The sequence below is a fragment of the Pseudomonas sp. S3_A09 genome (genome assembly GCF_054668065.1).
This window is the reverse complement of the sequence record NZ_CP162752.1, coordinates 3,041,030-3,271,715: the sequence shown is the minus strand read 5'-3', so window position 1 is coordinate 3,271,715 and position 230,686 is coordinate 3,041,030. Positions and strand designations below refer to the sequence as shown.

Here is a 230,686-nt window from a genome sequence, read left to right as displayed (position 1 = left end):
CTGGTCGCGAGCGCGCAGCAGGAAGTCGGTGACGTAAGCCGTCAGCCAGTATTCTTCTTCACCGTCCGCGCCCCACAACCCGAAGCTGCCGTTGTAGCGCTGCATGCCCAGCAGGCGCTCGATACCCAGCTCGATCTTGCGTTTACGTTCACTGTCCGACTCGCCCTTGATCGACAGGCGCTTGAGCAACGCATCGTCGGCATACAGCGACGGATATAGACCGCTCGCAGTCTGCTCCAGGCAACCGTAAGGGTAGGCCTTGAGTGCACTGATTTGCGCACCGAGGTTCAGCGGCGGCCGGCTCGACAGGCTCAGCAGCGCCTGTCGCCCCGAGGCGTCGAACTGATCCAGCGTCCCCGCCGGCAAGCTCCACGGTTGATCCTTCAGCACCGCACGATAGTGCTTGAGCAGCGCCGGATAGGCCGGACGCACACCCAGGGTCCATTCGCGCGTGAACGGCGGCAGGTTCTCTCCCGGCAGATCCAGGCCATTCACTGTCACCTTGACCTTGCCCTGTCCCAACCCGCCCCAGGCTTTCACCGGGATCCGCAGGGTGGTGCGCTGGCCTTGTTTGAGTTCGACGCTTTGCACGCCGCTGTTGACCAACTCCAACTGCCCATCGGCGCTCAGCTGTACATCGAGTTTCTGCGGTTTGCCTGACAGGTTGGACAGGTCCAATGCCAACGTGGTCTGGTCGCCCCCCGCCATGAAGCGCGGCGCCGACAGCTCGGCAATCAGCGGTGCGGCAATCACCGTCTTGGCTTCGGCCATGCCGTAGCGATCGTCGCTCCAGGCCTGGGCCATCAGGCGCAGTTCACCGTTGAAGTCGGGGATGTTGACGCTGACTTCACCCTCGCCTTGCTCATTCAAAGTTACCGGCGCGCTTTGCAGGGCGACGATGGTCACACTGGTGTCCGGGCGCTTGCCGCCCTTGGCCAGCGCCGCGTCACCACCAAATGCCAGGCTGGCCAGACGGCCCTGGCCGGCTTCGATCAACTGGCCGTAGATGTCGAACTGGTCCACGCCATAGGCCTTGCGGCCGAACAGGCTGGAATACGGATCCGGCGTCGGGTATTCGGTAATGTTGAGGATGCCCACGTCCACTGCCGCCACCAGCACGTGCACCTGTTTCGGCACGCTGCCGTCGGCATTTTTAGCCGCGATCTTCACCGTCAGCGGTTGTTTGGGGCGCATTTTTTCCGGCGCAGTGAGCGTCACGCCCAGTTTGCGCTGGGTGCGATCCAGCGGCAGGTGCAGCAGGCCCACGGCGCGTTTGGGGGTGATGTTGGCCTTGCGCTCGCCTGGGCGAATCACCAGGGCGCTGACGTACAAATCATGCCGCGACCATTTCGGATCGAGTTTCACAGCGAAGCTCTTGCCCTCGGCCGGCACATCGATTTCCTGCCACCACAGCGGGCCTTCCGCGGACTCCACCAGCAGGTAGCCCTTACCGGCCGCCGGCGGTGTGACGGTCACGTTGGCCGTATCGCCATCGCCGTAGGCTGGTTTATCCAGAGCGAGCTTGACCTGATCAGGCCGTACGGCGCCGCCTTCGGTGTTGTCCTGGGCCTGGTAACCCGCCCAGAAGCGCAGGCTGCTGACCAGCCCGGTCTGCGGATCTTCCACTTCGACGCGGTACGGGCCCCACTCCACCTGGAAACTGACCTTGGCGGTGTCGCCGGCCTTGATGTTCAGGGTCTGTTCGTCGAGGTTGAGGAATTTCTCGTTGAAGTGATAGCTCCACCCATCGTTCTCGGAGTAGTTCCAGTAGTAGTCACGGCGCTCGCGCACCAGGCGCACCTTGAGGTTTTGCGCGGCGAGTTTCTGCCCGTCCTGGTTGGCCAGCAGTACTTCGAATTCCGCCGGGCCATCGCCATTGGTTTCCTGGCCGTCAAACAACCCGCGCAGGCCCGGAAGCTGCTCGGCGGGCCAGATCGGCTGCACCAGACGCCGCGTGATCGGTCGCCCGCCGGACTCCTGCAGGCTGGCTTGCACGATCAGTTGCAACGGCGACTTGGCCTCGGCCCACTTGCTTTCCAGGGTCAGCGTTTCCTGGCCCTTGGCGTCGAGCACGCTTTCTTCCAGTTCGAAATCCTGGCTCAGCTCTTCTTCGGTCACGGAGCCGAACTGATAGCCCGGCAGCGACTTGACCGCTTCGCGCAACGGTCGCACATAGACTTGGCCGCTGACGCGATTGCCCGAGGCGGGCGCGCCATACAGGTAACGCCCGTTGACCTGGATCACCGCGTCATCCGCCGGGCTCAACGCGGTGTCGCTACCCTTGAGTTCCAGCGCCAGGCGCTCGGGCAGGAAGTCTTCGACGAGGAACTCATAGAGCTGTGGCTTGCCATCGCCCAGGTCGAACACCAACTGCCAACGCCCGGTCGGTGCTTCGCCGGCCAGTTGCAGTTGATATTGATAGAGGCCGGAGGGGTCGGCGTCCCAGACGAATTTACGGCTGACCTGCTCATCCGGGCGACGCACTTCGACGCTCACCGGCTGCGGTTTGACCGCGTTGCCGTCCTTGTCGCGCAGCAAGGCGTTGAGCAGCACGGTTTCGCCAGGGCGATACAGGTCACGCGGACCGAACACAAAGAACTGCAAAGGGTGGGAGGGTTGGCCGCCAATGTCGAACTCGGCCAAGTCCAGTGCCGCGCTGTCGAGGCGCAACATACTGGTCTGTTCCCCCTGCTTGGCCAGCAGCACCTGGGCCTTTTTCGGCAATGGCAATTCGGCGTGGCCGCCCTTCTCGGTCTTGCCCTGGCCCAGCACGCGACCTTCGGCGTCGAGCACTTCAAGGTCGACGCCATCCAGCGCCTTGCCACCTTCCAGCGCCTGGGTAAACACATCCAGGCGGTTGGCGTAGCGGTGCACCGACAGGCCGATATCACTCAGGGTAAACAGCGTGGCCGGCTGCGAATAGTTGTAGGTGCCCGAGGCACGCATCACCGCGAGGTAAACGCCCGGTTGCTGCAATGGCTTGAGGCCGGCGATCGGCAGCAGCAGGGTCTCGCGGGTGTTGCGCGCCGGGTTCAAGTCGAAACGTCCGCCGTAGACCAGGTCGGCCAGGGGCAGCAGTTCGCGGGATTCATAACTTTGCAGGCTGGTGTTGCGGCCCCACTGCGCGAGGAATGTGGGCAGGGATTCGGGTTTGATGCGGAAGAATTCGACGTCGATCTTGTCGACGTTCAGCGCGATCACCGGCAGCCCTTCAGCCAGGCGGGTTGGCAGCAAGGTGCCACGGCTGGCGAAGCCGACAGTGGCTTGCAGGTCGCGGGTTTCCAGGCGGGCGGTGTACTCGGCGGCAAGCTTGTTGTCGTTGACGGCCTTCACACCAGCGTCGACGGTCAGCACCAGTTTGCGCTGCGGTTCGAGGTGGCGCAGGCGCAACTCCATCAGGTTGTCGGAGATCTCCCAGGCACCATCGACCTTGCCGGACTTGCTGTCCACCAGGTGAAGCTTGTCAGCAAATTTCTGATCGGGGTCCAACGGAATGGAAAAACTCACGGAAAGCGTGCTGGCACCGTCGAGTTGTACTTCGGACACGTCCACCACACTCAACTCACGTCCGGCGTAACGTTGCTTCAGCGCCGCCACATCCACCGCGGCCTTGGCCGGTTTGGGCGCCACTGTCGCCGCTGCGGGAGCGGTCGGGGCCGCCGGTTTATCGGAGGAATCGCAGGCGCTCAGCAGGGCCAGCGCGCAAGCAAGGAACAGTCCTTTGTTAAGCATGGGGCACTCGTTGTGAGGGGGTCCGAGAGGTGAACTATATATCAGCCCGCGGGGGGTCGATGTGGTGCTGGTCACATTGACCGACGGAGGGTGGTTTGGTTCTGATGTCATCCTGGATCAAGCCAAATCCCACAGCCAAGGGCAGCCAGTTACAATGCCGCTCCCCCAAGGAGCCTGCATGCCCACCCTACTCACCGACTGGCGCCACCGCCCCACCCACCGACGCGTCTGGGCCCTGGCCGCGCCGATGATCCTGTCGAACATCTCGGTGCCGCTGGTGGCCCTGGTCGACAGCATGGTGATCGGCCATCTGCCCCACGCGCACCAGTTGGGCGCCGTCGCGGTCGGCGCCAGCCTGTATACCTTTCTCGCCTGGGCCATGGGTTTCCTGCGCATGGGCTCCACCGGCTTCGCCGCCCAGGCTGCCGGACGCAATGATGGGGCGGCGCTGCGGCAGATCCTGCTCCAAGGCCTGCTGCTCGCACTGGGCCTGGCAATGCTATTGGGCACTGTCGGCATTCCGCTGAGCCATCTGGCCCTGGAATGGATGCAGCCCTCTCCCGAACTCAATCAACTGACCCAAGATTTTTTCCACACCCGCCTGTTCGGCCTGCCCGCCGCGCTGGCCAGCTATGCGCTGGTCGGCTGGTTCCTTGGTACGCAAAACGCCCGCGCGCCTTTGGCGATCCTGCTCACCACCAACCTGGTCAACATCGCCCTGAACCTGTGGTTCGTACTCGGGCTGGATTGGGGGGTGGTCGGTTCGGCGCGTGCGTCCGTCGTGGCGGAATGGACCGGCGCTTTGCTCGGCCTGGCGATGACGCAAAAAGCCCTGCGCGCCTACCCCGGCCATATCGCCTGGGCTGCGCTGAAATGGTGGGCAAGCTGGCGGCCACTGCTGGCGGTCAACCGCGATATCTTCATCCGCAGCCTTGCACTGCAATCGGTGTTTTTCATGATCACGGTGCAAGGCGCCCGCCTGGGCGACGCCACCGTGGCCGCCAACGCGCTGCTGCTCAACGGCCTATTGCTGACTGCCCATGCCCTGGATGGACTGGCCCACGCGGTCGAAGCCCTGTGCGGCCACGCCATCGGCGCCCATGACCGCCAAGCACTGCGCCGCTCGCTGGTGGTGGCCGGCGGTTGGTCGCTGATCGCCAGCGTCGGCTTTGCCCTGCTGTTTACCGTCGCCGGCCACCTGTTTATTGCCATGCAGACCGACATTCCCAGCGTGCGAGAAACCGCCGATATCTACCTGCCTTACCTCGCGGTATTGCCGTTGATTGCGGTGTGGAGTTACTTGCTGGATGGTTTGTTTATCGGCGCGACGCGCGCGCGGGAAATGCGCAATGGCATGCTGTTGACGGTGGTTTTGGTGCTGCCCATTGCCTGGGCGTTGCAAGGATTGGGCAACCACGGGCTGTGGATAACCTTCCTGGTGTTTATGACGGTGCGCAGTCTCACCCTTTGGGCGATTGCCTGGCGCCTAAATCGGCAGGGGCTATGGATAGGTAGTAGCTGAAAGAATGAGATCCCGTCGTGGGAGCTGGCTTGCCTGCGATGGCGGTGGGTCAGACAACAATCCAGCACTGACACACCGCCATCGCGGCGGTTCGACAAGCCCGGCTCCCCACTAGAGCCGGGTCACGTCACTTATGACGACAGGTACGAAGAGCGCGTCAGCCCCAGACGCAACGCATCCAGGAACTGGGTACGCTCACTGGCACTGATCTTCGCGCTCGCACATTTATCACGGTAATGCGTCATCAACTCCTCCGGCGATAAGTGCACATAACGCAGCATGTCTTCGATGGTGTCGTGGGTCTCGATACCGGCGCTGTACACCGAACCGTCTTCACGCTGGTAGATGTTCACCGAGTCGGTGTCACCGAACAGGTTGTGCATATCACCCAGGATTTCCTGGTAAGCACCGACCAGGAAGATACCCAGCAAGTAGTCCTCGCCTTCGTTCAAGCCGTGAACCGGCAGGCTGGTCTCGATGGACTGCTCGTCGACGTATTGCTTGATCTTGCCGTCGGAGTCACACGTCAGGTCTTGCAGTACGGCACGGCGCAGCGGCTCTTCGTCGAGACGGTGCAGCGGCAGGATCGGTAATACCTGGCCGATGGCCCAGGTGTCCGGCAGGCTCTGGAACACCGAGAAGTTGCAGATGTACTTGTCGGCCAGCTTGTCGTTGAGCTCGTCCAGCACCTGGCGGTGCGAGCGCTGGCGGGCCTTCAGCGAGTTATGCAGGCGGCGGCACACGGCGAAGTAGCATTGTTCGGCCAGGGCTTTCTCGGCCAGGGTCAGCTTGCCGTCGGCGTACTGGGTGGCCACGTCGCTCATGTAGTGGGTGGCGCGCCAGTAGGTTTCGGTGACCATCTCGATGTCGGTCGGGCCGAGCAGGTCCACCAGCCACTGCACGGTTTCCGGCAGGGCTTCCTTGTTCTCGATCACCGGCACGTCGTCGTTGTGCTTCTCGACGTCGGTCACCTGCACCACCAGCATGGCGTGGTGGGCGGTCAGCGAACGGCCACTTTCGGAGAAGATGTTCGGGTGCGGCAGGCTCTGCGCGTCGCAGAATTCCTTGAGCATGCCCACGACCACGCCGGCGTAGTCGTCCATGTCGTAGTTGATCGAGCTGGCGTTACGCGAGTGGGTGCCGTCGTAGTCCACGCCCAAGCCACCGCCGACGTCGATGTGGTCCACCGGCAGGCCGAGGTTGCGCAGTTCGCCGTAGTAACGGATGGCTTCCTTGAACCCGTGCTGGTAGTCGGCCAGGTTGGCGATCTGCGAGCCCATGTGGAAGTGCAGCAGGCGAATGCCCTGGTCCAGGCCGGCGGCGCGGAAGCGCTCGACGACGGACAACAGCTGCGCCGCCGACAGACCGAACTTGGACTTCTCGCCACCGGTGTCCGCCCATTTGCTCGACGCCAGGGACGACAAGCGCACGCGCAGGCCGACCTGTGGCTTGACCTTGAGGCTGGCAGCCTCTTCGATCACCAGTTCAACTTCGGATTCTTTCTCGATCACGATGAACACGTTGTGGCCGAGTTTCTGGCCCATCAGCGCGAGGCGGATGAACTCACGGTCCTTGTAGCCGTTGCAGACGATGGTGCCGCCCTTCGGCGCCAGGGCCAGCACGGCCAGCAGCTCGGGCTTGGAGCCGGCTTCGAGGCCGATGGACACGTTCTGGGTGGCGATGATGTTTTCGATCACCGCTTCCTGCTGGTTCACCTTGATCGGGTACAGCGCGGTGTACTTGCTCTGGTATTCCAGGCGCTCGATGTTCGAATCGAAAGCGCCGGTCAGTTGGCGTACACGGTCTTGCAGGATGTCGGGGAAGCGCACCAGCAGCGGCAACGACAGGCCGCTCTTGCGCAGCTCGTCGACTTGCTCGTACAGGTCGACAGGCGTGCTGTTCGGGCCGTTCGGACGGACTTCAACGCGACCGGCATCATTGATCGCGAAATACCCGGCCCCCCAATGGCGAATCCCGTAAACACTGCGGCTGTCCGCAACTGTCCATTGGCTGCCATCGTCTTTGCGTGTGCGTCGTACGGACATCGAAGTCCCCTATAAATGAAGTCGAAGGCACCGCCCCTATCAGAGGCTGGCGCAGTCTAAAGAATGAAAATGACGATTTGCCTGCGTGCAAGGTAGGACCCCACGCGCAGGACAGAGTTTAGACACAGGTCGGAAGAGGCTTTCAGCCGCCGGACTTCTTGGCCTTGTACCCGAGCTTGATCAGCTCGGCCAACAGCAACTCGACGTGATCGCCCTGAATCTCAATGACGCCGTCTTTCAACGCGCCACCCGTGCCACAGCGTTTTTTCAGCGTCGTGGCCAGTTCCTTCAGGGCCTCTTCGGCCAACGGCACGCCGGTGATGGTGGTCACCGTCTTGCCGCCACGGCCCTTGCTCTCGCGTCGCACGCGGGCAATACCGTCGCCTTCAGGGATCAGGGTCTGTTTGCAGGTACACGAATCCACGGGCTGACGACAGTCCGGGCAGTGTCGACCTGCGTCGGTGGAAAATACCAGGCCACCAAGGGCGGCGAAGGATGCGGCTTTTTTGGCCACCGGCAATCCTCTTGGGAGGATGAAGACTGATCGGCACCCGCAAAGGGGAGTACCGACCGCGAAGCCCCACTCAGGCAGGGGCAGCGCTACCGAACCGCCAAGGTGGTTCGGGTGAAAAGTCGCGCAGTGTAACCACAAAAAGCCGACTTGCTAAGAGCCAAATGGCGCCAATTTATGCAACTTTAGCGACGCAAGGCCAGATAACGGCGCAACCCTTCCTGGGCATCCGGGCAGTAAGGCTTTTGCGCAGCCTCCTGCAGGACTGTTTCAAGGGGTAAAAAGCGCGCTTCCATGACTTCTTCAGGCTGCAAACGCAGCGGCCCGTCCCAGACGGCGGAGTAGGATTTACACCAGAGCCGGCTGTCGCCATCTTCGAAGTAGAAGTGGTCATGTTCGACCAATTCCACTCCGCTGACACCCAACTCCTCTTCCAGCTCGCGAGCCGCCGACAAGGCATACGACTCACCCGCCGCCACCATCCCGCCCGCCGCCGTGTCCCAGAAACCCGGGTACAAGGCTTTGCTCAGGGTGCGCCGATGCACACACAGCTCACCGTTGGAGTTGAACAGGAATATGAAGGTGCAACGGCCAATCAGGCCACGCTGGCGAAGGTCGGACCTGACGAGGTGACCGAGCAGGTTGTCCTGCTCGTCGACCCAACAGATCAATTCAGCATCGGAAGCCGCGCGGTGCGCGGCCTCCTTTTGGGTAGCGTCCATCATCAACCCTGGTTGAGGAGCTGACGCAAGTCGATCACTGCAGCGTTTGCCCGGGAAATGTAGTTGGCCATCACCAACGAATGGTTCGCCAGTACGCCGAAGCCACTGCCATTAAGGATCATGGGGCTCCAAACCGGCTCCTGCGAGGCTTCCAGCTCACGAATGATCTGGCGCACGCTGACCGTGGCATTCTTCTTGGCCAGTACGTCGGCAAAGTCGACTTCGATGGCACGCAACAAGTGCGACAAGGCCCAAGCCTGGCCACGGGCCTCGTAAAACACGTTGTCGATCTGCATCCATGGGGTTTCCACCACTTCCTCATCGACCTGCGGCACTTCACCCGGCGCCAGGGCTTCGGTTTTCAATGCCGTGTTCAGCTTCACCCGGCCCACGCTGGCCGACAAGCGTTGCGACAACGAACCCAAGCGCGTGGCGACGTCGCCCAGCCAGTTGTTCAGGTTGTCGGCACGCGCATAAAACAGCGCACCGCGCTGGTTAGGGTCAGACAGACGTGCTTCGTAGCGACTCAGGGAGTTGATGCCTTCCTGGTATTCCGACTCACTGGACGGGAGCACCCAGCTCTTGTTGTCGAAGTTGAAACGTGGCTCGGCCTTGGCCAGATCCGCGTCTTCGGCCGACTGCGATTGAGAGCGGGCAAAGTCTTTACGCAAGGCGCGGGTCAGGTCACGCACCTGCACCAGCACGCCGTATTCCCAGCTCGGCATGTTGTCCATCCACAGGCCTGGCGGGAAGCGATCGTTGGAAATGTAGCCACCGGGCTTGTTCAGCAAGGTGCCGACTACGGTCTTGAGGGTTTCGACCGTGGTATAGCCCACCACCATCTGCTTGCCTTCCTTCTCGGCGGCAAGCTGCGCATTCTGCTGCACCGGAAACAGCGCCGGCTCTTCGCTCCAGTACCAGCCCAGGGCGCCGGTGACCAACAAGTACAGGCCGAGCACACTGAGCACGGCACGGCTCATCAGCACGGTACGAAAATAGCCGCGGTTGGTCGACTTGGGCTCAGGCGCGGGGCCTTTGGCGCTGCCTGCACGGTTTTTCCAGTCCAGCATGGCGATATCCTTTCAATCACTTGAGTTCATGCACTTGAATTGATGGCGTGCGTTCAAACACTCCGACCACAACCCTACCCCATCGTGCCCGCCCATGCGGGGCTTTTCGCCAAACTGGCGCACTGAGGCCGTTCGACTATAAAGGATGCACGCGTTTTACGCTGCGCGACCACCCAGTCAGCAACTGAATGCGACGGGCACGCAGTTTATTGACGTATGACACTCATCCCATTGAAAAGAGGTGCTAGCATAGAGCCATCAGTCGACCTCAGCATGCGCCCTAACTAGTAGTCAGGATATGACCGAGCCAGAAGACCCCAGCCGTGAGCGCCTCAAGCAGCATTTTGCCCAGCGGGTAATTCATCAGGCACGTCAAATTCTTGAGATCTGGCAGCGCCTGCAACGCAGCGAATGGTCCAGTGCAGACCTCGCCGAACTCAGCGAGGCCAACTTGCGCCTGCTGCGCTTTGCCGAGCGCTTCGAACAGCCGGAACACAGCCAGTTGGCGCGACACATCGGCGACTCCCTCAAGGCTGTGGACGAGAACCGTGGCCGCCTGAGCAGCCACCTGATCACCGAACTCAATCGCTTGATGCAGCGACTGTCCCGCACCGGCCTGCGCCAGGGCGACCAGCTCGAACAAACCTTTCTGCCGCCAATGCGCAAGCCGATCTACGTGATGCTGGCCGATCACGACCGCGCCGAGCGCCTGGCCAAGCAGCTGGAATTCTTTGGCATGAGCGCCCAATCCCTGGACAGCGTGGCGGCGTTCCGCGCATCGATGGCCGAGCGCTTGCCTTCGGCCATCGTGATGGATGTGGATTTCTGCGGCACCGGCCTGGGCCTCAAACTCGCCGCCGAAGCCCAGGAAGGCCTGGAGCACAAGCTGCCGCTGCTGTTTTTCAGCCTGCACGAAACCGATACTCCCACCCGCCTCGCCGCCGTGCGTGCCGGTGGCCAGGAATTTCTTACCGGCACGCTGGAAGCCTCAAGCCTGCTGGAAAAGATTGAAGTGCTGACCTGCGTCGCCCAGTACGAACCGTACAAAGTGCTGATCATCGACGACTCAAGGGCCCAGGCGCTGCACACAGAGCGCCTGCTCAACAGTGCCGGCATCGTCACTCGCTCCCTGATCGAGCCGATTCAGGCCATGGCCGAACTGGCGGATTTCCAGCCCGACCTGATCATCCTCGACATGTACATGCCCGCGTGCACCGGCACTGAACTGGCCAAGGTCATCCGCCATAACGACCGTTATGTGAGCGTGCCGATCATCTACCTGTCGGCCGAGGACGACCTGGACAAACAGCTGGACGCCATGAGCGAAGGCGGTGACGACTTCCTCACCAAGCCAATCAAGCCGCGTCACCTGATCACCACCGTGCGCAACCGTGCGGCACGCGCGCGCAACCTCAAGGCACGGATGGTGCGCGACAGCCTCACCGGCCTTTACAACCACACCCACATCTTGCAATTGCTCGAAGACTGCAGCTTCCGCGCACGCCGCGAGAACAAGCCGCTGAGCTTTGCCATGCTGGATATCGACCACTTCAAGCGGGTCAATGACAGTCATGGCCACCCCATGGGTGACCGTGTGATCAAGAGCCTGGCGCTGTTTCTCAAGCAGCGCTTGCGCAAGACTGACTATATCGGGCGCTACGGCGGCGAAGAATTCGCCATCGTGATGCCCGACACCGATCTGGAATCGGCGTGCCAAGTGCTGGATGAAATCCGCGGGCGCTTTGCCGAAATCCACTATCCCGCCCAACCCCAGGATTTGTGGTGCACCTTCAGCGCCGGGCTGGTGGAGCTGTGCGACGGCTCCGACAGCCTGATGATGGCGGCCCAGGCCGATGAGGCGCTGTACCGCGCCAAGGATGCCGGACGTAACCGCGTGCAGGCCGCGCGCACATCAAAGCAAAGTGCCATCTTTTCACCAGATTCCACCGATTCCGTCATAACCTTGTAATGAAAACGCAATAACTTCAGGCACTTATCTTTTGTCGTCGGTTGAAACCACGCATGCGCCTGAAGCTGCTGACCAATCTCAATACCCTTCTGTTGGTGGCCGTGTGCCTGGCGCTGGGGGCGACGCTGTGGTGGTCGCAGCGCGCGCTGGAGCGGCCTTATCTGCTGATGGAACGCTACCTGGGTCTGTCGCAGACCTTTCAGAACCAGGCCGCGCGCAATATCGACGACTACCTGGCCAGTGGCGACGCCCTACGCCTGAGCAGTGCCAGCCAGAGCCTCGAAAGCTTGTTGCAGCAGCTGGATGAGCTGCCGGCGGACCTTGCCCAAAACCTGCGCCCCAGCCTGGTGGACCTGGATGCGTTCAGCAAGACCGCCTTGCTGGCAGCCGGCAAACTGGCAGGCGACCCGCAAGCCTTGCTGCTGCAGGCCGAGCGCGAATTGGGCGCGAACCTGGAGCAGTTGAGCCAGTACGCCATCAGCGTGAACTCTCCCGAGGCCGCCCGCTATCTACAGCCTTTGCTGGCAGCGTCCCAGCACCTGGGCAAACTGTCTCTGGCCCGCGACAAACTGGTCACCAGCGGGCGCGCGGAACTGGCCGACGATGTGGAACGCGAAGTCAGCAACATTCGCAGCCAGGCTGACCTGCTGGAACAACTGCCGTTGCTGGGCGTGAAAGCCAGCGCCGAATCCAGCGCCGACGACTTTTCCGCGCTGATGGGCCTGGAAAACACCGGAAAAACCGAAGCCCAGGACACCGGCGTCGACCTCAAGCGTGAGCTCAACAGCCTGCTGACCCGTTACCCGGCCGAACTCAAGCGCACCCGCGAACAGATCCAGCAGCGCACCGACCTGGCCGCCCAGACCCACCAGAAAATCGACACCGTGCAACACGCCATCGCCGGACTGGAACCTGTGGTGCGCGCGCAGCATGGCAAGATCCAGGGCGAAGTGCGCCTGATGCAAGGCGTGATGATCGGCCTGATCCTGCTGATCGCACTGCTGATCGACACCCTGCAACGCCGCTTGGCACGTGTACTGACCAACCTGGCACCGGCCCTGTCGACCTGGGCAGAGGGCGATTTCAGCCAGCCGATCGCCCTGGGCAAGACCAATCGCGAACTGCACGATATTGAAGCCTCCCTGAACCGTCTGCGGGCTTACCTGGTGGACTTGGTCGGCACCATTCGTGGCAATGCCGAGGAAGTTGTCGGCAGCAGCCGTGCGCTGGCCGAACTGAGCAGCGGCCTGCACGACGGCGCCGAACGCCAGGCCGGAGATACCGCGCAGATTCGTGATTCGCTGGGTGAACTGGAAGCGACCATCCAGCAAGTCGCGGGCGATGCCAGCCAGGCAGCAGGCGCCAGTCGCAGCGCCGGTCAGGCGGTGGAACAGGGCCAACGCGTGATCGGCCTGAGCCTGACCGGGCTGCATGCCCTGGTGGGCGAAGTGCAGCAGAATGCGCAGATGATCGAAAAACTCGCCGAAGAATCCGCCACCATCGGCGGCGTGCTGACGGTGATCCGTTCGATTGCCGATCAGACCAACCTGCTCGCCCTCAACGCCGCCATCGAGGCGGCCCGTGCCGGTGAAGCAGGACGTGGTTTCGCCGTGGTGGCCGACGAAGTCCGCTCCCTGGCCCAACGCACCGCTGGCGCTACCGCAGAGATCCAGAGCCTGATCGCCGGCCTGCAAAGTGCCGCCCATCAATCGGTCCAAGGCATGCGCGCCCAGGTCGAACACGCCGAAGCCACTGCCCAGCAAGCCCAGGCAGCAGACGGCGCGCTGGATGAGATCGTCGGCGCGATACAGACCATTTCCGAGACTGCCGTGCGCATCGCTGATGTGACGGCGCAACAGAGTGGGGCGGTGAGTGAGATTCGCGATAACAGTGAGCGGATTCATCAGATGGGTGAGGACAACTTGCTGCGGATTGGCCAAGGGCGTAGCCAGGGCGAGCATCTGTTGGTGCTCGGTGGGCAGCTCAACACTGCGGTGCAGGCCTTCCGCGTGTGACCCGACTTCCCGCCTCATCAAGATCACGAGCCATGCGCAGATCAAAACTGTGGGCACTGGCTTGCCTGCGATCGCGGTGGGCCAGTTAACACATCCGGTACTGACACACCGCCATCGCAGGCAGGCCTGCTCCCACATTGAATCTCCATCAGCTTCGAAGACGTGCCACCAATGACCAGATCCTACGACTTGGTCACATACTTTGCGCTATCCTCGCTAATCGTGCCGCCTACTGCATAGAACTGGACAGTCACAAAGGCTTTGCGGCATAGTCGCCGGGTTCTGCCGTACCCACATCAATAACAAGGAACAGCCGATGGCGACCTTACTGGTTCTTCACGGACCCAACCTGAACCTGCTCGGCACCCGTGAACCGGGCGTCTACGGGGCAGTCACCCTGGACCAGATCAACCTCGACCTGGAACGCAGGGCGCGTGAAGCCGGCCACCATCTGCTCTACCTGCAAAGCAATGCCGAGTACGAATTGATTGATCGCATCCATGCCGCGCGTGGCGAAGGCGTGGACTTTATCCTGATCAATCCCGCCGCTTTTACACACACAAGCGTTGCATTACGTGACGCATTGCTGGCGGTGAGCATCCCATTCATCGAAGTGCATTTGTCGAACGTGCACAAACGCGAAGCTTTCCGCCATCACTCCTACTTCTCCGACGTTGCGGTAGGTGTGATCTGCGGCCTTGGCGCCAGCGGTTACCGACTGGCCCTGGAGGCCGCCCTGGAACAACTTGAACAACCGGCCAAGCGCCCCTGACCGACCCTTGGGAGTTGATGATTCATGGATATCCGTAAAGTTAAGAAACTGATCGAACTGCTGGAAGAATCCGGTATCGACGAGCTGGAAATCAAGGAAGGCGAAGAGTCCGTACGGATCAGCCGTCACAGCAAGACCCCGGCCCAACAGTTCTACGCGCCACAGATGCAAGCACCGGCTCCAGCCGCTGCTGCGCCGGCCGCCGCACCTGCTGCTGCCGCGGCACCTGCCGCCCCGGCTGCTCCTGCGCTGAACGGCTTCGTGGTCAAGTCGCCAATGGTCGGTACGTTCTACCGCACTCCGGCACCGACCTCGCCAGCCTTCGTTGAAGTCGGCGCAACCGTGAAAGTGGGCGACACCATCTGCATCGTTGAAGCGATGAAAATGATGAACCACATCACCGCTGAAAAAGCCGGCGTCATCGAATCCATCCTGGTAGAAAACGGTCAGCCGGTTGAGTACGACCAGCCGCTGTTCACCATCGTTTGAACCGCGGAGCGCCTTCGATGTTGAAACCTGCGAAGAAACTGCAAAAAGTCCTGATCGCCAACCGCGGCGAGATCGCGCTGCGTATCCTGCGCGCCTGTAAGGAAGAGGGCATCAAGACCGTCGCTGTTTACTCGACGGCCGATACCGAATTGATGCACGTGAAACTGGCGGACGAAAGCATCTGCATCGGCCCGCCACTGGCCACGAACTCGTACCTGAAAGTCTCGAACATCATCGCGGCCGCGGAAGTGACCGGCGCCGATGGCATCCACCCTGGCTATGGCTTCCTCGCGGAAAACGCCGATTTCGCCGAACAGGTGGAAAAATCCGGGTTTGCCTTCATCGGCCCGAAAGCCGAAACCATTCGCCTGATGGGCGACAAGGTTTCGGCCAAGGACGCCATGATCGCGGCTGGCGTGCCAACCGTGCCAGGCTCCGACGGCCCGCTGCCTGAAGACGAGGAAACCGCTTTGCGCATTGGTCGCGAAGTCGGTTACCCGGTGATCATCAAGGCCGCCGGTGGCGGTGGTGGTCGCGGCATGCGCGTGGTGCACAAGGAAGAAGACCTGATCGAAGCCGCCAAGCAGACCCGCTCCGAAGCGGGCGCCTGGTTCGGCAACCCGATGGTCTACCTGGAGAAGTACCTGACCAACCCACGTCACGTGGAAGTCCAGGTACTGTCCGACGGCCAGGGCCACGCCATCCACCTGGGCGACCGCGATTGCTCGCTGCAACGTCGTCACCAGAAGGTCCTGGAAGAAGCGCCAGCACCGGGCCTGGACGAAAAAGCGCGCCAGGAAGTACTGGCTCGTTGCGTCAAGGCGTGCATCGACATCAACTACCGTGGCGCGGGTACTTTCGAGTTCCTGTACGAGAACGGTCGTTTCTACTTCATCGAGATGAACACGCGCGTGCAGGTAGAGCACCCGGTGTCGGAGATGGTCACCGGTATCGACATCGTCAAGGAGATGCTCAGCATCGCCGCCGGCAACCCGCTGTCCTTCACCCAGGACGATGTGAAGATGCACGGCCACTCCCTGGAGTGCCGCATCAACGCTGAAGACCCGAAAACCTTTATCCCGAGTCCAGGCCTGGTCAAGCACTTCCATGCTCCGGGCGGCAACGGCGTTCGCGTCGATTCGCACCTGTACAGCGGCTACAAGGTTCCGTCCAACTACGACTCGCTGATCGGCAAGCTGATCACCTGGGGCGCGACCCGCGACGAGGCCATGGCCCGTATGCGCAACGCCCTGGACGAAATCGTGGTCGACGGCATCAAGACCAACATCCCGCTGCATCGGGATCTGGTTCGCGATGAAGGCTTCTGCGAAGGTGGTGTGAACATTCACTACCTGGAACACAAACTGGCCAACCAGTAAGTGCTCCGCTCAACAAAGCCGCCTTCGGGCGGCTTTGTTGTTTCTGGATACCTGGTTTTTTGTGGTCACACACTCTAAATGTGGGAGCGGGCTTGCTCGCGAATGCGGTGGGTCAGTGATGAGTTTGTCGACTCACACGCCGCATTCGCGAGCAAGCCCGCTCCCACATTTGAACCCTGTGCAGTCAGTGGTGTCGTCTTCTGCCCGCCGCTCGCGTAAACTTGCGCCCTTTCGCAGCCCCACCCCGCTGCACACTCATTTTTTTCAAAGGTGCCCGCCATGCCTTGGCTGCAAGTCCGTCTCGCCATCAGCCCAGAACAAGCCGAAACCTATGAAGACGCTTTCCTCGAAGTAGGCGCTGTCTCGGTCACCTTCATGGACGCCGAAGACCAGCCGATCTTCGAGCCGGAGCTCAACACCACGCCGCTGTGGTCCCACACCCATTTGCTGGCCCTGTTCGAAGACGGCACCGATGCCGCCGCCGTACTGGCCCATATGGAGTTGCTGACAGGTGGGCCGTTGCCGGAGCATCACAGCGAAGTCATCGAAGACCAGGACTGGGAACGCAGCTGGATGGACAACTTCCAGCCGATGCGTTTCGGCCTGCGCCTGTGGATCGTGCCAAGCTGGCATGCCGCCCCGGAGCCGGACGCCGTCAACCTGCTGCTCGACCCAGGGCTGGCATTCGGCACCGGCACCCACCCCACCACCGCGCTGTGCCTGGAATGGCTGGACGGCCAGGACCTGACCGACAGCCACGTGCTGGACTTCGGCTGCGGCTCGGGGATCCTGGCAATTGCCGCCCTGTTGCTGGGCGCCAAGGAAGCCGTGGGCACCGATATCGACGTGCAGGCCCTGGAAGCCTCCCGCGATAACGCCGGGCGCAACAACATCCCTGAGGGCAAATTCCCACTCTACCTGCCGGAGCAATTGCCCCAGGTGCAGGCCGATGTACTGGTCGCCAACATCCTCGCCGGCCCGCTGGTGTCCCTGGCACCGCAACTGTCGAGCCTGGTCAAGCCGGGCGGCCGCCTGGCGCTGTCAGGTATCCTGGCCGAGCAAGGCGAAGACGTTGCCGCCGCCTACGCGAAGGATTTCGAGCTGGATCCGATCGCCAACCGTGATGGCTGGGTACGCATCAGCGGGCGTCGGCGCTAGAATGAGCGCTTGCCTGAATCGGATGGCCGCATGACCGACAGTTTCGTCACCCAGTGCCCGCACTGCCAAGCACGCTTTCGCGTCAACCACGCTCAATTGAGCGTGGCCCGTGGCGTGGTGCGCTGCGGTTCGTGCCTGCAAGTGTTCAACGCCGCTCGTCAATTGCTGGAGCAGCGCGGCAAGGCGTCCGCGCCGGAGCCAGAGGCGCCGCTGGCGCTGCCGCCTGAGCCTGCGCGGGCCATCAGCCAGAAGCAGTGGACCGCCGAAGAGCTGGACCTGGACAACCTGGACCTGGACGAAGAACTGGCCAAGCTGGAACGCCGCGAGATTCAGCACACGCTGCCGGCTGGCGCAGATCGTCGCCAGCCCGGCACCGACCGCCGCCAAAAGGAAGAATCCTTCAGCGCCAGCCGCGACACGGTCAAGGCCGAAGAGGAAAAATGGGCGTCGAGCCTGTTCAGCGAGCCGCCTGAAGAGCGCCTCCACGTCACTGAGGACGAGCCTGAACCTGCGACCAGGCAGCGCACCGAACCGTCAATGTCGTTCCACACCGACGAACTCGACGAGGAGCCGCCACTGCGCTCAACGCCAGTCGATGATGACATCGACCCGCCGTTCACCCCGCTGACCAAAGCGGCCGAACCCGAAGATCGCCTGCAACCTCGCCGCAAACGCCCGCGCCCTGAGGCCGGTGTGCATGACGATGTGCTCCAGGACCTGGAAGACGACCCGCTGCACCTGTACGCGCAAAAACGCCCATCGGGTTGGGGCCGCCGCCTGGTCTGGCTGTTGCTGGTGTTGATGGCTGCCGGCGGCCTGGCGGGTCAGTACATCGCTTATCAATTCGACGACCTGGCTCGCCAGGACGCCTATCGTCCGTGGCTCCAGCAACTGTGCCCCACACTGGGCTGCACGGTGCCATCACGGGTCGATATCGCCCACATCAAGAGCAGCAACCTGGTGGTGCGCAGTCACCCGGACTTCGCCGGGGCCTTGGTGGTGGACGCGATCATCTATAACCGCGCGACCTTCTCCCAGCCCTTCCCGCTGCTGGAGCTGCGTTTTGCCGATTTGAATGGCAGCCTGATTGCCAGTCGTCGCTTCAAACCCGCCGAATACCTCAGCGGTGAGTTGGCCGGTGTTAGCGAAATGCCATCGCAAACCCCGATCCATATCTCCCTGGATATCCTCGACCCGGGCAATAAAGCCGTGAATTACAGCCTGAGCTTTCACTCGCCCGAGTGAATCGGTGCATGGGTTGAGATTTGACGGCAGGTTATTGACTTTCCCCTGCGCAACCAAACCGGTAGCGATAAAGAAATAACTGTTCAGATTTTATCCAATTCAGCCTTTATCCAGTCATCGAGAGCGGGTATCATGCCAACCCTTTTTCGAACTCTAATGATCCGGCCCCACAACAGGGAAGTCCTATGTCGGCGGTACGCATCGGCCCATATACATTACAGAATGGCTTGATTCTCGCCCCGATGGCGGGCGTCACCGACCAACCCTTTCGTCAGCTATGCAAGCGTTTGGGCGCGGGCCTAGTTGTCTCGGAAATGGTCACCAGCGACATGAGCTTGTGGAACACCCGCAAATCGCGGATGCGCATGATCCACGAAGGTGATCCCGAGCCCCGCTCGGTCCAGATCGCCGGTGGAGATGCACAGATGCTGGCGGATGCGGCCCGCGCCAACGTGGAGTTGGGGGCGCAGATCATCGACATCAACATGGGCTGCCCGGCCAAGAAGGTCTGCAACAAGGCCGCCGGTTCCGCCCTGTTGAAAGATGAGCAGTTGGTTGCCGAGATCCTGCAGGCCGTTGTCGCCGCAGTGGATGTGCCGGTCACCCTGAAGATTCGTACCGGTTGGGACCGGGACAACAAGAACGGCCTGACAGTGGCGAAGATCGCTGAACAGGCAGGCATTACAGCGCTGGCGGTGCATGGCCGCACCCGCGCCGACCTTTACACCGGTGAAGCCGAGTACGACACCATCGCTGCGATCAAGCAGGCAGTGTCGATGCCGGTGTTTGCCAATGGCGACATTGACTCCGCCGAGAAAGCCCGGCGCGTACTGCACGCCACCGGTGCCGATGGTTTGTTGATTGGCCGGGCAGCCCAGGGGCGGCCATGGATTTTCCGTGAGATCGAGCATTTTCTGCGTACCGGTGAAGTGTTGCCGGCACCGGAGCTGGTCGAGGTGGAACGTATTCTGCTAGAGCATCTGGCCGCCCTGCACGCCTTCTATGGAGACGTGATGGGAGTACGCATCGCTCGCAAGCATGTCGGCTGGTATCTCGCAACCCTGCCGGGCGCCAGGGAGTTTCGCGCCCACTTCAATCGTTTGGATGATACGGAAGCACAGTGCGCCAACGTTCGAGAGTTCTTCAGCGAGCGTTACAAGAGCCTGGGGACAGGGGACGGAGAGGGGGTGGCCGCATGACGATGATGACCGAGACTTTAGTGAGTGGAACAACACCCGTGAGCGACAACGTCAATTTGAAACAGCACCTCAACACGCCGAGCGAAGAAGGCCAGACCCTTCGCGGGAGTGTCGAGAAGGCGCTGCACAATTATTTCGCCCACCTTGAGGGCGCTTCCGTCACGGACGTGTACAACCTGGTGCTCTCCGAAGTCGAGGCGCCCTTGCTCGAAAGCGTGATGAACTACGTCAAGGGCAACCAGACCAAAGCCAGTGAGCTGCTGGGCCTCAACCGTGGCACCTTGCGCAAAAAGCTCAAGCAGTACGATTTGTTGTAAGCATTCAATCAAACCAGAAAGGCGCCCGCGTAAAAAACGGTCGCCTTTTTTGCTGACTCCTTTGCTTTTGATGGAAATTGAAATGACCGACCAGACTACCCGCCTGCCGATCCGCCGCGCCTTGATCAGTGTCTCCGACAAGACCGGGATCCTCGAATTTGCCCGGGAGCTGGAAGCCCTGGGCGTGGAAATCCTCTCCACGGGCGGGACCTTCAAACTGCTGCAGGACAACGGCGTGGCCGCAGTGGAAGTGGCGGACTACACCGGTTTCGCAGAGATGATGGACGGTCGGGTCAAGACCCTGCACCCGAAAATCCACGGCGGCATCCTCGGCCGTCGCGGCACCGACGACGCGATCATGGCCGAGCACGGCATCAAGCCGATCGACCTGGTAGCCGTTAACCTCTACCCGTTCGAAGCCACCATCAACAAGCCAGGCTGCGACCTGCCGACCGCCATCGAAAACATCGATATCGGCGGCCCGACCATGGTGCGCTCGGCTGCCAAGAACCACAAAGACGTGGCCATCGTGGTCAACGCCAGCGACTACGCCAATGTGCTTGAAAGCCTGAAAGCCGGCGGCCTGACCTACGCCCAGCGTTTCGACCTGATGCTCAAGGCGTTCGAACACACTGCCGCCTACGACGGCATGATCGCCAACTACATGGGCACCGTTGACCAAACCGCTGAAACCCTGTCGACCTCCGGCCGCAGCCAGTTCCCGCGCACCTTCAACAGCCAGTTCATCAAGGCCCAGGAAATGCGCTACGGCGAGAACCCGCATCAGAGTGCGGCGTTCTACGTGGAAGCCAAGCCAGCCGAAGTGGGCATCGCCACCGCGACCCAGTTGCAAGGCAAGGAGCTGTCCTACAACAACGTGGCTGACACCGACGCCGCACTGGAATGCGTGAAGAGCTTCGTCAAGCCAGCCTGCGTGATCGTCAAGCATGCCAACCCATGCGGCGTGGCTGTAAGCCCGGACGCTGAAGGCGGTATCCGCCAGGCCTACGAGCTGGCCTACGCCACCGACACCGAATCGGCGTTTGGCGGCATCATTGCCTTCAACCGTGAACTGGATGCCGAGACCGCCAAAGCGATCGTCGAGCGTCAGTTCGTTGAGGTGATCATCGCCCCTTCCGTCAGCGAAGAAGCCCGCGCCATCGTGGCGGCCAAAGCCAACGTGCGCCTACTGGCCTGCGGCGAGTGGTCGGCTGAGCGTGCCGCTGCCTGGGACTACAAACGCGTCAACGGCGGCTTGCTGGTACAGAGCCGTGACATCGGCATGATCGGCAGCCAAGACCTGAAAGTCGTGACCCAGCGCGCCCCGACCGAGCAAGAGATCAACGACCTGATCTTCGCCTGGAAAGTCGCCAAGTACGTTAAATCCAACGCCATCGTCTACGCCAAGAACCGTCAGACCATCGGCGTCGGCGCCGGCCAGATGAGCCGCGTGAACTCGGCGCGTATCGCCGCGATCAAGGCCGAACACGCGGGTTTGCAAGTGGCGGGTTCGGTAATGGCTTCCGACGCATTCTTCCCGTTCCGTGACGGCCTGGACAACGCCGCAAAAGCCGGCGTCACCGCCGTGATCCAACCGGGTGGTTCGATGCGTGATGCTGAAGTCATCGCTGCCGCTGATGAAGCCGGCATCGCCATGGTCTTCACCGGCATGCGCCACTTCCGCCACTGATTGATTAGATCGCCTGTGGGCACCGGCTCCATGTGGGAGCTGGCTTGCCTGCGATAGCATCACCCGGGTCTGACTGGACGACCGAGGTGCCTGCATCGCCGGCAAGCCCAGCCCCCACAGAAAAGCACCGTCCACAGTGCTCTCCCTGATTCAGCGTCATCCGAGGTTTTTGAAATGAATGTTTTGATCATTGGCAGCGGTGGCCGTGAACACGCCCTGGCCTGGAAAGTTGCCCAAGACCCGCGTGTCCAGAAAGTGTTCGTTGCACCCGGCAACGCCGGTACCGCCATTGAAGCCAAATGCGAGAACGTTGCTATCGACGTGCTGGCCCTTGAGCAACTGGCCGATTTTGCTGAAAAGAATGTATCCCTGACCATCGTCGGTCCGGAAGTGCCATTGGTTGCCGGCGTGGTAGACCTGTTCCGCAGCCGTGGCCTGGACTGCTTCGGCCCAACCGCGGGCGCTGCGCAGCTGGAAGGCTCCAAGGCGTTTACCAAGGATTTCCTGGCACGCCACAAGATCCCGACCGCCGACTATCAGAATTTCACCGAGATCGAGCCGGCCCTGGCTTACCTGCGTGAAAAAGGTGCGCCGATCGTGATCAAGGCCGATGGCCTGGCCGCCGGCAAAGGCGTGATCGTCGCCATGACCCTGCAGGAAGCCGAAGACGCCGTGCGCGACATGCTTGCCGGCAACGCATTCGGTGACGCCGGTTCGCGCGTGGTGATCGAGGAATTCCTCGACGGCGAAGAAGCCAGCTTTATCGTGATGGTCGACGGCAAGAACGTCTTGCCGATGGCCACCAGCCAGGACCACAAACGCGTCGGCGACGGCGACACCGGCCCGAACACCGGTGGCATGGGTGCCTACTCCCCTGCCCCGGTGGTCACCGCCGATGTGCATCAGCGCGTCATGGACCTGGTGATCTGGCCAACCGTGCGTGGCATGGCTGACGAAGGCAACGTGTACACCGGTTTCCTGTACGCCGGCCTGATGATCGACAAAGCCGGCAACCCGAAAGTCATCGAGTTCAACTGCCGCTTCGGTGACCCTGAAACCCAACCGGTGATGCTGCGCCTGCAATCGAGCCTGGTGCTGCTGGTGGAAGCCGCCCTGGCCCAGGCCCTGGACAAGGTAGAAGCACAGTGGGATCCGCGTCCGAGCGTTGGCATTGTGCTGGCGGCCGGTGGCTACCCTGCCGATTACGCCAAGGGTGACGTGATTGAAGGTCTCGACGCGGCTGCTACGCTGGAAGGCAAAGTCTTCCATGCAGGCACTGCGCTCAAGGATGGCCAGGTCGTGACCGCCGGTGGCCGTGTGTTGTGCGCCACCGCCATGGGCGCCAGTGTCGACGCCGCGCAGCAACAGGCTTATCAGTTGGCTGCGAAGATCGACTGGAAAGGCTGCTTCTATCGCAAGGACATTGGCTATCGCGCCATTGCGCGGGAGCGTGGCGAGAGCCAGTAAGCAGCTATCCGTTCGGCTAGGCAAGGGCCTCTGGCCCTTGCCGTATGCAGGTCTACCCGCGCATAGTTAACTGTGCATCAACCTACGAAGGGATTTCGCCGTGCGCTGGCTCAGGATCGCCATAGGTTTCACTGTCAGCCTGCTGACACTGCTCTGCTTGTTCCCGGCCCAGGCCGCCGCGCAAGGCAGTGGCTGGGCAGTATTGCTTGATGAACAGGCCGACCTGCAACTGAGCGACATCCGTTCCTCGCGCTACACCAATCAATTCAGCCCCACCGAACTGGACCGCATTACCGCCGCGGAACCGGACGGTGCGTTGTGGGTGCGTTTCAAACTGCAACCCGGCAAGCACGAACAAGTGCTGCGGGTCTTTGCCCCGGACCTGTCCCACCTGAGCCTCTATGTACTGGACGGCGACACCCTGGTGGAACAACAGAGCACCGGCACACGCCAGCCCCAGGCCGAGCGTCCGTTGCCCAGCAGCGACTTCATGCTGCCCATGCCCCAGAGCCAGAAGCCTTTAGAGGTCTACCTGCGCCTGGTCTCGGAACATGAACTGCGTCCCTACATCACCCTGGAACCGGCCGTGCTCGCCGCCGCCGACCAGACCCAGACGCTGATCTACGGCCTGCTGTTCGGCTGTCTGCTGATGCTGATCCTGCACAACCTCACCCGTTTCGCCTACCACCGCTCGCGCAGCAGCCTGTGGTTGGCCGCCTGCGAAATCCTGCTGATGCTCAGCCTCGCGCTGCTGCTGAACCTGATCGGCCCGTGGCTGCCGAACTGGCACGCGATCCAGACGCCGGGCGCCTACCTGGCGCTGCTGCTGACGGCGCCGTGCGGATTGATGTTTGCCTATCGGTTCTTCATGCCTTTGGGCCCACATCCGCTGAACAAGCTGTTGATGGCGGATATCCTGTTCATCGTGCTGTGCGGCCTGCTGCTGTTGTTCGTCAACACCCTGCCGCTGAACATCATCACCTATGCCCTGGTGGCTCTGGCCGGCTTGAGCATGCTGTTCGTCTCGGCTTATCACTGGCAGAAAGGCTACCGTCCGGCGCGCCTGTTCGTGGCGGCGATGGTGGTGTTCAACATCGGAACGTTGATCATCCTGCCGGCGCTGCTGGGCCTGACGATGGTCTCGCCCCAGGGCCTGATCGTCACGCTGCTGGCGTTTATCTGCCTCAGTGGTCTGTTGATGAGCCTGGCGCTGGGCGAACGCCAGCGCGCAATTGTCGAAGCGCGCTTCAGCCTCAGCCGCGACCTGGCGGCAAGCAATGCCGAGATTGCCGCCAAGGCCGAGTTCCTGGCCAAGATCAGCCACGAAATCCGCACCCCCATGAACGGCGTGCTGGGTATGACCGAGCTGCTGCTGGGCACGCCCCTCTCGGTGAAACAGCGTGACTACGTGCAGACCATCCACAGCGCCGGCAATGAACTGCTCACGCTGATCAACGAAATCCTCGATATCTCCAAGCTGGAATCCGGCCAGATCGAATTGGATGACGTGCAGTTCGACCTCAATGCGCTGATCGAAGACTGCCTGAGTATCTTCCGCGCCAAGGCTGAACAGCAGAACGTCGAGCTGATCAGTTTTATCCAGCCCCAGGTGCCTCGCGTGATCAGTGGCGACCCGACGCGCCTGCGCCAGGCCATGTTGAGCCTGCTGGAAAACGCCCTGCAAAAGACCGACGAAGGTGAAGTGCTGATCGTCGTCGCGCTGGACGACCGCAGCACCAAGCCGCGCCTGCGCATCGCCGTGCAGGACAGCGGTTTGCCGATGGAAGCCGCCGAGCGTGACGCTCTGCTGCACAGCGAACTGCACAGCAAGAACTTCTTCTCCGCCACCCGACTGAACGGCCACCTGGGCCTGGTCATCGCCCGCCAATTGATCCTATTGATGAACGGCGAATTCGGCATCAAGAGCGGCAGCCACCAGGGCAGCACCTTGTGGCTGACCTTGCCGCTGGACCCGGAACGCCTGGAACACCCCACCTCCGACCTCGACGGCCCACTCAAGGGCGCACGGGTGCTGGTGGTGGACGACAACGACACCTGTCGCAAAGTATTGGTGCAGCAATGCTCGGCCTGGGGCCTCAACGTCAGCGCCGTGCCTTCGGGCAAGGAAGCCCTGGCGTTGCTGCGCACCAAGGCGCACCTGCGCGATTACTTCGACGTGGTGCTGCTGGACCAGAACATGCCCGGCATGACCGGCATGCAACTGGCGGCGAAAATCAAGGAAGACCCAAGCCTGAACCACGACATCCTGCTGATCATGCTCACCGGCATCAGTAATGCGCCGAGCAAGATCATCGCGCGCAATTGCGGGATCAAGCGCATCCTCGCCAAGCCCGTGGCCGGCTATACGCTCAAGACCACCCTGGCCGACGAACTGACCCAGCGCAGCAAGGGTAACGTCCCACCACGCCCCGTCCTCAACACGCCGGCGGCGATCACCGTGCCAACGGATTTCCGCATCCTGGTGGCCGAAGACAACAGCATCTCCACCAAGGTGATCCGTGGCATGCTCGGTAAGCTCAACCTCAACCCGGACACCGCCAGCAATGGTGAAGAAGCCCTGGAGGCGATGAAGGCCCAGCGCTATGACCTGGTGTTGATGGATTGCGAAATGCCGATCCTCGATGGTTTCTCGGCCACCCAGCAATTGCGCGCGTGGGAAGTCAGCCACCAGCGCGTTCGTACGCCGGTGGTGGCGCTGACGGCGCACATTCTGTCCGAGCACAAGGAGCGCGCACGCCAGGCCGGGATGGACGGGCACATGGCCAAGCCCGTTGAGTTGTCACAGTTGCGTGAGCTGGTGGAGTTCTGGGTGGCGCAGCGGCAGCAGCGACCAGAGCACGCCCCCTCCTGACGTGTAATGCAGACCCCATGTGGGAGCGGGCTTGCTCGCGAATACGGTGTGTCAGTCAATGCATCCTTAACTGATCCATCGCATTCGCGAGCAAGCCCACTCCCACATTTGGTCTCTGCCGCCTGATAGACTCTCAACACTTCCTCCGCCGCGAGCCGCCCCCATGCTCCACGTGTTATTCAGCGTCTACCTGAAAATGCTGGTGCTCTACAGCCCGTTCTTCGTGCTGTCCTGCTTTATCAGCCTCACCCGTGGCTACTCCAGCAAAGAGCGGCGGCGCCTGGCGTGGAAGGTGGCGTTGGCAACCCTGGTATCGAGCGTGTTGCTCTACCTGTTCGGCCGCGTCATTTTCAGCGTGTTCGGCATCACCGTCGACGCGTTCCGCATCGGTGCCGGCAGTGTGCTGTTCATTTCCGCCTTGGGCATGGCCCAGGGCAAGTCCGCAGTGCAGACCGACAACGTACAGCAGGACGTGACCATCGTACCGCTGACCATTCCCCTCACCGTCGGCCCCGGCACCATCGGTGCGTTGCTGGTGATGGGCGTGAGCCAGCCGCATTGGGATGACAAAATCACCGCCATCCTCAGCATCGCCCTGGCCAGCCTCACGGTGGGCGTGGTGCTGTACCTGTCCAACCGGATCGAACGCATCTTGGGCGACCAGGGCTTGCAGATTGTCAGTCGGTTGATGGGGTTGTTCGTGTGTGCCCTGGCCGCGCAAATCATCTTCACCGGTGTGCGCGGTTACCTGGTGCCTTAAATCCGGTACTTGGCGATCGCCAATTGCACCTTGTCACCCGCACTCTCGCGCATCAGTTGGATCGTCTTTTCGTTGACTACCGAGGTGTTCAGCACCAGGCACGTCTGCCCGCTGAAGGCCTCGAATGAGGAACTGTCCCATTCCAGAAATGGCAACCCTACCTGCTTGCTCACTCCCTGGGTGCTGTAGGTCACCAGCACCATCATCAGTTCCCCCTCTGTTTGCACACAGGACGCCAGGCCGAAGTCGCCGCCCTGGTGTACGGCACTGTTGCGTTTGAACAGCTCGAAAGTCCCAGGTATCTGCTTCAACGCCTCCACTGCATCGGCCGCCAGTTTCGGCAATACGCTGAGCAAGTGCGCAGACAATGATGTCGACGCCAGCAGGGCCGCGATGATATTCAGCGCCGCCGATTGCACGGTCAGGCCCTTGCCGGAACGTGAAATCCGTTCGAAGCGGCTGCGCACCGGCAACCACCCCAGGCTGACCATCACCCTGATGAATTCGTCGTACCAACGTTCGGTGCCGCGTGGGACTTTCAACACATCGCTGACATAGCTGCTGGCCAGCAAATAGCTCTTACGCACGTATTCCCGATTTAAACCGGACAAGCCTTCGGCAAACGAGATGACGCTGTTGTTGACCACCGCGGCGTTGAAGTCGTCCTCGATGTCCAGCGGCAAGGCCGCGCGCTTGCCTGACGCTCCCGGTAGTGTGTAGGCGGCAATCAACTTGCGCCTTTTTGTACTGCTGATCCTTCTGTGATGTCGCTCCATTTTAGTTCTCCACAAGCACCCCGACTCGGGGCTTATGTCCACCCTAGTTCACTGACTGAAGCGTTTTCCAGACGACAAACATTCCTTGGCGCAGCGCATCAAACCGTGCTGCCCAGCAATAATGCGGCGCGCCTGGCGGGCTTCCGAATTTCGTCGTAGAAAAAGAAAAAGCCCCGGACAACGCCAGGAAAATCCCTGGGTCATTCGGAGCTTTCAGGCACCTGAGGGGCGGTTTTCAGGAGGCCGGTTTCTCGCCGTACCAGCGCGGCGTGTACACCCACTCACCGCCACCGGCACGCGGGAAGGTGACGGTGGTGGACGAGCCGATCAGCACCATGGTGCGCATGTCCACCTGATCCGGCGTCAATTGCCCCAGTGTGGTGACACGCAGCGTCTGACCCGGCCGACCGATATCACGGCCCAGCACCACCGGCGTTTCAGGCGTGCGATGCAGCGCGACGATTTCCAGGGCACGCCCCAGCTGCCACGGCCGCGAGCGCGAGATCGGGTTGTAGAACGCCAGCGCCAGGTCGGCCTGGGAGGCAAGGTCCAGGCGTTTTTCAATGATCGACCAAGGCTTGAGGTTGTCCGACAGCGACATCACGCAAAAGTCATGGCCCAACGGTGCACCGGCCTGAGCGGCGGTGGCGAGCGACGCCGAGACCCCTGGAAGGATTTGCAGGTCGACCTGATGCCAGGTCGGGTCGCTGGATTCGTGCAGGGCTTCGATCACGGCAGCGGCCATGGCGAACACGCCCGGGTCGCCGGACGACACTACGACGACCGAGCGACCTTGGGCCGCCAGCTCGAAGGCATGGCGGGCACGCTGCATTTCTTCGCGGTTATCGGTGCAATGCTGCACCTGGTCGTCTCGGAACGGGCCGGCCATGCGCACGTAGGTTTCGTAGCCGAGCACATCGGTGCAGCGCGCCAGTTCGGTTTTTACCGCAGGCACCATCAACTCGGCAGCGCCAGGTCCCAGGCCGATCACGGCAAGGCGGCCACGCACGCGACCGACTTGCGACAGGTCCAGGGGGAGTTCGGCAACATTGATGACGATATCCGCGTCCTGGGCCACGCTGACAAAACGCAGCGGTACACCCAATTCCAACGCTGCTTCATGCAATGTGGCTTCGGCCATCTGCGTATCACTGGCCAGCAGGCACGCGAGGGATTGCAGAGCGATGCCCGCCTCATGCAACGCCGCGCGCACCCGTTCAGCCAGTTGCGCGCCTGGCTTGCAGCTCACGCTGACGTTCTTCGGGTAGATCAACAATTCATGGGCGGTAGGCGTGCGCTCGGCACTGCCCACATGAATCGCCAGGCGTGCCTGTTGATCCTGGGGCAGATTGGCCTGGTCCAGCCACGGCGCAGCGCCTTCGATGCGTACGCTTTCGCCGGCCAGCAAGTCGGAGACGAAACGCTTGCCCAGTTCCAGATCGGCCAGCTCATAACCCGCAGGCGGGTTGAGCAGGCAGGTGCCGAAGCGCAGCTCGCCACTGGTGGTGATCGCAGCAGCCACGTTCAACGCAGCGGCGATTTCGCGAGCCATCACGTTCACACCGCCAAGGCCGCCAAGCAACGGCACCACGGCGCTACCGTCTTCGGCGACGGCCAGCACGGCGGGCTCCTCGCCTTTTTCCAGCAGCAGCGGCGCCAAGGTACGAATAACGATACCCGCGGCGCACAGCGCGATCAGCGGTGTGCCTTGCTGATACAACTGACGCAGGGTCGCGCCGAATTCACCGTAGACCTGGTCCGCCCCGTCGACCCGTCCGGCCAGGCCGTGGACCGTCGCGTCGGGGTACACACATTGGATCTTGCGTGCCATGGCCAGGCTGCCCTGACCCAAAATAACAATCGCCGGGCTCATCAACCTTGCCACCGTTCACCGGGCACGATGATCAGCGAGAAGTACGGGGACGACGCTGGATCCACCTGATCCAGCGGCACGATCTTTTGATTCGCCATGGTGGCGCGTTCGACATACAGCGCTCGCTCGGCCAGACCGAGTTCTTCCAGCACCTGGCGCACTTTCGGGAAGTTGCGGCCCAGCTTCATGATCACTGCCGCGTCGGCATCCGCAAGGCGGCGCTTGAGGTCGTCATGGGGCAACACGCCCGAGAGTACCGAAAGGCTCTGATTGCGATAGACCAGCGGGGCGCCCAGCACCGAGGCGCCGCCGAGCATCGAACAAACGCCCGGAATCACGTGGGCTTCATAGCGCTCGGCGAGGCGGTCGTGCAGGTACATGTAGGACCCGTAGAAGAACGGGTCACCTTCGCAGATCACCGCCACATCACGACCGGCGTCCAAATGTGCGGCGACATCCACGCTGGCGGCGTCGTAGAAATCGCTGATCACCTGCTCGTAGGACATTGGCGCCGGCAACACTTCGGTGGTCACCGGGTACACCAGCGGCATCAAGGTCTGTTGCGGCACCAGATGGTCTTCGATGATGCCGAAGGCGTTGCCCTTCTTGCCCTTGGCCACGAAGTACGCCACCACTGGCGACTCGCGCAACAGGCGCAGGGCCTTGAGGGTGATCAGTTCCGGGTCACCGGGGCCTACGCCCAGGCCGATCAAACGTCCACGTGCCTGCATTATTCGACCTCCGTGGCCAGCGCATTCACCGCAGCGGCGGCCATGGCGCTACCGCCCAGACGACCCTGCATGATCACGAACGGTACACCGCGACTGTCGGCGGCCAGCATCGCCTTGGATTCGGCGGCGCCGACAAAACCAACCGGGAAACCGAGGATCAACGCCGGTTTCGGTGCGCCGGCGTCAAGCATTTCCAGCAGATAGAACAAGGCCGTCGGAGCGTTGCCGATCACCACCACACTGCCTTCCAAGTACGGGCGCCACAGCTCAAGGGCGGCAGCGGACCGGGTGTTGCCCAGCTCACGCGCCAGCGCCGGTACGCTGTCATCGCGCAGGGTGCAGATCACTTCGTTGTTGGCTGGCAGGCGTGCGCGGGTCACACCTTCGGAGACCATTCGCGCATCGCACAGGATCGGCGCACCTGCGGCGAGCGCATCGCGCCCAGCCTTGCCCGCCCCTTCGGAGAACTGCAGGCCGTCGATCGCGTCGACCATGCCGCAGGCGTGAATCACCCGCACCGCGAGTTTTTCCAAATCAGCCGGGATACGGTCCAACTTGGCTTCCGCGCGAATGATGGCGAAGGAGTTGCGATAGATCTCCTGACCGTCGCGGATGTAATCAATCATCGGTGTTGCTCCGTGGGCGAGCGCGCAGCAGGGCGCCCGTCGCTTCAATAGAAAGGTTGCGCGCGTGCAGCCGGCCGAAACCGGGCTGGGCTGCCTCGCGAAAATAGAGGTCGTAGTGGCCGGGGCTCACGGCCAGCAAGGTGACCGGCGCCGTGTGCGCGGCGGCGCAGGAGCGCGGGCAGCCGGACAGGTGCACGTCGTGACCGGTGTTCAAAGCGGCGAGTTGCACCGCGTCGGCCTTGGTGTCGGCCAGGGCTTTGCCGCAGCCGCTGGAACCGGTGCAGGCGGTCATGCGCGCCAGGGGCTGGTCGATTGAGCAGAGGAAGCCCAATTGCGCCAGGCGTTCGGTGACGGCGTGAGGTTTTTCAACGCTGGGCAACAGCACGCCCTGCCAGGGGGTAAAACGCAAGGTGCCGTCGCCGTATTCGCTGGCCAGTTGTGCGGCGCCCTTGAGCATCGTCGCATCGAGGCGACCCAAGGGCGCAATGGCGGCGACGTAGAACTGATTCTTTTGTGCTTGTGGATAACTGCCGAGGTGCAACAAAGCGCCGCTGGGTGGGCGTTTGAAGCCATCCGCCGGCAGCAGCGGCAGTTTTAGACGACTCAACACGTTATCCACAGGCAGGTGGCGCATGCGGGTCTGTTCAGGGGTGGCGATGTCCAAAAACCCTTCCAGCACAGCCACCACCAATGCATGCCCCTGGTCCAATGGCACGGCGGCCAGCGGTGCATCCAGACCCGGACACCCGGCCAGGCCAAACGCGAGGAGTGTTTCGCCCTTGCGCACGAACGCCGACAGCCACAGGTCATGGTGATGTTCGAGCATTGCCAGCGCCTCGCCCCCGTCCAGCTGCACCGCGAACTTGGCCGACAGTTCATGGAAACGCGGGTGATTCTGCAGGGTGGCGAGGATCTGCTCCGCCAACGGCCGGGTGTCGAACAGCATTTGCGGGTCGATACCGGCGCTGGGGCTGAGCATCAGGTTGCGCACGTCGTCGCCGGCAGCGTTGTTGGGGCCCAGATCGGCAGCCAACAGCATGGCAATCAACGCGCCCTCTTCGGCGCCGATCCCGCGAATCTGCAGATTGGCGCGGTTAGTCGCCTCGATCACCCCGCCCGCATACGCCTGGGCTGCGTCCGCCACTGCGCAGGCTTGGGCGGCGCTGATCGAACCACCGGCCAATTTGATCCGACAAATGCCACCGTCCAGCGCCTGGACAATACGCAGCAACCCCGGACAAGCCGAGGGGCGCAAGGTATTCACAGCGGGCGTTGGGTTCACGGGGCTACCGGTTGATGGGTAAAGGCGCGGTATTATGCCTGCTTTGTCCGGCGGCATGAAAAGCCTGCCCGTCGGATGTCGTTCAAGGAATATTTATGTCGCCCTGGCTGACGGTTGTAGGCATCGGTGAAGACGGCTTCAAGGGGCTGGGCAGGAATGCCCGGCATGCCCTGTTGCGCGCCACGCGGATTATAGGCGGCCAGCGCCAGTTGGACCTGCTGCCGGTGTGTATTCGGGGTGAGCGCGAGTTGTGGCCGAGCCCGTTTTCCCTGGAACCGGTGCTGGCGCGGCGTGGCGAGTCGGTGTGTGTGTTGGCCAGTGGTGATCCGATGTTCTATGGCGTGGGCGCGAGCCTGGCGCGGCAGGTGGCGGCTGAAGAGTTGCTGGTCTTGCCGGCGCCTTCGTCGGTGTCGTTGGCGGCGGCGCGGCTGGGCTGGCCGTTGCAGGAGGTGGTGACGTTATCCGTGGTGGCCCGGCCGCTGGCGGCGCTGAATGCGCATCTGGCCAGTGGGGTGCGGCTTTTGGTGTTGAGTAATGACGGCCGAAGTCCGGCGTTGATTGCTTCTTTGCTGGCTGAATCCGGTTTCGGCCCGAGCCGGCTGAGTGTGTTTGAGCACCTGGGCGGCACGGATGAGCGACGCATCGACGGCGTGGCGAGTGATTGGCGTCCGGCTTGCGTCGCCGATTTGAATCTGGTCGCCATCGACTGCGTGGCCTCTGGCGATACGCCCCGTCTGTCGCGTCTGGCGGGCCTGCCAGATTCAGCTTTCAAACATGACGGCCAATTGACCAAACGCGATGTGCGCGCCCTGACCCTGGCCCGTCTTGCGCCGATGCCCGGCGAACTGCTGTGGGACGTGGGTGCAGGCAGCGGCTCCATCGGTATCGAGTGGATGCGGGCTCACCCGAGCTGCCGGGCAGTGGCGATTGAAGCGGATGAAGGTCGCCAAGGCCTGATCGAACACAACCGCGACGCCCTTGGCGTGCCGGGCCTGCAACTGGTTCGCGGCAAAGCGCCGGATGCGCTCGACGGCCTGGAAGCCCCGGACGCCATCTTCATCGGCGGCGGCGTCACCCGTGACGGCGTGCTCGACACCTGCTGGCACCATCTGCGGCCGGGCGGGCGGTTGGTCGCCAACGCCGTGACGCTGCAAAGCGAAATGACCTTGATGGACTGGCGTACGCGCTATGGCGGAGAACTCACGCGTATCCATGTCGCCCAGGCCCAGCCGCTGGGAGCGTTCGATACGTGGCGCCAGGCATTGCCGATCACACTGCTGGAAGTGGTCAAGCCGCGATGAAACGCATCCTGCTGCTGGGCGGCGTGACTGAAGCGCTGGCCATCGCCCGTACATTGGGCCCGGAACATATCTACAGTTTGGCCGGTGTTGGGCGCGTGCCGACTGACTTGGCGTGCCAGGTGCGGGTGGGTGGGTACGGCGGGGCCGAGGGATTGGCACAGTTTGCTCGACATGAGCAGATCAGCCTGATTCTCGACGCGACCCATCCGTACGCGGCGCAGATCAGCCGCAACGCGGCCGAGGCGGCAAGGATTTGCGGGGTGCCTTGCTGGGCGCTACGACGCCCGGCCTGGCAGCCACAGGCGGGGGACGATTGGCGAGAAGTCAGTGATTGGGCCTCGCTGATTGAAGCACTCAAACCTTTCAAGCGCCCGCTGTTCACGCTGGGCCGTGAGCCGTTGCAGCACCTTGATGAAATCCCGCCGGAGCAGTTCTGGACACTGCGCGCCCTGGATGTGTATCCGGGGAATGAGCGTTGCGAAGTGATTGGCGCGCGAGGCCCGTTTCTGATCGAAGACGAACGTGGGTTGTTTGAACGACGCCAGATCGACGTGTTGATCAGCAAGAACAGCGGCAGCACAGCCACCGAACCGAAGCTGGAAGTGGCACGGGAGCGGGGCGTGCCGGTGTTGGTATTGAAGAGGCCAGTGTTGGCGCCGGTAGATCGGGAGTTCACCACCTTGACGACGCTGCAACAGGCAATCACCTCTCTTTAAGCTCCATCGTTCCAATGTGGGAGCGGGCTTGCTCGCGAAAGCGGAGTGTCAGTCACCGGATGAGTTGACGGGTCTTTCGCCTTTGCGAGCAAGCCCGCTCCCACATTTAGAGCTGCGTTGCCATTTGAGATCTGCAACCGCTCAGTTCCCGTCTATCCTCAAACCCAGCACTGCGACACCAAACCACACCCACCCTTTTTACTTATCCCCACCGATCAGGCTAAATACCCCCCTGATCGTTTAACCCTACGGATTGTCCGCCATGGCCCGTCAACGCTTCGCAATTGCCTGGATCGCCTGCCTTGCAGTGCTGTTCAACGCCTTTGTCATGCCGATGGCCGGTGCGATGCAACAGTCCCAGGACCCGGTGCAGCAATTGTTATGGGGCGGTTTCTGCTCCTCCAATGGTGCGAGCCTGAAGACCATTGCCCTGGGCAAGCTGGAGATTCCGGCGCCACAACAGGACGATCATTCCACCATGCAGCATTGCTGGTGTTGTTCGGGTGCTGCGCCGTTGGTGGCGTTGCCGGGGCATGTGCCACAGTTGTACCTCACCCAATTCAATACCTCACAGCGCTTGCCGCCCGCCCAGCTGCAAAGCCCTACTCCGCGCCAGCAATGGCCGAGCCTCAACCCGCGCGCCTCTCCAACGGTCTGATGTCTTCGCAAGTGAACTGCGTTTTAGAACCGTTCTGGAGAACTGCCATGCTCAAATCTTCCCTGCTTCTGGCGGCGTTGCTGCTGCCGGTGTTCAGTGCTGCCAACGCCGAGGACTACAAGGCCGGTGACCTGATGGTCAGCGAACCCTGGTCCCAGGAGTTGCCGCCGAATGCACCGACTGTCGCGGCTTATTTTGTGATTCATAACAGCAGCGAAACCCCGGACCGCCTGCTCAGTGTAGAGACGCCCGTGGCGGACAAGGCCGAGTTGCATGAACACGTCATGCAAGGCGACCTGATGAAGATGCAGCAAGTACCCAGCGTCGCCGTGCCGGCCAAGGGTGATCTGACCTTCGCGCCGATGGCGTACCACGTGATGCTGTTGGGCATCAAAGACCGCAGCCTGTTGGCCGACGGCAAGCAATTCCCGCTGACCCTGACCTTCGAAAAAGCCGGCAAGGTCGAGGTGGAAGTGTCGGTACAGAAAGTGCCGCCAATGGCCGGCCACGGGCACAAGCACCCTCAGTAGACTGACAGTCGATGGGCGCCCCCCGCGCCAGGTGCTCCCCACGCGCGCGCGTAAGACGCGGCGGTTGGATCAGCCTGTTCGCCATGCTGATGATCTTTATCGGTCCGCTGATTTCCCAAGCGATGCCGATGGATCATCACGCAGGTATGTCGATGGACATGCCGATGGACCATGGCGAATCCCATCACAAAAAGGCCCCCGACGAACACCACGCCCTCTGGTCCAAGTGCGGCTATTGCGACCTGCTCTACAGCTGCCCCGCCCTGCCCGGCGGCGTTTCAACCTTCACCCTGAGCAGCCCGCCCCCCGCCAACGCCCTCACCCCCGACACGCGCCTGGGCCATGCCCGGCAGAGCATCTTCCCCGGCGCCCGCAGTCGCGCGCCGCCCATCGCTTCGTAAGCACTTCACAGCGTTACTTCACCCCGGCCGACTTTAGACAGACAGCCGCAGGCTGCTGGCCGTGTTGTTTACGATTGATTGATGGAATTTGTCATGTCCAGGTTTTCTGCTGACACCCGTTTGGGATATACCCCTGTGCTCGCTGCCTTTTGCGGCGCGCTGCTTGCCCCCCATGTTCAGGCCGATGAACACACCGAGCATGAGCTGACGCCCACCGTGATCACCGCGATCGCCCCCAGCTCACCGCTGACCGTGATCACCAACCCGAAAGACCCACGCCAACCGGTACCCGCCAGCGATGGCGGCGATTACCTCAAGACCATCCCCGGCTTCGCCCTGGTGCGCAATGGCGGCACCAATGGCGACCCGGTGCTGCGCGGCATGTTTGGCTCGCGCCTGAATATCCTCACCAACGGCAGCATGATGCTCGGCGCCTGCCCCGGCCGCATGGACGCGCCTACCTCGTACATCTCACCGGAAACCTACGACAAGCTCACCGTGATCAAAGGCCCGCAGACCGTGCTCTGGGGCCCTGGTGCGTCAGCCGGCACCATCCTGTTCGAGCGCGAGCCAGAACAGTTCGGCGAGCTGGGCACACGCCTCAACGCCAGTGTGCTGGCCGGTTCCAACGGGCGCTTCGACAAAGTCATCGACGCTGCCGCCGGTGGTCCGCTGGGCTACGTGCGGGTGATCGGCAACCAAGCCCACGCCGACGACTACAAGGACGGCAATAACGACACAGTCGCCTCGCGCTACGACAAATGGAACGGCGACGTGGCCGTCGGCTTCACCCCCGACGCCGACACCCTGCTGGAGCTCACCGCCGGCCGTGGCGATGGCGAAGCGCGTTACGCCGGGCGCGGCATGGATGGCTCACAGTTCCTGCGCGAAAGCCTGGGACTGCGTTTCGAAAAATCCAATATCGGCGACGTGCTGGACAAGGTTGAAGCCCAGGTCTACTACAACTACGCCGACCACGTGATGGACAACTACAGCCTGCGCACGCCCTCGGGCACCGGCATGATGGCCGGGCCCATGGCGTCCAACGTCGATCGCCGCACCCTCGGCGCGCGGATCAAGGCCACCTGGCGCTGGGCCGATGTGCAATTGATCAGCGGCCTGGATGCACAGACCAACGAACACCGCCAGCGCAGCAGCATGGGTATCGATACCTACAAGGACCTGCCACGGGTCAAGGACGCCAACTTCCACAACTATGGCGTGTTTGGCGAACTGACCTGGTACGCCGCCGACCGCGACCGCCTGATCACCGGCGCCCGGCTGGACCGCGCGTCGGCCAAGGACTTCAGGCAAACCAGCGGCTCCGGAATGATGAAGCGCCCCAACCCAACCGCCGACGACACGCGTGCCGACACCTTGCCCTCGGGCTTCGTGCGTTATGAGCACGACCTGGCCGACAGCCCCACCACCCTCTACGCAGGGCTTGGCCACTCGGAACGTTTCCCCGATTACTGGGAGCTGTTTTCGCCCAACACCGGTGCGACCGGTTCGGTGAATGCCTTCGACGGCGTGAAGCCGGAGAAAACCACCCAGCTCGACTTCGGCGCGCAGTACAAAGCCGACGATCTTGAAGCCTGGGCTTCGGGCTATATCGGCCGGGTGCAGGACTTCATCCTGTTCGACTACAGGCCCGGGATGATGGGCACCACGTCCCAGGCCCGCAACGTCGACGCGCGCATCATGGGCGGTGAACTGGGCGCGGCGTACAAGCTGACCCAGAACTGGAAGGCCGACGCCACCCTCGCTTACGCCTGGGGCAAGAACAGCAGCGACGGCAAGGCGCTGCCGCAAATGCCGCCGCTGGATGCTCGCCTGGGCCTCACTTACAGCGAGGATGACTGGAGCGCCGGCGCGCTGTGGCGTGTGGTCGCCGCTCAAAACCGCATCGACCAGAACAAGGGCAACGTGGTCGGCAAGGACTACGACAAAAGCAGCGGCTTTGGTGTGTTCTCGCTGAATGCGGCGTATCGCGTCAATAAACACCTCAAGGTCAGCACCGGCGTCGACAACCTGTTCGGCAAGGCCTATGCCGAGCACCTGAACCTGGCCGGCAACGCAGGGTTCGGCTACCCGGCCAGTGACCCGCAAGCCATCAAGGAGCCGGGGCGCACCCTTTGGACCAAGGTCGATATGACCTTCTAAAAACATCGGGGGCAAGCCCCCTCCCACACTTGAAATGCATTCCAACTGTGGGAGGGGGCTTGCCCCCGATGGCGGCCTACCAGACACAAAAAAACCAAAGCCTTGCGGAGCCCAATGATGACCCCTCAAAAGATTTCCTTCTACAACCTGGCCTGGCGCTGGCACTTCTACGCCGGCCTTTTCGTCGCCCCCTTCATGGTGCTGCTGGCCCTGACCGGCATCATCTACCTGTTCAAACCTCAGTTGGACCCGCTGATGTACGGCGACCTGCTCAAGGTCCAGACCGCCGAGCACGCCCTGAGCGCCGACGAGCAACTGCAGCGCGCCAAGGCCGCGTATCCCAAGGCCGCGATCAGCAAATACCTGCCGCCTGCCGACAGCACCAGCAGCGCGCAATTCGTGATGCACAACCAAGGCCGCGAAGTGACCGTCTTCGTCGACCCGTATCGCGGCAACGTCCTCGGCGAGCAGGACGCCAAATACAACCTGCAAGCCATCGCCCGCGCCCTGCATGGCGAGTTGATGATCGGCACCGTCGGCGATCGCCTGGTGGAACTCGCCGCCGGTTGGGGCGTGATGCTGGTGGTGTCGGGCCTGTACCTGTGGTGGCCGCGCGGCAAGTCCTCGGCGGGGGTGCTGTGGCCGCGCTTCAACAGTCGCGGCCGGGTATTCTGGCGCGATATGCACGCGGTCACCGGTTTCTGGGGAGCATCACTGCTGCTGGTGATGCTGCTCAGCGGCATGACCTGGACCGGCTTCTGGGGCAAGCAATACGCTGATGTGTGGAACACCTTCCCGGCGGCGATGTGGAACAACGTGCCGCAGTCCGACCAGCAGGCACGCGTGCTCAATACGGCCAGCCAGCAGACCGTGCCCTGGGCCATGGAAAACACGCCGATGCCGATGTCCGGGGACCATGCCGAACACATGAACCACGGCGCCATGCACTCGGCTCCAGCTGCGCCCACGCTGCGCCTGCAACAAGTGGTCGACCTGGCCACCGCACGCCACGTCGAGCCCGGCTACAGCATCACCTTCCCCACCACCGCTGAAGGCGTGTTCACTGTCGCGGTGTTCGCCAACGACCCGCGCAATGACGCCACCTTGCATGTGGACCAGTACACCGGCAAGGTGCTCGCCGATGTGCGCTGGGAACACTACAACGCGGTCGCACGGGCCACCGAGACCGGTGTGATGCTGCATGAAGGCAAGATGTTCGGCTGGGTCAATCAACTGATCGTGCTGCTGATCTGCCTGATGATTCTGCTCAGCGCCGTCAGCGGCGTGGTGATCTGGTGGAAGCGTCGGCCTCAAGGCGGACTTGGTGTTCCGCCGCTGCGCCATGACTTGCCAAAGTGGAAAACCGCGATGGCGATCATGCTCGCATTGGCGATCATTTTCCCTCTTGTGGGCGCCTCTTTGATCCTCGTGTGGGCGTTGGATCGCCTGGTGCTATCTCGCCTTTTGGGGCAACGTGAATCCGCCTCAGGTTCAGCATGAAACAGGCGAGATGCCCGGCACAGAGCCGTTCTGTAGCCTTGCGCGGACTTTTTCCGCGCAGCGAATAAGTGTTAACTTATAACACTTTCTGCGTTATCGTTGCTCGCCGCGCCCTGCGGCGAGCACCTCCCCAAGAAGCGATTGATCGACCGATGAACAAGTACCTTGCGTCCGGCCTGTGCCTGCTCGCCCTGCACAACAGCGCCCAGGCCCTGACCCTGCCCGCCAGCCCAATCACCGCGCCTGCGATGGATGACGAACGCGTCGACCTGAACACCCCGACCACCGCCGGCTCGCGCCTGAACCTCAGCGCCCTGCAAACCCCCGGCAGCGTCGAAAGCCAAACCGGTACGCAGATCCGCGAACGTGGCGATGTCAGCGTGCAGGACGCGATTGCCCGCGCTACCGGTATCAGCCGCACCGGCACCCCGGGGGATGGCGGCACTTCGTTATCGGCGCGTGGTTTTACCGGCCAGGGCTCGGTGATGCAGCTGTATGACGGCAACCGCATGTACATGGGCATGGGGACTTCGACATTTCCGGTGGACACTTGGTCGGTGGAGCGCGTGGACGTGCTGCGTGGCCCGGCCTCGGTGCTGTACGGCGAAGGTGCTACCGGCGCGGTGATCAATACCGTGGCCAAAAAGCCGTTTGAAGGCGAGATCGAAAACCACATCCGACTGGGCTACGGCACTTATGATCGCCAGCAACAGGCCCTGGACAGCGGCGGCTCGCTGACTGACACCCTGAGCTATCGCCTGAACCTCAACCGCCTGCACAGCAACGGGTTTATCGACCGTGGCGACTCCAGCAGCGACTTCTTCAGCGGCGCCCTGCGCTGGCAAGCGGCGGACAACCTGAGCTTCACCCTGGCCAGCGACTACGGCGACCAGCGCCCTCAAAACTACTTCGGCACCCCGCTGATCAACGGCCAATTGCACAAGGACCTGCGCGACAAGAACTACAACGTCAGCAACGACACCCAGCACTACAACGACCAGTGGACGCGCCTGACCAGCGCGTGGCAGATCAACGACAACATCAGCGCCACGAATGAACTGTACTACCTGAAAAACCAGCGTCGCTGGCAGAACGCCGAGAACTACAACTTCACCAACGGCCAGCTTACCCGCAGCGGCAACTTCGGCATCAAGCACAACCAGGAGCAGGTGGGCGACCGCCAGACCTTAACTTTCAAGCACACCCTGTTCGGTCTCGACAGCCAGACCCTGGCCGGCGTGGAATACAACCGCATCCGCTTCCGCCTGGCCAGCAACTCACCGTTCAACGATGTGTTGGCGGGCGGTCAGCCGATCGACATCCTTCACCCGGCACCCGCCGCGTTCAACAGCCAGAACGCGTTCGCGCCGCTGTTTTCTACCACCACTAAAACGGTCGCCGGCTTCGCGGAAAACCGCCTGCAACTCACCGATAAACTGTCGCTGGTCACCGGAATCCGCCGTGACTACGCCCATGTCGAGCGAGATGATTTGCGCAACGGCGGCCAAACCGACAAGACCCTCACCGGCAATAACGGGAAGGCCGGCCTGGTCTACGCGATCACGCCCGACACCTCGATCTATGGCCAGTACGCTACCAGCACCGACGGCGTCGGTGGCCTGATCTCCCTGAGCCCAGGCCAGCAGCAGTTCGACCTGTCCACCGCCAAGCAGACCGAGGTCGGTATCAAGCAAGCCTTCTGGAACCAACGGGGCGAATGGACGCTGGCGGCCTACCACATCGTCAAAAAGAAACTGCTCACCGACGTGCCGGGCGACCCGGACCTCAAGCAACAAGTCGGCCAGCAATCCTCTAGGGGCCTGGAAGCCAGCCTCGCCCTGCAACTGCCGGATGCCTGGCAACTGCAAGCCAACGCGGCCATCGTCCACGCGCAGTACGACGACTTCAAACAGGACGTCGGTGGCGTGCAGGTTTCCCGCGACGGCAACCGCCCGGTGGATGTGCCGCGCCGTACCGCCAACCTGTGGCTGAGCAAGGCCGTGACCGACGATATCCGCGCCGGGGCCGGGGTGCGCTATGTCGACGCACGTTACGCCGACATGGCCAACCAAAATGAGCTACCGAGCTACACCGTGGTCGACGCCACGGTGTCGTGGAAGGCTATGCGCAACACCACCCTGGGCCTGCAACTGAACAACCTGTTCGACCGCACCTACGCCGTCAGCCAATACAACGACGGGCAGCAGTGGATTCTGGGTGAGCCGCGCTCGTTCTTTGTCACTGCGGACTACACCTTCTAACGGTGGTGGACTTGAGAGACTCAATGACTTCGCTAACCCTCACCGACCTCACCTGGTCCCCCACAGGCCACTGCCATCACCAATTCCACCTGCGTGACGCCAACCTGCAGGTCGGTGCAGGGGAGTTTGTAGGGCTCATAGGGCCCAATGGCAGCGGCAAGACCAGCCTGTTGCGCTGTGCGTACCGTTTCAGTAAGCCGGCGCGCGGTGACGTGTTGCTCAACCACCAGAATGTGTGGAAGCAAAGCGCGAAGTGGTGTGCACAACGCGTCGCCGTGGTGCTGCAGGAATTCCCCGAGGCGTTCGGCCTGCGTGTCGATGAAGTGGTCGCCATGGGCCGCACGCCCCACAAGGGGTTGCTCGATGGCGATACGTTGCACGACCAGCAACTGATCCAGCAGGCACTGGAATCGGTCGGCATGCAAGGCTTCGAAGACCACGCCTTCGCCACCCTTTCCGGCGGAGAAAAGCAGCGTGTGATCCTCGCCCGCGCCTTGGCCCAGCAGCCGCAACTGCTGATCCTCGACGAACCGACCAACCACCTCGACCCGCGCTATCAGCTTGAGCTGTTGAAGTTGGTCAAGCGCTTGAACATCGGCATCCTGGCGAGCATTCACGACCTCAACCTGGCCGCCGCATTCTGTGATCGCCTGTACGTGATAGACCACGGGCGCATCGTTGCCAGCGGCACGCCCCATCAAGTGCTGACCGCCGAGTTGCTGCGTGACGTGTTTGACGTGGACGCGTTGATCGACACCCACCCCTTGTCCGGCTACCCCCGAATTACCTGGATAACCCAACCATGATCCTGCGCGCCCTGCTGACCCTCGCCTTGCTGTTCGGTACTGCACAAGCGCTCGCCGAAGCGACGCATTACCCGGTCACTATCAAGAGCTGCAACCGCGATGTGACCTTCCAGGAAGCGCCGAAGCACGCGGTCAGCCACGACATCAACATGACCCAAATGATGCTCGCCCTGGGCCTCAAACCGCGGATGGCCGGCTACAGCGGCGTCACCGGCTGGAAGTCGGTAACCCCGGAAATGGCCGAGATCCTCGCCGGCCTGCCGGAACTGGCCAGCAAGTACCCTTCGGTGGAAACCCTGCTCAACGCCAACGTGGACTTCTTCTTCGCCGGCTGGGACTACGGCATGCGCGTGGGCGGCGACCTCACGCCGAGCACCCTGCAACCGTTGGGCATCAACGTGTATGAGCTGACCGAGTCCTGCGCTTTCGTGATGAAGCGCCCGGCGGCCACCCTGGAAGACACTTATAACGACCTGCGCAACCTGGGCAAGATCTTCGACGTGCAGGACCGCGCCAGTACCTTGATCGCGCAGATGCAGGCGCAGGTCGACGAGGTGCAAAAACACCTGCCCGCCGACAAACCTCGCGTGTTCCTCTATGACAGCGGTGAAGACCGCGCCATGACCTCCGGGCGCCTGGGTATGCCGCAAGCGCTGATCGACGCCGCCGGTGGGCGCAATATTCTCGATGACATAGATGCCAGCTGGACCCGAGTCAATTGGGAAACCGTGGTGGAGCGCAACCCGCAGGTGATCGTGATCGTCGACTACAGCGAAGTCACCGCCGAACAGAAGCAAGCGTTCCTGATGAACAACCCGGCATTGCAAGCGGTGGACGCGATCAGGAATCAGCGCTTTATCGTGATTCCCTACGTGCAGGCCACGCCGGGCATCGATAACGTGCTCGCAGTGGAGACCCTGGCGAAGGGGTTCCACGGCGAATGATTACGCGTCGCTACGCCTTGCTACTCGCTGCCCTGGGGGCGGTGTTGCTGGTCTCTTGCGTCCTCTCACTGGGCTTTGGCCCGGCGCGGGTGCCGGTAGAGGTGGTGTGGCGAATCGTGTTGTACAAGGCCTTCGGGGTCGGCGAGGTGCATTGGCCGGCCGGGCAGGAACATATCGTCTGGCTGATCCGCGTGCCACGCATGCTGCTGGGGGCGCTGGTCGGCGCCGGGCTGGCGCTGATCGGCGCGGTGTTGCAGGCGGTCACGCGCAACCCACTGGCCGACCCGCACCTGCTGGGCGTGACCTCCGGCGCCACCCTTGGCGCGGTGATCGTGGTGCTGCACGTGGGTGAAGTCATCGGCCTGCTGACCTTGCCCCTCGCTGCCTTCATCGGCGCGCTGCTGAGTATGCTCGTGGTGCTGGCGGTGGCCAGTCGCAATGGCCGGCTGGAGAGTGATCGCCTGCTGCTCTGTGGCGTGGCGGTGTCCTTTGTGATGATGGCGGCGGCCAACCTCTTGCTGTTCATGGGCGACCATCGTGCGGCGTCGGCGGTGATGTTCTGGATGCTCGGCGGCCTGGGCCTGGCGCGCTGGGAACTGCTGGCGGTTCCCACCGCCACCGTGCTGTTGGGCTTGGGGTTGCTGCTGGGCATGGCGCGGCCCTTGAACGCGTTGATGGCCGGCGAGCAAACGGCTGTCACCTTGGGGCTCAATGCGCGCAACGTGCGGCTGAAGGTGTTCCTGGTCGCCTCCTTGATGACGGGCGTGCTGGTGTCCATCAGCGGCTCCATCGGTTTTGTCGGGCTGATGGTGCCGCACATTGCCCGTCGCCTGGTGGGTGCCGAACATCGCCGCCTGCTGCCGGTGTGCGTGTTGCTCGGCAGCCTGTTCCTGGTGTGGGTGGATGTCGCAGCGCGCACGCTGATCGCCCCCGAGGACTTGCCGATTGGCGTGGCCACGGCGGCGATTGGCGGGCTGTTTTTTATCGGGCTGATGCGCAGGCGCTGACACGTCTTCAGCTGACAGAAGGCCCCCCCTCACCCTGCTGGTCAGAGTTCGTCTTTGTCTCGACCGTACTGAACAACCTGCGGATCAGGTGCGGCTTGCACGTCCTTGACTTGCCACTCGGCCCCAAGTGTCCCCCGGCGCGTCCAAAAACTGTCGGTTTCCAGAACGGAAAGCTTGCCGGCCTCTCGCAAACCACTGACCAACACAGTGGGAAGAGGTGACGAGTCGACGCTCAGCAAAAGCGTCTCGCCTGCCGTAAAACCCGGCACGTACTTGAGCAGCGCGCCGCCTCGGCACGACAGGTACAGGCTCTCGGCAACCGGACGGTTATTCTTCACGATCGTTATGTAGGAACGCAGATCATCCTTGGAGGCAAAATTCCCCAGCAACTGCAAGTCAAGCGACATCGGGTTACCGACCCTGGGAGCCACTTTGTAAAATGCGTGGACCGCGTTGAGGGTGTAGAGGAACAGCGGATGTACCGACGTGACATCAAGCCCGATACCGCGAAACAAGAACACTGACGAAACCGTACTCTCCCAAAAGGTGCGTTGGTCCAGCACAGGATCAAGCCCCACAAACCCTGGAATACTAGGCGGCACCAATACCGCCCCAAGGTATTCCTGCCCCATGAACCCACCCAGCTGTTTTTCGGTCCAGCGCGCGGCGTCGTCGGCATGACTGAACAACGGCCCACAGAATGAAAGAAGGTGTGGGTTGTCAGCGAAATCCCAGGGAGTGAGCTTGGGCCGCCACTGCGCCGTAACGGCTTCCTCCCTGGCCCATACGGTGCTCCTGACACGCACGTAAAGTTCGCCCCTGGCCGCGAGCCCCCGCACGTAGTAAGCGACGGTCAAGGACCCATCGAGCAACTTCGGTTCGATGGTTTTCATCTCGGAGTTCAAGGCATGCAGCGATTGCGCTCCGTTTTTTCTGAATAAGTACCTGAGCAGCGCACCGTCAGCACACAGCAGGTAAAGGGGCAGCACACCGTTTTTGGCCATATTGCTGACAAAATTGACGCCCATCGCCAGAGACGCGGGCGAGAAGAAACAGGTCGCCATTTCATCGCTCGCTGGAGCAATCGCCACCGTGGAGGCGCACAAGTACAAGCCATTCAAGGCATAACCCTGAGGCAACTGCCCCTCGACAAACACCTGCTTGAAATCGGAATAATCGGCGCGCATCAACGGCACGGTGGTCATGTAAGCATTACGTTTTACCGACTTGAGCACATACCCGAACTGCACCTGCGCCTGGGGCGATGACAAACGCTGCGCATACCGTACCGCGTCATAGGCCTGGGTAAAGATCGGGCTGCAGGGCGCATCGGCAAAAACCTGCTTGATCTCCAGGGCCGGCGCGCGCGTCACGTACGGTACGAACGGCACACTCAGTGGCCGTGCGAAGCCCCACAGCGCATCGCCCTTGACCACCTGCAAATCGCCGGCCTTGGCCACCTGCGTCACGAAGTCGACTGGCAGCAGGGTGCCGGCGCGCAGTTGTCGTTCAATTTCATTGTCAGCGGCATCCCCCCTGGCCAGGTTCAACGGCGCCAACTGCTGCTTGAGTTCCTCCTCTTCAGCGGAACCGCTCAATTGGTAACGCAGGATCAAACCCTCTGGACCAAACAGGTATTCGCGCTTGACGTGAACTTCCCGGCGCAACAGGTTCGACAGCACGTGGGTGGGCAACATGCTCTGGTAGACCGCTTTTTGAGTGACCGACAACAATATCTGCGTCTCTTGCCTGACCACCGACCGGTAACGGGCGACGATGGTACTTCCTGGCGGATACAGCCCTTGCGCAATCGCCGCATCAGGGTAAATCCAATTCAGTGCAAAACCCTGGGGAGGCACCACCAGCGGATCAGTCGCCGCGAAACCACCACCGGGCAGCCGTAGCAGCACACCGCCATAGGTACGATGACGGCCCTCACCGACAATGGCCGCCGCATACCGAGCAGCATCGTCCGGGTTGGCAAAGGCGGGGCCCACATGTCGCCGGCTCAGGTTTTCGTAACCGGACCACGTGCGCGGCACCAGCCCTAGTTTGTCCCAGCATTGGCTGGTGCGTACCACGCTGAGTTCACCCGCGTTGGCCCAGTCCCTGACAAACTCTTGCGGCGTTTTTTTACCTGAGGCCAGCGCGACCTCGATCTCTTCGAACGCGTGGTCTACCAGGCCGCCGCTTCCCACGTTGAATGGCAGCGGCAAGTACCTCAACAAGGCTCCCTCTTCAGTTGAAAAGTAGATCGGCAGGTTGTTCCCGTTGTTGTATTTCGCCCCCCTGTGCTTGCTGTCCACAAGCGCACCATACAAAACCATGGGCATCACAAAGTAACGGGTTAACCAGGTGCTTGAAGCGGGTAACCCCACCGGTTGCCACTGCTGCGAACGAAACAATCCGCAGAGTACAAACCCATCCGGAAACCGGTAGCTATTGTCTTCTGTCGCTGCAAACACGCTGTTGAGGTTGAACAGCTTGACGCGCTCATTGACGCCCACCACCTCGCTGGCGAGGTAATGGGCCTTATCCTTGTGCTTGAGAATAAAACCAAAGTAGGCCTGTTCCGCAAGATTGCGGCCATGGACCCTGGCGTGAAGGTCGCGGGCAGCTTCATCGGCGCTGCTGAACACTGCCCCGTAGGTGGCATAGTCGGGCGGGCCGAATCTTGGTGCATAAGCAAAATTGGGGGTCCAGTCGGCGTACACCGGCGAGCGCGGCCCCCACAAAGGGTTGCCCTGAACAATCCGCAAGTCTCCCGCCTCGGCCACGATGACAACCCACTGCGCGGGCTTCATCAGCCCGCTGTCGAGCCGCATCTGGGCCAGGCTGCCGCCAGCCTGTGGCGCCGTGCCGTTCAGCAGCAATGCCTCCTGACTGGACGCGCTGGGCGTGTACGCCAGTAAACAGTCTTCACTCCCCGACAAATACGCCGGACGCTGCTGTTGGATCACGGCGCGGATCTCTTCGACAGTAAAAGCCTGCAGGTTGATCTCGGCCTCTTCACGCGTCCAGCGTCGCTGTGCGACCCATCTCGGCTCGACCATGGACAAGGCCGGGTGAGAACCGTAACGACCATGGATCATGTAGGGTTCGGGGGGGATCAACGGGTTTAGATCATCCGCTGGAAAAAACAGCGCCGCCGCAAAGGGGTTGGTTCCGGCCTCCATCGGCTCAGTGACGATAAAGCGGCCATCCTCACCCTTGAGGATGTAACCGCCATAAGCGCGGTCGCGCCGCTCGCCGATTTTCTCGTGGGCATACACCGCCGCGTCGGTGGCCGAGAGAAACGCCGGGCTCAGCACCGCTCGATGAACCGGCGCAAGCAGCGGGGATCGACTGTCCACACGACCGGAACGACGCCAGACCTGACCGGAAACCACCACCGACAGGTCCCCTGCCGCCAAGACCCGCCTGACATAGTGACGGGGTGTCAGGGTGCCGGCCCTCATCGCAGCCTGGGCACCGTTGTCATCCAGAACGCCGGGGACGGTTTCGTTGACCAGCTCGGTGACCGTCTGCGCGTCGGGCAATTTAAACCGCAACACCGCATCGTCCTCAGCCAGCAGGTAGAGCGCCAGGCCACGGGTCTTGTCTTGCAGCTCAAGCGTCGCCCGCGCTTGAGTAATGGCGTCGGTTATTTGTGCCGGAGAGAAGAACAAAGGCTGCAACCAGCTTTCATGGGCAGGAGCGTCGGCTGTAGCGGATGTTGAGCGGCAGTAGATCGCCTCCAGCCGAAAGTTGGAGGGCAGCCTCAGCTTGCCCGGTGCTCGTTCAGGAAATAGCCCTGCTGGAGCAAATCGTAACGGGCCCGGTGGCTCGGGATAGGTCGCAACATAACTGTCGCTTTGGATGTGTTTGAGCACAAAGCCGAATGCTTGCTCGGAGGTTGGCAGAGCAAGCGCGGCCAGTATCGCCAACTCAACGCGTTCAAATACCGGTGTAAAAAACGGCTGCTCCTCTGTCACTTGCGTCACGGCCGCGTTGACTTTCCAACCTTGTTTTACCCGCCCGCGTACACCGCCCCAGCGAGCGTTGGATAGCACCACCCGCAGGTCGCCAGCCTCGGCAGCCATCCAGATCAATGACTCCCGATGCTCGGACGCCGGGAATGGTGCCTCGCCAAGAATGCGCTTTCTCAGCAGGACCTCAGTCGCCGAGCCACTGCTCACGTACTTGAGTAACGAGCCCTCGGGGCCGCACAGGTAATGAGCGGGCACCGAACCTCGATGTTCGATGATAAAACTCAGGTCTGCGGGCGAAAAAAAACTGATCATCATCCAGGCATGATCATCGCTGATCCCCGGATTGCTCAGTTTTACCTGTTCGACGTGCGCCGGATGGGAATGGTAGAGCGCCTCGCAGGTGTAACCGCCGGGCGCGATGAAGTTGTCGTCGGCATCGGTAGCCAGCATGATCCGATGATCGAAGGTGAGTTGCTCGCCAGCTATCGGCGTCGTAGCAAAGTAGCGACTGTCTTTTTTAGAATCGCGCCGCCGTACTCTTTGTCAGCCTCCAGAAGATTGATCCACTCGTGCGCCCATCGAGCCGCATCGTCGGCCGTGATAAAAGGGGGGCTCAGCGTCGGTTGCGGGATCTTGCTGAAGGGACGCCATTGCGGTCCCACTTCCCCGACCTGATCCCAGAGGCGGCTGGTGTCGATGACTGACAGTTGCCCCGCCGCCGCGACCTGCAACACAAAGTCATGGGGGGTCAGCGTGCCAGCCATCAGCGCGGCCTGTTGACCGTTGTCGGTTACCGGACCGCCCGGCGCCTGGGCAAACAGCTGGGATTCGAGCGCCGAGCCAGAAAAGCGGTAGCGCAGCAGCGCTTGATCGCGCATACGAATGTACAGCGTTGTTCCCGCCCTGGGTTGTGGGCTGTAGCGGCGAAACTGCGCAATGTGAGTCGCCAGCTCAAGCGGGCTGATGAAGTTCTGATACAGCCACGATTCCACGGTGGGATATTGCGAGGGCGAGGGCTGAGCATGGAAATAGACACCCTCCACATGAAAGCCAGGAGGCAGCCGCGAAAGCAGCCCCCCACTCGGCCAGCCGCTGAGTTCGGCGAGTTGCGGTTCACAGGTGACGTATCGCCCCTGAACAGCACCTTGCAGAATCAACACGTGCAGCCTGTTCTCAGGCTGGCGCTTGATACGAGTGGCTGCGTGGTTGAGTACTTGGTCCCTGGAGGGAAACACTGGCCCGCAGTTGAGTTGCATGGGGGGCGCCTTGAACGGCTTGTAAGGTTCCCAATCACCAGGAACATCGCCCACCGATCCACCCCATGCAGCGTTGGATAACACAAAGCGTATCGAACCCACCGAAGCCAACGCTTTGTAAGCGCCCTCCTCTGTGCCTTCAGCGTCGTACACAGAGGTCCATCCGCCCTCTCCGCGAAGCCAGCCCACGCGCTGGTCTTCGGCGTTGGAGAAACGGGTTTGGTACCTGAGCAATTCTCCGTTGGGACCCGACAAATAAGCGAGCGGCAGCTGAACCCCGACGCGATAATTGACGATGATGTCGTCCGTAGAAAAAAAACCCATGAAGGCCTTTACCTGCTGTGGCGACCACGTTGGGTTCGCCCGTTGGGTTCCGGCAAAATCATCGGGGTGCGAATGCAGCGCCCCGACGAGTTTATAGCCCTGAGGCTCTACAAACTGGAAAGTGCTGCCTCTTTCACGCTCAAGTATCAGGTTGAGATCGAAATTCTTTGCCTGCCCCAGAGCCGGCTCAGTCGCCACGTACAACTGATCCGAAAGGCGCTGCATGATCACACTGCCGTACTCGATATCCCGCGTAGTACCGATGCGCTCATGTACATAACGCGCGGCATCATCGGCGCTGATAAACGCCGGCGTCAGTGGGGGGAGCTTGGTGTGACCTGGAGGGATGGCGGCACGCTTGTCGCGGTTTGAATGTTCATCCATGAGTGCACCTGCTAATCAGAATTTGATGAATCAGTCAGTGCCAGTGAAGGCCGAACACTGAAGATTCATCATCTTCAAAGGGGGACGCTCCTCAGGGGTGCTACATATTGTTGAAGCACCGCTAAAAAACAGGCACCACAACAGCACACCGCCGTGCCCCGCCCCGCAATCAAGCATCACATTGGTGCAAGGCGCCGTTTCCGACGCCTATCCATCCCCGTCCCTCCAAGGCTTTGAGACTTCGGCACACCCCTTGCAATCAGCTCTGCAACGTCCCTCACCTGCCACCCATAAAAAAATACCGGTCACGGAGATCGCACCATGAAGCGTCGCAGCTTGATCAAGGCTTTCACACTCACCGCATCGATTGCCGCCATGGGCATGACCTGGACCGCGCAGGCCGCCGAGACTATCAAGGTCGGCATCTTGCACTCGTTGTCCGGCACCATGGCGATCTCCGAAACCTCGCTCAAAGACATGGCATTGATGACCATCGACGAGATCAACGCCAAGGGCGGGGTGAACGGCAAGATGCTCGAAGCAGTGGTGGTCGACCCCGCGTCAAACTGGCCGCTGTTCGCAGAGAAAGGCCGACAATTGCTGACCCAAGACAAGGTCGCCGTGGTGTTCGGCTGCTGGACCTCGGTGTCGCGTAAATCGGTATTGCCAGTATTCGAAGAACTCAACGGCCTGCTGTTCTACCCGGTGCAATATGAAGGCGAAGAGATGTCGCCAAACGTGTTCTATACCGGTGCAGCGCCGAACCAGCAGGCCATCCCCGCCGTGGAATACCTGATGAGTGAAGAAGGCGGCAGCGCCAAGCGCTTCTTCCTGCTTGGCACCGACTATGTGTACCCGCGCACCACCAACAAGATCCTGCGCGCGTTCCTGCACGCCAAAGGCGTGGCGGATAAAGATATCGAAGAGGTCTACACCCCGTTCGGGCATGCCGACTACCAGACCATCGTCGCCAACATCAAGAAGTTCTCGGCTGGCGGCAAGACCGCGGTGATCTCCACCGTGAACGGCGACTCCAACGTGCCGTTCTACAAAGAACTGGCCAACCAGGGTTTGAAGGCCACCGACGTTCCGGTGGTGGCGTTCTCGGTGGGTGAAGAAGAGCTGCGCGGCATCGACACCAAGCCGCTGGTGGGCAACCTCGCGGCCTGGAACTACTTCCAGTCGGTGGAGAATCCGGTGAACACAAAATTCGTCGCAGACTGGAAGGCCTACGCCAAGAAACACAACCTGCCGGGCGCGGACAAGGCCGTGACCAACGACCCGATGGAAGCCACCTATGTAGGCATCCATATGTGGGCGCAGGCGGCGGAAAAAGCCAAGTCAACCGACGTCGACAAAGTGCGTGAAGCGCTGGCCGGCCAGACTTTCGCCGCACCGTCCGGTTTCACCCTGACCATGGACAAGACCAACCACCACCTGCACAAGCCGGTGATGATCGGCGAGATCCAGGCCGACGGGCAGTTCTCTGTCGTGTGGCAGACCCAGGAGCCGATCCGGGCGCAGCCTTGGAGCCCGCACATCCCTGGCAATGACAAGAAGCCGGATTACGCCGTGAAGAGCAACTGAGCCCCACCGAACCCAGATGTCGGGCGCGGTCAATGTGGGCGCTGGCTTGCCTGCGATGCAAACAACTCGGTGTACCTGACACACCGCAGCGATGCTATCGCAGGCAAGCCAGCTTCCACACAGAGCCAGTGCCCACACCGTCCGCGCATGATCAGGACATTTTTTTATGCTCACTGCCCTCTACCGATACATCCTCGCCGCCCTGCTGTCGCTGCCCTTAGGCGCGCACGCCAGCGACGCCGAAGACTTCATCAACGCCAATCCGACGCAACAAGCCAAGCTCCTCCAGGACTGGGCCGCCCAACCTGACCCGGCACGCATCGAGCTGGTGGACGCTCTGCAACAAGGACAACTCATCGTCAACGGTGAAACCAAAACCGTACGCCTGAACAACCGTCTGCGCGGCCTGATCGACAACGTACACGCCAGCCAGCAACTGCTCGCCGCCGACCCCAAGGTGCGCCTGGCTGCCGCACAGACCCTGCAAAAAAGCGCACAACCTGCGCAACTGAAATTCCTCGACCAGCGTGTCGCCGCCGAAACCGACGAAGGTGTCCACACCGCCCTCAGCCTGGCCCTGGCCAACCTGCAACTGGTGGACACCGACCCAGTGGTGCGCCTGGCCGCTGTGCGGTTGCTCGGCAGCACCGGCGACCCGCTGGCGCGCACGCGGCTTGAAGCCTTGCTCGCCCCCGGCGTTGAAACCGATGCCGCCGTGCACACCGCCGCGGAAACCAGCCTGGCCCAGGTCAAACGCAAATTGATGGTCGGTGAAATCCTGGGCCAGGCCTTCAGCGGCATGTCCCTGGGCTCGATTCTGTTGTTGGCGGCCCTGGGCCTGGCAATCACCTTCGGCCTGCTCGGCGTGATCAACATGGCCCACGGCGAGATGCTGATGCTCGGTGCCTACTCCACCTATATGGTGCAGTTGCTCATGCAGCGCTACATGCCACAGGCCATCGAGTTCTACCCGCTGATCGCGCTGCCGGTGGCGTTTTTTGTTACCGCCGCTATCGGCATGGCGTTGGAGCGCACGGTGATCCGTCACCTGTACGGCCGGCCGCTGGAAACCCTGCTGGCCACCTGGGGCATCAGCCTGATGTTGATCCAGTTGGTACGCCTGGTGTTCGGTGCGCAGAACGTCGAGGTGTCCAACCCCGAATGGTTGTCCGGCGGCATTCAAGTGCTGCCCAACCTGGTGCTGCCGTACAACCGCATCGTGATCATTGCCTTCGCGCTGTGCGTGGTGGTGCTGACCTGGTTGCTGTTGAACAAGACGCGCCTGGGCCTCAACGTGCGTGCCGTCACGCAGAACCGCAACATGGCCGCGTGCTGCGGCGTGCCTACGGGACGCGTGGATATGCTCGCCTTTGGCCTGGGCTCCGGCATCGCCGGGCTGGGCGGCGTGGCACTGAGCCAGATCGGCAACGTCGGCCCGGACCTGGGCCAGAGCTACATCATCGACTCGTTCCTGGTGGTGGTGCTCGGCGGGGTCGGCCAGTTGGCCGGCAGCGTGATGGCGGCGTTCGGTTTAGGTATCGCCAACAAGATTCTCGAACCGCAGATCGGCGCCGTGCTCGGCAAGATTCTGATCCTCGCGCTAATCATTCTGTTTATCCAGAAACGCCCGCAAGGACTCTTCGCACTGAAAGGACGGGTGATCGACTGATGAACCAGCCATTGATGCTTACGGCCGCGCAAAAGGCCGGCCCCAAGGTGACGATTGCCCTCGGCGCGCTGATCCTGATCGTGCTGCTGGCGCTGCCGCTGTTGTCGTTGTTGCCACCGGACAACGCCTTTCATATCTCGGCCTACACCCTGACGCTGGTGGGCAAGATCCTCTGCTATGCAATCGTCGCCCTTGCGTTGGACTTGGTGTGGGGTTATGCAGGCATGCTGTCCCTCGGCCACGGCCTGTTCTTTGCCCTGGGCGGTTATGCCATGGGCATGTACCTGATGCGCCAGGCGTCCGGTGACGAGTTGCCGGCGTTCATGACCTTCTTGTCATGGACCGAGCTGCCCTGGTACTGGGTCGGAACGCAGCACTTCGTCTGGGCCATGTGCCTGGTGGTGTTGGCACCAGGCTTACTGGCGCTGGTGTTTGGTTTCTTCGCCTTCCGTTCGCGGATCAAGGGCGTGTATTTTTCGATCATGACCCAGGCCCTGACCTTTGCCGGAATGCTACTGTTTTTCCGCAACGAGACCGGCTTTGGCGGCAACAACGGCTTCACCAATTTCCGCAGCATCCTCGGCTTCGGTATTACTGAACCAGGCACCCGAGCGGTGCTGTTTGTCGCCACAGTGGCGCTGCTGGTCGCGAGCCTGTTCATCGGCTGGCGCTTGGCACGCAGCAAGTTCGGCCGGGTATTGACCGCCTTGCGTGATGCGGAAAATCGCCTGATGTTCTGCGGCTACGATCCGCGTGGCTTCAAGCTGTTCGTGTGGGTGTTGAGCGCGGTGCTGTGTGGTTTGGCCGGGGCGTTGTATGTGCCGCAAGTTGGCATCATCAACCCCAGCGAAATGTCGCCGACCAACTCGATTGAAGCCGCGGTGTGGGTGGCCTTGGGCGGGCGTGGCACGCTGATCGGCCCGCTGCTCGGCGCCGGAGTAGTCAATGGCATGAAGAGCTGGTTCACCGTGGCTTTTCCGGAATACTGGCTGTTCTTCCTTGGGGCGCTGTTCATCATCGTCACCCTGTACCTGCCCAAGGGCGTCATCGGCCTGCTGAAGAAATGAGGAACGTCATGCTTGAACCTATTTTCGATGCAGGCGCCGGCCGCGATGCCATCGGCCTCGGCCAGGCCGCCGGCAAGGGCCTCGACACCCGCCACGGCACCATCCTGAGCCTGGAAGACATCAGCGTCAGCTTCGATGGCTTCAAGGCGCTCAACAACCTGAACCTTTACATCGGCGTCGGTGAGCTGCGTTGCATCATCGGCCCCAACGGCGCGGGCAAGACCACGCTGATGGACGTGATTACCGGCAAGACCCGGCCCAGCCACGGCACCGCCTGGTTTGGTGAAAACCTGGACCTGACCAGCCTGAGCGAAGTGCAGATCGCCCAGGCCGGCATCGGCCGTAAGTTCCAGAAGCCCACGGTGTTCGAAGCCCTCAGCGTGTTCGAAAACCTGGAACTGGCGCAGAAGACCGACAAGTCGGTGTGGGCCAGCCTGCGTGCACGCTTAAGTGGCGAGCAGAAAGACCGTATCGATGAAGTCCTCGACACCATCCGCCTGACCGCTTCGGCACAGCGCCAAGCGGGGTTGCTGTCCCACGGCCAGAAGCAGTTCCTGAAAATCGGCATGTTGCTGATGCAGGACCCACAACTGTTGCTGCTGGACGAACCGGTGGCGGGCATGACCGACGCGGAAACCGAATTCACCGCCGAACTGTTCAAGCGCCTGGCGGGCAAGCACTCGCTGATGGTGGTGGAACACGACATGGGGTTTGTCGGCTCGATTGCCGATCATGTGACCGTGTTGCACCAAGGCAGCGTACTGGCCGAAGGGTCACTGGAACAGGTGCAGGACAATGAGCGGGTGATCGAGGTTTACCTCGGCCGCTAAGGAGAACCGAACATGCTGCAAGTCGACAAGTTGCACCAGTACTACGGCGGTAGCCACATCCTGCGCGGGCTGTCTTTTGACGTGAAGGTCGGCGAGGTCACCTGCCTGCTCGGCCGTAACGGCGTGGGCAAGACCACCCTGCTCAAATGCCTGATGGGCTTGCTGCCCTCCAAGGAAGGCGCGGTGAACTGGGAAGGCAAGGCCATCACCGGGTTCAAGCCGCACCAACGTGTGCAGGCAGGGATCGCCTACGTGCCACAGGGCCGGGAGATTTTCGGGCGGCTGACGGTGGAAGAAAACCTGCTGATGGGGCTCTCGCGCTTCCCCGGTTCGGAAGCCAAGGAAGTGCCCGCGTTCATCTACGAGCTGTTCCCGGTTTTGCTGCAAATGAAGCACCGCCGTGGCGGCGATCTGTCCGGCGGGCAGCAGCAACAGCTCGCGATCGGTCGGGCGCTGGCCAGCCGCCCACGCCTGCTGATCCTCGATGAGCCCACGGAGGGCATCCAGCCGTCGGTGATCAAGGAGATCGGCGCGGTGATCAAGAAGCTCGCGGAGCGCGGTGATATGGCGATCCTGCTAGTGGAGCAGTTCTACGACTTTGCCGCCGAGTTGGCCGACCACTACCTGGTGATGTCCCGTGGTGAGATCGTGCAGCAAGGCCGAGGTGAAAATATGGAAAGCGAAGGTGTACGCGGCTTGGTAACCATCTAATCTGTAGCCTCCTAACGATAAGCACTCTGCCATGAACCTGCCCGTTACTCCTGCGCTGTTCACCCCCAGCTGGCATGCCGAGCTGGAGCTCGGCTATGCGCGTTTCGGCGACACCACGCGGCCAGTGATGCGTCGCCACCTCGGCCCCTTGCGCGTGCAAAAGCACCTGTATGCCGAAGGCCCCGAGGTGTGCCAGCACATCATTGTTCACCCGCCCGGCGGCATTGCCGGCGGTGATCGCCTGGACATCAGCGCCCATGTCGGCGCAGGTGCCTGGGCGCAACTGACCAGCCCCGGCGCCGCCAAGTGGTATCGCGCCAAGGGTCCTGCGTTTCAGCAGTTGGACCTTACCGTGGAAGCCGGCGCTACGCTGGAATGGCTGCCCCAGGAAACCATCGTATTCAGTGCCGCCCAGGCCGAACTCACCACGCGCATCGAGCTGCACGGCGATGCACGCCTGTTCTACTGGGACGTGGTCGCCCTCGGCCGCCCCGCCAGTGGCGAGCGCTTTGACCAGGGCCACTTTCAATCCCACTTGGATATCCGCCGCGACGGCCAATTGCTCTGGCATGAACGCCAGCGCATTGTGGGTGCCGACGGTTTGCTCGACTCTCCCATCGGCCTGGACGGGCAACCGGTGTTTGCCACGTTGCTGCTGACGGCTGATATCGAACCTGAGTTACTCGACACTTGCCGCGCCCTGCCCCACGCGGTGCGCGGCGACCTGACCCAACTGCCAGGCTTGCTGGTCGCCCGTTGCCTGGCCAGCGAAGCGCTGCTGGCGCGAGGTTGGTTGATTGATCTATGGAAACTGCTACGCCCAGCCGTACTTGAACGCGCAGCTGTTCCACCCCGAATCTGGAGCACATGAAGATCAAAATGTGGGAGCGGGCTTGCTCGCGAAAGCGGCGGATCAGAAACAGATGCATTGACTGACGCACTGCATTCACGAGCAAGCCGGCTCCCACATAAACCCATTCAACATTGATCTCTGGTGTTTTTAAGCATGCAATTTATGAAGGACCTTGAACCATGGACCTGACCCCACGGGAAAAAGACAAACTGCTGATCTTCACCGCAGGCTTGGTGGCCGAGCGTCGCCTCGCACGCGGCGTGAAGCTCAACTACCCGGAAACCATCGCCTACATCTCCGCCGCCCTGATGGAAGGTGCCCGCGACGGCCGCACCGTGGCCGACCTGATGCACTTTGGCACTACGCTGCTCAGCCGCGAACAAGTGATGGAAGGCATCCCCGAAATGATCCCGGATATCCAGGTGGAAGCCACTTTCCCCGACGGCACCAAGCTGGTCACCGTCCACCAGCCGATTGCGTGAGGCCTGATGATGATTCGTGACGCAACCCAAAATGATTTGCCGGCGATCCGCGATATCTACAACGACGCAGTGCTGAACACGACCGCGATCTGGAACGAACAACCGGCGGACTTGGGCAACCGCCAGGCCTGGTTCAGTGCGCGACATGCCCAGGGCTATCCGATCCTGGTATCGGTAGAAAACGGTGAAGTCACTGGTTACGCCTCGTTTGGCGATTGGCGGCCGTTCGAAGGTTTTCGCTACAGCGTCGAGCACTCGGTGTACGTGCGCAGCGACCAACGCGGCAAGGGCCTGGGCCCGTTACTGATGGAGGCGTTGATCGAGCGTGCACGCGCTTGCGGCAAACACGTGATGGTCGCCGCCATCGAGAGCGGCAACCAGGCCTCGATCCGACTGCATGAGCGCCAGGGATTCATCACCACCGGGCAGATGCCCCAAGTGGGTATCAAGTTCGGCCGCTGGCTGGACCTGACCTTCATGCAACTGGCGTTGAATCCGGGCGCCGAACCGCCCAAGGAGTGACACCAATGAATAGCGCGCAAGTGCGTCGAGTCAATGCGGAAAGTTTTGCCCACTATCGTCTGGGCTTGATCGAGTTGTTGCTGGACGCGGTCAGGCACGGCGCTTCCGTCGGCTTCATGGCCGACTTCGACGAGGCCCAGGCCCGCGAGTATTTGCGCGGCGTGCAGGCCAGCATCGAAGACGCCGGCCTGTTGCTCTGGGTGGTGGTGCGCGACGAACACGTGATCGCCAGTGTGCAATTGGCGCTGTGCCAAAAAGCCAACGGACTCAACCGCGCCGAAGTGCAGAAGCTGCTGGTACACAGCAGCGCGCGACGCCATGGCCTCGGCCAGCAACTGATGAACACCCTGGAACTCGCCGCCCGCCAGCACAAGCGCGGCCTGCTGTACCTGGACACCGAAGCCGGCTCACCCGCCGAAGCCTTCTACCAGTCGCTGCGCTATATCAAGGTCGGTGAACTGCCCGACTACTGCCAAAGCCCGGACGGGCGCTACAGCCCGACCGCCATCTACTTCAAGACCCTGGGGCAACCTGCATGATTCCTGGCGAATATCAGATCCAGCCTGGCGACATCGAACTCAACGTGGGCCGCCGTACGGTCACCCTCAGCGTGGCCAACAGCGGCGATCGGCCGATCCAGGTGGGCTCGCATTATCATTTTTTCGAGACCAATGACGCACTGACGTTTGATCGTGCCTCAACCCGTGGCATGCGCCTGAATATTCCGGCGGGCACGGCGGTGCGGTTTGAGCCGGGGCAAAGCCGTGAGGTTGAGTTGGTGGATTTGAGCGGCGGTCGCCGGGTGTTCGGGTTTGCAGGTCGAGTCATGGGTGATCTTTAGGCCCTCTTCGTGAGCAAGCCCGCTCCCATATTTAGTAGGCATTTCAACATGTGGGAGCGAGCTTGCTCGCGAAAGCGGATTCACATTCAACACACATTTCTCAGGGCACACACATGAAAATCAGCCGCCAAGCCTATGCCGACATGTACGGCCCCACCGTCGGTGACAAGGTCCGCCTGGCCGACACAGAGCTTTTCGTCGAAGTCGAAAAAGACTTCACGGTCTACGGCGAAGAAGTCAAATTCGGCGGCGGCAAGGTCATCCGCGATGGCCAGGGCCAAAGCCAATTGCTCGCCCATGAGGTGGTCGACACGCTGATCACCAACGCGCTGATCATCGACCACTGGGGCATCGTCAAAGCCGACGTGGGCCTGAAGAACGGCCGTATCCACGCCATCGGCAAGGCCGGCAACCCGGACATCCAGCCTGGCGTGACCATGTCCATCGGCGCCAGCACCGAAGTGATTGCCGGCGAAGGCATGATCCTCACCGCCGGCGGGATCGACAGCCACGTGCACTTCATCTGCCCGCAGCAGATTGAAGAGGCGCTGACCAGCGGCGTCACCACCATGATCGGCGGCGGTACCGGCCCGGCGACGGGCACCAACGCCACCACCTGCACCTCCGGCCCGTGGCACCTGGCGCGCATGCTCCAGGCCAGTGACTCGTTCCCGATGAACATCGGCTTCACTGGCAAGGGCAACGCCAGCTTGCCGGAGCCTCTGATCGAACAGGTGAAGGCCGGCGCCATCGGTTTGAAACTGCATGAAGACTGGGGCACCACCCCGGCGAGCATCGACAATTGCCTGAGCGTTGCCGATCAATACGATGTGCAGGTAGCGATCCACAGCGACACCCTCAACGAGTCCGGTTTCGTCGAGACCACCCTGGCCGCGCTCAAGGGCCGTACCATCCACACGTATCACACCGAAGGTGCAGGTGGCGGTCACGCACCGGACATCATCAAGGCCTGCGGCTTCCCGAACGTGCTGCCGAGCTCCACCAACCCGACGCGGCCCTTCACTCGCAACACCATCGACGAACACCTCGACATGCTGATGGTCTGCCACCACCTGGACCCGAGCATTGCCGAAGACGTGGCCTTCGCAGAAAGCCGCATCCGCCGCGAGACCATTGCCGCCGAAGACATCCTGCACGACCTCGGCGCGTTCTCCATGATCAGCTCCGACAGCCAAGCCATGGGCCGGGTCGGTGAGGTGATCACACGCACCTGGCAGACCGCCGACAAGATGAAAAAACAGCGCGGCGCCTTGCCTGGCGATGGTCCCGGCAACGACAACTTCCGCGCCAAGCGCTACATCGCCAAGTACACCATCAACCCGGCGATTACCCACGGTGTGAGCCATATCGTCGGTTCGATCGAAGTGGGCAAGTGGGCTGACCTGGTACTGTGGCGCCCGGCGTTCTTTGGCATCAAGCCGACCCTGATCCTCAAGGGCGGCGCGATTGCCTCAAGCCTGATGGGCGACGCCAACGCTTCGATCCCCACGCCGCAGCCGGTGCACTACCGCCCGATGTTCGCCAGCTTCGGCGGCTCGTTGCATGCCACCAGCCTGACCTTTATCAGCCAGGCTGCGCAGGATGCCGGTTTGCCCGAAGCCCTGGGGTTGAAGAAACAGATCGCGGTGGTCAAAGGGTGTCGCGACGTGCAGAAAACCGACCTGATCCACAACGATTACCTGCCGGATATCGAGGTGGACCCGCAGACCTACCAGGTCAAGGCCGAAGGGGTGCTGCTGTGGTGTGAGCCGGCGGATGTGTTGCCGATGGCGCAGCGGTATTTCCTGTTCTGACTCGAACCAACAGGCCACGACTTGTGGCGAGGGCGCTTGCTCCCTCGCCACAAGGACAGTGTTCGCTTTCGCCTTAGAACTGCTCGCGCGGATTAAAAGCAGCTTTCTGCGCCAGCTCCTGCCACAAGGCTTTCACCTCGTCATTGCCTGCCGGTGGCATCACGGCCTTGAGCTGCACGTACAGGAAGCCACGCTGCCCGGCCTTGTTCAACAAGCCATGGCCCTTGGCGCGCATGCGCTGGCCGTTCTGGCTGCCGGCTGGCACCTTGAGGTTGATCTTGCCGGTCAGGGTCGGCACGGCCACTTCCGCGCCCAGCGCCAATTCCCACGGCGCCAGCGGCAGGTTGATGATCAGGTTTTCGCCATCCACTTCAAACTTGGGATGCGGCGCAAACTTGACGATCAGGTACAGGTCACCGTTGGCCCCACCGCCAACACCTGGTGCGCCCTGGCCTTTGAGGCGGATACGCTCACCGTTGACGACACCGGCGGGGATCTTCACGTTCAAGCTCTTGGTGGTGTTGCTCACATGCCGGCCCGAGGCGTCGTATTGCGGCACCTGGAAGCTGATCTGCTTGGACTCGGTTGACAGCGTCTCCTCAAGGAACACCGACAGCTGCATCTCCACGTCCTGGCCTTTACGTCCGGCAGGGCGGCGCTGGCCGCCACCGAAGGCATCGCCACGGGAGCCGAAGATCGAACTGAAGAAGTCCGAGAAATCCTCACCGCCACCGCCGCCGCCAAAGCCGCCACGGCTCTGCCAGCCCGGTGGTCCCTGGAACGGCTGGCCATGCTGGCCGTATTTGCGCAGCTCGTCGTATTCGGCGCGCTTGTCGGCGCTTTTGAGCGCTTCATAGGCTTCGGACGCATCCTTGAACTTGGCTTCGGCGTCTTTCTCCTTGCTCACGTCGGGGTGATATTTGCGCGCGAGCTTGCGATAGGCCGCCTTGATTTCCTTGTCGTCGGCCGTCGGCTCTACGCCCAATATCTTGTAGTAGTCTTTGAAATCCATCGGCGGTTCACCATCCTTAATCGAGATCGCACAGTCCGGGGCACAACGTGCGCTGCATTGCACTTGTTGAGTCTCGTGGCCTGGGTATGCGTCAAAGTGTTATCGGCACTTGCCGTATGCAACAGATGTTGGGGCAAATACCCAACTTTCAAGCGCGATTTAGCGGATAGTCGGCCTACGCATCCGCCTTCGACTGGCATACACTGCGCGGCCGTTTTTCAACCGGAACCCGATAGACATGAAAAACCCATCCCCAGCCCGTGCCTGCGGTATCGACTTTGGCACGTCCAACTCCACCGTCGGCTGGATCCGCCCCGGCGAGGAGACGCTCATCGCGCTGGAGGACGACAAGATCACTCTGCCGTCGGTGGTGTTCTTCAACTTCGAGGAGCGCCGCCCGGTGTACGGTCGCCTGGCGCTGCATGAGTACCTGGAAAACTACGAAGGCCGGCTGATGCGCTCGCTCAAGAGCCTGCTCGGTTCCAAGCTGATCAAGCACGACACCAGCGTGCTCGGCACAGCGATGCCGTTCACCGACCTGCTGGCGCTGTTTATCGGCCAGCTCAAGTGCCGCGCCGAAGCCAATGCCGGCCGCGAGTTCGAAGAAGTGGTGCTGGGCCGCCCGGTGTTTTTCGTCGACGACGACCCGATGGCCGACCAGGAAGCCGAAAACACCCTGGTCGACGTGGCGCGTAAGATCGGTTTCAAGGACATCTCGTTCCAGTACGAGCCGATCGCGGCGGCGTTCGACTACGAGTCCACCATCCAGAAAGAAGAGTTGGTACTGATTGTCGACATCGGCGGGGGTACCTCCGACTTTTCCCTGGTACGCCTGTCCCCGGACCGTCGCCACAACGACAACCGCCAGAGCGACATCCTCGCCACCGGCGGCGTGCATATCGGCGGGACCGACTTCGACAAGCAGCTCTCGTTGAACGGCATGATGCCGCTGTTCGGCTACGGCAGCCGCATGAAGAGCGGCGCCTACATGCCCACCAGCCATCACATGAACCTGGCCACCTGGCACACCATCAACTCGGTGTACTCGCAGAAATCCCAGCTGGCGCTGGGCAGCATGCGTTATGACATCGAAGACACCGGCGGCATCGACCGTCTGTTCAAGTTGATCGAGCAGCGCGCCGGCCACTGGTTGGCCATGGAAGTGGAAGAAACCAAGATCCAACTCACCCACGAAGACAGTCGCCATGTGCTGCTGGATCGGGTTGAACCGGGCCTGAGCGTGGAACTGAGCCGGGCGCTGTTCGAGTCGGCCATCGATGGCTTGCTGGAACGCGTGCGCAACAGCGTCACGCAATTGCTCAACGATGCGTCGGTGAGCGTGGCCCAGGTGGACACCGTGTTCTTTACTGGCGGTTCCAGCGGAATCCCGGCGCTGCGCCACAGCATCTCGGCGATGTTGCCGAACGCGCGGCATGTGGAAGGGAATATCTTTGGCAGTATCGGCAGCGGGTTGGCGATTGAAGCCAGTAAGCGCTACGGCTGCTGAGCGTTAGCTTGAACGGCGGTGCGCCCTTCGCGAGCAAGCCCGCTCCCACCTTTGGCTGAGTTCCAACGTTGGAACGCGTTCAAAGGTGGGAGCGGGCTTGCTCGCGAAGGGGCCGGCCCAAGCAACATCAATCTCTAAACCATTCCCCCAAGCTTCAACTCACTCTTGAGATACGCGTAATAAATCGGCCCCGCCACCACGCCGGGTAGCCCAAACGCAGCCTCAAACACCAGCATCGCCAGCAACAACTCCCACGACTTGGCACTGATCTGTCCACCCACAATGCGCGCATTGAGGAAGTACTCGACCTTGTGGATCACGATCAGATACCCGAGTGCCGCCACCGCCACCCAGATTGACAGCGACAGCGCCACGATGGTGATCAGCGTGTTGGACATCAGGTTGCCGATGACGGGCAGCAAGCCGAGCAGGAACGTGAGGACGATCAGGGTTTTGGTCAGCGGCAGGTGAATCCCGCACAGCGGCAGCACCACGGCGAGGAACACGGCGGTGAAGGCGGTGTTGAGCGCGGCGATCTTGATTTGCGCGAAGACAATGTTGCGAAAGGCCTGGACCAACAAGTGCAGACGATCGAACAGCACGGCGGCCAGGGGTTTGCGCTTGGTCAAGTCGGGCACGCGCTGCAGGGCAATGATGGCGCCGAGCACCATGCCGATCAGCAGGGTGACAAACATGTGGGCGGCGTCTTTGCCGACCAGTTGCAGTTCACTCAGGTGCTTGCTCATCCAGTCGCCGATGGCCACGCGGAACTCGGCGGCGCTGGCGGGCAGGTAGGCATCGATGAACGGCGGCAACTGGCCGCGCGCGCGGTCGACCACGCCCATGAATTTGTCCAGGGAAGCCCCGGGGTTTTCCGCTTCGTGGAGCAGGAAGCTGATGGCACCGGCGAAGATCAGGGTCAGCACACTGACGATCAAGGTGCCGAGCAGCGCCACCGCCAGCCAGCGCGCGCGCCGGCCTTCGATCAGCCGTTGCAGTTGGGGGGTCAGCATGTTGACCAGCTCGAACACCAACAGACCGGCCAGCAGGCTGGGCAACAATTTGAGCGGCAGCACCAGCAGCAGTCCGCCGAAAATGATGATGTAGCTGGCCAGCAATATCACGTGACGCTGAGAAAACGTTGGCATACAGCCTCAAAACGAACGGCGTTAAAGGATGGGCAGTCTGCCAGCCTTGAAGGAATCAAGCGAGAGGTCTTGGTGTTGCAAACTTGTCAGCGTGGCAACGGGCTTGCTCGCGAAAGCGGGGGTTCAGTCACTGAGGTGTTGAACGAAAAACAGCTTTCGCGAGCAAGCCCGCTCCCACAGGGGATTCGCCTACTCAACTGCCTTTGAGGCAGGTGCTCATGAAGGTTTTGCGCGCATCGCCAGTCAGCGCCTTGGTTTTCGCCGACGCATTGCAATCCTTCATCTTCTGCTGCTGCGGCGTCAGGGTCTTGGCGTCATTGGCCGCCGGGGCGGACAGGCAGGTCTTCATGAAGGCCTTGCGCTCGTCCCCCTTGAGCGTCTTGGTGGTCGCTTCGGCATTGCAGGTGGTCATTTTATTTTGCTGGGCGGTGGCGGCAAAACCTTGGGAACACAGCAGCAGGCCCATCATCAACAACGGAATTCGCAGCATCTTCATGGAGTTTTCTCCCTGTTGCCGTGCAGGAGGGCACGGCCTACCGGGTAGTGTAGTCAAAGCCTGTTACATCTTCACCGACTACGGATATGCGTCCGCCGGTATTGCTCTGGGGTGCAGCCCGCCTGGCGCTGGAACATGGCGATAAAGGCCGAAGCGCTGCTGTAGCCCAGATCAAATGCGACATGTTGCACGCTGCGCTGGCTGTCGAGGGCTTCAATGGCCGCCAGGTAGCGCAGGCGCTGGCGCCACTCGCCGAAGCTCATGCCCAGCTCCCGCACAAACAGGCGAGCCAGGGTGCGTTCGCTCACGTGGACTTGCTCTGCCCAGTGAGCCAGGGGGCGATTGTCGGCAGGGTCGGCCTGCAGGCCTTCCAGTACGCCCAGCAGGCCGGGGTGACGGGCGTAAGGCAGGAAGCAATCGTGGATCGGCGCCTGCTTGAGCTGGTCCACCAGCACCTGGGCCAGGCGAATGTCGGCGTCGGTCTGCGGCATGTTCACGTCACGCTGGGCGAAATCGCTGAGGATGGCCTTGAGGATATCGCTGATGGCCAGGGTGCAAGGCTGTTGCGGCAGCCGCTCACAGAGTTCCGGCGCCAGCCCCACCGAGTGATAGACGATCGCCTCGGCATTGTAGGAGCTGTGTTCGGTGTGGGGTGGCACCCACACCGCGTATTGCGGCGGCGACATGAAGCGGTTACCGGCCACTTCCATGCGCATCACGCCGCTGGCCGAATAGTCCAGCGAACCCCAGAAGTGCTGGTGCGGGGTGCACTCGGTGTCGGGCGCGAAATCCGAATAGCGAAAGTACACCGGGCTCGGCAGCCGGGGAAAATCCGGAAGGCGTACGTTGTGCTTGGCCATATTGTCTGGATACAGAGGTGGTTTGTCTGGATCGCAGTATAGGCTTCGATCCAGACAATGGATAATCCTGCCTCATCAACACACTTGGTTCATTTCGATGCAATACGCTTATCCCTTGCTGGCCATTTTCATCTGGGCTGGCAACACCGTCGTCAACAAGCTGGCCGTGGGCGCGCTGTTCCCTGCAGAAATCGGCTTTTACCGCTGGTTGCTGGCGGCGCTGCTGTTTACACCGTTCATGATCAAGCCGGTGATCGCCAACTGGGCGCTGATCCGCCCGAACCTGGGCAAGGTATTCATCCTCGGCGTGCTGGGCATGGCGGTGTACCAGAGCCTGGCGTACTACGCCGCGTCGCTGACCACGGCGACCAACATGGGGATCATCCTGTCGTTGATGCCGTTGATGGCGCTGACGGCGGCGATCATCAGCCTGGGCCAGCGCCTGACCTACGGCGCGCTGACCGGTGCCGTGCTGTCATTTGCCGGCGTCGTGGTGGTGGTCTCCGCCGGCAGCCTCGACGCATTGCTGCAACACGGGGTCAACCTGGGTGACGGCATGATGCTGGTCGCGACACTGGCCTACGCGGTCTACAGCACCCTGCTGAAAAAATGGCAGCTGCGCCTGCCGCCGTTGGTGTTGCTGTATCTGCAGGTGCTGGTGGCGGTGGTGGTGCTGTTCCCGCTGTTCCTGTTCTCCGCGAAAGCGGGCCTTGGCTGGGCGAACATTCCGTTGGTGCTGTATGCGTGCCTGCTGGCCTCGATGTTGGCGCCACTGGCGTGGATGCATTCGGTGAAGACCTTGGGCCCGAGCCGCACCACGCTGTTTTTCAACTTGCTGCCGTTGATCACTGCATTGATCGCCGCCGTAGTGTTGAAGGAAGAGTTGGCGCTGTATCACTTGGTGGGCGGTTTGCTGACCTTGGGCGGGGTGATTCTGTCGGAGCGCTGGACCACCCCGGTGCGCTAAACCCCGGCAGCCTTCAAGCGCCGGGCATGCTCGACAAACAGTCGGATAGGCTCGGCGCCCTTGCCCACCAGGCCCAGGGACTGGTTGACGATATCGAAGTGGTCCAGGGCGTAGTCATCGCCGATCACCCATCCCAGGTGCGAGCTGTAGCGTCCGACCATGCCGTCGCACTGACCCTTTTCACGCACAAAGCTGCGGGCGAACAGGCGGCAACTGCGGTGGGTGCCATCGAACAGGTTGCGACCACGGTCAGTGATGCCCGGCTGCAAAGTGCCGGACCACGAGTAATAACGCACGCCGTTGACCTCTTCTGCCCCCTGCCCACCCCATGTCTGTGGCAACCCCTGTGGATAGTGCTGATTGAACAGCGCCACGCCCGCACTCGTCAGCGAATGATGGGAGACCTGCAAGTCCGCCTTGAAGCGCGGCCCGCGATAGCCGGTCTCCAACACGCCCATCACCCAGGCGACCAGGTGAAACAGCGCGCTCATGATCCGCCCCTTCACGCCGTCCACTGGGTAATTGAGATGAATGTGGTCCGCCAGCTCGGAGCCATGGTTGGGCCCGGCCACCGACGTGACCGACGCCACCCACTCCGGGCGCTTGGCCGCCGCATACCGCGCGGTGAGCGCGCCCTGGCTGTGACCGATCAGGTTGACCTTGTCGGCCCCCGTTTCACGGCGGATGCGCTCGATCTGCACCAGCAATTGCTCGCCACGTACCTCACTGGAGTCCAGCGGCGCCACCTGCACAGGAAACACCTGTGCGCCACCCGCCTGTAGCGCCGGGACGATGCCGTACCAATAGGGAAACCAAACGAGGCGCACGAACCCGAGCATGCCGGGGACCAGCACCAAGGGGTAACGCGTGGCAAGGGATTGCGGCATGGAGCAGGCGTCCAGGGCGATGGAAGTAATAGGTCCATCCTAGATCAACCGACGTGACCACCCCATGACATCCGGGCTTTTTAGAAGTGCCCAGCCAGGTCATGCAACTGGCGCTCGGCGTCGGCATAGGCACGTTGGAATACGCTCTTGTCCGACTCTTCACCTTCGGCAGCAATCACCCGCACATCCTCGATACCGATATAGCCCAGTACCGTGCGCAGGTGCGGGTCGGCATGGTTCATCCATTCAAACTCGCCACCCGGACCAAAGCCATTGCCGCCCCGGCTGGTGATGATGAGTGCACGTTTGCCCTGGAGCAAAGGCTGATACTGCGCGATGCCCTGGCTGTCTTGAGTGATATCAAAGGTCAGGCCCATGCGCACGATCTGATCAATCCAGGCCTTGAGGCCGCTGGGCACGCCGAAGTTGTACAGGGGCATGGAAATCACCAGGATTTCGTGGTCAATCAACTCTGCGACCAGTTCATCGCTCAGTTGCAGGTCGGCCTTCATCACCTTGGGCATGGATTGCGGTTCGGGGTAGAAATTCGCCGCGACGAACGCTTCGCTGACGTGAGGAATCGACGCTCGACCCACTTCGCGCCGCGTGACCTGCGCGCCAGGGTTGGCGGCCTGCCACACGTCGAGAAAGGATTCGGCCAGGCGCCGCGAGTGGGAACGTTCGCCACGGGGGCTGGCGTGGATAACTAGCATTTTTTTCATCTGTATGACCTTCGCGAGTTAGACTCAGACGGTCTGGATAGCCGTCGTTCTTAAGCGCAAATCTAGAGTCGCTGGGTACTTCCGACAAATGAGCAATAGTTGATCCGGATGAATCCATTTCATCCATGGAGCTGAAATGTTTGCCTCGCTACCCCTCACCGCGCTGCGCACCTTTGAATCGGCGTCGCGCCTGCTCAGTTTCAAGGCTGCCGCCCAGGAACTGTCGGTCACACCCACGGCGGTCTCCCACCAGATCCGCAGCCTGGAAACCTGGCTGGGGGTGCCGCTGTTCGAACGTCTGCCACGCCAGGTGCGCCTGACGGAGTGTGGCGAACGGCTGTTCCACAGCGTGCACGGTGCCCTGCTGGACGTGGCGCAAAGCCTCGACACCCTGCGCCCGCAACGCAGCACCGGGCACCTCACCGTATCCACCACGCCAGCCTTCGCCGCCTTATGGCTGGTGCCACGGTTGGGACGGTTTTACGCCGCACACCCTGGTATCAACCTGCGCCTGGATACGCAGTGTGAAGTCGTCGACTTGCAGCAAGATGCCAGCGTCGATCTGGTGATCCGCTATAGCCTCGATGACTACCCCAACCTCTATGGTTTGTGCTTGTTCGATGAATCTTTTGCGGTATACGGCTCCCCCGAGCAGGTGGTGCTGGCCCAAACGCAAGCTCCCACACTGATCAGCGTGCGCTGGCACAACTCCAAGCTCTACGCGCTGGGCTGGCAAGCCTGGTGCGAGAAGGCTGGGGAACGCTGGTTGCGGGACGCGCCGATATTGCGCGAATACGACGAAGAGCACTACGCGCTGCAAGCAGCCATCGCCGGTCAGGGCCTGGTCCTGGCCAGCAACATTCTGGTATCGGAAAGTCTGGCTTCGGGGTTACTGGTGCCTTACCGGCCCCGGATCAGCGTGGACGGGGCGGGTTACAGCGCGTTGTGCGTACCGGGCCGCGAGCGCCATCCGCCAGTGCGAGCATTCTTCCAGTGGATGCAGGAGGAAGTCAGGCTGTCCGGTCACGCCTTGTAAAATCCGATAAAACTTTTTGTGTTGCGCGGGACTCACAACTTGGAGCGATCACGCCGGCAGAGCGTGGCGCAAAACCGGATTAGTACCAGGAGATTGAGATGACCGAAGCAAACTTGACTGACGTTGCGACCCTGCGCAGCCGCGCCCGCCAGAACGTCGAGAACGGTGCCGTGACCGAAGGCTACGATGCCGACCGCGAAGAAATCATTCGCCTGCTGAACGCCTCGCTGGCCACCGAGCTGGTCTGCGTACTGCGCTACAAGCGCCACTACTTCATGGCCAGTGGCATCAAGGCTGCAGTGGCCGCGCAGGAGTTCCTTGAGCACGCCACCCAGGAAGCCGAACACGCCGACAAACTCGCCGAGCGTATCGTGCAGTTGGGCGGCGAGCCGGAGTTCAACCCGGACCTGCTGTCGAAAAACTCCCACGCGCAATACGTGGCCGGCAAGGACCTCAAGGAAATGGTCTACGAAGACCTGGTCGCCGAGCGGATTGCCGTCGACAGCTACCGCGAAATCATCCAGTACATCGGTGATAAGGACCCAACCACGCGCCGTCTGTTTGAAGAAATCCTGGCTCAGGAAGAAGAGCACGCCGACGACATGGCGGATATTCTCGAAAGCCTGTAGGCCACCCTCGATAGGCGCCGCCAAAAAAGCCCCAAGGGGAGCGACCGCTCCTACTTGGGGCTTTTTTATACGCAATCACTGCGATAGAAACGGGCATCTACCTGTTAGCGTTGACAGTAGACGAGTTACCGTCAACAGGGCTAATGGATATTTCCCTTCAGGCTCCTGCATATCAGACGCGATTTTCATCCCTACCGGAGGCTAGCCTTTTACTGTTTTCGGCGCCTTGCCTTCCTTCATCTGCTGCAGCAACGGCGCGCACTCATTCGGCTCACCACCACTCGGCGCGACCAATGCCAGCAACCCGGCCGCCGGGCCGGCAACCACACCCAGCGCAACCATGCCCGCCCCCCGCAATGCCAGCGGAATGGCTTTCACACCCGCATTGGGCTTGATGAACGGCCCGTTGACGTACAGCGGTGAGCGCAGGGAGAACAGGCGGAAGCCTTTGGATTCCGGATTGATGGTCAGGTCCAACTGTTCCGTGGCCATGTTCGCCGTGCCCTCGATGTAAATAATGGCGTTCTCGGTATCGAACACAAACAAACGCGTGGTCGCCAGGCCTGTCTTGATACCGAAGTCCGCCGCCGCGCAGTTGATCTTCACTTCCTTGTCGCCAAACAGGCGGCCCACCACGTAGTTGCCCACGTTGAGCCCGGCGATTTCCATCAGGCCACGGCTAATGGCGCCGTCGTTGATCAGCATCTTCAGGTCACCGTTTGAGGTGCCCAGGAGTGCCGCCACGGAGTTGCCACGCCCGGAAATGTCGGCATCGCCGTTGAGTTCACCGAAGCTGGTTTTCATCGGTTCGAAGGTCGGGAACAGCTGCTTGAGCTTGAAGTTGCGCGCAGTGAGTTTGGCGCGACCTTCCATTGGCGTGATACGGCCGTTGAGGCGAATCTGCGCGTCCAGCTTGCCGCCGGCGACGCCGAAACGCAGGGGTTCGAGGCTCAGCTCGCCATCATTGAGCACCAGGTGGGTGTAGAGGTCGGTGAAGGGCAAATCGGCACTGTGCACGATGCGCTTGCCGGTGAACTCCACATCGGCATCCATGACACGCCAGCGCTCGGTGCGAAACTCTTCCACCGGCAACACTTTGGTCGCCGGTTGTTTGCTGTCACCGCCACGGGCTTTTTGTTTGGCGTTGGAGTCGGCGCCGATCAGCGGTGCGAGGTCGGTCATCAGCAGTTGGTTGGACACCAAGGCGCCACTGAGCTTGGGCCGTGGCTGGCTGGCGACGTAGGCGAGGTTGCCGTGGATGTCGCTGTTGCCGATCTTGCCGTTGAAATTTTCATAGCGGAACGAAGCGCCGTTGGGCTCGTGCAGCTTGGCGATGAGATGACCGTCGGTGGAATAGGCTGGCGAATCTGGCAGGGTCACGCCGGTCAGTGGGTAGAGATTGCCCAGACTGGAACCGGCGAGTTTCAGGCGCAGGTCGAGCGCGCCGAGGTTCATCGGGTCGGTCAGCGTGCCGGCCAGGGCGATGCGGGTGTCGCCAATGTTGACCTGGGCTTGCAGCGGGAACGGCTTGGCCGCGTCCTGCAGGGCCAGCAGGCCACCAATCTTGCCGCTGCCGTCGAGCTTCTGGCCGTGGTACTGACCTTTGACCTTGAGGCCGAACGCATAGTCCTGCGGGGCGGAGCCTTTTTCCAAGGCCTTCTTGGCATCAGCGTCGCCGACGATTTCGCCGAAGGGAATGGGTTTGCCCAGCGGGTCGATGATCACATCCAATTGAGTCTTTAGAGTCTGGTCGTCGAGGGTCACGTGGCCCTTATCGAAGCCGATGGCACCGATGTCCACCACCCAGTTGGAAGGCTCGGCGTTTGGGTCCTTGGGGTCGAACTTGAAGGTCCAGTTGGCGCGGCCATCGCTCAGGCGCTGCAATTGCGCGCTCGGCTCGGTGAGATCGATACGCGGGATCACCACACGCTGCACCAGCAACGCCAGGGGAGAAATGCGCAGTTCCACCTTCTTGAGGGTGACCATCTGCGGGTTCTTCGACCAGTCCGGGTTGCCCAAGGTCAGGTCTTCGGCAATCACATGAGGCCATGGCACCCAGGCGCGCCAGCCGCCTTCATCGGGTTCACGCGCCCACACCACCGCCAGGTTGCCGTTGATGGCAAATGGCCGATGCAGTTCTTCAGAAACCTTGGCATTGAGGGGCGGCTTGATGCGGTTCCAGTCAAAGAACACCAGGACCAACACCGCCACAGCGATTAACAGAGCGAAGCTGGCGCAGCTCCAAGCGACAATTTTACGAGTGCGCGTCATTGCACAGGACTCCTGAATACGACTGGCTGGGTGACAGCCTTTTAAGACAGTTTATAGAACTCCGACTGGCAAACCGCCTGGGGGTTTAACCCAATCCCCGATTTGCCTGGAAAAACCTCAATTTCTGACCAACTCGACAGATTCGGCCTACGACGGCGCACCATTGTTACCCACGAACGTGTCGAAAATACCCACCCCGGTGCAAAACCGCGTGCTTGAGAGGCCCGTTCTAGAGCCTCTGCCTAGAACAATCAATTCTGTTGATTATTACCATTGTGTTTATGAACTTTTATATCGACTTATCGAGAGTAGCATTAGCCCTGTACCCACTTTATCGCCCTCCCAAGGAGCAACCCATCATGAAACGCCAACTACTCGCTACCGCCCTGTTATCTATCCTGGCTTCCAGTGCCTTCGCCCTGCCAGCCGCCGAACAGGCCACACCCCAAGTCAAAGCTGACGCCGTTCATTTCAGCCAGACCGTCGCTCGCAGCGGTTCGCAAGAAGACGAGAACCGTGACTACGCCAAAGGCGCTGTCGCTGAAAATGGTTCGGAACACGCCAACAAACGCGCTTACACCGAAGGCCTGACCGAAAACGGCCGCAACCGCCTGGAAGAAAAAGGCCTGGTTGAAGGTGGTGCTGATCGCCTGCTGGAGCGCAATGCTGTTGCCGAAGGTGGCCGTGATCGCCTGGAACAGAAAGGTCTGGTCGAAGGCGGTGCAGAACAAGCCAACAAACGCGCCTACACCGAAGGCGTTGCTGAAGGCGGTGCTGACCGTCTGCAAGAACTGCATCAAGCACAGAGCTAACCCCGTGGTGGCCGAGAAAAAAGCCCGATCTGTCGATCGGGCTTTTGCTTTCCTGTAGATCGCGTCACGCCCTTCCCCGCCAAGTTCGACGCCAACAGAACTGTTTTGCTAGAGTGCGTCGCTGTACTCGCCGACAAAGCCCGCCCGCCCATGCTGCCCCGCGCCGAACAGAAGCAACAGACCCGCCTCGCCCTGATGGACGCAGCCCGCCATCTGATGGAGTGTGGCCGTGGGTTTGGCAGCCTGAGCCTGCGCGAAGTGGCAAAAACGGCTGGTATCGTGCCCACCGGTTTCTATCGGCATTTTGCCGACATGGACCAATTGGGACTCGTGCTGGTGAGTGAAGTCGGCCAGACCTTCCGCGCCACGATCCGTCTGGTGCGCCACAACGAATTCGTGATGGGCGGCATTATCGATGCCTCCGTGCGGATCTTTCTCGACGTGGTCTCGGCCAACCGTTCGCAATTCCTGTTCCTGGCCCGCGAGCAATACGGCGGCTGCCTGGCGGTGCGCCAGGCGATCGGTGCATTGCGTGAAGACATCACCCGCGACCTGGCGGCCGACCTGACGCTCATGCCAAAACTGCAGCACCTGGATGCCGAAGGTCTGCATGTGATGGCCGACCTGATCGTCAAAAGTGTGTTCGCCACCCTTCCCGACATCATCGACCCACCGGCCCAGGCGCTGCCTGAACACCTCACGCCCCAGGCAAAAATCACCCAGCAATTGCGCTTTATCTTTATCGGCTTGAAGCACTGGCAGGGTTTGGGCAGCACCGAGTAAAGCCATCACCCTGCCGTGTGGAAACGCTTGGCGGTGGTGTAATTCTTGTTCCAGTAGCTGTTGCTCAATGAGTCGATGCGGATGTGCTTGCCTGCGCGGGGTGAATGGATAAATTTGCCCTCGCCTATATAAAGGCCCACATGGCTGACTTGTCCGCCCCCATTTCCTTTGAAAAACACCGCATCACCCGCCTTGAGCGCATTGCGCCTGATAGTGGCTGCTGTTGACCGCTGCATGGCCGCAGTGGTGCGCGGTAACTGGATATTGGCTTCGGTCTTGAACAGATAGACCAGCAGGCTGCTGCAATCAAAACCCTGGTCCGCCGAGGTGCCACCCCACTTGTAAGGCGTACCCAGCAGTTCGTGGGCGCGGTCGACCACATCCTCGATAGACGCTTGCTTCAGCGAAGTGCTGAAGGACGGATGGGACTTCAAATTCGCGGAAGCCGATGAAAGCGCGAGAGATAGGCTGACAATAACCAGGCAACAAAATGATTTGAACATGATGAACGTCGCAGTGAATTAAACACGGCGCACAGCCTAATGATCTCGCAGGTAAGGTGATGAACGCCGATTCCCCATAACGTGTAGGGAAAATCCGAAAATGCCCATCACGCGTGCAACACGCAACATTGCGCACCATTTTGGCGCACGTCGAGCATTTTTCCTCGCCCTGTTTAGTGGCATGCCGCGCTTGCCTACAGGCAATTCCTACTCCCCATCGAGGTTGGCAAGCCCCTTGCTCTAGCTGCTTCATCGCTCATAGCTGGAAGCTTCCTGATGCTGGTGATCCACCGCCGAATCGCCCCCCAAGCCCTCTGGGCCGCCGAGTTGCTGCTGAACTTCGAAGCCCGCAGCAAAAGCCGCCTGCGCTGTTTCAGTGCCGACGGTGAAGACGTCGGCCTTTTCCTGGAGCGCGGCCAGCCACCGCTGCACGATGGCGAATTCCTACAGGCCGAGGACGGACGAGTCGTACGCGTGTGCGCCCGGCCTGAACACCTGCTGCACGTCACCTGCAGCAGCGCATTTGAACTGACGCGTGCGGCGTATCACCTGGGTAACCGCCATGTGGCATTGCAGGTCGGCGATGGCTGGTTGCGCCTGCTCGATGACTATGTGCTCAAGGCCATGCTCGAACAACTGGGCGCGCAGACGGCAACCATCGAGGCGCCGTTCCAGCCGGAACATGGCGCCTACGGCGGCGGACACCACCACTCGCGCCATGGCGATGAAGATTTCAACTACCCGCCCAAGCTGCACCAGTTCGGCGTGCGTCTATGAACCCAGCCTGGGCGCTGTTGCGTCTGGCCAGTCCGCAATTGCCGATTGGCGGCTACAGCTATTCCCAGGGCCTGGAAATGGCGGTGGAGAACGGTCGCGTCAGCGATGCTGCCAGTGCGCGACGCTGGATCAGCGATCAGTTGCTGCTCAACCTGGCGCGCTTTGAAGCCCCGGTGTTACTCGCCCACTGCCAAGCGGCGGTCGATGCTGACTGGCCGCGTCTGACCCAGCTGTGCGAGGCACATCGCGCCAGCCGTGAGACCCGCGAGCTGTATCAAGAGAGCCGGCAGATGGGCTACTCCCTGCAACAACTGCTCAACGGCCTGCCGGAACTGGATGAAGCCGCCCGCGCCGTCCTTCAAGCGTGCCCCGAACCGCATTTGGCGTTGGGCTGGGCCCTGGCCGCACGCGCCTGGCACATCAGCCCCGCCGATGCCCTCGCCGCCTGGCTGTGGAGCTGGCTGGAAAACCAATTGGCCGTGCTAATGAAAACCTTGCCCCTCGGCCAGCAAGCCGCCCAGCGCCTGACCAGCGAATTGCTGCCGTTGCTGCAACAAGCCCAGCAGGACGCCAGTCGCATCGACCCCCACCATTTCGGCAGCGCCGCGTTCGGCCTGTCCCTGGCATGCATGGCCCACGAGCGCCAGTACAGCCGCCTATTCCGTTCCTAGGAGAAAAGCACATATGAACACCCAACCTTTGCGTGTCGGTATCGGCGGCCCGGTGGGCTCCGGCAAGACGGCCCTGACCCTGGCCTTGTGCCTCGCGCTGCGTGATCGCTACAACTTGGCGGTGGTCACCAACGACATCTACACCCGCGAAGATGCGGACTTCCTGGTGCGCAACCAGGCCCTCGCGCCGGAGCGCATCATCGGCGTGGAAACCGGCGGCTGCCCGCACACGGCGATCCGCGAAGACGCCTCGATCAACCTGGAAGCCGTCGACCAGCTCAACCGCCGCTTCCCTGGACTCGACCTGATCCTGGTGGAGTCCGGCGGCGACAACCTCTCGGCCACCTTCAGCCCGGAGCTGTCGGACCTGACCATCTACGTGATCGACGTGTCCGCCGGCGACAAGCTGCCACGCAAGGGCGGACCTGGCATCTGCAAATCCGACCTGCTGGTGATCAACAAGATCGACCTGGCGCCCTTGGTCGGCGCGTCGCTGGAGCTGATGAACAGCGACACCACCCGCATGCGCAACGGCAAACCCTTTGTGTTCAGCAACCAGAAAACCGGTGTCGGCCTGGAGGACATCGTCGCCTTCATCGAACGCCAAGGCTTGCTGACCGCCGCCTGATCAACCCTTAAGGAACCTGTCCATGAGCCTCAAGAAACTCTTCACCGCCGCCGCCCTGCTGCTGGCCCCAGCCCTGGCCTTCGCTCACCCTGGCCATGGCGACAACGGCCTGGTGGCCGGTATCAGCCACCCCCTGAGTGGCATCGACCACTTGCTGGCGATGGTCGCCGTCGGTTTGTGGGCCGCCCAACAAAAAGGCGCCGCCCGTTGGGCCCTGCCCTGCACGTTCGTCGGCACCATGTTGATAGGCGGCGTACTGGGTTTTGAAGGCCTGGCGTTGCCGGCATTGGAAAGCGGGATTGCTGCGTCGGTGCTGGCCCTGGGTCTGGCGGTGGCACTGGCGGTGCGGCCGCCGCTGTTCATGGCTGTGGGGGCGACGGCGTTGTTCGCACTGTTCCACGGTGTGGCCCATGGCCTGGAGCTGCCGGACATGTCCAGCCCGTGGGCGTATGCCGCAGGGTTTGTCGGTGCAACCGCTGTGCTGCACGCGGCCGGTTATGCCGTGGTGCGCTTTCTGCCGGCGGCAGCGGCGCCGTTGGTGCGGATTGCCGGGGCAGCTTCGGCGGCGACTGGGGTTTGGTTGCTCGCTGGCTGATTTGCAGCGCTGCTGAAGGCTCCTTCGCGAGCAAGCCCGCTCCCACAGTTGACCGAGTACATCCTTGAAATACGGTCCAGATGTGGGAGGGGGCTTGCCCCCGATAGCGGTAGACCAGACACCACCGAACCCAAGCCTGATACCATGCGCGCCTACACCCCTGCCGTGACGACGCCAGCCAATGCCCAGCGCTTCCCAACCCTCCTTGAACACCGTGCTTTCGCACTTCCACAGCCTGATCGTGCCGCTCTGGCAAGGTCCGGGCTGGAATGCCGAACTGGCATTGCCCTATGAGGCGCTCGACGCCGATCATCGCCCTCTGCCCCCGCAACGCTACCGCGCCATGGCCTGCGCCCGGCAGTTGTACCTGTTTGCCAGCCTGATCGACGAGCCCGGCGCAGCCTTCGCGCAAGAGCGTGCAGCGGCACTGTTCCGGTCCCTGCAACGGCACTTCCACGACGCCGAGCACGGCGGCTGGTTCTACAGCATCGACCCGTCCGGCCAGCCGCTGGACAAGCGCAAAGACCTCTACACCCACGCCTTCATCATCTTTGCCTGCGCCCATTACTGGGCCAAGGTGCGTGAGCCGTTGGTGGAATCGGTGCTCAATGCCGCTCTGGAAGTCGTTGCCAAACGGTTTTCCACAGGCGACGGCCTGTACGAGGCCGTATTGGAGCGCAACTGGTCATCGCTCAAGTCCGGCCCGCTGCAAAACCCGCTGATGCACTTGGCCGAAGCGCTCCTTGCCACCCTCGCGGTACGAGCAGACGCCGAGGTGCAAGCCGCCCTGCTGGGGCTGGCGACGGCCATGCAGCGGCGTTTCATCGACCGTCAACACGGCGTGATGATGGAAAAACCGCTGGGCGCTGTGGATAACTGGTTCGAGCCGGGGCACCAGTTCGAATGGTTCTTTTTGCTGGAGTCTTCGGAAGTGCTGCGGGGTACGCCGCTGCATGCGTCCCTGACCCGGGCTTTCGCCTACGCGGAACTCAAGGGTGTGGATAACGTCAGCGGTGCGGTCAGCGGCATGTTGGCGCTGGACGGCACGGTCCGCGACGGCACCCAGCGTATCTGGGCCCAGGCCGAGTACCTGCGGGCACTGACCTTGCGGCCGGACAGCGAAGCGCTGCTGCAACGCCAATTGCTGGCGTTGCAACGGCACTTCCTGCATGCAAAAGGCTGGAATGAATGCCTGGATGCCAAGGGCGTCGTGAGCCGACGGGACATGCCGTCGACCACGCCATATCACTTGGCGACCTGCTACCAGGGCCTTATGCAATCCACTTGCGATCTCCGGTAAAGCTGATCGTCAGCCAGCGCGCCGCATCCGGCGTGCCGAGCCCTGTGGATATCTCTTCACGCAGCCCGTCCAGGGTCGCAACGTTATCCACCGGGTAATCCGCCGGCAACACCACATGTATCTCGATAAACCGTGCCCGTCCGTGCTTTTGCACGTAGGACACATAGTCGTCAAAACCATGCCTGGCCTGGGCCGCATCCATCACTTCGCGCACCTTGTCGTCCAACTGGTCCGGAGCGATCCCCAGTACCTCGCGCAAGGCCGGGCGCAGGATCTTGAACGCTGGCGCCAGCATGCTCAAGGCCAGCAGGATCAGGATCAATGGGTCGACATACACCGCCCACTCGCCATAGCCTTGGGACTTGAGCAACAGTGCCGCGAGGAAACTGATCAGCAAGCCCACCGACAGCATCGCGTCCACCAGCCAGCTGATGTTGTCGAACTGGATCAGCGATGATTTCAGCTGGCGATTGCGATAACGCACGTAGAAGAAGTAGGCGAACTCGACGACGGTAAACACCGCCGCGTAGATGATCACCAGCCCCAACTCGATCTCGCGGCCGCCATTGATAATGCCGAACACGCCGTTGAGGAACGCATAGATGGCGATCAGCAACAGGAAACTGCCTTCGATCAGCAGCACCATGGGCTCCAGATGCCAATAGCCGAACTGGAAACGTTCGTTGCTTTTCTTCGCGATCAGCTTGGCCGTGATCAACATCAACACCTTGATGGCGGTGGCGATCAGCGAGAAAAACCCGTCGAACAGAATGGATTGGGCGCCGGATACCACACCCGTGACAATCCCGGCGATCGCGACTGCGAACATCAGGATGGTCGATTGTTTGAGCAGTGCCTGCTCACCTCGGTTACTCACATTTCCTCCCGTCAAAACCTTAAATCCGCACGGTGCGGAGGGGTTTTACCGGGTGGAGTGTACCTTATGTCGTGTTTTGGCCGATTTGGCGCCATCGCCGGCAAGCCAGCTCCCACCTTTGACTGTGTGAATACGCTCAAATGTGGAGTTGGCTTGCCGGCGATGCGGGCGAAGCGGTCTTAAGCCTTGGCCCCACGCTCGATCGCAAAGCCAGCCCAGGTCTGGCTCACCGGCATCAACTCCAACCGGTTGATGTTCACATGCGCTGGCGTATTCATGACCCAGAAGATCGTGTCTGCAATATCCTGCGGCTGGATCGGCTCGGCCCCCGCATAAGTCGCGTCATACCGCGCCTGGTCACCGCCAAAACGCACCAGCGAGAACTCGCTCTCGCACAAGCCCGGTTCGATATTGGTTACCCGCACGCCAGTACCTTGCAGGTCACAGCGCAGGTTCAGTGAGAACTGCTTAACGAACGCCTTGGAGCCACCGTACACGTGGCTGCCCGGATACGGGTAATTGCCAGCAATCGAGCCCAGGTTGATGATGCCCGCGCCGCGACCGTGAGCGATCAAGCGAGGCAGCAGCAGGTTGGTGGTGGTCAGCAGGCCCTTGATGTTGGTGTCGACCATGGTTTCCCAATCATCGAGGTTGCACTTGGGCGCAGGGTCGGTGCCTACGGCCAGGCCGGCGTTGTTGATCAGCCCGCGCAGCGTGGCGAACGACGGCGGCAGGTTGGCGATCGCGTCTTCCATGCCTTTGCGATCCCGTACGTCCACCACCAGGCCGTGCACTTCGGTTTGCTTGGACAGCTCTTCGACCAGCGCATTCAAACGCTCGGCACGACGGCCGGTGAGCACCAGTTTCCAGCCGGCTTCGGCAAAACGACGGGCGCAGGCTTCGCCGAAACCTGAGGTTGCGCCAGTAATAAACAGCGTGTCGGACATGGTGTTCTCCTTGCGGGCATCGGGAAAAAATCAGCCAGCAGAATGCCCTTACGCCGCGATTGCGGCAACCGCTAAGCACACAACTTGACACTGGACTGATCACTTTTTAACCACGTCACGCAAAGCCATACAGACCGTGGCTTGTAGCCATATGCGCGCAGGTTATCCACAACTGCGCCCACAGTCTTTGGGGGCAACTACACAATGCTTCAGGCCTCTATTCATAAGGGCTACAGGCGGTTTTAGAAAGTTTTTTGCTTGACCTTGGCCGGGGCGTATGTAGGCCCGTCGCCCCTCGAAAAAACAGAACGATGGCTCCAGGCCAGTCATTCCGGCCTCTGCGGCCGTCTTTCCAGAGTTTAGTCACAGACTTATCCACAGGCTGGCGAGACATATTTCGGTCATATACCTGTGTCTATAAACAGGTTGACAAAGACCTCTACCGGTTGCCAAAAACCAGCTGATCAAAAAACAACCGTCGCGCTACAAGCCACGCGGTTATTGGCTTTCAGCCAGCTACTCCCACGTTACCCACAGCCGGTTCCACAGCGGATGGGGACAAGTCAAAACTGTGACAAAACAGAGATTTGCGGCGGCTATATGTCGCGCTTTGGAGGGATCCTGGATTTGTTTTCCACAATTTGGCGGAGACGTTGTGAATGCCACAAAACAAATGTGGGAGCGGGCTTGCTCGCGAGTGCGGTGGGTCAGTTTCAGGTGTACTGACTGATCCACTGCATTCGCGAGCAAGCCCGCTCCCACAGGGGGCTGCGCCAACCTTTAGATTAGTGCCCGCCGAGGTAGGCGTTGCGCACTTCCTCATTCACCAGCAATTCCTTACCGGTGCCTGTCAGGCGAATCTCGCCGTTAACCATCACATACGCGCGGTCCGACAGGCGCAGCGCGTGGTTGGCGTTCTGCTCCACCAGGAAGATGGTCATCCCGGTGGATGCCAGCTCACGCAGGGTGGAAAAGATCTGCTTCACCACAATCGGCGCCAGGCCCAGGCTCGGTTCGTCGAGCAGCAACAGCTTGGGCCGGCTCATCAGCGCGCGGGCGATGGCGAGCATTTGCTGCTCGCCGCCGGACATGGTCATGGCGCGTTGATTACGTCGTTCCTTGAGCCGTGGGAACAGCTCGAACATGCGTTGCATGTCTTCCTGGGCAAACTTGTCGCCAATGGGGATGGTGCCCATCAACAGGTTTTCCTCGACGGTCATGTCGGGGAATACCCGCCGCCCTTCCGGTGACTGCGCAATACCGTTGGAAGCGATGTAGTGCGACGATTTGTGGGTAATGTCGACACCGTTGTAGAGAATCTGGCCCGACTCGGCCCGTGGCTGGCCGAAGATCGACATCAGCAGCGTGGATTTGCCCGCGCCGTTGGAGCCGATCAGGCTGACGGTTTCGCCTTCGTTGATATGCAGCGAGACTTTTTTCAGGGCCTGGATCGGGCCGTAGTACACGTCCAGGTCCTTCATTTCGAGGATAGGTGCACTCATACCAGCTCCTCTTCGTCGGCGCCCAGATAGGCGGCAATCACTTTCGGGTCGTTGCGGATCGCGTCCGGCCCGCCCTCGGCGATCACGTTGCCGTGGTCCAGTACCACGATGTGGTCGGAAATACTCATCACCATGCCCATGTCGTGTTCGATCAGCACCACCGTCAGGTCGTGTTCGTCGCGCAGCAGGCGAATCATCGCGCTGAGGGCTTCGGTTTCCTGAGGGTTGAGGCCCGCAGCAGGTTCGTCCAGGCAGATGATCTGCGGCCGGGTGCACATGGCGCGGGCGATCTCCAGGCGGCGCTGCTGGCCGTAGGAGAGCTCACCGGCCAGGCGGTTGGCGCAGTCCACCAGGTCCACCACTTCCAGCCAGTAGAAGGCGTGATCGAGGGCATCGCTTTCGGCCTTGCGGTAGCCCTTGGTGTTGAGGATACCCGCGAGCATGTTGCGGTTGACCCACATGTGCTGGGCCACCAGCAGGTTTTCCACCACTGACATTTCCTTGAACAGGCGAATGTTCTGGAACGTCCGCGCCAACCCGGCGCGGTTCACCCAGTGGGTGCCGCCGAACATCTTGTAGAACACCCGGCTGAAGAAGCGTTTGGGCGACACAAAGTCGGTGGGCTGGAAACGTTCACCGAGCAACTGGATCACGTTGGTCCGCTTGCCGCGAATGTTCAGTTCGATCTTGCCGCCGCTGGCTTTGTAGAAGCCGGTGAGGCAGTTGAACACCGTGGTCTTGCCGGCGCCGTTGGGGCCGATCAGGGCGAAGATCGAGTTGCGTTCGACCTTGAGACTCACATCGCTCAAGGCCTTGATGCCACCGAAGTGCATCATCAAATGTTCCACGGAGAGCACGACTTCCTTGCTCATGGCGCCACTCCTTTACGTGGGGTCACACCGGTACGGCTGATCCGAATCAAGCCGCGCGGTCGCCAGATCATCATCACCACCATCAACACGCCAAACAGCAGCACGCGGTATTCGGAGAAGCTGCGCAGCAGTTCCGGTGCGACGGTCAATACAAACGCCGCGATCACCACGCCGACCGTCGAGCCCATGCCGCCCAGTACCACGATGGCGAGGATCAGCGCCGACTCGAAGAAGGTGAACGACGACGGGTTGACGAAGCCCTGGTAGCTGGCAAAAAACACCCCGGCCAGACCGGCGGTGGAGGCACCAATGGTGAACGCCGAAAGCTTGACCAATACGTGGTTCAGGCCCATGGAACGGCAGGCGATTTCATCTTCGCGCAAGGCTTCCCAGGCGCGGCCGACCGGCATGCGGGTCAGGCGATGCTTGATGTACAGCACGGCCAGCACCACCAGGAAAAGCACGATGTAGATGAACAGGAATTTGATGTTGGGGTTGTAGTCGATGCCGAAGAACTCATGGAAAGGTATCCCGCCATCCTTCGCGCGCTTGCCGAACTCCAGGCCGAGGAAGGTCGGCGATGGCACCGGCATGCCGTTGGGCCCACCGGTAAACGACAGCCAGTTGTTGAGCACCAGGCGGATGATTTCACCAAAGCCCAGGGTCACGATGGCCAAGTAGTCACCGTGCATTCGCAACACCGGGAACCCGAGTATGCATCCCGCTAACGCCGCCGCGATGGCCGCCAGTGGCAGCACCGTCCAGAAGCCCAGGCCGAGGTATTGATAACCCAATGCCAGGCCGTAGGCGCCGATGGCGTAGAACGCCACGTAACCCAGGTCGAGCAGGCCCGCCAGGCCGACCACAATATTGAGGCCCAGGCCAAGCAACACATAGATCAGCCCGAGGATCACCACCGTGAGCAGGTACTTGTTGGCGAAGATCGGGAACACGATGGCAATCACGATCAGTGCCGGGATGATCCAGCGCAGCCGCGACTTGTAGTCCGGCGCCAGTACGTGCACGCCGGAGCCGGTGCTCTCGAAGCCCTGCAGGATCTTCACGCCCTTGGGGGTTTGCAGGAACAGGCTCATGGCAAAGCGGCCGACCATCACGATGGCCACCAGCAGGGCCACGCGGGCCGGTTCCAGGTTGAAGCTGTAGCCGTCGAGGACCACGCCGACGATCGGACCGAACACGACCAGTGAAATCAGCCCGGCGAGGACTGTATCGACCACACTTTTCTTGATATCGATGGGTTTGGCAGCAGACATGTTTACACCTTCGCCACAAGTGGGCGACCAAGCAGGCCCTGGGGACGGAAAATCAGAATCACCACCAGCAGGGAGAAACTGAACACGTCTTTGTAGTCAGAGTTGATCAACCCCGAAAACAACGACTCGGAGATACCGAGGATGATCCCGCCCAACATCGCCCCAGGCAGGGAGCCAATGCCGCCGAGTACCGCCGCGGTGAACGCCTTGATGCCGATGATGAAGCCGGCATAGAAGTCGAAGGTGCCGTAGTTGAGGGTGATCAGCACGCCGGCCAATGCAGCCATGGCGGCGCCGATGACGAACACATAGGAGATCACCCGGTCGGTGTTGATGCCGAGGATCGATGCCATCTTGCGGTCTTGCTGGGTAGCGCGGCACATGCGGCCGAGCTTGGTGTATTTGATGACATAAGTGAGCAACGCCATGCCGGCAAACGCCGCCACAAGGATGAACACCTTGGTATAAGTGAGCTGGACGAACCCGCTGCCGATGTCGACACGCCAGGCCCCGGCCAGCAGGGTAGGAATACCCTGTTGCTTGGCGCCCTGGGCGATCTGCGCGTAGTTCTGCAGGATCAGCGAGATACCGATGGCGCTGATCAGCGGTGCCAGTCGGGTGGAGTTGCGCAGCGGTTTGTAGGCAACACGCTCGATGACCCAACCGTAAACGCCGGTGACGACCACGGTGAAGATCAAGGTGCCGAGAATGAGCAGCGGGAAGGATTCGATGCCGAAGTAAGCCAGCAGTGCCAGACTGATCGCCGCGAGGTAAGCGGAAATCATATAAACCTCGCCGTGGGCGAAGTTGATCATGCCAATGATGCCATAGACCATTGTGTAGCCGATGGCGATCAGGCCATAGACCGACCCGAGGGTCAGGCCGTTGACCAGTTGCTGCAGGAAAATACCATCCATAACGCAATCTCACGCGGTGAGCACCTGCACACCGGAGGGTGTGCGGCGCTTCTGGAGGAAAAAACAGATATTCATCACGACACCACTCCCCTCCGGGAGCGGGCTTGGGTGGGAGCTGGCTTGCCTGCGATGCACACGCCTCGGTACTTCAGCGCTACAGAGGTGATGCAATCGAAGGCAAGCCAGCGCCCACACAAACCCTGCTCCCACAGGGTCTTTGGGTGATTAGTCTTACTTCTGCTTTTCCAGCTGGTGGTATTTGCCGTCTTTATCCCACTGGTAAACCACGTAGTCGGAGATTTTCAGGTCGCCCTTGGAATCCCAGGCTTTTTCGCCCATGACGGTTTTTACCGGGTGAGCCTTGAGCCACTTGGCGGCATCTTCGCCCTTGTTGGACTTGGCACCGTTGAAGCCGGCGGCCAGGGCCTGGACCGAGGCGTAGGCGTACAGGGTGTAGCCTTCCGGCTCGGTGCCGTTTTTACGGAACTCTTCCACCACCGCTTTGCTGTCTGGCAGCAGGCGCGGGTCGGCGCCAAAGGTCATGTACACGCCGTCGACGTATTGCGCGCCGCCAGCAGTGGCAACCAGTTCGTCGGTCACTACGCCGTCATCGGACATGAACTTGACGTCTTTCAAACCGGCTTCACGGATCTGGCGAACCAGTGGACCGGCTTCCGGGTGCAGGCCGCCGAAGTACACAACGTCAGCACCGGTGGAGCGGATCTTGGTGACCAAGGCGCTGAAGTCTTTCTCGCCACGGGTCAGGCCTTCTTCCAGCACCGGCTTGACGCCGCGCTTGGTCAACTGGGCTGCGGTGGCATCGGCCAGGCCTTTGCCGTAGGTGTCCTTGTCGTTGATGACGGCGACTTTCTTGCCCTTGAGCACGTCGACGATGTAGTCGCCGGCAACGATGCCTTGCTGGTCGTCACGCCCGCACATACGGAACATGGCCCCCAGGCCGCGCTCGGTCACTTGTGGGTTGGTGGAGCCTGGGGTGATGGCGATGATGCCGGCTTCGTCATACACCTCGGAGGCCGGGATGGTGTTGGAGGAGCAGAAGTGCCCGACCACGCCGATCACTTTGTCCTGGTCGGCCAGGCGGTTGGCAACAGCGACGGCCTGCTTGGGTTCGCAAGCATCGTCACCGGCCACCAGCACGATTTTCTCGCCGTTGATGCCGCCGGCCTTGTTGATCACATCGGCTGCCGCCTGGGCACCCTTCATGTACTGCTCACCGAAAGCGGCGTTGGCACCGGTCATCGGCCCCGCGACGCCGATCTTCACATCAGCTTGAACAAACGTAGAAACACCCAGCGCCGCTGCAACGGCGAGGGCCAGAAAACCTTTCTTGTAAAACGTCTGGGACATGAGTGGTGCTCCGATATTTTTGATTTTTGGCACGACAACTTGCATTCAAACCTTTCACTGAAAGCCCAGAGCAAGGCGCGTGCCATTACGTTTTTATTCTTCAAAAAGACACGGTGTCATTGTTATTGCAGGTGTTTCGGCTCCATTCGCCAGGACGTGCAACCCTCTAGCACCTAAAGGTGCAACCAATGGATCCAAACAGTACAACCGCGACAGGTCGCACCTGCAACCAGACCTATAAACGACAGTTCCTATCGCTGTAACAAACGGCGTAACGGAACTGCACATTTACAGTGCGTGATTGCTACGACTTGCACCAATACAGATTAGTAGCCTGCTAAGAAAATGCGGGCTTCTGAGCGGTATTTCGCTGATCAGATCACGATCCTCAGGCATTGGCCCGCGTGATACAGCGAAAATCCAGCCTCATACAGACAGCTACGCAAGCCCACCCCCGCCAGGGGTTGCATCGGCGCGAAGGGAATCGGCAGCGCCTGGGGATTCTGGTGACATAAATAGTCGGCAAACGCCTTGCCGACCACGCTGCCGGTGGTCACGCCGCGGCCGTTATATCCCGTAACGGCCACAAGGCCGGGCGCCGGCTCGAACAGGCGCATCAAGTGGTCCGGGGTGAAGGCGATGCAGCCAGTCCAGGTGTACTCCCACTGCACCGATTTGAGGTAGGGAAAGTAGTGCTGCTGCACCCGATCGGCCCACGCCTTGAGGAACCACGTCGGTTTCTGGCTGCCATTGCCCAGGCTGCCGAGCAACAGACGACCGTCGGCATCGCGGCGGATGCTGCTCAAGACCTGGCGCGTGTCCCAGGAACCTTGACCACCCGGCAGGATTTGGCTGGCCGCGTCGTCCGTCAGCGGGGCCGACGCGACCTGGTAGTAATAACCGGGGAAAAAATTGCGCCGCAGTTCGGTCCACTCGCCTTCGGTGTAGGCGTTGGAGGCAATCACCACCTGTGCAGCCTGCACTGAACCCTGCGCGGTTTGCACCGACCAGTGCGCGCCCTGGCGTTCCAGCTGGGTGACAGGAGAATGGTCGAACAACTGCCCGCCCAGACCGACCGCCGCGTTGGCCAAACCACTGGTGTAGGCCATCGGGTTCAGGGTACCGGCACGCCGATCCAGCAAGGCGGCGGCGATCCTTTTAGTACCGGTGGCCTGCTCGCAGGCCTGGCCGGTGAGTAACTCCACCGGCGCGCCACGGCGCTTCCATTGTTCTTCACGGCTGCGCAAATCCGCCTCGCCACGGGCGTTGTGCGCCATGTGCAAGGTGCCTTCGCGGCGTAATTGGCAATCGATGTTGTATTTATCGATCAGGCTGAACACCAGGGACGGCGCCGCACCCAGCATGCGATTGAGCTGGCTGCCCACCGCTTCGCCGAAACCGGCTTCGATTTCGTCCGGCGGGATCCACATACCGGCGTTGACCAGTCCCACATTGCGCCCCGAACCACCATGGCCGGTGCGATGGGCCTCCAGCACAGCGACGCTTTTACCTTGCTCCAGCAAATGCGTGGCCGCCGACAAACCGGTTATTCCGGCGCCGATCACGCACACATCCACCTTGACCTCGCCCTTGAGCGCGGCACGGTCCGGCCGGCTGGGGGTGAGGTGTTCCCACAAACATGTTTCGCGCAGTGCCATTGCCAGACTCCGATGAGACCTAACAAACAACTAAATTCAGTGTCGCCTGGTTAATCCAATCAAATGTGGGAGCGGGCTTGCTCGCGAATGCGGTGGATCAGCTGTAAATCTATTGACTGACACCCTGCATTCGCGAGCAAGCCCACTCCCACATTTTCAACCGCGTTTCGTCAGTGGTTTAGTCGAAGGTAATGCCCTGGGCCAGCGGCAATTCCAGCGAGTAGTTCACGGTGTTGGTCTGGCGACGCATGTACCCGCGCCACGCATCCGAACCCGACTCACGCCCGCCACCGGTCTCTTTCTCACCGCCAAACGCACCGCCGATTTCCGCGCCGCTCGGGCCGATGTTGACGTTGGCGATACCGCAGTCGCTGCCCACAGCTGACATGAACTGCTCAGCCTCCCGCACATCGGTGGTGAAGATGCACGACGACAGGCCTTGAGGCACGGCGTTGTTCAGGCGCAGGGCTTCGTTGAAGTCGCTGTAGCCGATCACATAGAGGATCGGGGCGAAGGTCTCGGTACACACCACATCACTTTGCTCGGGCATTTCCACAATGGCCGGCGACACGTAATAGGCATTGGGGAATTGGTCTTCCAACTGGCGCTTGCCGCCGAACACCTTGCCGCCTTCGCTCAAGGCTTGCTCCAGGGCGTCCTGCATGTTGTCGAAGCCGTGCTTGTCGATCAGCGGGCCGATCAGGTTGCCCTCCAGCGGGTGGCCGATGCGCACCTTGGAATAGGCGGCCTTGAGACGGGTGACGATTTCGGCCTTCACCGACTCATGGGCGATCAGCCGACGCAGGGTGGTGCAGCGTTGACCAGCAGTGCCGACGGCGCTGAACAGAATGGCGCGCACGGCCATGTCCAGGTCGGCGCTTGGGCCGAGAATCATCGCGTTGTTGCCACCCAGCTCCAGAATGCTGCGGGCAAAGCGTGCGGCGACTTTCGGCGCCACTTCACGGCCCATGCGCGTGCTGCCGGTGGCGCTGATCAGGGCGACGCGTGGGTCGTCCACCAGTGCGGCCCCGGCATCGCGGCCACCGATAATCACTTGGCTCAAGTACTCAGGGGCGCCGTCGAATTTCTTCAGCACGCGCTCGAACAACGCCTGGCAGGCCAAAGCCGTGAGCGGGGTCTTTTCCGAGGGTTTCCAGATCACGGCGTTGCCGCATACCAGCGCCAGGGTGGTGTTCCACGCCCACACCGCGACCGGGAAGTTGAACGCACTGATCACACCAACCACGCCCAGCGGATGCCAGGTTTCACGCATATGGTGGCCTGGGCGTTCGGAGGCGATGGTCAAGCCGTACAACTGACGCGACAGGCCAACGGCGAAGTCGCAGATATCGATCATTTCCTGGACTTCACCCAGGCCTTCCTGGGTGATCTTGCCGGCTTCCCACGACACCAATTCGCCCAGGTCGGCCTTGTATTCGCGCAACACGTCACCGAACTGGCGCACCAGCTCGCCACGACGCGGGGCCGGCACTTTGCGCCAGGCCTCGAATGCATGCTCCGCACGACTGACCTGTTGCTCCACCTCGGCGGCACCTTCCCAGTGCACGCTGCCGATACGGCTGCCATCGATCGGCGAATGCACGGGCTGCTTGCCCGACTGGTACAGCGCCGGGTTTACCCCGAGACGATCAAGCAATGCGGCAACCATGGGTCACTCCTTCACTTTAAAAACAGAAAAATTGCGCCGCGGCCCGCACGACGATCCAGACCTTATTTGTAGCTGGCCCAAGACTTGCCAACAAACGACGATTAGGCGAGATATCATTCCGTTTATTCATGCAAAAAATAAAAAGAGGCGTGCCGTGCTGAACAAAAGACATTTGCCCTCGATCACCGCCCTGCAGTGCTTCGAAGCCGCCACCCGCCACCTGAGCTTCACCCGCGCCGCCGAGGAACTGAACCTCACGCAGAGCGCGGTGAGCAAGCAGGTGGCGCAATTGGAAGAGTTGCTGCAGCATCTGCTGTTCCGTCGCGTGCGCCGTCGCTTGCAGATGACCCCGGCCGGCGACCTGTACCTGGTGGAAGTGCGCAAGATCCTCACCCAGGTGGAGATGTCTACCCATTACCTGCGCTCCTACGGCGGCGAAACCGAAGTGCTGCGGGTGTCCACGCCCTACACCTTCGGCGCACGCTGGCTGGTGCCGCGCCTCAAGGGCTGGCGGCTGCGCCATCCGCAGATCCACCTCGACCTGTGCAACGAGCAGGAGCCGGACGAACTGCTGCAAGGCAAGGCCGACATGGCCTTCTACTTCGGCCAGGGTTCACGCCCCGGCACCGAGAGCCAGAAGCTGTTCAGCGAAGAACTTGTACCGGTGTGCGCGCCGGAGAGCTTGCCCGCACAGCCGTTCACCGACCCCACACAGCTGAGCAACCTGGTGCTGCTGCAAAACGCCTCGCGCCCCCAAGGCTGGCATGACTGGTTCGCCAGCCAGGGCTACCAGACCGAGCACAGCTATCACGGGCCGCGTTTCGACACCTTTTATATGTGCATCCGTGCAGCGCAGGTCGGCTGTGGCGTGGCGCTGTTGCCGCGATTCCTGGTGGAAGAGGAACTGGCCGACGGCAAGCTGGTGATCCCCTGGCAGCATGCGATGCCGAGTGAGGACGCGTATTACCTGGCCTACCCGGAGCATTCGGCGGAGGTGCCCAAGGTTCGCGAGTTCGTGAAGTGGATGATGGAGCAGGTGCTTTAGCGCCTGGAAAATCGCCACCCCAGGCAAGCCACCTCCCCCAGTTTGGCATGCGTTTCAAATGTGGGAGCTGGCTTGCCTGCGATGGCGCCAGTGGCTTCACCGAAAAAATCACTGGCAAAACCCCACAGGTCTATGCGCCACTAGCCCCCTTCCTTAATTGTGCGTAAAGGCCGGCGACCATCGCCGACCCGTCTGGAGATTCCCGTTATGAGCGAGAGTGTGTTTGCCGATCGCATCGTGCAGAACTTGCTCGACACCGACTTCTACAAGCTGACCATGATGCAGGCGGTGCTGCACAACTACCCCAACGTGGAAGTTGAATGGGAGTTTCGTTGCCGTAACAGCGAAGACCTGCGTCCCTATCTGGCGGAGATCCGCTACCAGATCGAACGCCTCGCCGAGTTGAGCCTGAGCCCCGACCAATTGGGTTTCCTGGAGCGCATCAGCTTCATGAAGCCGGACTTCCTGCGCTTCCTCGGGCTGTTCCGTTTCAACCTGCGTTACGTGCAGACCGGTATCGAAAACGGCGAATTATTCATTCGTCTGCGCGGGCCATGGCTGCATGTGATCCTGTTTGAAGTGCCGATGCTGGCCATCGTCAGCGAAGTGCGTAACCGCTACCGCTACCAGACCGTGGTCCTCGAACAGGCTCGCGAACAGCTGTACCGCAAATTCGACTGGCTGACCGCCAATGCCAGCAGTGACGAGTTGTCGGAGCTGCAAGTGGCAGACTTCGGCACGCGTCGGCGCTTCTCGTACCGCGTGCAGGAAGAAGTGGTCAGCGTACTCAAGCACGACTTCCCCGGCCGTTTCGTCGGCACCAGCAACGTGCACCTGGCCCGCGAACTGGACATGAAGCCACTGGGCACCATGGCCCACGAATGGATCATGGCCCACCAGCAACTGGGCCCCCGCCTGATCGACAGCCAGATCGCCGCACTCGACTGCTGGGTCCGCGAATACCGTGGCCTGCTGGGCATCGCCCTGACCGACTGCATCACCACCGATGCGTTCCTGGGCGACTTCGACCTGTACTTCGCCAAGCTGTTTGACGGCCTGCGCCATGACTCCGGCGACCCCGTGCAATGGGCGGAAAAAGCCATCGCCCATTACCACAAGCTCGGCATCGAGCCGATGAGCAAGACGTTGGTATTCTCCGACAGCCTTTCACTGCCAAAAGCGCTGGAGATATTCCGGGCGCTGCGTGGTCGCATTAACGTGAGCTTCGGCATCGGCACCAACCTGACGTGCGACATTCCAGGTGTGGAACCGATGAGCATCGTGCTTAAAATGACCGCCTGCAATGGCCAGCCCGTCGCGAAGATCTCCGATGAAGCGGGCAAGACACACTGCACCGACCCGAATTTCGTCGCCTATTTGCGTCATGTTTTCAAAGTACCTGCCATCTCTAGCAAGGAGTGAATCATGCAAGCCGTACAGCGTGAGATTGCTGAACAGCTCAAGGTCCAAGCGCCGTTCAACGACCAGGCCGCCCTTGAGGCCGAGGTTGCCCGCCGCGTGACCTTTATCCAGGACTGCCTGCGAAATTCCGGGCTCAAGACGTTGGTGCTGGGCATCAGCGGTGGCGTCGATTCCCTAACCGCAGGCCTCTTGGCTCAACGTGCGATGAAAGAGCTGCGGGAACATACCGGTGATGAGGCTTACCGCTTTATCGCGGTGCGCCTGCCCTACGAAACACAGTTTGACGAAATCGATGCCACGGCCTCGGTGGACTTCATCGAGCCGGACGAGCGCCACACCGTGAACATCGGTCCGGCGGTCAAGGCCCTGGCCAATGAAGTGGCCGCGTTTGAAGGCAAGGCGGCGGTGTCCCGGGATTTCGTGCTGGGCAACACCAAGGCGCGCATGCGCATGGTGGCGCAGTACACCATCGCCGGCGCGGCCGGTGGCCTGGTGATCGGCACCGACCATGCAGCGGAAGCGGTGATGGGCTTTTTCACCAAGTTCGGTGACGGCGCGTGCGACCTGGCGCCGTTGAGCGGGCTGGTGAAAAACCAGGTGCGTGCGATTGCGCGGCACTTTGGTGCGCCGGAATCGTTGGTGGAGAAAGTCCCGACAGCCGACCTGGAAGACCTGTCACCCGGCAAGCCGGACGAAGCGTCACATGGCGTGACCTATGCCGAGATCGATGCATTCCTGCACGGCGAGCCGGTGCGTGAGGAAGCGTTTAGGATTATCTGCGACACGTACCGCAAGACCGAGCACAAGCGGGTCATGCCGTTTGCGCCGTGAAGTGAACCCGATAGGTTTGTACTGATTTTCAGACCGCTTTCGCGAGCAAGCCCGCTCCCACACTTGACCGATTTCCAACATGGGAACGCGGTCGAATGTGGGAGCGGGCTTGCTCGCGAAGAACGATAACGCGGTCTTACTTGACGGTCACAGTGCCTTTCATCATCGAGATGTGGCCTGGGAACGAGCAGAAGAACGCGTAGTCAGTCCCGGCGGCCAGCTTCGACACGTCGAAGGTCACCGAGTCTTTCTCACCGGCACCAATGATCTTGGTGTGGGCGATGATGCGGTCGTCACCGGGTTTCAGGTAATCCTTGTCGATGCCGGCGGCCATGCCGTCGGTGGCAACCGGCTGCATGTTGGCCGCGCTGGTCAGCACCCAGTTGTGGCCCATGACGTTTTTCGGCAGGTTGCCGGAGTGAGTCAGCTCAACGGTGAATGTCTTGCAGCTCTTGTCGATTTCAATGGCTTTGGTGTTAAAGGACATTTGGTCGGTGGAGTCGACAGTGACCTTGCACTCTGCAGCAAGCAACTGGCCGCTCGCCAGAGTCAGCAGGGAAACAGCAACGAGTTTGGCAAACATGTGAATCTCCAAGGCAGGGTTTAGAAAACGCGAATTGCGACAAGGGTGCCTGAAGCAGGCAGGAATTCTTATGATCTGAATCAACAGATTGTATACAACTTTAGGCTATCAGCCTTATCAACACAATCTACCAGCCAAAGTACTGCTACCTGCCTATGATCGGCTCATCACCCATCGGAGTCCGAGCCATGCGCCTCGACCAACTGTTCAACGGCCTATTGGCCGCCTACGCCTGCGGTAAGTGAAGGCCAAGCGCACCCTGAAGCTGCTACCATGTCGTCCCAAGGCAGCTGCGCGCCGCCACCCTCACCTTCGACCTTAGAGGATCGCCCATGGCCAAACCTAATTACTCCTTCGCCAAACGTCAGAGAGACTTGGCCAAGGAGCAGAAGAAAGAGGAAAAACTGCAACGCAAGAAAGCCGCTGCAGAAGAAGAGGCCAATGGGCTGAACGCCGATGTTGATGGTAAAGAAACGAGCGAAGAGACCGAAACACCAAAAGATCCGGCTGAATAAATTCCTTTGTGCTGAGCCGGCCCGCCCGGCTCGACACAATCAAGCGTTATTCCAGCGGCATCACCGTCACCCGCACCTCCGGGTCGTGGCTCCCTCCCCCCAGAATCACCCCTCGCAACGGCGACACATCAGAAAAATCCCGGCCCCAGGCCAGGGTGATGTGCTCCAGTGCCGGCTGCACATTGTTCGTCGGATCAAAATCCACCCAACCTGATACCGGGCAATACACCGAGACCCACGCGTGGGATGCATCGGCGCCGATCAGCCGTGGCTGGCCGGGCGGTGGCTGGGTGAGCAGATAACCGCTGATATAGCGCGCCGCCAGGCCTCGCGAGCGCAGGCAGGCAAGCATCAAGTGGGCGAAGTCCTGGCACACGCCACGGCGGCGCTCCAACACTTCGACAAGCGGCGTGGCGACTTGGGTGGCTTCGGCATCAAAGGTGAATTCGCTGAAGATCTTTTCCATCAGCGCCTGTACGCCCAGCAGCAACGGTTTGCTAGCGGGGAAACAGCTCTCGGAGAATTCGACGAAGGTTTTCTTCAAGTGCACGTAGGGCGATTCGAAGCGGTAGCGACAGGCTTCAATCAGCTCATCGGACATAGCCTGGCTGCTGTAGGTCAGGCTGTCGCGGGTCTGGTCCCAGGCGGGTGATTGCTGGAAATCCAGCGCCGGCCGCGCCAGTACTTCCACGGTCAGCCCGGCGTTCACCAGCAATTCATCATGGGGCCGCTCGAATGCCAGCCGAGTGATAGGGTTACCGAACACGTCCAGCTCGTCGCGGCGCGAGGTCGGTTCCGGGCTGATATCCAGTTGCTGCGAGCTGCAGCGCTGCCAGGCGCACGGTCGTGGCCACAGGTGCGCCAGCTGCTGGGCCAGGGACACCGGGCTGTCATAGTGGTAATGGGTATCGTGGAAAATCTGGTAGCGCGCACTCATCACACCGACACCGTTTGCTGGCTGACATCATCCACATGGGCAAAGTGACGCAAGGCCAGGCGGTCCGACACTTGCCCACTCTCATCGGCCACCGCTTGCAGCAGGTCGGCCAGGCCGTCCAACGCCGCACGCACGCTGGATTCACCAAACAGCGGGTTCTCCAGGCAGCCCAGGTCGAATCGCGCCAGGCGCTCCACCAATGGGCCCAGGCCGGTTTCCCGCGGCACACCAAAGTCATCGTTGAGGCGTCGCAGGGTGCGACTCACCAGCTTGAGCTGGAACAACACCGCGTGGGGGTTCTGCTCGTCGAGCAGCAGCAAGTCGAGTACCGGGATCAACTGCGGCACCGCCAGGTAGCGGGAGCGGTAGGTGATGCTGCTGTTGCCCAACTCCAGCAACCACTCCAACCCAGCCTGATCAAATACCGCCACGCCACGCAGAAAGGCTGCCAGGCTACTGCTAAGAAATTGCAGGCGCTCGATGCGCCGGCCCATCATCAAAAAGCGCCAGCCTTCGTCACGGGTCATATCGTCCAGGGCAAACCCGGACAGCGCCGCCAGGGACATTACCAGGCGGTTGAGGAAATCCAGCAACTCGCCAAAATCCGGTGACTCGCTTTCCAGCTCCAGGGCTTCACGTTGCAGCTCCACCAAGGCCTGCCAGTTTTCCCTGGACAGCTTGCCGCGCACCTGCGATGCCGCCCACTGCAAGCGTTGCAAGTTGGCACGCAGGCTCGATGGCCAGTCATCACCGAGCAGCGCCGCCAGCAGGCGTTCGGGCAATTCGCCCTCCTCCGGCAGCAGCCGCAGGCTTTCGCCCAGCTCGACGGCCGCCTGCAAGGCCAGCGGGTCGTCGCCATCCACATAACGCGCCAGCACGATACGCAGCCAGCGCGCGCTGTCGTCACAGCGTTCGCAGTAACGGCCGAACCAGAACAGGTTTTCCACCACGCGGGAAGGTAGATAAGGATCGCGGCGCACCAGGTCATGGGCGCCAATCGCGCGCTGTGCACGCCAGTGTTCGCCACCGGCGGCGCGTTCGCCGAGCACCCAGGTGTCCTTGCTGGCGCCGCCGCGCTGCATCGACACCACTTCGGCGTCGGCTTCGGCCGCCACCCGCGTCAGGCCGCCAGGCAGCACGCGGTAACCCTCGGCACTGGCCACGGCGTATACACGCATGCCGATGGCGCGGTGTTGCAGGTGGTCGTCCACGGTGTGCCACACCGGCGCTTGGGACAGTTGCGCCAACTCTTGGGCGACATAGGCGTAAGGCCGCGCACGCATACGTTCGGCCAGGGCCTGGCGCTGTTCGTCATTGAGGTCACGGCCGAACACCGGCGCGAAACTCTGGGACGGGAATGCGGGCTTGATCAACAGCTCCGGCATTTTTTCCAGCGCTTCGGCCAGCACCGGCGCTTCACCGCACCACCAGGTGGCGATGGACGGCAGGATCAGTGCTTCACCAAACAGGAACTCGTTGATCTTCGGCAAGAAGCCCAGCAAGCCGGGGGATTCCAGCACGCCGCTGCCCAGGGCATTGGCCACCAGCACGTTGCCTTGGCGCACGGCATCCAGCAATCCAGGTACGCCGAGGGCCGAATCGGTGCGCAGCTCCAGCGGGTCGCAGAAGTCATCGTCCAGACGACGCATGATCGCGTGCACCCGACGCAGGCCGCTGAGGGTTTTCAGGAACACCGTGCTGTCGCGCACGGTAAGGTCGCCGCCCTCCACCAACGGGTAGCCAAGCTGGCGCGCGAGGTAGAGGTGTTCGAAGTAACTTTCGTTGAACCGGCCGGGCGTAAGCAGCACGATCAGCGGCGGCTGGTCATCACCAGGCGCCTGGCGGGCAAGGGTTTCCTGCAAGGTGCGGAAGAAACCGGTGAGGTGCTGCACCTGCAGGTCACGGTAAAGATCCGGAAAGGCCCGGGACACGATGGTGCGGTTTTCCAGCGCATAACCGGCACCCGACGGCGCCTGGGTACGATCGGCAGTGACCCACCAGCGGCCATCCGGTGTGCGCGCCAGGTCCACGGCGTACAGGTGCAGGAAAGCGCCGTCCGGTGGCTGGATGCCCTGGCACGGCCACAGGAAATTGTTATGCCCGAATACCAGCTCCGCCGGCAGCAAACCTTCCTTGATCAGGCGCTGCGGGCCGTACAGGTCCGCCAACACGGCATTGAGCAGGCGCGCACGCTGGGCAATACCGGCCGACAGGTGCTGCCACTCATCAGCGGCCAACACATGGGGCAGCAAATCCAGCTCCCACGGGCGATCCGCGCCCTTGGGATCGGCGTAGACGTTGTAGGTCACGCCGTTTTCCTGGATCTGCCGGGTCAACAGCGCCTGGCGTTGGGCCAGTTGCGCGGGTGTGCTGCGTTGCAGGTGGTCCAGCAGGCGCCGCCAATGGGCACGCACCGAACCGCTGTCGTCCAGCAGTTCGTGATAAGTGCCCGCGGTCAGCGGGTAACGGTCGAGCAAGTCGGACATGGAACGCTCGGCAGAGGCAAGGGGGCTCAGATTAACTCAAATTACGGCAATCTAATGTGGGAGCGGGCTTGCTCGCGAATGCGGTGGGCCAGTCAATACATGTATCGGCTGATGGACCACATTCGCGAGCAAGCCCGCTCCCACATTTTAACTGCATTTAGTCGTTCTTATTGGGGAAACGCCGGAGATCCAGGGTCATGGGCAACTCATCGTTCACCACTACCGTCGGCACCGGAAGCTTGCCTGGTGTGTGCCCCAGCCGGAAAAACCGTGCCATGCGCCGGCTCTCTGCCTCGTTGGCATTCACCGGCAAGCTGTCGTAATTGCGCCCGCCCGGATGGGCGACGTGATACTGGCAGCCGCCCAGCGAACGCTGCATCCAGGTATCCAGTAGATCGAACACCAGCGGCGCGTGCACCGCGATGGTCGGCTGCAGGCAGTTGGCCGGTTGCCAGGCGCGGTAACGCACGCCAGCGACGAACTCACCGACACGCCCGGTGGCTTGCAGCGGCACCGGGATGCCGTTGCAGGTCAGCAGGTAGCGCTGCGGTGGCAGCCCGGTCAACTTGACTTGCAGGCGCTCCAGAGAGGAGTCCACATACCGCACCGTACCGCCCACCGCGCCCTCCTCGCCCAGTACGTGCCAGGGCTCCAGGGCCTGGCGCAGCTCCAGCTCGATCCCGTTGACGGCGTAGTCACCGACTTTGGGGAAACGGAACGCCAGGTGCGCGGCAAACCACTCGGCGCGCAGCGGGTAACCGGCGGCGTTGAGTTCGACGATTACGTCGGCAAAGTCTTGCTCAATGAAATGCGGCAGCAGGAAACGGTCGTGCAACTCAGTGCCCCAGCGTGCCAGCTTCGGCGGCGCGTAGGGTTCGCGCCAGAAGCGTGCCACCAAGGCGCGCAGCAGCAATTGCTGAGTCAGGCTCATGCGTGCATGGGGCGGCATTTCAAACGCGCGCAATTCCAGCAAGCCTAGGCGGCCCGTGGCGCCGTCCGGTGAGTAGAGTTTGTCGATGCAGAACTCGGCGCGGTGGGTGTTGCCGGTCACGTCGATCAGCAGGTTTCGCAGCAGACGGTCCACCAACCAGGGCGGGCATTCCTCGCCGGGCGAAGGCATTTGCGCAAAGGCGATTTCCAGCTCGTACAACGCGTCGTTGCGCGCCTCGTCCACCCGTGGTGCCTGGGAGGTCGGGCCGATGAACAGACCGGAAAACAGGTAGGACAACGAAGGATGGTTATGCCAGTAGCTGATCAGGCTACGCAGCAAATCGGGTCGGCGCAGGAACGGTGAGTCCTTGGGCGTCGCGCCGCCCAGCACAAAGTGGTTACCGCCGCCGGTGCCCGTATGGCGCCCGTCGATCATGAATTTTTCGGTGGTCAAACGCGTTTGCCGCGCCTCTTCATAGAGGAATTCGGTGCGTTCTACCAATTCGTCCCAGGTGGCGGAGGGCTGCACGTTGACCTCAATCACGCCCGGGTCCGGCGTGATGCGGAAGTTGCTCAGGCGCGTGTCGGCTGGCGGCTCATAGCCTTCGAGCAATACCGGACAATGCAGTTCCTCGGCAGAGGCTTCGATGGCTGCCACCAGTTCCAGATAGTCTTCAACGCGCTCCAGGGGCGGCATGAACAGATAGAGGCGCCCTTCCCGTGCTTCGGCGCACAGGGCGGTGCGAGTCAGCCAGTCCGCGGACTCGTCCACCTTGGGCACGCGCTCATCACTCGGCGCGGGCTCACCGTGGCGTTGCAGCTGCGCACTGGATGGCAGCTCCGGCTGATCCTGATTAGGATCAGTCGGATGCACAAACGGGTACTCTGCCGCCGTCACCCAAGGCTGCGAGGCCAATGGCAGGCGATATCCCAGCGGCGAATCCCCCGGCACTAGTCGGCAGTGGTTATCGCGCAGATACCAGCGCCCACTTTGCCAGCGGTCATTAGCCGCCGTGCGCGCCAGCGGCAGCACCTGGCCGATGACTTTATCCAGGCCCTGGTTGAACACTTTGCGCAGGCGCTCGCGCTCCAGGTCGTCACTCAGGCGCGGGTCCTGGGCGTTGACGTTTTGCGGCAGCGCACCCTCGCGCCACAGGTAGTAGAAATTGTCTTCGAAGGCTGGAAACACGAAACGCGCCGGCAGCTTCAGACGCTCGGCGACACTGGCCAGGAACCGCCCGGCCAGCGCACCGTCCGCGCCATAATCCTCTTGTTCATCGGCAATCAGCGCGCTGTTGTGCCAGATCGGCACACCGTCACGGCGCCAGTAGCAGTTGAGCGACCAACGCGGCAATTGCTCGCCGGGGTACCACTTGCCCTGGCCGAAGTGCACCAAACCCTTGGGCGCATAGTGCTTGCGCATGCGCTGGAACAGCTCGGCGGATAACCGGCGCTTGTCCGGGCCAAGGGCGGCAGTGTTCCATTCGGCGCCGTCGGGATCGTCGATGGAGACGAAAGTCGGTTCGCCGCCCATGGTCAGGCGTACATCGTTTTTGAGCAGGTCGCCATCGATCTGACGGCCCAAGGCCTGGATCGCCAGCCATTGCTCTTCGGTGTAGGGCTTGGTGACGCGCGGCGCTTCCCAAATCCGCTCTACCGACATCTCGTGAGTGAATTCGCACTCACACGGTTCCACCAACCCACTGATCGGTGCCGCCGAAGATGGATCGGGACTACAGGCCAATGGTATGTGGCCCTCACCAGCAAACAGCCCGGAGGTGGCGTCCAGGCCGATCCAGCCGGCGCCGGGCAGATACACTTCGCACCAGGCATGCAGGTCGGTGAAGTCCACCTCGGTACCGGACGGGCCATCGAGCGCTTTGACGTCGGCGGTCAATTGGATCAAGTAGCCGGACACAAATCGTGCGGCCAAGCCGAGGTTGCGCAACAACTGCACCAGCAGCCAGGCCGAATCGCGACAGGAGCCGGAGGCGTTCTCCAGGGTGAACTCCGGGGTTTGCACACCCGGCTCCATGCGGATCAGGTAGCCGATATCGGCCGCCAGGCGTTGATTGAGGCCCACCAGAAAGTCCACGGCAGGCAGCGGCGTGCGGTCTATTCCGGCCAGGTAGGCGGCAAACCTCGGCGTCAGCGGCAAGGTTTCCAGGTACGGCGCCAGTTCGCGCTGCTCATCGGCGGCGTAGCTGAAGGGGATGTTTTCGGCGTAGGGTTCGAGGAAAAAGTCGAACGGGTTGAATACCGCCATCTCGGCGACCAGGTCGACTTCGATGCGTAGCTCGTCGGTCTTTTCCGGAAACACCAACCGCGCCAGGTAATTGCCCTGGGGGTCTTGCTGCCAGTTGATGAAATGCTGCTCGGGCAGCACTTTCAGCGCGTAGGACAAAATCCGCGTGCGGCTATGGGCCGCCGGGCGCAAACGCACAATCTGCGGGCCGAGTTCGACCGCGCGGTCGTAGCGGTAATGCGTAACGTGGTGCAACGCGACATGAATCGACACGGCGGCCTCCTGCGAGCCAGGGCATGGGAACAAAGCGCGCAAGACTTATGCCAGAGCGGCGGTCATTGCGCTTTATCGTAAGACCCGGTGCAGTACAGCACCAAAACGGCGCCAACGTACGGGCCACGGTGCAAGAGCCGCACACATTTGTGGCGCCAGTATGAGGATGGGTGGTGAATCTACTCAATCAACGGGTTTTGCGCCTTGCGATTGCGGCTTGGCGCAGGTGGCGTATCTCGAACAGTTTTTTGCGCATTTCGCGGTGGCGTTTGCTGTTGAGCAGCAGTAACCCCAACAGCGGAAAGAGTACAGCCGAGCCATAGACCAGCATGTTGAGATCGTATTGCATCATTGGCAGTACGAACAACAGACAAACGCCCAAGTAAGCCGCCACCAGCCGCGTAGCCCAGGGATAGCCGCGGGCGATCATGACGTTGCCAAAGACCAGCACCGCCACCAGTACCAATATTGCGCCTATTGAATAGTTGGCTTTGAGCGCGGGATCAAGGCCGCGCAAATAGGTCACGCCAGCCATGGAAACCGCAGCGGAGCCGGAAAAGATCGCCATGAAAATCGTCCCCATGAATACGGGGAAATAGCGCGCGAGGAAACTGCCCATCTCGGGGAAGCCGTTCATTCCGTCAAGTCCTCGTACAGGCCAATGGCGATGGTCTCGGCAGTGCCTACGTGGCCCGTTCTATGGCTGCCCCAGATACCCAAGAGCCCGCCCAGGGCATCCTTGAGTTGGGTCAAGGTGGCATGACGGATCTCCGTGGAACTGTAGCTCTTTGTCATCTTGCCGGCGCGCTGCTGCAATTTGAGTAGCTTGGGCGTCAGGCTTGGGTCCCTGAGGCTAAGCAGTTCCCTGGTCAACTTCTTGCGTTCCTGGCGGCTCAGGCCCTTGAGCAGTTCGTACCAACTCTTGCCCAATGCTGCGGCCTTGTTGGCCTTGAGCAGCCTGACGGTAGTCAACGCACCCGTGCCAATGCCCACCAAAGAGGCCGCATCGAGGATAGGTGAAACGGCGCCGTACCATTCGGCGTCGTCCATACGGTCATTGGCATCAGGATCAAGCACTTCGTTATACGTACGCGCCACACCAAACCCACATTGCGCGCTGCTGGCCAGCGCCGCCGTGATACCAATGCCAACCACAAATGCACTGGCACCGGCCGTGAACGGTACGGCGACACTGCCGCTGAACACCACAATCCAACCGATTACCGCCGCACCACAGGAAAGGCCCATATCAAACGCCTCTTTTTGAAGGCGTCCTTCCCGAGGATCGGTCTTCACTTGTTCCACAAACTGCGCAGGCGAAATGTACTTCTGCGCCTCGCGCAAAATAATGCGCTTGGGCCTGATGCTGCAGATAGGCTTGAACTCGCGCAGGGTGATCACGTTGAAATCGGCATCGATATACACGACACCCGCGCCGACAATGCCGGGGTCGGCGTCGATGGCCGCGAACAGGCGCGGCAGGTTGATCTGGCTTTCGATGCGCTGGCGCGCCATGAATTGGGAGCGGTTGGAATCCATGCCGATATTGAGCAGGGGGTTGCTCATAAGTGTTCTTCCTTGAAAGGGGTGGTGGCCGTGCGCGCCACCTTAACAAACGGCCTACCCACCGGCTAGAAAGCAAAACGCCAGCACAAGGCTGGCGTTTTGCATGTTCAGGCTGCGATCAACGCGGCACGACCGGCTTGCGCGCAGGCTTGCCGCCCTTGCCCTTGGCCGCATCGGCGCGCTCCTTGGCGGCCTGCTTGTTGCGCGCCTGGGCCGCGGCCTTGGCTTGCTCACGCTTGTCCCACGGGTTGCTGCCGTCGCTACCACGTGGCGGCAGCCCGGTGTGCTGGGTGAGGATCTTGGTGGTGGTTTCCTTGGCGACCTTATGGCTGCCGGCTGGCGTCGAGTTCTTGCGACGCGCGCTCTGGTAGCTGTCGGTAGCCGGCTGGTGCAGCGGGATCAGTTGGTCCTTGCCCGGCCCGATCAGGTCGGCGCGGCCCATGCGGGTCAACGCTTCTCGCAGCATCGGCCAGCCTTTCGGATCGTGGTAGCGCAGGAAGGCCTTATGCAAGCGGCGCTGTTCCTCGCTCTTGACGATGGTCACCGCGTCACTCTTGTAGGTGACCTTACGCAGCGGGTTCTTGCCTGAGTGGTACATCGCGGTGGCGGTGGCCATCGGCGACGGGTAGAACGCCTGCACCTGGTCGGCACGGAAGCCGTTGCCCTTGAGCCACAGGGCGAGGTTCATCATGTCCTCATCGGTGGTGCCGGGATGGGCGGCGATGAAGTAAGGAATCAGGTACTGCTCCTTGCCCGCTTCCTTGGTGTACTTCTCGAACATGCGCTTGAACTTGTCATAGCTGCCAATGCCCGGCTTCATCATCTGGTTGAGCGGACCTTCCTCGGTGTGTTCCGGGGCGATCTTGAGGTAGCCACCCACGTGGTGGGTAACCAGCTCTTTCACATATTCCGGCGACTCAACAGCCAAGTCATAGCGCAGGCCGGAGGCGATCAGGATCTTCTTCACACCCGGCAACGCACGAGCGCTGCGGTAGAGCTGGATCAACGACGAGTGATCGGTGTTCAGGTTCGGGCAGATACCCGGGAACACACACGACGGCTTGCGGCACGCGGATTCGATTTCCGGGCTCTTGCAGGCGATGCGGTACATGTTCGCGGTCGGGCCACCGAGGTCGGAGATCACGCCGGTGAAGCCTGGGACCTTGTCGCGGATCTCTTCGATCTCGCGGATGATCGACTCTTCGGAACGGTTCTGGATGATGCGACCTTCGTGCTCGGTAATGGAGCAGAAGGTGCAGCCGCCAAAGCAGCCACGCATGATGTTCACCGAGAAACGAATCATGTCGTAGGCCGGGATCTTTTCCTTGCCATACGCAGGGTGCGGAACACGTGCGTAAGGCATGCCGAACACGTAGTCCATTTCTTCGGTAGTCATCGGGATGGGCGGCGGGTTGAACCACACGTCCACTTCACCGTGCTTCTGCACCAGGGCGCGCGCGTTGCCTGGGTTGGTTTCCAGGTGCAACACGCGGTTGGCGTGGGCGTAGAGCACCGCGTCATTGCGCACTTTTTCCACCGACGGCAGGCGGATCACGGTCTTGTCGCGGGTCATGCGCGGGCTGGCCAGGATCTGTACGACCTTGGCTTCTTCCGGATCATCCTGCGGCCCCTTTTCCTGCTCGATGGCGCAGGCCTGGGTGTCCTGGGTGTTGACGTACGGGTTGATGATCTTGTCGATCTTGCCCGGACGGTCGATCCGCGTGGAGTCGACTTCGTACCAACCCACCGGCGTATCACGACGAATGAACGCGGTGCCGCGCACGTCGGTGATGTCTTCGATCTTGTGCCCCCACGACAGGCGCTGGGCAACTTCGACAATCGCACGCTCGGCGTTGCCGTACAGCAGGATATCGGCGGTGGCATCGATCAGGATCGAGTTGCGCACACGGTCCTGCCAGTAGTCGTAGTGAGCGATGCGGCGCAGGGAGGCTTCGATGCCGCCGAGTACGATCGGCACGTTCTTGTAGGCTTCCTTGCAACGCTGGCTGTACACCAGGCTGGCGCGGTCCGGGCGTTTGCCGGCCATGCCGCCAGGGGTGTAGGCGTCGTCGGAGCGGATTTTCTTGTCGGCGGTGTAGCGGTTGATCATCGAGTCCATGTTGCCGGCCGCGACGCCGAAGAACAGGTTCGGCTCGCCGAGCTTCATGAAGTCGTCTTTGGACTGCCAGTTCGGCTGGGCAATGATCCCGACGCGGAAGCCCTGGGACTCCAGCAGCCGGCCGATGATCGCCATGCCGAACGACGGATGGTCAACGTAGGCATCACCGGTGACGATGATGATGTCGCAGGAATCCCAGCCAAGCTGATCCATCTCCTCCCTGCTCATGGGCAGGAATGGCGCTGGACCGAAACATTCGGCCCAGTACTTGGGATAGTCAAATAACGGCTTGGCTGTTTGCATGACGGTGACCGGTGTTGAGATGGAAAATCGCGGGCGCGGAATATAGCACAAATTTTGACCAATTCCGACGGTAATGGTCGGAATTGAGCAGACGGGTTATTCGTCGTCGTCGAAGTTGTAGCTGCCTGGCGCGAGGTTTTCGAAGCGGGTGTACTTACCGATGAACGCCAGGCGGATAAAGCCGATGGGACCGTTCCGCTGTTTGCCGATAATGATCTCGGCAATGCCCTTGTGCTCGGTCTCGGGGTGATACACCTCGTCGCGGTACACGAACATGATCACGTCGGCGTCCTGCTCGATCGCTCCGGATTCCCGCAAGTCGGAGTTCACCGGGCGCTTGTTGGGACGTTGTTCCAGGGAACGGTTGAGCTGGGACAGCGCCACCACCGGGCAATTGAATTCCTTGGCCAAGGCTTTCAAGGACCGAGAGATCTCGGAAATCTCGTTGGTCCGGCTGTCACCGCTGGAGCCCGGGATCTGCATCAACTGCAAGTAGTCGATCATGATCAGCGCGATGTCGCCGTGTTCACGCACCAGGCGGCGGGTACGTGCACGCATTTCCGAAGGACTGATGCCCGCGGTGTCGTCGATGAACAGCTTGCGGTCATTGAGCAGGTTGACCGCTGAGGTCAGGCGCGGCCAGTCGTCGTCTTCCAGCTGGCCGGAACGCACCTTGGTCTGGTCGATACGCCCCAGGGACGAGAGCATACGCATGATCAGCGACTCACCTGGCATCTCCAGGGAGTAAACCAGGACGGTCTTGTCGCTGCGCAACACGGCGTTTTCCACCAGGTTCATCGCGAAGGTGGTCTTGCCCATGGACGGACGACCGGCGACGATGATCAAGTCGGACGGCTGCAGGCCGCTGGTCTTCTCGTCGAGGTCGGTGTAGCCGGTGGAAATACCGGTGATGGCCGCGTCAGTGTTGAACAGCGTGTCGATACGGTCGATGGCCTTGGTCAACAGCTCGTTGACGCCCACCGGGCCGCCGGTTTTCGGGCGGGCCTCGGCGATCTGGAAGATCTGGCGCTCGGCCTCGTCAAGGATCTCTTCGGCGGTGCGCCCTTCCGGGTTGAAGGCGCTGTCGGCAATCTCGGTGCTGATGCCGATCAGTTGGCGCAACGTGGCCCGCTGGCGAACGATCTGGGCGTAGGCCTTGATGTTGGCGACGGACGGCGTATTTTTCGCCAGCTCACCGAGGTAGCCGAGGCCGCCGACCTGGGAGGTCTGGCCTTCCTTGTCCAGTTGCTCGGCCAAGGTCACCACATCGATAGGTGAGTTCTGGTCGGCCAGCTTAGCGATGGCGCGGAAAATCAGGCGGTGGTCATGGCGATAGAAGTCACCGTCCGAGACTTGATCCAGCACGCGTTCCCAGGCGTTGTTGTCCAGCATCAAACCACCGAGCACAGCCTGTTCGGCCTCGATGGAATGCGGCGGCACCTTCAGGGCAGCGGTTTGCAGATCGTATTGCTCAGGAGCTGAAATATCGTTCATGGCCACTTGGAATTAGGGGTGTGTAGAAAAACAAAAGGCACGACCTGTAAACAGGATCGTGCCCGATGTTAACCGCCTGACACCGGGGGTGCCAGTCAGTTAGCTTGCTTTAAGCTGCTACCACGACAACGCGTACGGTGGCTTCAACTTCGGCGTGCAGGTGCACGGCTACGTCGAATTCGCCTACGTTGCGGATGGTGCCGTTCGGCAGACGAACTTCGCTCTTCTGCACTTCAACGCCGGAGGCGGTCAGTGCATCAGCGATGTCGTGGGTGCCGATCGAACCGAACAGCTTGCCTTCGTCACCGGCGGTGGCAGTGATAGTCACTTCCAGCTCAGCCAGTTGGGCAGCGCGAGTTTCGGCCGAAGCTTTTTTGTCTGCTGCTGCTTTTTCCAGCTCAGCACGACGCTCTTCAAACGCAGCCAGGTTGGCAGCGGTTGCAGCGGTGGCTTTGCCGTATGGCAGCAGGTAGTTACGACCGTAACCGGCCTTAACGTTCACTTTGTCGCCCAGGTTGCCCAGGTTGGCGACTTTTTCCAGAAGGATCAGTTGCATGTGAAAATCCTCTAACTTTTAACCTTCACCGTTCGCGTTATCGGCGTCTTTCGGCGCCAGACGACCGCGAAAATCAATCAGGCCGTCGACAATGGCCAAAACCACGAGTAACGGATAGATCAGTTGCATGAACACCAGCATCGTTACGTACATCCCCACCAGCCAGAACTTGGCCAGGCGCTTCTGCGCGACCAGCCCATGCATCAGGGCCAGTCCGGAAAACACCAGCGGTACGCTGCAAAACAGCACCAGCAAGGCGGCGTGTGAACCGAAGTACGGTCCGACCACCATGAGTGCCAGCAGCAACATCGCCGGGCCCACGGGGATTCTGATACTGCGAAACTCGCGACCAAAACCACCCGGGTTGTACAACAACGCCTGCCAATAACGCCCAAGCATCAGGCTCAGCAAACTGACGATCTGCATCATTACCGCCATCAGGCCGATCAGGGCCGGTGCAATCAGTGTTGCCAGTCGCGCTCGCTCTTCTACCGACAGCTGCTGGTAGAGTTCCCCGAGGGCCATCGGCAGGATCTTGACGATCTCTTGCGACAGCGCCTCGATCTGCGGGCGGAAAGCCGCGTCAATCAACACCGAAAACACCAACCCCAGTGCCACGCTGACCAGCAGCGTGCGGACCCAGGACTCACTTGCGCGCAAAACCAACGCAAGGCTCGACGACCCCAGCAGCACCAGAAGCACTTTGGGTTCGCCCAGTTGCAGCCACCAGATCAAGGCAGCCACGACTCCCAGGGCCAGGACGCCAATGGCATCCTGCAAACCGCGCCGCAGGAGCACAAGGCATCCAGCGGCAGCACCCAACCAATACAACAACGGCAATCCTGCACATCCAGCCACTACCAGAGTGGCCTGCACACGACCGCGCATGATGAACTCAGCTAAGGCGCGCATGCATTCAATCCCTTACTACTTGTCGACTGCCCGGTCTCAGCGGCCGTGGCTGTCGGTGTAGGCCAGCAGGGCCAGGAAGCGGGCGCGCTTGATAGCGGTGGCCAGCTGACGCTGATAACGTGCTTTGGTACCGGTGATACGGCTTGGAACGATTTTGCCGGTCTCGGATACGTAGGCTTTCAGAGTGTTGAGATCTTTGTAATCGATCTCTTTCACGTCTTCAGCGGTGAAGCGGCAGAATTTACGACGACGGAAGAAACGTGCCATTTGATAGGCTCCTTAAAAGGTCCGTGGATTACTCGTCAGCGTTATCGCTGTTGTCGCTGTCATCACTATCAGCGCTATCAGCGCCTTCGTGCTCAGGACGGTCGCGACGCTCACGGCGCTCACTGCGGTTTTCTTCAGCCTTGAGCATCTCGGATTGGCCGGTAACGGCTTCTTCGCGACGGATGACCAGGTTACGGATCACAGCATCGTTGTAGCGGAAGTTGTCTTCCAGCTCGGCCAGGGCCTTGCCAGTGCACTCAACGTTCAGCATCACGTAGTGAGCCTTGTGAACATTGTTGATTGCGTAGGCCAGTTGACGACGGCCCCAATCTTCCAGACGGTGGATTTTGCCGCCGTCTTCTTCGATCAGCTTGGTGTAACGCTCAACCATGCCGCCGACTTGCTCGCTTTGATCCGGGTGGACCAAAAAGATGATTTCGTAATGACGCATGAATGCTCCTTACGGGTTGTAGCCTGCCGCTCAAAAACGGTCAGACAAGGAGTGAATGACACTTATGGATCTTGCCACGGGGAGGCACATCGGTGCCCGCCTGGAAGGCAAGGGGCGCAATTGTAGAGAAGGGGGAGAAGCGGCGCAAGGTGATTGGTGATTATTTGAACAATGGTTACTGACACCGGAAACCAATGTGGGAGGGAGCTTGCTCCCGATAGCAGTGTGTCAGCCAAACATCAGCTGACTGATACACCGCAATCGGGAGCAAGCTCCCTCCCACATTTTGGTTCTGTGCCAGGCTCGGGATTACTTCTTGGCCTTGGCCTTGGCGCCACGCTGGCGCTGGGCTTCGAACAGGCACACGCCGGTGGCGACCGACACGTTGAGGCTGCTGACGCTACCGGCCATCGGCAGATGCACCAGGTAATCGCAATGCTCGCGAGTGAGGCGGCGCATGCCCTTGCCTTCAGCCCCCATGATCAGGATGGTCGGGCCGGTGAGGTCCTGGTCATAAATACTGACCTCGGCCTCTCCGGCCGTGCCCACGACCCACAGGCCGCGCTGCTGGAGCTTCTCCAGCGTGCGCGCCAGGTTGGTCACAGCCACCAACGGAATCACTTCCGCCGCGCCGCATGCGACCTTACGCACGACGGGTGTCAGGGTCGCCGACTTGTCTTTAGGCACGATCACCGCCAGCGCACCGGCAGCGTCCGCCGAACGCAGGCAGGCGCCGAGATTGTGCGGATCGGTCACGCCGTCCAGCACCAGCAGCAATGGCGCACCTTCGGTACGGTCGAGCAGCTCGTCGAGCATCGCCTCGCCCCAGACCTGGCTCGGACTGACATCCGCCACCACGCCCTGGTGGACGCCCTCGACCCATACGTCCATTTCGCGACGCTCGGCCTGGCCGATGGCAACCTTGTTTTGGGTCGCCAGCTCGACCAACGCTTGCACGCGCGGCTCGCTGCGGCCTTCTGCCAACCACACTTGCTTGACGCGTTTAGGGTGGTGACGCAGCAGTGCTTCTACGGCGTGGACGCCGTAGATTTTTTCCAGACTCATGACTTGGCCTTAGGTTTGCGCGACCCGCCGCTTTTCGCGGGAGCCGAACCCGCTTTGGGCGGGCCTTTACGGTGTTTACTAGGCTTGCTCGACGGATTTTCCGCCCCGCGGGACTTTCCCCCAGACGCCGCTTTACCACCGCTTTTGGCTTCGTTGAGCAACTGCTGCTTCAACTCGCGGCTCTTGCGCAGCTCGGCGTTTTTCGCCGCAGCGTCGCTTGGGCGGTAGGCTTCGGGGGCCTTTTCCTTGGTCGACGAGCGACGACCGGCCTTGGCTGGCGCAGGCTCGGCGGCCGTTGCCTTAGCGGGCGCAGCCTTGCCTTTACTGGCCGGTTCGCTGCCACGCTTTTTACGGCTGCCAGGCGATTCGGCTGGCTTGTCAGACATGCCGAAGTCGATCTTGCGTTCGTCGAGGTCGACACGCATGACCTGCACTTCCACGGTATCACCAAGGCGGAAGCTACGGCCGGTGCGCTCGCCCGCCAGGCGGTGATGCACAGGGTCAAAGTGGTAATAGTCACCCGGCAAGGCGGTGACATGCACCAGGCCTTCGACGTAGATGTCGGTCAGCTCGACAAACAAGCCAAAGCCGGTCACGGCCGTGATCACGCCAGGGAAGGTCTCGCCCACACGATCTTTCATGAACTCGCACTTGAGCCAGTTCACCACGTCGCGGGTGGCCTCGTCGGCACGGCGCTCGCTCATGGAGCACTGCTCGCCCAACTGTTCCAGGGCCGCTTCGTCGTACGGATAGATCCGTGCCTTCGGAATGGTCATCGCACCGGCGCGCTTGACGTGCGGCGTGTTCTGCTTGGAGTGGATCACGCTGCGGATCGCGCGGTGCGTGAGCAGGTCCGGGTAACGACGAATCGGCGAGGTAAAGTGGGTGTACGCCTCGTAATTCAGGCCGAAGTGGCCCTGATTGTCGGCGCTGTACACCGCCTGGCTCAGGGAGCGCAGCATGACGGTCTGGATCACGTGGTAATCCGGACGGTCCTTGATGCTGGCGAGCAGAGCCTGGTAGTCCTTCGGCGTCGGGCCGTCCTTGCCTTTGTGCAGGGACAGGCCGAGCTCTCCGAGGAAGGCGCGCAGTTTTTCCAGACGCTCAGGCGGCGGACCGTCGTGCACACGGTACAACGCAGGAATCTCATGCTTCTTCAGGAATTCAGCCGTGGCCACGTTGGCCGCCAGCATGCACTCCTCGATCAGCTTGTGCGCATCGTTACGCGTGGTCGGGGTGATCGCGGCAATCTTGCGCTCGGAACCGAAGACAATCCGGGTTTCCTGGGTTTCAAAATCGATCGCGCCACGGGTATGACGTGCGCCCAGCAACACCTTGTACAGCGAGTAAAGCTGCTTGAGGTGCGGCACCACATCAGCGTACTCGCTGCGCAGAGCCTTGGCTTCGCTGGTCTTCGGCGTTTCCAGGATGGTGCTGACCTTGTTGTAGGTCAGACGCGCCTGGGAGTGGATCACCGCTTCGTAGAACTGGTAGTCGGTCATTTCGCCGGTTTTCGAGATGGTCATCTCGCACACCATGGCCAAACGGTCGACTTTCGGGTTCAGGGAGCACAGGCCGTTGGACAGCTGCTCAGGCAGCATCGGGATCACGCGCTCAGGGAAGTACACGGAGTTGCCGCGTACCTGGGCTTCGTTATCCAGGGCCGAACCGATCTTCACGTAGCTGGACACGTCGGCAATCGCGACGAACAACTTCCAGCCCCCGGAGAACAGGCGCAGCTTGCCGGGCTTGGCCTCGCAGTAGACCGCATCGTCGAAGTCGCGGGCGTCTTCGCCGTCGATGGTGACAAACGGCAGATGGCGCAGGTCGATGCGTTTTTCTTTGTCTTTCTCTTCCACTTCTGGCTTGAGCTTGCCGGCTTCTTTCAGCACAGCCTCGGGCCAGACGTGAGGAATATCGTAGGTGCGCAGCGCAACGTCGATTTCCATGCCCGGCGCCATGTAGTTGCCGACCACTTCAACGATGTCGCCCTGTGGCTGGAAGCGCGCCGTTGGCCAGTGGGTGATCTTCACCTCAACGAACTGGCCGACCTTGGCGGCGCCATTACGGCCCGGCGTGATCAGCACTTCCTGCTGGACCTTCGGGTTATCCGGCACCACAAAGCCGATGCCGCCTTCCTCGAAGTAACGGCCAACGATGGACTCGTGGGCGCGGGATACCACTTCGACAATGACGCCTTCACGGCGACCGCGACGGTCCAGGCCGGAAACCCGCGCCAGGGCACGGTCACCATCGAACACCAGGCGCATTTGCGCCGGGCTCATGAACAGGTCGTCGCTGCCGTCATCCGGAATCAGGAAACCGAAGCCGTCACGATGGCCGGCAATGCGCCCCAGGATCAGGTCGAGCTTATCCACAGGCGCGTAAGTGCCACGGCGGGTATAGATCAGTTGAGCATCGCGCTCCATGGCACGCAAACGGCGGCGCAGGGCTTCGAGCTGGTCTTCGGTGGTCAGACCGAATTCTTCAACCAACTGCTCGCGGCTAGCAGGCGAACCCCGATCGGCGAGATGCGCCAGGATCAGTTCGCGGCTAGGAATAGGGTTTTCATATTTTTCCGCTTCACGAGCGGCCTCGGGATCGAGGGACTGCCAATCGGCCATTAGAGAGTTTTCACCTTGTCTATATGCGGGTTAGTTTGGCATACGCGTATTGAAACGGGAAATTTCAGACGCCAACAAGCCTTTAAAAGCCCTTTGCAGCCCCCGACGAGCAGCTTGCACGACCATTGGCGAAATTTTCCAGGATTTTTTCGTGGCGGGGGTTTACAGCTTAATGACCCCTCCGTATAGTGCGCGCCATCGACGACGGCAACGTTGTTGGATAATGCCCAGGTGGTGAAATTGGTAGACACGCCAGCTTCAGGTGCTGGTGATCGCAAGGTCGTGGAAGTTCGAGTCTTCTCCTGGGCACCAAATTCAGATTAAACCCGCGAAAGCGGGTTTTTTCGTTTCAGGCCTTTGATTTTTAACGGAAAACTTGATTTATTTTTTCGAATCAGGGGTTTACAGATCAAAAAGGCCTCCGTATAGTTCGTTCCATCAACAGCGCAAGCGTTGCTGATAATGCCCAGGTGGTGAAATTGGTAGACACGCCAGCTTCAGGTGCTGGTGATCGCAAGGTCGTGGAAGTTCGAGTCTTCTCCTGGGCACCAAATTCAGATCAAACCCGCGAAAGCGGGTTTTTTCGTTTCCGGGCCTGAAAAACTTCCCCAGCGATTTGCCCCTCGCCCGCACCTGAGAAGCTTTATCGTTTATCCTTGCAATGATTTGTTGCACATAAGCGAGGAAAACTTCGGATGACCATCCGCGATACCCGTCTCAAGACATCTCTTCTGCGTGGCCTGACCCTCACTCTGCTCGGCCTGACCCTGCTCTCGCCCACCGCTTATTCCGCCGACAAGGTTTCCCTGACCTTGTACAACGGCCAGCACAAAGAAGTCGGCGATGAACTCGCCAAAGCCTTCGAGGCCAAGACCGGCATTCATGTCAACGTACGCAAGGGCAGCAGTAATCAGCTCGCCAGCCAGGTCGTTGAAGAAGGCGACCGCTCGCCTGCCGACGTGATCTACACCGAAGAATCGCCACCGCTGAACAAACTCGGCGAACAAGGCCTGCTGGCGAAAATCGACGCCAGCACCCTCGATGTATTACCCAAGGACTATGTCGGCGCCAATGGCGACTGGATGGGCGTGACCGCGCGCACTCGCGTTGTGGCCTTCAACCCGAAACTGATCGCTGAAAAAGACCTGCCGAAATCGGTCCTGGATTTCGCCGGCCCCGAGTGGCAAGGCAAGGTCGGCTTCGTGCCTACCAGCGGCGCTTTCCAGGAACAGGCCGTGGCGATTATCAAGCTGCACGGTCGTGAAGCCGCCGAAGAATGGCTGACCGGCCTGCGCGCCTTCGGCAAGGTGTACAGCAACAACATGGTCGCCCTCAAAGCTGTTGAAAATGGCGAAGTGGCTACCGTGCTGGTGAACAACTACTACTGGTTCGCCCTGAAAAAAGAAAAAACCAACCTGGATTCCCAACTGCATTACTTCACCAATGGCGATGCCGGTGGCTTGATCACTGTGTCTTCGGCGGCGGCGCTGAAGTCCAGCAAGCATCCCAAGGAAGCCCAGCAACTGCTGGCATTCATGGCCAGCGAAGAAGGCCAGCGCGTGATCACCAACACCTCGGCCGAGTACCCTCTGCGCAAAGGCATGGAATCCAACCGCGGCCTCAAGCCTTTCAGCGAGCTGCAACCGCCGAAAGTCACCCCTGCCGACCTGGGCAACGCCGAAGAAGCCCTGGACCTGGAACGTGACGTTGGCTTGAACTGATGAACCCATCGCTACCCGCCCCTGCCCTGCGCGGGGGTTTCAGCCCAAGGCCCAAGCGACCGTCGATCTGGCTGTTGTTGCCGGTACTGTTTTTGGTCGGCTTGAGCCTGCTGCCGCTGGCCTATGTCGGGCTCAAAGCCTGGCAGGCCGGCTGGGCGGAAGCGGTACACCTGCTATGGCGGCCGTATGTGTTCGGGTTGCTGCGCAACACCTTGGCGTTGATGGTCGGGGTGACGGTCACGTGCGCCGTAATCGGCCTGTCCCTGGCCTGGCTGCTGGAGCGTAGCAACCTGCCAGGGCGACGCATCTGGGGTGTGATCCTGTGCCTGCCATTCGCGGTACCGGCGTTTGTCAGCAGCTTCACCTGGGTGTCGCTGAGCGCGAGTTTCGAAGGGCTCGGCGGCGCCATCCTGGTGATGAGCCTGTCGAAATATCCGCTGGTTTTTCTGCCGGTGGCAGCGACCCTGCGCAATCTTGACCCCTCCCTGGAGGAGTCGGCCCGCACCCTGGGGCTGAATCGCTGGGGCGTGTTCTTTCGCATCACATTGCCGCTGCTGTGGCCGTCGCTACTGGCCGGGGCATTATTGATTGCACTGCATATGCTGGTGGAGTTCGGCGCGCTGTCGATCATCGGCTTGCAAACTTTTACCACCGCGATCTACCAGCAGTTCGAACTGGAATTCAGCAATGCCAACGCCGCGATGCTCTCGGCGGTGCTGTTGGTGATGTGCCTGACGCTGCTATGGCTGGAATTGCGGGTCCGCGGCAAGGGCCGGCATGTGCGTATCGGCCAGGGCGCGGCGCGGCATGCGGAGCAGGTTCGACTGGGTCAGTGGGCACCCTTGGGCCAGGTGTATTGCCTGGCGTTGGCGATCATCGGCAGCGGGATTCCGCTGGGGATGCTCGGTTACTGGTTGGCAGTGGGATCTTCCGCAGCATTCCCGGTGGCAGAGATCGGCGAGGCATTGCTGTCCTCATTGGCGCTGTCCCTGGCAGGCGCCGCGCTGTGCCTGGTATTGGCCGTACCGGTCGGGTTGCTGGTGGTGCGCTACAAGGGCCGGCTGGCGATCTGGGCCGAACGCCTACCGTACCTCCTGCACGCCCTGCCAGGCCTGGTGATTGCGCTGACCCTGGTGTATTTCGCCCTGCACTATGTGCCGGCGCTGTACCAGACCTCCGCGCTGTTGCTGATTGCTTATGCGCTGCTGTTCTTGCCGCTGGCCCAAGCGCCGATTCGCACAGCGTTGAACAAGGCTGCGCCGCAGCTTGAAGACGCTGCGCGCACGCTGGGCGCCTCGTCGTTCAGTGCATTTTGCCGGGTGACCTTGCCGATTATCTTCCCGGCGCTCGGCGCAGCATTTGCACTGGTATTCCTGGATGCAATGAAAGAACTGACGGCGACGCTGCTGCTCAGTCCGACCGGGCTCAATACCCTGGCGACGGCGGTGTGGGCGCACACCTCGAATGTGGAATTCGCGGCGGCGGCGCCCTATGCAGCACTGTTGATCCTGGTGTCTGGGTTGCCGGTGTATGTGCTCACGACGCGGATATACCTGAGCCGCTGAGACCGCTATCGCGGGCAAGCCCGACTCCCACCTTTGGAATGCATTCCAAGGTGGGAGCTGGACTTGCCCGCGATGACGCCGTAACAGGCGACGCTAGGCCCGGAACTGCCCCAGGCTCGCCTTCAACTGCGCTGCCAATCCATCCAGCACCTTGCCACTGGCGGTGGTCTCCTGCACCGCCTGGGCGGCACGTTCGGCCTGGGCATGGATGACCTCGACCCGACCACGCACCGCATGGGCACCCTGGGCCTGGTGCTCTGCCGCACGCGTCGCCAAGCCTATCGCGGCATGCACCTGCTCCACCGAAGCCTGCACCGTCTGCTGCAGGCGCACGCTGTCGCGCAGTACCAGCAAACCTTCACTGGCCTGGCGCCCGGCCTTGCCGATGGTGTCCACCGCTTCCCGCGCGCCCTGCTGCAACGCCACAATATGCGCCTGGATATCGCCCGTGGAGCTTTGGGTCTTGCTCGCCAACGCCCGCACTTCGTCCGCCACCACGGCAAAGCCGCGTCCGGTTTCACCGGCACGCGCCGCTTCGATTGCCGCATTGAGCGCCAGCAGGTTGGTTTGCTCGGCGATACCATGAATCACGGTCAACACCACCTCGATCTGCTCGCTTTGCTGGGCCAGCCGCTCGATCACCTGGGACCCCGCCTGTACCTGGCCTGCCAACGCTTCGATCAGGCTGCCGACCTCGGCTGAAGTGCGCGAGTTCTCATCGGTCGCCTGGCGAATATCCACGACCTGCTGCAACGCCGCCTGCATCGCATGGCTTTCGGCCTGTGCCTCGTCGGCCATTTGCGACAGTGCGCGCAAGCTCTCGGCCACTTCATCGCGCTGCAAGCCGGCCGCTGCGTCAGCACCGGCATTGCGCAAGGTCATGGCACCGATTTCCACACCCGTACGCTGGGCCACATCCCCGGCTTCGCGCACGATGGGCTGCAACTTATCCACAAAGCGATTGACCGCCGAGGCCATGTCGCCGATTTCGTCCTTGCTGCTGATTTGCACGCGCTTGGTGAGGTCGCCCTCGCCCGCAGCCAAGTCATCCATGGCCGCGATCAGCAACTTCAGGCGATTGACTACCCGGCGCCCCAGCACGATGGCGATCAACAGCAATACACCCAAACCGACCAGCGCGAGCCCCATGCCGATACGCCAGCGCAAGGTGCCAGCAGCGTCCTGGACGGCGCCGGTGGTATTGGCGGTCATCTGGGTTGCAGTGGCCTGTGCGGATTGCAGGCGGGCGCCCATGGCGGCAGCGCTATCAGCCGCCGCGCCCTTGAGACTGTCGCCCACCAGCTGGTCACCACTGGCGATCAGTGCGGCGAAACGCTTATCCAGCGCCACCAGGTCAGCCTCCACCGCGGCAGTGGAAACCCCCATGCGCACCTTGCCGATCTCCACGCCATTGGGGCTGATGGACGCTTCGACATAAAACACAGAAGGGTCGTCTTTCGCCGCGTTCAACACTTTATCCAAGGCGCGGTCACCCTTGCCCTTTTCCAACAACGCCTGGTTGATCGGGTTTTCACGATTGAGGTAGCGGGTCAAATGCTCACCCGCCGCGTCGTCATACACTACGAACAGCACGTTGGGATTACGCTGGGCACGCCGGGCGAACTCCGACAGCGTCGGCACGTCGCTGTCCCACATGGCACGCGGCGCCACCGAGGCCAGCAGCTGCGCCATGTCATTGGCGGAGTCCTGCAGGTCTTTTTCCAGGGTCGCACGCAGCTGCTTCTGCTCTTCCTGCAGGCGGGTTGAAAGCCCCGCGGTCAGACGCTGACGGGTACTGGTCGACAAGCTGTCCAGGCTGGATGTGACTTCTTTACCAGCCTGGGCCAGCTCAGCCGACAGTTTCTGGCTGTCGATACCCAGGCGATTGCCCAGATCAGCCTCCAGCGCCGTGACCGTGCTGCGTGTGAGAGCAACCGCCACCAGCACTTGCACCAAAAGAGCGATACCTAGGGTAACGAACACCGGCCGCAACAGACGGCTTTGTAACAATGAGAGAACGGCAGACATCGGGAATCCCTCGACCACGGGTGCCATTAATTTGATAGCACCGCGAAAGAGAGAACCGAAGCAAAGGTCGTGCCGCCCGAACGACAGAAACGACAAAGGGCTCCCCGAGGAGCCCTTTGCTTTTTACATCAACAGCTTATTAAGCGAACGGGTGACGCAGAACGATGGTTTCGTTGCGGTCCGGACCTGTCGAAATAATGTCGATCGGTGCGCCGATCAGCTCTTCAACACGCTTGATGTAGGCACGGGCGTTCGCTGGCAGTTCTTCCAGGGTTTTGGCACCCACGGTCGATTCGGTCCAGCCCGGCACTTCTTCGTACACAGGCTGCAGACCTACGTAGCTGTCAGCGTCAGTCGGGGCCACATCTTTACCTTCTGCGTCTTTGTAGCCGATGCAGATGTTGATGGTTTCCAGACCGTCGAGCACGTCCAGCTTGGTCAGGCAGATGCCCGAGATGCTGTTCACATCGATAGCGCGACGCAGAATAACCGCGTCGAACCAGCCGCAACGACGAGCACGGCCGGTGGTCGCGCCGAACTCGTGACCTTGCTTGGCCAGGTGCGCACCGACTTCGTCGAACAGCTCAGTCGGGAACGGGCCCGAACCTACGCGAGTGGTGTAAGCCTTGGTGATGCCCAGGATGTAGTCCAGGAACATCGGGCCAACACCCGAACCGGTCGCAACGCCACCCGCAGTGGTGTTGGAGCTGGTCACGTACGGGTAGGTACCGTGGTCGATGTCCAGCAGCGAACCTTGGGCACCTTCGAACATGATGTCTTTGCCAGCGCGACGCAGGTCGTGCAGCTCGGCGGTCACGTCCAGCATCAGCGGCTTGAGCAGCTCAGCGTATTCCTTGCACTCGGCCAGGGTCTTTTCGAACTCGATGGCTGGCTCTTTGTAGTACCCCACCAGCATGAAGTTGTGGTAATCCACCAGTTCACGCAGCTTGTCTTCAAAGCGCGGCATGTTGAGCAGGTCGCCCACACGCAGGCCACGACGTGCAACCTTGTCTTCGTAGGCCGGGCCGATGCCGCGACCGGTCGTACCGATCTTCAGCTCGCCACGGGCCTTTTCACGGGCCTGGTCCAGCGCAACATGGAAGGACAGGATCAGCGGGCAAGACGGGCTGATACGCAGGCGCTCACGCACCGGTACGCCTTTCTCTTCCAGCTTGGTGATCTCACGCAGCAGGGCGTCAGGTGCAACCACGACGCCGTTGCCGATCAGGCACTGCACGCCTTCGCGCAGTACACCCGACGGGATCAGGTGCAAGACGGTTTTTTCGCCATCGATGACCAGGGTGTGGCCAGCGTTGTGACCACCTTGGTAGCGCACTACGGCGGCAGCATGTTCGGTCAGCAGATCAACGATCTTGCCTTTGCCCTCATCACCCCATTGGGTGCCCAGGACTACGACATTCTTACCCATAACACTTGTCCTCATTCGCGCAAACTTGGTGCCGGCGATGGCCGGCAGGAAAACTCAAGAAGCCAGTGGCGATACTTGCCAAAGCCCGTTCTGCAGAATCAATTGCCGGTCGCAGTCCGCTTCACGGGCGGCGGCCAATGGTTGCCCAGGCAAAGCCTGGACGACACGCTGACCCTCACTGCGCAACTGGCAAACCTGCTGCCAGAGTGCTGCGTCCGTACTGTCGGGCATCCAAATGCCACCAGACGGTAGCTCGACCTCAGCACGCCCCAGGGTCACCAGGGTTTTCAAATCGGTGGAGAAACCAGTGGCCGGACGCGCCCGACCGAAGTCGGCGCCGATATCGTCATAACGACCACCTTGGGCGATGGCCTGGCCAACACCCGGTACAAATACCGCGAACACCACACCGGTGTGGTAGTGGTAGCCGCGCAACTCACCCAGATCAAAGTACAGCGGCAGCTCCGGGAAGCGCGCCGACAACTGCTCGGCAATCGCCAGCACGTCGTCCAGCGCAGCCAGTACCGGCGCCGGCGCGTTGGCCAGGCGCTGACGCGCGGCGACCAGCACTTCACGGCCGCCGCACAGGTTGACCAATGCACGCAGCATGTCAGCCAGATCGGCAGGCACACCGGCGGTCAGGGCGATCACTTCATCGATGGCCTTGCGTTGTAAGGCATCGAAGAGCTGCTGTTCCACTTCACCGGACAAACCAGCCGCACGGGCCAGGCCACGGTAGATACCCACGTGTCCCAGGTCCATGTGAACATCCGGCACATCGGCCAATTGCAGCATGGCCAGCATCAAGCTGATCACTTCAACATCGCTGCTCGGGCTGGCATCGCCGTACAACTCGGCGCCCAGCTGGATCGGGCTCCGGGACGACGACAACGCACGCGGCTGTGCATGCAGCACGCTGCCGGCATAGCAAAGACGGCTCGGACCTTCGCGGCGCAGGGTATGCGCATCGATACGCGCCACTTGCGGCGTGATGTCGGCACGGAAACCCATTTGCCGGCCCGACTGCGGGTCGATGACCTTGAAGGTGCGCAGATCCAGGTCCTGGCCCGCGCCGGTCAGCAGGGATTCCAGGTACTCGATATGGGGGGTCACGACAAACTCGTAACCCCAGCTCTGGAACAGATCCAACACCTGGCGACGCGCTACTTCAATGCGCGCAGCTTCTGGTGGCAGTACTTCTTCGATGCCATCTGGCAGCAGCCAGCGGTCTACCGTTGCCATTACGCCATTCCCCTTTGATCCGGGCGGCCAGCCCTCGGCCGAGCCTTGAGTGAAGCAGAAAACACCCGCCCCCTGCATAAACCACGCGCAAGAGCGACGTGACGAACGGCCTGCAATCGGCCTCGTCGGGCACTTTCCTCGAAAAACCTGTCACGCCTGCCGAATCAAACATGCAGACGCAAAAAAGCCGGGAATTTCCCGGCTGCCGCATCATACACCCGTTTTCTGAAAGGATCACCCCGCCAGGCGTTTTAGCCGCCCGACGGAGATGACACCTACAGAATCACAGGCTGGTTACTTGGACTTTTCCAGGTAGCGGAAGAAGTCGCTGCTTGGGTCCAGCACCATGACGTCGGTTTTGTTCGCGAAGCTTTCACGGTAGGCGCGCAGGCTACGGTAGAACGCGTAGAACTCCTGGTCCTGTCCGTAGGCCTTGGCGTAGATCGCCGCCGCTTGAGCATCGCCATCACCACGGGCCTCTTCAGACTCGCGATAGGCTTCGGCCAGCAGGACACGGCGCTGACGGTCGGCATCCGCTCGGATACCTTCAGCCAACTCGTTACCCTTGGCGCGGTGCTCACGGGCTTCACGCTCACGCTCGGTGCTCATCCGCTCGAACACGCTGCGGTTCACTTCCTTCGGCAGGTCGATAGCCTTGACCCGGACATCAACCACTTCGATGCCCAGCTCTTTTTCCGCCATCGTGTTCAGCGAACGGGTGATGTCAGCCATCAGCGCATCACGCTCACCGGAAACCACCTCATGCAGGGTGCGCTTACCAAACTGGTCACGCAGGCCCGACTCCAGACGGCGCGACAAACGCTCGTCGGCAATCTGCTTGAGGCCGGAGGTCGCAGTGTAGAAGCGCTCGGCATCCTTGACGCGCCACTTGGCGTAAGCGTCAACCATCACGGCTTTCTTTTCCAGGGTCAGGAAGCGCTGTGTCGGTGCATCCAGGGTCATCAGGCGGGCGTCGAACTTGCGCACCTGGTTGACGTAGGGGACTTTCACATGCAGGCCCGGCTGGACATCCGCCTGGACCACGCGACCGAATTGCAGCAGCACCGCACGCTCGGTCTGAGCCACGATGTAGAAGCAGTTCCAGGCAGCGATGACCACGACGACGCCCACAATCAGGGCGGTCAGCGATTTATTGCTCATCAACGACTCTCCCTGGTACGTGTTTGCTGTTGCAGCAAGTCAGCGGCCGCACGGGCGCTCGCTTCGTTGGCAGCGGCAGTGGAACCGGTGGACGGTGCGCTGGTGCTGCTACGACCACCTTCGATCATCTTGTCCAGCGGCAGGTACAGCAGGTTGTTCTGCCCACCTTTGCTGCCGGTCACGAGAACCTTGCTGGTGTTGCTGAAGACTTCCTGCATGGTGTCCAGGTACAGACGCTCACGCGTGACTTCTGGCGCCTTGCGGTACTCGGCGACCAACTTGGTAAAGCGATCCGCCTCACCCTTGGCACGAGAGACCACTTCGTCGCGATAACCGTTGGCGTCCTCGAGGATGCGCTGGGCCTGACCACGGGCTTCCGGCACGACGCCGTTGGCGTAGGTTTCAGCCTGGTTGCGCGAGCGCTGCTCGTCTTCACGGGCACGGATCACGTCATCGAAGGCTTCCTGTACTTCGCGCGGTGCGGCTGCGCTCTGTACGTTCACCTGGGTGACGGTAATACCGGTGCGATAGGTATCGAGGAACCGTTGCAGGCGCTCCTTGATCTCGCTGGCCATCAATTCACGCCCTTCGGTCAGCACCTGGTCCATCGCGGTAGAACCGACGACATGGCGCAGGGCACTTTCGGTAGCGTGTTGCAGGCTGATTTCCGGCTGATCAACGTTCAGCACGAAGTCCTGCAGGTTGCTGATCTTGTACTGCACGGTCAGCGGCACTTCGACGATGTTCTCGTCTTCGGTCAGCATCTGGCCCTGCTTGGTGTAGGCACGCTCACGCGTGACGTTTTCCATGTACTTCTTGTCGATCGGCGGGAAATAGATGTTCAGGCCAGGGCCGACAGTCTCGTAGTATTTGCCGAAGCGCAGCACCACGGCTTGCTCCTGCTCGTCCACCACGTAGACGGCGCTGTACAGCCATACGGCCGCCAGCACGACAAGACCCAGGCCCAGCAGGCCATAGCCGCCGCCCTTGCTTGTGCGACCACCGTCGTCACCACCCCGTTTTTTTCCACCACCGAACAACCCATTCAGGCTTTCCTGCAGCTTTCGGAAGGCCTCGTCGAGATCTGGTGGCCCCTTGCGGTCGCCATTATTGCGGCGTTTACCACCCCAAGGATCCTGATTATTCGAGTTGCCACCCGGCTCATTCCAAGCCATAGCGCTCTCCATCTGATAAAGCAAAGACGCACCCACGGCGCGCCGACCAATGCTACAGAATGCCTGCCACCGCGGCACAACCGCTTTAGGAGGCTTTTATTGCAAAGTGTGTTGTTCGATGAACTCTGCCGGTACAACGCCTTCACGGCTGACCAGCCGATTCAGCTCCGAGCGCGGCAATCGAACGGCCAGCAAGCTGACACCTTCTTCGTCGTGTTCTTCTTTCTGCACCGCACCCAGCTCGAAAAACTGTGCACGCAGTCGAGCAAAACGCTGGGGCAAGCGCAAGGTGCCGACGAACAAATCGCTGCCAAGCAACTCGGCAATGGCTTGTTCAAGCAACTCAAGACCACTGCCATCACGCGCCGACAGCCAGACCCGCTGGGGCTTGCCGTTCTCATCGCGCTGGATTTGTGGCTCAACGCCTTCAAGCAAATCGAGTTTGTTATAGACCTCGAGGATCGGCAAGTCCTGGGCACCGATCTCGCCCAGTACCAGCATCACCTGTTCAATCTGCAACATGCGATCCGGTTCGGCCGCATCGATCACGTGCAACAGCAGGTCGGAGTTGCTCGACTCTTCGAGCGTAGACCGAAATGCCTCGACCAGCTTGTGCGGCAAGTGACGAATGAAACCTACGGTGTCGGCCAGGACAATCGGCCCCAGGTCGTCCAGATCCAGACGACGCAAGGTCGGGTCGAGGGTGGCGAACAGTTGGTCGGCCGCGTACACGTCCGATTTCGTCACGTTATTGAAGAGTGTGGATTTGCCGGCGTTGGTATAGCCCACCAGCGACACGGTCGGGATATCCGCACGGGAACGACCCCGTCGTGATTGCTCACGCTGGCTGCGTACCTTCTCCAGGCGACCCTTGATCTGGCGCAGGCGAACCCGCAACAGGCGTCGGTCGGTTTCGAGCTGGGTTTCACCCGGACCACGCATGCCGATGCCGCCACCTTGACGCTCAAGGTGAGTCCAGCCGCGGACCAGGCGGGTGCTCATGTGATCAAGCTGGGCCAGTTCGACCTGGAGCTTGCCTTCATGGGTACGGGCGCGCTGGGCGAAAATATCGAGAATCAGACCGGTACGGTCGATCACGCGACACTCGAAGACACGTTCGAGGTTACGTTCCTGACTGGGCGTGAGGACGTGATTGAAGATCACCAGATCGGCTTCTTCGGCGTGCACCAGGTCGCGCAGTTCCTCGACCTTGCCGCTGCCAATCAGGAATTTGGCGGTTGGCCGATGACGCGGTACGTTAAAAAACGCAACGGTCTCGGCGCCGGCCGAATTTGCCAACTCCTGAAACTCCTGCGGATCTTCGCGCGCCTCAGGGTCCTGTCCATCCAAGTGAACGAGGATTACTCGCTCACCACCACCGTGGCGCTCAAAGAACAAAGGAGACTCCTATCAGGCGTTACCTGGCTCAGCGTCAGCTGCATCATCACCTGCTGCGCTAGGCAGACGGATTGGACGAACTGGAACGACTGTCGAGATAGCGTGCTTGTAGACCATCTGGCTGACGGTGTTCTTCAGCAGGATCACGAACTGGTCGAACGACTCGATCGTGCCCTGCAGCTTGATACCGTTGACCAGGTAGATGGAAACCCCCACTTTCTCTTTACGTAAAGTATTCAAGTAAGGGTCTTGTAGCGAATGCCCTTTTGACATGTGCCGCACTCCTTTAAGGATCAATAATAAAAAAATCGGAAAATAGATAGCTTATGGCCGTCACACCCCCAAGGATAGACGGCAATTGCAGGGACTCAGCTCAATATGGAGACCGTTCCCAAGTATTTCAAGGCGCGTGACAGATTGTCGCTGTCCAGACTGTCCAGCCAGTGCAAATCGCTCCAGCTGCGCAACCAGGTGAACTGGCGTTTCGCCAATTGGCGCGTGGCAATGATGCCGCGTTCCTGCATTTCGGCTGACGTCAGCTTGCCATCCAGATGATCCCAGACTTGACGGTAGCCTACAGCACGTATCGAAGGTAACCCTGGGTGCAGGTCACCTCTGGAACGCAGAGCTACGACCTCGTCCACAAACCCCTGTTCCAACATAATTGTGAATCTTTGTGCAATTCGTTCATGCAGCACCTGGCGATTTGCCGGAGCGATGGCCAGATTCGCCACAGTATAGGGCAATTGTGATGCGCCAGATGCGCCTGCGTCAGCACTTTGCGCACTTTGTTTCAGCCGGTGTTCAGTCATGGTCTGCCCGCTGACACGCCAGACCTCCAAGGCGCGAGTGAGGCGCTGGGGGTCATTGGGGTGAATGCGCGCGGCAGATATTGGGTCTACCGACGCCAACTGGTCGTGCAAGGCTTGCCAGCCAAGGCGTGCAGCCTCTTCTTCCAGTTCGGCGCGCACCTGGGCGTCGGCCGGCGGCATGTCCGCCAGGCCCTCCTGCAAAGCCTTGTAATAGAGCATCGTGCCGCCCACCAGCAGCGGAATATTGCCTCGCGCGGTGATGTCAGCCATGGCAGCCAGGGCGTCTGTGCGAAAATCCGCGGCCGAATAGCTCTCTGACGGGTCGATGATGTCGATCAACTGATGCGGATACTGGGCCAGCAGCGCTTTTGATGGCTTGGCGGTGCCGATGTCCATGTCCCGGTAAACCAGGGCCGAGTCGACACTGATCAGCTCGCACGGCAGCACCTTGGTCAGCTCGATGGCCAGGTCGGTCTTGCCGGCGGCCGTAGGGCCCATCAGGAAGATGGCGGGGGGCAAGGCACTCATCAACGGCCGCGCAGGAAGAGTTTGTCCAGATCGTCCAGGCCCATCTGGGTCCAGGTCGGTCGGCCATGGTTGCATTGCCCGCTGCGTTCGGTGTTTTCCATGTCGCGCAGCAGGCCGTTCATTTCCGGCAAGGCCAGGCGGCGATTGGCGCGAATGGCACCGTGGCAGGCCATGGTGCCGAGCAGTTCGTTGATGTGGGCCTGGATGCGGTCACTGGTGCCGTATTCCATCAGGTCAGCCAGTACGTCGGCCACCAGCCGGTTGGCCTCGGCCTGCTTGAGCAGCGCAGGAATCTGACGGATGGCCAGGGTTTCCGGGCCCAGGCGCTGCAGTTCGAAGCCCAGCCTCTGGAACACGCTGTGGTGCTCTTCGGCACAATCGGCCTCGCGCTGGCTGACTGCCAGCGACTCCGGCACCAGCAGCGGCTGGCCGCTGAGGCCTTCGCTGGCCATGGCAATCTTGAGGCGTTCGTACATGATCCGCTCGTGGGCGGCGTGCATGTCCACCAGCACCAGGCCATGGGCGTTTTCCGCCAGGATGTAGATGCCCTTGAGCTGCGCCAACGCGTAGCCCAACGGCGGGATATCTCCACCGCCTTCCGGCAGGGCAACCGGCGCGCCCGGTTCAGCACCCGGCAGCGGCGCGAAAAACTCGCGGTAAGCAGCCTGGGCCTCAGCCACCGGCACCGCCGACTGTGGACGCGGGGTGTATTGGTATTGATAACCCGAGCCGGCGCCGGCATTCGGCGCGGTATAGGACGGTTGCGACTGCGGCGATTGCAACAGGTTGGCCGCCAGGCTCATTTCGCCCTGGGGGCCAAACTCACCGGCTTGCGGGCCACTCGGGCGGACCACGGCCGTCACAATGGGCGCGGCCAATTGATCGTCTGGGCGCACATCACCCAGGGTGCGGTGCAAGGTGCCATAGAGGAAGTCGTGCACCATGCGTCCGTCACGGAAGCGCACTTCGTGCTTGGTGGGGTGCACGTTAACGTCCACCACCGACGGGTCGACCTCAAAAAACAGCACAAACGTTGGGTGCCGCCCGTTGAACAGCACATCGCGATAGGCCTGGCGCACCGCGTGGGCCACCAGTTTGTCGCGCACCGCACGGCCATTCACAAAGAAATACTGCAAGTCCGCCTGGCTGCGGGAGAAGGTCGGCAAGCCGACCCAGCCCCACAGCCGCAGGCCATTGCGTTCGATTTCAATCGGCAGCGCCTGCTCCAGGAACCCCGGCCCGCAGATCGCCGACACACGGCGAGCACGCGCGGCGTCATCGTGGGCTTCGTGCAAACTGAGGATGGTCTTGCCGTTATGACGCAAGTGAAACGCCACGTCGAAGCGGGCCAAGGCCAGGCGTTTGATGACTTCCTGCAGGTGATCGAATTCGGTTTTTTCGGCCTTGAGGAATTTACGCCGCGCCGGGGTGTTGAAGAACAGGTCGCGCACTTCCACCGAAGTACCGACGGGATGGGCTGCCGGCTGGACCCGAGGTGCCATGTCGCGACCTTCGGTTTCCACTTGCCAGGCCTGCTCGGCGCTGCGAGTGCGAGACGTCAGGGTCAGGCGCGCCACAGAGCTGATAGAGGCCAGGGCCTCACCGCGAAAGCCCAGGCTCATCACCCGTTCCAGGTCTTCCAAGTCGCGAATCTTGCTGGTGGCGTGACGCGCCAAGGCCAGCGGCAAGTCGTCGGAAGAAATGCCGCTGCCATCATCACGCACCCGCAGCAGCTTGACGCCGCCCTGCTCCACGTCGACATCAATGCGCTTGGCGCCGGAGTCGATGCTGTTTTCCAGCAGTTCCTTGATCACCGATGCCGGACGCTCCACAACCTCGCCCGCCGCAATCTGGTTGGCAAGACGTGGGCTCAGCAGTTCGATGCGTGAGCCGTTGTCCAGAATGGATTCGCTCATTACTGTGCCGCCAATTCAGTGCCAGGGATGGTCAACACCTGGCCGACTTTCAATTCATCCGTCTTCAGGTTGTTGGCGCTGCGCAAGGTAGCGGCCGACACCTGGAAACGCACGGCCAGCATGGCCAGGGTGTCGCCGGGCTGCACGCGATGGTCGCGCGGGCCCTGAGCGATTTTCCCGGAGTCACGCAGCCAGGCGATATAGGTGCCCGGTGGCGGATTCTGCTGGAAGAACTGGCGAACACCGGCGCTGATGGAACGCGCCAGCGCCTGCTGGTGGCTGCCGGTCGCCAGTTTCGAGGCTTCGTTGGAATTGGAGATAAAGCCGGTTTCCACCAGGATCGAGGGGATGTCCGGCGATTTCAGCACCATGAAGCCCGCTTGCTCTACGCGCTGTTTGTGCAGCGGCGTAACGCGGCCGATATTGCTCAGGACCTTCTGGCCGACGTTCAGGCTGGACGTCAGCGAAGCGGTCATCGACAGGTCGAGCAACACACCGGCGAGCATTTTGTCCTTGTCATCGAGTGATACGTTGCCGGCTCCGCCGATCAGGTCGGAACGGTTTTCACTGTCGGCCAGCCAACGCGCGGTCTCGGAGGTAGCGCCGCGATCCGACAGGGCAAACACCGAGGCGCCAAAGGCTGCGGCCGAAGGCGCGGCGTCGGCATGGATCGACACGAACAGGTCGGCGCCCTTCTTACGGGCGATTTCGGTACGGCCGCGCAATGGAATGAAGTAGTCGCCGGTACGGGTCAGCTCGGCGCGGTAGCCTTTCATCGCATTGATCTGACGCTGCAGTTCACGGGCAATCGCCAGTACCACGTCTTTTTCATGCTGACCGCGTGAACCGGAGGCACCCGGATCCTCACCACCGTGACCAGCATCGATCACCACGATAATGTCGCGCTTGCCGGCCGGAGCCGGTGGTGGCGGAGGCAGCTTGACCTGCGGTTGCGACGGATTGACCGGAACCGCCGGGACAGTCGCAACGCTCGGGGGCGGTGCAGGTGGCGGGTTGGCATCGGCGGCATTGTCGAACAGGTCGACCACCAGTCGGTTGCCGTACTGGGCGTTAGGCGCCAGGGAGAAGCTTTTCGGGGTCACGACCTTTTTCAGGTCGATCACCACGCGCAGGTCGGTCGGTGTCCGTTGGGCCGAGCGCATGGCGGTAATCGGGGTATTGGCGGTGGACACTTTCAACGGCGCGGCCAGGGTCGCGCCGTTGATGTCGATCACCAGGCGATCGGGCGCCGTCAGGGTAAAGACGCTGTGCTGGACCGGCCCAGACAGGTCGAACACCAGTCGCGTGTTATCCGGCGCTCGCCACAGGCGCACACTTTTTACCTGTGAAGCAGCCAGAGCATTGACAGTCATTGCCGCAAGCAACACCCCCACGACAGCAACCAACGCGCGAAAGCGCATACCTAACCCCACCAATTATTTGAATTCCAATGCCAAAGCGGCGCACCACGACTGGCCGCGCGCGCTCTGGGGCAACAACTTCAACTGACGCCCGTGCTCATGCGGCGTAATGGTAATGGTCATGTCAGGCTTTGGCAAAAAGCCTGTGCCTTTATCTGGCCACTCAATCAGGCACAACGCATCGTCATCGAAGTAATCCCGGATCCCCATGTATTCCAACTCTTCGGGGTCCACCAGACGATAGAGGTCAAAGTGGAAGGCGCGCACCGCACCGATTTCGTAGGGTTCGACCAGGGTGAACGTAGGGCTTTTTACTGCCCCAGTGTGGCCCAACCCGCGGATAATCCCTCGGGACAACGTGGTCTTGCCCGCCCCCAAGTTGCCTTCCAGAAAGATCAGCCCTGTCCCCGCCGTCACCTGCGCAAGGCGTTGCCCGAACGCAACGGTGGCCTCTTCATCGGCCAGGAAAAGGATTACTTCAGACACGGCGACTGCTCCTCCAACAATTGACGAATGGCAGGTATCAAGTCGCTGGCAGCCAAGCCACGACCAAAGGTGCCCTGGCGATCGCCCGCCGTGGCGTGCAACCAAACCGCCAGACAGCTTGCCTCATAGGCCTGCATGCCCTGGGCCAGCAACGCGCCCACCAGGCCGGCCAGGACATCGCCCAGCCCTGCAGTTGCCATCGCCGGATGACCTTGTTCACACCGTGAAACTCGTCCGTCCGGGCTGGCAATCAAACTGCCAGCCCCCTTGAGGATAGCCACTGCATTGAATGTCTGGCTCAACGCGCGCGCCACCCTAAGACGATCGGCCTGAACCTCGGCTATCGAAATGCCCAACAACCGCGCGGCCTCCCCCGGATGCGGGGTGATCACGCAGTTGGCCGGCAAGCTGACGCTGCCGCTGGCGAGTTGGTTCAAGGCGTCGGCGTCCCAGACTTGCGGTTGCTTGGCGTTGGCGGCCACAGACAGCAGGCTTTTGCCCCAGGACGCGTCTCCAAGGCCAGGCCCGATCACAATGACCGAGATTTTTTCCAGCAGGCCCATCAGTTGGTTGGCCGAGCTCACACCCACCGTCATGACTTCCGGCAAGCGAGCCAAAGCAGCTGGCACGTGCTCCAGGCGCGTTGCCAGGGACACCATGCCCGCGCCACTGCGCAAGGCACTTTCTGCGCTCAGCAAGGCTGCGCCACCCAAGCCGCGGTCGCCACCTATGACCAACAGGTGGCCAAACCGGCCTTTATGGTCGTCCGGGGAGCGCGCCGCCAGCTGCGGCAAATGGCCGTGCAAGAGGGACTGTACGTCGGTTATTGCGTGTTTTGTCTGCGGCATGCGTCTTCGAGCTCCGATGTCTGGCAGAATTATACCTATCTAACCTGCGGTTTCCCTTGTCTCATGCCTGCCATCACCACCGATCTGCCCGCCCTCGCCCAATCGATCAAAGACTGGGGCCGCGAACTGGGCTTTCAACAAGTCGGCATCAGCGGCCTGGACCTCGCCGAGCATGAGCAGCACCTGCAACGCTGGCTCGACGCGGGCTACCACGGCGAGATGGAGTACATGGGCGCCCATGGCAGCAAACGCTCTCATCCCGATGAACTGGTGCCCGGTACCTTGCGCGTGGTGTCGCTGCGCATGGATTACCTACCGGGCGATACACAAATGGCCCAATTACTGGCCAAGCCGGAAAAAGCCTACATCTCGCGTTACGCCCTGGGCCGCGACTATCACAAGCTGATCCGCAAGCGCGTGCAGCAACTGGCCGACCGCATCCAGGCGCAGATCGGCCCTTTCGGTTTCCGCGCCTTTGTCGACAGCGCACCAGTGCTGGAAAAAGCCATCGCCGAAAAAGCCGGGCTGGGCTGGATCGGTAAAAACACCCTGGTACTCAATCGCAAGGCGGGCAGTTACTTCTTCCTCAGCGAGCTGTTTGTCGACTTGCCGCTGCCGATCGACGCGCCCCACAGCACTGAACACTGCGGCCGCTGCACTGCTTGCCTGGACATCTGCCCCACCAATGCCTTCGTCGGTCCCTATGTGTTGGACGCGCGACGCTGCATTTCCTACCTGACCATCGAGCTCAAACACGCGATTCCCGAGGACCTGCGCCCACTGATCGGCAACCGCGTGTTCGGCTGCGATGACTGTCAGATCGTGTGCCCGTGGAATCGTTTCGCCCGCGCTACCGGCGAAAGCGATTTCAAGCCACGCCACAATCTGGATAACGCAGAACTGGCCGAGTTGTTTATGTGGGACGAGGATAAATTCCTCAGCAGCACCGAAGGCTCACCGCTGCGTCGTGCCGGCTACGAGCGCTGGCTGCGCAATCTCGCGGTGGGCCTGGGCAATGCGCCGTCGAGCATTCCAGTGCTGGAGGCTTTGAAGGCACGCCGGGATTACCCGTCGGAACTGGTGCGCGAACACGTGGAATGGGCACTGAACCAGCACGCCAGCCGCTAGTGCACATCGTCGTTGTAGACGAACTTGGGCATTTCCCAGTGAAAACGGATCGCCAGCAGGCGCAGTAGAAAGCCGCTGAACAGGGTCAGCAGGATCGCTTGCTCGCTGGGCAGCTCCAGATAAAGGCACAGCATATAAAACCAGGCGGCGAGGAACGACACACTGGCGTACAGCTCGCGGCGAAAGATCAGCGGGATGTCGTTGCAGAAGATGTCGCGCAGGATGCCGCCGAAGACCCCGGTGATCACCCCGCTGACCGATGCCACCAGCATGCCGTGGCCCATTTCCAGCGCAGTCATGCAACCGATCAGGGTGAAGGCCACCAGGCCAACGGCGTCCAGCGCCAGGAACAGCGAGCGCAGGCGGCGCATCAGCGGTGCGATAAAGATCGTCACCAGTGCGGCAATGGAGGTCAGCACCAGGTATTCCGGGTGCTTGACCCAGGTCAGCGGGTAGTGCCCAAGCAGCACATCACGCACCGAACCGCCACCCAACGCCGTCACACACGCGATCAGCACCACGCCGAACCAGTCCATGCCACGTCGTCCGGCCGACAGCGCGCCGGTCATGGCTTCGGCGGTGATGGCGATGAGGTAGAGCATCAGCAGCATGATGGCGATCCTTGCAATGAGGCCGGCAGTCTAATCATTTGCTGATGGCACCAAAAGAGGGCGCTTGGCGAAAGACCGCGTCGACCCTACCGCAGGCGAGCCAGCTCCCCCATTTGTTCCGCGCGCGTCGTGACAAAACGGTCAAGCGTGGGAGCTGGCTTGCCTGCGATGGCGCCGGGCCAGGCGCCACATCTTCAGGCCTTGATGAAATGCTTGCGGTAATGCTGCAGCTCGGCAATCGACTCGCGAATATCATCCAGCGCCAAGTGCGTGCTGCCTTTATGGAAGCTGTCTTTGACTTCCGGCGCCCAGCGCGCGGCCAATTCCTTAAGCGTGGACACATCCAGGTTGCGGTAGTGGAAGTAGCTTTCCAGCGCCTTCATATGCGTATAAAGGAAGCGACGATCCTGGCAGATGCTGTTGCCGCAGATCGGCGACTTGCCCTTGGGCACCCACTTTTCCAGGAAGGCGATGGTCTCGGCTTCTGCTTCGGCCATGCTGATACGGCTGTCGCGCACGCGCTGGGTCAGGCCGGAGTTGCCATGAGTGCGGGTATTCCACTCGTCCATGGTGGCGAGGACGGCGTCGCTGTGGTGGATGGCAATCACCGGCCCTTCGGCCAAGGTGTTGAGGTTGCTGTCGGTGACAATCGTCGCCATTTCGATGATGACGTCGGTGTCAGGGTTCAGACCGGTCATTTCCAGATCGATCCAAATCAGGTTCTGTGGGTTTTGCATGGCTTGATTCTCTTGGCACCTTGGCTTAGCTGCGCAGTTTAGCAGGCAGGGGCATGCTAGACTCGCGACCGTTTTACCCAACCTTTGTATTATCGACACGGAACACCAATGGCCAAACGCCAGCTCAACCGTCGCCAAAACTGGCGCATCGAAAAGATTCAAGGTGAACGCGCCGCTCGCGCCGCCAAACGTGAATCCTCCGCCGTGGAAGCGCTTGAAGGCGGCGACCTGGGCCCCGAGCAAACGGGCCTGGTGATCGCGCACTTTGGTGTACAGGTCGAAGTCGAGGCGCTGGAAGGCGAACTCGCAGGCTCTGTATCCCGTTGCCACCTGCGCGCCAACCTGCCTGCGCTGGTCACCGGCGACAAAGTGGTCTGGCGTGCCGGCAACCAGGGCATCGGCGTGATCGTCGCCCAACTGCCTCGCACCACCGAACTGCGCCGCCCGGACAGCCGCGGCCAGCTCAAGCCAGTGGCGGCCAACGTCGACATGATTGTCATCGTGTTCGCGCCACTGCCTGAGCCGCATGCCAACCTGATCGACCGCTACCTGGTCGCAGCCGAGCACGCCGGCATCCGCCCGCTGTTGCTATTGAACAAATTCGACCTGATCGACGAACAGAACGCCCCGGCGCTCAACGCCTTGCTGGCGGTGTACCGCACCCTCGGTTACCCGGTGCTGGAGGTTTCGGCGCATCACGGTAATGGTATGGAACAGCTGCAACAGCAGTTGGACGGGCGCATCAGCGTGTTTGTCGGCCAGTCAGGCGTGGGTAAATCCTCGCTGGTCAACAGCCTGCTGCCGGAAGTCGACACCCGCGTGGGCCCGCTGTCGGAACTGTCCGGACAGGGCACCCACACCACCACCACCGCGCGGCTGTTCCACTTCCCCGGCGGCGGTGAGTTGATCGACTCCCCAGGCATCCGCGAATTCGGCCTCGGCCACGTCAGCCGCAGCGATGTGGAAGCGGGCTTCATCGAATTCAACGACCTGATCGGCACCTGCCGCTTCCGCGACTGCAAACACGACCGCGAGCCGGGCTGTGCGTTGCTCAAGGCGCTGGAGGATGGGCGTGTGCAGCAGCAGCGGATGAACAGCTATCGGTCGATTATTGCGAGTCTGCCCGAAAGCAGTTATTAAACTGCTGAAACAACAAGGCCGCGATCATCGCGGCCTTGTTGTATGTGAAGCCTACGAACCCGTACCTGGCACCGTAGGATCCTTCACCCCACCCTCATCAAACAAATTCAGCTTCTGGCGCAGTTCATGCGCCGGCAACGGCTCCTGCCCTGGCGGAATAGCGTTCGGATCGGCCGGCACTTCACCCGGCGCGCCTGCACCTTGGGTGGGTTGCGGTGCCGGCGGCGGGTCACCCTCAATCGCACGCTGGGCCTTTTTGGTCAGCACCACGATATCGATACGGCGGTTGATCGGGTTGAACGGGTCTTTCGCATCAAACAACTGCGAAGACGCAAACCCCACCACGCGCGCGACTTGCGGGTCCGGGTAGCTACCGGCCACCAACGCACGACGTGCCGCGTTGGCACGGTTGGCCGAGAGCTCCCAGTTGCCGAAGTCGCCCTGCCCCGCATAGGGTTTGGCGTCGGTGTGGCCACTGATGCTGATCTTGTTCGGCACCGCCTTGATGGTGTCGGCCATGGCCAGCAGGATGTCTTCGAAGTACGGCTTCAAGCGCGCACTGCCCGAGTCGAACATCGGTCGGTTGGCCGCATCGGTGATCTGGATGCGCAAACCGTCCGGGGTGATCTCGAACGAAATCTGATCCTTGAACTTCAGCAACTGCGGGTTTTCCTCGACCTTGTTCTGCAGCTCTTGCAGCAACAGCTCAAGACGCTCCTGCTCGACCTGTTCAGCCATGGCCTCGACGGTATCGCGCTCGATCGGGATTTTCTCCTGAGGCGATTCGGTCTTGATTTCCGGGTTGATGGTGCGCTCAGGCGCCAACTGCGGTGAGCCGCCCAGGTCGATAACGAAGGGCGTGCCGCTTTCCGAGAAACCAATCGGGTCTTTGAAGTAGCCGGCAATGGCGATCTTCTGTTCCGGCGTGGCAGTGGACATCAGCCACAGCACCAGGAAGAACGCCATCATCGCCGTCGCAAAGTCGGCGAAGGCGATCTTCCAAGCGCCGCCATGGTGCCCCGCAGCGAAGCGCTTGACGCGCTTGATGATTATCGGCTGGTTGTTTTCCATGGCTTAGCGACCGCGAACCGCTTGTTCCAGCTCGGCGAAGCTTGGGCGGTGCTTGGGGTACAGCACCTTGCGACCGAACTCCACCGCCAGCGATGGCGGCATCCCGGAAGCGGAGGCGACCAGGCTGGCCTTGATCGACTCGTACAGGTTGATTTCTTCCTTGGCGTCATGGGCCAGGGAGGTGGCGAGCGGACCGAAGAAGCCGTAGGCCGCGAGAATACCGAAGAAGGTACCGACCAATGCCGCACCCACGTGCATACCGATGGCAGCCTGGTCGCCCTCACCCAGGGACGCCATGGTCACCACGATGCCGAGTACCGCCGCGACGATACCGAAACCCGGCATACCGTCAGCGATGCCGGTCACGGCGTGGGAGGGGTGCTCAAGCTCTTCTTTAAGGCTGAACAATTCCATGTCGAACAGCCCTTCCAGCTCATGGGGGGCCATGTTGCCGGAGGACATGATGCGCAGGTAGTCACAGATGTAGGCGGTCATGCGCTCATCTTTGAGCACGGCCGGGTACTTGGCGAAAATCGGGCTGGCTGCGGCGTCTTCGATGTCGGCCTCGATGGCCATCATGCCTTCGCGGCGGCTCTTGTTGAGGATCTCGTAGACCAGGCCCAACACCTCCAGGTAGAAGGTATGGGTGAAGCGCGAACCGAACATGCCCAGCGACTTCTTGATCACGTGCATGGTCATGTAGCCGGGGTTCGCCTGCAGGAAGGCACCCAGTGCGGCACCGCCAATAATCATCACCTCGAAAGGCTGGATCAGTGCCGCAATTTTACCGTGGGACAGGACGTACCCGCCGAGCACGCTCGCGAAGACGACGATGATGCCGATAATTTTAGCCATAGGAGATGAGTACTTGCGCCGTCGGGTTCATGGACATATTGGGTGTAGCAGAAAACTCTTGTTCTACTTATCGGCAAAACTGCGCCAGACTATAGCCCGTTAAGGCGAAAAGCCAGTTCGGCCCGCTCCGGGCGTGTAGACCGCAAGTGATGATCGCGCCCCTATCATGGCTAATGAAACGACAGTCCCAACTGCAAAACCCAACTCTCTCGCCGCTTGGATCAAGTGCCTGGACGATGTACGACTGCCTGTCCCCCAGGCCAGTCACGACCGCGTGTGCAAAGGCATCCGCGACAGCCGCAGTTCATTGCGAGATATTGCCGAGCTGATGCAAAGCAGCCCGGCGCTCGTCCTCAGCGTGATGCGCGAGGCCAACAGCCACACCCATGGCAGCCTGGCGGAACCGGCGGAAAACCTTGAAGTGGCGCTCAACCGCCTGGGCCTCAAGCGCGCCGAAGAACTGCTGGCACGTCTGCCTTCGGTGCCGGCCAATGAGATCCCCGTGGCATTGCGCCAACTTCTGCTGATCAGCCAGCACGCGTCGCAGCAAGCCAACGGCTTGTTCGGCAGTCGCCTGGCGCGGCTGTGGCAGGACATTCACTGGGGCAGCCTGTTGTTTCTGTCGCCGCTGTGGCCAATGGCGGTCGCCTATCCCAAACTCCTGGAAGAATGGGAACTGCGGGTGATCCACAAAGGCCAGTCAGCCCGCGAGGTCGAGCGAGAACTGTTCGGCGTGCGCCTGCTGGACCTGTGCGTCGGCCTGACCGAAGCCTGGCACCTGCCGATCTGGGTATCCCAGGGTTACACGTTGCTGATGAGCGAGCAGCGCCTGCTGGTCAAGGCCCTGCACATCGCCCGTGAAGACGACCCGCTGCGCCACCAGCAATTGCTCGATGCCGAACCCAACCTGCGCCGCTGGCTGAACCAGCCGGCCAACACCGTGCTGCTGGCCAACGGCCTGGCAATGTCGGCCCAGGAGTCCTGGACCTGCCCGCACACCGAACGCTGGCAGTTGCTCACTGCGCTGTACCTGCAACAGCCCTTGGGCGAGGTGCAGCAACTGGTCCACCAACAGGCTGTCACCAGCGCCCGCACCACCTTGATGCCTGACCTCTGGCACCCGGCGCTGTCGCTGATCTGGCCGTGGCATGTACAGAAGATTCATCGCGGCTTGCTCCCCGCGCCGCCGCCCACCGCCGAGGCCCTGGCCGTGTGGCGCAAACGCTGTACTGAACTGCTGGTGGAGCCGAGCCGCTTTGCCAACGCCATGCACTTGACCACGTGCGCCAAGGAGGCCTTGGTGGCCAGTGGTATGCAGCGGGTCATGCTGCTGATGGCTGACCGCGCCTTGAGCACGTTGCGTGTGCACCAGGCCGATGGCCTGCCGAAGGATGCAGCCAATTTGAGCCTGGATGTGGTCAATAGTACGTTGCTGCAGCGCTTGCTGGAAAAGTCCGCCCAAGTGCGCCTCAACCCTGAAAACCACGCCCAGTTCTCGGCCTTGCTGCCGCCGGTCCTGCGCCGCCTGTTCACCGGCGAACACCTGTTGCTGCGGTCCCTGAGTTGCAATGGCAAGGTGGTGATGCTGATGGTGGCCGACCAGGGCGGCGGGCCGTTCTCGGAAACCACCGTGCAGGCCTTCGGTAAAACCGCCCAATGCATCGAGAAAGCCCTGCACTGCTTTACCAACCGCAGCGCCTGATGCTTGCGCTACAATCGCCCTCTTTTATCGCCAACATTTGTGCACAGGAGACCTCACATGCCTGACTTCTCTGGCTTGCCGCTGGTGATCGAACCCAGCGACCTGCTTGGTCGCCTCGATGCCGAACACTTGATACTGGTGGACCTCACCAGTGCCGCCCGCTACGCCGAAGGGCACATCCCCGGCGCACATTTCGTTGACCCCAAGCGCACCCAACTGGGCCAGCCGCCGGCGCCTGGCCTGCTGCCCAACAAGGCCGACCTCGAGAAACTGTTCGGCGAACTGGGCCACACCCCGGACGCCACTTACGTGGTCTATGACGACGAAGGCGGTGGCTGGGCCGGGCGCTTCATCTGGATGCTCGACGTGATCGGCCACCAGAAGTACCACTACCTCGACGGTGGCCTGCTGGCCTGGCTGGAAGAAAAACGCCCGGTTTCGACTGACGTGCCCACCCCGGTCGGCAACCCCGTCAGCCTGACGCTGCATGATGGCCCAACAGCCACCCGCGAATACCTGCAAAGCCGCCTCGGCGCGCCCGACCTGGGTATCTGGGACGCACGCGGCCCGCTGGAGTATTCCGGCGAGAAAGTGCTCGCAGCCAAAGGCGGGCACATTCCCGGCGCAGTGAACTTCGAATGGACGTCCGGCATGGACAAGGCGCGCAACCTGCGTATCCGCCGCGACATGCCGCAGATCCTCGAAGACCTCGGGCTGACCAAAGACAAAGAAATCATCACCCACTGCCAGACTCACCACCGCTCTGGCTTCACCTACCTGGTGGCCAAGGCGCTCGGTTATCCGCGAGTCAAAGGTTATGCCGGTTCCTGGGGCGAATGGGGCAACCACCCCGACACCCCCGTCGAGATTTAAGGTTTAAGGACAGTTATGAAAAAGCAGTTGTTTATCCTCAGCCAGTACTTGCTGCCGCACCACTTGCTGTCGCGCCTGGCCGGTTGCATTGCCGAATGCCGCGTGCGTTGGTTCAAGAATGCCTTCACTGCCTGGTTCGCCAAGCGCTATCAAGTGGACATGTCCCAGGCCTTGGTTGAAGACCTGACCGCCTACGAGCACTTCAACGCCTTCTTCACCCGCGCCCTGAAAGACGGCGCGCGCCCACTGGACCAAACCCCAGGTGCGGTGCTGAGCCCAGCCGATGGCGCGGTCAGCCAGTTGGGGCCGATCGAGCATGGTCGGGTGTTCCAGGCCAAGGGGCACAGTTTCAGCGTGCTGGAACTGCTGGGTGGCGATTCGGCCTTGTCAGCGCCGTTCATGGGCGGTGACTTCGCCACGGTTTATCTGTCGCCCAAGGACTACCACCGTGTGCACATGCCACTGGCCGGCACCCTGCGCGAGATGGTCTACATTCCTGGCCGCATCTTCTCGGTCAACCAGACCACCGCTGAAAACGTACCCGAGCTGTTCGCACGTAATGAGCGGGTTGCCTGCATCTTCGACACCGAACGCGGCCCAATGGCCGTGGTGTTGGTGGGTGCGATGATTGTGGCGTCGATTGAAACCGTATGGGCTGGCTTGGTGACACCGCCGAAGCGTGAGCTGAAAACCTTCCGCTATGACGAGGCTGCACGCGCACCGATTCACCTGGAGAAAGGCGCGGAGCTGGGTCGCTTCAAGCTGGGTTCGACCGCGATCGTGCTGTTTGGGCCGGGTCAGGTGACGTGGGCTGAAGCGCTGGTGGCGGGTTCGCCGGTGCAGATGGGCCAGGGTATCGCTTTACCTAAAGCCTGACAAAACACCCAATGTGGGAGCGGGCTTGCTCGCGAATGCGGAGTATCAGTCAACACGTCAGTGACTGAACCACCACTTTCGCGAGCAAGCCCGCTCCCACATTTTTTTACCGCGTTTATTCAGTTACAGCTGACCGTCGCGGTCGCGGAAGCCCAGCAGATAAAGCACGCCGTCCAACCCCAAGGTCGAAATCGCCTGCTTCGCCGATTGTTTGACCAGTGGCTTGGCGCGGAACGCTACACCCAGCCCGGCAATCGCCAGCATCGGCAAGTCATTCGCACCGTCGCCGACCGCAATGGTCTGCTCCAGACGCAAACCTTCCTTGTGGGCCAACTCCTTGAGCAGATCCGCCTTGCGCTGTGCGTCGACAATCGGCTCGACCGCCATGCCGGTCACCTTGCCATCCACCACTTCCAGCTCGTTGGCGAACACGTAGTCGATGCCCAGCTTGGCCTGCAATTGCTTGGCGAAGTAGGTGAAGCCGCCGGACAGGATGGCGGTCTTGTAGCCCAGGCGCTTGAGTTCGGCGAACAGGGTTTCGGCGCCTTCGGTCAGGCGCAGGGAGGCGCCGATGGAATCCAGCACACTCACGTCCAGGCCCTTGAGCAGCGCGAGGCGCTCTTTGAAGCTGGCGCGGAAGTCGAGTTCACCGGCCATGGCGCGCTCGGTAATTTCGGCAACCTGCTCGCCGACGCCCGCAGCCTTGGCCAGTTCATCGATGACTTCGGCTTCGATCAACGTGGAGTCCATGTCAAACACCGCCAGGCGACGGTTACGCCGGAACAGTGAATCCTCCTGGAAGGCGATATCGACGTTCAGCTCCTGGGCCACGCTGAGGAACTCGGCCCGCAAGGCTTGCGGGTCGGCTGGCTCACCGCGCACGGAGAACTCGATGCAGCCCTTGCCCTGGTCGGCCGGGGTATCCAGCGGCATGCGACCCGACAGACGGTCGATATGGTCGATATTCAAGCCATATTGCGCAGTAATGGAGCTGACGCGCTGCAGTTGCTCGGCGGTGACCTTACGGGTCAGCAGCGTCACAATGTGGCGTTTCTTGCCCTGACCAGCCACCCAGTGCTGGTAGTCCTCTTCGGACACCGGGGTGAAGCGCACCTGCTGATCCAGCTTATACGCAGTAAACAGGATGTCCTTGAGTACTGAAGACGCCTGTTCAGTGCTCGGAATCTCGACCAGGATGCCGAACGACAGGGTGTCGTGGATCACTGCCTGGCCGATGTCGAGAATGTTCACACCACCCTGGGCCAGAACGCCGGTAATGGCCGCGGTAAGACCCGGGCGGTCTTCCCCAGTGATGTTAATCAGGACAATTTCGCGCAAGGCGCACCCCCAGGCTGGAAAAAAACCGCATTCTACCCACTTTCAGTGACCATCGGGCACAGCCAGCGCTTTGCCGGTTCTAGGGCTGTCGCTATACTGCGCGTCAACTTCACGGACCAAGAGCCGAGCGCAAGTGAACCGGCCCACGCCAGTAAAAACCGATAACTTCTTCCTGCTGATCTTCCGGGCACTGCGCCACCGCCGTGTACCGATCGCATTACGCATCGCCAGCCATAACGTGATCCTGGTCGCCCTGGCCCTGGTGATCTACGCCTGCGTGATGGGTTTGCAGTTCAAACAGGCCATGCACGAGCAAGCCGACGCCCTGGGCGAGAGCTTGACCACCCAGACCGCCACCTCGGCGACTGAGCTGTTGGTGTCCAACGACATTCTCAGCCTCAACGTGCTGCTCAACAACCTGACCAAGAACCCGCTGGTGGCTCACGCCGCTATTTACAGCGTGGACAACCGGATCATGGCCGAAGCCGGGCAGCGCCCGAAAAACGGCCTGCTGGGTGAAGCCGAAGGCCTGTACCAGAGCAATATTACGTTTCAGGACGTGAAGGCTGGCCAACTGCGCATCAGCCTGGACATGCAGCAATTCCAGCAGCCGATGACCATCAGCCTGCAAAGCATGGGCATCTTGAGCGCAATCCTGCTGGCGTTGGCGTTGGCCTTGAGCCTGCGCCTGGGCCGACATATCTCCACGCCGCTGATGCAATTGCGTATCTGGCTGCGCGATATCGACGAACACACCCCGGCCACCGACCGCCAGGATGAGATCGGCGACCTCGCTCGCCAGTTGCACGCCAGCTTCGCCCCGGAGCCGGTGGTGCGCGAAGTGGAGCCAGAGCCCGAGCTCGACGAAACCGACTACGACGACGAGCCTGAGCGTGAAGTGCAAGACGCTCCGGTAGCGGGCCTGAAGCCTGCTACCCGCCAGGCGTTCAAAGCCGAAGAAGACGAGCTGGACGACGAAGATCCGTTCGCCGACCTGCGCGACACCTCGGCCAGCACACCGGCCGTCGCACCGAAACCGGCCCCGGTGAAGAACGCCGAACCCCAGTTCAGCGCGGTATTGGCTGTGCAACTGGGTGCGCAGGATCAGTTGCGTCGGCTGCCCCGTGCACGCCTGACCGAGCTGCTGGAGCGTTACCGCGACTGCCTCGACCAGGCCGCGTCGCTGTATCAGAGCGAACTGCACACCCTGAACGACGGCAGCACGCTGATGCTGTTCCACAGCGAAGACAGTGGCGAAGACTACCTGACCAACGCGATTTGCTGCGGCGAGCTGCTGCGCGCCCTGGGCCACGCCCTGCAGATCGAAGTGGCCGACAGCGGCATTACCTTGCAACTGCAGTTGGGCCTGACGGTGAGCGATGATCTGTTTGGCATGACCCAGATCGACCTGCTGCTCACCGAGAGCGCCCAAGACGCCCTGGCGCTGTCGCAGCACAGCCGCAACCTGTTGCTGGTGGAGCGCAAGATCAGCGAAGACACGCTGATCCGCCAACGCGCACGTATCCGCCCGATTGCCAGCCCAGAGGGCGCCAGTTGCGTGGAGAGATTGATGGAGCCGTACCCATCGATGCTGGAGCGGCAGTTGGCGCGGATGCACGAGACCCGCACCAAATAACCCTGTATGACTCATGTGAGAGCGGGCTCGCCCGCGATAGCGAAGTATCAGTTAGCCCATCAATAACTGAATCCCCGCGCCCCCTCCCACAGTGAAACGGTGCCAGGCCCCAACGCTTGGCCCCAAAAAAAGGCCCGCTGGAGTAAGCGGGCCTTTTTTTGTGCGCGTTTCAGATCAGAACCTGAACACTTCCATATCCGTGCGAATCGGCGTCGCCATCGGCATCTTCGGCTTCTGCGGTTGTGCCGGCTTGGCCTGTACCGGAGCGCTCTGCTTACGCGGCACTTCGGCAATCGGCGGTTGGTTGGCCAATGGCTTGAGTGCCACCGACAACTGCTGTGCCAGATGCTGCAACAACACGCCCTGGGCCTGGACCTGGGACGCGGTGGTGCCGGTATGCTCCTCCTGCAGGTGCACGATGCGGTTATCGCGCACCTGGCCACGACGATCGATCAAGCGCCACTGCGCATCGAGAATCGCCGGTTGCGACGTACCAGAGTCAAGACGGGTAATGGTCAGCAACACCTGCACATCCGGGGTAAACCCGGTCGGCGCGGGCGCCAGCACCACACGCTGGCTATCCAGTTGACCCGCGACCTGGCGCAACATCAATTGGTTGATGTCGGAAGACAAGCTGCCCGCCCAACGACCATCCGTGGAACCTTGCAGGCTGCCGTCGTTCTGACGTTGCAGCAGTGTTTCGCGTTGCAGGTAGTCGGCAACGATCACCGGGCCCAGCAAGACGGCCATGCCAGCCGTCTGTGCGGGTTGAGCCGGACTTCCGCTGTCCAGCTGGTACAGCGACACCGGCTGATGTGTGCTGCAACCCGCCAGCCCCAAAAGGCCAGCGAGCATAAAAAATAAAGGAAGGCGTGGAGCAGTCATCATCCCATCCAGGTGGCTGCCACAAGGCGAACCACAATGTAATACTAAAAATAACCTAAACACGCTCGGCCACGCCGGCGCTGGAAAGGCCATATCATCCGTGAATATGCGCCATGACTCCAGCGCCAAAGCGTCGATCTACGCGTTAAATCGTAGATCGAGGGCTCTAATACGCGTTAAACCGGCGTTTCCACCAGCAAAGCATCCACACGTTGGAAGCCACGTGGCAATTTGTTACCACGCCGGCCACGCTCACCCTTGTAGTGCTCAAGGTCATCGGGACGCAGGGACAACGTACGTTTACCGGCCTGAAGCACCAAAGTCGCGCCTTCCGGGATCACTGCGATGTCGGTCACGTACTCTTCGCGACTGGCCACGCGCTCGCCGGGAATACCGATGATCTTGTTGCCCTTGCCTTTGCCCAACTGCGGCAGATCACTGATCTTGAACACCAGCAAACGCCCTTCGGTGGTCACCGAGGCCAACCAGTTGCCCTCACGGTCATCCACCGGCCGCGGCAGGATCACCTTGGCGTTGTTCGGCAAGCTCAGCAAGGCCTTGCCTGCCTTGTTCTTGGCCTGCAGGTCTTCACCCTTCACCACAAAACCATAACCCGCGTCGGACGCAATCACGTACAGCGCATCATCGTCCGGCAGCAACACACACTCGAAATTTGCACCTGGCGGCGGCGTCAGGCGCCCGGTCAACGGCTCACCCTGCCCCCGTGCAGACGGCAAGGTGTGGGCCGGTACCGAATAACTGCGCCCGGTGGAGTCGATAAACACCGCAAACTGGTTGGAACGCCCGGCGGCGGCGGTCTTGAAGCCGTCGCCCGCCTTGTACGACAAGCCAGTGGCGTCAATATCATGCCCTTTGGCGGAACGAACCCAACCCTTTTCCGACAGAACGACGGTAATTTTCTCGTTTGGCAGCAGTTCGGTTTCTGTCAGAGCTTTCGCCTCAGCGCGCTGGACGATCGGCGAACGACGGTCATCGCCGTAGGTTTCGGCGTCTTTGATCAGCTCGCTGCGCACCAACTTCTTCAGCTTGGCTTCGCTGCCCAGCAGGGCTTGCAGCTTGGCTTGTTCCTTGAGCAGCGCGTCCTGTTCGTCGCGCAGCTTCATTTCTTCCAGCCGCGCCAACTGACGCAAACGGGTGTCGAGGATGTAGTCAGCCTGGATCTCGCTCAGCTCGAAACGCGCGATCAACTCGGCTTTCGGATGCTCGGCGGTACGGATGATATGGATCACTTCATCCAGGTTGAGGTAAGCAATCAGCAAACCGTCCAACAGGTGCAGGCGACGCTCGACCTTGTCCAGGCGGAATTGCAGGCGACGACGCACGGTCTGCACCCGGAACTCCAGCCACTCCACCAGCAGGTTGCGCAGGTTTTTCAGCTGCGGCTTGCCGTCCAGACCGATGATGTTGACGTTGACCCGATAGCTGGACTCAAGGTCCGTGCTGGCAAACAGATGCTGCATCAGCACTTCGTGGTCGACCCGGCTGTTGGTCGGGATGATCACGATGCGGCAGGGGTTTTCGTGGTCGGATTCGTCACGCAGGTCGGCAACTTGCGGCAATTTCGACGGTTTGGCCTGCATCAGCGCGGCGATCTGCTCCAGCACCTTGGCACCCGACACCTGGTGCGGCAGTGCGGTGACGATAATGTCGCCATCTTCGATGTGGTACACGGCGCGCATGCGCACCGAGCCCTTGCCGGTCTCGTACATCTTCAACAGGTCGGCGCGCGGCGTGATGATTTCCGCTTCGGTCGGGTAGTCCGGGCCCTGGATGTGCTCGCAAAGCTGTTCCACCGTGGCCTTCGGCTCATCGAGCAAGCGCACGCAAGCGGTGGCGACTTCACGCAGGTTGTGCGGCGGCACGTCGGTGGCCATGCCGACTGCGATGCCCGTGGTGCCATTGAGCAGGATATTCGGCAAACGTGCCGGCAACACCAACGGTTCGTCGAGGGTGCCGTCGAAGTTAGGCCCCCAGTCGGCAGTGCCCTGCCCCAGTTCGCTCAGCAGGACTTCCGAATAGCGCGACAGACGCGCCTCGGTGTATCGCATGGCGGCGAACGACTTGGGATCATCCGGCGCACCCCAGTTACCCTGGCCGTCTACCAGTGTGTAGCGATAGCTGAACGGCTGGGCCATCAGCACCATGGCTTCGTAGCAGGCGGAATCGCCATGGGGGTGGAACTTACCGAGCACGTCACCCACGGTACGCGCCGACTTCTTGTGCTTGGAATCGGCATCCAGGCCCAACTCACTCATGGCGTAGATAATGCGCCGTTGTACAGGCTTCAGGCCGTCGCCGATATGCGGCAAGGCACGGTCCATGATCACGTACATGGAGTAGTTGAGGTAGGCATTTTCGGTGAAGTCAGCCAGCGACCGGCGTTCTACGCCGTCTAAGCTGTCTGCGAGGATGTCACTCATGCGGGCCTCATCATTGTCGGATAAGGCGCAGCGGAACTGCCGCTGCACCGGGTCAATTCAAAAAAACAGGGGCTCATGGGCGGGCGCTCCAGCCACCGGCAGGGGCGGCGAAACGGTAGACCATGGGGCGTTTTTCACCATCGGCGCGGGGGCCGAAATTGTTGTCGATGCCAAGCCAGGCCCCTTCCGCGTCGATCAACAGGGCTTCGGCCAAGCCATAAGGCTGGGCGTAGCGCCGCTCGGGCGCCAGGGTCTCGTCGGCAAACGACCAGCACAGCTCGACCTTGGCCGTGGTGGGATCGCGTCGGCAAATCTGGAACGCATTACGCTCCAGGGTAAACAGTTTGCCGTTGAACAGCGCCAGGTCGGCGAAATCCTTGGATACCGCCTTGGCATTGGTGAACTTGGCTGGCTGCACGTCCTTGCCGGCCTCGCTCAGCAACACGCAGGCGCCCTCACAATCCCAAACGCTCTGCCCACGCTTGATCGAGATCAAGCCACGTCGCTCACGCTCGGCCGCCAGCCAGATCTGATTGCCGTCCGGGCTGATTGCCAAGCCCTCGAACAAGGCATTGAAATGCAGCAACATGCCACTTGCACGCGCTTCGCGCACCATGCCTGGGGCGATCTTCAACCACTCGGTATCACCCTGCTCGCCGGAAAACGGCACTCTCAGCACCGCCGCATGGGCTTCACTGACGATGTAGCGATTTCCCTCGGCATCGCAGCTGATGCCTTCAAAATCCAGGTCGCCACCGCGAATGAACGACGCGGCCTTGGTTCGCGAGCGCAACCCCCAGGGCAACCCTGACTCAGGCACTGGCGGCACAACGATCCCGTACTTCTCGGCTTTCCACACCGCTGCGCGGGTATCAAGTCGATAGATCTGGTCGTCATCGCGATCGGAAACCGTCCATAACTCTTTGCCACACAGCGCCAGACCCGACAGGTTGCCACCGCGCATGCCGTCCACCGGGTGTTCGGACACCAGTTTCAGCTCAGCCACGGGCGCGGCAGCCACCTGGGTAGCCGCAAGCCCGCTCAACATCAGGATCGCCAGGGCGAAACCTGTGCGCATCAGCCCAGAACCTCGGCCAGGTTGCCTTTGGATTCCAGCCACGACTTGCGATCCGGCGCGCGTTTCTTCGCCAGCAACATGTCCATCATTTCCGAGGTGGCGGCGAAGTCGTCGCCCAGCGTCAACTGCACCAGGCGCCGGGTGTTCGGGTCCATGGTGGTTTCGCGCAGCTGCGGCGGGTTCATTTCACCCAGCCCCTTGAATCGCGTGACCTGTGGCTTGCCACGCTTCTTCTCGGCCACCAGGCGGTCGAGGATGCCGTCACGCTCGGCTTCGTCCAGGGCGTAATAAATTTCCTTGCCCAGGTCGATCCGGTACAACGGCGGCATGGCGACGTAGACGTGGCCAGCCTCGACCAACGGGCGGAAGTGCTGCACGAACAGTGCGCACAGCAGCGTGGCGATGTGCAGACCGTCGGAGTCGGCGTCGGCGAGAATGCAGATCTTGCCGTAGCGCAGCTGGCTCATGTCCGCCGCGCCTGGGTCCACACCAATGGCCACGGCGATGTTGTGCACTTCCTGGCTGGCCAGGACTTCGCTGCCATCGACTTCCCAGGTGTTGAGGATCTTGCCGCGCAACGGCAGGATCGCCTGGAACTCCTTGTCCCGTGCCTGCTTGGCGGAACCGCCGGCGGAGTCACCTTCCACCAGGAACAGCTCGGAGCGCATCGGGTCTTGCCCGGCGCAATCGGCCAGCTTGCCGGGCAACGCCGGGCCCTGGGTGATGCGCTTGCGCTCGACCTTTTTGCTCGCCTTCAAGCGACGGCCGGCGTTGTTGATCGCCAGCTCGGCCAGGGCCAGGCCCAGTTCAGGGTGCTCGTTGAGCCACAGGCTGAACGCGTCCTTGACCACGCCGGAGACAAACGCCGCCGCCTCGCGGGACGACAGGCGCTCCTTGGTCTGACCGGAGAACTGCGGCTCCTGCATTTTCATCGACAGCACGAACGCGATGCGCTCCCACACGTCTTCCGGCGCCAGCTTCACGCCGCGGGGCAGCAGGTTGCGGTACTCGCAGAATTCGCGCATGGCATCCAGCAAGCCTTGGCGCAAGCCGTTGACGTGGGTGCCGCCCTGGGCCGTCGGGATCAGGTTGACGTAGCTTTCCTGCACGCTGTCGCCACCTTCCGGCAGCCACAGCAACGCCCAGTCCACGGCTTCTTTATTACCGGCCAGGCTGCCGCAGAACGGCTCGTTGGGCAGACGTTCGAAGTCGCTGACGGAATCTTCCAGGTACGAACGCAGGCCGTCTTCGTAGTGCCACTCGACCTTCTCGCCGGTGCCTTTGTCTTCAAAGGTCACCAATAGGCCTGGGCACAACACAGCCTTGGCCTTGAGCACATGCTTGAGGCGGCTGATGGAGAATTTCGGCGAATCGAAGTATTTCGGATCCGGCGCGAAGTACACGCTGGTGCCGGTGTTGCGCTTGCCAACGGTGCCAATCACTTCCAGGTCGGTGGCTTTGTAGCCATCGGCGAAGGTCATCTGGTACTCGTTACCGTCGCGCTTGACCTTGACCCGCACCAGCGTGGACAAGGCGTTGACCACGGAAATGCCCACGCCGTGCAGGCCGCCGGAGAACTGGTAGTTCTTGTTGGAGAACTTACCGCCGGCATGCAGTTTGGTGAGGATCAGCTCGACGCCCGGCACCCCCTCTTCGGGGTGGATGTCCACCGGCATGCCGCGACCATCGTCGGACACTTCCAGGGAGTGGTCAGCGTGGAGAATGACATGCACCGACTTGGCGTGACCGGCCAAGGCTTCGTCGACGCTGTTGTCGATGACTTCCTGGGCAAGGTGGTTCGGCCGACTGGTGTCAGTGTACATGCCGGGGCGTTTGCGCACCGGGTCGAGGCCCGAGAGGACTTCGATGGCGTCGGCGTTATAAGAGCTAGCGCTGGGAGTGGCCATGGGGTCTCGTCGTGAGTCGTTCGATTAAAAAGTGACCTGCGATTTTTACAGTGAAGAAAAATCGAAGGATTGATACTGATCTGCGCCAATGCCCGCAAAGCTCAACATCGCCGGCAATTGCCGGGCGAACCCCTGGTAACCGTGGTCGCCGCCGGCCTGGATGCGTAAGGCACAGGCCCGGTAGTACTGCTGGGCGAGGCGATAATCCAGGGTTTCATCCCCGGTCTGCAACCACACCTGATACCGCGCGGCGTCCTGGGGCGCCGGTACTTCCAGCTCGGCCAGCGCCGTGACGTGATCGTGGGTCAGTTCCCAGGTTTCATCGGTGTAGAGGTTCTTCTGGGTGCCCAGGTAACCATCGAACATCCGATGGGGGCTGACCGCCGGATTCACCAACAGCGCCTTGAGGCCATGGCGTTCGGCAAGATGGGTTGCATAGTAGCCGCCGAGTGAGCTGCCGACCAGCAGTGGCCGCCCCAGTTCAGCGATCGCCGCTTCCAACTGTGCAATCGCCTGACGGGGATGGTGATGCAGGGCCGGCACGCGTAATTGGTCGGCCAGGCCGATGGCGCCCATCACGGTGATCAACTGGCTGGCCTTGTTGGACACAGGCGCACTGTTGAAACCGTGGATATACAGGATCGAGGCAGACATGCCAGGCTCTCCGTGACTCAGCCAAAGAGGCGCAGTTTACAGGGATCGGGGTGGTGTGTGAGTCCCTCTACCCTCAATACACTGAAGATCCAATGTGGGAGCGGGCTTGCTCGCGAAGGCAGTGTGTCAGCCAATACCGCCGGTGACTGGAACACTGCATTCGCGAGCAAGCCCGCTCCCACATGTTGATCAGCGTTTACAGCTATTAATAGCCGTTGCTGCCGTAATCCACGGTAAATGCAAAATTTTGAAGCCGCTCCACCCCAGTTTCCAACCGTCCGTCGGCATGCAAGCGCAGCCAGCGATAACCCGGCGCTTGCTCGCTGACCTTGAAATCTTCACTGCCCGGCGCGAACTGGATGCAGGTGGAGGGCGATGCCAGCAGCCGCACGCCGTTGCGCTCGCGGTCGATTTCCTGGTGCACATGGCCCCAGAGCACCGCCCGTACCTGCGGGAAACGGTCGAGCACGGCAAACAACGCATCGGGATTGCGCAAACCGATGGGCTCCATCCAGGCACAACCGATGGGCACCGGATGATGGTGGAAGCACACCAGATGATGACGATTCGGCGCTTCGCTCAGGGCCTGGGCGAGCCGCTGCAGTTGCTGGTCTTGCAGGTAACCCGGCACCGAACCGGGGACAGCGGAGTCCAGCAGAGTGACGCGCCAGTGACCGATATCGACCACCGGCTCCAAGAGATCGCTGTGCACGGCGGCGTGGGCCATGATCTGCGGCTCGTCGTGATTGCCGGGAATCCAACGCGCCGGGGCGTCGATCTGCCGGGTCATGTCTCGAAATTGCTGGTACGACTCCAGTGTGCCGTCCTGGGACAGGTCCCCCGTCGCCAACACCAAATCAATACGCCGCTGCTGCGCGCGCACCAATTCGATGACGCCTTGCAGGCTGTCGCGGGTGTTCATGCCCAACAGCGTACCGTCGGCCTCGGCAAACAAGTGGCTGTCGGACAATTGCACCAGCAATGCAGGCGCATCGGGGCTCACAGTGGATACGCTCGGCAAGGCGCTCTCCCAAGGCAATCACAGGAATGGACGTGTGGCGTGATTATGCTGGGGCAGGACACAAGAGGAAACCTTAGGAAGCAGATGCAGTTCACATCTACCGCACAACTTCGAACTCGTGGCCCAGGGCCAGGCAGTGGCTCAACCATTCACCGAGGAACACATTGAGCTGTGCTTTCTCATCGGGCTGGTGCATGAACACGTTGGGGTAAGGATAGATGCTGCGAAAGCGCCGCGCATGTTCGGCGCTGATCACTTCGGCCATGCGCGCGTCGTGGTACACCTGCACTTCCAGTTGCGGCACCGGCAACCATGGCAGGCTGTGCTCCTGGCGCACGCGCAGGGTGGTGGTGTACGGGCAATTGACGATGACTTCCAGTGCCAGCACGCCAAGCATTTGATCGCCATGGGTCACGCCGATGCGCCGCGCCTCGGGGGCATGGCGCATGTCGGGCAGCAGGCGCATCAGCCGCGCATAGTTGGCCTCGCAGGCCGCTTGCAACCCGATCAGGTCGACTCGATAACGTTCCCGTGCCTTTACTGCCATAACCCCCTCACTTCCGCGCGATTAAGCGCAAGCCATTGCAGGGCGATAATGCTGGCTGCATTGGAAATTTTGCCGTCGCGCACCGCTTGCAGGGCATCTTCGAAGGCCCATACGGTGACGCGGATATCTTCAGCTTCTTCTTCCAATCCATGGACGCCCCCCGCGCCCGAGCTGTCGCAACGGCCCAGGTACAAGTGGACAAATTCGGTACTGCCGCCGGGCGACGGGAAATACTGGGTGATCGGCCACAGCGCCGAGAATGTCAGCCCAGCTTCCTCCTCGGCTTCGCGGTGTGCAACCTCCTCCGGCGCTTCATCCTTGTCGATCAGGCCGGCGACCATTTCCACCAGCCACGGGTTGTCGGTCCGACCCATGGCGCCTACGCGGAACTGCTCGATCAGTACCACCGTATCGCGCTTCGGATCGTAGGGCAGCACGCACACGGCATCGTGACGAACGAAGACTTCGCGATTGATCACCCGGCTCATGCCGCCATCGAACTTCTCGTGGCGCAGTTGCACGCGATCAAGCTTGTAGAAGCCCTGGTAGGCATTGTCGCGCTGAACAATTTCGATAGTGCTCGGCGTCGATTTTGCGATGTCCGTCATATCCCTTCCTCGTTGAGCCTGCGCAATTGGCGCCATCCTAACGCGCTCATGCCTCTGGATGCAGCCCCTTTCCAGTTGCCGGGATAGACGGCGGGCGTCAAACTCACTCTAATCAGCTTAGTGGCGAACTGACTGCCCTGCCGGTAGTCGAAGCTCCACAAATTTCGCTCTTATCGCTAGACGAAGGACATCCATGTCGCTTTTAAAAATCGCCTCCGTGGCCTGCATCGCATTGACCCTCGGTGCCTGCCAAAGCCTGTTCCAGCCGAGTTACAAAACCCCGCTGGACGCCACCCGCGACGCCACCGAGCAGAGCAAGCCAGGCTGCGCCAGCGCCGACTGCCCACTGGTGAATATCGACACCGTGCACTTTGCCAAGGAGCCGAAGCTGGATGCACTGATCGAACAGCGCCTGCTGGAAATGACCCGCACCAGCCCGAACGACCCGCTGCCGACCAGCCTTGAGACCTACCGCGAGCAATTCCTGAAAACGGCCGCCCCACGCAACAGCATGTACCTGCAGGCCAAGGTACGTGAACAGCATGACGGCTTGGTGATCATCGAGTTATCCAGCTACCTGGACCAAGGTGCCACCCACGGCGAACCGGGCCGTGCATTCATCAACTATTCGCGCCAGCAGCAAAAGGCCCTGACCCTGACCGACATGCTGTTGCCCGGCAAGGAAGAGGCGTTCTGGAAAGCCGCCCAGGTGGCTCACAACAGCTGGCTGATCAGCACCCGCCTGAGCCTGGAGCCGGAGTATGTGAAAACCTACCCCTTCCAGAAAACCCCGAACGTGGCGCTGACTTATGGCGGCGTGATCCTCAAGTACCCCACCACCACCATCGCACCGTATGCCCTGGGCCACGTCGAGTTGCAGATTCCGTACTCGCGCCTGGAGGGCATCCTCAAGCCTGAGCTGGTGCCCGCGCGCCGCTGAAGACCCGGCCCAGGATGAGCTGCAACAGCCCTGCCAGCACCAGCGCCGGCAGGGTTGCACCGATGTCCGGATACAGATGGGCCAGCAAGTGGTAAGTGGCGATACCGCCCAGCCAGGCCAGTAGCGCCGGCCAGCGCAAGCTGGCTACTGCACCCCCGCTACGACGGCGCAGGATGAAATGATCCACCAGCACCACCCCAAACAGCGGCGCGAATACCGAGCCGATCAACAACAGGAAGTTCTGGTACTGCGCCAACGGTGCAAAGCAGGCGATAAGCGTGCAGACCACGCCGATGGCCAACGCCAGGTGCTCGACCTTCAAACGCAGCAACATCCCGCTGGATACCGCCGCCGAGTGAATATCGGCGAAGGCGTTTTCCGATTCGTCCAACAGAATCAATAGAAGCGGAATCCCCAGGCCGGCCCCAGCCAACGCCAGCAACAGCGCGTTGACTTCGCCGCTCGGTGCGAACGCCAGGGTGTAGGCCACGCCCAGGCTCATCAGCCAGAAATTACCGATAAAGAACCCCAGCGCCGTGCCACCGAACACGCTGTGGGCGCGCTTGCCGAAACGCGAGTAATCGGCGATCAGCGGCAGCCACGACAGCGGCATGGCGATGGCGATATCAAAACCCACCGCGAACGGCATCGAACCGTCACCCGCCTTGGCCCAGAGTGTGGCGAGGTCGGCTTTGGCGAACAGGTTCCAGGTGAGCCACAGGCAGGCGGCAAGCAACAACCAGATGCCCCATTTGCGCAAGATCTGGCGCACGAAGGTCAGCGGACCACTGACCGCCAGCAGCGTCGCCAGACCGCCGAAGAATAGGGTCCACAGCAATGGGCTGGCCAATAGGCTGCCTTCACTGAACGCCCGCGTGCCCAACAGGCTGGCCGCGTCGCGCATCACGATGATTTCGAACGAGCCCCAGCCGATCAGCTGCAGCAAATTGAGCAACGCCGGCAGGCTCGCGCCCTTCGCCCCAAGGCTCAGCTTGAGCGCGGCCATGGCGGACAGGCCGGTGTCGCTGCCGATTACGCCGACAGCGGCCAGCAGCAGGACACCCACCAGGGTGCCGAGGAAAATCGCCAGCAACGAACCGGACAGGCCCAAGCCTGGCGCGAGCAATGCGCCGGTTTGCAGGACCATCAAGCCGATGCCGAGGGAGAACCAGAGGGAGAACAGGTCGCGGGCGCCGAAGACGCGTTTGTCAGCGGACACTGCAATGTCCGGGGAGTAAGTGCTGGGTTGAATGCTCAAGGGTGTTATCTCTGAGGGACACTGTGTTGTTTTGGAGATCGCTATCGCGGGCAAGCCCGGCTCCCACAAGGGACCGGCTGTGGACACAAAAGCTGTGTACAACGCGATCAACTGTGGGAGCCGGGCTTGCCCGCGATGACGGCGGTGCAGGCACCGCCGCCTCGGATCAGACCTTTTTGTACAGCTGACTCCCTTCCTGCTTGAACCGCTGCGCCTGCTCGGCCAAGCCTTTGGCCACATCCACGTCCACCGCCTCAATGCGCTGGTTGGCCGCGTATTCACGCACTTCCTGGGTGATCTTCATCGAGCAGAACTTCGGCCCGCACATCGAGCAGAAATGCGCGACCTTGGCCGAGTCCTTCGGCAGGGTTTCGTCGTGATACGAGCGCGCGGTGTCCGGGTCCAGGCCGAGGTTGAACTGGTCTTCCCAGCGGAACTCGAAACGCGCCTTGCTCAAGGCGTTATCGCGGATCTGTGCACCCGGATGGCCTTTGGCGAGGTCCGCCGCGTGGGCGGCGATCTTGTAGGTGATGATCCCGGTCTTCACATCATCCTTGTTCGGCAAGCCCAAGTGTTCCTTGGGCGTGACGTAGCAAAGCATGGCGCAACCGAACCAGCCGATCATCGCCGCGCCGATACCGGAGGTGATGTGGTCATAGCCCGGCGCAATGTCGGTGGTCAGCGGGCCGAGGGTGTAGAACGGCGCTTCGTCGCAGCACTCCAGCTGCTTGTCCATGTTCTCCTTGATCAACTGCATCGGCACGTGGCCGGGGCCTTCGATCATGGTTTGCACGTCGTGCTTCCAGGCGGTCTTGGTCAGCTCGCCCAGGGTTTCCAGCTCGCCGAACTGCGCGGCGTCGTTGGCGTCGGCAATCGAACCGGGACGCAGGCCATCGCCAAGGGAGAAACTGACGTCGTAGGCCTTCATGATTTCGCAGATTTCGTCGAAATGCGTGTAGGTGAAGTTCTCTTTGTGGTGCGCCAGGCACCACTTGGCCATGATCGAACCGCCACGAGAAACGATGCCGGTCACACGCTTGGCGGTCAGCGGCACGTAGCGCAGCAGCACGCCGGCATGGATGGTGAAGTAGTCGACGCCCTGCTCGGCCTGTTCGATCAGGGTGTCACGGAACAGTTCCCAGGTCAGGTCTTCGGCGGCGCCGCCGACTTTTTCCAGGGCCTGGTAGATCGGCACGGTGCCGATCGGCACTGGCGAGTTGCGGATGATCCACTCGCGGGTTTCATGGATGTGCTTGCCGGTGGACAAGTCCATCACCGTGTCCGAACCCCAGCGAATGCCCCACGTAAGTTTCGCCACTTCTTCTTCGATGGACGACCCCAGGGCGCTGTTGCCGATGTTGCCGTTGATCTTCACCAGGAAGTTACGGCCGATGATCATCGGTTCCAGTTCGGTGTGGTTGATGTTGGCCGGGATGATCGCGCGGCCGCGAGCGATTTCTTCGCGCACGAATTCGGGGGTGATGATTTTCGGCACGCTGGCACCGAAGCTATGGCCGGCATGCTGCTGGTCGAGCAAGCCGGTGGCGCGGGCTTCTTCCAGCTTCATATTTTCGCGGATGGCGACGTATTCCATCTCGGCGGTGATGATGCCTTTGCGTGCGTAGTGCATCTGCGTAACGTTGGCGCCGGCCTTGGCGCGACGCGGGTTCTTCACGTGTGCGAAGCGCAGCGCGGTCAGTTCGGCATCGCTCAGACGCTGTTGACCGAAGTGCGAACTGAGGCCCGGCAGGCGTTCGGTGTCGTTGCGTACTTCGATCCACGGCGAGCGCACGTCGGCCAGGCCTTTGCGCACGTCGATGATCACATTCGGGTCAGTGTAGGGGCCGGAGGTGTCGTACACGGTAACCGGCGCGTTGATTTCACCGCCGAAATCGGTGGGGGTCACGTCCAGGCTGATTTCGCGCATTGGCACGCGGATGTCCGGGCGAGTGCCCTGCACGTAGATTTTTTGCGAGCGGGTAAACGGCTGCACGGAGCCGGAGTCGACCTTGGCCGATTCACTCAGGTGCACGGTGTTTTTCAGTTTTGTACTTTTTATTTCTGTGCTCATCACAGGCTCTCCAACTATCCAGGCGGTGGATTTTTGTCGGAGCGAACCTGGGACGGATGAACGCACTGAAACCAGTGCTGTGCTCTGTGCACGAGGGCTGCTCAATAAATGAACAGCATCCCGGACGAAGCACAAGAGGACTCGCCGGGTGACGAGAAATCTTGTTCCCTACGCAGGCGCTAACCTGATCAGGTTCAACGGGATCCGGTATTTACCGATCTCAGCCTTCCAACAAGGCACCCCGACAAGAACGTGGCCAGTCTAGACCATGCCGCGGGCAAATTGCCAATAGCGGTGCATTCAGCGTGATGAATGGCGTGATTGCGGGATTGTTGCGCCGAGTCAGCACCACTACACTCGGTTGCCGCCACAATGCTTGACGCCAGGAATGGCCCGCCTTAGCCTTGGGCGCTAAATTATCACCGTAATATTTAAACTAGGGATCGCCTCATGCTGCGCAAACTTTCACTGGCTCTCGCCGTGTCTTGTGCGACCAACGGAATGGTCTGGGCAGCTGAAGCGCCCTTGTCCGCCAACACCGACTTGGTCAGCGTCTACCAGGAAGCCGTGGACAACAACGCCGACCTGGCCGCTGCCCGTGCCCAATACGGCGCGCAAAAAGAAGTGGTGCCCCAGGCCCGCGCCGGGCTGCTACCGAACCTGACCGGTGGTGCCGATATCAATAACGTGCGCACCCAGATCGACACGCCCGCCGCCACCGCCAACCGCGACGCGCACTCCTGGCGCGCCACCTTGAGCCAGCCCCTGTTCCGCGCCGACCGCTGGTTCCAACTGCAGGCGGCCGAAGCCACCAACGAGCAGGCTGCGCTGCAACTGTCGGCCACCGAACAGAACCTGATCCTGCAAAGCGCCGAAAACTATTTCGCCGTGCTGCGTGCCCAGGACAACCTGGCCTCGACCAAGGCCGAAGAAAATGCGTTCAAACGCCAGCTGGACCAGTCCAACGAACGCTTTGACGTCGGCCTGTCGGACAAGACCGATGTCCTGCAATCCCAGGCCAGCTACGACACCGCCCGCGCCAACCGCATCCTGGCCCAACGCCAGGTGGAAGACGCGTTCGAAGCATTGATCACCTTGACCAACCGTCAGTACAACTCGATCCAGGGCATTGTCCACACGCTGCCAGTGTTGCCGCCGCTGCCGAACGACGCCAAGGCCTGGGTCGAAACCGCCGGCCGCCAGAACCTGAACCTGCTCGCCAGCAACTACGCCGTCACCGCCGCCGAAGAAACCCTCAAGCAGCGCAAGGCCGGGCATGCACCGACCCTGGACGCCGTGGCGCAATACGAAAAAGGTGACAACGACGCCCTGGGCTTCAGCAACCCGAATGCTTTCGGCACGCCGTACCGTGGCGATGTGGAACAACGCACCATCGGCCTGCGCCTGAGCATCCCGATCTACAGCGGCGGGCTGACCAGCTCGCAAGTGCGTGAATCCTACTCGCGCCTGGGCCAGACCGAGCAGCAGCGCGAAGGCCTGCGCCGCCAGGTGGTGGAAAACACCCGCAACCTGCACCGTGCGGTGAACACCGATGTGGAGCAGGTGCAGGCGCGCCGCCAGTCGATCATCTCCAACCAGAGCGCAGTAGAAGCCACGGAAATCGGCTACCAGGTGGGCACGCGCAACATCGTCGATGTGCTGGACTCACAGCGCCAGCTCTACGCGTCGGTGCGCAACTACAACAACAGCCGCTACGACTACATCCTCGACAACCTGCGCCTGAAACAAGCCGCGGGCACCTTGAACCCAGGCGACTTGCAGGACCTGGCGCGCTACCTCAAGGCTGACTACAACCCGGACCGCGACTTCCTGCCGCCGGACCTGGCCAAGGCCGCCGCCGAACAACTCAAGGCCCGTCCCGGCTATTAAACACAGCGTATAACCAATGTGGGAGCGGGCTTGCTCGCGAATGCGGTGTGTCAGCCAGTGCATCTGGTACTGATACACCGCATTCGCGAGCAAGCCCGCTCCCACAGTTGATTGGTGGTGTCAGCGGGTAAGCAGTTTGTCCAAACCGTCCAGCAGGCGCTTGAGCGCGCCCTGGTTGGCCTGCATCACCTTGAGGCCAGCCTGCGCCATCTTGCGGGCATCCTGCGGCAATTCGAACAACTGGCGCACGGCCTCGGCCAATCCTTCGGCGTCATCCACCTCGCGCAGCGCTCCCGCTTCGCGCATCATCGCCGTGATTTCGAGGAAGTTGAACACGTGCGGCCCCATGATCACCGGCAATGCCAAGGCCGCCGGTTCCAGTGGGTTATGCCCGCCCGTCGCCACCAGGCTGCCGCCGACAAAAGCGCTGTCGGCGAGGGCATACAGAAACAGCAATTCACCCATGGTGTCGCCGAGCAGTACCGCGGTTTGCGCGGTGACCGCGTCGCCGCTGGAACGGCGCACCGTGGCAAAGCCTTGTTGCTGACACAGTTCGAACATCGGCCCGAAGCGCTCCTGGTGACGCGGCACCAGAATCAGCAGCGCATTGGGATAGCTGTCGAGCAGTTGTCGATGCGCCGCCAGCACCACGTCATCTTCACCTTCATGGGTGCTCGCGGCGATCCACACCGGGCGCTCGCTGGCGCCCCATTGCGCGCGTAACGCAGCGGCCCGCGCCGGCAGTTCGGGGTCGATGGTCAGGTCGAACTTGATCGAGCCGGTGACTTCGACGGTTTCCGGGCGAGCCCCGAGGCTCAGGAAGCGCTGGGCTTCGGTCTGCGTCTGCACAGCGAAGAGGCTCATCTGCGACAGCATCGGCGCCGTCAGTTTGGCAAAGCGTGCGTAGCCCTTGGCCGAGCGCGCCGACAACCGTGCATTCGCCAACGCCACTGGAATCCCTCGCTGGGCGCAGGCGTGGATATGGTTGGGCCACAGCTCGGTTTCCATGATCACTGCCAGTTTCGGCTGCACGCGATCGAGGAAACGTTTGGCGGCGCACGGCAAGTCATACGGCAAGTAGCAATGCTGGATGCGCGGCTCGTTGGCGAACAACGCCTGGATGCGCTCGGACCCGGTGGGCGTCATACACGTGACGGTGATCGGCAGCGTCGGATAACGCGCCAGCAACCCGCGCACCATGGGCGCGGCGGCAATGCTCTCGCCCACCGACACGGCATGCACCCAGATCCCGCCCGGCTGCATCACCGGCAAGCCATAGGAGAAGCGCTCGCCGACGCGCTTGGCATAGGCCGGCGCCTTGCGCGCGCGCAGCCACAGACGTAAAGCCACCAAGGGCAGCGCCAGGTAAAACAGACAGCTGTAGAGAGTTCTATTCATGGCGGCGGAGTTTATCGGCTTTTTCAGTCGATCGCCTGCAAGCACTCGGCAAATCGTTTGGCCAGGAAGCGCGCGGCAGGCCCCAGATGCTCGTCGCGCCGCCAGACCAGCTCCACCACCAAGGCCGGCGGCGTCCATTCGCTGTCCAGCTCAACCATTTGTTGCTGATAGGTCGGGTACTGCACGATATGCCGGGGCAGCCAGGCCCAGCCCAGGCCGCTCATCAGCCATTCGGCCAACACGTAGAAACTGTCGGCGCGCCACACCAACGGGCTGGCGGCTTCGCTGCCGGGGTAGACGCTGGTCTGGGTCGACATCAACAACTGACGGAACTGCGCCAGACGCTGGCACGTCACGTACGGTTCCTTGGCCAGCGGATGATTCACGCCGCATACCGTGACCATCTCCACACTGCCGACAACCCGTCGCTCCAGGGCTTCGGGGATTTGATCGTGATAGAACAGCAGACCCAGGTCAGCCTTGCGCTCCACCAGCTTACGGGCCACATCGCCCTGCGCGGCGCTGGACAGCTGCACTTCCAGCAACGGGTACTTGCCCGCCAGCGCCTCCAGGCTATCGAGTACCGGCTGAAACAGCATGGCTTCATCCTGGGCCAGGCGCAGGCAAGCCTCCTCGCCGCGGGTCAGTGACAGTGCCCGGCCATTGAGCCGTTCACACTGGCGCAACACTTCGCGTGCCTCCTCCAGCAATACGCTGCCGGCTTCCGTCAGCCGCGGTTGGCGGCCGCTGCTACGCTCGAACAGGCTGACGCCAAGGTCCGCCTCCAGCATCGCAATCCCATTGCTCACCGCCGACTGCGCCTTGCGCTGCTGACGCGCCACGGCCGAAAACGAACGGTGTTCGGCGACGCTGACAAACAGGCGCATTTGCTCCAGATCCCACTGCACACTCATGGCTCGACCCATCTCTTATTCGGATAGGTAATGACTTTACCCCATCTGACTGAACGCTAGAATGCCAGCCTTATCTGATTGCTTTACCCGAGGATTGACCCATGAACGTCGCTTACTACTACTTGGCCATTGCCATCTGCTCGGAAGTGATCGCCACCGTTTCCATGAAGGCCATCAAGGGCTGGAGCACGCCGATCCCCCTGCTGCTGGTGATCGTCGGCTACGGTGTGGCGTTCTGGATGCTGACGCTGGTGGTGCGCACAGTGCCGGTGGGCGTCGCCTACGCCGTGTGGGCCGGGATGGGCATTGTGATGGTGAGCATCGCGGCGCTGTTCATCTACGGGCAGAAGCTGGATATCCCGGCGATGCTGGGGATGGGCCTGATTGTGCTGGGCGTGGTGGTGATCCAGTTGTTCTCGAAAACCGCCGGGCACTGACCACCCTTCAACACGCTGTATACTGCGCCTCTTGTCTTGAACACTGAGGTTGCCCATGCCATCCGTTATGTCCACCGACGTTCTGATTGTCGGCGCCGGGGTTGCAGGCCTCTGGCTGAATGCGCGCCTGCGCCGCCAGGGGTTTTCCACGGTGTTGGTGGAAAGCGCCACCCTGGGTGGCGGGCAAAGCGTGAAGTCCCAGGGGATCATTCACGGCGGTGCGAAATACGCCCTGCACGGTGCGCTCACCGGCGCCTCCGAAGCCATTGCCGACATGCCGCGCCGCTGGCGTGAAGCGCTGGCGGGTAACGGTGAGCTGGATCTGACCGGCGTGCGCCTGTTGTCCGACGCTCATTACCTGTGGTCCCCCGGCACGCTCGCCGGCAACCTCACCAGCTTTTTCGCCAGCAAGGCCGTGCGCGGCCGTGTCGATCAGGTCAAGGGGGACGACCTGCCGCCTGCCCTGCAAGACCGTCGTTTCAAGGGCAAAGTCTATCGCCTGGCAGAGTTGGTCGTTGACGTGCCGAGCCTGATCGAACGCCTGGCCCAGCTGGCCGGTGATGGTTTGCTCGCCGGACAACACATCGAACCCTTGCGTGAAGGCAACACACTGGTGGGTTTGAACGTGGACGGCCGCGAGATCCGCGCCCAACGTATCGTGTTGAGTGCCGGCGCCGGCACGGCGGACCTGCTGACCGCGCTGGGTCTGAACCAGCCAGCGATGCAAAAGCGCCCGTTGCACATGATCATCGCCAAAGGCCCCGGTCTGAAACCGTTGTATGCCCACTGCCTGGGGGGCGGCACCAAGCCGCGCATCACCGTCACCACTCACCCGGCAGCCGATGGCAACTGGGTGTGGTACATGGGCGGCGACATTGCCGAAGCCGATGGCGTAGCGCGCACACCGGAAGAACAGATCGCCACCGCGCAGAAAGAGCTGGCGCAATTGCTGCCGTGGATCGACATGAGCCAGACCCAGTGGGCCACTCTGCGGGTCGACCGTGCCGAGCCGCTGCAATCAGGCCTGACCCGTCCCGACAACGCCTTCATCGCCGAGGAAGGCCGCCTGCTGGTGGGCTGGCCGACCAAACTGGCACTGGCGCCGGACTTCGCCGATCGGGTGATCAACCGCCTGGAACGTGACGGGATCCGCCCGACTGCCAGCGAGCCTCTACCCGCCCTGCCAAAACCCGCCATCGGCGTACCTGCCTGGGAGCAATTGTTGCCATGAGCCTGCCCACCCTTCACGACCTGCATCGCCCCCTGGGCAGCACCGGCCTGATGGTCTCGCCACTGGGCCTGGGCACCGTCAAGCTGGGCCGCGACCAAGGGGTGAAATACCCCAGCGGTTTCCAGATTCCTGGTGACGACGAAGCCCGCATGCTGTTGCGACAGGCTCGCGAACTGGGCATCAACCTGATCGACACGGCGCCCGCCTATGGCATGAGCGAGGAACGTCTGGGCCCGCTGCTGCGTGGCCAGCGAAAGGACTGGGTGATCGTCAGCAAGGTCGGTGAAGAGTTCGAGAATGGCCTGTCCAGCCACGACTTCAGCGCGGCCCACACCCGCCTGTCGATCGAGCGCAGTTTGAAACGACTTGAAACCGATTTTATCGACATGGTGCTGGTGCACTCCGACGGCAACGACCTGCACATCCTCAACGACTGCGAGGTCTACCAGACCCTGGCCGAGTTGAAAAAGGAAGGCAAGATCCGTGGTTTCGGCTTCTCCGGCAAAACCGTAGAAGGCGGCGTGAAGGCTCTGGAACAGGGCGATTGCGCCATGATCACCTACAATTTGAACGAACAGACCGAGAAAGCCGTCATTGATTATGCGGCGGCCCATGGCAAGGGCATCCTGGTGAAAAAGGCATTAGCCAGCGGCCACGTGTGCCTGGAGCCTGGAATGGATCCAATTCGGGCGAGTTTCATGCTGTTGTTTGCGCAAACGGGCGTCGCCAGTGCTATTGTCGGGACCATTAATCCGCTGCACCTGGCCCATAACGTGGCGACCGCTGCCCAAGTCATTCGTCAACTCTGATGCCGCCCACGCGGCCGACCCCGTCGCAAGAAGGAGCCGACATGCCGCGAACGCTCATAAGAAAAAACCCCAGCAACTTCAAGACACTGCCGCTGCACGTCGAAGCCACCCCCGAAGGCCTGAGTTACCAGAGCGTCGGCATGCCGCTCAATTTTGCCCAGACCCTGCAACGCCGCAAACCGGTGGAGGTGGCCGACCCGGAACGCTTCGCCCTGGAGCTGGCCAACCTCGGCGTATCCGTACGCCTGACCCTGCATTGGCAGAACCGCGATTATTGGGTGCTGGTACGCCAGCGCCGCCAGGACCGTGGCGATGTGGTCCTCAAGCTGATTTCCGGCTATGTGCCCGCCCACGAACTGAACCTGCCGCTGCACACTGCGATCCAGGAAATTGCCGAAGAGTGCCTGCTGGAAACCCCGGAAGGCTGGCTTGGCGGACGCTTCAACGACACCTGGCTACCGGCGCCCTATTCCGCCGCGCTGCATTATCGTGAAGCCTTGCCCTTTCGCCTCAGCCCGCTGTCCGGTGCCGCCCGCCCGGTACGTTGCGCCACCACTCAATTGATCGAGCGCCCCCGCGCCTACGTGCACCTGCCCACCGCCTCCCTGCAATTGATCTACGACCTGCGCCTGGAAGTGCCCAAGGAAGCCAAGTCCCTGAGCCTGTTCCATGTGGACGAGCGCCTGGAAGGCGATCAACTGGTGGCACGCCTGGACCGTCAGCGCCCCGACCTGTACCTGATGCCGCTGAAAGATGGCCAGCCTCTGGCCGAGTTGTACACCGTCAAGAAAGACCAGCTGTACCCGGCAAGTACTCGCGGCTTGTACCTGGCGGAGAGCTTCGCCCAACAGGAAGGCTGGCTGGTGCGTGAGGAGCGGATTCGCTGGAAGGATTGGCTACGCCAACAGGGTTTGGCTATGCCTGAGAAAGAGTCGAAATTGAAGCGCCTGGCACAGCGGATGTTGCGCAAGATCGTGCCGAAGAAAAAAGCCAAGGCTTGAATGTGGGAGCTGGCTTGCCTGCTCCCACACTTGATTGCGTTCAGCCTTCGAGCAAGCGCTCCAGCCCAACCTTCAACGGCGTGGGCTCCGGCAGCGTGAAGCTCGCCAGCAAGCGCTGGTTATTCGCCCGCGAATGCCGGATATCCCCGGAACGCGCCGGCCCGTAAGTCACCGTTGGCAGCTTGCCGACGATTTCTTCCAAGGCCTGCAACACCTGCTTGAGGGTGGTGGTGCGGTTCCAGCCCACATTGATGGCGCCCAACGGTGCCGACGGCGCTTCAATGGCCTGCACCAGCACATCCACCAGGTCTTCCACGTACATGAAGTCACGGGTTTGCTCGCCATCGCCAAACACGGCAATCGGCACGCCCTGCTGCGCGCGCTCGCTGAAGATACTGATCACGCCGGAATACGGCGATGAGGGGTCCTGGCGGGGGCCGAAGATATTGAAGAAGCGAAAAATCACCGGCTCCAGGCCATGCTGGCGACGGTAGAAGTCGAAGTAGTGCTCGCCAGCCAGCTTGTCGGACGCATAGGGCGTCAACGGCGCCTTGGTGGTTTCTTCGTCAATCGAAGCGCCTTCGCCATTGTTGCCATAGACCGCGGCGCTGGAGGCATATACCACACGTTTTACGCCGGCCTTGCGCATAGCTTCGCAGACATTCAAGGTGCCGACGAAGTTGCTCTGGTGCGTGCTGACCGGATCATCCACCGACGCTTGCACCGAGGCCACTGCCGCCAGGTGCACCACCGCCGTTGTGTCGACGGCGGCGCGGGCCACCAGCTCGGCATCGGCTACATCACCTTCCAGCAATTCAACGCGCGGATTGTCCAGCGGCAGGTTGCTGCGCTTGCCGGTGGACAGGTTATCCAGCACCCGTACGCCGTAGCCTTTGGCAAGCAGCGCATCGACCAGGTGTGAGCCGATAAAACCGGCGCCACCGGTGATAAGAACGCGTTTACTCATTGTTGCGGATTTTCTCGACAATGGCCGTGGTCGAGCTGTTTTCGACCAGGCCCAGCACTTTGACCTTGCCGCCGTAGGCACTGACGATATCCGCCCCGACAACCTGATCGACGGAGTAATCGCCACCCTTGACCAGCACGTCGGGCTTGACCTGGGCCAGCAGGTTTTCCGGGGTCGCTTCAGGGAAGCTGATCACCCAGTCCACCGCGCCCAGCCCCGCGAGCACTGCCATGCGACGGTCGACACTGTTGATCGGACGGCCAGGGCCTTTGAGGCGGCTGACCGACGCGTCGTCGTTGACCGCAACGATCAGGCGATCACCTTGGGCGCGCGCCTGCTCCAGGTACGTCACGTGACCGGCGTGCAGGATGTCGAAGCAGCCATTGGTGAACACAATGCTTTCGTTGTGGGCACGGGCGTCGTCAATGGCCAGCAGCAGTTGTTCGATGGTCAGTACACCGCGCTCCGAACCTTCGGAGCGCTGGATCGCACGCCGCAATTCAGGCGCGCTGATGGCAGCGGTACCCAATTTGCCCACCACAATGCCTGCCGCCAGGTTGGCCAGGGCCACAGCGTGGGGCAGTTCTTCGCCCGCCGCAATCGAGGCGGCCAGGGTGGAAATCACGGTGTCGCCGGCGCCGGTCACGTCGAACACTTCGCGGGCACGTGCCGGCAAGTGCATCGCCGGGTGGCCCGGACGCAGCAGGGTCATGCCGTGCTCACCCCGGGTCACCAGCAAGGCGCCCAAGTCGAGATCGGCCATCAGCGCCGCGCCCTTGGTCACCAAATCGTGCTCATCGGTGCAACCGCCGACGATGGCTTCGAACTCACTGAGATTAGGCGTGATCAGGCTGGCTCCGCGATAAATCGAGAAGTCCTTGCCCTTGGGATCGGCCAGTACCGGAATGCCCTTGGCCTTGGCGGCCAGGATCAGTTCCTGGTGATTCTTCAAGGCGCCTTTGCCGTAGTCGGACAACACCAGCACCTTGATGCCTTCGAGCAACTGATCGACCTGGCCACGCAGGGCAAGGGCGTCAGTGGTGAAGGGTTCTTCGAAATCGATACGCAGCAATTGCTGGTGCCGGCTCATGACCCGCAGCTTGACGATGGTGGGCTGGTGGGCGATGCGCTGGAACAGCGCGCGCACGCCAGCACCGCGCAGGCTGTTGGCCAGGCTGTCGGCGGCTTCGTCGTCGCCGGTCACGCCGACCAGGGAGGCTGGGGCGCCGAGGGCGGCAATGTTAAGGGCAACGTTGGCAGCGCCACCTGGACGGTCTTCGATTTGCTCGACCTTGACTACCGGTACCGGTGCCTCAGGGGAAATCCGTGAGGTACCGCCATGCCAGTAACGGTCGAGCATGACATCGCCGACCACCAAGACAGGGGCTTGATCGAATCGCGGCATGGACAACTTCATGGAGCAACCCACATACAAAATGAACAGGGGCGCGATATTAGCACAGGGTTACAGGAGGATTGCGGGAGGGTTTTGCAATGCAGGAGCCGGCAAGCCGGCTCCTGCACAGAAGGTCAGGTGATGTCGGCGGAAACCGGCGCATCCAGTCCCATGGCGTGCAGGCGGGCATAGTAGCCGTTCTGTGCCAACAGTTCGCCGTGGGTGCCACGCTCGACAATCCGGCCATCGTCCATCACCAGGATCAGGTCAGCTTTCTCGATGGTGGACAAACGGTGCGCGATCACCAGAGTGGTGCGACCTTGCATGACCTTGTCCAGCGCCGCCTGAATGTGGCGCTCGGACTCGGTGTCGAGGGCCGAGGTGGCCTCGTCGAGAATCAGCAACGGTGCGTTCTTCAGCAGGGCACGGGCAATAGCCAGGCGCTGGCGTTGACCGCCGGACAGCAGCACACCGTTTTCGCCGACCTGGGTATCGAAGCCCTTGGGCAACTGGTCGATGAAGTCCTTGGCATTGGCATCCGCAGCCGCCGCCTCAACCTCCGCACGTGGTGCGCCGGCCAGGTCGCCGTAGGCGATGTTGTTGGTCACGGTGTCGCTGAACAGCGTCACGTGCTGGGTCACCTGGGCGATGTGCTTGCGCAGGTTGAGCAGCTTGTAGTTCTCGATCTCGATGCCGTCCAGCAGGATCTCGCCGCTTTCATGATGATAGAAACGCGGGATCAGGCTGGCCAGGGTCGATTTACCGCTGCCCGAACGCCCTACCAGGGCAATCATCTGCCCTGGCTCGGCGGTAAAGCTGATGTCCTTGAGCACATGGCGCTCGGTGCCTGGGTAGGTGAAATTGAGGTTGCGTACGTCAAGACGACCGCTGACTTTGTCACGCTCGATCGTGCCGCGATCAACTTCGACCTCTTCGTCCAGCTGTTCAAAAATGCTTTCGGCGCCGGCCACACCCTTCTGGATCGTCGAGCTGACTTCCGAGAGCTGACGAATCGGCTTAGGCAACAGGCCTGCCAAGGTGATGTAGGCCACCATGTCACCTGCCGAGGCATCGCCGCGAAGATAAAGAACCAGGAACATCAGCACCGCCATCGCGGTGTAGATCACCAATTGCAGCGCCGGCGTGTAGATCGCGCCGGTACGGGTCATGCGCAGTTGCTTGTTGGTGTTGCTCTGGCTGGCCTTGAGGAAGCGTTTTTCCTCGTAGACTTCGCCACCAAAGCTGCGCACCACGCGATAGCCTTGGATGGTTTCCGACGCGACGTGCGTCACGTCGCCCATGGCCACCTGGATCTTCTTGCTCTGCTTGCGGAATTTCTTGCTGGCCGTGCTCACCATCACTGCAATCAACGGCAGGATAGCGATCATCACCAGCGTCAGGCGCCAGTTCATGAACAGCAGCGAGGCGAACAGGAAGATCACCGTCATGCCTTCACGGATCACCACTTTGATAGCGTCAGTGGCCGCGCCCGTGACCATGGTCACGTTGAAGGTGATGCGGGAAATCAGGTGCCCGGAGTTGTGGTTGTCGAAATAGCGGTTCGGCAGTGTCAGCAGATTGTTGAACAACTGCACCCGCAGGTCGTGCACCAGGCCCAGGGAAACCTTGGCCAGCAGGTAGTTACCGAGGAACGAACCAAGGCCCTGCCAGGCGGCGATCAGGATGATCAGCAGCGGCACCGCCTGCAGCAACTGCAGGTCCCGCAGGAATGGCACGCTGGGGAACAGTACGGCTTCAGGATTGGACAGACCGTCGACGAAGTACTTGAGGATGTACCCCAGCATGGGCTGGGTCGACGCGAAAATCAGAAATCCGAGGATACTCAATGCGAACAGACCCGCATAGGGTCTGACATAGCTGAGCAGACGGAAGTATATTTTCAAGCTCGAAGGGCTTGCGCTCGGACTGGAGTCGGTCATATCACGCGGCGTTTTGAAAAAGGAGGCTGACTTTAGCACAGCTTCTCTGTTGTACTTGCACCCTGCATGACCCACAGCCTGGTCGGTCCCGACCAGCGACATTATATAGCCACTACTTTAAGATGGTCGGCTTTCTCTAAATGGAATGGCTTTTCTGTATGCACTCCAAGCGCCTGATCTATGGCTCAAATCGCGTTTTCGACTTCCTGGTCCTATGGATTTTGCCCATTGGCTTGTTGTTGTTACTGAGTTCGCTGTTCTTCGTATCCAACCGCAACGTGCTGCATCGAATCGTCTACATCCTGTTCAGCGTACCGACCCTGTTCATGTTGTGCATGCGCCCTCGGGAGTTAAAGGAGTTACTGCGTGAGCCCCTGGCGCTCGCATTCCTGGCCTTCTCTGCCTGGGCCCTGGCCAGCCTGATGTGGAGCCCCGAGCCCACCACCGACACCGACCTGTTCAAGCGCCCGCTCAATACCTTCATGCTGTTTGGCGGCTGCGGTCTGTTGCTGCATTACCGCAACGAACTGTTCAAACCGATCTTCTTCAGTGCTGCTGTGATTGCACTCGTGGTGAGCTTGTGCAACCTGGTGGCCTTCGTCAAAGGCTTCGAACCGGGCATGCGCATGATCGGTGGGCGTGGCGCCCTCGACAACCCGCTGCTCAGCTCTCATCTATTCGGTTTCTTCTGCGTCTACTGGCTATATGTCTGCATGACCACCCAGCGCCTGAACGTCCTGTGGTTCAGCGCCCCGGCTCTGGCGGTCATGCTCGCGGCGGTTCTGGCCACGGGCTCACGCACACCGTTGGTCGCCCTGACACTGACCATCCTGTGGATGACCTTCGTCAGCCGCAACCGCCGCTCAGCCTTGCTGATAGCCGGCATGATCCTGGGCGGCGTCGGGCTTCTGCTGCTCTACCCCGAACAGATCACCACTCGCGGCAGCTCGTTCCGCTTCGAATTGTGGGGCATGTCCCTGCAGCGCATTGCTGAACATCCTTGGATCGGCCACAGCTATGACTCCGAGTTGTACCTGACCCTGTCCGACGGCTACGAGCTGCGCGAGCCGCACAGCTTTGCCCTGGGCGTGCTGTATTACGTCGGGATCATCGGTTTTATCCCATGGATCTTCATGCTCGGCTGGGGCCTGTATAAAGGCCTCAAAGAACGTGCGCAACCACTGTTTATCCTGGCATCGTCGCTGCTTGCCTATGGCATCGGCGCCGGATTGACCGAAGGCGGTGGCATCCTGTCACGCCCCAAGGAGCACTGGTTCCTGCTGTGGATTCCACTGGCCATCATCACCGGCCTGAGCATGGCCCAGCGCCGTCGCAGCCTGCTGCGCATACCGGTGCAAAACCTGCTGCCTGAAGGCTTTAATCAACTGTGCGCCGATGCCCACGTGATCGAAGCCGACGGCCTGGGCCCGAAGGTCCTGCGCCTGGCCGACGGTCGTTTCCTCAAAGTGTTCCGCCCACGCCGGTGGTATACCTCTGGCAGCTTCAACCCCTATTCCGAACGGTTTGCCAGCAACGCCGAGCAATTGCGCACCCTGGGTATCCCCACACCGCAGATTCTGGGCCTCTACCGCCTGCCCGATGCAAGCAGTGCTGTCAGCTATTCGCCACTGCCCGGCCTGACCCTGCGCCAGGCCCTGCAAAGCCTGGACAACAGCCTGCGCGAATCGCTGATCGAACGCTTCGGCCAGTTCATGGCCCAACTGCATGAGCGCGGCGTGTACTTCCGCTCACTGCACCTGGGCAACGTTCTGCTGATGGACGACGGCGAGTTCGGCCTGATCGATATCGCCGACCTGCGCATCTACCCGTCGCCGCTGCGCAACGCCTTGCGCCAGCGCAACCTGCGTCATATGCAGCGCTACCCGCAGGACCGCGCCTGGTTATTTGAGACACACTTCGAACAGCTGGCCAAAGGTTATGCGTCGGTTGCCAGTCAAGGCGCCACGGCGAAAATCCGCGAGCACGTACTGGCGCTGAGCCGCCCCGCCGTCTGATAAAAAAAGGCGACTATCACTGCTGATAGTCGCCTTCTTCACTGCGCCTGCCGCCTCACGCCCTGAGGGGTGCCAGATACAATCGCACCAAGCCACGCAAGGTCTTGCGCCCCCAGAACTTCAACGGGATCTGCTTGAGTATCTCTCGCGCCAGCGGCCGGTCACGGTCGGCGGTCTTCAAGAACATCGAGTTCAGGAAGTTGTAGCGCACCGCGTCGTAGGCCGGATGCTCGCTGAAATGGGCATAGGTCTTGAGAATGTTCTGGATCATGTAGCGGTGGTTCTTGTAGGTGTTGTTCGCGTGCTGCCGGTAGCGCGCCATCACCACGCCAAGAGCGTCGATGGTGTAGCCGGCAGCCGTGATCTTCAGCTGGATCAGCAGGTCTTCCAGAGGAATCAACGGGTCGAAACCACCCACTTCTTCCAGCACTTCGCGGCGAATCAACATGGTCGGCGCTGGCGGGAAAGGCTTGCGGTCCATGAACATGTCGTCGAAATCCAGGCTGCGAAAGGGCACGTCGCGGCGCTGCTTTTTCTCCGGGTGCAGGTTGCCATCACCATCGATCAGCTCGATATTACCGGCGCACATGCCCACCTTCGGCTTGTCCGCCATATAGGCCACCTGGATGGCGAGGCGGTCCGGCAGCATGATGTCATCGGAGCCGAACGGTGCGATCAGGCTGCCCTTGGCGCGGGCGATGGCAGCGTTGAGCGTGGCGGTCAGCCCCTGATTCTGCTGCACCTGGAAATCAAAGCCGTGCTTGGCCTGCAAGCGCTGGATGCGTTCGACACTGTCATCCGTGGAGCCGTCATCCACCACCAGCAGTTCGATATTCGGGTACGTCTGGCCGAGCACGCTGAGGATGCTCTCTTCGATATACCGGCCGTGGTTGTAGGACGCGATAATCACTGAGACCAGGGGTTGTTGCGCTGTCATGCTCTACCTACTTCTTTCAAACCGGTTTCGATGAGGTTCAGGTACTTCTGCTGGAACTCGGCCAAGGCGTGGTTCTCTTCCAGGTAACGGAACACCTGCTCACCCTTGGCGCGCAATTGCTCATCGCTCATGGCCAAATAAGTGTCCAGGGCAGTTGTCAGTTGCTCGACATTGCCCGGCTCGTGGGACAAACCGCCCGCCCCTTCTACCAGGGGCAGCATGGCCGGCCCGTTGGAGGCAATCACCGGCAGGCGCCCGCTCATGCCTTCCAGCAGCGCCAGGCCCAGGCCCTCAAGCAAGGAAGGCATGGTCCAGATATCGAAGGCACGCACATACTTGAGGCCATCCTCGCGAAAACCCAGCAGGTGCGCACGGCCGGTGAGACCGAGGCGCTCGATGTCCGCGCGCAAATCCGCCTCGGCACGGCCGGAACCGATGATGCCGACCTGGGCGTTGGGGTATTTGTCCTTGAGGCGGGCGAACGCCTGCAGCAGGTGCGTGTGCCCCTTGATCGGCACCAGGCGCCCCAATGCGCCGATGATTCGCGCGTCGAGCGGCAGCCCGAGCGCCTGGCGCGCCTGCTCGCGCGGCAGCTGCAAGGCTTCGGCCTGCGGAATATCGATGGCGTTGGTGACGAAGGTGGTGTTCTCTCGGGTAAAACCGCAGTTGAGCCCGACGAGGTAATCCCTGACCGCCGCCGACACCCCGACAAAGCGCCAGGCCGGGCTGACCAAACGACGCGTCTGGCGCCGGCGATAGGCGCGCTCGTACTCGCCGAAACCGTGAGAGATACCAATGCACAATGGGATCTTCAACCAGCGGTTGAGCGACAGCATCATGTTCACCGACTTGAAGCGATTGCAGATGACCACGTCGAACTTCTGCTCGCGGCAGTACTTGTAGATTTCCCACATGGCGCCCAGGCGAATGCCCTTGAGAGCCTTCTCGGGAAACTCGAAATACTTGGAATGATCCGCCACGCTCAACGGCTGGCCCGGCTGCGGTCGCCCGCTGAGAAAGGCCGACGTCACCTCGAATCGCTCGGTCGGCAACGCCTTGACGATCTGCTCACCGAGATCGGCGAAATCATTGAGTTTGACGTTGTAGTCAGGCTGCAACTGCAAAACCTTGAAACGAGGCTTCATATCACTCCATGAGGCAATCGGGCTGCTACGCGCACGCAGCCCGACGAAAAAAGTCAATTTCAGTCCTGCTTCAGCACCCAAAGCAGCTCGTGACGACGCACGGCCTTACGGAAAAACTCATTCTCGCCGTAAGGCGATGGACCACGACCAGCCAGCCATTGCTGCAACAGGCGACGCACCCGGCGCTTGAACGGCGCACGGGGCTGCAAGTCATGCATCATGCCCAGCGCCATGGCCTTGTCCTGCTGCTGGCTCTCGCTCAGCACCCGGCAATAAGGTTCAAGCACCTGGCCAGCATCGAACTGCGGCGGCAAAGCGACGCCAGCACCGGAATCACCCATGGGCCAACGGTCGTTATCGTGCAGATGGTTGGCGTAGCCAAGCAACGTGGTCGGTTGCCACTCAAGTCCCTGCAACGCCTGCACCACCGCGGTGTGGGCGCAGATATGGTCAGGGTGGGGGTCGAGCACTGGCGTGGGCAGTACAATCACCTCGGGACGCGCCTTGAGCAACACTGCCCGCAGGTCAGCGATCAGGTTATTCCAGGTCGGCGCACCGTCCACATCCCCCGGCAACGCCAGGGCATTGAACTGGCGGAACAGCCGCGTATCGTCCAACTGCGCTTCGCGCGATGCCTGGGGTTGGTCGGGGGCGTTACGCATGGCCGGCAGTTGCAGGCAGAAATACCCCAACTGCACGCAGTGCGCCTCGGGCACGCCGGCCCAGCGTGGCACGGCAATGCTGTCCCAGGCGCGCAGGCGCCCTTTGATCCGCGCCGCTTCAGCCTTGGGCAGGCCCATCTGCTGATAGTGCTCGGCCTCGATCTCACCGGCGGTCAGGGTCACGATCCAGCTTTCATCCGCCTGGCCGTACAGGCCGAAGGCGGCCAGTTCGGCATCGTCGGCATGAGGGGCGATCACCATCACGCGATGGCGCGCAGCATCGGGCTGGCGAAACACCCACAAGACCGGCTGGCCGATCACGCGGCAAAAACGCCCGCGCAGGCGCAGCTCACCCGCGGCCAATGCCTGCGCCGAGCCCGTGAGGTTCAGGTAACGCTTGCCGACCACACCGCGCTCGAACGCCTGGCGATCGTCCAGAAACTCAACCGCAGGATCAAAGAAACGCCCCCACAGGTTGCTTTTGAGCTGTACTTCGACGATCAGCGTTTCATCGCCAGCCAGCTCAAGCGGCGTATCTGCCAGCAACCTGCCGCCCTCCAGACGCAATCCGACCTGCTGGCCACTCGGCGCAAAACTGTATTGGTAGTCATCCTTGGGCGAATAAAACAGGTGGTCGGCAAACCAGGCTTCATGGGCCACCCACAGCAACACCGCCAGGATCAGCGGCAGCCACCAGGCCACCAGCACACCGGCCGCGATCAACAGCAGCAGGCCGATCAGCAGCGCAATGCGTTTATTGCGCCGGTGGCGCTTGAGCAGTTGCTGTTTGCGGCTCATAGGCTGAACACCGGCACCGGGTTGCACCAGCGCTCCTTGTACTCGCGGTCGGCACGCCCGAAGGAAAAACGCAGCGGCTTATCCACGGCCCGCGCCTGTTCCCAGGCGCTTTGCGTGTTGAGGAAGCTCAGCACGCTGCCAGGGCTGAACGCACGGGTTTCAGGATCAACACCGCCGTTGACGTACTCAATGCTGATCCACTCTGGCGACTCGACCCGGTACACCAACTGCACGGCAATCGGCGCATCGTTGAGAAACAGCACCGAGCCGATCAGGAACTCCTTGAGCAGCGCCAGCACCTCAGCCAGACGCTCGGCCCCCGTGGCCGGAAAGCCCCAGCGGCGCTGAAACAGATCGCAGTAGATTGCCGCCAGCTCGGTGCTGGAAAACTCGTTCACCGCCCGCACCACACCGCCTGCCTCTTCCAGCAGGCGCAATTCGCGGCGCTGGTTGTAGCGAAACTTCTTCGACAGGTCTTCGGGGGTACGCGCCATGGCCAATTGCTCGGCCTGGGGCTTGAGGGTGATGATGCGGCCCTGGTTCAGTGCTGACAGGTAGCGCCCGCGATGGCGCACCGGCAACTGCGCATCGGCAGCGATCGGCAGGATGATCTCGGCATTGCCGAGGTCAAACAGGCCTTTCTTGCCGCTGCGTTTGAGCACGTCCTTGGACAGGGCCAGGTCGCGCCCCCAGGTGGCAATCGCGCCCTTGAGTTCGCCGTCCTGCTCCCAGCCCAGGTAACGCACAGGAATCTGCGCCAGGCCCGCCAACCGCTCGACCACCTGCGGATGGGTCGCCACGCTGCCGCCAAATTGCTGCCAGGCCTGGGCGTAAACCTCGGCCTCGACAGGCGTCCAGCCACGCTCACGCCACGCCTGGAAGCGGTTCAGCATTTAGACCACGGCGTCATAAGGGTCCACGCCGTCCTTGACGACCAGGATGTCTTCCATGATCAGGTACTGCAGGTCGGAGCCGAAGAACATGTCCAGCGCGTCTTTCGGCGAGCAGATCATCGCTTCGCCACGACGGTTGAGCGAGGTGTTCAAGGACACACCGTTGCCGGTCAGCACTTCCAGCTCTTTCATCATGTCGTAGTAGCGCGGGTTGTACTCGCGCTTGAGCACCTGGGCGCGGGAGGTGCCATCTTCATGGACCACTTCCGGCACACGGGTCTTCCACTCTTCCGCCACTTCAAAGGTGAAGGTCATGAACGGCGCCGGGTGATCGACCTTGATCATCTGCGGGGCCACGGTGTCGAGCATCGACGGGCAGAAAGGCCTCCAACGCTCGCGGAACTTGATCTGGTGGTTGATACGGTCAGCCACGCCGGTCGCACTCGGGCAACCGATGATCGAACGACCGCCGAGGGCACGCGGGCCGAACTCCATGCGACCCTGGAACCAGGCCACCGGATTGCCGTCGACCATGATCTTGGCGATGCGCTGGGGCATGTTTTCGATCTTGCGCCAGTTCGGTTTGCTTTCGTGCTTGGCGCACGCGGCAATCACATCTTCGTTGCTGTAGGACGGGCCGAGGTAGACGTGTTCCATCTTCTCCACCGGTACACCACGGGCGTGGGACACATAGGCCGCGGCACCGACAGCAGTGCCGGCATCGCCGGAGGCCGGCTGTACGAACAGCTCCTTCACGTCGTCGCGGGCAATGATCTTCTGGTTCAGCTTCACGTTCAGCGCGCAACCGCCGGCAAAGGCCAGCTTGCCGGTGTCTTTCAGGATGTCGCCCAGGTAGTGGTCGATCATCTGCAGGGCCAGCTTCTCGAACAGCGCCTGCATGCTCGCGGCGTAGTGGATGTAAGGTTCGTCGGCGATATCGCCTTCGCGCTTCGGACCCAGCCACTCGATCAGTTTTGGCGAGAAGTAGAAACCCTTGCCCTTCTCTTTGTAACGACGCAGGCCGATCACGTTGGCGTAGTCGGTGTTGATCACCAACTCGCCGTTTTCAAAGGAGGCCAGGCGCGAGAAGTCGTACTTGCTGGCATCGCCGTACGGGGCCATGCCCATGACCTTGAACTCGCCGTCAAGCATCTCGAAACCGAGGAATTCGGTGATTGCGCCGTACAGGCCGCCGAGGGAGTCCGGATCGTAGAATTCCTTGATCTTGTGGATCTTGCCGTTTTCGCCGTAGCCGAAGAACGTGGTGGCGTACTCACCTTTACCGTCGATGCCGAGGATCGCGGTTTTCTCCTGGAAGCCGGAGCAGTGGTAGGCGCTGGAAGCGTGGGCCAGGTGGTGTTCAACCGGCTCGATCTTGATTTTCTTCGGATCGAAGCCCAGTTGCTCCAGGCACCAGACGATCTTGTTGCGATAGCGCTTGTAGCGACGGTTGCCCATCAGGATCGCGTCAAGGGCGCGGTCCGGGGCGTACCAGTAACGCTTGGCGTAGTGCCAGCGCGCCTCGCCGAACAGGCTGATCGGGGCGAACGGGATCGCCACCACGTCAACGTCGGAAGGCTTGATGCCGGCCTGCTCCAGGCAGAACTTCGCCGATTCGTAGGGCATGCGGTTCTTTGCATGTTTGTCGCGTACGAAGCGCTCTTCTTCGGCGGCCGCGATCAGCTTGCCGTCGATGTACAAGGCTGCGGAAGGATCATGGCTAAGGGCGCCGGACAGGCCAAGAATCGTCAATGCCACAGGGGTCTAGCCTCTTTTAGTCTGCATACAGGCGGGGTGCGCCTGAAAAAAGTGTGCTTCCCGCCTGGGCAGGAAACAGCTAAAGGGCGGGATTATAGCGTAAAAGCAGCAGGAAACTGTTAGCGGCAAGCGGCTAGCGAAGCTCAATACTGCCGTCGGCACTCTGCCGGTAGACGGTATAGGGCAAGAAGAGTGTATCCAGGACAGCGGATACAGCCACATCGAGATAAGGCCATGGAACATCGTTCAAGGAAAGCCCACTTCCTGAGCTGGGGGGTGCATGCAGCACGCACAAATCATAAGACACGCCGCTGTAGACACGCGGAACCGACTGGCAGTAGGTTTTTTTCGCTTTGAGCGACTGGACCGTGACACGGTCTTCACGCAGCACCGTGGTCATTGTGCCGCAACCGGCCACTATCAAACATACACCCAGCAATGCCAATAACCCTGCAACGTTAGGTTTCATAAGTCGCTCATCCTGTAGAGGGACCAAAAACCTACCATCGCACACCGCCCTTCACAGCCTCCCGACAACGTTAATATGCGTAGGAACCTTCCCATATCCCTGACGTGTCAGAAATTCGGTAAACGAGGGAGGTAGCCGTTAAACTCGCGCTTTTTTTTGCGCCTACGCCACTTACTGACGCGTTGCGCCACGGACCCGGCCTTTCCATGAACACAACCGCCCCCACTCGCCTTGCCCTGTTACTGCTGGGCCTGTGCTCCAGCGCACTGGCCGATGACGGCTCGTTGACCCTCGACCCCAGCGTCGTCACCGGTTCGCGCAGCGCCAGCCCGACGTTCGACCTGCCTTACTCGGTGGACGGCGTCAGCCGCGAACAAATCAGTGACGGCCAGCTCGGCATCAACGCCTCCGAAGCCCTGTCCCGCGTGCCCGGCCTGGTCGTGCAGAACCGCCAGAACTATGCCCAGGACCTGCAGATCTCCTCCCGTGGCTTCGGCGCCCGTTCGGCATTCGGCGTGCGCGGTATCAAGCTGATTGCCGACGGTATTCCCGCCAGCACCCCGGACGGCCAGGGTCAGGCGGCCACGTTCAACCTCGATACAGCCGAACGCATTGAAGTGCTGCGCGGCCCTGCCGCCACTCTGTATGGCAGCAATGCCGGCGGCGTGATCCAGATGTTCTCCCGCGACGGCGAAGGCCCACCGCGCATCGGCGCCGAAACCCTGGTGGGCAGCGACGGACTGAACAAAAACCACCTGACTGCTGAAGGCGCCGCCAACGGTGCCGGCTTCGTGCTCGACGCCTCGCGCATGGACACCAATGGTTACCGCGACCACAGCAGTGCGCGACGCGACCAGACCTTTGCCAAGCTCAACTTCCAGCCGGATGACGACAGCAAACTCGCCCTGATTTACAGCAGCCTGGAACAGAACGGCACGCAGGACCCACTCGGCCAGACTTGGGCAGGGTATAAGGCCGATCCGCGTTCGGTAAGTGCCAATGCACTGACCTACAACACGCGAAAAAGTATCGACCATCAGCAATTGGGCATGAATTACGAGCGCTACCTCGGCGATGCGACGTTGCAGGTGAATGCGTATACGGGGCGGCGGAGTGTGATTCAGTATCTGTCGATCCCTGACAAGTTCGCCAGCGGCGTGACCAACCCTGCCAATGCGCGCGGCGGAGTGGTGGCGTTCGACCGGAAGTTCTACGGCGGTTCCGTCCACTGGTTGCAACCTATCACCAGCGTTCCGGGCAACCTGACCCTGATCGCCGGCGTCGACTACGACCGCAGCCAGGACGATCGCCAAGGCTATTCCAACACCGTCAATGGCGTTCACGGCGTAAAAGGCGCTCTTGGCCGTGACGAAATCGACACCGCCACCAGCCTTGACCCATTCGTGCAAGCCAACTGGTTACTCGGTGACTGGACGCTGCAAGCAGGCCTACGCCACAGCACCATGGAAATGAAAGTAAACGACCACTTCCTCAGCGACGGCAACGACAGCGGCAGCAAGACTTACCAGAAGAACACACCGTCAGTCAGCATCATGTACGCCTTCACACCTGACTTGCATGGCTACGTCAGCGCTGGCAAAGGCTTTGAAACCCCGACGCAAGCTGAATCGGCATATTCCGGCAACTCAAACGGCTTCAACTTCGCGCTCAAGCCTTCGGTCAGCACGCAGTATGAGGTGGGCCTGAAAGCACGCGTAGGCCAGGACACACGCATCAACGCCGCCGTATTCCAGATCACGACCGAAGACGAGTTGGTGGTACAGCAATCCAGCGGCGGCCGTACGACTTATCAAAACGCCGGCCGCACCCTGCGCCGCGGCTTCGAATTGGGCATCGAAAGCCAACTCAGCGACCACTGGACCACCAACCTCGCCTACACCCGCCTGCAAGCCACCTACGACAGCGACTTCGTCAGCGGCGGCAGCACCGCTGTCGACAAGGGCAACTACCTGCCCGGCGTGCCGCAAACCACGCTGTTCGCCGAGCTGAACTGGAAACCCCGGGACTGGGTCAGCACCGCCATCGAAGGCCTGTACCGCAGCAAGGTCTATGTCGAAGACACCAACAGCCAACGTGCCGCGCCGGCCTACAGCGTCTTTAACTGGCGCGCACGTTTTGAGCAGAAAGTCGAACACTGGACCTTCCACCAGACCCTGCGTCTGGACAACTTGCTCGACCGCCAGTACGTCAGCTCGGTGAACGTCGGCGATGGCAACAACCGATACTACGAAGCCGCTCCTGGCCGCTCGTGGTACGCCGGTGCTGGTGCCGAGTACCAGTTCTAAAACCACCACAAGGCTCATGTGGGAGCTGGCTTGCCTGCGAATGCGTTAGGTCAGCAACACATGTACTAACTGACACACCCTATTCGCGGGCAAGCCCGCTCCCACATTTTGACCGCGATCAGACCTGAGCTGGCAAGCGCTGATCGATGAGTTTGTACAACGCACTCTCCGACGGCCAGTTACGCATAAACCGCGCACGATCCTTGGCATACGCTGAGGCAAAGCTGGCGTCGGAGGCGTGTTGGCACATGGCATCCAGGTCGATCAGCGACCAGCGATCCTCGTCCCAGAACAGGTTATGCCCCTTGAAATCGCCATGGCTGATGCGCTCGCGGATCAGTTCAGCGAACAGGTGATCCAGCGCCTGCAGTTCGCTTTCCGGTGCGTCACCGTTTTCAACGTACGGCGCGAAGCGTTCGATGATGTCCGGCCCCGGCAGGTACTCGGTGATCAGGTACGCACGGCTACGCAGCCAGAAGAAGCGTTTTTCCAGCACCGCCAGCGGCTTGGGCGTGGCGATGCCGAGGAAGGCCAGGCGATTGCCTTCGCGCCAGGAATGCCAGGCGCGGCTCGGGCGCCAGAAGCGCTTGAGCCAATGGGCGAAGCCCTTGATGTTGTAGCGCTTGATCACCAGCGGCCGGCCGGCCACTTCGACCTTGGCCACACTGGCCGCACCACCGGTCTTGTACAGGTGGCCCTGGTCGAGTAACGCATCCGCCTGCGCCAGCACCGGCAGCATCGCGGACTCTTCTTCGCGCCGAATCGCGCGCAAGGCAAAGGCGCCACGCACCACGCTGAACAACGTGCACTCGCGGCCGACCTTGTTCAAAAAGTCCTTGAGGCGCCAGACGCTGACCTTGCGCACCTGTTTTTCCAGGGCTTCCAGGGGCAGGGCGTGTTCGCCATTGCTCAGCAGGTAGTACACGAGCAGTTCTTCGGTGAACGGTTCGAGATTTTTCGGCAACTGGGCGAAAAACACCCCGAGGTTTTCCAGCACGCGGTTACGCGACAGTGGCTTGCCAGCCTCTTCGACGCGAATGCCGGCGCCATCGATCAAGTACAGCTTGCCGTCCTTGCGCAGCAGGTTGTCCAGGTGCAGGTCTTCCTGCCACAGGCCTTGGGTGTGCATCTGCGCAATCGCGCCCAACGCTTCGGCGAGCACCGCGGTTTGCTCATCGGCCAGCGGCGGCAAGTGTTCGACAGCCTGCCAGGCATCGGCCAGGCTTTCGGCGCCCTCGATGAATTCGAATAGCAACCAGCCGCCCTCGCCTTCCTGCAAGCCGTCCGCCAGCAACAACGGTGTGGTCAGCCCCTGCTCGGCCAATAGGCGTACGCCGCTGAGCTCACGCTGAAAGTGCCGTGCTGCCTTGCTGCCCACCAGTAACTTGGCCAACACCGGACGGCCACGCCAGACGGCCGCGCCCACATAGCGCTCGCCTGGCAACACGCGCAACAGGCTCAGCAGTTGCAACTGACCAGGGCCCGCCGCATCGGCCAGTTCGAGGGTCAGGGGCAAGTCCGGGGTACGGCCGGCGGTTTTCAGCTCGGACAAACGCATCAACGGTTTTCCTTGTGGCTGCGGCGGGCGGTCAACTTCTGCAGCCAGGTGCCGACCAGCGCGCTGTCTTCCGGCTGGTCGAGATAGGCGGCCAGCAATTGGCGCACTTGCTCATCAGACCACTGCGGCGCACGACGCAACAGCGGCTCCAGATCCTTGACCCGATCACGCCAGCCGAACAGCAACGGGCGGGTTTTCTCCAGGTCGATCAACTGCGCGGCATACCCGTCGCCGGTGGCCTGCAGGAAAATATGCTTGGGATAGAAACAGCCATGCACTTGGCCAACGCTGTGCAACCGACGAGCAAGCTGACCGCAAGCCAGCAGGATCGCACGGTGCTGGGCGTCGCTCAGTTGCGCCCATTGTTCCAGCAACGAATCCAAGTCATTCCAGCCGTCCAGGGCGCGGGTGAGCAGCATCGCGCGGTGTTCGCCATCGACTTTGCGCTCGCCGTAGAACGCCGCTTGCAAGGCCGGAATGCCAAGCTTGCGGTAACGGCTGATATTGCGGAATTCACGGGAGAAACTCGGCTCGCCAAAAGGACGGTGCAAGCTGCGCGTCAGGTAATTGCTCTGGCGCTTGAGGTAGTAACCCTGGCCGTCGAGTTCAAGGCGAAACACGCTGCTCCAACCTCCGCGACTGGTATTGGGTTCATCCACCGCGTCCAGTTGTTTGGCCCACAAGGCGTCGAACGTCGATAGGCCGTGGCGCTCCAGCAGCGCACGGTCTTCAACCGCCAGGAAATCACTCATTCGCGTCCCTCGAAAAACTTCACCACGTGGCGAATCCGCTCTTTATCCGATGCACTCAGGTGCCGGCACTGACGGTACTGTATGTAGAACCGCAGGCGCTGGGTGGCAGACAGGTGATACTTGGCCACCTTGTCCAGGCACGCCAGGTCTTTGGTGATGCGGTACTTGAGCCAGAACCCGCGCCAGAAATCACCATTGGGGCAATCGATCAGGTACAGGGTGGCCTGATCATCGATCAGCAGGTTGCGCCACTTCAAATCGTTATGGGTAAAGCGATGTTCGTGCATGGTGCGCGTGTACTCGGCGAGTTGGCGACTCACCGCGTTGACCCACTTCGGGTCGTGCAGGCGCGCATCATTGCGCTCGGCCAGTACCGAAAGGTCTTCGGTCTTCGGCAACTCGCGGGTGATCATCGCCCCACGGTCGTAGGCCAGGCCTTTGCGCTCCAGCCCCCAGGCGACCACATCGGCGGTGGGGATGCCCCATTTGGCGAATCGCTTGAGGTTCTGCCATTCGGACTTGACCCGAGGCTTGCCCAGGTAACGCCGCAACCCCTTGCCCGCACCGGTGTAGCGCTTGACGTAGTAATTGACCCCGCCCCGCTCCACACGGATCACTTCCGACAGCGGATCACGGGTCAGCCGCTCGCCCTGCAGGGCGAACACCGCTTCGAGGCTGCCAAAATCATCCGCCAGGTGGGCGTAAACCGGTTCCAGGTTCCAACCCGCCATCAGATTGCATCCCCGAGGCGCTGTTTGCGTGCATACAGCTTGTCGGCCTTGCGTTGCATCAGGCTCAACGACGCCGAGTGCTCGGCCAGGATCTGGCGCAGCGGCTGGCGGAAGTAACCCTTGAGAAAGCGCAGTTTGTCGCGACGGGTCAGGCCGATTTCCAGCGCCGAGTAATACAGCGCGGAGAGGTCCTTGTCGCGCCAGCGCAACGGCAAGTGCGCACGCAGTTGGGCGCGGTGCAGGTCGATCACCGACAGCTTGATGTTCTTCGCATCGATGGGTTTGGCAGTGTCCAGCAGGAAGTGGCACAGGTAGCAGTCGCGGTGGTTCACGCCGCCACGGTGCATGTCGCCGACCATGCGAGCAAGCTCCGCCGTGAGGGCGTGACGCAGCGCAGGCGCCGGAGGCTCGGCAACCCAATTGATAGTCACATCTTCCAGGCTGAGGGTCGGCGCCAGCTCTTCGGTGATGATGAACGAGTGCTGGTCTGCCGGGTTGCTGCCCTTTTCGCCGAAGGCGACGCCGGTCATGGTTGGCACGCCGAGTTCCTGCAGGCGATGAATCGCCGCCCACTCAAGGCCCGCGCCCAGCACCGGCAGCTTGGCGGTGATCAGGTTCTTGAAGATCTCGCCCCAGCCGATGCCACGGTGGATCTTGACGAAATACGGACGGCCATCCACCACGGTACGCAGGGTGCGACGCGCCGCCAGCTCACGGAATACTTCGCCTTGCAGTTTCTCGACTTCGGCAAAGGCATCAAGCCCGGCCCATAACGTCTTGAACGGTTCGGCAAGAATCAACTTCATCGTTTTGGCTCCGCCAGGATCACATCCGCAGCGTGCTGCGGCATGCTGTAAAGGTCGGCCGTCTCAGCGAAGGCCAAACCATTGCGGCTCCAGGCCGCGCGCTGTGCAGTGTCGGTGAGCATCTTCGCCAGGTACGTGTTGAGCTGCGTTTGTTCAAACGGCTCATCCAGCACCAGGCCGCTGTCAGCTTCAGCGATGTAGTGAGCATACCCACACACGGCCGAGACCAACACCGGCAACCCGGCCACCAGGGCCTCAAGCAATACGGTGCCGGTATTTTCGTTGTACGCCGGATGGATCAACAGGTCGGCGCCCAGCAGGAAACGCGGGATATCGCTGCGGCCCTTGAGAAACTGCACATTGTCCCCCAGCCCCAGCGTCGCGCTTTGCAGTTGGAATACCTTGGGGTCGTCCTGGCCGATTACAAACAGGCGCGTGCGTTTTTTCAGCTCAGACGGCAATGCGGCCACGGCCTTGAGGCTGCGGTCGACGCCCTTGGTCTTGAAGCCCGAGCCGATTTGCACCAGGAGCAAATCGTCATCGCCCAGGTTGAACTCCTGGCGGAAACCCTCGCGAATCTCGGCGGCATTCGGCGGTGCGCGGCGGTCCTGGGCAATGCCCGGCGGCAGCAGGTGGAAGCGTTCCAGCGGCGTGTCGTAATGCTTGATGAACAACGGCTGCTGCACTTCGGAGATCATCAGGACTTCAGTCTTGGCGTCCTTGGCGAACACTGCACGCTCGTAGTCGGCAAAGTGCTTGTAGCGACCAAAATAGCGGTACAGCGAGTGGCGCAGGTTCTGTGCCTTGTCTTCAAAGCAGCCGTCGGCGGCGTAGTACACATCCAGGCCGGGCATTTTGTTGAAGCCGATCAGACGGTCCACGGGGCGCTTGGCCAGGTCGGCCTCCATCCATGCGCTGAGTTTCTCATTGCGCCGATGGTTGAAGAACGCCTTGACCGGCGCCACCAGCACTTCGAAACCGGGCGGGATGTCGCCCTCCCAGATCAGCGTATAGACACGAATCTGGTGGCCGCGCTGCTGGCACTCCAGGGCGATGCGCATGAAGTCGCGCTGCAGGCCACCGAAGGGGAAATACTTGTACAGCACAAAAGCCAGTTGCATCAGTGCAGCTCCTCAGCCAATAACAACGTGCTCAGTCGGCTTGCCACACGCTCAGGGTTCAGGCGCGTGAAGCACAGGGGCGACTCGCGCTTGATGTCGAACCGACGCAGGTCGTCGGCCGTCGGTTGATAGGTACATTGCTTTTGCAGGCACGGCGCGCAGGGGAAGTCGCTGGCCAGGTGAATCTGGCCCTTGCCATAGGCGCCGGTGAGGCCGGGGTTAGTCGGGCCGAACAGGGAAATGGTCGGTACATCCAGCGCGGCGGCCAGGTGGCCGAGACCAGTGTCCACCGCCACGCAGGCGCGGGCGCTGGCCAGTACGCGAGCGACGCCGGCCAGGTTCAATTTGGGCAGCACTTCGGCGTGTTGCAGGCCTTGGGCCAGGCGTTCGGCGCGGGCTTTTTCGGCGGCGTTGCCCCAAGGCAATTTCACCTCCACACCCAGGCGCCCCATGCGCTCGGCCAGCTCGCGCCAGTAGGCTTCGGGCCAGTGCTTGGTGTCCCAGGTGGTGCCATGCAGCAGCAGCACAAAAGGTTTCTTCGGCGGCAGGCCCAGGAGCTTTTCAGTGCTCAGGCCGTAGTCGCCCAGACCTTTGGGCAAGTCATAACCGAGCGCCACGGCGAATAACTGGCGCAGACGCTCCACCGCGTGTTGCCCACGCGCCACGGCGAGGCGTCGGGAGTAGAAACGTGCAGCCATCGGCTCGCGCGCGGAATTCTTGTCGAAACCGGCGATTGGCGCGCGCACGTAACGGGTCAGCCAGGCGCTTTTCAGCAGGCCCTGGGCATCGATCACCAAGTCATATTTGGTCGACTGGACTTGCTGCTTGAAACGCCGCCATTCGCCACTTTTGATGGTCTGCCAGATGTTCTTGCGCCAGCGGCGGATCGCTACCGGGATCACTTTGTCCACCGCAGGGTGCCAAGTGGGAATCTCGGCGAAGCCTTCTTCCACCACCCAGTCGAATCGAATGCCCGGGATCGCCCGCGCTGCATCGGTCAGGGCCGGCAAGGCATGAATCACGTCGCCCAGGGATGAGGTCTTGATTACCAGTACGCGCAAACTATCGGACCTCGACCGCAGAGCCCTGCAACCGCTGCAAGGCTTCGTTCACCGGCTGCGGCAGCAACTGGCGCATGCAGTTGTAGTGACCAAAACGGCAGGTGCGATCAAAACACGGGCTGCATTCCAGGCCCAGGCGCACCACTTCGACCTTGTCGGCCAACGGCGGGGTGAAACCCGGCGATGTGGAGCCGTACACCGCCACCAGCGGGCGGTTCAGCGCGGCGGCGACGTGCATCAGGCCGGAGTCGTTGGACACCACCGAATCGGCGCAGGACAGCAGGTCGATGGCTTCGGCCAGGGACGTGTCACCACTGAGGTTGACCGCCTCTTCACGCAGGCCAGGAATCAGGCGCTGGCGAATGTCCTCACCCACCGGATGGTCCTTCTTCGAACCAAACAGCCAGACCTGCCAGCCTTCACGGATCTTGGCCTCGGCGACCTTGGCGTAGTGCTCCGACGGCCAGCGCTTGGACTCGCCAAATTCGGCCCCAGGGCACAGCGCCAGGACCGGACGGTCCAGCGTCAGGCCGAACTTGGCCAGGGCGGCATCACGGCTCACGGGGTCAATCTGCAGGCTCGGACGCGGATACGGCGTGGGCAACTCGGCCCCCGGCTCGTAAGCCAGGGCCATGAAGCGCTCGATCATCAGCGGGTAGCGGGCCTTGTCTAGCGTACGCACGTCGTTGAGCAGCACGTAGCGGAACTCGCCACGCCAGCCGGTGCGCTTGGGAATACCGGCGAAATACGGCACCAACGCCGATTTGAGTGAGTTGGGCAACAGGATCGCCTGGTCGTATTCGCCCGCCAGGGATTTACCGATACGACGGCGGGTCGCCAGCTCCAGGGCGCCATGGCCGAGCGGGAAGCTCAAGGCCTTGCGCACTTCGGGCATGCGTTCGAGGATCGGCCGGCTCCACTCAGGGGCGAGCACGTCAATCTGGCAGTCCGGGTAGCGCATGCGCAGACACTGAAACAGTGTCTGCGCCATCACCATGTCACCGACCCAACTGGGCCCAACGATCAGAATATTCATGTAGTTTCCACAAACGATGCGGGGAGGCTTATGCCTCCCCGCCCTAATAGTGTTTCAGCTCAACCCCAGCTCCTGCCAGATACGCATCACCTGGCGCCGTTCGTCGGCGAACTGATCCCCGGCCACCGTACCGGCCTCATTTTGCAAGGCCTGGCGATGCGCAGCCGAACGGTAGGCCTTATACACCTCGCGCAGCAGATGGGCATCGGCGGCGGGCATCAAACCCACCTGCTCCAGGCCTTCCAGAATGCGGATATTGTCGGTATAGCGCAGCAACGATGGATGTTGCGCAGACCACGCCAAAGCCGCGTATTGCACCATAAATTCAATATCGACGATACCTCCGGCGTCCTGCTTGAGGTCGAACGCCGCCGTGGCCTCAAAGGCATTGGCGCCGGTGCCGGCCGCCGTGGTCTTAGTGCCCAGGTTGTCACGCATCTTGGCGCGCATCTCGCTGACCTCCTGGCGCAGCTTCGTCAGGTCCCGCGCCTGCCCCAACACGTTAGCCCGTACCTGCTCGAATGCCTGACCCACATCCTGGCTGCCGACCAGCACCCGAGCGCGGATCAAGGCCTGATGCTCCCAAGTCCAGGCTTCATTTTGTTGATAACGCGCAAATGCGCCCAGCGAACTGACCAACAGCCCGGACGCGCCGGAAGGTCGCAGCCGCATATCCACCTCATACAACTGGCCGGAGTTGGTCTGCGTGGTCAGCAGATGGATGATGCGCTGGCCCAGGCGTGTGAAAAACTGCGCACCGTCGATCGGCTTGGCGCCATCGGTTTCCGCCTGCGGATCGCCATCGTGGATAAACACCAAATCCAGGTCCGAACCATGCCCCAGTTCGATCCCGCCAACTTTCCCATAACCGACAATGATGAACCCAGGATCGCACAGGGTGCCGTCCAAGCGCTGCGGCGAGCCGTGGCGCGCGACAGTCTGGCGCCAGGCCAGGGCCAGCACTTGTTCAAGGATCGCCTCGGCGAGCCAGGTGAGGTAGTCACTGACTTTCATCAGCGGCAGGCTGCCGGCGATTTCCGAGGCGGCCACGCGCAGGCGGTGGGCCAGCTTGAAGTGACGCAGGGCTTCCATTTGTTGCTCAAGGTCGTCTTCGGGAATGCGCGTCAAACGCTCACGCAGTTCGGCGGCCAACTCGGGCGCCAGCGGCGGCTTGAACAGACGGCCTTCGTTGAGCAACTCGTCGAGCAGCAGCGGGAAACGCGTGATCTGCTCGGCGATCCACGGGCTGGCGGCGCACAGGGTCAACAGCCGACGCAGGGCGTCGGGGTTTTCCGTGAGCAACACCAGGTAAGCGGAACGCCGGGCGACGGCTTCGACCAATGGCAGCACGCGCTCCAGCACCAAGTCCGGGTTGGCGTGTTCGACCGCTTGAGCCAACAGGCGCGGAATGAACGCATCCAGCCGCTCACGCCCCAAACGCTGCATGGCACGCAGTTGCGGGCTGTTGCGCAGGCCGGCCAACGCCTTGAGGGCCTTGGCTGCGTCGGCAAAACCACCTTCGGCCAACTGGCGGCAGGCAGCCTCTTCATCTTGGGATTCTTCCCACAGCGGCAACCACTCACCACCCACGACCAATTCGCTTTCTTCGCCCTCTTCTTCGTCAGGATCAGCGATCACTTGGCGGAAATGCCAGTCCACCCGACCGCGCCAATACATCAGGCACTCGTGGAACGAGGCCCAGTCGGCAAAGCCCAGCATAAAGGCAATGCGCGCCTGGTCTTCCGGACTGTCCGGAAGCATTTGCGTCTGCCGGTCGGCAATCGCCTGGATCGCGTGCTCGGTGTAACGCAGGAATTCGTAGCCATTGCGCAATTCGGCGATCACCGCCGGCGGCAGGTAGCCCTGGCCTTCCAGGGTGCCGAGCACCTTGAGTAAGGGTCGCTGCTGCAAGCTCAAGTCACGACCGCCGTGGATCAGTTGGAAGGCCTGGGCGATGAACTCCACTTCGCGGATGCCGCCCGAACCCAGCTTGATGTTGTCGGCCATGCCTTTGCGCCGCACCTCCTGCTGGATCAACTGCTTCATGGTGCGCAGCGCTTCGATGGCGGAGAAGTCCAGATAGCGGCGATAAACGAAGGGTCGCAACATTTCCAGCAACTGCGCACCGGCAACCTGGTCGCCAGCGACGACGCGCGCCTTGATCATGGCGTAGCGTTCCCAGTCACGGCCCTGGTCCTGGTAATACTGCTCCAGCGCGTTGAAGCTGAGCACCAGCGCACCGGCCGAACCGTAAGGGCGCAGGCGCATATCGACGCGGAACACGAAACCGTCGACGGTCATCGGGTCGAGGGCCTTGATCAGCTTTTGACCAAGACGGATAAAAAACTCCTGGTTATCCAGGGCGCGCTTGACGCCAACGGTCTCGCCACCCTCGGGGTAGGCGAAGATCAGGTCGATATCCGACGACAGGTTCAACTCGACCGCGCCGAGCTTGCCCATGCCGAGGATCACCATCTGCTGCGGCTCGCCGCTGCGCCGACCAGTGGGCGTGCCGAACTGAACGCAATGACGCTGGTACAGCCACTGGTAGGCCTGGTCGATGCTGGCGTCAGCCATGTCGGAGAGGTCGCGGCAGGTCTGCACCAGGTCCGCCTGGCGAGTCAGGTCGCGCCAGATGATGCGCACTTGCTGGCGCGTACGCTGACGACGCAGCACGCGGCCCAACTCATCTTCTGTTTCGGCTTGTTGCACCGCACCAGCGATCTGACCGCACAACTCACCGGGCGCAAAACCACGGTCCAACTCGCCCCAGGCCACCAGCTCCAACAACATCAAAGGGTCACGAACACTCTGTTCAATGACGAAATCACTGGCCGCGCACACGCGGGCGAAGTCGGCCCACCGTTGCGGCGTCCACGCAGAAAGTCCATGATCGTCGTCCAGCGCGGCCACTGCGTCACAAAATGACTGCTCGGCCCGCCGGGCTTTTGGCAAGAGAATGGCTGGCAGTTCGGCCAGTGTTGGAAGGCTCATGGTCTATCCTTGATCGGCGCGTAAAGGGCGTGTAGGTGTGAACGTAAGAACCGCGCTCTATGAAGGACTGTCGAACAAAGGTTAGAAATAGCTGAAATTAATTTCATTTTGGCAGCCAACATCAAACTTTCACCTTTTCTTGTTCGCAAAAGATCAACAATAACGATTATGCTCACCAGCCAGACCGAGCCATACGCTCAGTCTTGTGTAGTTTTACTACTCGTATATACATTCGAAAGGCTGAAATGGCCGACGATTTGTAGTAAAACTACAGGACGCCGAAGCAACCTTCGGCCATCCAAGAATTTATGTCGTCTGCCCACAAGGCCAGTCGCAAACTTCAGGCAACCGATTCTGGTAGCCTTTCCGCCCTGGAGCAAGCCATGCAAGACCTCGATCCCGTCGAAACCCAGGAATGGCTGGACGCCCTGGAATCGGTTCTCGACAAAGAAGGCGAAGACCGTGCTCACTACCTGATGACCCGTATGGGCGAACTCGCGACCCGCAGCGGCTCGCAACTGCCTTACGCCATCACTACGCCATACCGCAACACCATTCCTGTTACCCACGAAGCACGCATGCCTGGCGACCTGTTCATGGAACGCCGCATTCGCTCGCTGGTACGTTGGAACGCCATGGCGATGGTAATGCGCACGAACTTGAAAGATTCGGACCTGGGCGGTCACATCTCCAGCTTCGCCTCCAGCGCAACCCTGTATGACATCGGCTTCAACTACTTCTTCCAGGCCCCGACCGACGAACACGGCGGCGACCTGATCTACTTCCAGGGCCACACCTCGCCAGGCGTCTACGCCCGTGCGTTCATGGAAGGCCGCATCAGCGAAGAACACATGAACAACTTCCGCCAGGAAGTGGACGGTAACGGCCTGTCGTCGTACCCGCACCCTTGGCTGATGCCTGATTTCTGGCAGTTCCCGACGGTATCCATGGGTCTGGGCCCAATCCAGGCGATCTACCAGGCACGTTTCATGAAGTACCTGGAAGCCCGTGGCTTCATCCCGGAAGGCAAGCAGAAAGTCTGGTGTTTCCTGGGTGACGGCGAGTGTGACGAGCCGGAATCCCTGGGCGCCATCTCCCTGGCCGGCCGCGAGAAGCTGGACAACCTGATCTTCGTCATCAACTGCAACCTGCAGCGCCTCGACGGCCCGGTTCGCGGCAACGGCAAGATCATCCAGGAACTTGAAGGCGTGTTCCGCGGTGCTCAGTGGAACGTGACCAAAGTCATCTGGGGCCGCTTCTGGGACCCACTGCTGGCCAAGGACGTCGACGGTATCCTGCAACGTCGCATGGACGAAGTCATCGACGGCGAGTACCAGAACTACAAAGCCAAAGACGGCGCGTTCGTGCGTGAACACTTCTTCAACACGCCTGAACTCAAGGCGATGGTTGCCGACCTGTCCGACGACGAGATCTGGAAACTCAACCGTGGCGGCCACGACCCGTACAAGGTCTACGCGGCCTACCACGAAGCGGTCAACCATAAAGAACAACCAACCGTAATCCTGGCCAAGACCATCAAGGGTTATGGCACCGGTGCCGGCGAAGCGAAGAACACTGCGCACAACACCAAGAAAGTCGACGTCGACAGTCTGAAGTTGTTCCGCGACCGCTTCGACATCCCGGTCAAGGACGAAGAGCTGGAGAACCTGCCGTTCTTCAAGCCAGAGCCGAACAGCGCCGAAGCCCGTTACCTGGCTGAGCGCCGCGCCGCACTGGGTGGTTTCGTGCCTCAGCGTCGCGCCAACAGCTTCAGCGTACCGACGCCAGACCTGAGCACCCTCAAGGCTATCCTCGACGGCTCGGGCGACCGTGAAATCTCCACCACCATGGCCTTCGTGCGGATCCTCGCGCAGCTGGTCAAGGACAAGGACATCGGCCCGCGCATCGTACCGATCATCCCGGACGAAGCCCGTACCTTCGGTATGGAAGGCATGTTCCGTCAGTTGGGCATCTACTCCTCCGTCGGCCAGCTCTACGAGCCAGTCGATAAAGACCAGGTGATGTTCTACAAGGAAGACAAGAAGGGCCAGATCCTCGAAGAAGGTATCAACGAAGCGGGCGCCATGAGCTCCTTCATCGCTGCCGGTACTTCGTACTCCAGCCACAACCAGCCGATGCTGCCGTTCTACATCTTCTACTCGATGTTCGGCTTCCAGCGTATCGGCGACCTGGCTTGGGCAGCAGGCGACAGCCGTACCCGTGGCTTCCTGATCGGCGGTACCGCCGGCCGGACCACACTGAACGGCGAAGGCCTGCAACACGAAGACGGTCACAGCCACATCCTGGCTGCCACCATCCCGAACTGCCGCACCTTTGATCCAACCTACGGCTACGAGCTGGCGGTGATCATCCAGGACGGCATGAAGAAGATGACCGAAGAGCAGCAGGACGTTTTCTACTACATCACCGTGATGAACGAGTCCTACCAGCAGCCAGCCATGCCGGCCGGTGTCGAGGAAGGCATCATCAAGGGCATGTACCTGCTCGAAGAAGACACCAAGGAAGCGGCGCACCACGTACAGCTGATGGGCTCCGGCACCATCCTGCGCGAAGTGCGTGAAGCGGCTAAGATCCTGCGTGACGAGTTCAACGTCGGCGCTGACGTATGGAGCGTGACCAGCTTCAACGAACTGCGTCGCGATGGCCTGGCCGTAGAGCGTCACAACCGCCTGCACCCTGGCCAGAAGCCACAGCGCACCTTCGTTGAAGAGTGCCTGACCGGCCGTAAAGGCCCGGTGATCGCTTCGACCGACTACATGAAACTGTTTGCTGAACAAATTCGCCAGTGGGTCCCGTCCAAGGAATTCAAAGTCCTGGGCACCGACGGTTTCGGCCGCAGTGACAGCCGCAAGAAGCTGCGTCACTTCTTCGAAGTCGACCGTCACTTCGTGGTGTTGGCAGCCCTGGAAGCCTTGGCTGACCGCGGTGAGATCGAACCTAAGGTGGTAGCAGACGCTATCGTCAAGTTCGGGATCAACCCGGAAAAACGCAACCCACTGGACTGCTGAGGAGATTTTTTGTGAGCGAACTCATTCGCGTACCTGACATCGGCAGCGGTGAAGGTGAAGTAATCGAGCTGTTTGTGAAGGTCGGCGACACCGTCGAAGCCGACCAGAGCATCCTGACCCTGGAATCGGACAAGGCGAGCATGGAAATCCCTGCTCCCAAGGCCGGCGTGGTCAAGAGCCTGAAAGTGAAGCTGGGCGATCGCCTGAAAGAAGGCGACGAACTGCTGGAACTGGAAATCGAAGGTGCCGCTGACGCGGCCCCTGCGGCGTCGCCTGCTGCCGCTGCTGCACCCGCCCCTGCTGCTGAAAAGCCTGCTGCTGCCGAGGCTGCTCCAGCCCCGGCCGCTGCACCTGCCGCCGCCACCGTCCAGGACATTCACGTCCCAGACATCGGCTCGTCGGGCAAGGCCAAGATCATCGAGCTGCTGGTCAAGGTCGGCGACACCGTCGAAGCCGACCAGTCGCTGATCACCCTGGAGTCCGACAAGGCCTCCATGGAAATCCCTTCGCCGGCTGCCGGCGTAGTGGAAAGCATCGCGGTCAAGCTGGAAGACGAAGTCGGCACTGGCGACTTCATCCTCAAGCTGAAAGTACAAGGCGCTGCACCTGCTGCCGCTCCAGCACCGGCAGCCGCTCCGGCCGCCAAGGCTGAAGCGGCTCCGGCTGCTGCCGCCCCTGCGCCTGCTGCCAAAGCCGAGGCCGCTCCGGCCCCTGCTGCTGCCGCTCCTGCGCCAAGCGGTGCCAAGGTTCACGCCGGTCCTGCCGTGCGTCAACTGGCCCGTGAGTTCGGCGTTGAGCTGAGCGCTGTGTCGGCCACCGGCCCTCACGGTCGCGTGCTGAAGGAAGACGTGCAGGTTTACGTCAAGGCCATGATGCAGAAGGCCAAGGAAGCGCCGGCTGCTGGTGGCGCTACCGGTGGTTCGGGCATTCCGCCGATCCGTACCGTGGACTTCAGCCGCTTCGGCGAAATCGAAGAAGTGCCGATGACCCGCCTGATGCAAATCGGCGCGGCCGGTCTGCACGCGAGCTGGCTGAACATCCCGCACGTGACTCAGTTCGACCAGGCCGACATCACCGACCTGGAAGCTTTCCGCGTTGCGCAGAAAGCCGTGGCCGAGAAGGCCGGCGTAAAACTGACCGTGCTGCCACTGCTGCTCAAGGCCTGCGCGCACCTGCTCAAGGAACTGCCGGACTTCAACGCTTCGCTGGCTCCAAGCGGCAAGGCGATCATCCGCAAGAAGTACGTGCACATCGGTTTCGCGGTCGACACCCCGGATGGCCTGCTGGTGCCGGTCATCAAGAACGTTGACCAGAAGAGCCTGCTGCAACTCGCTGCCGAAGCCGCTGCACTGGCTGCCAAGGCCCGCGACAAGAAGCTCACCCCGGACGACATGCAGGGCGCGTGCTTCACCATCTCCAGCCTCGGTCACATTGGCGGCACTGGCTTCACGCCAATCGTCAACGCGCCGGAAGTGGCGATCCTGGGTGTGTCCAAGGCAACCATCCAGCCTGTGTGGGACGGTAAAGCGTTCCAGCCGAAGCTGATGCTGCCACTGTCGCTGTCCTACGATCACCGCGTGATCAACGGCGCCGCAGCTGCACGCTTCACCCAGCGTCTGAGCCAACTGCTGAACGATATCCGCACTATCCTGCTGTAAGCCGCCATGGCCTCCTCTTCACCGAGGAGGCCTGGCTGCAACGATTTTCGAGCGCCACGCTCGCACCTCAACCCCGCCACTTGGCGGGGCTTTTTTTGCCTGTTTTCCCGCAGGAAGCTGGACACACAAAACAGGTTTGTACACCTTCCATCACCTCGATTGCAGAAATCCCTCTCGCGGCCGATAACCCCCTTATAGCACTTAGCCTTCATCCTCTCTTGTCAGCCCGCGCCGCATGATGCAACCTTGCCGCAGGCAGCAGAAAAGAGGGCGTGAGCCCGGCGCAGTGCGCGTAATTTCAAGTGAGTTTCCCCCATGAAAAGCCAACCCGATGTCGCCCGTATGGCGGCCGAGGTAGTGACGCAGTTACCGGTGCCTTCGCGCCTCGGTATGCTGCGTTTCGAGCGGCTTAATGAGGCAAGCTGGGCCCTTCTTTACCTCGACCCCAATTGCGAACGCCAATTCGGCCTTTCGGCGGTCGAATTGTGTGCCTTGATCGGCACGCCTTACGCCAGCCTGATGGAGCCCCAGGCGCGCTATCAACTGCACGACACCATCCAGCAGCAACTGACCCAGAGCCCTCATTACCTGGTGCGCTATACCCTGCACACCAGCGACGGGCCGCTGAGCCTGCTGGAAATGGGCGAAGCCTATAAGCAACACAATCGCCATCTGCTGCGCGGCTACCTGATGGTGGTCGATGGCTTGTTCAGCGAGATTCCCACCGCGGCCCCCACGGCAGACCTGGAGAACCAGAATAGCCGCCTGCAGATCGCCCTGGAGCTCAACCAGCGCGCCCAACAGGAACAACTGCAGCATCTGGAGCGGGTGCGCGCCCAGCAAGAGTTGATTCTGCTGCTGGCCCGTCAGCGCTACACCACCCCCAATTCGCTGCAAGAAGCCGCCGAGCTGATTACCCGCAGTGCCTGTGACATCTACCAGATCGACTGCGCCAGCATCTGGAACCTCGAAGGCCAGCGCCTGGTGCCGATTTCGGCCTACCACCGCGCCGACGGGCAACACCACCTGCCCGAATCCATCGATGCCAGCTGCTTCCCGGACTACCTGGAAGCCCTGCACAGCAGCCGGGCGATCGACGCCACCAACGCGATGCACGACCCACGCACTCGGGAAATGGCCGACAGCCTGCGCGACAAAGACATCCACGCCATGCTTGACGCCAGCATTCGCGTCGACGGCCATGTCGTGGGCGTACTGTGCCTAGAGCAAAGCGGTAGCACCCGCGCCTGGCAAGCCGATGAAATTGCCTTCGCCGGCGAGCTGGCCGATCAGTTCGCGCAAGTCATCAACAACCACAACCGTCGGACGGCAACCAGCGCGCTGCACCTGTTCCAGCGCGCCGTGGAACAAAGCGCCAACGCCTTTCTGCTGGTCAATTGCGACGGCGTGGTCGAGTACGTCAACCCAAGCTTTACCGCGATCACCCAATACAGCGCCGAGGAGGTCCACGGCCACCGCCTGGCCCAGTTGCCGGCGCTGGAGAACCTCAGTGAGTTGCTGTTCGACGCACCGTCGAGCCTGGCCAAGAGCAACAGCTGGCAGGGTGAATTCAAAAGCCGCCGTAAAAACCTCGAACCCTACTGGGGCCAGTTGTCGATTTCCAAAGTGTATGGCGACAACCGCGAGTTGACCCACTACATCGGCATCTACGAAGACATCACCCAGACCAAGCTGGCCCAGCAGCGCATCGAGCGTCTGGCCTACACCGACAACCTGACCAACCTGGGCAACCGCCCGGCGTTCATCCGCAACCTCGACGAGCGCTTCGCCCGTGACAGTGACAGTCCGATCAGCCTGTTGCTGGTGGACATCGACAACTTCAAGCGCATCAACGACAGTCTTGGTCACCAGACCGGCGACAAGCTGCTGATCAGCCTGGCGCGCCGCTTGCGTAACAGCCTGAGTACCGGCGGCAGCCTGGCGCGGTTTGCCAGTAACGAGTTCGCGGTGCTGCTCGACGACACCGATCTGGAGAGCGGCCAGCAGGTGGCCAGTCAGTTGCTGGCGACGCTCGACAAACCGATGTTTGTCGACAATCAGCTGATCAGCGTCACCGGCTCCGTGGGCCTGGCCTGCGCACCGCTGCATGGCCGCGACCCGCAGACCCTGATGCGCAACGCCGGCCTCGCCCTGCACAAGGCCAAGGCCAACGGCAAGCATCAGGTCCAAGTGTTTACCGAAGCACTGAACGCCGAGGCCAGCTACAAGCTGTTCGTGGAGAACAACCTGCGTCGCGCCCTCACCCAGAATGAGCTGGACGTGTTTTACCAGCCCAAGCTGTGCCTGCGCAGCGGCCGCCTGCTCGGCATGGAAGCGCTGCTGCGCTGGAACCACCCGGAAAAGGGCATGATCCGCCCCGACCAATTTATCAGCGTGGCGGAAGAGACCGGCCTGATCATCCCCATCGGCAAATGGATCGCCCGCCAGGCCTGTCGCATGAGCAAGCAACTGAGCGCCAGCGGCATGGGCAACTTGCAGGTGGCAATCAACTTGTCACCCAAACAGTTCTCCGACCCGGACCTGGTGGCCTCGATTGCCAGCATCCTCAAGGAAGAACAACTGCCGGCCAACCTGCTGGAGCTGGAACTGACCGAAGGCCTGCTGCTGGAAGCCACCGAAGACACACGCCTGCAGCTTGATCAATTGAAAAGCCTTGGCCTGACCCTGGCCATGGACGACTTCGGCACCGGTTACTCGTCGCTGAGTTACTTGAAAAAATTCCCCATCGACATCATCAAGATCGATCGCAGCTTCATCCACGAAATCCCGGACAACCAGGACGACATGGAAATCACCTCCGCGGTGATCGCCATGGCCCACAACCTTAAGCTCAAGGTGGTGGCCGAAGGCATCGAGACCGCCGAACAACTGGCGTTCCTGCGCCGCCACCGTTGCGATGTGGGCCAAGGCTACCTGTTTGACCGGCCAATCCCTGGGGCAGAGCTGCTGGCGATGCTCAAACGCTATCCGCGCGGGCCAATCGCCTGACAGCGCCGTAACACTCGGGCACACTGGTTGTCTGAATTCTTACCCAACTCAATCTGACTGAGAGGACTGATCATGGTCTTGCGCTCGGAAATTCTGGTGAACAAAAACGTGCTGCCCACTCAAGAACAAGCTCTGCCTGGCCGTGAAACCCCGATGTCGCTGCCGGAGACTCACTTCGTCAACGGCAATCCGCTGCTCGGCCCATTTCTGGATGACGTCGGCTTCGCGATCTTCGGCCTGGGTTGTTTCTGGGGAGCCGAACGCCGGTTCTGGCAGCGCGATGGCGTGGTCAGCACCGTGGTCGGTTACGCTGGCGGCTACACGCCAAACCCGACCTATGAAGAAGTCTGTTCAGGCCTGACCGGCCACAGCGAAGTGGTACTGGTGGTGTATGACCAGGACAAGGTGAAATACGAAGACCTGCTGAAGATGTTCTGGGAACTGCACAACCCCACCCAGGGCATGCGCCAGGGCAATGACATCGGCAGTCAGTACCGCTCGGTGATCTACGCGACCACCCCGGAGCAATTGGCGGCGGCAAAGGCCAGTGCCGAGGCGTATCAGGGTGAGTTGACCAAGGCCGGCCTGGGCGCGATCACCACCGAAATCGAAGAGGCACCGACGGTGTACTTCGCCGAGGCGTACCACCAACAGTACCTGGCGAAGAATCCGCAGGGCTATTGCGGGATCGGCGGAACGGGTGTGAGCTGCCCGATCTAAAGGCCAACGCCATTCAACATGTGGGAGCGGGCTTGCTCGCGAAAATGGGGTGTCAGTCACTGAATTAGTAGACTGATACACCGCCTTCGCGAGCAAGCCCGCTCTCACATTGGGTTCCGTGCATGGCTTAAGACTGGATCACTCAGCGATCAGCCAATCCATCTGCCATCCACCCTGGGTCTGCCCAAGCTTCTTGGACAGCCACGGCAGCAACTCCCGCAACTCCTCCTCCAAGCCCCACGGCGGGTTGGCGATCGCCAGGCCCGAGCCGGTCAGGGTGTTGGGCGTATCCAGCGGATGCACCAGCAATTCCACACGCAGCAACTTCGGCGCACCGGTGCCGGCCAGGTCCTGGTAGAAACGGCGCAACATGTGCTGATCCTTCACCGGATACCAAATGGCCGCGACGGTCTGGCGCATGCGACCCACCGCCTCTTTGAGGGATGCCGCACAGCGCTGCATCTCGTCGAGTTTTTCGAACGGCGGATCAATGAGCATCAACGCACGTTTTTCCGGGACCGGCAGCAAAGCCCTCGGCAAATGCCAGCCTTCGCCCAGGTGCACCTTCACGCGACGGTCACCCTTCATGTTGTCCTTGAGCAGCACGCCGTCTTCCGGGTGCTTTTCATTGAGCAGCACACGGTCCTGGGGGCGGGTGAGCCGCCGCGCCAGTTCCGGCGAGCCCGGGTAGTAGCGCAACTCTCCGTCCGGGTTCATCTCATGCAGCACACGCATGTAATCGGCGGTCAGTGGCGGCAGGTCGCTTTCGCCCCACAGGCGCGCAATGCCCTCCAGGTATTCACCGGTGCGGTTGGCCTGGTCGCCCTGCAGGTCGTACAGGCCGATCCCCGCATGGGTGTCGAGGTAGGCGAACGGCTGCTCCTTGCGCGACATCAGGGCGATTAGGCGGGTCAAGGTCAGGTGTTTGAAGACATCGGCGTGGTTGCCGGCGTGAAAGGCGTGACGATAATTCATGGTTGCTCCTGCGCAGGGGGCGAAGTTTACCTTTTACGCGGGCGTTGGTGCAGTGCTTCGGCGTGCGCTTCGCCCGCGACGACTGCGCCGAAGCCGTCGCCGGACTGATCGAAGATCTGCAGCAGGCGCTGGTTTCAACTCGACTCTGAAGCCAGAAAGTCCGCCAAACCCTGATGGCTGACCTCGCGGCGGCGCGTGAAGTAGGCGACCTTGTCCCGCAAGGTCGTCGGCATGAACGCAGTGTAGAGGTCAGGGCGTTGCTCTTCGAGCCCTTGCAGGAGGTTATCGATCAGGGTGTGCGGCGATTGCTCGGCCAAATCTTGAAGTAACGGCGCAGGTACTCGCCACCACGGGCTCGCTCTGGCGGCAGTGACCGGGCCAGTGGCGACGGTCAGCGACTGGCCATTGATCAAGTAGCGCTGGAACACCGGCAATAGTTCACCGCCCGTCTGCTGAAGGATCGGCAGGAACTGAGCACCATCCCAGAACCGCAAGAACACTTCCTCGCCGTCGGGCAGGTAGACCTTGGTCAGGCCTTGCAGGTGTGCAATCACGGTTTCCAGCGGGTGCGACGATAGGGCCAACCAGCCCCAATCCGTGAAGGCCGTGGAAGCAGCCCAATCGAGGAACGGGCTATCCGGTTCGACGATTCCCACATAGGGCATCACCTCATCCCATGTCGCATAGGCCGTGCCGGCCCAAACGGGCTGCGGCGCTGGCCCGGCGGCGAGCGCCCGCCAAGCGTCAAGGGGCTTGGCGTCGCTGCCAGCGCCCAGCACTGCAAACATCTGTTCACCCGGAAGCAAAGGTTGATGCATCTTCGTAAATCCGTTTAAAAGTCAGATGAGGCCACATTGGCCGTTCTTGCAACGCTCGCACTCTTCGCAAAACGGCGCACTGCGCTTCAGGCTGGCCACTTGCACCCGGCTCAGTGGAGCGGGAATCACCGCCAGCAGTGTTTCCTTCAGGCCAGGCGTCAATGGCGCCGCAGTCGCAGCGGGCGCACTGCCAAGCTGGATCGGAACGCTGCTGAAAATCCCGCCCGCGCAAAGGGTGATCGATTGTCCGCCCGCCTGAATCGTCACGGTTGCGCCACCCTCGATCACCACGCTTTGCCCCGCGCCTATCTGGATGGTCTGTCCTGCCCTTACCTGCCGCGAGCCGCCAACCATCAAGTGGTCGTCTTGCTTTAGGTCGGTCAGACGGTTGCCGTGGGTGATGCGCAGCTCCTCGCCTTGCAATTCGTGATGCGACTCGCCATCCACGTTTACCCGAAGGTCATGCAGCACGTGCTGCGTCCAGTCCCGCTGGGCGCGCAGGTAGATTTCCTCGGCGCCCTTTCGGTCCTCGATGCGCAGCTCGTTGTAGCCTCCACCACCGGGGCTGCTCTGGCTGCGGAAGACGCTGCGAGTCTTGTCCGCCGGCAGGTCGAGGGGCACCTGGGTGGCCGCGTTGGGCAGGCAACCCATGACCAGCGGCATATCCATGTCGCCATTGACGAAACCCACCAGCACTTCCATACCGACCCGGGGGATCAACACCGAGCCATAACGATCATGGGCCCAGCCGCTGGCAACCCGCAGCCAGCAACTGGAATGGTCGTTATGTTCCCCGTCGCGATCCCACACCAACTGCACCTTGACCCGGCCGTATTCATCGCAATGGATTTCGCTGTCGGCGGGGCCGGTCACCACGGCGTTCTGATAGCCGGCAATGGTCGGACGCGGCTGCTCAGGCATGGGCGGGCGGAAGATCGCGTCCCAAGGCGTAGCGGAAAATTCGTTGCGATAACCCTGGCGGAAATCCCCGCCTGCCACCTCGGTGACGGACTCTTCCAGCACTTGGGGCTGCAACCCCTCATGGGTCACGTGCGTCACCAGCCACAGGTCGTTCCAGTCTTCCCGCGGGTGACCGGCCAACTTGAGAAACCGACCGCTGCCCAAGGCAGGCTCATCACCGCTGCCACGGGCGACGCGATAGTCACTGCGGTGCCGCTCCAGACCACGCTGCGCGAGGTATTTGCCATGGGCACGGTCGTTGAAGTGGCCGGGATAAACCTGAGCTTCAAGCGGTGGAAGCTGCTCGCCTGTCACCTCGCTTTCCAGCGCCAGGCTTGGCTTGCGAAAGTCGTAGTCGCGCAGGTTCACCCCCGTGGTACGGGCTTGTACCTGCACTGCAAACCGCTTGATCACCGGGGTGTCCGCCACCATCCCGGAACCGGGGGTATAGGGCGTGGGCGGGTCTGCTTGGACGAAAACGGTCTGGTCATCGCCAAATACCAGCAAATGACCGGCCGACGAATGCTGAAAGTGATAGTGAATGCCCAACTCCGCGCAAAGCCGCTGGATGAACGCCAGGTCCGTCTCGCCAAACTGCACGCAGTATTCACGCTCCGGGTAGGTGCCACTGAGCCGGAACTCGAAACGGTCGCGCTGGATCCCCTGCCCCTCGAGTACTTGCGCAACAATCTGCGGCACCGTCTTGTGCTGGAAAATACGCTGGTGGCTACTGTGGCCCAGATAGGCAAGCTGCGGCACAAGCGTCATCTGATACCGCGTCAGGCGTCGGCCGGAGTCGCCTTGCGCCATTCGGTAAACCAGACCGTGGACACCCCGGCCCCGATCATCGAAACCGAGGTACACCTGCCGGTGCAGCAGGCTCTCCAGGTCCAGGTCGGGCTGCTCGCTGACCAGTTCGATATCAAAACGGTAAGGCTGGCTGATGGATTCGATACCACTGAACTCGAATACCTTGAATTCACTGGGCTCCCCATCGAGGGTCAGGGTAAAGGCGCTTTGATTGGCAGGAGCGAACATCCGGTGTTTCTCTGCGAGGGGTGGGCTGCCGATTTTGCATCACCCTTGCGCCCCGCTGAGCACACGCCAAGCAAATCAGTAAAACCCTACGTTCACACGTCTGAATCTTCTTCGGACCGACGTAAACCCCACGTAAAAAAAGGCCCGCAATCCGTAGGACGCGGGCCTTTTTTCAACTCACCTGGCGTTTAACGCCCAGCGAATTACTTATTGAGGTTGTAGTCTTTTTCCGCAGCATCAAAACGCTCGACCATACCCGCAGTCGGAGCGCCCAGCTTGCTCACGAAGTAGATCGCCAGGCTGGCAAAGATGAAGCCCGGGATGATTTCGTACAGACCCAGCAGTTCAAAGTGTTTCCACACGATCACGGTGATCGCGCCGACCAGGATACCGGCCAGTGCGCCGTTGCGGGTCATGCCTTTCCAGATCACCGAGATCAGCACCACAGGACCGAACGCGGCGCCGAAGCCGGCCCAGGCGTAGCTCACCAGGCCCAGAACGCGGTTTTCCGGGTTGGCGGCCATGGCGATAGCGATCAGCGCAACCAGCAGCACCATCAGGCGACCGACCCATACCAGCTCAACCTGGGAGGCGTTTTTGCGCAGGAAGGTCTTGTAGAAGTCTTCGGTCAAGGCGCTGGAGCACACCAGCAATTGGCAGCTCAAGGTGCTCATCACGGCCGCCAGGATGGCCGACAGCAGCACGCCGGCGATCCATGGGTTGAACAGCAGCTTGGCCAGCTCAATAAACACACGCTCGTGGTTTTCGTTGACCGGACCTGCGACTTCCGGGTGCGCCGAGAAGTAAGCAATACCGAAGAAACCCACGGCCACGGTGCCGCCCAGGCACAGGATCATCCAGGTCATGGAGATGCGGCGTGCCTTAGCGATCGACTTCACCGAGTCCGCCGCCATGAAACGCGCGAGGATATGCGGCTGGCCGAAGTAACCCAGGCCCCAGCCCATCAGCGAAATGATGCCGATGAAGGTGGTGTTTTTCAGCATGTCGAAGTTAGTCGGGTCCTTGGCTTCAATGGCCAGGAAAGTGGTATCAACACCACCGGTGGCCAGCAGCACGATGATTGGCGTCAGGATCAGCGCGAAGATCATCAGCGTGGCTTGTACGGTATCAGTCCAGCTCACTGCCAGGAAACCACCGACGAAGGTGTAGGCAATGGTCGCTGCAGCACCGGCCCACAGCGCAGTCTCGTAGGACATGCCGAAGGTGCTTTCAAACAGGCGGGCACCGGCGACGATGCCGGAAGCGCAGTAAATGGTGAAGAACACCAGGATCACCACGGCAGAGATGATCCGCAGCAGGCCGCTTTTATCTTCGAAACGGCTGGAGAAGTAATCCGGCAGGGTCAGGGCGTCACCGTTGTGCTCGGTCTGGACCCGCAGGCGACCGGCGACGAACAGCCAGTTGAGGTAAGCACCGACGATCAGGCCGATGGCGATCCAGCTTTCCGACAGGCCAGACATGTAGATCGCGCCCGGCAGGCCCATCAACAACCAGCCACTCATATCGGAAGCGCCGGCCGACAAGGCAGTCACCACGCTACCGAGGCTGCGACCGCCCAGGATGTAATCGGAAAGGTTGTTGGTGGAGCGATAGGCCATGAAGCCGATCAGCACCATTGCTGCGATGTAGATCACGAACGTGATCAGGGTTGGATTACTAACGCTCATAAGAGTGACGCCCTGGCTTTGTTTTTATGTAGCAGCGGTCTGTCAGACGGCCACCCACTGGTAGTGGGTAGACGTAACTGCGTGCCGCGCATTTATGACTGACGTTTCCCCAGGAAAGCCGTCAGCCGATGAACCGACCCGTCGAGGTGGTTGCACCTTGGCCGCGAATGCTATTCAACAAAGCAAATAAGGTGCAACCAGTTTCGCGAGAATAAGTTGCACCTTGACGTGTTTTGTAAAAAACACCTTGTTTTTGCTCCTTTTCGGAGCAAGAACAGCCGATCTCAGAAGCAAACGCACCAAGGCGGAGCGGAATCCGTTGACGGTGTGTTTTTTTCCCGATCACGATCGAAAATTTCCTGAATAAAAAGGGTTGCACCCGGTTGCACCTCTGCATGCGCAAAGCTAATCTTGCCGCCAGCTAATGCCACTCGGTAGTGGCACCCATGAGGATAAGAAAATGGCTACGACCACCCTTGGGGTCAAACTCGACGACCCGACCCGCGAGCGCCTGAAGGCTGCCGCGACCTCCATTGATCGCACGCCGCACTGGCTGATCAAGCAGGCGATTTTCAATTACCTGGAGAAACTGGAGGGTGGTGCAACCCTGACCGAACTCAATGGTTTGAGCAGCAAGGACGCCGACGATGCAGGCGAGGTCCAGACCGACCACGCCCACCAGTGCTTCCTTGAGTTCGCCGAAAGCATCCTGCCACAGTCCGTATTGCGCGCCTCGATCACCGCCGCTTACCGCCGCCCTGAGCCGGAAGTGGTGCCGATGTTAATCGAACAGGCTCGCCTGCCGGCCCCGATGGCCGAAGCCACCAACAAGCTGGCGGCCTCGATCGCTGAAAAACTGCGCAACCAGAAGAGCGCCGGCGGCCGTGCCGGTATCGTCCAGGGCCTGCTGCAAGAATTCTCCCTGTCGTCCCAGGAAGGCGTGGCGCTGATGTGCCTGGCCGAAGCGCTGCTGCGCATCCCGGACAAAGGCACCCGTGACGCGCTGATCCGCGACAAGATCAGCACCGGCAACTGGCAGCCGCACCTGGGCAACAGCCCGTCGCTGTTCGTTAACGCCGCCACCTGGGGCCTGTTGCTGACCGGCAAACTGGTCGCCACCCACAACGAAGCGGGCCTGACCTCCTCCCTGAGCCGCATCATCGGCAAAAGCGGCGAGCCGATGATCCGCAAGGGCGTCGACATGGCCATGCGCCTGATGGGCGAGCAGTTCGTCACCGGCGAAACCATTGCCGAGGCCTTGGCCAACGCGAGCAAGTTCGAAGCCAAGGGCTTCCGTTACTCCTACGACATGCTGGGTGAAGCCGCGCTGACTGAGCACGACGCGCAGAAGTACCTGGCCTCGTACGAACAAGCCATCCATTCGATCGGCAAAGCGTCCCACGGCCGTGGGATTTATGAAGGCCCGGGCATTTCCATCAAGCTCTCGGCATTGCACCCGCGTTACAGCCGTGCGCAATACGAGCGCGTGATGGACGAGTTGTACCCGCGCCTGCTGTCCCTGACCTTGCTGGCCAAGCAATACGACATCGGCCTGAACATCGATGCCGAAGAAGCCGACCGCCTGGAGCTGTCCCTGGACCTGCTGGAACGCCTGTGCTTCGAGCCGCAACTGACCGGCTGGAACGGCATCGGTTTCGTGATCCAGGCCTACCAGAAGCGTTGCCCGTATGTGATCGACTATGTCATCGACCTGGCACGCCGCAGCCGCCATCGCCTGATGATCCGCCTGGTAAAAGGCGCGTACTGGGACAGCGAAATCAAGCGCGCCCAGGTCGAAGGCCTGGAAGGCTACCCGGTCTACACCCGCAAGGTGTACACCGACGTTTCCTACATTGCCTGCGCACGCAAACTGCTGTCGGTGCCGGAAGTCATCTACCCGCAGTTCGCCACGCACAATGCGCACACGCTGTCGGCCATCTACCATATCGCCGGTCAGAACTATTACCCCGGCCAGTACGAATTCCAATGCCTGCATGGCATGGGCGAACCGCTGTACGAGCAGGTTGTAGGCAAGGTTTCCGACGGCAAGCTGAACCGTCCGTGCCGCGTGTACGCACCGGTCGGCACCCACGAAACGCTGCTGGCTTACCTGGTACGTCGCCTGTTGGAAAACGGCGCGAACACCTCGTTCGTCAACCGCATCGCCGACCAATCCATCTCGATCCAGGAGCTGGTGGCCGATCCAGTGGCCAGCATCGAACAGATGGCCACGCTGGAAGGCGGCTTCGGCCTGCCGCACCCGCGTATTCCATTGCCGCGTGACCTGTACGGCAGCGACCGCGCCAACTCGGCCGGTATCGACCTGGCTAATGAACACCGCTTGGCGTCGCTGTCCTGCGCCTTGCTGGCCACCGCCCACAACAACTGGAAAGCCGCGCCGATGCTCGGTTGCGCCTCCAGCGAGCAAGCGGCGGCACCGGTGCTGAACCCGTCCGACCTGCGTGATGTAGTCGGTCATGTACAAGAAGCAACCGTCGAAGACGTCGACAACGCGATCCAGTGCGCTATCAGCGCCGGACCGATCTGGCAGGCCACCCCGCCCGCCGAGCGCGCTGCAATCCTGGAGCGTGCCGCCGACCTGATGGAAGGCGAGATCCAGCCGCTGATGGGCCTGCTGGCCCGCGAAGCCGGCAAGACCTTCGCCAACGCCATCGCCGAAGTGCGTGAAGCGGTGGACTTCCTGCGCTACTACGCGGTGCAGGCGCGTAACGATTTCACCAATGACGCCCACCGCCCGCTGGGCCCGGTGGTCTGCATCAGCCCGTGGAACTTCCCACTGGCGATCTTCAGCGGCCAGGTTGCGGCTGCGTTGGCCGCCGGCAACCCGGTACTGGCCAAGCCTGCTGAGCAAACCCCGTTGGTTGCCGCGCAAGCCGTGCGCATCCTGTTGGAAGCCGGTATTCCGGAAGGCGTCCTGCAATTGCTGCCGGGTCAGGGCGAAACCGTGGGTGCCCGCCTGGTGGGTGATGATCGCGTCAAAGGCGTGATGTTCACCGGTTCTACCGAAGTAGCTCGCCTGCTGCAACGCAACGTCGCCGGTCGCCTGGATGCCCAGGGCCGTCCGATCCCGCTGATCGCCGAAACCGGTGGCCAGAACGCGATGATCGTCGACTCTTCGGCGCTGACCGAACAAGTGGTCATCGACGTGGTGTCCTCGGCCTTCGACAGTGCCGGTCAACGCTGCTCGGCCCTGCGTGTACTGTGCCTGCAGGAAGATTCGGCAGACCGCGTCATCGAAATGCTCAAGGGCGCCATGGCGGAATGCCGCCTGGGTAACCCTGAGCGCCTGTCCGTCGACATCGGCCCGGTGATCGACGCCGAAGCCAAGGCCGGCATCGAGAAACACATCCAGGCCATGCGCGACAAAGGCCGCAATGTGTATCAGGTGGCTATCGCCGATGGCGAAGAGATCAAGCGCGGCACCTTCGTGATGCCTACCCTGATCGAGCTGGACAGCTTCGACGAACTGCAACGCGAGATCTTCGGCCCGGTACTGCACGTGGTGCGCTACAAGCGTAAAGAGATCGACCAACTCATCGGTCAGATCAACGCCTCCGGCTACGGCCTGACCCTGGGCGTGCACACGCGTATCGACGAGACCATCGCCAAGGTGATCGACAACGTCAATGCCGGCAACGTCTATGTGAACCGCAACATCGTGGGCGCTGTGGTCGGCGTGCAACCGTTCGGCGGCGAAGGCCTGTCGGGCACTGGCCCGAAAGCCGGTGGCCCGCTGTACCTGTACCGCTTGCTGTCGACGCGCCCTACGGATGCCATCGAGCAATCCTTCGTCCGCGGCGACGCATTGGCCGCGCCGGACGTGCGCCTGCGCGACGCCATGAGCCAGCCGCTGACCGCCCTGAAAACCTGGGCCGACAGTAACAAGTTCAGCGACTTGAGCGCCCTGTGCAGCCAGTTCGCCGCGCAGTCGCAAAGCGGTATCACCCGCCAGTTGGCCGGCCCGACCGGTGAGCGCAACAGCTACGCCATCCTGCCTCGCGAGCATGTACTGTGCCTGGCGGACGTGGAAGGCGATCTGCTGACGCAACTGACGGCGGTACTGGCCGTCGGCGGTTCGGCGGTATGGCCGGAAACTGACCTGACCAAGGCCTTGTTCCCACGCCTGCCGAAGGAGATTCAGGCGAAGATCAAGCGCGTGGCTGACTGGACCAAGGACGAGGTTGTGTTCGATGCGGTCCTGCACCACGGTGATTCCGACCAGTTGCGTGCGGTGTGCCAGCAAGTGGCCCAGCGTGGCGGTGCGATTGTCGGGGTGCAAGGTTTGTCGCAAGGCGAGACAGCGATTGCGCTGGAGCGCTTGGTGATCGAGCGGGCGTTGAGTGTTAACACCGCGGCGGCAGGTGGCAATGCCAGCCTGATGACCATCGGTTAACTGACCCAACACGGTCAGAAATGTGGGAGCGGGCTTGCTCGCGAAAGCAGTGTGTCAGTCGATGAAGATGTTGACTGACATCGCGCATTCGCGAGTAAGCCCGCCCCCCCATTGACCGCGCTTTGCCTTCCATCCACGTTTTGTTCCTCCATCACCCAGATCAATCTTGCTATCCACCCACCATTCGCGCACTTAGACTCAGGCCAATTCCTCCAAAGGTAAGCCGCCATGTCCGAGACGCTGCTCAGTTCCCGTAATCTGGCTTTCGAGCTGTATGAAGTCCTCGATGCCGAGGGCCTGACCCAGCGCGAGCGGTTTGCCGAACACAACCGTGAAACCTTCGATGCGGCCATCAGCACCGCCCGCAACATCGCGGAAAAGTACTTCGCCCCTCACAACCGCAAGAACGACGAAAACGAACCGCGCTACGAAGACGGCAAGGCCATCCTGATTCCAGAAGTGAAACCCGCCGTGGACGCCTTCCTGGAAGCCGGCTTCCTCAACGCAGCGCGCAGTTTCGAAGCGGGCGGCATGCAACTGCCCACCCTACTGTCCCAAGCCTGTTTCGCGCACTTCCAGTCGGCCAACGCGGCGTCCACCTCCTATCCGTTCCTGACCATGGGCGCCGCCAACCTGATCGAAAGCTTCGGCACCGACGATCAGAAACGACGCTTCCTGCAACCGATGATCGACGGCCGCTTCTTCGGCACCATGGCCCTCACCGAACCCCACGCGGGCTCGTCGCTGGCTGATATTCGCACACGCGCAGAGCCTGCTGCTGACGGCACCTATCGACTCAAGGGCAACAAGATCTTCATCTCCGGCGGCGACCACCCGTTGTCGGAAAACATCGTGCACATGGTGCTGGCCAAGCTGCCGGACGCGCCAGCCGGGGTGAAGGGTATTTCGCTGTTTATCGTGCCCAAATTCCTGGTCAACGACGACGGCAGCCTGGGCGAGCGCAACGACGTGCTGCTGGCAGGGCTGTTCCATAAGATGGGCTGGCGTGGCACCACGTCCACCGCGCTGAACTTCGGCGACAACGGGCATTGCGTCGGCTATCTGGTGGGCCAGCCGCACCAGGGGCTGAGCTGCATGTTCCAGATGATGAACGAGGCGCGTATTGGCGTCGGCATGGGCGCGGTCATGCTCGGTTACGCGGGTTATCTTTACTCCCTGGAGTACGCCCGCGAACGCCCGCAAGGTCGTCTGCCCGACAGCAAAGACCCTGGAACGGCACCTGTCTCGATCATTCAGCACGCGGACATCAAGCGCATGCTGCTGACCCAAAAATCCTACGTGGAAGGCGCCTTCGACCTTGGCCTCTACGCCGCACGGCTGTTCGACGACACCACCACCCTGGAAACCGAAGCCGAGCGCAAGCACGCCCACGAACTGCTGGACCTGCTCACGCCCATCGTCAAATCCTGGCCCTCGGAGTTCTGCCTCAAGGCCAACGAACTGGCGATCCAGATTCTCGGCGGCCATGGCTACACCCGCGAATACCCGGTGGAGCAGTACTACCGTGACAACCGCCTGAACCCGATCCATGAAGGCACCCACGGCATCCAGTCCCTGGATTTGCTGGGGCGCAAGCTGGCGCAGAACGGCGGCGCGGGGTTGAAGCAACTCATACGACTGATTGCTGAAACCGGCGCACGGGCGCAGGAATACCCAAGCCTGACCGCACTAAGGGAACCGCTGGAACAATTGGTCAACCGCCTGCAAAGCGTCACCATCGGCCTGCTGACGGATCTCGCCCACGGCAAGGTCAACAGCAGCCTGGCGAACTCGGCGCTGTACCTGAAGGTGTTCGGGCATACGGTGATTGGCTGGCGCTGGCTGGAACAGGCGATTCGCGCCGAAGAAGGCTTGGCCAAGGGCAGTGCGGCGGATGTGGCCTTCTATAAAGGCAAGCTCCAGGCAGCCCGGTACTTCCTGACCTGGGAAGTACCGAGCTGCCATCATGAACTGGCACTCTTGGAGGCCCGCGATGACACGTGCCTCGGCATGCAAGATGAGTGGTTCTAAGGCGTTCCGATCGCCTTGGAAATCACATCGACCGTGGCGCTGACTTGCTCTTGGTAACGGTCGAGTTCCTGCTGGTGCGCCTGCTGCATTTCGATCTGCTCGGCGCACAGGTTCAGCGCCGCCAGCACCAGTAGCTTGTCACCGATCAGGGTCGGGTACTTCTTCTTGGTGGTGGCCAGGGACGCCTTGAGCAGGGTCACGGCGTGCATCAGGGTTTTCTCTTCCCCGGCCGGAGCCTTGATCGAGTAATCCTCTCCGAGAATCGAAACGACCTTTATCCCTTCACTCATGCGCCGACAGGCCCTGCGCTCACACGCTCAACCAGCGCCTGGATACGTGCGGCAGTGGCGCCGTGCTTTTCTTCCTGCTCCATCAGGTTCAGTTGCAGGCTGTCGTTCTCATCCTTGGCGCGGGCCAGTTCCGCCTTGAGGGATTCGTTGGTGCTCAGCAGATCCTGATTCTGCTGTACCAGGTCGCTGACCAGTTGTTCCAATTGGCTGAGGGATGCTTCTAACATTTTGATTTCTCGGGCTTTTTCAAAGGGCGGTGACGATAAAGAAAATTCACCTCGGATGCCAGGGTTATCCCCGGCGCGCAGCCCGATTTTTAAGGGCCGGGCCGCACTTTCGAGCCTTAGTGACTGCATTTACCGGATCTGGTTCCTGAATCGGCCAAACCCCTCGTCAGATGCGACAAAAGCGCACACGCCCCTTTAGACTTTAGTCGTACGACCGATAGAGAGGGACACCCCGTCTGATGGCCGCACGGATCGCGCTTCTCCCCCAGGATTCCCGCATGTCGCTTCGTAATATGAATATCGCTCCGAGGGCCTTCCTCGGCTTCGCGTTTATTGGTGCGCTGATGTTGTTTCTCGGCGTGTTTGCCCTGAACCAGATGAGCAAGATCCGTGGCGCCACCGAAGACATCACAATGTCCAGCGTGCCGAGCATTCGCGCCCTCGACGAATTCACCCAACTGACCCTGCGCCTGCGTGTGTTGTCGTACCGCCTGCTGACCAACCGTGAGCCGGAGGTTCAGCAAAAAACCCTGGAAGCCTTTGAAGTGCGTAATCAGCAGATTCGCACGGCCCAGGGCATCTACGAAAAACTCATCGAGAGCAGCGAAGAGCGTGCGGCCTACGACGACTACGTGCGTCTGCTTGGCCAGTACCATCAGATTGAAGAACGCATGAAGAGCCTGTCGCGGGCCAATCAGGTGGAAGAGCTGCGCAGCCTGCTCAATAACGAATTGCTGAGTAACTCCGAGCAGGTCAACGCCGTGCTTACCCGTCTGCTGGACATCAATAACAAGATGGCCCTGGCCACCAATAAGGACGCCGAAGACCAGTACAACATGGCCTTCAACATGGTGGTGAGCCTTCTGGTGATCGCCACCCTGCTGACGCTGCTGTTCGCCTGGCTGCTGACCCGCAGTATCACCCTGCCGATTGCCCAGGCATTGGAAGCGGCCGAAGAAGTGGCCGAAGGCAACCTGACGCGGCCGATCAAGGTCGACGGCAGCGACGAAGCCGGGCGCCTGCTGGCCGCCATGGCCAAGATGCAGGACAAGCTGCGCGACACCCTGCAACGCATTGCCGGGTCCGCGACCCAGCTGGCGTCTGCTGCGGAAGAGCTGAACGCCGTCACCGATGAAAGCGCCCGTGGCCTGACCCAACAGAACAACGAAATCGAACAAGCCGCCACCGCGGTGAATGAGATGACCAGTGCCGTCGAAGAAGTCGCCCGCAATGCGGTGAGCACGTCCGAAGCTTCGCGCAACGCCACCACCTCCGCCGGTGATGGCCGTGACCTGGTGCAGGAAACGGTCAGCGCCATCGAACGCATGAGCGGCGACGTGCAAGCCACGGCCACCCTGATTGGCGACCTGGCCAATGAGTCGCGCGACATCGGCAAGGTGCTGGACGTGATTCGCGGCCTGGCCGACCAGACCAACCTGTTGGCCCTGAACGCAGCGATTGAAGCGGCGCGTGCCGGTGAAGCCGGTCGCGGTTTTGCGGTGGTGGCCGATGAAGTGCGCGCCCTGGCCCATCGCACCCAGCAATCGACCAGCGAAATCGAGCGGATGATCGGCAGCATCCAGGCCGGCACCGAGCATGCGGTGGACTCGATGCGCAACAGCACGGAACGCGCCGAATCGACGTTGAACATCGCCAAAGGTGCCGGCATGTCGCTGGATACCATCAATACGGCAATTGTCGAGATCAATGAACGCAACCTGGTGATCGCCAGCGCAGCGGAAGAACAGGCCCAGGTGGCACGGGAAGTGGACCGCAACCTGGTGAACATCCGTGACCTGTCAGTGCAGTCGGCGACCGGCGCCAGCCAGACCAGTGCGGCGAGCAGTGAGCTGTCGCGCCTGGCAGTGGATCTGAATGGGATGGTCGGCCGGTTCCGTCTCTAAAATCGGATTCGCCTGACGACGCCTATCCCTATGGGAGCTGGCTTGCCTGCGATAGCAATGTGTCAGCCAGCGCCTCTAGCGCCTGACACGCCGCCATCGCAGGCAAGCCAGCTCCCACATTTGGCTTTGCGCAAATCAGAAAAAGCTTTTTGACAGCGCAGCAATTCAACAGGTTAGAATCGCTGGCACGCAGACTGCATGGTCAGTTTGCGCCCCGTCCTGTTTGCTTATGGAGTACTGCCTTTGAATGCGACGACCATCAACAGCCTGTTCTTGATCGGCGCGTTGCTGGTGAGTGCGAGCATTCTGGTGAGTTCTCTCTCGTCCCGCCTGGGTATCCCGATATTGGTGATCATCCTGGCCGTGGGCATGGTCGCCGGCGTCGATGGCGGCGGCATCATCTTCGATAACTACCCGACCGCCTACCTGGTGGGCAACCTCGCCCTGGCCGTGATCCTGCTCGACGGCGGTTTGCGCACACGGGTGGCGAGTTTCCGCGTGGCACTCTGGCCGGCGTTGTCGCTGGCCACGGTGGGGGTGTTGATTACCACCGGCCTCACGGGCATGGCCGCGGCCTGGCTGTTTGACCTCAATCTCATCCAGGGCCTGCTGATCGGCGCGATTGTCGGCTCCACGGACGCCGCGGCGGTGTTCTCGCTGCTCGGCGGCAAGGGCCTCAACGAGCGGGTTACTGCCAGCCTGGAAATCGAATCCGGCAGCAACGACCCGATGGCGGTATTCCTCACCGTCACCTTGATCGACATGCTCGCCAGCGGCCAGACCGGCCTGCACTGGAGCCTGCTGACGCACCTGGTGCGCGAGTTCGGCATCGGCGGCGTGGTCGGCCTGGGCGGCGGCTGGTTGATGCTGCAGATGGTCAACCGCATCAACCTGGCCACCGGCTTGTACCCGATCCTAGTGATCGCCGGTGGCCTGTTCGTGTTCGCCGTGACCAACGCCCTGCACGGCAGCGGCTTCCTCGCCGTGTACCTGTGCGGCCTGGTGATCGGTAACCGCCCGGTGCGCAGCCGTCATGGCATTCTGCATATGCTCGACGGCATGGCCTGGCTGGCGCAGATCGGTATGTTTCTGGTGCTGGGCCTGTTGGTCACCCCCCATGACTTACTGCCCATCGCACTGCCGGCCCTGGGCCTGGCGCTGTGGATGATCCTGTTTGCGCGGCCGTTGTCGGTGATGGTCGGCCTGCTGCCCTTCAAGGCCTTCCATGGGCGCGAAAAAGCCTTTATCGCCTGGGTTGGCCTGCGCGGCGCGGTCCCGATCATTCTGGCGGTGTTCCCGCTGATGGCCGGCCTGCCCCATGCGCAGCTGTACTTCAACCTCGCGTTCTTTATCGTACTGGTGTCGCTGCTGGTGCAGGGCACGAGCCTGCCGTGGGTGGCCAAGCTGCTCAAAGTCACCGTACCGCCGGACCCGGCACCGATCTCCCGTGCAGCGCTGGAAGTGCACGTCACCAGCGAGTGGGAGCTGTTCGTCTACCGCCTGGGCGCGGAGAAATGGTGCATCGGCGCTGCCCTGCGCGAGCTGAAAATGCCCGAAGGTACGCGGATCGCCGCGCTGTTCCGTGGCCAGCAACTGCTCCATCCGTCGGGTAGTACCGTGCTGGAAGTCGGCGATTTGCTCTGCGTGATCGGCCACGAACACAACCTGCCGGCACTGGGCAAACTGTTCAGCCAGGCCCCGCAACGCGGTCTCGACCTGCGTTTCTTCGGCGACTTCGTGCTGGAAGGCGACGCCCAGCTGGGCGCGGTTTCGGCGCTGTACGGCCTGAAACTGGAGGGCATCGACCCCGATATGCCGCTGAGCAGCTTCATCACCCAAAAAGTCGGCGGCGCCCCCATCGTCGGCGACCAGGTGGAGTGGAATAACACCATCTGGACCGTCGCGGTCATGGATGGGAACAAGATCGGCAAAGTGGGCGTCAGATTCCCCGAAGGAAGTCGCCCGGGCCCCGGTCTCTTCCTCTAAACTGCGGGGCGACGACGCCCCCGATTCTTCACCTTGCAAGACCGGTCTCTATGCCTACCCTGCGCACGTTCCTCGCCACTGCCCTGCTGGGCCTGACACTTTGTGTCGGCACCGTTCACGCGGCCGACCCGCCCAGCGCCGACGCCATCCAGCAAACCCTGGACAAGTTGCCCGACCGCAAGCTGCCCGACGCCGACATGAAGGCCCTTCAGACCATCCTGCAGCAGACCCTGACGTACCTGGGCAACAAGCAGGATTACGAGCAGCGCCTGGTCGACCTCAAACGCCAGCTGGAAGACGCGCCGCGCCAGACCGCTGATAACCAGCGCGAACTGACCCGGCTCAAGGCCACCAAAATCGTCCCGGTCGCCCAGCGCTACGCCACTTTGCCGGTGCCGCAGCTTGAGCAGTTGCTGGTGCAGCGCACCACCCAGCAAGGCGACCTGCAAAAAGAACTGGCCGACGCCAACAGCCTGTCCATTGCCGCCCAGACCCGCCCCGAGCGCGCCCAGACCGAGATCAGCAGCAGCCAGACGCGCATCCTGCAGATCAATTCGATCCTCAAGGCCGGCAAAGACAACGGCAAAACCCTCAGCGGCGACCAGCGCAACCAGCTCAACGCCGAACTCGCGGCCCTTAGCGCGCTGATCCCCCTGCGCCGCCAGGAACTGGCCGGCAACAGCCAACTGCAAGACCTGGGCAACAGCCAGCACGACCTAGTGATGGAGAAAACCGCGCGCCTGGAACAAGAGATCCAGGACCTGCAGACCCTGATCAACCAGAAGCGCCTGGCCCAGTCCCAACAAACGGTGACCCAACAGTCCATCGAAGCGCAAAAGGCCGGCGGCAGCAGTCTGCTGGCCACCGAGAGCGCAGCCAACCTGAAGCTGTCCGATTACCTGCTCAAAAGTACTGACCGCCTCAACGACCTGACCCAGAAGAACCTGAAAACCAAGCAGCAACTCGACACCGTGACCCAGAGCGACTCGGCCCTGGACGAGCAGATCAACGTGCTCAAGGGCAGCCTGCTGCTGTCCAAGATCCTCTATAAACAGAAACAGGCCTTGCCGCGCCTGACGGTAGACCGCGACCTGGCGGACGACATTGCCAACATTCGCCTGTACCAGTTCGAGGTCAACCAGCAACGTGAACTGATCAGCTCTCCCAGCGCCTATGTGGATAACTTGCTGGCCAACCAGTCGCCGGAAGACGTCACCCCGCAGTTGCGCCGCACCTTGCTGGAACTGGCGATCACCCGCAGCGACCTGCTGGAGCGCCTGAGCCGCGAGCTGAGCGCGCTGCTCAACGAATCCATAACGCTGCAACTGAACCAGAAACAACTGCTCAGCACCGCCACTACCCTGCGGGCGACGCTGGATGAGCAGATGTTCTGGATCCCCAGCAACAAGCCGCTGGACACCGAATGGCTGGAAACGGTCCCGGCGCACCTGAGCAAGCAAGTCGCCACCTTGCCCTGGGCTTCCAGCGTCAGCGAACTGTATGACGGCCTGACCCAGCGCCCGCTGCTGTTCCTGCCCCTGCTGCTGTTGATTGGTGCCCTGCTGTGGCGCCGTAAAAACCTGTATCAGCGCCTGAACAAGGTGCACCTGGACATCGGCCACTTCAAACGTGACAGCCAGTGGCACACGCCACAGGCCATCCTGATCAATATCCTGCTGGCGATGCCGGTGTCCCTGGGTTTGGCGCTGTGCGGCTACGCGTTGCAGATCGACGCTCGTGGGCAAAACGCCAACCTCGGCTCGGCCCTGCTGCAGATCGCCCAGGCCTGGCTGGTGTTCTATACCGCTTATCGCATCCTGGCGCCGGGCGGCGTGGCCGAACTGCACTTCCGCTGGGAAAAGCCCCAGGTCGAATTCCTGCAAGGTTGGGTACGCAAGCTCGGGTTAGTGGTGCTGGCGCTGGTGGCCGTGGTGGCCATCGCTGAACACCAACCGGCGGCGCTCGCCGACGACGTGCTGGGTATCGGCGTGGTACTGACCTGCTACGCGCTGATGGCCTGGCTGCTCGGCCGCCTGTTGCTCAACAGCCCCACTCATGAAAAGGCTTCGCTGTTTCGCAAAGCCGTGGGCCTTTTGTTTACCGCGCTGCCGGTCGCGCTGTTTATCGCCGTGTGCTTTGGCTACTACTACACCGCGCTCAAGCTCAGCGATCGCCTGATCAACACCCTGTACCTGCTGATGTTCTGGCTGGTGATCGAAGCCACCTTCGTTCGCGGCCTGGGCGTTGCCGCCCGGCGCCTGGCCTACGCGCGCGCCCTGGCCAAACGCCAAGCCGCCAAGGAAGCCGGCGACGGCGAAGCGGTGATCGAAGAACCGACCCTGGACATCGAACAGGTCAACGAACAGTCCATGCGCCTGATCCGCCTGGCCTTGCTCGGCGGCTTTATCGCGGCGTTGTACTGGGTGTGGTCGGACCTGATCTCGGTATTTTCGTATCTGGATAACGTCACGCTGTACGAATACACCAGCGGTACCGGCGCCAATATCAGCATGGTCCCCATCAGCATCGGCGACTTGCTCGGCGCCTTGATCATTATCGGCATCACCTTCGCGCTGGCGCGCAACCTGCCCGGCCTGCTCGAAGTCCTGGTGCTGTCCAAGCTGGACCTGGCCCAGGGCAGCGCCTATGCGACGACTACGTTGCTGTCGTATGTGATTGCCGGCGTCGGTTTCGTCTCCACCCTGTCCACCCTCGGTGTGAGCTGGGACAAGTTGCAATGGTTGGTGGCGGCGCTGTCGGTGGGGTTGGGCTTCGGCATGCAGGAGATTTTCGCCAACTTCATTTCCGGCATCATGATCCTGTTCGAGCGCCCGGTGCGGATCGGCGACACCATCACCATCGGCAACCTGTCGGGCACGGTGAGCAAGATCCGCATCCGCGCCACTACGATCACTGACTTTGATCGCAAGGACATCATTGTCCCGAACAAGACCTTCATTACCGGGCAACTGATCAACTGGTCGCTGACCGACACCATCACCCGCGTCACGTTGAAGCTGGGTGTGGACTACGGCTCCGACCTGGACCGCGTGAAGGAACTGCTGCTCAAGGCCGCCCGCGACAACCCACGGGTACTCAAGGAGCCGGAGCCCCATGTGTACTTCCTCAACTTCGGCGAAAGCACCCTCGACCACGAACTGCGCATGCACGTGCGCGACCTCGGCGACCGTAACCCGGTGATCGACGAAGTGAACCGCTTTATCAATCGCGAGTTCAAGAAAGAGCACATCAACATCTCGTTCCGCCAGATGGAGGTCTACCTCAAGAACCTCCACGGCCAGGAATACAAATTGGTGGAGGTCGACACCCCGGCCAAGCCCGCCAACGACGGCGGTGTGCAGGAACCGCCGCCGAGCAAACTCGACTAACGCCGTTATCCCCAGCAGAATGCTCGGACATTCTGCTGGAGATGGCCGGTGAAAGCCCTCGACGAACTGACCTTCGACAACCGCTTCGCACGCCTGGGCGACGCGTTCTCGACCCACGTATTGCCTGAGCCCCTCGACGCACCGCGCCTGGTCGTGGCGAGCACGGCCGCCATGGCCCTGCTCGATCTTGATCCCGCCGTTGCCGAAACACCGGTGTTCGCCGAGCTGTTCGGCGGCCACACGCTGTGGGCCGAGGCCGAACCGCGGGCGATGGTCTATTCCGGGCATCAGTTCGGTGGCTACACCCCGCAACTGGGCGATGGCCGCGGGTTGTTGCTGGGCGAGGCGTACAACGAGGCCGGCGAGCACTGGGACCTACATCTGAAGGGCGCCGGGATGACGCCTTACTCACGGATGGGCGATGGGCGCGCGGTATTGCGCTCGTCCATCCGCGAGTTCCTGGCCTCCGAAGCACTGCACGCGCTGGGCATCCCCAGCAGCCGTGCGCTGTGCGTGATCGGCTCCGACACCCCCGTGTGGCGCGAGAAGCAGGAGCGCGGCGCGATGGTGTTGCGCATGGCGCACAGTCATATCCGCTTCGGCCATTTCGAATACTTCTACTACACCAAAAAGCCCGAGCAGCAGGCACTCTTGGCCGAGCATGTACTGAACCTGCACTACCCCGAGTGCCGTGAACAACCTGAGCCGTACCTGGCGATGTTCCGTGAAATCGTCGAGCGCAACGCCGAACTGATCGCAAAATGGCAGGCTTATGGCTTCTGCCATGGCGTGATGAACACCGACAACATGTCGATCCTGGGCATCACGTTCGACTTCGGGCCGTTTGCGTTCCTGGATGACTTTGACGCGCATTTCATCTGCAACCACTCCGACCATGAAGGGCGTTACTCCTTCAGCAACCAAGTGCCGATTGGGCAGTGGAACCTCAGTGCATTGGCACAGGCGTTGACGCCGTTTATCAGCGTCGATGCTTTGAAAGAAGCGCTGGGCTTGTACCTGCCGCTGTATCAGGCCAATTACCTGGATTTGATGCGCCGCCGCTTGGGGCTGACCACCGCCGAAGACGATGACCAGAAGCTGGTGGAGCGCTTGTTGCAACTGATGCAGAACAGCGGCGTGGATTACACCCTGTTCTTCCGCCGCCTGGGGGATGAATCGGCGGCGCTGGCGGTGACGCGACTGCGCGATGACTTTGTCGACCTGGCCGGGTTTGATGCCTGGGCTGAGCAGTACAAGGCCCGTGTTGTGCGGGATGGGGAATATAGCCAAGAGCAACGCCGTGAGCGGATGCACGCAGTGAACCCGCTGTACATCCTGCGCAACTACCTCGCGCAGAACGCCATCACTGCAGCCGAGTCAGGGGATTACAGCGAAGTCCGGCGGCTGCACGAGGTGCTGTCCAAGCCGTTTGAGGAGCAAGCGGGGATGGAGCAATACGCACAGCGGCCGCCGGATTGGGGCAAACACCTGGAAATCAGCTGTTCCTCATAGGCGCTGTAGTGGGCGGGCTTGTCTTGCGCGGTTCAGGGCTGCATTTACCTTGATAAATGTCAGCGTCGGCTCCAAATTGGACTTATTGGCCATACCCTAGGAGCCCTCCCGATGTCCGAACCGCTTGTAATCCCCTGCCCCCATTGCAACGGCCTTAACCGCATCCCCGGCGAACGCCTGAGTGACGCGCCCAAATGCGGGCGCTGCAAGCAGCCGGTGTTGTTGAGCAAGCCTTTCGAACTGAAACAGGGCGACTACGCCAGCCAGATCAAGGGCGACCTGCCGTTGCTGGTGGATGTGTGGGCCGACTGGTGCGGGCCGTGCAAGTCGTTCGCGCCGGTGTTTGAGCAGGCGGCCGGACAGTTGCAGGGCAAGTGCCGATTGGCCAAGCTCGACAGCGAGGCCAATCAGCAGCTGTCGGCGCAGTTGGGGATTCGCTCGATTCCCAGTTTGATTCTGTTCAAAAACGGCCGCGAAGTGGCGCGTCAGAGCGGGGCGTTTCCGTTGCCGCAGTTGATGAACTGGTTGCGTAGCCAGGGCGTGTAACGCGGTCAAATGTGGGAGCGGGCTTGCCTGCGATGGCAGTGTTGAATTCACTACAGCTATCGCAGGCAAGCCAGCTCCCACATGGACCGTGTTTCAGCCTCAGGTTAGTGGGGCTTCGCGGTCCATCATCTGGCCGACCAGCATTACGCCGAGTTCGCTTAATTGGTGAATGGCCAAGGCCACGTCGCGGTGTTCGCCGCTGAGGTCGTTGGACAGGTTGAGCAACAAGGTGCGGACGGAGGAGAAGGTTTCGTAGCTGTTGAGGACGAGGGTTTCGGTGGGGAGGTTGGGCGCCACATTGAAAAGACGAATAGACATGCATTTGTTCCCTGATACGGCCACCACCTTTTCGCTACTAAACGAAGGGCGGTAGCTGTACGCAGGTTAGTAGACCGGGGAACAAAGCAAAGACCGGCGCACCCGAAAGTGCCCTGCGCACAGCCACCATCATATAGGCGATATGCCGCCATGCTTTGGGAGCGGTGTAACTGCTTTGGTCGGTTGGGCTACTAAACCCGATCACTGAACATTCAGCGACCCGGGAACCTTAGAGACGCCCACCCAGACGCACAAGCCGGGCGATTCTGGCTTACCTGTAGGCAACGTTACAAGGCACAACCCCTATTGCCAGACCCGTCCTACAGCCCCCGTGGGGCACATCCAACTCCAGCTGCAGGAATGCGATACACATGTGGGAGCGGGCTTGCTCGCGAATGCGGTGTTTCAGTCTGTACATCTGAAACTGACACACCGCATTCGCGAGCAAGCCCTCTCCCACAAGGGTTTTGTGTTGTCGTTCAGATCACGCGTTTTCCAGCAGGTTATGCAGCTCGACAAACTGCTGCGTCAGCTTATGCCGCGGGTCCAGGTGGATCAGGGGCTTGTTCTCCTGGTGCGACTCGCGCATGCGCACCGAGCTGGCCAGGTACACCGGTAACACCGGCAGGCCCTCGGCAATCAACTCCTCCAGCATCTGCTGTGGCAGACTCGCCCGCGCCTGGAACTGGTTGACCACGATGCCTTCCACTTCTAGGCCTTCGTTGTGGTCTTCCTTCAGTTCTTCAATCTCAGCCAGCAGGCCATAAAGGGCTTGGCGCGAGAAGCTGTCGCAATCGAAGGGGATCAGTACACGATCAGCGGCAATCAGCGCCGAAACTGCATAAAAATTCAATGCTGGCGGGGTGTCCAGGTAAATCCGGTCGTAATCTTCGCTCAGCTCATCCAACAGCTTTCGCAGCTTGTTGATCTTGTGCTTGGCCTCGAGCTTGGGCTGCAGGTCCGCCAGTTCGGCGGTGGCGGTGATCACATGCAGGTTGTCGAAGGGCGTCTCGTAGATATCTACTCGGTTTTTCTTCGAAAAAGGCCCGGAAGACAGGGTCTGCTTGAAAAATTCGGCAATGCCCATCGGTATATCGTCGCCGGTCAGCCCAGTGAGGTACTGGGTTGAGTTGGCTTGTGCATCGAGGTCCACCAACAGGGTTCGATAGCCTTCGCTGGCGCTGACTGCCGCCAGGTTGCAGGCAATGCTGGACTTGCCAACGCCGCCTTTTTGATTGAACACCACGCGCCGCATGGAAAAACCTCCGTGTATCAATGAATGCTCGAGTGTAGAGGGCTTAAGCGAATGTTCGCTACCTCGTTCATCCATCCCCGACAAACGAACAGGAAGGGTCTGACAATCCAAATCGGCGAGGGGTAAAGGACAATCCGTAAATAATCCCAACCAAATTGTAATCAGCCGTGAACAATTTTTTACCAATATTTGCTAGAACCCCACGGCACCGGGATAATGCGCACCACTCGGCTATTGCTCCCTGTCCCGGTATTCGGGGCCAAAAGCCGCACATGGAAGCCCGCAGGGGCGGGATAACTTCTCAGTGATCACTTTCAACATCGCCCAATGGCGCGCCTGGGCCCCAGGGCTTGATAGCGTGGACGACTGGCGCGCCTGGTGCCAGGCCCCGGTGTTACTCCCTGCCAGCGATGCCTGCCCTGACGTGTCATTTTTGCCGGCCATGCAACGCCGCCGCCTGAGCCGCCTGGCGCGCATGGCCTTCAGCGTGGGCTGGCCACTGGCCGAGGGCCTGCAGGACCTGCCGTTGGTGTTTATTTCCCGACACGGCGAGACCCCGCGCACCCTCGATATTCTCAGCGATCTGGCCAACGAGCAGCCGCTGTCGCCGACCCAGTTCAGCCTGTCGGTGCACAACGCGGTGATTGGCCTGTGGTCGATCTTGCGCAATGAAACCAGCGAAATGACAGCCCTCGCGGCCGCAGGTGACGGCCTGGAGCACGGCATGCTCGAAGCGGCGGCCTTGCTCAACGAAGGCGCACCCGCGGTCTTGCTGGTCATCACCGAAGAACAGCCGCCCGAAGCCTACGCCAGCTGGATTGTGGACGTGCCGTTTCCCTATGCCCTTGGTCTGCTGCTGACGCCGGGCGACGAGTGGCAGTTGGAACTGAGCAGCGCCAGTGTCCAACTCACTCAAACCCAGTGGCCCCACGCCCTGAACCTGCTGCGCACCCTGCTCACCGAACAGGTCGCCTGCCAACATGCCTGGAAGAACCGTGTATGGAACTGGCAACGCAAGCCCTGAACGACAAACCTCGGGATGCCTATTACTGGCGCCTGTTCGCCACCGCCGCCAGCTTCGCTCTGTTCGGCTTCGGTGGCCTGTGCCTGCGTTTGCTGGTGTTCCCGTTGCTCAGTTGCCTGCCAGGGGACGCTGCAAAACACCGCAGCCGCGCCCGCCATACGATCAGTTGGCTGTTCTGGTTCTTTATCCGCCTGATGCAGCGCGCCGGCGTGCTCACCTACAGCGTCGAAGGCACGGAAAAACTCGGCCGCCCAGGCCAGATGATCATCGCCAACCACCCGTCGCTGATCGACGTGGTGTTCCTGATCGGCCTGGTGCGCCAGGCCAACTGCGTGGTCAAGCAGAGCCTGTGGCAGAACCCCTTCACCCGTGGGCCGGTGCGCGACGCGGGTTATATCAGCAACGACGGCAGTGCCGAAATGCTCGATGCGGCGGCTGATGCCCTGCGTGGCGGCCAAACCCTGATCATCTTTCCCGAAGGCACCCGCACCACACCCGGCGCAGCGCCTGCCTTTCATCGCGGCGGCGCCGCCATTGCGCTGCGCGGTGCGACAATCATCACTCCCGTGGTGATCAAGGTCAGCCCCACGACGCTGACCAAGGCCGAACCCTGGTATCGCATCCCAAAATGCCGCGTGCACTTCAGTTTGCGGGTGGGTGCCGATATAGAACCACAGGCGTTCGCAACACTGGGGCCCCCACCCCAGGCCTCACGCAAGCTCAACGATTACCTGCATCACTATTTTATTAAGGAGCTCGCCGAAGATGAGCGACCAACACCGCCTTGAGCACGACATAAAGATGCTGATCATCGAGGCCTTGGGCCTGGAAGACATCAGCGTCGACGACATCGGTAGCGAGCAAACCCTGTTCGGCGAAGGCCTCGGCCTGGATTCGGTAGACGCCCTGGAATTGGGCCTGGCGATCCAGAAAAAGTACGGCATCAAGATCGACGCCGACGCCAAGGACACCCGCAATCACTTCACCAACGTGGCCAGCCTTGCGGCGTTCGTCACGGCCAGACAGGCAGCTTGAGACCGGACCATGCAAACTCGTGACGATATTTTCAACACCTTGCGCGACGCCTTGGTGGAACTGTTTGAACTGCCGCCGGAACGCGTCACCCTTGACGCCAACCTTTACCAGGACCTGGAAATCGATAGCATCGACGCCGTCGACTTGATCGACCATATCAAGCGCCAAACCGGCAAGAAGATCGCCGCCGAAGAATTCAAGGCCGTGCGTACCGTGAACGACGTGGTTGAGGCGGTGTACCGTCTGGTCCAGCCGGCCGCATGAGCCGGCTGATCGGCCTTGGCCTGTTGTTGGCGGGGCTGCTGTACCCCTTTGCGGTGTATTACGGCACCGAACACTTCGCACCGTGGCAATTCGGGCTGCTGCTGGGCGGCCTGTGGCTGCTGCGCACGCTGACCGGTGCGCGACGCCCCGGCAGCCGCTGGATGGCGTTGGCCGTGATGGTGTTCTGCCTGTTGCTGGCCTGGTTCGACAACCCGCACCTGCTGCGCTGGTACCCGAGCCTGGTCAGCGGGTTTATGTTGGCGCTGTTCGGCCTGAGTCTCAAATACGGCCCGCCGATGGTCGAGCGCCTGGCGCGCATGACCGACCCGGTGTTGCCCGCGCAAGCCATTGTGTATACCCGCCAGGTCACCGTGGTGTGGAGTGTGTTTTTTCTGTGTAATGGCCTGCTCGCCGCCGCCCTCACCCTGTGGGCGCCGCTGAGCTGGTGGACGTTGTACAACGGCCTGATCGCCTACGGGCTGATGGGGCTGTTGTTTGCCGTGGAATGGCTGGTACGACAAAGGGTTCGAGGCCGCGTATGAATGGGTTGAAACTTGAGCACTTGCTGCTTGAGCCGCTGGAACAGCGTCCGGTCACCACCGAACCTGCAATGGATCATGCCCAGCTGTGGGCGCAGTCCTTGAGCCTGGCCGCAGGCCTGCAAGCGCGCGGCATCCAGCGCCTGGCCGTGTACCTGGAAGATGCAGGCCTGCTCGCGATTGCCCTGCTGGGCGCCTGGCGCGCCGGGGTCAGCGTGCTGCTGCCCGCCGACCTGCAACCTCAGACCCGTCAGCGCTGGGACGCCGCAGTTGACGCCTGGCTGACCGAAGCAGCTGACCTGGACGCACTGTTTCAAACACCACTGAGCCCCGCCGCCCTCGATCTGGACAGCTGCCAACTGAGCCTGTGCACCTCCGGCTCCAGCGGCGAGCCCAAGCGCATCAACAAGACACTGCGCCAGCTGGCTAATGAAGTCGAGGCACTGGAAACCCTGTGGGGCCCGGACCTAAAAGACGCGTGCATCATCGGCAGCGTTGCCACTCAACATATCTACGGCTTGCTGTTCCGAGTGCTCTGGCCGCTGTGCGCCGGGCGTACCTTTGTGCGCAAGCAACTGGCCTTCCCCGAAGATTTGCAGCGCGCCAGCCGCGAGCACACGCATTTTGCCTGGGTCGCCAGCCCGGCGCTGCTCAAGCGCATGGGCGACAACCTCGACTGGCCGGCGCTAAGCCAAGTGTCACGGGTGTTTTCCTCCGGCGGCGCACTGCCCGTGGAAGCCGCCGGCAGCCTTTATGACCGCTTGCAGCAATGGCCGACAGAGATCCTCGGCAGTTCGGAAACCGGCGGTATCGCCTGGCGCCAGGGTGCGCAGCCTTGGCAGCCGTTTGCCGACGTGCACCTGAGCCAGGATGCCGACGGCGCCCTGCGCATTGCTTCACCGTATCTGCCTGAAGGGCACATCGAACAAACCGCCGACGCTGCACGTATCCATGCCGATGGCCGCTTCGAGCTGCTGGGTCGTCTGGATCGCATCGTCAAGCTGGAAGAAAAACGCATCTCCCTGCCCATGCTGGAACACGCGCTGATGACCCACCCGTGGGTCGCGGAAACCCGCCTGGGGGTGGTGCAGGAAAACCGCGCGTCCCTTGGCGCCCTGGTGGTGCTGAGTGACGAGGGCCTGCATGCGCTGCGCAATCAGGGCCGTCGCACGCTCACGCAAACCCTGCGCCAACACTTGAGCCAACATTGCGAAGCCCTGGCACTGCCGCGGCGCTGGCGGTTACTGCGCCAGCTGCCCCTGAACAGCCAGGGCAAACTGCCCCAGGCGCAAGTCGAGGGGCTCTTGTTGGCATCACGACCGAAAGCCCCGGAAGTACTGGAGCAGGTCGAAGCCAATGGCGAATGGACCTTGCAACTGAGCGTCCCGCCAGACCTGGCCTACTTCAGCGGGCACTTCCCGGTCACCCCCGTGTTACCGGGGGTGGTGCAGGTGGAGTGGGCATTTAATCTGGGCCAGCAGTTGCTCGACTTGCCGGCAACGTTTGCCGGGATGGAAGTACTCAAGTTCCAGCAACTGGTGCGGCCAGGCGACGCTATCGAATTGCATCTGCGGTTTGATGCGCAACGCGGCAAGTTGTATTTCGCCTATCGCAACGGTGTTGCGGCCTGCTCCAGCGGTCGGATTGTGCTGGAGAGCGTCAATGCATAACCCCTGCGCCCTGATCCCGGTCTACAACCACGAAGCGGCCGTGCCCGCCGTGGTCCGCAGCCTGTTGAACAGTGGCCTGCCTTGCCTGTTGGTCGACGACGGCAGCAGCCCGGCCTGCGCAGCGGTTCTGGCGCAACTGGCGACGATCGACAACGTCACCCTACTGACCTTGCCCACCAACCAGGGCAAGGGCGGTGCAGTGATGGCCGGGTTCCGCGAAGCCGCACGCCTGGGCTTCAGCCACGCCCTGCAAGTCGACGCCGACGGCCAACACGACCTGCGCGAAGTCGAGACCTTCCTCGACACCTCGCGCCGTCACCCCGATGCCATTATCTGCGGCTACCCCGAATACGACGACAGTGTGCCCAAAGGCCGCCTGTATGCGCGCTACCTGACCCACGTGTGGGTGTGGATCAACACCTTGTCGCTGCAGATCCGCGACTCGATGTGCGGCTTTCGCGTGTACCCGCTGACACCGGTGCTGGCGCTGATGGACTCGGCCTACATCGGCACGCGCATGGACTTCGACTCCGACATTCTGGTGCGCCTGGCCTGGCGCAACCAGCCAATGCGCTGGCTGCCGACCCAGGTGCACTACCCCGCCGACGGCCTGTCGCACTTCCGGTTGTTTCGTGACAACGTGCGCATCTCAGCCATGCACACCCGGTTGTTTTTCGGCATGTTGGTGCGGGCGCCGATGATCCTGTGGCGACGGTGGCAGGCATGAGCGACAGCAGCAAACACTGGGCCGACCGCGAGGAACGTGGCAGTTATTGGCTGATGAAGCTCACCGCCTTCGCCGCCAAAGTCCTCGGCCGACGTTTGTTGAGCCCGGTGCTGTACGGCATCGTCCTGTACTTCTTCCTGTTTGGCCGCACCGCGCGCCAGAGCGCCTGGCAATACCAACAGCGCCTGGCCGACTGGAGCGGGCGCGATGAACTGCGCCCCACTCACTGGAAAGTCTTTGGTCAGTTCATGGCGTTTGCCGACTCGCTGCTCGACAAACTCGACGTGTGGAACGGCAAGCTGCGCCTGGAGCAGATCGAGATCAACGACCCGGCGCAATTGCGCGGACAACTGCGCGGCGAACGCGGGCAGATGCTGGTGGGCGCGCACCTGGGCAACCTGGAAGTGTGCCGCGCTCTTGCCGAGATTGGCGAGCAGGTCACCATGAACGTGCTGGTGCACACCAAGCACGCCGAGCAATTCAATCGCCTGCTGGGCGAAGCCGGGGCGACCCATTTGCGCCTGATCCAGGTCAGCGAGCTGGACCCGGCCACCATGCTGCTGCTCAGCCAGCGTCTGGACGACGGCGAGTGGCTGGCGATTGCCGGCGACCGCGTGCCGCTGCACGGCGGGCGCACGGTGCGCGTAGACTTCCTCGGCCATGACGCCGCCTTCCCCCAAGGCCCGTGGCTGCTGGCCGGTTTGCTCAAGTGCCCGGTAAACCTGCTGATGTGCCTCAAGCACAACAGCCGCTATCGCCTGAGCATTGAGCCTTTCGCCGACATGATCGAATGGAAACGCAATACCCGCGAGCAGATCATAGCCCTGTGGACCGCGCGCTACGCCGCGCGCCTGGGTCAGTTCTGCCTGGAAGCGCCCCAACAATGGTTCAACTTTTACCCTTTCTGGAAGACCGATGACGACGCATCTTGAGCCGGTAACCTTTGGCGAACGCGCCTTGCGCATCGAAGACGTGCTGGCCCTGGCCAACCGTCAGGCGCCGACCCAATTGCAGAGCGATGCCGCGTATCGCCAGCGCATTGCCAAGGGCGCGCAGTTCCTCGACTCGCTGCTGGACAAGGAAGGTGTGATCTACGGCGTCACCACTGGCTACGGCGACTCCTGCGTGGTGGCGGTGCCGTTGCAGCACGTCGAGGCCCTGCCCCGTCATTTGTATACCTTCCACGGTTGCGGCCTGGGCAAGTTGCTCGATGCCCAAGCCACCCGCGCGGTGCTGGCCGCAAGGTTGCAGTCGCTGTGCCACGGCGTTTCCGGTGTGCGCGTGGAGTTGCTGGAGCGCCTGCATGCGTTCCTCGAACACGACGTGCTGCCGTTGATCCCGGAAGAAGGCTCGGTGGGCGCGAGCGGTGATCTGACGCCACTGTCCTACGTGGCGGCGACCCTGTCCGGCGAACGCGAAGTGATGTTCCGTGGCGAACGCCGCCAAGCGATCGACGTGCACCGTGAGTTGGGCTGGGAACCGCTGGTCCTGCGCCCCAAGGAAGCCCTGGCGCTGATGAACGGCACCGCGGTGATGACCGGCCTGGCCTGCCTGGCCTTCGCCCGCGCCGACTACCTGCTGCAACTGGCCACGCGCATCACCGCGCTGAACGTGGTGGCGTTGCAAGGCAACCCGGAACACTTCGACGAGCGCCTGTTCGCCGCGAAGCCGCACCCGGGGCAGATGCAAGTCGCCGCGTGGTTGCGCAAGGACCTGGCGATCGATGCGCCAACCGCGCCGCTGCACCGTCTGCAGGATCGCTATTCGTTGCGCTGTGCGCCCCACGTCCTCGGCGTACTGGCCGACAGCCTTAACTGGCTGCGCTCGTTCATCGAGATCGAGCTCAATAGCGCCAACGACAACCCGATCATCGACGCCGAAGAAGAACGCGTGCTGCACGGTGGGCACTTCTACGGCGGGCATATCGCTTTCGCCATGGACAGCCTCAAGACACTGGTGGCCAACGTCGCCGACCTGCTCGACCGTCAGCTCGCGTTGCTGGTGGACGTGCGCTACAACCACGGCCTGCCGAGCAACCTCTCCGGCGCGCCGGCCGACCGCGCGATGATCAATCACGGCTTCAAGGCCGTACAGATCGGTACCAGCGCCTGGACCGCCGAGGCATTGAAAAACACCATGCCGGCCAGCGTGTTCTCGCGCTCTACCGAGTGCCACAACCAGGACAAGGTAAGCATGGGCACCATCGCCGCCCGCGATGCGATCCGCGTGCTGGAACTGACCGAACAGGTCGCCGCCGCCACGCTGCTCGCCGCCAACCAGGGCGTGTGGCTGCGGGCCCAGGCAGAGGATGCACGGCCGTTACCGCCAGCACTGGCGGCGATGCACGAAGCACTGGCCAAGGACTTCCCGCCGGTCATCGAAGACCGTGCGCTGGAAGGCGAATTGCGCCTGTGCCTGCAACGTATCGCCGAGCAACACTGGAGGCTGCATGCGTAGCCAAGGCGTGCTGCATTGCGACACTGAAATCCTCGTGCCGTTTTTTGACGTCGACACCATGAACGTCGTCTGGCACGGGCATTACGTGAAGTACCTGGAAGTCGCGCGCTGCGCGTTGCTGGACAAGATCGGCCACAACTACACGGCGATGCTCGAGTCGGGCTACGCCTGGCCGGTCATCGACATGCAACTGCGCTACGTGCGCGGCGCCGTGTTCGGCCAGACGATCAACGTGCGCGCCAGCCTGGTGGAGTGGGAGAACCGCTTGAAGGTCAATTACCTGATCACCGACCTGGCCAGCGGCGAGCGCTTGACCCGCGCCAGCACCGTGCAAGTCGCCGTAGAAATCGCCAGCCGCGAGATGCAGCTCGCCTCCCCCAAAGTCTTCACCGACACCGTAGAAAGGGCTTTGAAATGAGGTCACATGTGGGAGGGGGCTTGCCCCCGATGGACGTCAACGATAACGCGATCCGCCTGACACTACGCGGCGCCCTCAGGCTCTTCGCGAGCAAGCCCGCTCCCACCTTGATCGCGTTAATCCTGCTATTGGGCATTCCAAGTCTGGCCCATGCCTTCGACTTGCAGCAGCTGAGCGACCAACTTGCAAAACCCTCAGTGATCCACGGCAGCTTCACCCAGGAAAAACACCTGCGCGCCCTGCCCCAACCCTTGGTCAGCAAAGGCACCTTCGTCCTCGCCAAGGACCACGGCCTGCTGTGGCTGCTGAAAACCCCGCTGCAACAGGACTACCGCATCAGCCCCCAGGGCATTGCCCGCCGCGACGCCAATGGCTGGCAACTGCTGCCGAACAAGAGCGCCGGTGCCGAACAGAACCGCCTGTTCCTCGCCGTGCTCCAGGGCGACAGCAGCGGCTTGCAGCGTGACTTCGAATTGCAGCTGCAAGGCGAGGCCAAACAGTGGAAGCTCACGTTGATCCCGCGCTCACTGTTGCTCAAGCAAGTCTTCACCCAGATCAACATCGACGGTGGTGACTTGGTGCAAACCATCGAACTGCTGGAAACCCAAGGCGACAGCACCGTGCTGCGTATGCAGGACAGTACCGCCAGCCAGCCATTGAGCGACGCGGAGCAACACGACTTTGCCCAGTGAACGCCTGCTGCCGCGCCTGTTCCTGATCCTGCTGGTCGCGGTGCTGGCCCTGGCCGGCTGGCAGTGGCGCCATGGCGCGCCGTTGTCCGCCAACCTGATGGAGCTGGTACCGGGCAACACGCCGGACGCCCTCGAGCAGCAAGCGGAACAGCGTATGCAGGAGCCGCTGAACCGCGAGCTGCTGGTATTGGTAGGCCATGCCGACCGCCAGCAAGCCGTGGCCGTCGCGCAGCAATTGGGCGAACACTGGCAGGCCAGCGGGTTGTTTGAAAAAGTGCAGTGGAACCTGCAAGCCGATTTGCCGGCGCTGCGCGAGCAATTGCTGCGCGGTCGCCTGGCGATGCTCTCGGCCAAGGACCGCGAGCAACTGATCGAGCACCCCGACGCGTTTATCCAGGAGCGCGTGCAAGCCCTCTTCGACCCCTTTACCGGCTTCAGTTTGGTGCCAAGCCAGGATGACTGGCTGGGCCTCACCGGGCGTATCCAGAACAGCCAGCCGCAACAGGGTTCGGTGCAGTTGGATATCGGCAGCGGCGCACTGATCGCCGATGCCGACGGCAAGAGCTGGGTGCTGCTGCGTGCGCGCACCACCGGCAATGCCTTCGACATGAAATTGCCGCTGCAGGTGGCGGATCTGCTTCAGGCCAGTCGCACCCAAGCCAGCGCACACGGTGCGCAACTACTGGCAGCCAGCGGCTTGCTGTACGCCGCCAATGGTCAGCAGCAAGCCACGCGGGAAATCACCTGGGTCGGCGGCGGCGCTACCGTTGGCATCCTGTTGTTACTGTTGCTCGCATTCCGCCGCTGGCGCGTGTTGCTGGCCTTTGTGCCGGTGCTGGTGGGCATGCTGTTTGGCGCGGTGGCCTGTGTGGCGCTGTTCGGGCATATGCATGTGATGACCTTGGTGCTCGGCTCCAGCCTGATCGGCGTAGCGGTGGATTACCCGCTGCACTACCTGTCGAAAAGCTGGAGCATGCGCCCATGGCGCAGCTGGCCGGCGTTGCGCCTGACCTTGCCCGGCCTGAGCCTGAGCCTGGCGACCAGTTGCATCGGTTACCTGGCGCTGGCCTGGACGCCATTCCCGGCGTTGACGCAAATCGCGGTGTTCTCCGCTGCCGGCCTGGTCGGCGCCTACCTGTCCGCCGTGTGCCTGTTGCCGGCGCTGCTCAAAGGCGTCGAGTTGCGCCCGGCGCAGTGGCCGCTGCGCATCGCTGAATGCCTGTGGCGGGTGCGCGAATCGCTGCTCAAGCGCGTACCGAGCCCCGTACTGCTGGCGCTGGTGCTGCTGTTTTGCGCCGGCGGGCTGTGGCACCTCAACAGCAAAAACGATATCCGCCAATGGATCGGCGCGCCGCCGCAATTGCTAGAAGAAGCACAGGCCGTCGCGCGGATTACCGGGTTCCAGCCCACCAGCCAGTTTTTCCTGGTGCGGGCGCAGGATGAGCGGCAGTTGCTGGAGCGCCAAAGCGCACTGGCGCAGCGCCTGGATCAATTGGTGAACATGGATAAGCTCAAGGGCTATCTGGCGCTCAATCAACTGGTCAGCCTGCCCGCCGAGCAGCAACAACTGCGTGATGCCTTGAACACACTGACGCAACACTGGCAGCCATTGCTGGCCCTTGGCGTACCGGCCAGCGCCCTGCAAGCCGAGGTGACGCAACTGCAAGCGTTGCCTACGCAAACTATCGAGGCCGCACTGGTAGGCCCATTGGCCGAGCCTTGGCGCACCTTGTGGCTGGGCCCGGTGGACGGCGGCGTGGCGGCGATGGTCAGCCTGCAAGGCCTGAACAACCCGGCGCTGCTGCGGGTGCAAGCGGTGGATTTACCCG

General features: G+C 61.5%; 187 protein-coding genes, 2 tRNA genes, 1 pseudogene and 1 riboswitch (2 of these 191 cut by a window edge). Of the genes and pseudogenes, 93 read left to right on the top strand and 97 right to left on the bottom strand.

Annotated features, from left to right (window positions below):
- A protein-coding gene (locus tag AB4N92_RS15225) for an alpha-2-macroglobulin family protein (protein ID WP_236267257.1) crosses the window boundary here: on the bottom strand, window positions 1-3,732 show its 5' portion. 1,167 nt of this gene lie to the left of the window's left edge; the window shows 3,732 of its 4,899 coding nt (coding positions 1-3,732); it begins with the start codon at window positions 3,730-3,732; its stop codon lies off the left edge, out of view.
- Between the two features lie 178 nt (window positions 3,733-3,910).
- On the opposite strand from AB4N92_RS15225, the gene AB4N92_RS15220 reads away from it, so the two are divergent.
- A complete protein-coding gene (locus AB4N92_RS15220; RefSeq protein WP_137205752.1) occupies window positions 3,911-5,254 on the top strand; it encodes an MATE family efflux transporter in 1,344 nt (447 codons plus the stop codon).
- A gap of 131 nt (window positions 5,255-5,385) precedes the next feature.
- Here AB4N92_RS15220 and speA read toward each other — a convergent pair whose 3' ends face one another.
- From speA to AB4N92_RS15200, 4 genes are all read right to left on the bottom strand, one after another.
- Window positions 5,386-7,299 (bottom strand): arginine decarboxylase, encoded by a 1,914-nt coding sequence (gene speA, locus AB4N92_RS15215; RefSeq protein ID WP_010213480.1) that lies wholly within the window; start codon window positions 7,297-7,299, stop codon window positions 5,386-5,388.
- Between the two features lie 142 nt (window positions 7,300-7,441).
- Window positions 7,442-7,813: a translation initiation factor Sui1 gene (locus AB4N92_RS15210; protein WP_012722004.1), complete on the bottom strand. Its 372-nt coding sequence runs from the start codon at window positions 7,811-7,813 to the stop codon at window positions 7,442-7,444.
- A 182-nt stretch (window positions 7,814-7,995) separates the two neighbouring features.
- Window positions 7,996-8,532, bottom strand: a complete 537-nt coding sequence (locus AB4N92_RS15205; RefSeq protein WP_010213483.1) for an NUDIX hydrolase — start codon at window positions 8,530-8,532, stop codon at window positions 7,996-7,998.
- A 2-nt stretch (window positions 8,533-8,534) separates the two neighbouring features.
- On the bottom strand, window positions 8,535-9,602 hold the full coding sequence (locus tag AB4N92_RS15200) for a DUF2333 family protein (protein WP_010213485.1): 1,068 nt from the start codon (window positions 9,600-9,602) through the stop codon (window positions 8,535-8,537).
- Window positions 9,603-9,900: 298 nt separating this feature from the next.
- On the opposite strand from AB4N92_RS15200, the gene AB4N92_RS15195 reads away from it, so the two are divergent.
- The 13 genes from AB4N92_RS15195 (at window position 9,901) to AB4N92_RS15135 (ending at window position 26,934) form a co-directional block, all read left to right on the top strand.
- Window positions 9,901-11,571, top strand: coding sequence for a response regulator (locus tag AB4N92_RS15195; protein WP_106119099.1), 1,671 nt, complete (start codon window positions 9,901-9,903; stop codon window positions 11,569-11,571).
- Between the two features lie 1,466 nt (window positions 11,572-13,037).
- Window positions 13,038-13,586, top strand: a complete 549-nt coding sequence (locus AB4N92_RS15190; RefSeq protein ID WP_406550078.1) for a methyl-accepting chemotaxis protein — start codon at window positions 13,038-13,040, stop codon at window positions 13,584-13,586.
- Between the two features lie 316 nt (window positions 13,587-13,902).
- On the top strand, window positions 13,903-14,358 hold the full coding sequence (gene aroQ, locus AB4N92_RS15185) for a type II 3-dehydroquinate dehydratase (protein ID WP_010213488.1): 456 nt from the start codon (window positions 13,903-13,905) through the stop codon (window positions 14,356-14,358).
- 24 nt (window positions 14,359-14,382) lie between these two features.
- Complete coding sequence (accB, locus tag AB4N92_RS15180; protein WP_010213489.1) at window positions 14,383-14,847, top strand: acetyl-CoA carboxylase biotin carboxyl carrier protein; 465 nt, start codon at window positions 14,383-14,385, stop codon at window positions 14,845-14,847.
- A 17-nt stretch (window positions 14,848-14,864) separates the two neighbouring features.
- Window positions 14,865-16,226, top strand: a complete 1,362-nt coding sequence (accC, locus tag AB4N92_RS15175; protein ID WP_010213490.1) for an acetyl-CoA carboxylase biotin carboxylase subunit — start codon at window positions 14,865-14,867, stop codon at window positions 16,224-16,226.
- 279 nt (window positions 16,227-16,505) lie between these two features.
- Window positions 16,506-17,384, top strand: coding sequence for a 50S ribosomal protein L11 methyltransferase (gene prmA / locus AB4N92_RS15170; protein ID WP_236267256.1), 879 nt, complete (start codon window positions 16,506-16,508; stop codon window positions 17,382-17,384).
- A 30-nt stretch (window positions 17,385-17,414) separates the two neighbouring features.
- Window positions 17,415-18,629 (top strand): DUF3426 domain-containing protein, encoded by a 1,215-nt coding sequence (locus AB4N92_RS15165; protein ID WP_236267255.1) that lies wholly within the window; start codon window positions 17,415-17,417, stop codon window positions 18,627-18,629.
- 185 nt (window positions 18,630-18,814) lie between these two features.
- Window positions 18,815-19,828, top strand: a complete 1,014-nt coding sequence (dusB, locus tag AB4N92_RS15160) for a tRNA dihydrouridine synthase DusB (protein WP_010213494.1) — start codon at window positions 18,815-18,817, stop codon at window positions 19,826-19,828.
- Window positions 19,825-20,145 (top strand): DNA-binding transcriptional regulator Fis, encoded by a 321-nt coding sequence (gene fis / locus AB4N92_RS15155; protein ID WP_002555375.1) that lies wholly within the window; start codon window positions 19,825-19,827, stop codon window positions 20,143-20,145. The genes dusB and fis overlap by 4 nt, the downstream gene beginning before the upstream one ends.
- 82 nt (window positions 20,146-20,227) lie before the next feature.
- On the top strand, window positions 20,228-21,835 hold the full coding sequence (purH, locus tag AB4N92_RS15150) for a bifunctional phosphoribosylaminoimidazolecarboxamide formyltransferase/IMP cyclohydrolase (protein WP_010213495.1): 1,608 nt from the start codon (window positions 20,228-20,230) through the stop codon (window positions 21,833-21,835).
- Between the two features lie 174 nt (window positions 21,836-22,009).
- The gene (purD, locus tag AB4N92_RS15145) at window positions 22,010-23,302 is read left to right on the top strand and encodes a phosphoribosylamine--glycine ligase (protein ID WP_010213497.1); all 1,293 of its coding nucleotides are present in this window, start codon (window positions 22,010-22,012) and stop codon (window positions 23,300-23,302) included.
- Window positions 23,303-23,402: 100 nt separating this feature from the next.
- The gene (locus AB4N92_RS15140) at window positions 23,403-26,174 is read left to right on the top strand and encodes a hybrid sensor histidine kinase/response regulator (RefSeq protein ID WP_010213499.1); all 2,772 of its coding nucleotides are present in this window, start codon (window positions 23,403-23,405) and stop codon (window positions 26,172-26,174) included.
- A gap of 163 nt (window positions 26,175-26,337) precedes the next feature.
- On the top strand, window positions 26,338-26,934 hold the full coding sequence (locus AB4N92_RS15135; protein ID WP_003217330.1) for a MarC family protein: 597 nt from the start codon (window positions 26,338-26,340) through the stop codon (window positions 26,932-26,934).
- On the opposite strand, the gene AB4N92_RS15130 is transcribed toward AB4N92_RS15135, so the two are convergent.
- The 5 genes from AB4N92_RS15130 to cobG all read right to left on the bottom strand — a co-directional run bounded on the left by AB4N92_RS15130 (window position 26,931) and on the right by cobG (window position 32,279).
- Window positions 26,931-27,710, bottom strand: coding sequence for a hypothetical protein (locus AB4N92_RS15130; protein WP_460127456.1), 780 nt, complete (start codon window positions 27,708-27,710; stop codon window positions 26,931-26,933). The genes AB4N92_RS15135 and AB4N92_RS15130 overlap by 4 nt on opposite strands.
- 235 nt (window positions 27,711-27,945) lie before the next feature.
- On the bottom strand, window positions 27,946-29,583 hold the full coding sequence (cobJ, locus tag AB4N92_RS15125) for a precorrin-3B C(17)-methyltransferase (RefSeq protein WP_236267253.1): 1,638 nt from the start codon (window positions 29,581-29,583) through the stop codon (window positions 27,946-27,948).
- Window positions 29,583-30,314, bottom strand: a complete 732-nt coding sequence (locus AB4N92_RS15120; protein WP_010213504.1) for a precorrin-2 C(20)-methyltransferase — start codon at window positions 30,312-30,314, stop codon at window positions 29,583-29,585. The genes cobJ and AB4N92_RS15120 overlap by 1 nt, the downstream gene beginning before the upstream one ends.
- The gene (locus tag AB4N92_RS15115; RefSeq protein ID WP_042570885.1) at window positions 30,314-30,940 is read right to left on the bottom strand and encodes a precorrin-8X methylmutase; all 627 of its coding nucleotides are present in this window, start codon (window positions 30,938-30,940) and stop codon (window positions 30,314-30,316) included. The genes AB4N92_RS15120 and AB4N92_RS15115 overlap by 1 nt, the downstream gene beginning before the upstream one ends.
- Window positions 30,933-32,279, bottom strand: a complete 1,347-nt coding sequence (cobG, locus tag AB4N92_RS15110) for a precorrin-3B synthase (RefSeq protein ID WP_021493216.1) — start codon at window positions 32,277-32,279, stop codon at window positions 30,933-30,935. The genes AB4N92_RS15115 and cobG overlap by 8 nt, the downstream gene beginning before the upstream one ends.
- A 38-nt stretch (window positions 32,280-32,317) precedes the next feature.
- On the opposite strand from cobG, the gene AB4N92_RS15105 reads away from it, so the two are divergent.
- From AB4N92_RS15105 to AB4N92_RS15055, 11 genes are all read left to right on the top strand, one after another.
- Entirely contained in the window at window positions 32,318-33,523 is a 1,206-nt protein-coding gene (locus AB4N92_RS15105) for a bifunctional cobalt-precorrin-7 (C(5))-methyltransferase/cobalt-precorrin-6B (C(15))-methyltransferase (protein ID WP_021493217.1), read from the top strand.
- Window positions 33,520-34,239, top strand: coding sequence for a cobalt-precorrin-6A reductase (locus AB4N92_RS15100; RefSeq protein ID WP_021493218.1), 720 nt, complete (start codon window positions 33,520-33,522; stop codon window positions 34,237-34,239). Before AB4N92_RS15105 ends, AB4N92_RS15100 begins: the two co-directional genes overlap by 4 nt.
- Window positions 34,240-34,501: 262 nt before the next feature.
- Window positions 34,502-34,897 carry a DUF2946 domain-containing protein gene (locus AB4N92_RS15095; protein WP_010213512.1) on the top strand — a complete coding sequence of 132 codons (396 nt, stop codon included), beginning with the start codon at window positions 34,502-34,504 and terminating at the stop codon, window positions 34,895-34,897.
- A gap of 47 nt (window positions 34,898-34,944) precedes the next feature.
- Complete coding sequence (locus tag AB4N92_RS15090; protein WP_010213513.1) at window positions 34,945-35,427, top strand: copper chaperone PCu(A)C; 483 nt, start codon at window positions 34,945-34,947, stop codon at window positions 35,425-35,427.
- 11 nt (window positions 35,428-35,438) lie between these two features.
- Window positions 35,439-35,828 carry a DUF2946 domain-containing protein gene (locus tag AB4N92_RS15085; RefSeq protein WP_021493219.1) on the top strand — a complete coding sequence of 130 codons (390 nt, stop codon included), beginning with the start codon at window positions 35,439-35,441 and terminating at the stop codon, window positions 35,826-35,828.
- 93 nt (window positions 35,829-35,921) lie between these two features.
- Complete coding sequence (locus AB4N92_RS15080) at window positions 35,922-37,991, top strand: TonB-dependent copper receptor (RefSeq protein ID WP_047544020.1); 2,070 nt, start codon at window positions 35,922-35,924, stop codon at window positions 37,989-37,991.
- A gap of 117 nt (window positions 37,992-38,108) precedes the next feature.
- Complete coding sequence (locus AB4N92_RS15075; RefSeq protein ID WP_042570881.1) at window positions 38,109-39,491, top strand: PepSY-associated TM helix domain-containing protein; 1,383 nt, start codon at window positions 38,109-38,111, stop codon at window positions 39,489-39,491.
- Window positions 39,492-39,643: 152 nt separating this feature from the next.
- The gene (locus AB4N92_RS15070) at window positions 39,644-41,752 is read left to right on the top strand and encodes a TonB-dependent receptor (RefSeq protein WP_236267362.1); all 2,109 of its coding nucleotides are present in this window, start codon (window positions 39,644-39,646) and stop codon (window positions 41,750-41,752) included.
- A gap of 23 nt (window positions 41,753-41,775) precedes the next feature.
- Entirely contained in the window at window positions 41,776-42,558 is a 783-nt protein-coding gene (locus AB4N92_RS15065; protein WP_154974303.1) for an ABC transporter ATP-binding protein, read from the top strand.
- Window positions 42,555-43,502, top strand: a complete 948-nt coding sequence (locus tag AB4N92_RS15060) for an ABC transporter substrate-binding protein (protein ID WP_236267364.1) — start codon at window positions 42,555-42,557, stop codon at window positions 43,500-43,502. Before AB4N92_RS15065 ends, AB4N92_RS15060 begins: the two co-directional genes overlap by 4 nt.
- Window positions 43,499-44,509 carry a FecCD family ABC transporter permease gene (locus tag AB4N92_RS15055; RefSeq protein WP_236267365.1) on the top strand — a complete coding sequence of 337 codons (1,011 nt, stop codon included), beginning with the start codon at window positions 43,499-43,501 and terminating at the stop codon, window positions 44,507-44,509. The genes AB4N92_RS15060 and AB4N92_RS15055 overlap by 4 nt, the downstream gene beginning before the upstream one ends.
- Before the next feature lie 41 nt (window positions 44,510-44,550).
- Here AB4N92_RS15055 and AB4N92_RS15050 read toward each other — a convergent pair whose 3' ends face one another.
- Together AB4N92_RS15050 and AB4N92_RS15045 are read right to left on the bottom strand one after the other, a co-directional pair.
- Complete coding sequence (locus AB4N92_RS15050) at window positions 44,551-48,930, bottom strand: DUF4329 domain-containing protein (RefSeq protein WP_460127444.1); 4,380 nt, start codon at window positions 48,928-48,930, stop codon at window positions 44,551-44,553.
- 32 nt (window positions 48,931-48,962) lie between these two features.
- Window positions 48,963-50,444: a DUF4329 domain-containing protein gene (locus AB4N92_RS15045; protein WP_460127441.1), complete on the bottom strand. Its 1,482-nt coding sequence runs from the start codon at window positions 50,442-50,444 to the stop codon at window positions 48,963-48,965.
- 321 nt (window positions 50,445-50,765) lie between these two features.
- Between AB4N92_RS15045 and urtA the strand changes: the two genes are divergently transcribed.
- The 11 genes from urtA (at window position 50,766) to ureC (ending at window position 60,820) form a co-directional block, all read left to right on the top strand.
- Window positions 50,766-52,031, top strand: a complete 1,266-nt coding sequence (urtA, locus tag AB4N92_RS15040; RefSeq protein WP_236267367.1) for an urea ABC transporter substrate-binding protein — start codon at window positions 50,766-50,768, stop codon at window positions 52,029-52,031.
- 166 nt (window positions 52,032-52,197) lie between these two features.
- The gene (urtB, locus tag AB4N92_RS15035; protein ID WP_236267368.1) at window positions 52,198-53,700 is read left to right on the top strand and encodes an urea ABC transporter permease subunit UrtB; all 1,503 of its coding nucleotides are present in this window, start codon (window positions 52,198-52,200) and stop codon (window positions 53,698-53,700) included.
- Window positions 53,700-54,767, top strand: coding sequence for an urea ABC transporter permease subunit UrtC (urtC, locus tag AB4N92_RS15030; RefSeq protein ID WP_010213530.1), 1,068 nt, complete (start codon window positions 53,700-53,702; stop codon window positions 54,765-54,767). Before urtB ends, urtC begins: the two co-directional genes overlap by 1 nt.
- Complete coding sequence (urtD, locus tag AB4N92_RS15025) at window positions 54,764-55,597, top strand: urea ABC transporter ATP-binding protein UrtD (protein WP_460127437.1); 834 nt, start codon at window positions 54,764-54,766, stop codon at window positions 55,595-55,597. The genes urtC and urtD overlap by 4 nt, the downstream gene beginning before the upstream one ends.
- A 12-nt stretch (window positions 55,598-55,609) precedes the next feature.
- On the top strand, window positions 55,610-56,308 hold the full coding sequence (urtE, locus tag AB4N92_RS15020; protein WP_010213533.1) for an urea ABC transporter ATP-binding subunit UrtE: 699 nt from the start codon (window positions 55,610-55,612) through the stop codon (window positions 56,306-56,308).
- Window positions 56,309-56,339: 31 nt separating this feature from the next.
- Window positions 56,340-57,179 carry an urease accessory protein UreD gene (locus tag AB4N92_RS15015; RefSeq protein ID WP_045791352.1) on the top strand — a complete coding sequence of 280 codons (840 nt, stop codon included), beginning with the start codon at window positions 56,340-56,342 and terminating at the stop codon, window positions 57,177-57,179.
- Between the two features lie 161 nt (window positions 57,180-57,340).
- Window positions 57,341-57,643, top strand: coding sequence for an urease subunit gamma (locus AB4N92_RS15010; RefSeq protein WP_010213535.1), 303 nt, complete (start codon window positions 57,341-57,343; stop codon window positions 57,641-57,643).
- A gap of 9 nt (window positions 57,644-57,652) precedes the next feature.
- A complete protein-coding gene (locus AB4N92_RS15005) occupies window positions 57,653-58,165 on the top strand; it encodes a GNAT family N-acetyltransferase (protein ID WP_031291419.1) in 513 nt (170 codons plus the stop codon).
- Window positions 58,166-58,170: 5 nt separating this feature from the next.
- On the top strand, window positions 58,171-58,704 hold the full coding sequence (locus AB4N92_RS15000) for a GNAT family N-acetyltransferase (RefSeq protein WP_010213537.1): 534 nt from the start codon (window positions 58,171-58,173) through the stop codon (window positions 58,702-58,704).
- The gene (locus AB4N92_RS14995) at window positions 58,701-59,006 is read left to right on the top strand and encodes an urease subunit beta (RefSeq protein WP_010213539.1); all 306 of its coding nucleotides are present in this window, start codon (window positions 58,701-58,703) and stop codon (window positions 59,004-59,006) included. Before AB4N92_RS15000 ends, AB4N92_RS14995 begins: the two co-directional genes overlap by 4 nt.
- A 113-nt stretch (window positions 59,007-59,119) precedes the next feature.
- Entirely contained in the window at window positions 59,120-60,820 is a 1,701-nt protein-coding gene (gene ureC, locus AB4N92_RS14990; protein WP_236267369.1) for an urease subunit alpha, read from the top strand.
- A 73-nt stretch (window positions 60,821-60,893) separates the two neighbouring features.
- Here ureC and AB4N92_RS14985 read toward each other — a convergent pair whose 3' ends face one another.
- Window positions 60,894-61,832, bottom strand: coding sequence for a DnaJ C-terminal domain-containing protein (locus AB4N92_RS14985; RefSeq protein WP_021493229.1), 939 nt, complete (start codon window positions 61,830-61,832; stop codon window positions 60,894-60,896).
- A gap of 238 nt (window positions 61,833-62,070) precedes the next feature.
- Between AB4N92_RS14985 and AB4N92_RS14980 the strand changes: the two genes are divergently transcribed.
- On the top strand, window positions 62,071-63,339 hold the full coding sequence (locus tag AB4N92_RS14980; RefSeq protein ID WP_044286563.1) for an Hsp70 family protein: 1,269 nt from the start codon (window positions 62,071-62,073) through the stop codon (window positions 63,337-63,339).
- Window positions 63,340-63,473: 134 nt separating this feature from the next.
- On the opposite strand, the gene AB4N92_RS14975 is transcribed toward AB4N92_RS14980, so the two are convergent.
- The 3 genes from AB4N92_RS14975 to AB4N92_RS14965 form a co-directional block, all read right to left on the bottom strand.
- Complete coding sequence (locus tag AB4N92_RS14975; protein ID WP_010213545.1) at window positions 63,474-64,487, bottom strand: AI-2E family transporter; 1,014 nt, start codon at window positions 64,485-64,487, stop codon at window positions 63,474-63,476.
- A gap of 193 nt (window positions 64,488-64,680) precedes the next feature.
- Window positions 64,681-64,983 carry a PsiF family protein gene (locus AB4N92_RS14970; protein ID WP_010213547.1) on the bottom strand — a complete coding sequence of 101 codons (303 nt, stop codon included), beginning with the start codon at window positions 64,981-64,983 and terminating at the stop codon, window positions 64,681-64,683.
- Window positions 64,984-65,054: 71 nt separating this feature from the next.
- Window positions 65,055-65,843, bottom strand: a complete 789-nt coding sequence (locus AB4N92_RS14965; protein ID WP_010213548.1) for an AraC family transcriptional regulator — start codon at window positions 65,841-65,843, stop codon at window positions 65,055-65,057.
- A 97-nt stretch (window positions 65,844-65,940) separates the two neighbouring features.
- Between AB4N92_RS14965 and AB4N92_RS14960 the strand changes: the two genes are divergently transcribed.
- The gene (locus AB4N92_RS14960; RefSeq protein ID WP_010213549.1) at window positions 65,941-66,810 is read left to right on the top strand and encodes a DMT family transporter; all 870 of its coding nucleotides are present in this window, start codon (window positions 65,941-65,943) and stop codon (window positions 66,808-66,810) included.
- On the opposite strand, the gene AB4N92_RS14955 is transcribed toward AB4N92_RS14960, so the two are convergent.
- Both AB4N92_RS14955 and AB4N92_RS14950 read right to left on the bottom strand, forming a co-directional pair.
- Window positions 66,807-67,697: an esterase/lipase family protein gene (locus AB4N92_RS14955; RefSeq protein WP_236267370.1), complete on the bottom strand. Its 891-nt coding sequence runs from the start codon at window positions 67,695-67,697 to the stop codon at window positions 66,807-66,809. The genes AB4N92_RS14960 and AB4N92_RS14955 overlap by 4 nt on opposite strands.
- 80 nt (window positions 67,698-67,777) lie before the next feature.
- Window positions 67,778-68,419 (bottom strand): FMN-dependent NADH-azoreductase, encoded by a 642-nt coding sequence (locus AB4N92_RS14950; protein ID WP_021493231.1) that lies wholly within the window; start codon window positions 68,417-68,419, stop codon window positions 67,778-67,780.
- A gap of 136 nt (window positions 68,420-68,555) precedes the next feature.
- Between AB4N92_RS14950 and AB4N92_RS14945 the strand changes: the two genes are divergently transcribed.
- On the top strand, window positions 68,556-69,455 hold the full coding sequence (locus AB4N92_RS14945) for a LysR substrate-binding domain-containing protein (protein WP_021493232.1): 900 nt from the start codon (window positions 68,556-68,558) through the stop codon (window positions 69,453-69,455).
- A gap of 98 nt (window positions 69,456-69,553) precedes the next feature.
- The gene (locus AB4N92_RS14940) at window positions 69,554-70,084 is read left to right on the top strand and encodes a ferritin-like domain-containing protein (protein ID WP_010213553.1); all 531 of its coding nucleotides are present in this window, start codon (window positions 69,554-69,556) and stop codon (window positions 70,082-70,084) included.
- 201 nt (window positions 70,085-70,285) lie between these two features.
- On the opposite strand, the gene AB4N92_RS14935 is transcribed toward AB4N92_RS14940, so the two are convergent.
- Window positions 70,286-72,355, bottom strand: coding sequence for an AsmA family protein (locus tag AB4N92_RS14935; protein ID WP_010213555.1), 2,070 nt, complete (start codon window positions 72,353-72,355; stop codon window positions 70,286-70,288).
- A 359-nt stretch (window positions 72,356-72,714) separates the two neighbouring features.
- Here AB4N92_RS14935 and AB4N92_RS14930 point away from each other — a divergent pair, with 359 nt between their 5' ends.
- The gene (locus AB4N92_RS14930) at window positions 72,715-73,167 is read left to right on the top strand and encodes a hypothetical protein (RefSeq protein WP_021493233.1); all 453 of its coding nucleotides are present in this window, start codon (window positions 72,715-72,717) and stop codon (window positions 73,165-73,167) included.
- Window positions 73,168-73,317: 150 nt separating this feature from the next.
- The gene (locus AB4N92_RS14925) at window positions 73,318-73,950 is read left to right on the top strand and encodes a TetR family transcriptional regulator (protein ID WP_010213557.1); all 633 of its coding nucleotides are present in this window, start codon (window positions 73,318-73,320) and stop codon (window positions 73,948-73,950) included.
- Between the two features lie 5 nt (window positions 73,951-73,955).
- Here the strand turns inward: AB4N92_RS14925 and AB4N92_RS14920 are convergent, their stop codons facing one another.
- Window positions 73,956-74,453, bottom strand: coding sequence for a C40 family peptidase (locus AB4N92_RS14920; protein ID WP_021493234.1), 498 nt, complete (start codon window positions 74,451-74,453; stop codon window positions 73,956-73,958).
- 276 nt (window positions 74,454-74,729) lie between these two features.
- Between AB4N92_RS14920 and ureE the strand changes: the two genes are divergently transcribed.
- The 5 genes from ureE (at window position 74,730) to AB4N92_RS14895 (ending at window position 78,424) form a co-directional block, all read left to right on the top strand.
- The gene (ureE, locus tag AB4N92_RS14915) at window positions 74,730-75,230 is read left to right on the top strand and encodes an urease accessory protein UreE (protein WP_010213559.1); all 501 of its coding nucleotides are present in this window, start codon (window positions 74,730-74,732) and stop codon (window positions 75,228-75,230) included.
- On the top strand, window positions 75,227-75,901 hold the full coding sequence (locus AB4N92_RS14910; protein WP_042570867.1) for an urease accessory protein UreF: 675 nt from the start codon (window positions 75,227-75,229) through the stop codon (window positions 75,899-75,901). Before ureE ends, AB4N92_RS14910 begins: the two co-directional genes overlap by 4 nt.
- Before the next feature lie 13 nt (window positions 75,902-75,914).
- Window positions 75,915-76,529: an urease accessory protein UreG gene (gene ureG / locus AB4N92_RS14905; RefSeq protein ID WP_010213562.1), complete on the top strand. Its 615-nt coding sequence runs from the start codon at window positions 75,915-75,917 to the stop codon at window positions 76,527-76,529.
- A gap of 22 nt (window positions 76,530-76,551) precedes the next feature.
- Complete coding sequence (locus AB4N92_RS14900) at window positions 76,552-77,124, top strand: HupE/UreJ family protein (RefSeq protein ID WP_021493235.1); 573 nt, start codon at window positions 76,552-76,554, stop codon at window positions 77,122-77,124.
- A gap of 181 nt (window positions 77,125-77,305) precedes the next feature.
- Window positions 77,306-78,424: an AGE family epimerase/isomerase gene (locus AB4N92_RS14895; RefSeq protein ID WP_236266913.1), complete on the top strand. Its 1,119-nt coding sequence runs from the start codon at window positions 77,306-77,308 to the stop codon at window positions 78,422-78,424.
- Here the strand turns inward: AB4N92_RS14895 and AB4N92_RS14890 are convergent.
- The 9 genes from AB4N92_RS14890 to amaB all read right to left on the bottom strand — a co-directional run bounded on the left by AB4N92_RS14890 (window position 78,396) and on the right by amaB (window position 89,508).
- On the bottom strand, window positions 78,396-79,301 hold the full coding sequence (locus AB4N92_RS14890) for a cation diffusion facilitator family transporter (RefSeq protein ID WP_021493237.1): 906 nt from the start codon (window positions 79,299-79,301) through the stop codon (window positions 78,396-78,398). The genes AB4N92_RS14895 and AB4N92_RS14890 overlap by 29 nt on opposite strands.
- A gap of 179 nt (window positions 79,302-79,480) precedes the next feature.
- The gene (locus AB4N92_RS14885; RefSeq protein ID WP_010213568.1) at window positions 79,481-80,248 is read right to left on the bottom strand and encodes an SDR family oxidoreductase; all 768 of its coding nucleotides are present in this window, start codon (window positions 80,246-80,248) and stop codon (window positions 79,481-79,483) included.
- A 785-nt stretch (window positions 80,249-81,033) separates the two neighbouring features.
- On the bottom strand, window positions 81,034-81,750 hold the full coding sequence (locus tag AB4N92_RS14880; RefSeq protein ID WP_010213569.1) for an ABC transporter ATP-binding protein: 717 nt from the start codon (window positions 81,748-81,750) through the stop codon (window positions 81,034-81,036).
- Window positions 81,747-82,622 carry an ABC transporter ATP-binding protein gene (locus tag AB4N92_RS14875; RefSeq protein WP_010213571.1) on the bottom strand — a complete coding sequence of 292 codons (876 nt, stop codon included), beginning with the start codon at window positions 82,620-82,622 and terminating at the stop codon, window positions 81,747-81,749. The genes AB4N92_RS14880 and AB4N92_RS14875 overlap by 4 nt, the downstream gene beginning before the upstream one ends.
- On the bottom strand, window positions 82,619-83,896 hold the full coding sequence (gene livM / locus AB4N92_RS14870; protein WP_010213574.1) for a high-affinity branched-chain amino acid ABC transporter permease LivM: 1,278 nt from the start codon (window positions 83,894-83,896) through the stop codon (window positions 82,619-82,621). Before livM ends, AB4N92_RS14875 begins: the two co-directional genes overlap by 4 nt.
- A 2-nt stretch (window positions 83,897-83,898) precedes the next feature.
- Complete coding sequence (locus AB4N92_RS14865; protein WP_010213575.1) at window positions 83,899-84,813, bottom strand: ABC transporter permease subunit; 915 nt, start codon at window positions 84,811-84,813, stop codon at window positions 83,899-83,901.
- A 231-nt stretch (window positions 84,814-85,044) separates the two neighbouring features.
- Entirely contained in the window at window positions 85,045-86,181 is a 1,137-nt protein-coding gene (locus AB4N92_RS14860; RefSeq protein ID WP_010213577.1) for a branched-chain amino acid ABC transporter substrate-binding protein, read from the bottom strand.
- A 374-nt stretch (window positions 86,182-86,555) separates the two neighbouring features.
- Window positions 86,556-87,839, bottom strand: coding sequence for an L-pipecolate oxidase (gene amaA / locus AB4N92_RS14855; RefSeq protein WP_010213579.1), 1,284 nt, complete (start codon window positions 87,837-87,839; stop codon window positions 86,556-86,558).
- Between the two features lie 178 nt (window positions 87,840-88,017).
- Window positions 88,018-89,508 (bottom strand): L-piperidine-6-carboxylate dehydrogenase, encoded by a 1,491-nt coding sequence (gene amaB, locus AB4N92_RS14850; RefSeq protein ID WP_010213580.1) that lies wholly within the window; start codon window positions 89,506-89,508, stop codon window positions 88,018-88,020.
- 154 nt (window positions 89,509-89,662) lie between these two features.
- On the opposite strand from amaB, the gene AB4N92_RS14845 reads away from it, so the two are divergent.
- From AB4N92_RS14845 to nadE, 3 genes are all read left to right on the top strand, one after another.
- A complete protein-coding gene (locus AB4N92_RS14845) occupies window positions 89,663-90,553 on the top strand; it encodes a LysR family transcriptional regulator (protein WP_044286560.1) in 891 nt (296 codons plus the stop codon).
- Between the two features lie 207 nt (window positions 90,554-90,760).
- Window positions 90,761-91,975: a nicotinate phosphoribosyltransferase gene (gene pncB / locus AB4N92_RS14840; protein ID WP_010213584.1), complete on the top strand. Its 1,215-nt coding sequence runs from the start codon at window positions 90,761-90,763 to the stop codon at window positions 91,973-91,975.
- 3 nt (window positions 91,976-91,978) lie between these two features.
- Window positions 91,979-92,806, top strand: coding sequence for an ammonia-dependent NAD(+) synthetase (gene nadE / locus AB4N92_RS14835; protein WP_010213585.1), 828 nt, complete (start codon window positions 91,979-91,981; stop codon window positions 92,804-92,806).
- 136 nt (window positions 92,807-92,942) lie between these two features.
- Here nadE and azu read toward each other — a convergent pair whose 3' ends face one another.
- Window positions 92,943-93,389 (bottom strand): azurin, encoded by a 447-nt coding sequence (azu, locus tag AB4N92_RS14830; RefSeq protein WP_010213586.1) that lies wholly within the window; start codon window positions 93,387-93,389, stop codon window positions 92,943-92,945.
- Between the two features lie 332 nt (window positions 93,390-93,721).
- On the opposite strand from azu, the gene AB4N92_RS14825 reads away from it, so the two are divergent.
- A complete protein-coding gene (locus tag AB4N92_RS14825; RefSeq protein ID WP_010213587.1) occupies window positions 93,722-93,904 on the top strand; it encodes a hypothetical protein in 183 nt (60 codons plus the stop codon).
- A gap of 46 nt (window positions 93,905-93,950) precedes the next feature.
- Here AB4N92_RS14825 and AB4N92_RS14820 read toward each other — a convergent pair whose 3' ends face one another.
- The 13 genes from AB4N92_RS14820 to rnr all read right to left on the bottom strand — a co-directional run bounded on the left by AB4N92_RS14820 (window position 93,951) and on the right by rnr (window position 112,132).
- Window positions 93,951-94,841, bottom strand: coding sequence for a transglutaminase family protein (locus AB4N92_RS14820; protein ID WP_236266915.1), 891 nt, complete (start codon window positions 94,839-94,841; stop codon window positions 93,951-93,953).
- Entirely contained in the window at window positions 94,841-97,327 is a 2,487-nt protein-coding gene (locus AB4N92_RS14815; RefSeq protein WP_010213590.1) for a circularly permuted type 2 ATP-grasp protein, read from the bottom strand. The genes AB4N92_RS14820 and AB4N92_RS14815 overlap by 1 nt, the downstream gene beginning before the upstream one ends.
- Window positions 97,328-97,484: 157 nt before the next feature.
- Window positions 97,485-100,775 carry a transglutaminase family protein gene (locus AB4N92_RS14810; protein WP_069672802.1) on the bottom strand — a complete coding sequence of 1,097 codons (3,291 nt, stop codon included), beginning with the start codon at window positions 100,773-100,775 and terminating at the stop codon, window positions 97,485-97,487.
- Window positions 100,776-100,962: 187 nt separating this feature from the next.
- The gene (locus tag AB4N92_RS14805; protein ID WP_010213594.1) at window positions 100,963-101,412 is read right to left on the bottom strand and encodes a hypothetical protein; all 450 of its coding nucleotides are present in this window, start codon (window positions 101,410-101,412) and stop codon (window positions 100,963-100,965) included.
- The gene (locus tag AB4N92_RS14800; protein WP_021493241.1) at window positions 101,409-102,341 is read right to left on the bottom strand and encodes an NAD synthetase; all 933 of its coding nucleotides are present in this window, start codon (window positions 102,339-102,341) and stop codon (window positions 101,409-101,411) included. The genes AB4N92_RS14805 and AB4N92_RS14800 overlap by 4 nt, the downstream gene beginning before the upstream one ends.
- Before the next feature lie 118 nt (window positions 102,342-102,459).
- Window positions 102,460-104,763 carry a YgiQ family radical SAM protein gene (locus tag AB4N92_RS14795; protein WP_010213596.1) on the bottom strand — a complete coding sequence of 768 codons (2,304 nt, stop codon included), beginning with the start codon at window positions 104,761-104,763 and terminating at the stop codon, window positions 102,460-102,462.
- A 96-nt stretch (window positions 104,764-104,859) separates the two neighbouring features.
- Window positions 104,860-106,257: a replicative DNA helicase gene (gene dnaB / locus AB4N92_RS14790; RefSeq protein ID WP_010213597.1), complete on the bottom strand. Its 1,398-nt coding sequence runs from the start codon at window positions 106,255-106,257 to the stop codon at window positions 104,860-104,862.
- Window positions 106,258-106,366: 109 nt separating this feature from the next.
- Window positions 106,367-106,813: a 50S ribosomal protein L9 gene (gene rplI, locus AB4N92_RS14785; protein ID WP_003171376.1), complete on the bottom strand. Its 447-nt coding sequence runs from the start codon at window positions 106,811-106,813 to the stop codon at window positions 106,367-106,369.
- 18 nt (window positions 106,814-106,831) lie between these two features.
- Window positions 106,832-107,725 (bottom strand): YybS family protein, encoded by an 894-nt coding sequence (locus tag AB4N92_RS14780; RefSeq protein ID WP_460127413.1) that lies wholly within the window; start codon window positions 107,723-107,725, stop codon window positions 106,832-106,834.
- 36 nt (window positions 107,726-107,761) lie between these two features.
- Window positions 107,762-107,992, bottom strand: a complete 231-nt coding sequence (gene rpsR, locus AB4N92_RS14775; protein WP_002551829.1) for a 30S ribosomal protein S18 — start codon at window positions 107,990-107,992, stop codon at window positions 107,762-107,764.
- A gap of 28 nt (window positions 107,993-108,020) precedes the next feature.
- Complete coding sequence (gene rpsF, locus AB4N92_RS14770) at window positions 108,021-108,443, bottom strand: 30S ribosomal protein S6 (RefSeq protein WP_003236224.1); 423 nt, start codon at window positions 108,441-108,443, stop codon at window positions 108,021-108,023.
- 309 nt (window positions 108,444-108,752) lie between these two features.
- Window positions 108,753-109,508, bottom strand: a complete 756-nt coding sequence (gene rlmB / locus AB4N92_RS14765) for a 23S rRNA (guanosine(2251)-2'-O)-methyltransferase RlmB (RefSeq protein WP_010213600.1) — start codon at window positions 109,506-109,508, stop codon at window positions 108,753-108,755.
- On the bottom strand, window positions 109,505-112,132 hold the full coding sequence (gene rnr / locus AB4N92_RS14760) for a ribonuclease R (RefSeq protein WP_021493243.1): 2,628 nt from the start codon (window positions 112,130-112,132) through the stop codon (window positions 109,505-109,507). The genes rlmB and rnr overlap by 4 nt, the downstream gene beginning before the upstream one ends.
- Window positions 112,133-112,357: 225 nt before the next feature.
- On the opposite strand from rnr, the gene AB4N92_RS14755 reads away from it, so the two are divergent.
- The 4 genes from AB4N92_RS14755 (at window position 112,358) to AB4N92_RS14740 (ending at window position 115,418) form a co-directional block, all read left to right on the top strand.
- A tRNA-Leu gene (locus tag AB4N92_RS14755) sits at window positions 112,358-112,444 on the top strand.
- A 152-nt stretch (window positions 112,445-112,596) separates the two neighbouring features.
- Window positions 112,597-112,683 (top strand) — tRNA-Leu (locus tag AB4N92_RS14750).
- Between the two features lie 144 nt (window positions 112,684-112,827).
- Complete coding sequence (locus AB4N92_RS14745; protein ID WP_010213602.1) at window positions 112,828-113,853, top strand: iron ABC transporter substrate-binding protein; 1,026 nt, start codon at window positions 112,828-112,830, stop codon at window positions 113,851-113,853.
- Window positions 113,853-115,418 carry an ABC transporter permease gene (locus AB4N92_RS14740; protein ID WP_010213603.1) on the top strand — a complete coding sequence of 522 codons (1,566 nt, stop codon included), beginning with the start codon at window positions 113,853-113,855 and terminating at the stop codon, window positions 115,416-115,418. The genes AB4N92_RS14745 and AB4N92_RS14740 overlap by 1 nt, the downstream gene beginning before the upstream one ends.
- A gap of 93 nt (window positions 115,419-115,511) precedes the next feature.
- Here the strand turns inward: AB4N92_RS14740 and AB4N92_RS14735 are convergent, their stop codons facing one another.
- The 12 genes from AB4N92_RS14735 to AB4N92_RS14680 form a co-directional block, all read right to left on the bottom strand.
- Window positions 115,512-117,446, bottom strand: coding sequence for a methyl-accepting chemotaxis protein (locus tag AB4N92_RS14735; protein WP_010213604.1), 1,935 nt, complete (start codon window positions 117,444-117,446; stop codon window positions 115,512-115,514).
- Window positions 117,447-117,585: 139 nt separating this feature from the next.
- A complete protein-coding gene (locus AB4N92_RS14730) occupies window positions 117,586-118,875 on the bottom strand; it encodes an adenylosuccinate synthase (protein WP_010213605.1) in 1,290 nt (429 codons plus the stop codon).
- A 54-nt stretch (window positions 118,876-118,929) separates the two neighbouring features.
- Window positions 118,930-120,117: an ATP phosphoribosyltransferase regulatory subunit gene (locus AB4N92_RS14725; protein WP_010213606.1), complete on the bottom strand. Its 1,188-nt coding sequence runs from the start codon at window positions 120,115-120,117 to the stop codon at window positions 118,930-118,932.
- Between the two features lie 294 nt (window positions 120,118-120,411).
- The gene (hflC, locus tag AB4N92_RS14720) at window positions 120,412-121,278 is read right to left on the bottom strand and encodes a protease modulator HflC (protein ID WP_010213607.1); all 867 of its coding nucleotides are present in this window, start codon (window positions 121,276-121,278) and stop codon (window positions 120,412-120,414) included.
- Window positions 121,278-122,453, bottom strand: a complete 1,176-nt coding sequence (gene hflK / locus AB4N92_RS14715; RefSeq protein ID WP_010213608.1) for an FtsH protease activity modulator HflK — start codon at window positions 122,451-122,453, stop codon at window positions 121,278-121,280. The genes hflC and hflK overlap by 1 nt, the downstream gene beginning before the upstream one ends.
- Before the next feature lie 96 nt (window positions 122,454-122,549).
- The gene (gene hflX, locus AB4N92_RS14710) at window positions 122,550-123,851 is read right to left on the bottom strand and encodes a ribosome rescue GTPase HflX (protein WP_010213610.1); all 1,302 of its coding nucleotides are present in this window, start codon (window positions 123,849-123,851) and stop codon (window positions 122,550-122,552) included.
- A 12-nt stretch (window positions 123,852-123,863) separates the two neighbouring features.
- Window positions 123,864-124,124, bottom strand: coding sequence for an RNA chaperone Hfq (gene hfq, locus AB4N92_RS14705; RefSeq protein ID WP_003171355.1), 261 nt, complete (start codon window positions 124,122-124,124; stop codon window positions 123,864-123,866).
- A gap of 95 nt (window positions 124,125-124,219) precedes the next feature.
- The gene (miaA, locus tag AB4N92_RS14700) at window positions 124,220-125,191 is read right to left on the bottom strand and encodes a tRNA (adenosine(37)-N6)-dimethylallyltransferase MiaA (protein ID WP_010213612.1); all 972 of its coding nucleotides are present in this window, start codon (window positions 125,189-125,191) and stop codon (window positions 124,220-124,222) included.
- Window positions 125,191-127,107, bottom strand: a complete 1,917-nt coding sequence (mutL, locus tag AB4N92_RS14695) for a DNA mismatch repair endonuclease MutL (RefSeq protein WP_236266916.1) — start codon at window positions 127,105-127,107, stop codon at window positions 125,191-125,193. The genes miaA and mutL overlap by 1 nt, the downstream gene beginning before the upstream one ends.
- A complete protein-coding gene (locus tag AB4N92_RS14690) occupies window positions 127,107-128,528 on the bottom strand; it encodes an N-acetylmuramoyl-L-alanine amidase (RefSeq protein WP_010213615.1) in 1,422 nt (473 codons plus the stop codon). The genes mutL and AB4N92_RS14690 overlap by 1 nt, the downstream gene beginning before the upstream one ends.
- Before the next feature lie 15 nt (window positions 128,529-128,543).
- Window positions 128,544-129,014 (bottom strand): tRNA (adenosine(37)-N6)-threonylcarbamoyltransferase complex ATPase subunit type 1 TsaE, encoded by a 471-nt coding sequence (gene tsaE / locus AB4N92_RS14685; RefSeq protein ID WP_010213616.1) that lies wholly within the window; start codon window positions 129,012-129,014, stop codon window positions 128,544-128,546.
- Window positions 129,002-129,862, bottom strand: a complete 861-nt coding sequence (locus tag AB4N92_RS14680; RefSeq protein ID WP_010213617.1) for an NAD(P)H-hydrate dehydratase — start codon at window positions 129,860-129,862, stop codon at window positions 129,002-129,004. The genes tsaE and AB4N92_RS14680 overlap by 13 nt, the downstream gene beginning before the upstream one ends.
- Before the next feature lie 63 nt (window positions 129,863-129,925).
- Here AB4N92_RS14680 and queG point away from each other — a divergent pair, with 63 nt between their 5' ends.
- Window positions 129,926-130,990, top strand: a complete 1,065-nt coding sequence (gene queG, locus AB4N92_RS14675; RefSeq protein WP_010213618.1) for a tRNA epoxyqueuosine(34) reductase QueG — start codon at window positions 129,926-129,928, stop codon at window positions 130,988-130,990.
- Here the strand turns inward: queG and AB4N92_RS14670 are convergent.
- Window positions 130,987-131,604 carry a trimeric intracellular cation channel family protein gene (locus AB4N92_RS14670; RefSeq protein WP_174555606.1) on the bottom strand — a complete coding sequence of 206 codons (618 nt, stop codon included), beginning with the start codon at window positions 131,602-131,604 and terminating at the stop codon, window positions 130,987-130,989. The two genes, queG and AB4N92_RS14670, sit on opposite strands and share 4 nt — an antisense overlap.
- Window positions 131,605-131,795: 191 nt before the next feature.
- On the bottom strand, window positions 131,796-132,338 hold the full coding sequence (orn, locus tag AB4N92_RS14665; protein ID WP_010213620.1) for an oligoribonuclease: 543 nt from the start codon (window positions 132,336-132,338) through the stop codon (window positions 131,796-131,798).
- 108 nt (window positions 132,339-132,446) lie between these two features.
- Here orn and rsgA point away from each other — a divergent pair, with 108 nt between their 5' ends.
- The gene (gene rsgA / locus AB4N92_RS14660; protein WP_003171340.1) at window positions 132,447-133,478 is read left to right on the top strand and encodes a small ribosomal subunit biogenesis GTPase RsgA; all 1,032 of its coding nucleotides are present in this window, start codon (window positions 132,447-132,449) and stop codon (window positions 133,476-133,478) included.
- Window positions 133,479-133,529: 51 nt separating this feature from the next.
- Here the strand turns inward: rsgA and motB are convergent, their stop codons facing one another.
- Both motB and motA read right to left on the bottom strand, forming a co-directional pair.
- Window positions 133,530-134,549 carry a flagellar motor protein MotB gene (gene motB, locus AB4N92_RS14655; protein WP_010213622.1) on the bottom strand — a complete coding sequence of 340 codons (1,020 nt, stop codon included), beginning with the start codon at window positions 134,547-134,549 and terminating at the stop codon, window positions 133,530-133,532.
- Between the two features lie 3 nt (window positions 134,550-134,552).
- Window positions 134,553-135,404 (bottom strand): flagellar motor stator protein MotA, encoded by an 852-nt coding sequence (motA, locus tag AB4N92_RS14650; protein ID WP_010213623.1) that lies wholly within the window; start codon window positions 135,402-135,404, stop codon window positions 134,553-134,555.
- A gap of 166 nt (window positions 135,405-135,570) precedes the next feature.
- Here motA and AB4N92_RS14645 point away from each other — a divergent pair, with 166 nt between their 5' ends.
- Genes AB4N92_RS14645 through asd form a run of 3 tightly spaced genes read left to right on the top strand, consistent with a single transcriptional unit; the run spans window position 135,571 to window position 138,855 of the window.
- Window positions 135,571-137,106 (top strand): HDOD domain-containing protein, encoded by a 1,536-nt coding sequence (locus tag AB4N92_RS14645; protein ID WP_010213625.1) that lies wholly within the window; start codon window positions 135,571-135,573, stop codon window positions 137,104-137,106.
- Between the two features lie 57 nt (window positions 137,107-137,163).
- A complete protein-coding gene (locus AB4N92_RS14640; protein WP_021493248.1) occupies window positions 137,164-137,979 on the top strand; it encodes a rhodanese-like domain-containing protein in 816 nt (271 codons plus the stop codon).
- Window positions 137,980-137,994: 15 nt separating this feature from the next.
- The gene (asd, locus tag AB4N92_RS14635) at window positions 137,995-138,855 is read left to right on the top strand and encodes an archaetidylserine decarboxylase (protein WP_010213628.1); all 861 of its coding nucleotides are present in this window, start codon (window positions 137,995-137,997) and stop codon (window positions 138,853-138,855) included.
- A 123-nt stretch (window positions 138,856-138,978) separates the two neighbouring features.
- Here asd and serB read toward each other — a convergent pair whose 3' ends face one another.
- Entirely contained in the window at window positions 138,979-140,193 is a 1,215-nt protein-coding gene (serB, locus tag AB4N92_RS14630) for a phosphoserine phosphatase SerB (RefSeq protein ID WP_010213630.1), read from the bottom strand.
- A gap of 133 nt (window positions 140,194-140,326) precedes the next feature.
- On the opposite strand from serB, the gene AB4N92_RS14625 reads away from it, so the two are divergent.
- Window positions 140,327-141,829 (top strand): AhpA/YtjB family protein, encoded by a 1,503-nt coding sequence (locus AB4N92_RS14625; RefSeq protein ID WP_010213632.1) that lies wholly within the window; start codon window positions 140,327-140,329, stop codon window positions 141,827-141,829.
- A gap of 174 nt (window positions 141,830-142,003) precedes the next feature.
- On the opposite strand, the gene AB4N92_RS14620 is transcribed toward AB4N92_RS14625, so the two are convergent.
- From AB4N92_RS14620 to AB4N92_RS14585, 8 genes are all read right to left on the bottom strand, one after another.
- On the bottom strand, window positions 142,004-142,714 hold the full coding sequence (locus AB4N92_RS14620) for a PqiC family protein (protein ID WP_031291429.1): 711 nt from the start codon (window positions 142,712-142,714) through the stop codon (window positions 142,004-142,006).
- A 176-nt stretch (window positions 142,715-142,890) separates the two neighbouring features.
- Entirely contained in the window at window positions 142,891-145,155 is a 2,265-nt protein-coding gene (gene parC, locus AB4N92_RS14615) for a DNA topoisomerase IV subunit A (protein ID WP_010213634.1), read from the bottom strand.
- 73 nt (window positions 145,156-145,228) lie between these two features.
- Window positions 145,229-146,233, bottom strand: coding sequence for an esterase-like activity of phytase family protein (locus tag AB4N92_RS14610; protein WP_042571385.1), 1,005 nt, complete (start codon window positions 146,231-146,233; stop codon window positions 145,229-145,231).
- Window positions 146,233-148,140, bottom strand: a complete 1,908-nt coding sequence (parE, locus tag AB4N92_RS14605; RefSeq protein ID WP_047544068.1) for a DNA topoisomerase IV subunit B — start codon at window positions 148,138-148,140, stop codon at window positions 146,233-146,235. The genes AB4N92_RS14610 and parE overlap by 1 nt, the downstream gene beginning before the upstream one ends.
- A gap of 45 nt (window positions 148,141-148,185) precedes the next feature.
- A complete protein-coding gene (locus AB4N92_RS14600; RefSeq protein WP_010213640.1) occupies window positions 148,186-148,794 on the bottom strand; it encodes a YqiA/YcfP family alpha/beta fold hydrolase in 609 nt (202 codons plus the stop codon).
- A 205-nt stretch (window positions 148,795-148,999) separates the two neighbouring features.
- Window positions 149,000-149,815, bottom strand: coding sequence for a 3',5'-cyclic-AMP phosphodiesterase (gene cpdA / locus AB4N92_RS14595; RefSeq protein WP_069672804.1), 816 nt, complete (start codon window positions 149,813-149,815; stop codon window positions 149,000-149,002).
- Window positions 149,816-149,912: 97 nt separating this feature from the next.
- Complete coding sequence (locus AB4N92_RS14590) at window positions 149,913-150,362, bottom strand: DUF1249 domain-containing protein (protein WP_003171323.1); 450 nt, start codon at window positions 150,360-150,362, stop codon at window positions 149,913-149,915.
- The gene (locus AB4N92_RS14585) at window positions 150,353-150,970 is read right to left on the bottom strand and encodes an NUDIX domain-containing protein (RefSeq protein WP_010213645.1); all 618 of its coding nucleotides are present in this window, start codon (window positions 150,968-150,970) and stop codon (window positions 150,353-150,355) included. The genes AB4N92_RS14590 and AB4N92_RS14585 overlap by 10 nt, the downstream gene beginning before the upstream one ends.
- Window positions 150,971-151,163: 193 nt before the next feature.
- Here AB4N92_RS14585 and AB4N92_RS14580 point away from each other — a divergent pair, with 193 nt between their 5' ends.
- Complete coding sequence (locus tag AB4N92_RS14580; protein ID WP_042571384.1) at window positions 151,164-151,910, top strand: RsiV family protein; 747 nt, start codon at window positions 151,164-151,166, stop codon at window positions 151,908-151,910.
- Here AB4N92_RS14580 and cytX read toward each other — a convergent pair.
- Together cytX and thiC are read right to left on the bottom strand one after the other, a co-directional pair.
- Window positions 151,879-153,168 (bottom strand): putative hydroxymethylpyrimidine transporter CytX, encoded by a 1,290-nt coding sequence (cytX, locus tag AB4N92_RS14575; protein ID WP_010213647.1) that lies wholly within the window; start codon window positions 153,166-153,168, stop codon window positions 151,879-151,881. The two genes, AB4N92_RS14580 and cytX, sit on opposite strands and share 32 nt — an antisense overlap.
- Window positions 153,169-153,334: 166 nt before the next feature.
- Entirely contained in the window at window positions 153,335-155,239 is a 1,905-nt protein-coding gene (gene thiC, locus AB4N92_RS14570; protein WP_010213648.1) for a phosphomethylpyrimidine synthase ThiC, read from the bottom strand.
- Window positions 155,240-155,387: 148 nt separating this feature from the next.
- A riboswitch (TPP riboswitch) is annotated at window positions 155,388-155,493 on the bottom strand.
- A 196-nt stretch (window positions 155,494-155,689) separates the two neighbouring features.
- On the opposite strand from thiC, the gene AB4N92_RS14565 reads away from it, so the two are divergent.
- Window positions 155,690-157,129: a TolC family outer membrane protein gene (locus tag AB4N92_RS14565; RefSeq protein ID WP_010213649.1), complete on the top strand. Its 1,440-nt coding sequence runs from the start codon at window positions 155,690-155,692 to the stop codon at window positions 157,127-157,129.
- Window positions 157,130-157,249: 120 nt separating this feature from the next.
- Here the strand turns inward: AB4N92_RS14565 and waaA are convergent, their stop codons facing one another.
- Together waaA and AB4N92_RS14555 are read right to left on the bottom strand one after the other, a co-directional pair.
- On the bottom strand, window positions 157,250-158,527 hold the full coding sequence (gene waaA / locus AB4N92_RS14560) for a lipid IV(A) 3-deoxy-D-manno-octulosonic acid transferase (protein WP_021493252.1): 1,278 nt from the start codon (window positions 158,525-158,527) through the stop codon (window positions 157,250-157,252).
- Window positions 158,528-158,550: 23 nt separating this feature from the next.
- A complete protein-coding gene (locus AB4N92_RS14555; RefSeq protein WP_010213654.1) occupies window positions 158,551-159,441 on the bottom strand; it encodes a LysR family transcriptional regulator in 891 nt (296 codons plus the stop codon).
- 101 nt (window positions 159,442-159,542) lie between these two features.
- Between AB4N92_RS14555 and AB4N92_RS14550 the strand changes: the two genes are divergently transcribed.
- The 4 genes from AB4N92_RS14550 to AB4N92_RS14535 are packed head-to-tail and all read left to right on the top strand — an operon-like array spanning window position 159,543 to window position 162,919.
- Window positions 159,543-159,878 (top strand): DMT family transporter, encoded by a 336-nt coding sequence (locus AB4N92_RS14550; protein ID WP_010213655.1) that lies wholly within the window; start codon window positions 159,543-159,545, stop codon window positions 159,876-159,878.
- Between the two features lie 55 nt (window positions 159,879-159,933).
- Window positions 159,934-161,109, top strand: a complete 1,176-nt coding sequence (locus AB4N92_RS14545) for an NAD(P)/FAD-dependent oxidoreductase (RefSeq protein WP_010213658.1) — start codon at window positions 159,934-159,936, stop codon at window positions 161,107-161,109.
- Window positions 161,106-161,918, top strand: coding sequence for an aldo/keto reductase (locus tag AB4N92_RS14540; protein WP_047544075.1), 813 nt, complete (start codon window positions 161,106-161,108; stop codon window positions 161,916-161,918). The genes AB4N92_RS14545 and AB4N92_RS14540 overlap by 4 nt, the downstream gene beginning before the upstream one ends.
- Before the next feature lie 41 nt (window positions 161,919-161,959).
- Window positions 161,960-162,919 carry a hypothetical protein gene (locus AB4N92_RS14535; protein ID WP_021493253.1) on the top strand — a complete coding sequence of 320 codons (960 nt, stop codon included), beginning with the start codon at window positions 161,960-161,962 and terminating at the stop codon, window positions 162,917-162,919.
- A 40-nt stretch (window positions 162,920-162,959) separates the two neighbouring features.
- Here AB4N92_RS14535 and AB4N92_RS14530 read toward each other — a convergent pair whose 3' ends face one another.
- From AB4N92_RS14530 to msbA, 3 genes are all read right to left on the bottom strand, one after another.
- Window positions 162,960-163,886, bottom strand: coding sequence for an NAD-dependent epimerase/dehydratase family protein (locus tag AB4N92_RS14530; RefSeq protein WP_010213664.1), 927 nt, complete (start codon window positions 163,884-163,886; stop codon window positions 162,960-162,962).
- Window positions 163,879-165,303: a bifunctional D-glycero-beta-D-manno-heptose-7-phosphate kinase/D-glycero-beta-D-manno-heptose 1-phosphate adenylyltransferase HldE gene (hldE, locus tag AB4N92_RS14525; RefSeq protein ID WP_045791364.1), complete on the bottom strand. Its 1,425-nt coding sequence runs from the start codon at window positions 165,301-165,303 to the stop codon at window positions 163,879-163,881. The genes AB4N92_RS14530 and hldE overlap by 8 nt, the downstream gene beginning before the upstream one ends.
- 113 nt (window positions 165,304-165,416) lie before the next feature.
- The gene (msbA, locus tag AB4N92_RS14520; RefSeq protein ID WP_010213666.1) at window positions 165,417-167,222 is read right to left on the bottom strand and encodes a lipid A export permease/ATP-binding protein MsbA; all 1,806 of its coding nucleotides are present in this window, start codon (window positions 167,220-167,222) and stop codon (window positions 165,417-165,419) included.
- A gap of 158 nt (window positions 167,223-167,380) precedes the next feature.
- On the opposite strand from msbA, the gene AB4N92_RS14515 reads away from it, so the two are divergent.
- Window positions 167,381-169,237, top strand: a complete 1,857-nt coding sequence (locus AB4N92_RS14515; RefSeq protein ID WP_042571381.1) for an O-antigen ligase family protein — start codon at window positions 167,381-167,383, stop codon at window positions 169,235-169,237.
- 55 nt (window positions 169,238-169,292) lie between these two features.
- On the opposite strand, the gene AB4N92_RS14510 is transcribed toward AB4N92_RS14515, so the two are convergent.
- The 6 genes from AB4N92_RS14510 to AB4N92_RS14485 form a co-directional block, all read right to left on the bottom strand.
- Window positions 169,293-170,174 (bottom strand): glycosyltransferase, encoded by an 882-nt coding sequence (locus AB4N92_RS14510; protein ID WP_010213668.1) that lies wholly within the window; start codon window positions 170,172-170,174, stop codon window positions 169,293-169,295.
- Window positions 170,171-171,319: a glycosyltransferase gene (locus AB4N92_RS14505; protein WP_010213669.1), complete on the bottom strand. Its 1,149-nt coding sequence runs from the start codon at window positions 171,317-171,319 to the stop codon at window positions 170,171-170,173. Before AB4N92_RS14505 ends, AB4N92_RS14510 begins: the two co-directional genes overlap by 4 nt.
- A gap of 59 nt (window positions 171,320-171,378) precedes the next feature.
- Window positions 171,379-172,779, bottom strand: coding sequence for a PIG-L deacetylase family protein (locus AB4N92_RS14500; RefSeq protein WP_042571380.1), 1,401 nt, complete (start codon window positions 172,777-172,779; stop codon window positions 171,379-171,381).
- Window positions 172,776-173,672 carry an antimicrobial resistance protein Mig-14 gene (locus AB4N92_RS14495; protein WP_042571379.1) on the bottom strand — a complete coding sequence of 299 codons (897 nt, stop codon included), beginning with the start codon at window positions 173,670-173,672 and terminating at the stop codon, window positions 172,776-172,778. Before AB4N92_RS14495 ends, AB4N92_RS14500 begins: the two co-directional genes overlap by 4 nt.
- Window positions 173,673-175,430, bottom strand: a complete 1,758-nt coding sequence (locus tag AB4N92_RS14490; RefSeq protein WP_010213673.1) for a carbamoyltransferase family protein — start codon at window positions 175,428-175,430, stop codon at window positions 173,673-173,675.
- Between the two features lie 133 nt (window positions 175,431-175,563).
- On the bottom strand, window positions 175,564-175,899 hold the full coding sequence (locus tag AB4N92_RS14485) for a YceK/YidQ family lipoprotein (RefSeq protein ID WP_010213675.1): 336 nt from the start codon (window positions 175,897-175,899) through the stop codon (window positions 175,564-175,566).
- 206 nt (window positions 175,900-176,105) lie between these two features.
- Between AB4N92_RS14485 and AB4N92_RS14480 the strand changes: the two genes are divergently transcribed.
- Window positions 176,106-178,205 carry a TonB-dependent receptor family protein gene (locus AB4N92_RS14480; protein WP_460127383.1) on the top strand — a complete coding sequence of 700 codons (2,100 nt, stop codon included), beginning with the start codon at window positions 176,106-176,108 and terminating at the stop codon, window positions 178,203-178,205.
- 118 nt (window positions 178,206-178,323) lie between these two features.
- Here the strand turns inward: AB4N92_RS14480 and AB4N92_RS14475 are convergent, their stop codons facing one another.
- Genes AB4N92_RS14475 through glnE form a run of 8 tightly spaced genes read right to left on the bottom strand, consistent with a single transcriptional unit; the run spans window position 178,324 to window position 188,264 of the window.
- Window positions 178,324-179,763 (bottom strand): lipopolysaccharide kinase InaA family protein, encoded by a 1,440-nt coding sequence (locus tag AB4N92_RS14475; RefSeq protein ID WP_236266918.1) that lies wholly within the window; start codon window positions 179,761-179,763, stop codon window positions 178,324-178,326.
- A complete protein-coding gene (locus AB4N92_RS14470) occupies window positions 179,763-180,515 on the bottom strand; it encodes a lipopolysaccharide kinase InaA family protein (protein WP_069672811.1) in 753 nt (250 codons plus the stop codon). Before AB4N92_RS14470 ends, AB4N92_RS14475 begins: the two co-directional genes overlap by 1 nt.
- Window positions 180,512-181,246 (bottom strand): lipopolysaccharide kinase InaA family protein, encoded by a 735-nt coding sequence (locus AB4N92_RS14465; protein WP_010213681.1) that lies wholly within the window; start codon window positions 181,244-181,246, stop codon window positions 180,512-180,514. Before AB4N92_RS14465 ends, AB4N92_RS14470 begins: the two co-directional genes overlap by 4 nt.
- Window positions 181,246-182,052: a lipopolysaccharide core heptose(I) kinase RfaP gene (gene rfaP / locus AB4N92_RS14460; protein ID WP_010213682.1), complete on the bottom strand. Its 807-nt coding sequence runs from the start codon at window positions 182,050-182,052 to the stop codon at window positions 181,246-181,248. Before rfaP ends, AB4N92_RS14465 begins: the two co-directional genes overlap by 1 nt.
- Window positions 182,049-183,173: a glycosyltransferase family 4 protein gene (locus tag AB4N92_RS14455; RefSeq protein WP_010213684.1), complete on the bottom strand. Its 1,125-nt coding sequence runs from the start codon at window positions 183,171-183,173 to the stop codon at window positions 182,049-182,051. The genes rfaP and AB4N92_RS14455 overlap by 4 nt, the downstream gene beginning before the upstream one ends.
- On the bottom strand, window positions 183,173-184,234 hold the full coding sequence (waaC, locus tag AB4N92_RS14450; protein ID WP_042571374.1) for a lipopolysaccharide heptosyltransferase I: 1,062 nt from the start codon (window positions 184,232-184,234) through the stop codon (window positions 183,173-183,175). The genes AB4N92_RS14455 and waaC overlap by 1 nt, the downstream gene beginning before the upstream one ends.
- Window position 184,235: 1 nt before the next feature.
- Window positions 184,236-185,270, bottom strand: coding sequence for a lipopolysaccharide heptosyltransferase II (gene waaF / locus AB4N92_RS14445; RefSeq protein ID WP_044286536.1), 1,035 nt, complete (start codon window positions 185,268-185,270; stop codon window positions 184,236-184,238).
- A gap of 54 nt (window positions 185,271-185,324) precedes the next feature.
- Window positions 185,325-188,264, bottom strand: a complete 2,940-nt coding sequence (gene glnE, locus AB4N92_RS14440) for a bifunctional [glutamate--ammonia ligase]-adenylyl-L-tyrosine phosphorylase/[glutamate--ammonia-ligase] adenylyltransferase (RefSeq protein ID WP_045791369.1) — start codon at window positions 188,262-188,264, stop codon at window positions 185,325-185,327.
- A gap of 383 nt (window positions 188,265-188,647) precedes the next feature.
- Between glnE and aceE the strand changes: the two genes are divergently transcribed.
- From aceE to msrA, 4 genes are all read left to right on the top strand, one after another.
- On the top strand, window positions 188,648-191,293 hold the full coding sequence (gene aceE, locus AB4N92_RS14435; RefSeq protein ID WP_010213689.1) for a pyruvate dehydrogenase (acetyl-transferring), homodimeric type: 2,646 nt from the start codon (window positions 188,648-188,650) through the stop codon (window positions 191,291-191,293).
- Between the two features lie 11 nt (window positions 191,294-191,304).
- Window positions 191,305-192,951 (top strand): dihydrolipoyllysine-residue acetyltransferase, encoded by a 1,647-nt coding sequence (aceF, locus tag AB4N92_RS14430; RefSeq protein WP_045791371.1) that lies wholly within the window; start codon window positions 191,305-191,307, stop codon window positions 192,949-192,951.
- Window positions 192,952-193,266: 315 nt separating this feature from the next.
- Complete coding sequence (locus AB4N92_RS14425; RefSeq protein ID WP_176332228.1) at window positions 193,267-195,960, top strand: putative bifunctional diguanylate cyclase/phosphodiesterase; 2,694 nt, start codon at window positions 193,267-193,269, stop codon at window positions 195,958-195,960.
- A 72-nt stretch (window positions 195,961-196,032) separates the two neighbouring features.
- Window positions 196,033-196,680, top strand: coding sequence for a peptide-methionine (S)-S-oxide reductase MsrA (gene msrA, locus AB4N92_RS14420; protein ID WP_010213692.1), 648 nt, complete (start codon window positions 196,033-196,035; stop codon window positions 196,678-196,680).
- A gap of 138 nt (window positions 196,681-196,818) precedes the next feature.
- Here msrA and AB4N92_RS14415 read toward each other — a convergent pair whose 3' ends face one another.
- From AB4N92_RS14415 to putP, 4 genes are all read right to left on the bottom strand, one after another.
- On the bottom strand, window positions 196,819-197,655 hold the full coding sequence (locus AB4N92_RS14415) for a 23S rRNA (adenine(2030)-N(6))-methyltransferase RlmJ (protein WP_236266919.1): 837 nt from the start codon (window positions 197,653-197,655) through the stop codon (window positions 196,819-196,821).
- A gap of 134 nt (window positions 197,656-197,789) precedes the next feature.
- Window positions 197,790-198,473: a DUF4123 domain-containing protein gene (locus AB4N92_RS14410; RefSeq protein WP_183702866.1), complete on the bottom strand. Its 684-nt coding sequence runs from the start codon at window positions 198,471-198,473 to the stop codon at window positions 197,790-197,792.
- Between the two features lie 21 nt (window positions 198,474-198,494).
- A complete protein-coding gene (locus tag AB4N92_RS14405; protein ID WP_236266921.1) occupies window positions 198,495-200,471 on the bottom strand; it encodes a type VI secretion system Vgr family protein in 1,977 nt (658 codons plus the stop codon).
- 203 nt (window positions 200,472-200,674) lie between these two features.
- Window positions 200,675-202,159 (bottom strand): sodium/proline symporter PutP, encoded by a 1,485-nt coding sequence (gene putP, locus AB4N92_RS14400; RefSeq protein ID WP_010213696.1) that lies wholly within the window; start codon window positions 202,157-202,159, stop codon window positions 200,675-200,677.
- Window positions 202,160-202,619: 460 nt separating this feature from the next.
- On the opposite strand from putP, the gene putA reads away from it, so the two are divergent.
- Both putA and AB4N92_RS14390 read left to right on the top strand, forming a co-directional pair.
- The gene (putA, locus tag AB4N92_RS14395) at window positions 202,620-206,573 is read left to right on the top strand and encodes a trifunctional transcriptional regulator/proline dehydrogenase/L-glutamate gamma-semialdehyde dehydrogenase (RefSeq protein ID WP_047544099.1); all 3,954 of its coding nucleotides are present in this window, start codon (window positions 202,620-202,622) and stop codon (window positions 206,571-206,573) included.
- Between the two features lie 228 nt (window positions 206,574-206,801).
- A complete protein-coding gene (locus AB4N92_RS14390) occupies window positions 206,802-208,604 on the top strand; it encodes an acyl-CoA dehydrogenase (protein WP_236266922.1) in 1,803 nt (600 codons plus the stop codon).
- Here the strand turns inward: AB4N92_RS14390 and AB4N92_RS14385 are convergent.
- Together AB4N92_RS14385 and AB4N92_RS14380 are read right to left on the bottom strand one after the other, a co-directional pair.
- A complete protein-coding gene (locus tag AB4N92_RS14385; protein WP_016977202.1) occupies window positions 208,601-208,894 on the bottom strand; it encodes a cell division protein ZapA in 294 nt (97 codons plus the stop codon). The genes AB4N92_RS14390 and AB4N92_RS14385 overlap by 4 nt on opposite strands.
- Complete coding sequence (locus AB4N92_RS14380; RefSeq protein WP_010213700.1) at window positions 208,891-209,121, bottom strand: hypothetical protein; 231 nt, start codon at window positions 209,119-209,121, stop codon at window positions 208,891-208,893. Before AB4N92_RS14380 ends, AB4N92_RS14385 begins: the two co-directional genes overlap by 4 nt.
- A 239-nt stretch (window positions 209,122-209,360) precedes the next feature.
- Between AB4N92_RS14380 and AB4N92_RS14375 the strand changes: the two are divergent.
- The 6 genes and pseudogenes from AB4N92_RS14375 to trxC all read left to right on the top strand — a co-directional run.
- Window positions 209,361-210,122, top strand: a pseudogene (locus tag AB4N92_RS14375) (MCP four helix bundle domain-containing protein); the annotation flags it as partial.
- Window positions 210,123-210,152: 30 nt separating this feature from the next.
- The gene (locus tag AB4N92_RS14370; protein WP_370694346.1) at window positions 210,153-211,025 is read left to right on the top strand and encodes a methyl-accepting chemotaxis protein; all 873 of its coding nucleotides are present in this window, start codon (window positions 210,153-210,155) and stop codon (window positions 211,023-211,025) included.
- A 243-nt stretch (window positions 211,026-211,268) separates the two neighbouring features.
- Window positions 211,269-213,011 (top strand): potassium/proton antiporter, encoded by a 1,743-nt coding sequence (locus AB4N92_RS14365; protein ID WP_010213704.1) that lies wholly within the window; start codon window positions 211,269-211,271, stop codon window positions 213,009-213,011.
- 50 nt (window positions 213,012-213,061) lie between these two features.
- Window positions 213,062-216,400: a mechanosensitive channel MscK gene (gene mscK / locus AB4N92_RS14360; RefSeq protein ID WP_010213705.1), complete on the top strand. Its 3,339-nt coding sequence runs from the start codon at window positions 213,062-213,064 to the stop codon at window positions 216,398-216,400.
- A 48-nt stretch (window positions 216,401-216,448) separates the two neighbouring features.
- Complete coding sequence (selO, locus tag AB4N92_RS14355) at window positions 216,449-217,912, top strand: protein adenylyltransferase SelO (RefSeq protein WP_010213706.1); 1,464 nt, start codon at window positions 216,449-216,451, stop codon at window positions 217,910-217,912.
- 111 nt (window positions 217,913-218,023) lie between these two features.
- Entirely contained in the window at window positions 218,024-218,458 is a 435-nt protein-coding gene (gene trxC, locus AB4N92_RS14350) for a thioredoxin TrxC (RefSeq protein WP_010213707.1), read from the top strand.
- A gap of 99 nt (window positions 218,459-218,557) precedes the next feature.
- Here trxC and AB4N92_RS14345 read toward each other — a convergent pair whose 3' ends face one another.
- Window positions 218,558-218,776, bottom strand: a complete 219-nt coding sequence (locus AB4N92_RS14345; RefSeq protein ID WP_010213708.1) for a DUF6124 family protein — start codon at window positions 218,774-218,776, stop codon at window positions 218,558-218,560.
- A 484-nt stretch (window positions 218,777-219,260) separates the two neighbouring features.
- Window positions 219,261-220,031, bottom strand: a complete 771-nt coding sequence (locus AB4N92_RS14340; protein ID WP_010213709.1) for a ParA family protein — start codon at window positions 220,029-220,031, stop codon at window positions 219,261-219,263.
- A gap of 304 nt (window positions 220,032-220,335) precedes the next feature.
- Between AB4N92_RS14340 and AB4N92_RS14335 the strand changes: the two genes are divergently transcribed.
- The 12 genes in view from AB4N92_RS14335 to AB4N92_RS14280 are tightly spaced (at most 29 nt apart) and all read left to right on the top strand, a layout consistent with a single transcriptional unit that may run on beyond the window.
- Window positions 220,336-221,055, top strand: coding sequence for a beta-ketoacyl synthase chain length factor (locus AB4N92_RS14335; protein WP_042571366.1), 720 nt, complete (start codon window positions 220,336-220,338; stop codon window positions 221,053-221,055).
- Entirely contained in the window at window positions 221,031-221,843 is an 813-nt protein-coding gene (locus AB4N92_RS14330; RefSeq protein WP_010213711.1) for a lysophospholipid acyltransferase family protein, read from the top strand. Before AB4N92_RS14335 ends, AB4N92_RS14330 begins: the two co-directional genes overlap by 25 nt.
- Complete coding sequence (locus AB4N92_RS14325) at window positions 221,821-222,090, top strand: phosphopantetheine-binding protein (protein ID WP_010213712.1); 270 nt, start codon at window positions 221,821-221,823, stop codon at window positions 222,088-222,090. Before AB4N92_RS14330 ends, AB4N92_RS14325 begins: the two co-directional genes overlap by 23 nt.
- 9 nt (window positions 222,091-222,099) lie before the next feature.
- On the top strand, window positions 222,100-222,354 hold the full coding sequence (locus AB4N92_RS14320; protein WP_003187949.1) for an acyl carrier protein: 255 nt from the start codon (window positions 222,100-222,102) through the stop codon (window positions 222,352-222,354).
- Window positions 222,351-222,896 (top strand): COG4648 family protein, encoded by a 546-nt coding sequence (locus AB4N92_RS14315; RefSeq protein WP_010213716.1) that lies wholly within the window; start codon window positions 222,351-222,353, stop codon window positions 222,894-222,896. Before AB4N92_RS14320 ends, AB4N92_RS14315 begins: the two co-directional genes overlap by 4 nt.
- Window positions 222,893-224,563, top strand: a complete 1,671-nt coding sequence (locus AB4N92_RS14310) for an acyl-CoA synthetase family protein (RefSeq protein WP_010213717.1) — start codon at window positions 222,893-222,895, stop codon at window positions 224,561-224,563. Before AB4N92_RS14315 ends, AB4N92_RS14310 begins: the two co-directional genes overlap by 4 nt.
- Window positions 224,556-225,290: a glycosyltransferase family 2 protein gene (locus tag AB4N92_RS14305; protein ID WP_010213719.1), complete on the top strand. Its 735-nt coding sequence runs from the start codon at window positions 224,556-224,558 to the stop codon at window positions 225,288-225,290. The genes AB4N92_RS14310 and AB4N92_RS14305 overlap by 8 nt, the downstream gene beginning before the upstream one ends.
- The gene (locus tag AB4N92_RS14300) at window positions 225,287-226,222 is read left to right on the top strand and encodes an LpxL/LpxP family acyltransferase (RefSeq protein ID WP_010213720.1); all 936 of its coding nucleotides are present in this window, start codon (window positions 225,287-225,289) and stop codon (window positions 226,220-226,222) included. The genes AB4N92_RS14305 and AB4N92_RS14300 overlap by 4 nt, the downstream gene beginning before the upstream one ends.
- Window positions 226,206-227,747 carry an HAL/PAL/TAL family ammonia-lyase gene (locus AB4N92_RS14295; protein ID WP_010213722.1) on the top strand — a complete coding sequence of 514 codons (1,542 nt, stop codon included), beginning with the start codon at window positions 226,206-226,208 and terminating at the stop codon, window positions 227,745-227,747. Before AB4N92_RS14300 ends, AB4N92_RS14295 begins: the two co-directional genes overlap by 17 nt.
- Complete coding sequence (locus tag AB4N92_RS14290) at window positions 227,740-228,165, top strand: acyl-CoA thioesterase (RefSeq protein WP_021493273.1); 426 nt, start codon at window positions 227,740-227,742, stop codon at window positions 228,163-228,165. Before AB4N92_RS14295 ends, AB4N92_RS14290 begins: the two co-directional genes overlap by 8 nt.
- Before the next feature lie 29 nt (window positions 228,166-228,194).
- The gene (locus tag AB4N92_RS14285) at window positions 228,195-228,857 is read left to right on the top strand and encodes an outer membrane lipoprotein carrier protein LolA (protein ID WP_042571362.1); all 663 of its coding nucleotides are present in this window, start codon (window positions 228,195-228,197) and stop codon (window positions 228,855-228,857) included.
- Window positions 228,847-230,686, top strand: the 5' portion of a protein-coding gene (locus tag AB4N92_RS14280; protein WP_010213728.1) for an MMPL family transporter. 473 nt of this gene lie beyond the right edge of the window; only the first 1,840 of its 2,313 coding nucleotides appear in the window; its start codon is at window positions 228,847-228,849; its stop codon lies beyond the right edge, outside the window. Before AB4N92_RS14285 ends, AB4N92_RS14280 begins: the two co-directional genes overlap by 11 nt.

Excerpts from the sequence above, each read along its gene's own strand:
- AB4N92_RS14745 (WP_010213602.1), top strand. The coding sequence starts at position 112,828 with ATGACCATCCGCGATACCCGTCTCAAGACATCTCTTCTGCGTGGCCTG.
- dusB (WP_010213494.1), top strand. The coding sequence starts at position 18,815 with ATGTCGGCGGTACGCATCGGCCCATATACATTACAGAATGGCTTGATT.
- AB4N92_RS14480 (WP_460127383.1), top strand. The coding sequence starts at position 176,106 with ATGAACACAACCGCCCCCACTCGCCTTGCCCTGTTACTGCTGGGCCTG.
- ureE (WP_010213559.1), top strand. The coding sequence starts at position 74,730 with ATGCTGGTGATCCACCGCCGAATCGCCCCCCAAGCCCTCTGGGCCGCC.
- motA (WP_010213623.1), bottom strand. The coding sequence starts at position 135,404 with ATGGCTAAAATTATCGGCATCATCGTCGTCTTCGCGAGCGTGCTCGGC.
- AB4N92_RS15005 (WP_031291419.1), top strand. The coding sequence starts at position 57,653 with ATGATTCGTGACGCAACCCAAAATGATTTGCCGGCGATCCGCGATATC.
- rpsF (WP_003236224.1), bottom strand. The coding sequence starts at position 108,443 with ATGCGTCATTACGAAATCATCTTTTTGGTCCACCCGGATCAAAGCGAG.
- putP (WP_010213696.1), bottom strand. The coding sequence starts at position 202,159 with ATGAGCGTTAGTAATCCAACCCTGATCACGTTCGTGATCTACATCGCA.
- AB4N92_RS14645 (WP_010213625.1), top strand. The coding sequence starts at position 135,571 with ATGGCTAATGAAACGACAGTCCCAACTGCAAAACCCAACTCTCTCGCC.
- cobJ (WP_236267253.1), bottom strand. The coding sequence starts at position 29,583 with ATGAGCCCGGCGATTGTTATTTTGGGTCAGGGCAGCCTGGCCATGGCA.
- rsgA (WP_003171340.1), top strand. The coding sequence starts at position 132,447 with ATGGCCAAACGCCAGCTCAACCGTCGCCAAAACTGGCGCATCGAAAAG.
- AB4N92_RS14325 (WP_010213712.1), top strand. The coding sequence starts at position 221,821 with ATGAGCGACCAACACCGCCTTGAGCACGACATAAAGATGCTGATCATC.
- AB4N92_RS15095 (WP_010213512.1), top strand. The coding sequence starts at position 34,502 with ATGGCCCGTCAACGCTTCGCAATTGCCTGGATCGCCTGCCTTGCAGTG.
- AB4N92_RS14875 (WP_010213571.1), bottom strand. The coding sequence starts at position 82,622 with ATGAGCAAGGAAGTCGTGCTCTCCGTGGAACATTTGATGATGCACTTC.
- AB4N92_RS14730 (WP_010213605.1), bottom strand. The coding sequence starts at position 118,875 with ATGGGTAAGAATGTCGTAGTCCTGGGCACCCAATGGGGTGATGAGGGC.
- urtA (WP_236267367.1), top strand. The coding sequence starts at position 50,766 with ATGAAGCGTCGCAGCTTGATCAAGGCTTTCACACTCACCGCATCGATT.
- trxC (WP_010213707.1), top strand. The coding sequence starts at position 218,024 with ATGTCCGAACCGCTTGTAATCCCCTGCCCCCATTGCAACGGCCTTAAC.
- AB4N92_RS14545 (WP_010213658.1), top strand. The coding sequence starts at position 159,934 with ATGCCATCCGTTATGTCCACCGACGTTCTGATTGTCGGCGCCGGGGTT.
- AB4N92_RS15070 (WP_236267362.1), top strand. The coding sequence starts at position 39,644 with ATGAACAAGTACCTTGCGTCCGGCCTGTGCCTGCTCGCCCTGCACAAC.
- urtE (WP_010213533.1), top strand. The coding sequence starts at position 55,610 with ATGCTGCAAGTCGACAAGTTGCACCAGTACTACGGCGGTAGCCACATC.
- AB4N92_RS14340 (WP_010213709.1), bottom strand. The coding sequence starts at position 220,031 with ATGCGGCGCGTGGTGTTCAATCAAAAAGGCGGCGTTGGCAAGTCCAGC.
- AB4N92_RS15090 (WP_010213513.1), top strand. The coding sequence starts at position 34,945 with ATGCTCAAATCTTCCCTGCTTCTGGCGGCGTTGCTGCTGCCGGTGTTC.
- parC (WP_010213634.1), bottom strand. The coding sequence starts at position 145,155 with ATGAGTGACATCCTCGCAGACAGCTTAGACGGCGTAGAACGCCGGTCG.
- AB4N92_RS14680 (WP_010213617.1), bottom strand. The coding sequence starts at position 129,862 with ATGCCGCAGACAAAACACGCAATAACCGACGTACAGTCCCTCTTGCAC.
- AB4N92_RS15100 (WP_021493218.1), top strand. The coding sequence starts at position 33,520 with ATGAAACGCATCCTGCTGCTGGGCGGCGTGACTGAAGCGCTGGCCATC.
- AB4N92_RS14880 (WP_010213569.1), bottom strand. The coding sequence starts at position 81,750 with ATGAGTGCACCTATCCTCGAAATGAAGGACCTGGACGTGTACTACGGC.
- hldE (WP_045791364.1), bottom strand. The coding sequence starts at position 165,303 with ATGAAGTTGTCCATGCCGCGATTCGATCAAGCCCCTGTCTTGGTGGTC.
- AB4N92_RS14885 (WP_010213568.1), bottom strand. The coding sequence starts at position 80,248 with ATGTCCGACACGCTGTTTATTACTGGCGCAACCTCAGGTTTCGGCGAA.
- AB4N92_RS14805 (WP_010213594.1), bottom strand. The coding sequence starts at position 101,412 with ATGAACGGCTTCCCCGAGATGGGCAGTTTCCTCGCGCGCTATTTCCCC.
- AB4N92_RS14995 (WP_010213539.1), top strand. The coding sequence starts at position 58,701 with ATGATTCCTGGCGAATATCAGATCCAGCCTGGCGACATCGAACTCAAC.
- aceE (WP_010213689.1), top strand. The coding sequence starts at position 188,648 with ATGCAAGACCTCGATCCCGTCGAAACCCAGGAATGGCTGGACGCCCTG.
- AB4N92_RS14405 (WP_236266921.1), bottom strand. The coding sequence starts at position 200,471 with ATGTTCGCTCCTGCCAATCAAAGCGCCTTTACCCTGACCCTCGATGGG.
- AB4N92_RS15045 (WP_460127441.1), bottom strand. The coding sequence starts at position 50,444 with ATGGATGAACATTCAAACCGCGACAAGCGTGCCGCCATCCCTCCAGGT.
- AB4N92_RS14290 (WP_021493273.1), top strand. The coding sequence starts at position 227,740 with ATGCGTAGCCAAGGCGTGCTGCATTGCGACACTGAAATCCTCGTGCCG.
- AB4N92_RS14860 (WP_010213577.1), bottom strand. The coding sequence starts at position 86,181 with ATGTCCCAGACGTTTTACAAGAAAGGTTTTCTGGCCCTCGCCGTTGCA.
- AB4N92_RS14415 (WP_236266919.1), bottom strand. The coding sequence starts at position 197,655 with ATGAATTATCGTCACGCCTTTCACGCCGGCAACCACGCCGATGTCTTC.
- AB4N92_RS14535 (WP_021493253.1), top strand. The coding sequence starts at position 161,960 with ATGCCGCGAACGCTCATAAGAAAAAACCCCAGCAACTTCAAGACACTG.
- AB4N92_RS15000 (WP_010213537.1), top strand. The coding sequence starts at position 58,171 with ATGAATAGCGCGCAAGTGCGTCGAGTCAATGCGGAAAGTTTTGCCCAC.
- urtD (WP_460127437.1), top strand. The coding sequence starts at position 54,764 with ATGAGGAACGTCATGCTTGAACCTATTTTCGATGCAGGCGCCGGCCGC.
- AB4N92_RS14815 (WP_010213590.1), bottom strand. The coding sequence starts at position 97,327 with ATGTCCGACTTGCTCGACCGTTACCCGCTGACCGCGGGCACTTATCAC.
- AB4N92_RS14610 (WP_042571385.1), bottom strand. The coding sequence starts at position 146,233 with ATGCGCACAGGTTTCGCCCTGGCGATCCTGATGTTGAGCGGGCTTGCG.
- nadE (WP_010213585.1), top strand. The coding sequence starts at position 91,979 with ATGCAAGCCGTACAGCGTGAGATTGCTGAACAGCTCAAGGTCCAAGCG.
- AB4N92_RS14910 (WP_042570867.1), top strand. The coding sequence starts at position 75,227 with ATGAACCCAGCCTGGGCGCTGTTGCGTCTGGCCAGTCCGCAATTGCCG.
- msbA (WP_010213666.1), bottom strand. The coding sequence starts at position 167,222 with ATGACCGACTCCAGTCCGAGCGCAAGCCCTTCGAGCTTGAAAATATAC.
- AB4N92_RS14800 (WP_021493241.1), bottom strand. The coding sequence starts at position 102,341 with ATGAGCAACCCCCTGCTCAATATCGGCATGGATTCCAACCGCTCCCAA.
- AB4N92_RS14925 (WP_010213557.1), top strand. The coding sequence starts at position 73,318 with ATGCTGCCCCGCGCCGAACAGAAGCAACAGACCCGCCTCGCCCTGATG.
- AB4N92_RS14555 (WP_010213654.1), bottom strand. The coding sequence starts at position 159,441 with ATGAGTGTGCAGTGGGATCTGGAGCAAATGCGCCTGTTTGTCAGCGTC.
- AB4N92_RS14930 (WP_021493233.1), top strand. The coding sequence starts at position 72,715 with ATGAAACGCCAACTACTCGCTACCGCCCTGTTATCTATCCTGGCTTCC.
- urtB (WP_236267368.1), top strand. The coding sequence starts at position 52,198 with ATGCTCACTGCCCTCTACCGATACATCCTCGCCGCCCTGCTGTCGCTG.
- amaB (WP_010213580.1), bottom strand. The coding sequence starts at position 89,508 with ATGGTTGCCGCATTGCTTGATCGTCTCGGGGTAAACCCGGCGCTGTAC.
- AB4N92_RS14540 (WP_047544075.1), top strand. The coding sequence starts at position 161,106 with ATGAGCCTGCCCACCCTTCACGACCTGCATCGCCCCCTGGGCAGCACC.
- AB4N92_RS14580 (WP_042571384.1), top strand. The coding sequence starts at position 151,164 with ATGTCGCTTTTAAAAATCGCCTCCGTGGCCTGCATCGCATTGACCCTC.
- AB4N92_RS14975 (WP_010213545.1), bottom strand. The coding sequence starts at position 64,487 with ATGCCAACGTTTTCTCAGCGTCACGTGATATTGCTGGCCAGCTACATC.
- AB4N92_RS15055 (WP_236267365.1), top strand. The coding sequence starts at position 43,499 with ATGATTACGCGTCGCTACGCCTTGCTACTCGCTGCCCTGGGGGCGGTG.
- AB4N92_RS15130 (WP_460127456.1), bottom strand. The coding sequence starts at position 27,710 with ATGGAGCGACATCACAGAAGGATCAGCAGTACAAAAAGGCGCAAGTTG.
- fis (WP_002555375.1), top strand. The coding sequence starts at position 19,825 with ATGACGATGATGACCGAGACTTTAGTGAGTGGAACAACACCCGTGAGC.
- AB4N92_RS14735 (WP_010213604.1), bottom strand. The coding sequence starts at position 117,446 with ATGTCTGCCGTTCTCTCATTGTTACAAAGCCGTCTGTTGCGGCCGGTG.
- AB4N92_RS15080 (WP_047544020.1), top strand. The coding sequence starts at position 35,922 with ATGTCCAGGTTTTCTGCTGACACCCGTTTGGGATATACCCCTGTGCTC.
- rnr (WP_021493243.1), bottom strand. The coding sequence starts at position 112,132 with ATGGCCGATTGGCAGTCCCTCGATCCCGAGGCCGCTCGTGAAGCGGAA.
- thiC (WP_010213648.1), bottom strand. The coding sequence starts at position 155,239 with ATGAGCACAGAAATAAAAAGTACAAAACTGAAAAACACCGTGCACCTG.
- AB4N92_RS14725 (WP_010213606.1), bottom strand. The coding sequence starts at position 120,117 with ATGGCAACGGTAGACCGCTGGCTGCTGCCAGATGGCATCGAAGAAGTA.
- AB4N92_RS15085 (WP_021493219.1), top strand. The coding sequence starts at position 35,439 with ATGGGCGCCCCCCGCGCCAGGTGCTCCCCACGCGCGCGCGTAAGACGC.
- AB4N92_RS14295 (WP_010213722.1), top strand. The coding sequence starts at position 226,206 with ATGACGACGCATCTTGAGCCGGTAACCTTTGGCGAACGCGCCTTGCGC.
- AB4N92_RS14475 (WP_236266918.1), bottom strand. The coding sequence starts at position 179,763 with ATGCGTTTGTCCGAGCTGAAAACCGCCGGCCGTACCCCGGACTTGCCC.
- azu (WP_010213586.1), bottom strand. The coding sequence starts at position 93,389 with ATGTTTGCCAAACTCGTTGCTGTTTCCCTGCTGACTCTGGCGAGCGGC.
- urtC (WP_010213530.1), top strand. The coding sequence starts at position 53,700 with ATGAACCAGCCATTGATGCTTACGGCCGCGCAAAAGGCCGGCCCCAAG.
- AB4N92_RS14895 (WP_236266913.1), top strand. The coding sequence starts at position 77,306 with ATGCCCAGCGCTTCCCAACCCTCCTTGAACACCGTGCTTTCGCACTTC.
- motB (WP_010213622.1), bottom strand. The coding sequence starts at position 134,549 with ATGGAAAACAACCAGCCGATAATCATCAAGCGCGTCAAGCGCTTCGCT.
- ureC (WP_236267369.1), top strand. The coding sequence starts at position 59,120 with ATGAAAATCAGCCGCCAAGCCTATGCCGACATGTACGGCCCCACCGTC.
- orn (WP_010213620.1), bottom strand. The coding sequence starts at position 132,338 with ATGCAAAACCCACAGAACCTGATTTGGATCGATCTGGAAATGACCGGT.
- AB4N92_RS14600 (WP_010213640.1), bottom strand. The coding sequence starts at position 148,794 with ATGTCTGCCTCGATCCTGTATATCCACGGTTTCAACAGTGCGCCTGTG.
- AB4N92_RS14690 (WP_010213615.1), bottom strand. The coding sequence starts at position 128,528 with ATGCGCTTTCGCGCGTTGGTTGCTGTCGTGGGGGTGTTGCTTGCGGCA.
- AB4N92_RS15010 (WP_010213535.1), top strand. The coding sequence starts at position 57,341 with ATGGACCTGACCCCACGGGAAAAAGACAAACTGCTGATCTTCACCGCA.
- hflC (WP_010213607.1), bottom strand. The coding sequence starts at position 121,278 with ATGAGCAATAAATCGCTGACCGCCCTGATTGTGGGCGTCGTCGTGGTC.
- AB4N92_RS14500 (WP_042571380.1), bottom strand. The coding sequence starts at position 172,779 with ATGAGCCGCAAACAGCAACTGCTCAAGCGCCACCGGCGCAATAAACGC.
- rpsR (WP_002551829.1), bottom strand. The coding sequence starts at position 107,992 with ATGGCACGTTTCTTCCGTCGTCGTAAATTCTGCCGCTTCACCGCTGAA.
- AB4N92_RS14455 (WP_010213684.1), bottom strand. The coding sequence starts at position 183,173 with ATGCAACTGGCTTTTGTGCTGTACAAGTATTTCCCCTTCGGTGGCCTG.
- hfq (WP_003171355.1), bottom strand. The coding sequence starts at position 124,124 with ATGTCAAAAGGGCATTCGCTACAAGACCCTTACTTGAATACTTTACGT.
- AB4N92_RS14505 (WP_010213669.1), bottom strand. The coding sequence starts at position 171,319 with ATGAAGCCTCGTTTCAAGGTTTTGCAGTTGCAGCCTGACTACAACGTC.
- AB4N92_RS14985 (WP_021493229.1), bottom strand. The coding sequence starts at position 61,832 with ATGGATTTCAAAGACTACTACAAGATATTGGGCGTAGAGCCGACGGCC.
- AB4N92_RS15200 (WP_010213485.1), bottom strand. The coding sequence starts at position 9,602 with ATGCTGGACTGGAAAAACCGTGCAGGCAGCGCCAAAGGCCCCGCGCCT.
- prmA (WP_236267256.1), top strand. The coding sequence starts at position 16,506 with ATGCCTTGGCTGCAAGTCCGTCTCGCCATCAGCCCAGAACAAGCCGAA.
- AB4N92_RS15060 (WP_236267364.1), top strand. The coding sequence starts at position 42,555 with ATGATCCTGCGCGCCCTGCTGACCCTCGCCTTGCTGTTCGGTACTGCA.
- AB4N92_RS14920 (WP_021493234.1), bottom strand. The coding sequence starts at position 74,453 with ATGTTCAAATCATTTTGTTGCCTGGTTATTGTCAGCCTATCTCTCGCG.
- miaA (WP_010213612.1), bottom strand. The coding sequence starts at position 125,191 with ATGAGTGCCTTGCCCCCCGCCATCTTCCTGATGGGCCCTACGGCCGCC.
- hflK (WP_010213608.1), bottom strand. The coding sequence starts at position 122,453 with ATGGCTTGGAATGAGCCGGGTGGCAACTCGAATAATCAGGATCCTTGG.
- ureG (WP_010213562.1), top strand. The coding sequence starts at position 75,915 with ATGAACACCCAACCTTTGCGTGTCGGTATCGGCGGCCCGGTGGGCTCC.
- waaF (WP_044286536.1), bottom strand. The coding sequence starts at position 185,270 with ATGAATATTCTGATCGTTGGGCCCAGTTGGGTCGGTGACATGGTGATG.
- AB4N92_RS14980 (WP_044286563.1), top strand. The coding sequence starts at position 62,071 with ATGAAAAACCCATCCCCAGCCCGTGCCTGCGGTATCGACTTTGGCACG.
- AB4N92_RS14345 (WP_010213708.1), bottom strand. The coding sequence starts at position 218,776 with ATGTCTATTCGTCTTTTCAATGTGGCGCCCAACCTCCCCACCGAAACC.
- AB4N92_RS14385 (WP_016977202.1), bottom strand. The coding sequence starts at position 208,894 with ATGAGTGAAGGGATAAAGGTCGTTTCGATTCTCGGAGAGGATTACTCG.
- AB4N92_RS15135 (WP_003217330.1), top strand. The coding sequence starts at position 26,338 with ATGCTCCACGTGTTATTCAGCGTCTACCTGAAAATGCTGGTGCTCTAC.
- putA (WP_047544099.1), top strand. The coding sequence starts at position 202,620 with ATGGCTACGACCACCCTTGGGGTCAAACTCGACGACCCGACCCGCGAG.
- dnaB (WP_010213597.1), bottom strand. The coding sequence starts at position 106,257 with ATGAACGATATTTCAGCTCCTGAGCAATACGATCTGCAAACCGCTGCC.
- AB4N92_RS14550 (WP_010213655.1), top strand. The coding sequence starts at position 159,543 with ATGAACGTCGCTTACTACTACTTGGCCATTGCCATCTGCTCGGAAGTG.
- AB4N92_RS15065 (WP_154974303.1), top strand. The coding sequence starts at position 41,776 with ATGACTTCGCTAACCCTCACCGACCTCACCTGGTCCCCCACAGGCCAC.
- AB4N92_RS14530 (WP_010213664.1), bottom strand. The coding sequence starts at position 163,886 with ATGAGTAAACGCGTTCTTATCACCGGTGGCGCCGGTTTTATCGGCTCA.
- AB4N92_RS15105 (WP_021493217.1), top strand. The coding sequence starts at position 32,318 with ATGTCGCCCTGGCTGACGGTTGTAGGCATCGGTGAAGACGGCTTCAAG.
- msrA (WP_010213692.1), top strand. The coding sequence starts at position 196,033 with ATGGTCTTGCGCTCGGAAATTCTGGTGAACAAAAACGTGCTGCCCACT.
- AB4N92_RS14970 (WP_010213547.1), bottom strand. The coding sequence starts at position 64,983 with ATGAAGATGCTGCGAATTCCGTTGTTGATGATGGGCCTGCTGCTGTGT.
- AB4N92_RS15205 (WP_010213483.1), bottom strand. The coding sequence starts at position 8,532 with ATGGACGCTACCCAAAAGGAGGCCGCGCACCGCGCGGCTTCCGATGCT.
- AB4N92_RS15220 (WP_137205752.1), top strand. The coding sequence starts at position 3,911 with ATGCCCACCCTACTCACCGACTGGCGCCACCGCCCCACCCACCGACGC.
- AB4N92_RS14585 (WP_010213645.1), bottom strand. The coding sequence starts at position 150,970 with ATGACGGACATCGCAAAATCGACGCCGAGCACTATCGAAATTGTTCAG.
- AB4N92_RS14370 (WP_370694346.1), top strand. The coding sequence starts at position 210,153 with ATGGCCAAGATGCAGGACAAGCTGCGCGACACCCTGCAACGCATTGCC.
- AB4N92_RS14425 (WP_176332228.1), top strand. The coding sequence starts at position 193,267 with ATGAAAAGCCAACCCGATGTCGCCCGTATGGCGGCCGAGGTAGTGACG.
- AB4N92_RS14820 (WP_236266915.1), bottom strand. The coding sequence starts at position 94,841 with ATGAGTGCGCGCTACCAGATTTTCCACGATACCCATTACCACTATGAC.
- AB4N92_RS14965 (WP_010213548.1), bottom strand. The coding sequence starts at position 65,843 with ATGGCCAAGCACAACGTACGCCTTCCGGATTTTCCCCGGCTGCCGAGC.
- purH (WP_010213495.1), top strand. The coding sequence starts at position 20,228 with ATGACCGACCAGACTACCCGCCTGCCGATCCGCCGCGCCTTGATCAGT.
- AB4N92_RS14315 (WP_010213716.1), top strand. The coding sequence starts at position 222,351 with ATGAGCCGGCTGATCGGCCTTGGCCTGTTGTTGGCGGGGCTGCTGTAC.
- AB4N92_RS15115 (WP_042570885.1), bottom strand. The coding sequence starts at position 30,940 with ATGATTGATTACATCCGCGACGGTCAGGAGATCTATCGCAACTCCTTC.
- speA (WP_010213480.1), bottom strand. The coding sequence starts at position 7,299 with ATGTCCGTACGACGCACACGCAAAGACGATGGCAGCCAATGGACAGTT.
- AB4N92_RS14590 (WP_003171323.1), bottom strand. The coding sequence starts at position 150,362 with ATGGCAGTAAAGGCACGGGAACGTTATCGAGTCGACCTGATCGGGTTG.
- AB4N92_RS14935 (WP_010213555.1), bottom strand. The coding sequence starts at position 72,355 with ATGACGCGCACTCGTAAAATTGTCGCTTGGAGCTGCGCCAGCTTCGCT.
- AB4N92_RS15165 (WP_236267255.1), top strand. The coding sequence starts at position 17,415 with ATGACCGACAGTTTCGTCACCCAGTGCCCGCACTGCCAAGCACGCTTT.
- mscK (WP_010213705.1), top strand. The coding sequence starts at position 213,062 with ATGCCTACCCTGCGCACGTTCCTCGCCACTGCCCTGCTGGGCCTGACA.
- AB4N92_RS14305 (WP_010213719.1), top strand. The coding sequence starts at position 224,556 with ATGCATAACCCCTGCGCCCTGATCCCGGTCTACAACCACGAAGCGGCC.
- livM (WP_010213574.1), bottom strand. The coding sequence starts at position 83,896 with ATGTCTGCTGCCAAACCCATCGATATCAAGAAAAGTGTGGTCGATACA.
- AB4N92_RS14380 (WP_010213700.1), bottom strand. The coding sequence starts at position 209,121 with ATGTTAGAAGCATCCCTCAGCCAATTGGAACAACTGGTCAGCGACCTG.
- AB4N92_RS14390 (WP_236266922.1), top strand. The coding sequence starts at position 206,802 with ATGTCCGAGACGCTGCTCAGTTCCCGTAATCTGGCTTTCGAGCTGTAT.
- AB4N92_RS14960 (WP_010213549.1), top strand. The coding sequence starts at position 65,941 with ATGCAATACGCTTATCCCTTGCTGGCCATTTTCATCTGGGCTGGCAAC.
- rlmB (WP_010213600.1), bottom strand. The coding sequence starts at position 109,508 with ATGAGTCTGGAAAAAATCTACGGCGTCCACGCCGTAGAAGCACTGCTG.
- AB4N92_RS14640 (WP_021493248.1), top strand. The coding sequence starts at position 137,164 with ATGCCTGACTTCTCTGGCTTGCCGCTGGTGATCGAACCCAGCGACCTG.
- AB4N92_RS15050 (WP_460127444.1), bottom strand. The coding sequence starts at position 48,930 with ATGCTGGCTACCGATGCCGACGACAACTTCATCGCGCCCGGCGGTTAC.
- AB4N92_RS14470 (WP_069672811.1), bottom strand. The coding sequence starts at position 180,515 with ATGAGTGATTTCCTGGCGGTTGAAGACCGTGCGCTGCTGGAGCGCCAC.
- aroQ (WP_010213488.1), top strand. The coding sequence starts at position 13,903 with ATGGCGACCTTACTGGTTCTTCACGGACCCAACCTGAACCTGCTCGGC.
- AB4N92_RS14495 (WP_042571379.1), bottom strand. The coding sequence starts at position 173,672 with ATGCTGAACCGCTTCCAGGCGTGGCGTGAGCGTGGCTGGACGCCTGTC.
- AB4N92_RS15190 (WP_406550078.1), top strand. The coding sequence starts at position 13,038 with ATGATCGAAAAACTCGCCGAAGAATCCGCCACCATCGGCGGCGTGCTG.
- AB4N92_RS14410 (WP_183702866.1), bottom strand. The coding sequence starts at position 198,473 with ATGCATCAACCTTTGCTTCCGGGTGAACAGATGTTTGCAGTGCTGGGC.
- accC (WP_010213490.1), top strand. The coding sequence starts at position 14,865 with ATGTTGAAACCTGCGAAGAAACTGCAAAAAGTCCTGATCGCCAACCGC.
- AB4N92_RS15120 (WP_010213504.1), bottom strand. The coding sequence starts at position 30,314 with ATGCAGGCACGTGGACGTTTGATCGGCCTGGGCGTAGGCCCCGGTGAC.
- asd (WP_010213628.1), top strand. The coding sequence starts at position 137,995 with ATGAAAAAGCAGTTGTTTATCCTCAGCCAGTACTTGCTGCCGCACCAC.
- AB4N92_RS14825 (WP_010213587.1), top strand. The coding sequence starts at position 93,722 with ATGGCCAAACCTAATTACTCCTTCGCCAAACGTCAGAGAGACTTGGCC.
- queG (WP_010213618.1), top strand. The coding sequence starts at position 129,926 with ATGCCTGCCATCACCACCGATCTGCCCGCCCTCGCCCAATCGATCAAA.
- glnE (WP_045791369.1), bottom strand. The coding sequence starts at position 188,264 with ATGAGCCTTCCAACACTGGCCGAACTGCCAGCCATTCTCTTGCCAAAA.
- AB4N92_RS14620 (WP_031291429.1), bottom strand. The coding sequence starts at position 142,714 with ATGACTGCTCCACGCCTTCCTTTATTTTTTATGCTCGCTGGCCTTTTG.
- AB4N92_RS14485 (WP_010213675.1), bottom strand. The coding sequence starts at position 175,899 with ATGAAACCTAACGTTGCAGGGTTATTGGCATTGCTGGGTGTATGTTTG.
- AB4N92_RS14310 (WP_010213717.1), top strand. The coding sequence starts at position 222,893 with ATGAATGGGTTGAAACTTGAGCACTTGCTGCTTGAGCCGCTGGAACAG.
- purD (WP_010213497.1), top strand. The coding sequence starts at position 22,010 with ATGAATGTTTTGATCATTGGCAGCGGTGGCCGTGAACACGCCCTGGCC.
- AB4N92_RS14285 (WP_042571362.1), top strand. The coding sequence starts at position 228,195 with ATGGACGTCAACGATAACGCGATCCGCCTGACACTACGCGGCGCCCTC.
- pncB (WP_010213584.1), top strand. The coding sequence starts at position 90,761 with ATGAGCGAGAGTGTGTTTGCCGATCGCATCGTGCAGAACTTGCTCGAC.
- AB4N92_RS14795 (WP_010213596.1), bottom strand. The coding sequence starts at position 104,763 with ATGCAAACAGCCAAGCCGTTATTTGACTATCCCAAGTACTGGGCCGAA.
- AB4N92_RS15015 (WP_045791352.1), top strand. The coding sequence starts at position 56,340 with ATGAACCTGCCCGTTACTCCTGCGCTGTTCACCCCCAGCTGGCATGCC.
- AB4N92_RS14510 (WP_010213668.1), bottom strand. The coding sequence starts at position 170,174 with ATGACAGCGCAACAACCCCTGGTCTCAGTGATTATCGCGTCCTACAAC.
- amaA (WP_010213579.1), bottom strand. The coding sequence starts at position 87,839 with ATGGCACTGCGCGAAACATGTTTGTGGGAACACCTCACCCCCAGCCGG.
- AB4N92_RS14330 (WP_010213711.1), top strand. The coding sequence starts at position 221,031 with ATGGAACTGGCAACGCAAGCCCTGAACGACAAACCTCGGGATGCCTAT.
- AB4N92_RS14515 (WP_042571381.1), top strand. The coding sequence starts at position 167,381 with ATGCACTCCAAGCGCCTGATCTATGGCTCAAATCGCGTTTTCGACTTC.
- mutL (WP_236266916.1), bottom strand. The coding sequence starts at position 127,107 with ATGAGCGAATCCATTCTGGACAACGGCTCACGCATCGAACTGCTGAGC.
- accB (WP_010213489.1), top strand. The coding sequence starts at position 14,383 with ATGGATATCCGTAAAGTTAAGAAACTGATCGAACTGCTGGAAGAATCC.
- AB4N92_RS14300 (WP_010213720.1), top strand. The coding sequence starts at position 225,287 with ATGAGCGACAGCAGCAAACACTGGGCCGACCGCGAGGAACGTGGCAGT.
- AB4N92_RS14780 (WP_460127413.1), bottom strand. The coding sequence starts at position 107,725 with ATGCGCGCCTTAGCTGAGTTCATCATGCGCGGTCGTGTGCAGGCCACT.
- AB4N92_RS14900 (WP_021493235.1), top strand. The coding sequence starts at position 76,552 with ATGAGCCTCAAGAAACTCTTCACCGCCGCCGCCCTGCTGCTGGCCCCA.
- AB4N92_RS14320 (WP_003187949.1), top strand. The coding sequence starts at position 222,100 with ATGCAAACTCGTGACGATATTTTCAACACCTTGCGCGACGCCTTGGTG.
- AB4N92_RS14945 (WP_021493232.1), top strand. The coding sequence starts at position 68,556 with ATGTTTGCCTCGCTACCCCTCACCGCGCTGCGCACCTTTGAATCGGCG.
- cobG (WP_021493216.1), bottom strand. The coding sequence starts at position 32,279 with ATGCCGCCGGACAAAGCAGGCATAATACCGCGCCTTTACCCATCAACC.
- AB4N92_RS14940 (WP_010213553.1), top strand. The coding sequence starts at position 69,554 with ATGACCGAAGCAAACTTGACTGACGTTGCGACCCTGCGCAGCCGCGCC.
- AB4N92_RS14465 (WP_010213681.1), bottom strand. The coding sequence starts at position 181,246 with ATGGCGGGTTGGAACCTGGAACCGGTTTACGCCCACCTGGCGGATGAT.
- AB4N92_RS14950 (WP_021493231.1), bottom strand. The coding sequence starts at position 68,419 with ATGAAAAAAATGCTAGTTATCCACGCCAGCCCCCGTGGCGAACGTTCC.
- AB4N92_RS14955 (WP_236267370.1), bottom strand. The coding sequence starts at position 67,697 with ATGCCGCAATCCCTTGCCACGCGTTACCCCTTGGTGCTGGTCCCCGGC.
- parE (WP_047544068.1), bottom strand. The coding sequence starts at position 148,140 with ATGGCCACTCCCAGCGCTAGCTCTTATAACGCCGACGCCATCGAAGTC.
- AB4N92_RS14865 (WP_010213575.1), bottom strand. The coding sequence starts at position 84,813 with ATGGATGGTATTTTCCTGCAGCAACTGGTCAACGGCCTGACCCTCGGG.
- rplI (WP_003171376.1), bottom strand. The coding sequence starts at position 106,813 with ATGCAACTGATCCTTCTGGAAAAAGTCGCCAACCTGGGCAACCTGGGC.
- AB4N92_RS15195 (WP_106119099.1), top strand. The coding sequence starts at position 9,901 with ATGACCGAGCCAGAAGACCCCAGCCGTGAGCGCCTCAAGCAGCATTTT.
- AB4N92_RS14565 (WP_010213649.1), top strand. The coding sequence starts at position 155,690 with ATGCTGCGCAAACTTTCACTGGCTCTCGCCGTGTCTTGTGCGACCAAC.
- waaA (WP_021493252.1), bottom strand. The coding sequence starts at position 158,527 with ATGAATAGAACTCTCTACAGCTGTCTGTTTTACCTGGCGCTGCCCTTG.
- rfaP (WP_010213682.1), bottom strand. The coding sequence starts at position 182,052 with ATGAAGTTGATTCTTGCCGAACCGTTCAAGACGTTATGGGCCGGGCTT.
- AB4N92_RS14740 (WP_010213603.1), top strand. The coding sequence starts at position 113,853 with ATGAACCCATCGCTACCCGCCCCTGCCCTGCGCGGGGGTTTCAGCCCA.
- AB4N92_RS15075 (WP_042570881.1), top strand. The coding sequence starts at position 38,109 with ATGACCCCTCAAAAGATTTCCTTCTACAACCTGGCCTGGCGCTGGCAC.